Annotated in this window: 208 protein-coding genes, 1 pseudogene and 1 riboswitch (2 of these 210 running past the window's edge); of the genes and pseudogenes, 90 read left to right on the plus strand and 119 right to left on the minus strand. The window is 67.1% G+C overall.

Annotation, left to right across the window (positions count from 1 at the left end):
- Together HWX14_RS12120 and HWX14_RS12125 are read right to left on the minus strand one after the other, a co-directional pair.
- Window positions 1-91: the start of a hypothetical protein gene (locus HWX14_RS12120; protein ID WP_244130206.1), read on the minus strand. The gene continues 302 nt to the left of window position 1, outside the view; the window shows 91 of its 393 coding nt (coding positions 1-91); the start codon lies at window positions 89-91; the stop codon falls past the left edge of the window.
- Window positions 88-1773, minus strand: a complete 1686-nt coding sequence (locus HWX14_RS12125; protein ID WP_175882933.1) for a metallophosphoesterase family protein — start codon at window positions 1771-1773, stop codon at window positions 88-90. Before HWX14_RS12125 ends, HWX14_RS12120 begins: the two co-directional genes overlap by 4 nt.
- A 322-nt stretch (window positions 1774-2095) precedes the next feature.
- Between HWX14_RS12125 and HWX14_RS12130 the strand changes: the two genes are divergently transcribed.
- The 7 genes from HWX14_RS12130 (at window position 2096) to HWX14_RS12160 (ending at window position 7399) form a co-directional block, all read left to right on the plus strand.
- Window positions 2096-2395, plus strand: a complete 300-nt coding sequence (locus tag HWX14_RS12130; protein WP_175882934.1) for a YXWGXW repeat-containing protein — start codon at window positions 2096-2098, stop codon at window positions 2393-2395.
- 236 nt (window positions 2396-2631) lie between these two features.
- Window positions 2632-3426, plus strand: a complete 795-nt coding sequence (locus tag HWX14_RS12135) for an RNA polymerase sigma factor (RefSeq protein ID WP_175882935.1) — start codon at window positions 2632-2634, stop codon at window positions 3424-3426.
- Window positions 3423-3842 carry a hypothetical protein gene (locus HWX14_RS12140; protein ID WP_175882936.1) on the plus strand — a complete coding sequence of 140 codons (420 nt, stop codon included), beginning with the start codon at window positions 3423-3425 and terminating at the stop codon, window positions 3840-3842. Before HWX14_RS12135 ends, HWX14_RS12140 begins: the two co-directional genes overlap by 4 nt.
- A complete protein-coding gene (locus tag HWX14_RS12145) occupies window positions 3839-4351 on the plus strand; it encodes a periplasmic heavy metal sensor (RefSeq protein WP_175882937.1) in 513 nt (170 codons plus the stop codon). The genes HWX14_RS12140 and HWX14_RS12145 overlap by 4 nt, the downstream gene beginning before the upstream one ends.
- A gap of 218 nt (window positions 4352-4569) precedes the next feature.
- On the plus strand, window positions 4570-5964 hold the full coding sequence (locus HWX14_RS12150; protein ID WP_175882938.1) for a DUF1800 domain-containing protein: 1395 nt from the start codon (window positions 4570-4572) through the stop codon (window positions 5962-5964).
- Window positions 5961-7124, plus strand: coding sequence for a DUF1501 domain-containing protein (locus tag HWX14_RS12155; protein ID WP_175882939.1), 1164 nt, complete (start codon window positions 5961-5963; stop codon window positions 7122-7124). The genes HWX14_RS12150 and HWX14_RS12155 overlap by 4 nt, the downstream gene beginning before the upstream one ends.
- Before the next feature lie 56 nt (window positions 7125-7180).
- A complete protein-coding gene (locus HWX14_RS12160) occupies window positions 7181-7399 on the plus strand; it encodes a YXWGXW repeat-containing protein (RefSeq protein WP_124700257.1) in 219 nt (72 codons plus the stop codon).
- A 120-nt stretch (window positions 7400-7519) separates the two neighbouring features.
- Here the strand turns inward: HWX14_RS12160 and HWX14_RS12165 are convergent, their stop codons facing one another.
- The gene (locus HWX14_RS12165) at window positions 7520-8716 is read right to left on the minus strand and encodes a tyrosine-type recombinase/integrase (RefSeq protein WP_175882940.1); all 1197 of its coding nucleotides are present in this window, start codon (window positions 8714-8716) and stop codon (window positions 7520-7522) included.
- 80 nt (window positions 8717-8796) lie between these two features.
- On the opposite strand from HWX14_RS12165, the gene HWX14_RS12170 reads away from it, so the two are divergent.
- Window positions 8797-8985, plus strand: a complete 189-nt coding sequence (locus tag HWX14_RS12170; protein WP_175882941.1) for a hypothetical protein — start codon at window positions 8797-8799, stop codon at window positions 8983-8985.
- 145 nt (window positions 8986-9130) lie between these two features.
- Here HWX14_RS12170 and HWX14_RS12175 read toward each other — a convergent pair whose 3' ends face one another.
- Window positions 9131-9991 carry a hypothetical protein gene (locus HWX14_RS12175; RefSeq protein WP_175882942.1) on the minus strand — a complete coding sequence of 287 codons (861 nt, stop codon included), beginning with the start codon at window positions 9989-9991 and terminating at the stop codon, window positions 9131-9133.
- A gap of 129 nt (window positions 9992-10120) precedes the next feature.
- On the opposite strand from HWX14_RS12175, the gene HWX14_RS12180 reads away from it, so the two are divergent.
- On the plus strand, window positions 10121-10501 hold the full coding sequence (locus HWX14_RS12180; protein ID WP_175882943.1) for a DUF4377 domain-containing protein: 381 nt from the start codon (window positions 10121-10123) through the stop codon (window positions 10499-10501).
- Window positions 10502-10510: 9 nt separating this feature from the next.
- On the opposite strand, the gene HWX14_RS12185 is transcribed toward HWX14_RS12180, so the two are convergent.
- A complete protein-coding gene (locus HWX14_RS12185; protein ID WP_175882944.1) occupies window positions 10511-11899 on the minus strand; it encodes a DHA2 family efflux MFS transporter permease subunit in 1389 nt (462 codons plus the stop codon).
- Window positions 11900-12555: 656 nt separating this feature from the next.
- Between HWX14_RS12185 and HWX14_RS12190 the strand changes: the two genes are divergently transcribed.
- Window positions 12556-13185, plus strand: a complete 630-nt coding sequence (locus HWX14_RS12190) for a PAS domain-containing protein (RefSeq protein WP_175882945.1) — start codon at window positions 12556-12558, stop codon at window positions 13183-13185.
- Window positions 13186-13192: 7 nt separating this feature from the next.
- Here the strand turns inward: HWX14_RS12190 and HWX14_RS36740 are convergent, their stop codons facing one another.
- The gene (locus HWX14_RS36740) at window positions 13193-13327 is read right to left on the minus strand and encodes a hypothetical protein (protein ID WP_279611809.1); all 135 of its coding nucleotides are present in this window, start codon (window positions 13325-13327) and stop codon (window positions 13193-13195) included.
- Window positions 13328-13377: 50 nt separating this feature from the next.
- On the opposite strand from HWX14_RS36740, the gene HWX14_RS12195 reads away from it, so the two are divergent.
- Complete coding sequence (locus HWX14_RS12195) at window positions 13378-14523, plus strand: pyridoxal-phosphate dependent enzyme (protein ID WP_175882946.1); 1146 nt, start codon at window positions 13378-13380, stop codon at window positions 14521-14523.
- Between the two features lie 12 nt (window positions 14524-14535).
- Window positions 14536-15465, plus strand: coding sequence for an asparaginase domain-containing protein (locus HWX14_RS12200; protein WP_175882947.1), 930 nt, complete (start codon window positions 14536-14538; stop codon window positions 15463-15465).
- A 95-nt stretch (window positions 15466-15560) separates the two neighbouring features.
- On the opposite strand, the gene HWX14_RS12205 is transcribed toward HWX14_RS12200, so the two are convergent.
- Window positions 15561-16652 (minus strand): branched-chain amino acid ABC transporter substrate-binding protein, encoded by a 1092-nt coding sequence (locus HWX14_RS12205; RefSeq protein WP_244130247.1) that lies wholly within the window; start codon window positions 16650-16652, stop codon window positions 15561-15563.
- Between the two features lie 1238 nt (window positions 16653-17890).
- On the opposite strand from HWX14_RS12205, the gene HWX14_RS12210 reads away from it, so the two are divergent.
- Window positions 17891-18568, plus strand: coding sequence for a hypothetical protein (locus HWX14_RS12210; RefSeq protein WP_175883568.1), 678 nt, complete (start codon window positions 17891-17893; stop codon window positions 18566-18568).
- An 11-nt stretch (window positions 18569-18579) separates the two neighbouring features.
- On the opposite strand, the gene HWX14_RS12215 is transcribed toward HWX14_RS12210, so the two are convergent.
- Window positions 18580-19806, minus strand: coding sequence for an acyltransferase (locus HWX14_RS12215; RefSeq protein ID WP_175882949.1), 1227 nt, complete (start codon window positions 19804-19806; stop codon window positions 18580-18582).
- A gap of 497 nt (window positions 19807-20303) precedes the next feature.
- Here HWX14_RS12215 and HWX14_RS12220 point away from each other — a divergent pair, with 497 nt between their 5' ends.
- The 4 genes from HWX14_RS12220 (at window position 20304) to infA (ending at window position 22308) form a co-directional block, all read left to right on the plus strand.
- The gene (locus HWX14_RS12220; RefSeq protein ID WP_069618041.1) at window positions 20304-20540 is read left to right on the plus strand and encodes a DNA-binding protein; all 237 of its coding nucleotides are present in this window, start codon (window positions 20304-20306) and stop codon (window positions 20538-20540) included.
- Entirely contained in the window at window positions 20527-20943 is a 417-nt protein-coding gene (locus HWX14_RS12225; RefSeq protein WP_175882950.1) for a type II toxin-antitoxin system VapC family toxin, read from the plus strand. The genes HWX14_RS12220 and HWX14_RS12225 overlap by 14 nt, the downstream gene beginning before the upstream one ends.
- A 431-nt stretch (window positions 20944-21374) precedes the next feature.
- The gene (locus tag HWX14_RS12230) at window positions 21375-21578 is read left to right on the plus strand and encodes a cold-shock protein (RefSeq protein ID WP_006483056.1); all 204 of its coding nucleotides are present in this window, start codon (window positions 21375-21377) and stop codon (window positions 21576-21578) included.
- Between the two features lie 466 nt (window positions 21579-22044).
- Window positions 22045-22308, plus strand: a complete 264-nt coding sequence (gene infA, locus HWX14_RS12235) for a translation initiation factor IF-1 (RefSeq protein WP_006483034.1) — start codon at window positions 22045-22047, stop codon at window positions 22306-22308.
- Window positions 22309-22487: 179 nt separating this feature from the next.
- Here the strand turns inward: infA and HWX14_RS12240 are convergent, their stop codons facing one another.
- Complete coding sequence (locus HWX14_RS12240) at window positions 22488-22625, minus strand: alpha/beta hydrolase (RefSeq protein ID WP_175882951.1); 138 nt, start codon at window positions 22623-22625, stop codon at window positions 22488-22490.
- Window positions 22626-22821: 196 nt separating this feature from the next.
- Here HWX14_RS12240 and HWX14_RS12245 point away from each other — a divergent pair, with 196 nt between their 5' ends.
- Complete coding sequence (locus HWX14_RS12245) at window positions 22822-24087, plus strand: alkaline phosphatase family protein (RefSeq protein WP_175882952.1); 1266 nt, start codon at window positions 22822-22824, stop codon at window positions 24085-24087.
- Window positions 24084-24332: a hypothetical protein gene (locus HWX14_RS12250; RefSeq protein ID WP_175882953.1), complete on the plus strand. Its 249-nt coding sequence runs from the start codon at window positions 24084-24086 to the stop codon at window positions 24330-24332. The genes HWX14_RS12245 and HWX14_RS12250 overlap by 4 nt, the downstream gene beginning before the upstream one ends.
- Window positions 24333-24363: 31 nt before the next feature.
- On the opposite strand, the gene HWX14_RS12255 is transcribed toward HWX14_RS12250, so the two are convergent.
- Window positions 24364-24654 (minus strand): hypothetical protein, encoded by a 291-nt coding sequence (locus tag HWX14_RS12255; RefSeq protein WP_175882954.1) that lies wholly within the window; start codon window positions 24652-24654, stop codon window positions 24364-24366.
- A 264-nt stretch (window positions 24655-24918) separates the two neighbouring features.
- Between HWX14_RS12255 and HWX14_RS12260 the strand changes: the two genes are divergently transcribed.
- A complete protein-coding gene (locus HWX14_RS12260) occupies window positions 24919-25167 on the plus strand; it encodes a hypothetical protein (RefSeq protein WP_175883569.1) in 249 nt (82 codons plus the stop codon).
- Window positions 25168-25187: 20 nt separating this feature from the next.
- Here HWX14_RS12260 and HWX14_RS12265 read toward each other — a convergent pair whose 3' ends face one another.
- Window positions 25188-25463: a hypothetical protein gene (locus HWX14_RS12265; protein ID WP_175882368.1), complete on the minus strand. Its 276-nt coding sequence runs from the start codon at window positions 25461-25463 to the stop codon at window positions 25188-25190.
- Here HWX14_RS12265 and HWX14_RS12270 point away from each other — a divergent pair.
- The 5 genes from HWX14_RS12270 (at window position 25396) to HWX14_RS12290 (ending at window position 29292) form a co-directional block, all read left to right on the plus strand.
- The gene (locus tag HWX14_RS12270; protein ID WP_175882955.1) at window positions 25396-25695 is read left to right on the plus strand and encodes a hypothetical protein; all 300 of its coding nucleotides are present in this window, start codon (window positions 25396-25398) and stop codon (window positions 25693-25695) included. The genes HWX14_RS12265 and HWX14_RS12270 overlap by 68 nt on opposite strands.
- Window positions 25696-25861: 166 nt before the next feature.
- A complete protein-coding gene (locus tag HWX14_RS12275) occupies window positions 25862-26506 on the plus strand; it encodes a DUF1326 domain-containing protein (RefSeq protein WP_175882956.1) in 645 nt (214 codons plus the stop codon).
- Entirely contained in the window at window positions 26503-27294 is a 792-nt protein-coding gene (locus HWX14_RS12280) for a DUF2182 domain-containing protein (protein ID WP_175882957.1), read from the plus strand. The genes HWX14_RS12275 and HWX14_RS12280 overlap by 4 nt, the downstream gene beginning before the upstream one ends.
- 62 nt (window positions 27295-27356) lie before the next feature.
- Window positions 27357-27704 (plus strand): copper-binding protein, encoded by a 348-nt coding sequence (locus tag HWX14_RS12285; protein WP_175882958.1) that lies wholly within the window; start codon window positions 27357-27359, stop codon window positions 27702-27704.
- Window positions 27705-27966: 262 nt separating this feature from the next.
- Window positions 27967-29292, plus strand: a complete 1326-nt coding sequence (locus tag HWX14_RS12290) for a collagen-like triple helix repeat-containing protein (RefSeq protein WP_175882959.1) — start codon at window positions 27967-27969, stop codon at window positions 29290-29292.
- Window positions 29293-29393: 101 nt separating this feature from the next.
- Here the strand turns inward: HWX14_RS12290 and HWX14_RS12295 are convergent, their stop codons facing one another.
- Window positions 29394-29855, minus strand: a complete 462-nt coding sequence (locus tag HWX14_RS12295) for an Lrp/AsnC family transcriptional regulator (protein WP_175882960.1) — start codon at window positions 29853-29855, stop codon at window positions 29394-29396.
- A gap of 116 nt (window positions 29856-29971) precedes the next feature.
- Here HWX14_RS12295 and HWX14_RS12300 point away from each other — a divergent pair, with 116 nt between their 5' ends.
- Window positions 29972-30604: a LysE family transporter gene (locus HWX14_RS12300; protein ID WP_175882961.1), complete on the plus strand. Its 633-nt coding sequence runs from the start codon at window positions 29972-29974 to the stop codon at window positions 30602-30604.
- Here the strand turns inward: HWX14_RS12300 and HWX14_RS12305 are convergent.
- From HWX14_RS12305 to HWX14_RS12340, 8 genes are all read right to left on the minus strand, one after another.
- On the minus strand, window positions 30601-31020 hold the full coding sequence (locus HWX14_RS12305; protein ID WP_175882962.1) for a DUF6331 family protein: 420 nt from the start codon (window positions 31018-31020) through the stop codon (window positions 30601-30603). The genes HWX14_RS12300 and HWX14_RS12305 overlap by 4 nt on opposite strands.
- 7 nt (window positions 31021-31027) lie before the next feature.
- Window positions 31028-32023: an alpha/beta hydrolase gene (locus tag HWX14_RS12310; protein WP_175882963.1), complete on the minus strand. Its 996-nt coding sequence runs from the start codon at window positions 32021-32023 to the stop codon at window positions 31028-31030.
- A 22-nt stretch (window positions 32024-32045) separates the two neighbouring features.
- The gene (locus tag HWX14_RS12315; RefSeq protein WP_175882964.1) at window positions 32046-32618 is read right to left on the minus strand and encodes a TetR-like C-terminal domain-containing protein; all 573 of its coding nucleotides are present in this window, start codon (window positions 32616-32618) and stop codon (window positions 32046-32048) included.
- 109 nt (window positions 32619-32727) lie between these two features.
- Window positions 32728-34656 carry a TonB-dependent receptor gene (locus tag HWX14_RS12320; RefSeq protein ID WP_175882965.1) on the minus strand — a complete coding sequence of 643 codons (1929 nt, stop codon included), beginning with the start codon at window positions 34654-34656 and terminating at the stop codon, window positions 32728-32730.
- A 214-nt stretch (window positions 34657-34870) separates the two neighbouring features.
- Window positions 34871-35064, minus strand: a riboswitch (cobalamin riboswitch).
- Between the two features lie 284 nt (window positions 35065-35348).
- Complete coding sequence (locus tag HWX14_RS12325) at window positions 35349-35597, minus strand: hypothetical protein (protein ID WP_175882966.1); 249 nt, start codon at window positions 35595-35597, stop codon at window positions 35349-35351.
- A 117-nt stretch (window positions 35598-35714) separates the two neighbouring features.
- The gene (locus tag HWX14_RS12330; RefSeq protein ID WP_175882967.1) at window positions 35715-36689 is read right to left on the minus strand and encodes a threo-3-hydroxy-L-aspartate ammonia-lyase; all 975 of its coding nucleotides are present in this window, start codon (window positions 36687-36689) and stop codon (window positions 35715-35717) included.
- A gap of 66 nt (window positions 36690-36755) precedes the next feature.
- Window positions 36756-37394: a helix-turn-helix transcriptional regulator gene (locus tag HWX14_RS12335; RefSeq protein WP_175882968.1), complete on the minus strand. Its 639-nt coding sequence runs from the start codon at window positions 37392-37394 to the stop codon at window positions 36756-36758.
- Window positions 37391-37912 (minus strand): YbaK/prolyl-tRNA synthetase associated domain-containing protein, encoded by a 522-nt coding sequence (locus tag HWX14_RS12340; RefSeq protein ID WP_175882969.1) that lies wholly within the window; start codon window positions 37910-37912, stop codon window positions 37391-37393. The genes HWX14_RS12335 and HWX14_RS12340 overlap by 4 nt, the downstream gene beginning before the upstream one ends.
- A 404-nt stretch (window positions 37913-38316) precedes the next feature.
- On the opposite strand from HWX14_RS12340, the gene HWX14_RS12345 reads away from it, so the two are divergent.
- Both HWX14_RS12345 and HWX14_RS12350 read left to right on the plus strand, forming a co-directional pair.
- A complete protein-coding gene (locus tag HWX14_RS12345) occupies window positions 38317-39903 on the plus strand; it encodes an isocitrate lyase (protein WP_175882970.1) in 1587 nt (528 codons plus the stop codon).
- A 762-nt stretch (window positions 39904-40665) separates the two neighbouring features.
- Window positions 40666-42531, plus strand: a complete 1866-nt coding sequence (locus HWX14_RS12350; RefSeq protein WP_175882971.1) for a phosphoenolpyruvate carboxykinase (GTP) — start codon at window positions 40666-40668, stop codon at window positions 42529-42531.
- Between the two features lie 225 nt (window positions 42532-42756).
- On the opposite strand, the gene HWX14_RS12355 is transcribed toward HWX14_RS12350, so the two are convergent.
- Window positions 42757-44421 carry an acid phosphatase gene (locus HWX14_RS12355; RefSeq protein WP_175882972.1) on the minus strand — a complete coding sequence of 555 codons (1665 nt, stop codon included), beginning with the start codon at window positions 44419-44421 and terminating at the stop codon, window positions 42757-42759.
- A 464-nt stretch (window positions 44422-44885) separates the two neighbouring features.
- On the opposite strand from HWX14_RS12355, the gene ftsH reads away from it, so the two are divergent.
- A complete protein-coding gene (gene ftsH, locus HWX14_RS12360; RefSeq protein WP_175882973.1) occupies window positions 44886-46862 on the plus strand; it encodes an ATP-dependent zinc metalloprotease FtsH in 1977 nt (658 codons plus the stop codon).
- Window positions 46863-46891: 29 nt separating this feature from the next.
- Here ftsH and otsA read toward each other — a convergent pair whose 3' ends face one another.
- The gene (otsA, locus tag HWX14_RS12365) at window positions 46892-48298 is read right to left on the minus strand and encodes an alpha,alpha-trehalose-phosphate synthase (UDP-forming) (protein ID WP_175882974.1); all 1407 of its coding nucleotides are present in this window, start codon (window positions 48296-48298) and stop codon (window positions 46892-46894) included.
- A gap of 468 nt (window positions 48299-48766) precedes the next feature.
- The gene (locus HWX14_RS12370) at window positions 48767-50848 is read right to left on the minus strand and encodes a TonB-dependent receptor (RefSeq protein WP_244130207.1); all 2082 of its coding nucleotides are present in this window, start codon (window positions 50846-50848) and stop codon (window positions 48767-48769) included.
- A 414-nt stretch (window positions 50849-51262) separates the two neighbouring features.
- Here HWX14_RS12370 and adhP point away from each other — a divergent pair, with 414 nt between their 5' ends.
- Window positions 51263-52291 (plus strand): alcohol dehydrogenase AdhP, encoded by a 1029-nt coding sequence (gene adhP, locus HWX14_RS12375; protein ID WP_175882975.1) that lies wholly within the window; start codon window positions 51263-51265, stop codon window positions 52289-52291.
- 69 nt (window positions 52292-52360) lie between these two features.
- Here adhP and HWX14_RS12380 read toward each other — a convergent pair whose 3' ends face one another.
- From HWX14_RS12380 to HWX14_RS12390, 3 genes are all read right to left on the minus strand, one after another.
- Window positions 52361-53806, minus strand: coding sequence for a sialidase family protein (locus HWX14_RS12380; protein WP_175882976.1), 1446 nt, complete (start codon window positions 53804-53806; stop codon window positions 52361-52363).
- Between the two features lie 455 nt (window positions 53807-54261).
- Complete coding sequence (locus tag HWX14_RS12385) at window positions 54262-54693, minus strand: MarR family transcriptional regulator (RefSeq protein ID WP_175882977.1); 432 nt, start codon at window positions 54691-54693, stop codon at window positions 54262-54264.
- On the minus strand, window positions 54690-55607 hold the full coding sequence (locus tag HWX14_RS12390) for an alpha/beta hydrolase (protein WP_175882978.1): 918 nt from the start codon (window positions 55605-55607) through the stop codon (window positions 54690-54692). Before HWX14_RS12390 ends, HWX14_RS12385 begins: the two co-directional genes overlap by 4 nt.
- A 265-nt stretch (window positions 55608-55872) precedes the next feature.
- On the opposite strand from HWX14_RS12390, the gene HWX14_RS12395 reads away from it, so the two are divergent.
- Together HWX14_RS12395 and HWX14_RS12400 are read left to right on the plus strand one after the other, a co-directional pair.
- Window positions 55873-56841: an ABC transporter substrate-binding protein gene (locus HWX14_RS12395; protein ID WP_089492369.1), complete on the plus strand. Its 969-nt coding sequence runs from the start codon at window positions 55873-55875 to the stop codon at window positions 56839-56841.
- A 62-nt stretch (window positions 56842-56903) separates the two neighbouring features.
- Window positions 56904-57998: an LLM class flavin-dependent oxidoreductase gene (locus HWX14_RS12400; RefSeq protein ID WP_175882979.1), complete on the plus strand. Its 1095-nt coding sequence runs from the start codon at window positions 56904-56906 to the stop codon at window positions 57996-57998.
- A gap of 76 nt (window positions 57999-58074) precedes the next feature.
- On the opposite strand, the gene HWX14_RS12405 is transcribed toward HWX14_RS12400, so the two are convergent.
- The 8 genes from HWX14_RS12405 to HWX14_RS12440 all read right to left on the minus strand — a co-directional run bounded on the left by HWX14_RS12405 (window position 58075) and on the right by HWX14_RS12440 (window position 67577).
- The gene (locus tag HWX14_RS12405; protein ID WP_175882980.1) at window positions 58075-59007 is read right to left on the minus strand and encodes an ABC transporter substrate-binding protein; all 933 of its coding nucleotides are present in this window, start codon (window positions 59005-59007) and stop codon (window positions 58075-58077) included.
- A gap of 34 nt (window positions 59008-59041) precedes the next feature.
- On the minus strand, window positions 59042-60841 hold the full coding sequence (locus HWX14_RS36745; RefSeq protein WP_175882981.1) for an amino acid ABC transporter permease/ATP-binding protein: 1800 nt from the start codon (window positions 60839-60841) through the stop codon (window positions 59042-59044).
- A 68-nt stretch (window positions 60842-60909) separates the two neighbouring features.
- Window positions 60910-62262 (minus strand): LLM class flavin-dependent oxidoreductase, encoded by a 1353-nt coding sequence (locus HWX14_RS12415; RefSeq protein WP_175882982.1) that lies wholly within the window; start codon window positions 62260-62262, stop codon window positions 60910-60912.
- Between the two features lie 10 nt (window positions 62263-62272).
- Window positions 62273-63322, minus strand: coding sequence for an LLM class flavin-dependent oxidoreductase (locus tag HWX14_RS12420; protein ID WP_175882983.1), 1050 nt, complete (start codon window positions 63320-63322; stop codon window positions 62273-62275).
- Between the two features lie 53 nt (window positions 63323-63375).
- Entirely contained in the window at window positions 63376-64329 is a 954-nt protein-coding gene (locus tag HWX14_RS12425; protein ID WP_175882984.1) for an ABC transporter substrate-binding protein, read from the minus strand.
- A gap of 77 nt (window positions 64330-64406) precedes the next feature.
- Window positions 64407-64967: a GNAT family N-acetyltransferase gene (locus HWX14_RS12430; RefSeq protein WP_175882985.1), complete on the minus strand. Its 561-nt coding sequence runs from the start codon at window positions 64965-64967 to the stop codon at window positions 64407-64409.
- A gap of 434 nt (window positions 64968-65401) precedes the next feature.
- Window positions 65402-66325: a recombination-associated protein RdgC gene (locus tag HWX14_RS12435; protein WP_175882986.1), complete on the minus strand. Its 924-nt coding sequence runs from the start codon at window positions 66323-66325 to the stop codon at window positions 65402-65404.
- A 214-nt stretch (window positions 66326-66539) separates the two neighbouring features.
- A complete protein-coding gene (locus tag HWX14_RS12440) occupies window positions 66540-67577 on the minus strand; it encodes a helix-turn-helix domain-containing protein (protein WP_175883571.1) in 1038 nt (345 codons plus the stop codon).
- A 106-nt stretch (window positions 67578-67683) separates the two neighbouring features.
- Here HWX14_RS12440 and HWX14_RS12445 point away from each other — a divergent pair, with 106 nt between their 5' ends.
- Together HWX14_RS12445 and HWX14_RS12450 are read left to right on the plus strand one after the other, a co-directional pair.
- A complete protein-coding gene (locus tag HWX14_RS12445; RefSeq protein ID WP_175882987.1) occupies window positions 67684-68220 on the plus strand; it encodes a Tautomerase enzyme in 537 nt (178 codons plus the stop codon).
- A gap of 201 nt (window positions 68221-68421) precedes the next feature.
- A complete protein-coding gene (locus tag HWX14_RS12450; RefSeq protein WP_175882988.1) occupies window positions 68422-69492 on the plus strand; it encodes a hypothetical protein in 1071 nt (356 codons plus the stop codon).
- A gap of 58 nt (window positions 69493-69550) precedes the next feature.
- Here the strand turns inward: HWX14_RS12450 and HWX14_RS12455 are convergent, their stop codons facing one another.
- From HWX14_RS12455 to HWX14_RS12465, 3 genes are all read right to left on the minus strand, one after another.
- Complete coding sequence (locus tag HWX14_RS12455) at window positions 69551-70585, minus strand: succinylglutamate desuccinylase/aspartoacylase family protein (protein ID WP_175882989.1); 1035 nt, start codon at window positions 70583-70585, stop codon at window positions 69551-69553.
- Between the two features lie 250 nt (window positions 70586-70835).
- Complete coding sequence (locus HWX14_RS12460; RefSeq protein WP_175882990.1) at window positions 70836-71111, minus strand: hypothetical protein; 276 nt, start codon at window positions 71109-71111, stop codon at window positions 70836-70838.
- 256 nt (window positions 71112-71367) lie between these two features.
- Complete coding sequence (locus HWX14_RS12465; RefSeq protein ID WP_175882991.1) at window positions 71368-72918, minus strand: sensor domain-containing diguanylate cyclase; 1551 nt, start codon at window positions 72916-72918, stop codon at window positions 71368-71370.
- A gap of 27 nt (window positions 72919-72945) precedes the next feature.
- Between HWX14_RS12465 and HWX14_RS12470 the strand changes: the two genes are divergently transcribed.
- The 4 genes from HWX14_RS12470 (at window position 72946) to HWX14_RS12485 (ending at window position 78239) form a co-directional block, all read left to right on the plus strand.
- The gene (locus tag HWX14_RS12470) at window positions 72946-73302 is read left to right on the plus strand and encodes a hypothetical protein (protein ID WP_244130208.1); all 357 of its coding nucleotides are present in this window, start codon (window positions 72946-72948) and stop codon (window positions 73300-73302) included.
- Between the two features lie 91 nt (window positions 73303-73393).
- Entirely contained in the window at window positions 73394-76273 is a 2880-nt protein-coding gene (locus HWX14_RS12475) for a molybdopterin cofactor-binding domain-containing protein (RefSeq protein WP_175882992.1), read from the plus strand.
- A complete protein-coding gene (locus HWX14_RS12480; protein WP_175882993.1) occupies window positions 76270-76983 on the plus strand; it encodes a (2Fe-2S)-binding protein in 714 nt (237 codons plus the stop codon). Before HWX14_RS12475 ends, HWX14_RS12480 begins: the two co-directional genes overlap by 4 nt.
- The gene (locus tag HWX14_RS12485) at window positions 76980-78239 is read left to right on the plus strand and encodes a cytochrome c (RefSeq protein WP_175882994.1); all 1260 of its coding nucleotides are present in this window, start codon (window positions 76980-76982) and stop codon (window positions 78237-78239) included. The genes HWX14_RS12480 and HWX14_RS12485 overlap by 4 nt, the downstream gene beginning before the upstream one ends.
- A 91-nt stretch (window positions 78240-78330) precedes the next feature.
- Here the strand turns inward: HWX14_RS12485 and HWX14_RS12490 are convergent, their stop codons facing one another.
- The 4 genes from HWX14_RS12490 to HWX14_RS12505 all read right to left on the minus strand — a co-directional run bounded on the left by HWX14_RS12490 (window position 78331) and on the right by HWX14_RS12505 (window position 81374).
- Window positions 78331-78489 carry a hypothetical protein gene (locus HWX14_RS12490; protein WP_175882995.1) on the minus strand — a complete coding sequence of 53 codons (159 nt, stop codon included), beginning with the start codon at window positions 78487-78489 and terminating at the stop codon, window positions 78331-78333.
- Between the two features lie 130 nt (window positions 78490-78619).
- Window positions 78620-79111: a peptidoglycan-associated lipoprotein Pal gene (pal, locus tag HWX14_RS12495; RefSeq protein WP_175882996.1), complete on the minus strand. Its 492-nt coding sequence runs from the start codon at window positions 79109-79111 to the stop codon at window positions 78620-78622.
- A 419-nt stretch (window positions 79112-79530) separates the two neighbouring features.
- The gene (locus HWX14_RS12500; RefSeq protein WP_175882997.1) at window positions 79531-80742 is read right to left on the minus strand and encodes a porin; all 1212 of its coding nucleotides are present in this window, start codon (window positions 80740-80742) and stop codon (window positions 79531-79533) included.
- A gap of 197 nt (window positions 80743-80939) precedes the next feature.
- Window positions 80940-81374 carry a VOC family protein gene (locus HWX14_RS12505; RefSeq protein WP_175882998.1) on the minus strand — a complete coding sequence of 145 codons (435 nt, stop codon included), beginning with the start codon at window positions 81372-81374 and terminating at the stop codon, window positions 80940-80942.
- A gap of 364 nt (window positions 81375-81738) precedes the next feature.
- On the opposite strand from HWX14_RS12505, the gene HWX14_RS36450 reads away from it, so the two are divergent.
- Together HWX14_RS36450 and HWX14_RS12515 are read left to right on the plus strand one after the other, a co-directional pair.
- Entirely contained in the window at window positions 81739-82383 is a 645-nt protein-coding gene (locus HWX14_RS36450; protein ID WP_244130209.1) for a hypothetical protein, read from the plus strand.
- 133 nt (window positions 82384-82516) lie between these two features.
- Window positions 82517-83113: a plasmid pRiA4b ORF-3 family protein gene (locus HWX14_RS12515; protein ID WP_175882999.1), complete on the plus strand. Its 597-nt coding sequence runs from the start codon at window positions 82517-82519 to the stop codon at window positions 83111-83113.
- Between the two features lie 388 nt (window positions 83114-83501).
- Here HWX14_RS12515 and HWX14_RS12520 read toward each other — a convergent pair whose 3' ends face one another.
- From HWX14_RS12520 to HWX14_RS12550, 7 genes are all read right to left on the minus strand, one after another.
- The gene (locus tag HWX14_RS12520; protein ID WP_043887440.1) at window positions 83502-84947 is read right to left on the minus strand and encodes an NAD-dependent succinate-semialdehyde dehydrogenase; all 1446 of its coding nucleotides are present in this window, start codon (window positions 84945-84947) and stop codon (window positions 83502-83504) included.
- 158 nt (window positions 84948-85105) lie between these two features.
- Complete coding sequence (locus tag HWX14_RS12525) at window positions 85106-86410, minus strand: cytochrome c (protein ID WP_175883000.1); 1305 nt, start codon at window positions 86408-86410, stop codon at window positions 85106-85108.
- Window positions 86411-86425: 15 nt separating this feature from the next.
- Window positions 86426-88648, minus strand: a complete 2223-nt coding sequence (locus HWX14_RS12530; protein ID WP_175883001.1) for a xanthine dehydrogenase family protein molybdopterin-binding subunit — start codon at window positions 88646-88648, stop codon at window positions 86426-86428.
- Window positions 88649-88732: 84 nt separating this feature from the next.
- Entirely contained in the window at window positions 88733-89188 is a 456-nt protein-coding gene (locus HWX14_RS12535) for a (2Fe-2S)-binding protein (RefSeq protein WP_175883002.1), read from the minus strand.
- Between the two features lie 148 nt (window positions 89189-89336).
- Complete coding sequence (locus tag HWX14_RS12540; protein WP_175883003.1) at window positions 89337-89636, minus strand: putative quinol monooxygenase; 300 nt, start codon at window positions 89634-89636, stop codon at window positions 89337-89339.
- 87 nt (window positions 89637-89723) lie between these two features.
- Complete coding sequence (locus tag HWX14_RS12545) at window positions 89724-90782, minus strand: NADP-dependent oxidoreductase (RefSeq protein ID WP_175883004.1); 1059 nt, start codon at window positions 90780-90782, stop codon at window positions 89724-89726.
- Between the two features lie 233 nt (window positions 90783-91015).
- The gene (locus HWX14_RS12550) at window positions 91016-91636 is read right to left on the minus strand and encodes a TetR/AcrR family transcriptional regulator (protein WP_175883005.1); all 621 of its coding nucleotides are present in this window, start codon (window positions 91634-91636) and stop codon (window positions 91016-91018) included.
- Window positions 91637-91944: 308 nt separating this feature from the next.
- Between HWX14_RS12550 and HWX14_RS12555 the strand changes: the two genes are divergently transcribed.
- Window positions 91945-93516 carry a hypothetical protein gene (locus tag HWX14_RS12555; protein WP_175883006.1) on the plus strand — a complete coding sequence of 524 codons (1572 nt, stop codon included), beginning with the start codon at window positions 91945-91947 and terminating at the stop codon, window positions 93514-93516.
- A gap of 103 nt (window positions 93517-93619) precedes the next feature.
- Here HWX14_RS12555 and HWX14_RS12560 read toward each other — a convergent pair whose 3' ends face one another.
- From HWX14_RS12560 to HWX14_RS12575, 4 genes are all read right to left on the minus strand, one after another.
- The gene (locus HWX14_RS12560) at window positions 93620-94639 is read right to left on the minus strand and encodes a DNA-binding protein (protein ID WP_175883007.1); all 1020 of its coding nucleotides are present in this window, start codon (window positions 94637-94639) and stop codon (window positions 93620-93622) included.
- A 359-nt stretch (window positions 94640-94998) separates the two neighbouring features.
- On the minus strand, window positions 94999-95919 hold the full coding sequence (locus tag HWX14_RS12565; protein WP_175883008.1) for an alpha/beta hydrolase: 921 nt from the start codon (window positions 95917-95919) through the stop codon (window positions 94999-95001).
- A gap of 6 nt (window positions 95920-95925) precedes the next feature.
- Window positions 95926-96522, minus strand: coding sequence for a hypothetical protein (locus HWX14_RS12570; RefSeq protein ID WP_175883009.1), 597 nt, complete (start codon window positions 96520-96522; stop codon window positions 95926-95928).
- Between the two features lie 176 nt (window positions 96523-96698).
- Entirely contained in the window at window positions 96699-96863 is a 165-nt protein-coding gene (locus HWX14_RS12575; protein ID WP_175883010.1) for a hypothetical protein, read from the minus strand.
- 62 nt (window positions 96864-96925) lie between these two features.
- On the opposite strand from HWX14_RS12575, the gene HWX14_RS12580 reads away from it, so the two are divergent.
- The 3 genes from HWX14_RS12580 (at window position 96926) to HWX14_RS12590 (ending at window position 99817) form a co-directional block, all read left to right on the plus strand.
- On the plus strand, window positions 96926-97591 hold the full coding sequence (locus tag HWX14_RS12580) for a cation diffusion facilitator family transporter (RefSeq protein ID WP_175883011.1): 666 nt from the start codon (window positions 96926-96928) through the stop codon (window positions 97589-97591).
- A gap of 475 nt (window positions 97592-98066) precedes the next feature.
- Window positions 98067-98474 (plus strand): helix-turn-helix transcriptional regulator, encoded by a 408-nt coding sequence (locus HWX14_RS12585; RefSeq protein ID WP_175883012.1) that lies wholly within the window; start codon window positions 98067-98069, stop codon window positions 98472-98474.
- A 2-nt stretch (window positions 98475-98476) separates the two neighbouring features.
- Window positions 98477-99817, plus strand: a complete 1341-nt coding sequence (locus HWX14_RS12590; protein WP_175883013.1) for a type II toxin-antitoxin system HipA family toxin — start codon at window positions 98477-98479, stop codon at window positions 99815-99817.
- 159 nt (window positions 99818-99976) lie between these two features.
- On the opposite strand, the gene HWX14_RS12595 is transcribed toward HWX14_RS12590, so the two are convergent.
- Window positions 99977-101104 carry a VOC family protein gene (locus tag HWX14_RS12595; protein WP_175883014.1) on the minus strand — a complete coding sequence of 376 codons (1128 nt, stop codon included), beginning with the start codon at window positions 101102-101104 and terminating at the stop codon, window positions 99977-99979.
- Between the two features lie 357 nt (window positions 101105-101461).
- Between HWX14_RS12595 and shiA the strand changes: the two genes are divergently transcribed.
- From shiA to HWX14_RS12615, 4 genes are all read left to right on the plus strand, one after another.
- Window positions 101462-102769, plus strand: coding sequence for a shikimate transporter (shiA, locus tag HWX14_RS12600; protein ID WP_175883015.1), 1308 nt, complete (start codon window positions 101462-101464; stop codon window positions 102767-102769).
- 204 nt (window positions 102770-102973) lie between these two features.
- On the plus strand, window positions 102974-104275 hold the full coding sequence (locus HWX14_RS12605; protein WP_060310952.1) for a UDP-N-acetylglucosamine 1-carboxyvinyltransferase: 1302 nt from the start codon (window positions 102974-102976) through the stop codon (window positions 104273-104275).
- Window positions 104276-104279: 4 nt separating this feature from the next.
- Window positions 104280-104516, plus strand: a complete 237-nt coding sequence (locus HWX14_RS12610; RefSeq protein ID WP_175883016.1) for a hypothetical protein — start codon at window positions 104280-104282, stop codon at window positions 104514-104516.
- Between the two features lie 82 nt (window positions 104517-104598).
- Window positions 104599-104970: a DUF4440 domain-containing protein gene (locus HWX14_RS12615; RefSeq protein WP_175883017.1), complete on the plus strand. Its 372-nt coding sequence runs from the start codon at window positions 104599-104601 to the stop codon at window positions 104968-104970.
- A 45-nt stretch (window positions 104971-105015) separates the two neighbouring features.
- Here HWX14_RS12615 and HWX14_RS12620 read toward each other — a convergent pair whose 3' ends face one another.
- On the minus strand, window positions 105016-105249 hold the full coding sequence (locus HWX14_RS12620; protein ID WP_175883018.1) for an AbrB/MazE/SpoVT family DNA-binding domain-containing protein: 234 nt from the start codon (window positions 105247-105249) through the stop codon (window positions 105016-105018).
- A gap of 148 nt (window positions 105250-105397) precedes the next feature.
- Here HWX14_RS12620 and HWX14_RS12625 point away from each other — a divergent pair, with 148 nt between their 5' ends.
- Window positions 105398-106171, plus strand: a complete 774-nt coding sequence (locus HWX14_RS12625; RefSeq protein WP_175883019.1) for an IclR family transcriptional regulator C-terminal domain-containing protein — start codon at window positions 105398-105400, stop codon at window positions 106169-106171.
- Between the two features lie 15 nt (window positions 106172-106186).
- On the opposite strand, the gene HWX14_RS12630 is transcribed toward HWX14_RS12625, so the two are convergent.
- From HWX14_RS12630 to HWX14_RS12650, 5 genes are all read right to left on the minus strand, one after another.
- Window positions 106187-108487: an ATP-dependent DNA helicase gene (locus tag HWX14_RS12630; protein ID WP_175883020.1), complete on the minus strand. Its 2301-nt coding sequence runs from the start codon at window positions 108485-108487 to the stop codon at window positions 106187-106189.
- The gene (locus tag HWX14_RS12635) at window positions 108484-110178 is read right to left on the minus strand and encodes a VRR-NUC domain-containing protein (RefSeq protein WP_175883021.1); all 1695 of its coding nucleotides are present in this window, start codon (window positions 110176-110178) and stop codon (window positions 108484-108486) included. The genes HWX14_RS12630 and HWX14_RS12635 overlap by 4 nt, the downstream gene beginning before the upstream one ends.
- Before the next feature lie 96 nt (window positions 110179-110274).
- Window positions 110275-111156, minus strand: coding sequence for a MipA/OmpV family protein (locus HWX14_RS12640; protein ID WP_175883022.1), 882 nt, complete (start codon window positions 111154-111156; stop codon window positions 110275-110277).
- A gap of 203 nt (window positions 111157-111359) precedes the next feature.
- The gene (locus HWX14_RS12645) at window positions 111360-111671 is read right to left on the minus strand and encodes a hypothetical protein (RefSeq protein ID WP_175883572.1); all 312 of its coding nucleotides are present in this window, start codon (window positions 111669-111671) and stop codon (window positions 111360-111362) included.
- Between the two features lie 308 nt (window positions 111672-111979).
- Window positions 111980-112279 (minus strand): hypothetical protein, encoded by a 300-nt coding sequence (locus HWX14_RS12650; RefSeq protein WP_175883023.1) that lies wholly within the window; start codon window positions 112277-112279, stop codon window positions 111980-111982.
- A 137-nt stretch (window positions 112280-112416) separates the two neighbouring features.
- On the opposite strand from HWX14_RS12650, the gene HWX14_RS12655 reads away from it, so the two are divergent.
- The 3 genes from HWX14_RS12655 (at window position 112417) to HWX14_RS12665 (ending at window position 114073) form a co-directional block, all read left to right on the plus strand.
- Entirely contained in the window at window positions 112417-112665 is a 249-nt protein-coding gene (locus HWX14_RS12655) for a hypothetical protein (RefSeq protein ID WP_175883024.1), read from the plus strand.
- A 365-nt stretch (window positions 112666-113030) separates the two neighbouring features.
- Entirely contained in the window at window positions 113031-113462 is a 432-nt protein-coding gene (locus HWX14_RS12660; RefSeq protein ID WP_006491217.1) for a CBS domain-containing protein, read from the plus strand.
- 107 nt (window positions 113463-113569) lie between these two features.
- Entirely contained in the window at window positions 113570-114073 is a 504-nt protein-coding gene (locus HWX14_RS12665; protein ID WP_175883025.1) for a PRC-barrel domain-containing protein, read from the plus strand.
- Between the two features lie 22 nt (window positions 114074-114095).
- On the opposite strand, the gene HWX14_RS12670 is transcribed toward HWX14_RS12665, so the two are convergent.
- The 4 genes from HWX14_RS12670 to HWX14_RS12685 form a co-directional block, all read right to left on the minus strand.
- On the minus strand, window positions 114096-114734 hold the full coding sequence (locus HWX14_RS12670; RefSeq protein WP_175883026.1) for a DUF4142 domain-containing protein: 639 nt from the start codon (window positions 114732-114734) through the stop codon (window positions 114096-114098).
- Window positions 114735-114783: 49 nt separating this feature from the next.
- Window positions 114784-115329: a hypothetical protein gene (locus HWX14_RS12675; RefSeq protein WP_175883027.1), complete on the minus strand. Its 546-nt coding sequence runs from the start codon at window positions 115327-115329 to the stop codon at window positions 114784-114786.
- Window positions 115330-115409: 80 nt separating this feature from the next.
- Window positions 115410-115820, minus strand: a complete 411-nt coding sequence (locus HWX14_RS12680) for a BON domain-containing protein (RefSeq protein ID WP_175883028.1) — start codon at window positions 115818-115820, stop codon at window positions 115410-115412.
- Window positions 115821-115878: 58 nt separating this feature from the next.
- Window positions 115879-117870, minus strand: coding sequence for an ATP-binding protein (locus HWX14_RS12685; protein WP_175883029.1), 1992 nt, complete (start codon window positions 117868-117870; stop codon window positions 115879-115881).
- Window positions 117871-118011: 141 nt separating this feature from the next.
- On the opposite strand from HWX14_RS12685, the gene HWX14_RS12690 reads away from it, so the two are divergent.
- Both HWX14_RS12690 and HWX14_RS12695 read left to right on the plus strand, forming a co-directional pair.
- Window positions 118012-118293 carry a hypothetical protein gene (locus HWX14_RS12690; protein ID WP_175883030.1) on the plus strand — a complete coding sequence of 94 codons (282 nt, stop codon included), beginning with the start codon at window positions 118012-118014 and terminating at the stop codon, window positions 118291-118293.
- Between the two features lie 32 nt (window positions 118294-118325).
- The gene (locus tag HWX14_RS12695) at window positions 118326-119303 is read left to right on the plus strand and encodes a sigma-54 dependent transcriptional regulator (protein WP_244130210.1); all 978 of its coding nucleotides are present in this window, start codon (window positions 118326-118328) and stop codon (window positions 119301-119303) included.
- Between the two features lie 43 nt (window positions 119304-119346).
- Here HWX14_RS12695 and HWX14_RS12700 read toward each other — a convergent pair whose 3' ends face one another.
- Window positions 119347-121146 (minus strand): methyl-accepting chemotaxis protein, encoded by a 1800-nt coding sequence (locus tag HWX14_RS12700; RefSeq protein ID WP_175883031.1) that lies wholly within the window; start codon window positions 121144-121146, stop codon window positions 119347-119349.
- Window positions 121147-121347: 201 nt separating this feature from the next.
- On the minus strand, window positions 121348-121602 hold the full coding sequence (locus HWX14_RS12705) for a DUF3562 domain-containing protein (RefSeq protein ID WP_175883032.1): 255 nt from the start codon (window positions 121600-121602) through the stop codon (window positions 121348-121350).
- 537 nt (window positions 121603-122139) lie between these two features.
- Here HWX14_RS12705 and HWX14_RS12710 point away from each other — a divergent pair.
- On the plus strand, window positions 122140-122574 hold the full coding sequence (locus tag HWX14_RS12710) for a hypothetical protein (protein WP_175883033.1): 435 nt from the start codon (window positions 122140-122142) through the stop codon (window positions 122572-122574).
- 507 nt (window positions 122575-123081) lie between these two features.
- Here the strand turns inward: HWX14_RS12710 and HWX14_RS12715 are convergent.
- From HWX14_RS12715 to HWX14_RS12765, 12 genes and pseudogenes are all read right to left on the minus strand, one after another.
- Complete coding sequence (locus HWX14_RS12715) at window positions 123082-124017, minus strand: universal stress protein (RefSeq protein ID WP_175883034.1); 936 nt, start codon at window positions 124015-124017, stop codon at window positions 123082-123084.
- A gap of 225 nt (window positions 124018-124242) precedes the next feature.
- Window positions 124243-125625 (minus strand): amino acid permease, encoded by a 1383-nt coding sequence (locus tag HWX14_RS12720; protein ID WP_175883035.1) that lies wholly within the window; start codon window positions 125623-125625, stop codon window positions 124243-124245.
- Between the two features lie 457 nt (window positions 125626-126082).
- Window positions 126083-126199 (minus strand): annotated as a pseudogene (locus HWX14_RS36455) (PAAR domain-containing protein); the annotation flags it as partial.
- Window positions 126200-126355: 156 nt separating this feature from the next.
- Window positions 126356-128023, minus strand: coding sequence for a ShlB/FhaC/HecB family hemolysin secretion/activation protein (locus HWX14_RS12725; RefSeq protein WP_244130249.1), 1668 nt, complete (start codon window positions 128021-128023; stop codon window positions 126356-126358).
- An 83-nt stretch (window positions 128024-128106) separates the two neighbouring features.
- A complete protein-coding gene (locus tag HWX14_RS12730) occupies window positions 128107-128445 on the minus strand; it encodes a small multidrug resistance protein (protein ID WP_175883037.1) in 339 nt (112 codons plus the stop codon).
- A complete protein-coding gene (locus tag HWX14_RS12735; RefSeq protein ID WP_347879822.1) occupies window positions 128442-129650 on the minus strand; it encodes a hypothetical protein in 1209 nt (402 codons plus the stop codon). Before HWX14_RS12735 ends, HWX14_RS12730 begins: the two co-directional genes overlap by 4 nt.
- Entirely contained in the window at window positions 129647-131086 is a 1440-nt protein-coding gene (locus HWX14_RS12740) for a UbiA family prenyltransferase (protein WP_175883039.1), read from the minus strand. The genes HWX14_RS12735 and HWX14_RS12740 overlap by 4 nt, the downstream gene beginning before the upstream one ends.
- Before the next feature lie 191 nt (window positions 131087-131277).
- Window positions 131278-131517 (minus strand): hypothetical protein, encoded by a 240-nt coding sequence (locus HWX14_RS12745; RefSeq protein ID WP_244130212.1) that lies wholly within the window; start codon window positions 131515-131517, stop codon window positions 131278-131280.
- A gap of 10 nt (window positions 131518-131527) precedes the next feature.
- Window positions 131528-140749: a hemagglutinin repeat-containing protein gene (locus HWX14_RS12750; RefSeq protein ID WP_244130213.1), complete on the minus strand. Its 9222-nt coding sequence runs from the start codon at window positions 140747-140749 to the stop codon at window positions 131528-131530.
- A 541-nt stretch (window positions 140750-141290) separates the two neighbouring features.
- The gene (locus HWX14_RS12755; protein WP_175883040.1) at window positions 141291-142316 is read right to left on the minus strand and encodes a DedA family protein/thiosulfate sulfurtransferase GlpE; all 1026 of its coding nucleotides are present in this window, start codon (window positions 142314-142316) and stop codon (window positions 141291-141293) included.
- Window positions 142317-142501: 185 nt separating this feature from the next.
- Complete coding sequence (locus HWX14_RS12760; RefSeq protein WP_175883041.1) at window positions 142502-143008, minus strand: cupin domain-containing protein; 507 nt, start codon at window positions 143006-143008, stop codon at window positions 142502-142504.
- 346 nt (window positions 143009-143354) lie between these two features.
- Window positions 143355-143825 (minus strand): universal stress protein, encoded by a 471-nt coding sequence (locus tag HWX14_RS12765; RefSeq protein ID WP_175883042.1) that lies wholly within the window; start codon window positions 143823-143825, stop codon window positions 143355-143357.
- A gap of 320 nt (window positions 143826-144145) precedes the next feature.
- On the opposite strand from HWX14_RS12765, the gene HWX14_RS12770 reads away from it, so the two are divergent.
- The gene (locus tag HWX14_RS12770; RefSeq protein WP_175883043.1) at window positions 144146-146248 is read left to right on the plus strand and encodes a PAS domain S-box protein; all 2103 of its coding nucleotides are present in this window, start codon (window positions 144146-144148) and stop codon (window positions 146246-146248) included.
- Entirely contained in the window at window positions 146245-146892 is a 648-nt protein-coding gene (locus HWX14_RS12775) for a response regulator transcription factor (RefSeq protein ID WP_006479054.1), read from the plus strand. The genes HWX14_RS12770 and HWX14_RS12775 overlap by 4 nt, the downstream gene beginning before the upstream one ends.
- 72 nt (window positions 146893-146964) lie before the next feature.
- Here the strand turns inward: HWX14_RS12775 and HWX14_RS12780 are convergent, their stop codons facing one another.
- From HWX14_RS12780 to HWX14_RS12805, 6 genes are all read right to left on the minus strand, one after another.
- Window positions 146965-147369 (minus strand): lysozyme inhibitor LprI family protein, encoded by a 405-nt coding sequence (locus HWX14_RS12780; RefSeq protein ID WP_175883044.1) that lies wholly within the window; start codon window positions 147367-147369, stop codon window positions 146965-146967.
- 301 nt (window positions 147370-147670) lie between these two features.
- Window positions 147671-148000: a DUF4148 domain-containing protein gene (locus HWX14_RS12785; protein ID WP_105132824.1), complete on the minus strand. Its 330-nt coding sequence runs from the start codon at window positions 147998-148000 to the stop codon at window positions 147671-147673.
- A gap of 248 nt (window positions 148001-148248) precedes the next feature.
- Window positions 148249-150834 carry a transglycosylase domain-containing protein gene (locus tag HWX14_RS12790; RefSeq protein ID WP_175883045.1) on the minus strand — a complete coding sequence of 862 codons (2586 nt, stop codon included), beginning with the start codon at window positions 150832-150834 and terminating at the stop codon, window positions 148249-148251.
- Window positions 150835-151030: 196 nt separating this feature from the next.
- Window positions 151031-152038 (minus strand): trans-3-hydroxy-L-proline dehydratase, encoded by a 1008-nt coding sequence (gene lhpH / locus HWX14_RS12795; protein WP_174430016.1) that lies wholly within the window; start codon window positions 152036-152038, stop codon window positions 151031-151033.
- A gap of 67 nt (window positions 152039-152105) precedes the next feature.
- Window positions 152106-153227 carry a branched-chain amino acid ABC transporter substrate-binding protein gene (locus HWX14_RS12800; RefSeq protein ID WP_175883046.1) on the minus strand — a complete coding sequence of 374 codons (1122 nt, stop codon included), beginning with the start codon at window positions 153225-153227 and terminating at the stop codon, window positions 152106-152108.
- A 127-nt stretch (window positions 153228-153354) separates the two neighbouring features.
- Complete coding sequence (locus tag HWX14_RS12805) at window positions 153355-154092, minus strand: GntR family transcriptional regulator (RefSeq protein WP_175883047.1); 738 nt, start codon at window positions 154090-154092, stop codon at window positions 153355-153357.
- A 264-nt stretch (window positions 154093-154356) separates the two neighbouring features.
- Here HWX14_RS12805 and lhpI point away from each other — a divergent pair, with 264 nt between their 5' ends.
- The 3 genes from lhpI to HWX14_RS12820 all read left to right on the plus strand — a co-directional run bounded on the left by lhpI (window position 154357) and on the right by HWX14_RS12820 (window position 156671).
- On the plus strand, window positions 154357-155292 hold the full coding sequence (gene lhpI / locus HWX14_RS12810) for a bifunctional Delta(1)-pyrroline-2-carboxylate/Delta(1)-piperideine-2-carboxylate reductase (RefSeq protein WP_175883048.1): 936 nt from the start codon (window positions 154357-154359) through the stop codon (window positions 155290-155292).
- A 181-nt stretch (window positions 155293-155473) separates the two neighbouring features.
- Complete coding sequence (locus HWX14_RS12815) at window positions 155474-155878, plus strand: response regulator transcription factor (RefSeq protein ID WP_175883049.1); 405 nt, start codon at window positions 155474-155476, stop codon at window positions 155876-155878.
- 16 nt (window positions 155879-155894) lie between these two features.
- Complete coding sequence (locus tag HWX14_RS12820) at window positions 155895-156671, plus strand: helix-turn-helix domain-containing protein (protein WP_175883050.1); 777 nt, start codon at window positions 155895-155897, stop codon at window positions 156669-156671.
- A 28-nt stretch (window positions 156672-156699) separates the two neighbouring features.
- Here HWX14_RS12820 and HWX14_RS12825 read toward each other — a convergent pair whose 3' ends face one another.
- The 6 genes from HWX14_RS12825 to HWX14_RS12850 all read right to left on the minus strand — a co-directional run bounded on the left by HWX14_RS12825 (window position 156700) and on the right by HWX14_RS12850 (window position 161074).
- On the minus strand, window positions 156700-157053 hold the full coding sequence (locus HWX14_RS12825; RefSeq protein WP_175883051.1) for a metal ABC transporter ATPase: 354 nt from the start codon (window positions 157051-157053) through the stop codon (window positions 156700-156702).
- Window positions 157054-157205: 152 nt separating this feature from the next.
- The gene (locus tag HWX14_RS12830; RefSeq protein ID WP_175883052.1) at window positions 157206-157445 is read right to left on the minus strand and encodes a UDP-glucose 4-epimerase; all 240 of its coding nucleotides are present in this window, start codon (window positions 157443-157445) and stop codon (window positions 157206-157208) included.
- A 16-nt stretch (window positions 157446-157461) separates the two neighbouring features.
- A complete protein-coding gene (locus HWX14_RS12835) occupies window positions 157462-157752 on the minus strand; it encodes a DUF1488 domain-containing protein (RefSeq protein WP_175883053.1) in 291 nt (96 codons plus the stop codon).
- Between the two features lie 121 nt (window positions 157753-157873).
- Complete coding sequence (locus HWX14_RS12840; protein ID WP_175883054.1) at window positions 157874-158272, minus strand: DUF488 family protein; 399 nt, start codon at window positions 158270-158272, stop codon at window positions 157874-157876.
- 167 nt (window positions 158273-158439) lie between these two features.
- Window positions 158440-159642: an amino acid aminotransferase gene (locus tag HWX14_RS12845; RefSeq protein ID WP_175883055.1), complete on the minus strand. Its 1203-nt coding sequence runs from the start codon at window positions 159640-159642 to the stop codon at window positions 158440-158442.
- Window positions 159643-159688: 46 nt separating this feature from the next.
- Window positions 159689-161074 carry an amino acid permease gene (locus HWX14_RS12850; protein ID WP_175883056.1) on the minus strand — a complete coding sequence of 462 codons (1386 nt, stop codon included), beginning with the start codon at window positions 161072-161074 and terminating at the stop codon, window positions 159689-159691.
- A 324-nt stretch (window positions 161075-161398) separates the two neighbouring features.
- Between HWX14_RS12850 and HWX14_RS12855 the strand changes: the two genes are divergently transcribed.
- Window positions 161399-161872 (plus strand): Lrp/AsnC family transcriptional regulator, encoded by a 474-nt coding sequence (locus HWX14_RS12855; protein WP_175883057.1) that lies wholly within the window; start codon window positions 161399-161401, stop codon window positions 161870-161872.
- Window positions 161873-161899: 27 nt separating this feature from the next.
- On the opposite strand, the gene HWX14_RS12860 is transcribed toward HWX14_RS12855, so the two are convergent.
- Window positions 161900-162808: an EamA family transporter gene (locus HWX14_RS12860; protein ID WP_175883058.1), complete on the minus strand. Its 909-nt coding sequence runs from the start codon at window positions 162806-162808 to the stop codon at window positions 161900-161902.
- 347 nt (window positions 162809-163155) lie between these two features.
- Between HWX14_RS12860 and HWX14_RS12865 the strand changes: the two genes are divergently transcribed.
- Together HWX14_RS12865 and HWX14_RS12870 are read left to right on the plus strand one after the other, a co-directional pair.
- A complete protein-coding gene (locus tag HWX14_RS12865) occupies window positions 163156-164829 on the plus strand; it encodes an alkaline phosphatase family protein (protein ID WP_175883059.1) in 1674 nt (557 codons plus the stop codon).
- A gap of 94 nt (window positions 164830-164923) precedes the next feature.
- Window positions 164924-166345 carry a cytochrome c peroxidase gene (locus tag HWX14_RS12870; protein WP_175883060.1) on the plus strand — a complete coding sequence of 474 codons (1422 nt, stop codon included), beginning with the start codon at window positions 164924-164926 and terminating at the stop codon, window positions 166343-166345.
- 31 nt (window positions 166346-166376) lie between these two features.
- Here HWX14_RS12870 and HWX14_RS12875 read toward each other — a convergent pair whose 3' ends face one another.
- The 5 genes from HWX14_RS12875 to HWX14_RS12895 all read right to left on the minus strand — a co-directional run bounded on the left by HWX14_RS12875 (window position 166377) and on the right by HWX14_RS12895 (window position 170761).
- On the minus strand, window positions 166377-167117 hold the full coding sequence (locus HWX14_RS12875; RefSeq protein ID WP_175883061.1) for a class I SAM-dependent methyltransferase: 741 nt from the start codon (window positions 167115-167117) through the stop codon (window positions 166377-166379).
- 78 nt (window positions 167118-167195) lie between these two features.
- Entirely contained in the window at window positions 167196-168491 is a 1296-nt protein-coding gene (locus HWX14_RS12880; RefSeq protein WP_175883062.1) for an FAD-binding oxidoreductase, read from the minus strand.
- A complete protein-coding gene (locus tag HWX14_RS12885) occupies window positions 168488-169243 on the minus strand; it encodes an amino acid ABC transporter ATP-binding protein (RefSeq protein WP_175883063.1) in 756 nt (251 codons plus the stop codon). The genes HWX14_RS12880 and HWX14_RS12885 overlap by 4 nt, the downstream gene beginning before the upstream one ends.
- On the minus strand, window positions 169240-169896 hold the full coding sequence (locus HWX14_RS12890) for an amino acid ABC transporter permease (protein WP_175883064.1): 657 nt from the start codon (window positions 169894-169896) through the stop codon (window positions 169240-169242). The genes HWX14_RS12885 and HWX14_RS12890 overlap by 4 nt, the downstream gene beginning before the upstream one ends.
- Before the next feature lie 88 nt (window positions 169897-169984).
- Window positions 169985-170761, minus strand: coding sequence for an ABC transporter substrate-binding protein (locus tag HWX14_RS12895; protein WP_175883065.1), 777 nt, complete (start codon window positions 170759-170761; stop codon window positions 169985-169987).
- Window positions 170762-170921: 160 nt separating this feature from the next.
- Between HWX14_RS12895 and HWX14_RS12900 the strand changes: the two genes are divergently transcribed.
- On the plus strand, window positions 170922-171713 hold the full coding sequence (locus HWX14_RS12900; protein WP_175883066.1) for an IclR family transcriptional regulator: 792 nt from the start codon (window positions 170922-170924) through the stop codon (window positions 171711-171713).
- A gap of 54 nt (window positions 171714-171767) precedes the next feature.
- Here the strand turns inward: HWX14_RS12900 and HWX14_RS12905 are convergent, their stop codons facing one another.
- A complete protein-coding gene (locus HWX14_RS12905; protein ID WP_175883067.1) occupies window positions 171768-172220 on the minus strand; it encodes a type VI secretion system amidase immunity protein Tai4 in 453 nt (150 codons plus the stop codon).
- Window positions 172217-172396 carry a hypothetical protein gene (locus HWX14_RS36460; RefSeq protein ID WP_244130214.1) on the minus strand — a complete coding sequence of 60 codons (180 nt, stop codon included), beginning with the start codon at window positions 172394-172396 and terminating at the stop codon, window positions 172217-172219. The genes HWX14_RS12905 and HWX14_RS36460 overlap by 4 nt, the downstream gene beginning before the upstream one ends.
- A gap of 115 nt (window positions 172397-172511) precedes the next feature.
- Between HWX14_RS36460 and HWX14_RS12915 the strand changes: the two genes are divergently transcribed.
- The 4 genes from HWX14_RS12915 (at window position 172512) to HWX14_RS12930 (ending at window position 176621) form a co-directional block, all read left to right on the plus strand.
- Complete coding sequence (locus HWX14_RS12915) at window positions 172512-173207, plus strand: GntR family transcriptional regulator (RefSeq protein ID WP_175883068.1); 696 nt, start codon at window positions 172512-172514, stop codon at window positions 173205-173207.
- 87 nt (window positions 173208-173294) lie between these two features.
- On the plus strand, window positions 173295-174101 hold the full coding sequence (locus HWX14_RS12920) for an SDR family oxidoreductase (RefSeq protein ID WP_175883069.1): 807 nt from the start codon (window positions 173295-173297) through the stop codon (window positions 174099-174101).
- Window positions 174102-174136: 35 nt separating this feature from the next.
- Window positions 174137-175069 (plus strand): 3-keto-5-aminohexanoate cleavage protein, encoded by a 933-nt coding sequence (locus HWX14_RS12925; RefSeq protein WP_006482842.1) that lies wholly within the window; start codon window positions 174137-174139, stop codon window positions 175067-175069.
- Window positions 175070-175292: 223 nt separating this feature from the next.
- A complete protein-coding gene (locus HWX14_RS12930; protein WP_175883070.1) occupies window positions 175293-176621 on the plus strand; it encodes an MFS transporter in 1329 nt (442 codons plus the stop codon).
- Between the two features lie 160 nt (window positions 176622-176781).
- On the opposite strand, the gene HWX14_RS12935 is transcribed toward HWX14_RS12930, so the two are convergent.
- Window positions 176782-178113, minus strand: coding sequence for a chloride channel protein (locus HWX14_RS12935; RefSeq protein ID WP_175883071.1), 1332 nt, complete (start codon window positions 178111-178113; stop codon window positions 176782-176784).
- 165 nt (window positions 178114-178278) lie between these two features.
- Window positions 178279-179520 carry a cytosine deaminase gene (gene codA, locus HWX14_RS12940; RefSeq protein WP_175883072.1) on the minus strand — a complete coding sequence of 414 codons (1242 nt, stop codon included), beginning with the start codon at window positions 179518-179520 and terminating at the stop codon, window positions 178279-178281.
- A gap of 335 nt (window positions 179521-179855) precedes the next feature.
- On the opposite strand from codA, the gene HWX14_RS12945 reads away from it, so the two are divergent.
- Together HWX14_RS12945 and HWX14_RS12950 are read left to right on the plus strand one after the other, a co-directional pair.
- The gene (locus tag HWX14_RS12945; RefSeq protein WP_175883073.1) at window positions 179856-180998 is read left to right on the plus strand and encodes a porin; all 1143 of its coding nucleotides are present in this window, start codon (window positions 179856-179858) and stop codon (window positions 180996-180998) included.
- 244 nt (window positions 180999-181242) lie between these two features.
- Window positions 181243-181545 (plus strand): DUF4148 domain-containing protein, encoded by a 303-nt coding sequence (locus HWX14_RS12950; protein WP_175883074.1) that lies wholly within the window; start codon window positions 181243-181245, stop codon window positions 181543-181545.
- A 95-nt stretch (window positions 181546-181640) separates the two neighbouring features.
- On the opposite strand, the gene HWX14_RS12955 is transcribed toward HWX14_RS12950, so the two are convergent.
- Window positions 181641-182588 carry a LysR family transcriptional regulator gene (locus HWX14_RS12955; protein ID WP_175883075.1) on the minus strand — a complete coding sequence of 316 codons (948 nt, stop codon included), beginning with the start codon at window positions 182586-182588 and terminating at the stop codon, window positions 181641-181643.
- Between the two features lie 198 nt (window positions 182589-182786).
- Between HWX14_RS12955 and HWX14_RS12960 the strand changes: the two genes are divergently transcribed.
- Window positions 182787-184970 carry an FUSC family protein gene (locus HWX14_RS12960; RefSeq protein WP_175883076.1) on the plus strand — a complete coding sequence of 728 codons (2184 nt, stop codon included), beginning with the start codon at window positions 182787-182789 and terminating at the stop codon, window positions 184968-184970.
- Between the two features lie 137 nt (window positions 184971-185107).
- Entirely contained in the window at window positions 185108-185320 is a 213-nt protein-coding gene (locus HWX14_RS12965) for a hypothetical protein (RefSeq protein ID WP_011547764.1), read from the plus strand.
- Between the two features lie 138 nt (window positions 185321-185458).
- Here the strand turns inward: HWX14_RS12965 and HWX14_RS12970 are convergent, their stop codons facing one another.
- Complete coding sequence (locus HWX14_RS12970) at window positions 185459-186568, minus strand: P1 family peptidase (protein WP_175883077.1); 1110 nt, start codon at window positions 186566-186568, stop codon at window positions 185459-185461.
- Window positions 186569-186632: 64 nt separating this feature from the next.
- Window positions 186633-188039 (minus strand): APC family permease, encoded by a 1407-nt coding sequence (locus tag HWX14_RS12975; protein WP_175883078.1) that lies wholly within the window; start codon window positions 188037-188039, stop codon window positions 186633-186635.
- Window positions 188040-188171: 132 nt separating this feature from the next.
- Between HWX14_RS12975 and HWX14_RS12980 the strand changes: the two genes are divergently transcribed.
- Window positions 188172-188975: a helix-turn-helix transcriptional regulator gene (locus tag HWX14_RS12980; RefSeq protein WP_175883079.1), complete on the plus strand. Its 804-nt coding sequence runs from the start codon at window positions 188172-188174 to the stop codon at window positions 188973-188975.
- A gap of 26 nt (window positions 188976-189001) precedes the next feature.
- Here the strand turns inward: HWX14_RS12980 and HWX14_RS12985 are convergent, their stop codons facing one another.
- Both HWX14_RS12985 and HWX14_RS12990 read right to left on the minus strand, forming a co-directional pair.
- Entirely contained in the window at window positions 189002-189850 is an 849-nt protein-coding gene (locus tag HWX14_RS12985) for a dienelactone hydrolase family protein (RefSeq protein WP_244130215.1), read from the minus strand.
- A 130-nt stretch (window positions 189851-189980) separates the two neighbouring features.
- Window positions 189981-190358: a nuclear transport factor 2 family protein gene (locus HWX14_RS12990; RefSeq protein ID WP_175883081.1), complete on the minus strand. Its 378-nt coding sequence runs from the start codon at window positions 190356-190358 to the stop codon at window positions 189981-189983.
- 493 nt (window positions 190359-190851) lie between these two features.
- On the opposite strand from HWX14_RS12990, the gene HWX14_RS12995 reads away from it, so the two are divergent.
- A complete protein-coding gene (locus HWX14_RS12995) occupies window positions 190852-191226 on the plus strand; it encodes a hypothetical protein (protein WP_175883082.1) in 375 nt (124 codons plus the stop codon).
- A gap of 128 nt (window positions 191227-191354) precedes the next feature.
- Here HWX14_RS12995 and HWX14_RS13000 read toward each other — a convergent pair whose 3' ends face one another.
- Window positions 191355-192872 (minus strand): CoA-acylating methylmalonate-semialdehyde dehydrogenase, encoded by a 1518-nt coding sequence (locus HWX14_RS13000; protein WP_175883083.1) that lies wholly within the window; start codon window positions 192870-192872, stop codon window positions 191355-191357.
- A 50-nt stretch (window positions 192873-192922) separates the two neighbouring features.
- Window positions 192923-194278: an aspartate aminotransferase family protein gene (locus HWX14_RS13005; protein WP_175883084.1), complete on the minus strand. Its 1356-nt coding sequence runs from the start codon at window positions 194276-194278 to the stop codon at window positions 192923-192925.
- A 105-nt stretch (window positions 194279-194383) separates the two neighbouring features.
- Between HWX14_RS13005 and HWX14_RS13010 the strand changes: the two genes are divergently transcribed.
- On the plus strand, window positions 194384-195334 hold the full coding sequence (locus tag HWX14_RS13010) for a LysR family transcriptional regulator (protein ID WP_175883085.1): 951 nt from the start codon (window positions 194384-194386) through the stop codon (window positions 195332-195334).
- A 24-nt stretch (window positions 195335-195358) separates the two neighbouring features.
- Here HWX14_RS13010 and HWX14_RS13015 read toward each other — a convergent pair whose 3' ends face one another.
- Genes HWX14_RS13015 through HWX14_RS13025 form a run of 3 tightly spaced genes read right to left on the minus strand, consistent with a single transcriptional unit; the run spans window position 195359 to window position 197440 of the window.
- Window positions 195359-196600: an MFS transporter gene (locus HWX14_RS13015; protein WP_175883086.1), complete on the minus strand. Its 1242-nt coding sequence runs from the start codon at window positions 196598-196600 to the stop codon at window positions 195359-195361.
- Window positions 196597-196932 (minus strand): hypothetical protein, encoded by a 336-nt coding sequence (locus tag HWX14_RS13020; RefSeq protein WP_175883087.1) that lies wholly within the window; start codon window positions 196930-196932, stop codon window positions 196597-196599. Before HWX14_RS13020 ends, HWX14_RS13015 begins: the two co-directional genes overlap by 4 nt.
- Window positions 196933-196969: 37 nt before the next feature.
- On the minus strand, window positions 196970-197440 hold the full coding sequence (locus HWX14_RS13025; RefSeq protein ID WP_175883088.1) for a MarR family transcriptional regulator: 471 nt from the start codon (window positions 197438-197440) through the stop codon (window positions 196970-196972).
- A 168-nt stretch (window positions 197441-197608) separates the two neighbouring features.
- Here HWX14_RS13025 and HWX14_RS13030 point away from each other — a divergent pair, with 168 nt between their 5' ends.
- Entirely contained in the window at window positions 197609-198100 is a 492-nt protein-coding gene (locus HWX14_RS13030; protein WP_175883089.1) for a 2,4'-dihydroxyacetophenone dioxygenase family protein, read from the plus strand.
- A gap of 107 nt (window positions 198101-198207) precedes the next feature.
- Here HWX14_RS13030 and HWX14_RS13035 read toward each other — a convergent pair whose 3' ends face one another.
- Together HWX14_RS13035 and HWX14_RS13040 are read right to left on the minus strand one after the other, a co-directional pair.
- On the minus strand, window positions 198208-199356 hold the full coding sequence (locus HWX14_RS13035) for an epoxide hydrolase (RefSeq protein ID WP_175883090.1): 1149 nt from the start codon (window positions 199354-199356) through the stop codon (window positions 198208-198210).
- A 100-nt stretch (window positions 199357-199456) separates the two neighbouring features.
- The gene (locus HWX14_RS13040; protein WP_175883091.1) at window positions 199457-200416 is read right to left on the minus strand and encodes a GlxA family transcriptional regulator; all 960 of its coding nucleotides are present in this window, start codon (window positions 200414-200416) and stop codon (window positions 199457-199459) included.
- A 146-nt stretch (window positions 200417-200562) separates the two neighbouring features.
- On the opposite strand from HWX14_RS13040, the gene HWX14_RS13045 reads away from it, so the two are divergent.
- Window positions 200563-201363 carry an SDR family oxidoreductase gene (locus tag HWX14_RS13045; RefSeq protein ID WP_175883092.1) on the plus strand — a complete coding sequence of 267 codons (801 nt, stop codon included), beginning with the start codon at window positions 200563-200565 and terminating at the stop codon, window positions 201361-201363.
- Here HWX14_RS13045 and HWX14_RS13050 read toward each other — a convergent pair.
- Window positions 201360-202730: an MFS transporter gene (locus HWX14_RS13050; protein ID WP_175883093.1), complete on the minus strand. Its 1371-nt coding sequence runs from the start codon at window positions 202728-202730 to the stop codon at window positions 201360-201362. The two genes, HWX14_RS13045 and HWX14_RS13050, sit on opposite strands and share 4 nt — an antisense overlap.
- Window positions 202731-202916: 186 nt before the next feature.
- Entirely contained in the window at window positions 202917-203876 is a 960-nt protein-coding gene (locus HWX14_RS13055) for an MBL fold metallo-hydrolase (RefSeq protein ID WP_175883094.1), read from the minus strand.
- Window positions 203877-204053: 177 nt separating this feature from the next.
- On the opposite strand from HWX14_RS13055, the gene HWX14_RS13060 reads away from it, so the two are divergent.
- Entirely contained in the window at window positions 204054-205697 is a 1644-nt protein-coding gene (locus tag HWX14_RS13060; RefSeq protein WP_175883095.1) for an IclR family transcriptional regulator C-terminal domain-containing protein, read from the plus strand.
- A 796-nt stretch (window positions 205698-206493) separates the two neighbouring features.
- Here the strand turns inward: HWX14_RS13060 and HWX14_RS13065 are convergent.
- Window positions 206494-206976: an Lrp/AsnC family transcriptional regulator gene (locus HWX14_RS13065; protein ID WP_006479115.1), complete on the minus strand. Its 483-nt coding sequence runs from the start codon at window positions 206974-206976 to the stop codon at window positions 206494-206496.
- 284 nt (window positions 206977-207260) lie between these two features.
- Between HWX14_RS13065 and HWX14_RS13070 the strand changes: the two genes are divergently transcribed.
- The 3 genes from HWX14_RS13070 to HWX14_RS13080 all read left to right on the plus strand — a co-directional run bounded on the left by HWX14_RS13070 (window position 207261) and on the right by HWX14_RS13080 (window position 210562).
- Entirely contained in the window at window positions 207261-207935 is a 675-nt protein-coding gene (locus HWX14_RS13070) for a LysE family translocator (RefSeq protein ID WP_175883096.1), read from the plus strand.
- Between the two features lie 74 nt (window positions 207936-208009).
- Window positions 208010-208441 (plus strand): YqaA family protein, encoded by a 432-nt coding sequence (locus tag HWX14_RS13075; RefSeq protein ID WP_175883097.1) that lies wholly within the window; start codon window positions 208010-208012, stop codon window positions 208439-208441.
- Between the two features lie 138 nt (window positions 208442-208579).
- Window positions 208580-210562: a methyl-accepting chemotaxis protein gene (locus HWX14_RS13080; protein WP_175883098.1), complete on the plus strand. Its 1983-nt coding sequence runs from the start codon at window positions 208580-208582 to the stop codon at window positions 210560-210562.
- A gap of 37 nt (window positions 210563-210599) precedes the next feature.
- On the opposite strand, the gene HWX14_RS13085 is transcribed toward HWX14_RS13080, so the two are convergent.
- Entirely contained in the window at window positions 210600-212252 is a 1653-nt protein-coding gene (locus HWX14_RS13085) for an acyl-CoA synthetase (RefSeq protein WP_175883099.1), read from the minus strand.
- Window positions 212253-212420: 168 nt separating this feature from the next.
- Here HWX14_RS13085 and HWX14_RS13090 point away from each other — a divergent pair, with 168 nt between their 5' ends.
- From HWX14_RS13090 to HWX14_RS13115, 6 genes are all read left to right on the plus strand, one after another.
- A complete protein-coding gene (locus tag HWX14_RS13090) occupies window positions 212421-213164 on the plus strand; it encodes a Crp/Fnr family transcriptional regulator (RefSeq protein ID WP_175883100.1) in 744 nt (247 codons plus the stop codon).
- A 185-nt stretch (window positions 213165-213349) separates the two neighbouring features.
- Window positions 213350-216517 (plus strand): efflux RND transporter permease subunit, encoded by a 3168-nt coding sequence (locus HWX14_RS13095; protein ID WP_175883101.1) that lies wholly within the window; start codon window positions 213350-213352, stop codon window positions 216515-216517.
- Window positions 216518-216553: 36 nt separating this feature from the next.
- Complete coding sequence (locus HWX14_RS13100) at window positions 216554-217783, plus strand: efflux RND transporter periplasmic adaptor subunit (protein WP_175883102.1); 1230 nt, start codon at window positions 216554-216556, stop codon at window positions 217781-217783.
- A gap of 5 nt (window positions 217784-217788) precedes the next feature.
- Window positions 217789-219300, plus strand: a complete 1512-nt coding sequence (locus HWX14_RS13105) for an efflux transporter outer membrane subunit (RefSeq protein ID WP_175883574.1) — start codon at window positions 217789-217791, stop codon at window positions 219298-219300.
- 21 nt (window positions 219301-219321) lie between these two features.
- Window positions 219322-220017: a heavy metal response regulator transcription factor gene (locus tag HWX14_RS13110; RefSeq protein ID WP_175883103.1), complete on the plus strand. Its 696-nt coding sequence runs from the start codon at window positions 219322-219324 to the stop codon at window positions 220015-220017.
- Entirely contained in the window at window positions 220014-221498 is a 1485-nt protein-coding gene (locus HWX14_RS13115; RefSeq protein ID WP_175883104.1) for a heavy metal sensor histidine kinase, read from the plus strand. The genes HWX14_RS13110 and HWX14_RS13115 overlap by 4 nt, the downstream gene beginning before the upstream one ends.
- A gap of 81 nt (window positions 221499-221579) precedes the next feature.
- On the opposite strand, the gene HWX14_RS13120 is transcribed toward HWX14_RS13115, so the two are convergent.
- The 4 genes from HWX14_RS13120 to HWX14_RS13135 all read right to left on the minus strand — a co-directional run bounded on the left by HWX14_RS13120 (window position 221580) and on the right by HWX14_RS13135 (window position 226391).
- On the minus strand, window positions 221580-222620 hold the full coding sequence (locus HWX14_RS13120; protein WP_175883105.1) for a helix-turn-helix domain-containing protein: 1041 nt from the start codon (window positions 222618-222620) through the stop codon (window positions 221580-221582).
- A 144-nt stretch (window positions 222621-222764) separates the two neighbouring features.
- Window positions 222765-224291, minus strand: a complete 1527-nt coding sequence (locus HWX14_RS13125) for an amidase (RefSeq protein ID WP_175883106.1) — start codon at window positions 224289-224291, stop codon at window positions 222765-222767.
- 55 nt (window positions 224292-224346) lie between these two features.
- Entirely contained in the window at window positions 224347-225399 is a 1053-nt protein-coding gene (locus tag HWX14_RS13130) for a phenylacetaldoxime dehydratase family protein (protein ID WP_175883107.1), read from the minus strand.
- 95 nt (window positions 225400-225494) lie between these two features.
- A complete protein-coding gene (locus tag HWX14_RS13135; protein ID WP_175883108.1) occupies window positions 225495-226391 on the minus strand; it encodes a transporter in 897 nt (298 codons plus the stop codon).
- 512 nt (window positions 226392-226903) lie between these two features.
- Here HWX14_RS13135 and nthA point away from each other — a divergent pair.
- The 3 genes in view from nthA to HWX14_RS13150 are tightly spaced (at most 44 nt apart) and all read left to right on the plus strand, a layout consistent with a single transcriptional unit that may run on beyond the window.
- Entirely contained in the window at window positions 226904-227503 is a 600-nt protein-coding gene (nthA, locus tag HWX14_RS13140) for a nitrile hydratase subunit alpha (RefSeq protein ID WP_175883109.1), read from the plus strand.
- A 44-nt stretch (window positions 227504-227547) separates the two neighbouring features.
- A complete protein-coding gene (nthB, locus tag HWX14_RS13145) occupies window positions 227548-228201 on the plus strand; it encodes a nitrile hydratase subunit beta (RefSeq protein ID WP_175883110.1) in 654 nt (217 codons plus the stop codon).
- A protein-coding gene (locus HWX14_RS13150; RefSeq protein ID WP_175883111.1) for a GTP-binding protein crosses the window boundary here: on the plus strand, window positions 228198-229362 show its 5' portion. Its footprint extends 98 nt past the window's final position; the window shows 1165 of its 1263 coding nt (coding positions 1-1165); it begins with the start codon at window positions 228198-228200; the stop codon falls past the right edge of the window. The genes nthB and HWX14_RS13150 overlap by 4 nt, the downstream gene beginning before the upstream one ends.

Here is a 229362-nt window from a genome sequence, read left to right on the forward strand (position 1 = left end):
GGCGGGCAGTCTCACCCGCGCCGTGCGTTCCGTCCGTCCACGGTAACGCATCGGGCGCCCCCCCGCAGCGGGCGCCCGATGCGTCGATCACCGCTCGCGCCGCTTCTTGCTCAACTCGATCGTCTCGAACAGCTCGTACTGCGCGGTCGGGTGCTGATCGGCGCCCGGCGCGTGGTAGTAGCGCATCGTGATCGTCGTGTGGCCGCCCGGCTTGCCCGGGTCGTGGTCGAACACCGCGATCCCGTAGCCGGTGCCCGTGTCGCGGCGCGCGGACCAGACCGCATCCTCGAGCGCATCGGCCGGCTGGCGCACGAACGTGTTCGGCGCGGTGCCCGGCACCGGCCGGTTCGGCTTCGTGAACACCTTCGCCTGCGCAAAGCCGGTCGACGGGTTCTCGCCGTACACGTCGAGCGGCGCGCTGGTGCCGCCGCCGCCGAGGATCAGGTGGATCGTGCCGTGGCTCGTGTCGAACTTCGTGCGGTCCGGATCGTTCGAGCCGACCGGGCGCGGCTGCAGCGTCTCGACCACTTCGCCGGTTTTCGCATCGACCCCCGCGCGGTGATTGCAGCCGCGCACCGGGTAGCTGCGCTCGTAGTCGTGATCGTGGCCGCACAGCACGAGGTCGACGCCGTAACGGTCGAACAGCGGCAGCCACGCTTCGCGAATGCCCTTGTCTGACCCGTTGCCCGTCTTCGATGAACTGAGCGCGTCCTGGTGCATCTGCACGACGATCCAGTCGATGTCGTCGTCATGCGCGGCATGACGCAGCGTGCGTTCGAGCCAGCGCGTCTGCTCGCCGTTGCTGTAGCCGCGGACGTAGAACGACGTGCCGGGCTCGATCGGCGGGCGGCCGGTGCTCGCGGCCGGCACGAGCGGCGCAGGGCCGCCGACGAACGCGGCGGCATCCTGGTACACGACGTCGTCCGCGTCGAGCGACACGAACAGCACGGAGCTCACGCGGAAGCTGTACCAGCGGCCCGGGAAGTGCGTGCCGTTCTCCGGCAGCGTATAGCGTGCGAGGTACGAGTCGAGCCCCTGCGGACCGTTGTTGAACTCGATCTCGTGATTGCCGGGGCACGGCATCCACGGGCGATTCGCGGCCGACGTCTGGTTGTTGTTGCCGAAATCGCGCCACACCTCGGGCTGGTGCGCGGGGTTCAGGTTCGCATAGCAGAGATCGCCGTTCAGCAGGTGGAACAGCGGCTGGAACTGCTCGACGGCCTGCACCGCGAAGCGGCTCTGCGGCGACGACAGCACCCACGCGCCGTTCGGCGTCGCGAGATCGCCGTAGCTCGTGAAACGGAACGGCGCACGGCCGCGCGGCGCGGTCGAAAAATTCGCGGAGAACGGCTGCGCGGCGTTGCTGTCGTTGTCGGCCGTGATCTCGTAGCGGTAGCGCGTATCCGGCTTCAGCCCGTGCACGCGCGCGTGGTACGCGAACACGGTCTCGCCGTTCAGGCCGTCGGTGTATACGCGCTGGACGCCGTGCACGGTGCGCGCCGGCTCGCCGTCGGCGACGATGCGCGCACGCGGATTGACGGCCGCGGCGAGCGACGCCCACGAGATCACGACTTCGGACGTCGGGTCGTTGCCCCACGTCAGGTGAACCTGCTCGGGCGTGCCGTCCGGATTCGACGCGGCGGCGCGGGCGGCCGCGAGCCCGCCGGCGGCGGTGGCGAGGCCGGAAACGCCGGCGAGTTTCAGGAAGCCGCGACGCGACACGGAAGCGGCCGGCTCGTTCGGCTGATCGGGGGAAGTGTCCTGGTTCGACATGGTCGGTGTTTTCGTTGATGGGACGCGAGGTGGGGAACCGCACGGCCATGCGCGAGCACGGCCGGGGCGTGGGCCGGAAACGAGCGGGATCCCGGTCGCCTGCATTGTCGAAGGGCAGTTTTGCCGCGTTGTGACAGTTCCGCAACCCTGCGTGCGCGCTGGCCGATACGTACGGTCGCGCGTCGCACGCCATCAATCGGCATCGACGCTCGTGGCGGCCCCCGAAATTTATTCGCCGATGTCGCGACGGATTTCTCCGGCCTGCTCCGTTTAAACGCATGAACGACTGCTTCCGGTCGATGCCGTTATTTCGGAGTCTTTCATGAAACTTTCTGTTCCATTGCGATTGGCTGCCGGCTGCATGGCTGCGCTCGCGGCGTCCGCCGTATTCGCGCAGGCCGTGATCGTCGCGCCTTACGCGCCGCCGCCGCCGCGTGTCGAAGTGCTGCCGGCGCCCCGCGCGGGCTACGTCTGGGATCAGGGTCACTGGCACTGGCGGCAGGGCCGTTACGTATGGATTCCGGGCCACTGGCAGATCGTGCGGGTCGGTTACCACTGGGTGCCCGGACACTGGTCCGCGCGCGGGCCGGCCTGGCGCTGGGTGCCGGGCCACTGGGCCTGACGGCCCTGACGTGCACGCCGCCGCGCGTCGAAGCGATGCCCGCGCGGCGGATTTTTCACGCAACATCATGAGTCGAAGCGATGCCTTTTCGAACCATCGTGATACTGGCGGCCGCGGCCATCGTGCTGGCCGGCTGCGTCGTGGTGCCGGCCCGGCCGGTGTATTACCGGCCCGCGCCGGTCGTCGTATATTGAGCGCGCCGGCCGACGGTCGCGCGGCCGGCCAACAGGATCGACATGCGGCGCGAACCGGATGTCGATGAAACCGGCACGGCCGATATCGTGTGCGACGCCGGGCGCGACGCACGCGGCGATGCCGAACCGTCGGAACCATCGGCATGGCGCCGTCCGGCGATGGCCCGACGCATGCAAGGAGAGCACGACGATGAGCTTCATCCGGGCGGCGGGAATACCTGCCGTGACAGGGCGACGCCCGCGCGCCGCGCGACGGAGCAGGCGGCGTTGAACGATCGCGGCGACCGCGATCCGGACGCGGAACTCGTCGCGCGCGTCGGCGCGCGCGATGCATCGGCGGTGCGCGTGCTCGTCGCGCGCAAGCTGCCGCGGCTGCTCGCATTGGCGACGCGCATGCTCGGCGACCGGAACGAAGCCGAGGACGTCGCGCAGGAGACGTTCTTGCGAATCTGGAACCACGCGCCGCGCTGGCGCGAAGGCGAAGCCCGCTTCGACACGTGGCTGCATCGCGTCGTGCTGAACCTGTGCTACGACCGGTTGCGCGGCCGGCGCGAGGAGCCCGTCGACACGCTGCCCGACGTGCCCGACACGCAACCGGAGCCGGCCGTGCATGCGGAACTGCGTTCGCGCGACGCGCGCGTGCGGCAGGCGCTGGCTGCGTTGCCGCCGCGGCAGCGCGAAGCGCTGGTGCTCCAGTACTATCAGGAAATGTCGAATGTGGAAGCGGCCAACCTGATGGGCATCACCGTCGATGCGCTGGAAAGCCTGCTCGCCCGTGCGCGGCGCAACCTGCGCGCGCAACTGGCCGGCGACCCACCTAGCGAGGACAAGCGATGACACCCGAACGATTTCGTACCATCGTCGCCGCGTACGGCTCGGATGCGCGGCGCTGGCCGCAAGCCGAACGCGCGGCGGCCGAAGCGTGGGCGCACACGCATCCGCGCGACGCATTGGAAGCGCTCGACGAGGCGGCCGAGCTCGATGCGTGGCTGATGCAGGACACGGTCGCGCCGCCCGCGCCGGCGCTGGTCGAACGTATCGTCGCGACGGCGCCGACGCCGCAACGCGCGCGAAGCCGCGGCAGAGTGTGGTGGTCGGGCGCCGCGTTCGCGGGCGTCGGGCTGGCCGGCGCGCTTGCCGGTGCGGTCGCCGTGTCGATGCTGATGCTCGGCAGCGCGCCGATCGCGCAACACGAACCGGGCTACCTGACGACGACGTTCGGCGGCCCGAGCATCGACGGAGCCGACGAATGACCGAACGCAGCCGGAAATTCATTCTCGTCGGTTCGGTCGTGCTGAATGTGTTCATGCTCGGCGCGATCGGCGGCGGCGCGTATCAGTGGTTCGCCACGCATCGCGACCTGCATGCGGCGGGCGCGCCTGCATCGCGCACCGCGTTGCGTTTCGCGGCCGATGAATTGCCCGATGCGCGGCAGCGCGAGTTCGCCGCCGCGCTGAAGGCAGCGCGCAAGAGCGGCCGCGATTTCGCGCGGGAAGGGCGCGATGGCCGAATCACCGTGCTCGACCTGCTCGCCGCGCCGCAACTCGATCGCGCGGCGATCGATGCGGCGCTCGACCGTACGCGCGCGGCCGATACCGCGATGCGCGCGCAGGTCGAGCGCAGCGTCGTCGACTTCGCGGCGACGCTGACGCCCGACGAGCGCGCGAAGTTCGTCGACGGGTTGCAGCGCAGCGGCAACTGGCGTCTGCCGCCGAAACTGCAGAAGAAGCCGGACGCATCGGCGAGCGAGTCAACCGAATAAACCGCGCGCGGGCGGCATGCGGTCCGCGTGTTGCTCGCGCGTCATGCGTGTGCCGGTTCCGGTGAGTCGCGCGGCCGTTGTCCGTTGACGATGCATGCCGCCGCGCTGCGGGACCTCCGCCCGGCGTTTCTCCGATAACAAAAAAATTTCCCCTTCCCGCGACGGATTTCCCGGTGTGCTTGCGTTGAACGTGAGTACGCACCGCAAGAGAGCCCGTCATGAACCACCCGAACGACTCCACGCCGGCCGCGATCGCGCTGAACCGCTTCGGTCTCGGCGCACGCGCCGACGAAGCGCCGCCTGCCGACCCGAAAGCGGCACTCGTCGCGCAATTCGACCGCTACGACGCACGACCCGCCGCATGGGCCGGCGAACCGGACGCAATCACACTCGCCACGCGCTTTGCCGATGCACGCAACGCGATGAAGAGCGACGACCCGGCTGCGAAGCGCGCGACCGAGCAATCGATCCGCCGCGACGGCTACGACGCGTATCGCAGCGCCGTCGCCGCGCGCATGAACAGCGCACTGAATACGCCTGCGCCGTTCGTCGAGCGTCTCGTGCATTTCTGGGCGAACCATTTCGCGGTATCGGTCGACAAGGGGCAGGTGGCCGCGTACGCGGGTGCGTTCGAGCGCGACGCGATTCGCCCGCACGTGCTCGGCCGTTTCGAGGACATGCTCGTCGCCGTCGAACAGCATCCCGCGATGCAGGTGTTCCTCGATCAGGCGCGCTCGGTCGGCCCCGACAGCCCGGCCGCGCTGCGTGCGCAGGCACGCAATCCGTCGGCGAAGCGCGGGCTCAACGAGAACCTCGCCCGCGAGATCATGGAGCTGCATACGCTCGGCGTGCGCACCGGCTACACGCAAGCCGACGTGACGGAATTCGCGCGCGCATTGACCGGCTGGAGCATCGCCGGCGGGCGCGGGCCGCAACCGGGCGATGCGGCGCCCGGCGCATTCGTGTTCCGCGCGAATCTGCACGAACCGGGCACACGCACGGTGATGGGCCGCACCTACGATCAACCGGGCGAAGCGCAGGCGCGCGCGATCCTGCACGACCTCGCGCGATCGGAGCCGACGGGCCGGCACATCGCGTTCCAGCTCGCGCGTCATTTCGTCGCCGACAATCCGCCGCCCGCGCTGACCGACCGGCTCGCGCGTGCGTTCGATGCGAGCGGCGGCGATTTGCCGACCGTCTATCGCGCGCTGGTCGATGCGCCCGACGCGTGGGCGCCGGTCAACCGCAAGTTCAAGACGCCGTGGGAGTGGGCCGTATCGTCGTTGCGCGGGCTCGGCTGGCGCGACACCGGTGATCTCAAGGCCGCGCCGCTGCTCGCACAGCTCGGCCAGCCGGTGTGGCGGCCGGGCTCGCCGGCCGGCTACGACGACGTTGCCGCGAGCTGGGCCGCGCCCGACGCGCTCGTGCGCCGTGTCGAGATCGCGCAGCGTCTGGCCGCGCGCACGGGCGACCGGCTCGATCCGCGCACGCTCGGCAACACGCTGCTCGCCGGTTCGATGAGCGCGACGACCGCGACCGCGCTCGCGCGCGCCGAAAGCGCGACGACGTCGCTCGCGCTGCTGCTCGTGTCGCCCGATTTCCAACGGAGATGACCATGGCACTGTCCCGCCGACAATTCCTCAGCGTCGCCGCCGCCGGCGCGGGCGCGATCCTCGTCGCCCCGCGGATCGTATTCGCGAACGTCGAGACCGACCGTCGCTTCGTGTTCGTGATCCAGCGCGGCGCGGCCGACGGCCTGAACATCGTCGTCCCGTATGCGGAGCCCGCGTATGCGTCGCTGCGCGGCCCGCTCGCGATCGACACCGCGGCCGCGACGCGGCTCGACGGCACGTTCGCGCTGCATCCGTCGCTCGCGCAGACCGCGCAGTTGTACCGCGACGGGCAGGCGCTGTTCGTCCATGCGATTGCGTCGCCGTATCGCGACCGCTCGCATTTCGACGGCCAGAACGTGCTCGAAACGGGCGGCCGTGCGCCGTACCAGGTGAAGGACGGCTGGCTGAACCGGCTCGCCGCGCTGCTGCCGGCGACGCGCGACAGCGCGATCGCATTCGCGCCGACCGTGCCGCTTGCGCTGCGCGGCCCCGTGCAGGCCGCGTCGTATGCGCCGTCCGGCTTGCCGGCCGCGCCGGACGATCTGCTCACGCGCGTGTCGGCGCTTTACGAAGCCGACGCGCAGCTCGGCCCGTTGTGGCAATCGGCGATGGAAGCACGCGGTCTTGCCGGCGACGCGCATGCACGGCAGGACCCGGCTGGCGTCGGCAAGCTCGCCGCGACGTTTCTCGCGCGCGACGACGGCCCGCGGATCGCGATGATCGAGACGGGCGGCTGGGATACCCATAGCGCGCAGAACGCGCGGCTCGCGAATCAGTTGAAGGCGCTCGACACGATGCTCGCCGCATTGCGCGACGGCCTTGGATCTGCGTGGCAGCAGACCACGGTGCTGGTCGCGACCGAGTTCGGCCGCACGGCCGCGGTGAACGGCACGGGCGGCACCGATCACGGGCAGGCATCGGTCGCGATGCTCGCGGGCGGCGCGGTCGCGGGCGGGCGCGTGATCGCCGACTGGCCGGGGCTGCGGCCGGGCGACCTGTACGAAGGGCGCGACCTGAAGCCGACCGCGTCGCTCGACGCGCTGATCGCGGGCGCGGCCGCCGACAGCCTGCGGCTCGATCCGCGCCGCACCGCGGCCGCGTTGTTCGCGGAAAGCGGCACGACGCGGCCGATGAGCGGCTTGATTCATGGGGTCGCGTGATGCGGCGCATGCCGCGCGCGGCCCGATCAACCTATTACACAACAGGAGAATCGACATTGAAGATCCGATCCGTTTCGCTGGCCGTGCTGGTGAGTGCGAGTGCCGTGCTGATGTCCGCCTGCGTGGTCGAGCCCGTGCGGCCGCCGCAGCCGGCACCCGTCGTCGAAGTGATGCCGCCGCCGCCCGCGCCCGGCTATCGCTGGGCGAAGGGGCATTACCGGTGGGCCGGCAATCACTGGGCATGGGTGCCGGGGCACTGGGTGGGCGTGTACTGACACGGCAAGCGTATCGACGTGCTGCTGTGCGGCTAGATCAACCTGCCGGTGGCAAGCGACCGTGCTAAATGCCGCAGCAGCGGCGGCCTCGACCTCGCACGCCGAGCGGCGCAACGCAGCCTAGTCCCACCCGATCCGGTGTTTCTCCTCCGTCTCGCGATGCCGCCAGTCGTCGTCCGCATGAAGATACTGGCTCGTCGTCGTGAGCGACACATGGCCGAGGTTGTCGCGCACGAGCCGCAGGTCGACGCGGCCGTCGGCCATGTGCGAGCCCGCGCTGTGGCGCAGCCAGTGCGCGGACGCCTGTTCGAGCACGTGCGCCGCCTGCTCGCCGGCCTCGCCGTTCGCGCGCAGCCGGTCGGCCGCGTGCCGGAACACCTGCTTCACGATCCGGTGCAGCGCCGCGCGCGTGAGCGGCTTGCGCGTCTGGCCGACCGGCAGCACGAGCGGCGTCGGCTCGCCGTCGAACGGCAGCGCGGGCAGGCCGTGCGCACGTCGATAGCGCGACAGCTCGGCCATCATCTCGTCGGTGGCCGGCACGAGCCGCTGCCGGCCGCCTTTGCCCGTCACGTCGAGCCACCAGCGTTCGTGCCCGTTCGCGTCGCGCCGGCAGAAGAATTGCCCCATCGTCGTATCGGCCGCTTCGGTGATGCGCAGCCCGCCGAGATACAGCAGCGTGAAGAGCCACCGCGCGCGGTCCGCATGAAAGCACGCGCGCGCATCGTCGCGCGGCATCGCGGCGATCGCGTCCTTCACCGATTGCCACAGCGGCTGCCCGAGATGGCGCGTGACGCGCGGCGCGGGCCGGCGCTGCCGCTGCCGCGACAACGCGAGCGGGTTGCCGGCCAGATAGCCGGCCTGGACGAGCCACGAGAACATCACGTTCAGGATCACCAGCGCCTGCCGCTGGCTGGCCGCCGACAGCGGCCCGTAAAACGGCCGCCAGCGCGGATCGTCGCGCGGATGCTTGCGGCCGCCGTTCGCGCACCACAGCTCGGCCGGCGCGGGCGCGCGCAGGAATTGCCGGTAGACGACCAGATCCTCGTGCGTGAGCGACGACAGCGGCTTGCCGCCCGCGATCACGGCCCACAGCAGCAGGCGCTCGGCTTCCTTGCGGTAGTTCTGGAACGTGGTCGGCGTATCGACGAAGCGCGCGAGCCATGCGCGCACCGCGTCGAGGTCGTTGGTCGCGGCGATCTGCGGATGCGCGCTGCCCGAGCGGTTGGTGCCCGTGCGTCCGTCGAGCGCGGCCGGCACGACGAGCGTATCGATCGGCAGCGGGCGGAGTGCAGTGTCGGACGGAGCGGGTGAGATCATGCGAAGGAACGCACTGCGCGAACCGCGCGGGCGTGGCCGGCGAACGAAGGCAGTGCGTCGAAGCGTATCGGGAAGCGCCGATGGTACACGATCGCCATACGGTGAAGCCGCCGTCGACGGCGACCGCCTGGCCGGTGATGAAGCGCGCGGCGGCCGAGCTCTTCCGCGGCCGACACGACGGTGTTCGGCAGCACGACCTGTGCGCTGGCTTCGGCGAAGCACGGTGCTGCCTGGCGTCCGACGCCGGTCACGACGCCACTTTTCTGTGAAGCGTTCCATTCCTGTCTCCTGAGGCGTTGGATGGAGGGACAGGTTAGACGGCATGCGCCGGCGCTCCGAATGAAACGGACTAGGCGGATGTGACGGTGGGGAGTCGCCACCGATGCGGCACGGCGGCGACCGCAGGCTGTTGCGTCAGCCGTCGACCTGCTTGTCCAGCAACCGGAACTTGCCGTTCTCGAACAGATAGCGATATCGGCCGCGCGGTTGCCCGTCGGGCCTGCCGTTCACGACGAGCAGCCGGCTGTCGGAGCGGAAATCGGTCGGCGTACTGTCGTCCGTGATCTTTACTTCGCGCACGATGGTCGGAAGCCAATACACGTTGCCCGTTTTAGCGTCGAGCGCGAACACGCGCATGCAATTGTCGTTGTGTCCGCAATCAAAGGTCCACAGGATGTAGTGGCTCGCGAATGTCACTTCGTTGACGGCGGCGCCGTCCCGGATATTCCTGGCGAACTCGCGGTCCTGTGCAGTGCGCAGTTTCGGTTCGGCGATCGGCCCGTCATACACCGGTCCGTTCAGGTATTTGAGGAAATCGTCGCGCTCGTCCGCCAGCGCGTGCCAGCTTACGGTCAATGCCGCGGCACAGACGAGCAGGTTCGCCATCGTGGTGGAAAAGCGGTGCTTGCGTTTTACGATCCCGGAATGTCGATCGGCCATTGTCGAGTGTTCTGTTGTTATGGGAATCGAGATCGTAATGCAACTCGGTGAGGGTCGAAGCGATGACCGTGGCGTCAAGCTTTTCACGACGAATGCCGCAAGCCCGCCGTGCCCCGCATACCAGCGACAGGGACGTCCTCGAACGGGGCCTTCGTCGGTCGTCGTGAGCCATGCGCCGAACGGCGCGCCCGTCAGTTTCGGCTGGCAAAATGCGGCGTCAAGGCCGGAGGCGCCGTGGTCATTCGAGTTGTCTCCCGTTGCGGCCGCCGGGTCGCGGTCGGCACGGCGTGCACGTGCGGACCGCCGATCACGAAGCGCGCGGCCGAACCGGAACACGGAGATGCATTGTCTCGCACGCGACACCCGATAAACGGCGGTGGTCGAACGCGTCCTGTAAGGTGTTTGTGAACCTTCTCGCCGGGTGGCTCGTCTAATTGGCCCCCAACGCTCGCGGAGGCATACCCGATGATTCACAAGACCCGAACGCTGCTTGGCGCGGCCGTCATTGCCGGCGGCATGCTCGTCGCCGGATGCCAGACCGACGCCGCTGCCACCGCGCCGAATGCCACCCGTGCGGCCGACGGCAAGCCGGTGACCAAGACCGTCTACGTCGCACCGCAGTCCGCGCGCTGCACGGGCGTCGCACCGATGGAGTGCCTGCAGGTGCGCAGCAGCCCGAGCGAGCCGTGGAGCCTGTGGTACGCGGGAATCGAAGGGTTCCCGTACCAGCCCGGCTACCTGTACACGCTCGAAGTCGACGAATACCGCGTCGCGCAGCCGCCGGCCGACGGTTCGTCGATCCGCTGGGTGCTCAAGCGTGTCGTCGAGCGCCGCCAGGTGAACTGACGGCGGCGATCACGCGGAAGGGCGCGCCGCCGCACCGGCCGGCGGCGCGGCCGTGTCGATCCGCCGGAACACGACGGACGACAGCAGCGTCACCGCGCCCATGCACGCGAACGACAGCATGAACCCGTGCGCCATCGACCCTTGATAGGCGGCGAACAGGTTGACGAGCCCGCCGCCGATCGACACGCCGAGCCCCATCGCGAGCATCTGCATCATCGTGAACAGGCTGTTGCCGCTGCCGGCGTCGGCGTGCGACAGCCCCTTGAGCGTCACGCCGTTCATCGCCGCGAACTGCATCGAATTCGCCGCGCCGAACACGATCAGCAGCACGCCTTCCAGCACCGGCGCGGGCCGCGCCGACACCAGCGCGAACCCCGCGATCGCGCAGCCGACGATCCCCGTATTCACGACCAGAAACGCCGCATAGCCGAAGCGCTTCACGAGCGGTGCGATCCACCGTTTCGCGATGACGCCCGCGATTGCGGCCGGCAGCATCATCAGCCCCGATTGCAGCGGCGTATAGCCGAGCTGCACCTGCATCAGCAGCGGCAGCATGAACGGCACCGAGCTCGTGCCGATCCGGCACAGCAGGTTGCCGAGCAGCCCCGACCCGAAGTTCGGCTCGCGGAACAACCCGAGCCGGAACAGCGGCTGCGTGCGCCGCCGCGCGTGCGGCAGGTACGCGAGCGCGCTCGCCACGCCGAGCACGGCGAGCCCGGCCGCCCACGCGGCGCGGTGCGCGGACATCGGCGGGTCGATTGCGAGCGACAGCGCGATCATCGCGGCCGACAGCAGCGCACAGCCGACGAAGTCGAACGGCGGCGGCTGCGTCGCCTGGTCGTGCGGCAGGTAGCGCTGCACCGCGATGAAGCCGACCACGCCGACCGGCACGTTGACGATGAACACCCAGTGCCACGAAATCGCCTGCGTGAGCCAGCCGCCGAGCGTCGGCCCGACGATCGGGCCGAGCTGGCCGGCGATCGACACGAACGCGATCGCCCCGACGTACTGCTCGCCCGGCACGCGGCGCAGCACGGCGAGCCGCCCGATCGGCAGCAGCATCGAGCCGCCGATGCCCTGCACGGCGCGCGCGACGACGAGCTGGCCGAGCGTGTGCGACGCCGCGCAGCCGATCGACGCGAGCACGAACACGAGGATCGCGACCGAGAACACGCGGCGCGTGCCGAACCGGTCGGCGAGCCAGCCGGAGGCCGGCGTGAGCATCGCCATCGTCAGCGTGTAGACGACCACGACGGGCTGCATCGCGAGCGGCGACGCATGCAGGCTTTGGGCGATCGAGGGCAGCGCGGTGTTGACGATCGTCGTATCGAGCGACTGCATGAAGAAGGCAGCGGCGACGATCCAGAGCAGCACGGAATGTGTGGGTTCCCGGGACATGGCGAAATCGGTGGTGCGACGGTCCGGTGTGGACGGCGCCGGTGCGCGGTCGCGCGGCACCGGCCGGACTTCGAGCGCTCGATGGTACCGATTCCGCCGGTCATCGGGAAGCCGCCTCGAGACATTCACTGTCATCGGAAATGACAATCCGGAATGCTCAATCCCGTCTGGCTCAAGACGTTCCGCGATCGTCACGAATTGCCGCAGTTTCACCGAAGCGGGGCGGCAGCCGACTTAGCGTGCGCATCTGCGACCCAAGCCCTAATAAAGTGCGGGAAAGTGGCCGGGTTTTGATAAAACCATAGACCTATTATTTGGTCATTTTGGTGGTCGCTAAAAGTGGGGGCTGCAAGACCTACACAGCGAAACTGACGAACACGCGGCCCAGATAGGGCGAGGTAAGACGATGGAAAGCATTCTCTTGCACGCACATCGAGGGCGGTTCGGCGAAATCCGCTGCGCGTCAGCATCGACACGTACAGGAAACGTGTTGAAGAAAAACAATACCGAAAGCGCTGGCCTCGAGTCGTCGTGGTGCCTCTGCCAATTACCCGGGGTGCTCGGGACCTCATTCTAGACGAATTGTGATTAATTTGACAAAGTGTCTAGATGTGACCAAACTGCCCGGCATGCGGAAGAAAACCACTGGACCCGACATGCCGAAGAAGACTCCCGAACAGCAGCTGCTGCTGGGGCAGATCAAACAGGTCGCCGAAGGGCTGGCCCGGACCTTCGCTCCATTTACCGAGGTCGTGGTCCATGACCTCTTGGACCCCGAGCACGCGGTGCTCGCGATCCACAACAATCTGTCAGGTCGGGAAGTCGGACAGCCGGCGACCGAACTGGGGCTTGCTCGGATCATGGATGCTGCCTACGAGCAGATCATCGCCAACTATCCGAATCAGTTCTCGGATGGCCGCCAGGTGAAGAGCACGTCCATCGGTATCAAGGATTCCAACGGCGACTACATCGCCGCGTTGTGCCTGAACGTCGACCTCACGTTGTTCCGCGGATTTCAGAACATGCTGAGCAGCTTCATGGCGGTCGAGGGCGCCACGCCCGCCAGGGAATCGCTGGACCCCGCCAGCGCCGATCTCATCCGCACCCGCATCGACGCGTTCGCCGCACGCATGGCGTCGACGCCGCGCTCGCTCAAGCCGGAGGACCGCCGCTCGCTCCTGAAGGAACTCAAGGCGGCCGGCCTGCTCGAGGTCCGTCGGGCGATGGACACCATTGCCGTCTACCTGGGCGTCTCTCGCGCAACGGTGTACAGCGATGTCAAATGACGCCACGCTAATTTTCGTCGACGAGCATGTCGTCGATCCATTGCTCATGACAGACGACGTGACCGCCGCGCCGCGCGAGGCTTTCGAACTGCACGGACCGCGCGCGGGCCGCGCGTTTCACCCCCAACGCCACAGCCATCATCGTCTTGCTCTTGCAGCGATCCGGTCTGTGCCAAAGAGGAGTCGGAAAACTTGAAACCGCACTATGTCGAGCCGCTCAGCGGCACCACCTATCCGCTCGACACGCCTCGGTGGTGTTCGGACGACCGCAAACCGCTCCTGATCTCGCCGCAGGCTGGAATTTCCCGCGACGACATCGACCGGCGCCTTCGCTCCCAATGGCGCTATCGCGCATCGCTTCCCGTCGAGATCGTCTCTCCCATTTCCATGGGGGAAGGCTGCACCCCGTTGATCCAGAAGATGTGGGGCGACCATCGGCCGCATTTCAAGCTGGAGTGGTTCAGCCCCACGAGCAGCTTCAAGGATCGCGGCACCACGGTGATGCTCTCGATGTTACGGCAGCAAGGCATCGCGTCCGTTCTGGAGGACAGCTCAGGCAACGGCGGCGCGTCGGTGGCGGCTTATGCCGCTGCAGGCGCGATGCGCGTGAAGATTCTGGCGCCCGCCTACGCGTCGCCCGCGAAGATCGCGCAGATGCGAGCCTATGGGGCGGAGGTACAACTGGTCGACGGGCCTCGACAGGCATGCGAGGACGAGGCCGTCCTGCAGTCCGCGAGCATCTTCTACGCCAGCCACAATTGGCAGCCGTTTTTCCTCGAAGGGACCAAGTCGATCGGCTACGAGATCTGGGAGGACCTCAACTTCCAGGCGCCGGACAACATCGTCATGCCGGCAGGCGCGGGCAGCAATGTACTCGGCTGTTATGTGGCGTTCTCGGAGCTGATGCGCGCGGGTCAGATTCACAAAATGCCCAGGCTCTTCGTTTGCCAGCCATTGAACTGCTCGCCTATCGATGCCAGTTTCCACGCGGGCGTCACGACGCCCGTTCCGCGCGAGATTCGAAAGACGGTCTCCGAGGGGACGGCCATCGCTCATCCCCTGCGGCTGGCGCAAGTGGTCAACGCTGTCAGAGAGACGGGCGGCACGACTGTGGCCGTGGAAGAAGACGCGATCGTCGAAGCGCTCAGGCGCATTGCGCGACTGGGCCTTCTGCCGGAGTTGACTTCGGCGACTGCGGTTGCAGGATTTGATCGGCTCACGCAACTTGGGGCGATTCAGGCGCGAGAGGAAACGGTTGTCCTGCTGACGGGCACGGGTATCAAGAACGCGGAAGCCATCGCGGCGATGTACTCGGAAATTCCCGATACGCTTGTCTAAAGGCCATCCCTCATGAAAATCGGACTCCTGAATTGCGGCGGTACCATCACGGAAAACTATCAGGGTGATGGGACGATCAAGCGTCTATCGGCACGCGATCTGATCGTCTTGAGCGGTCAGGCAGGCTGGATCGGACATGACATCGATCCCGTCGATAGCTGCGATCTGACTTTCGCGTCACTTTGCCGGGCGCGCGATGTGATGCGGCAGGATCGCGACAGCGAAGCTTTCGTGATGTGCTGCGGCACCGACGCAATGGAAGATGTCGCCTATGCAGCCGCGCTGCTTTTTGATCGCGACCGGCCGGTCGTTTTGACCGGCGCGGCGATCCCCGGCGGCAATGCCAATGCCGATGGTCCGCGCAATCTGGCCGATGCTGCCAGTCTCGCACGGGCCATGCCGAAGGGCGCGAGCATCCTCGTGGCCTTCGCGGGACGGATTTTCGATCCGGTCTCGATCGTCAAGGTATGGCCGCAGGCCATTCAGCCCTTCGGACCGGAAACGGCGATCCGCGGCTCCATCGAGGCCGACATCGTCGCGCTCACAGGTTCGTGCGTCGTTGACGAGCGCTACGCGGAACTCGATGTAGCCGATCTCGGCGCCCGCGTGGCGATCGTCATGGAGACTTTCGGGTCACTCGTCGGCTTCCCGGATAGCTCCGAACTCGACGGTATCGTCGTGGCAGGCAAGGGGGCAGGGGGGTTCTCGGCGCAGTCGGAGAGATTGCTGGGCGAAGCCGCTGCGCATATCCCGGTCGTGCTATCGACACGCTGTGCCCATGGTTTCCGGGTCAATCCAGCCGTCTCCAAGTATGCCTATGACCGCGCCCACAGCCTCGGCCTGACCACGGCAGGTTATGACGGCCTGAACGCATCGAAGGCACGGATTCGGCTCATAGCCGAGCTGGGTCGTGCAAATCGCAGCGGAAAGGCCGGGCGCTGATCGGCGGACGGCGGTTATTCAACGAACTCAGCAAAGATCGACCTAGTGCGGGACTGACGCGAGGCCTGGCGGCTCCCGCGTCAGTCCCGCTTCGTTCACATCTTCTCGACTTCCAGCAGGGTTCGCTTGCCTTTGACGTACTTGTAGAGCGAGATGGAACTGTCCTTCAGGTCGCCGTGCTCGTCGAACCGGATATTGCCGATCAGCGTGTTCAGATTGGTCGCGGGCATGGCGGACAGGATGCCGGCGCGCGTGACCGAGTTCGCGCGTTTCATCGCATCGACGATCACGTAGACGGCGCTGTACGCAACCGGCGAGTAGACCACCGGATCGTGGCCGTACACGGCCTTCAGTTCCTTGGCGAACGCGGCGCTGCCGGCCATCGCGGACAGATCGCCGCCCGCGACCGAGCAGACCAGATTGTCGGCGGCGTCGCCGGCCAGCCGGGCCAGGTCGGTCGTGCAGACACCGTCGCCCGCCAGGATCCGGGCGCGGAGTGCCAGTTGCATGGCCTGCTTGGCGAAGGGGCCGCCGGTGGCGTCCTCGCCGCCATACATGATGGCGTCGGGGCGTTCGGCTTTGATCTTGGTCAGGATGGCCTTGAAGTCGGTCGCCTTGTCGTTGGTCGCATCGCGCGATAGCACCTGGATCCCTTCGGCCTTGGCGGTCTTCTCGAACTGGTCCGCAAGCCCCTGGCCGTAGGCCGTGGCGTCGTCGACGATGGCGACCGTCTTGACCTTCTGGTTTTTGGCGTACTTCGCGAGGGCGGGGCCCTGCTGGGCGTCGGTGCCGATCACGCGGAAGGCGGTCTTGTAGCCTTGCAGCGTGTACTGAGGATTGGTGGAGCCCGGCGTGATCTGGGTGACGCCGTTGTCGCGGTAGATCTTGGACGCGGGGATGGACACGCCGGAGTTCAGGTGGCCGATCACGGCCACGACGCCGTCGTCGACCAGCTTCTGCGCGACATTGGTACCGATCCTGGGATCGGCCTGGTCGTCCAGCGAATCGATCTCCAGGACGACCTTCTGGCCACCGATGACCAGGTTGCCGGCCTTGTTGATCTGCTGGACGGCGAGCTTGGCGCCATCGGCCGCATCCTGGCCCATGTGTGCAATGTTGCCGGTCAGCGGTTCGGCGCTGCCGATCTTCACGATCACGTCGGCGAGCGCAGCTTGACCGTAGACCATGGCAACGCAGGCGAGCGTCAGCGCGGCGTGGATGGGTTTGAGTTGAAGTTTCATATGCTTGAGCCTCTTGTTGAACCGGGTTGCTGTTGAAAATGCATGCGGCGTCTCCTATCGAAGTCACGACATTGGCGACGTTTTCGAATGTGAGTATTCGTCAGAGCAGCCCATCGCCAGAGGGCAAACCGATTTGCACTCCGTAGCGTTTTGATCGGAAACCCGATCGCTCATTGGCGGCCCGTTCGCCCCATGGGACATCCCTTTCTAGAAAGATTATCTAGAATTAAATAAAATGTATTGTAGGGGTAAACCCTTGGTTTGTGCCCGGCGCCGACCAGTGGCCTGAGCGACGAATCGATACATGAACGCATGAACGACAACGGATTTCCGCGGGCGCGGTACTCGTGTTCGGCGGCAGTGGCGGGACCGGCAAGGGGCGCACGGGCATTCGCGCGCGCCGGGTGGCGGGTCGTTCGTGACGCTCGGTTCGGCCGGCCGTCTGCGCTGGCCCGATCGCGACGGGTTGTCGATCGCATCGGAGGCTGCGAACGAGGCCGGGATGTTTCCGGTACTGCTCGAACTGGGCAGCTCGATCCGGCGATCACGCGTACCCGTGAGACGAACAAGATGCTTGCGCACGCATCGGTATTCACCCTGCCTCGTCACACCGAATTGCGCATCGGCGTCGCTGGCGGCCGGCGCGAGGTCGCAGTTTTGCAACCCTTTTCCAATGTATTCCTTCGCCTGAGATCGATCGCAACGGCGACCTCCCTGCGCCGATGACCGTCCAGCCTCGTTGTGCCTGCGTTGCGTGCTCGGCGCGAGATGCCGTCTATCGCGCGTTTCGGCGTCGCTCGCCGAATACGGATACGTTCCTGAAACATTTCCTCCCGATTGCGACTCGCGCCGCTACGTGTACCGACGGATGGCGCTTTTTCCGCTTCGGTCAGCGCCGCATGGCATGCCCTTTGCGGTTCCCCCGATGCCGCCGGCGCAGACGAATGTCGCCAGAACGATCCGCGCATCGGCGGCATGCAACGACATCGAAACAAACGGGGAATCGGATCGGGTCGCGCGCGCCGTGTGCCACGGCGCATGCGCAGCGCATGTCGTATCGGTCATGCGCACCGCGCAACGCGTCCCGGTCCGTCGAACAGCAAGCGTGCTTGCAAGGTGTCGTGCCGGGGTTCGCATCGCGCATCGCGACGAAGGCCGCGTGTGCGTCGCGTCGCGCCCGGCACATGTCGGGGGAGGCGCCGGTGAAAACGACAGTGAACCAATGGGCTGCGGTCGCGGCGATGTTCGTCGCGAGTGCGCACGCGCAGGAAATCTATCTGCAGGGCGGCACGCAGGGCGTCGGCATCGGGGCGGCCGTGAGCTTCAACTCGATGCTGGGCGCGCACGCGGATTTCAACGCGATCAATCTGACGCATGACTTCACCGTGGCCGGCAACCGCTATCAGGACGACCTGAAGCTGCGCCAGGGCGGCTTGTATGCCGACATCTTTCCGTGGCGGGGCAGCGGCTTCCGCGCGACGCTCGGGTTGCGCTTCAACGACGACGAGCTTCGCGGCGTGTCGGTGCCGACCAACGGCACCTACGTATTCGGCGGCAAGCGTTATCCGGCGCTGCCGGGCATGTACGCGGTCGCGGAAGCGCGTTATCCGACCGTGATGCCGTATGCCGGAATCGGCTACGGGCATCGGCCGGCGTCGAAAGGGCTCGGGTTCGTCGCCGATCTCGGCGTCGCGTACGGGATACCGAAATGTTCGTACACGCTGTCACCGGAACTGGCCGCGGCGGCCGGACCGGCGAAGAGCCAGGTGCTGGTCGCGAGCGGCCTCGACGCGCTGCGGCAGAGGATGTCGCGCTATCGGTGGTATCCGGTCCTGCAGATCGGCATCTCGTACCGCTTCTGAACACGCACGGGTCACTGCATGACCGTTTGACGCTCGCGAGCGGGCTCGGCCGCATGGCGTACCGGGCGTGCGTCGTGGCGCTTCCCGATGAACGGATGTTCGACGTAGCGGTACGTCAGCAGCGCGCAGAGGACGGCAACCAGCGCGCATGCCAAGGCGAGCGCCCAGATGCCTGAATCGCCGGCGGAATTGATCGGGATCACGAACTTGTTGAACGCATGGACGATCATGTACACGATCACCATGTGGATCATGTAGATGCTGAAACTGGCGGTGCCGAGCAGCGCGAGCGGCCGGGTCTTGAGCACACCGTAGAACGAGTTTCCGCTGGCGATGCAGAGGAACACCGGAAGCAGCGGCAGCGCGCCTTCGATCGAATAGCGTTCGGCCGGCGACGGAGACAGCGCGAGGATCAGCAGCGCGACGGCCGCCGCCGGTTTCGTGGCGAGCCGCGCGCGGATCGCGGGGTGCCGCGACACCTCGTAGGCCACCGCGCCGCACGCGAACAGCAGCGCCATGCCGCCCGGCGGCCCGAACAGCGCCGCGCAGGCCGTGACGATCGCGAGCGCGAGCAGCTTGCGCCATGCACGCGTGGCGACGAACCACGCGAGAAACGGAACGGCGACGTAGAACCGCCATTCGTATGCGAGGGTCCACCAGACGCCGCTCAGATACGGCGTTCGCTCCGCGCCGTTGATCGGGAACGCGCCGAACCAGCCGAGCGAAACGGTCTTGAGCAGATCTGCCAGCAACTGCGTCGGTGCGCCGACGGCGTTGTGGGGAAACCAGTAAAGCGTGCAGATGACGATGACGGCCGCGTAGAACAGATAGAGCGGCGCGAGGCGGCGCACGCGTCCGACGAAGAAGGTCCGCACGTCGAGCGTGCCGCGGCATGCGCGTTCCCAGAACAGCAGCCCGGTGACCATGAAGAACATCGCGACGGGAATTGTCCCGAGATTGCGCAGGAACTCGGAGTCGGCACCCCAGGTTCCGGTCGACAGCAACGCCTGGTTGCACGCGAAGTGATGGAAAACCACGGAGATGGCCAGCAGGCCGCGGAAACCGTCGAGATTGCGGTAACGCATCGACAGCGACTTGTCGACGGCCAACCGGTAGAACGGCACGTGTCGGGCGACGAGCCACGCGATGATCGCCACGGCCGCCACGCATGCCGGGAAGTAGAGTTTGTCGGGTGTCGGGGAGAACAGGGTTTCCAGAGAGGGCGTAACAAAGTCCACTGAAGAGCGTCTCGTGTCTTGGATCGGGATTTCAGGCACGGATGGTCGGATGGTCCGCGTCGATGCAAGGTCTTCTGCGCGCTTCGCACGGCGTTCGATCGCCGGTCTTGTGATCCGATGGTATCAAACGATCGCGATGGCCGCGGCCGGTTGTGCAACACGATGTTTCAGCATGAACCGATGCGACGCCTGTATTCGTCGCGCATGCCGTCCACGGCGGTCGTCTCGCAAATCCCGTTCCTCGCTGGCCGGACATGTGTCGTTATCGATGGCAGTCGATTGGCCATCCGGCCGGCTTCCCCATCTTCCCGCGCCGGCGTACCTTGAGCGACAGCAGTTCGATGCGTCGGGCCAGCGGCGGAAGATGGACGGACTCCTGCGTCCGCTGCCGCTGGTCCATGCCGACCCGTGGTCCATCCGGTTGTGAAGGTGATAGCAATGCTTGCAATTTATCTTCATGGCGCTATCATTGATAGCAAATCTGGATGGAGGTACTCATGGCAAATCTTCTGGTGCGTAACGTGGATGACACTATCGTTCAAAGCCTGCGCGAGCAGGCGGCGGCCAACGGCAGGAGCGCCGAGGCCGAACATCGAGCCATTCTGGCCGAAGCGCTCGGCCGGCCGAAGCGGCGGACATTTGCGCAAGTGCTGATGAGCATGCCGGAGGTGGGCGAAGACGCGGATTTCCAACGTGTTCAGGATTCAGGCGAGGTCAGGCGTGTTTTTGATTGATACGAACGTCATCAGCGAAATCAGGAAGGGCAAGCGAACCAACCGCGGCGTGCGGGCGTTCTTCAGGCAGGCCGAAGCCGACGCGAGCCCGCTTTATCTGTCCATCGTGACGGTGGCCGAGCTGCGGCGCGGTGTCGACCTGATCCGTCATCGCGGCGATCACCAGCAGGCGTCGGCGCTCGAGGCCTGGATGACGATGATCCTGTCCGGCTATGCGTCGAACATCCTGCCGGTCGATATCGAGGCCGGCCAGATGTGGGGGCATTTGCGCGTGCCCGATCCGACGCACGAACTCGACAAGCTGATCGCGGCCACCGCGCTGATCAACGATCTGACGGTCGTCACGCGCAACGTCGACGATTTCGCTCGCACCGGCGTCCGGTTGCTGAATCCGTTCGACTAGCGTCGCGGCGGCGGCCCGCGGTCGCGCGAGATCGGGAGGCGGGAGGCTGGCTAGCGCGCGACGCTTGGTTCCCGTGGCCGGCTCGACACGGCCGCTACAATCCGTGCTCGGTGCCGAAGGCCCCTTCCGGCGCGCGGTCCGCGCCGAAATCGCAGCGATTTACCGCCGGTCCTCCCGTCCCGACAGACGATGTAACCCCGTGACCGGTCGGCATCGTTGAGGGCCGCCCGAGAGTCCGCGCTTGTGCGCCGCGTCAAAATAACTTGACGAAGTGCGCGTTACCGCGTAGTGTCCGAGACCGAAGTCGTCAAGAAGTTCGATTGCTCATCATTGGCCGCACACCGTGCGGCAGTCGTTGGTCTCTCCCTCTTTGATTCTTTCTGTGCCCGTCACGGGCGCATGTTCATTTCATTTGTATTAAGGAAGTATTTGTGGATACCGGTACCGTCAAGTGGTTCAACGAAACCAAGGGCTTTGGTTTCATTTCCCCGGACAACGGCGGCGACGATCTGTTCGCCCATTTCTCGGAAATTCGCGGCACGGGCTTCAAGACCCTGGCCGAAGGCCAGAAGGTCAGCTTCGAAGTGAAGCGCGGCCCGAAGGGTCTGCAAGCGTCGAACATCACGCCGCAGTAAGCCGCATCGGCATCGGTCGCCGATCGGCGGCCGCTGCCGGATGGAGTATCGCGCGGGGCGCTGCTTGACGGCGGCCTGCGCGTTCCGATGCGCACGACCGATGCATCGCGACATTCACGATGCATCGGTCGTGACGCCTCCCTCATCGCATGCCTGAACCGCATGCGACGCAACGCCCTTGCGAAGTGCACGCCGTTTCGCGAGCGCATCACCGCTTGAACGCATCAACCCGAGCAGACCGCCGCCATGCCGTAGCTGGCGCGGTCCCGACTTGCGCGGCGCTGCTGGCGCCGCAGCCACCGACCGCCCGAACGTCGCAACGCGCCGGGCTCCGATCGCAAGACTGGCCCGTGGCCCGTCTGAACGAACCGATCCCGGCCGCCGGCCGGCCGCCGTCCCGTTTGCGGGAGCCGGCGCCGGGCAGTTGCCGCGGCCGCGGTCAATCACCTTGTCTGGAGGAATTGGTTTGGCAAAAGAAGAACTGCTGGAACTGGACGGAATCGTCGACGAAGTGCTGCCGGACAGCAAATACCGTGTCACGCTGGAAAACGGCGTCGTGGTCGGTGCGTACGCGTCGGGCCGCATGCGCAAGAACCACATCCGCATTCTCGCGGGCGATCGTGTGACGCTGGAACTGTCGGTGTACGACCTCACCAAGGGCCGCATCAACTTCCGGCACAAGGACGCGAATTCCCCGCGTCCGCCGCGAAGCGGGCAGCCGCGCCGCTAAGCGGCCACGACCGGTGCGCCGCGGCAGCGCGCACCGATCGACACCTGTCCGGCCTGATGGCCGGACGAACCGGATGGACGGCGCACAGCGTGCCGTTCGTCGGTCGCCGGCGGCGCCGTCGCGCCGCGGTGGCTTCTTCTGCTTGTCCCGCCTTTGCCGGTGCCGTGCGTGTTCCACGCTCAGGCAGCCGCGTCCCGCACGAAATCCTCGATCACCATCGCGAAATACGCCGGATATTCCTGCATCGGGTAATGCCCGCAATTCGGTATCGTCACGAGCCGCGCGTTCGGATGCCATGCGAGAAACGTCGCCTGCATCGCTGAAAACCGCCCTGGCCGACGACTGAACGCACGCGCTGCGACGCCGTTCGCCTGTGGCTTTACGCGTGGGCCGGCGCGGTCGTACACTCGTCGGCACTGTGCGGCCTGCGCGCGGCTTTCAATCCCTTCGGGGCGATCAGCGGGCCAACGGCCGTGCCGGCCGGACATTCGTCGCGCGACGCCAGGAGGCGCCATGAGTGCAGACGCAGGCCCCGCATCTTCTTCCGCTCCCGCCGCACCGTCGGTTCAGGATCGCATCCGGCACGTGTTCGTGCTGATGTTCGAGAACCGTTCCTTCGATCACCTGTTCGCGCTGTCGGGCATCGGCGGCATCACGGCCGCGTCGCCGGCCGACAGCAATGCATACGGCGGCACCGTCTATCCGTTCGGCGGCGGCGCGCCCGACCGGATGCCGACCGATCCGTGCCACGAATTCACCGACGTGCTCGAACAGCTCTGCGGCGCGGGCGTGCCGTTCGTGAAAGGGCAGCCGTATCCGCCGGTCGGCAATTCGGGGTTCGTGTCGAACTATGCGACGTCGCATTCCGAGGGCACGCCGCCGCAACCGGCCGATGCGGGCAAGATCATGCAGGGCGTCGATGCCGCGACGCAGGCGCCGTCGCTGTACGCGCTCGCGAACGCATTCGTGCTGTGCGACGCGTGGCATGCATCGGTGCCGGGGCCGACCTGGCCGAACCGGTTCTTCCTGCATGGCGCATCGTCGGCCGGGCTCGACCATTCGCCGACCAAGGAAGAAATGGCCGGATGGAATACGTTCGACGGCTTCCACTATCCGAAGGGTTCGATCTTCGGTGCGCTCGGCGACGACAACTGGCGCATCTACCAGGACCAGACGGGCGACCCGCTCGGCCACGTGCCGCAGGTTGCGTCGCTGAAGGGCATCAGCTTCTTCGACGTCGACGATCTCGCGCATTTCGAAGCCGATCTCGCGGACGGCTACACCGCGCGCTACACGTTCATCGAGCCGAGCTATGGCGACATCGTGCACGGCACCTACCGGAACGGCAGCTCGCAGCACCCGATGGACGGGCTGGCCGGCGGCGACCAGCTCGCCGCACGTGTGTACAACGCGATCCGCAACTCGCCGGTATGGAACAGCAGCCTGTTCGTGATCGTCTACGACGAGCACGGCGGCTTCTACGATTCGGTCAGGCCGGGCGCCGCGCCGCCGCCGAACGATGGCGCGCCCGCGACGCTGAACGCGAGCGGCTTCGGCTTCGACGTGTACGGCGTGCGCGTGCCGGCGATCGTGATTTCGCCGTGGGTCGCGGCCGGGCACGTCGATCACACGCCGTATGACCACGCGTCGGTGGCCGCGACGCTCGAGCGGCTGTTCGGCCTCGCGCCGCTGACCGACCGCGATCGTCTCGCCCACGACCTGCTCGGGCTCGTCACGACGACGTGCCGGATCGATTGTCCGCAAAGGATTGGAACATGAGTACCGCCCCGACGCCGGACCCGCGCGATGCGCTGCCCGTGCGCGACGGCACGAGCCTGATCGCCTATCTGCACATCCTGAGGAAAGCGCATGCGGCGCTGGTCGGCCAGGCCGAGGCTCACCAGCGCTTCAGCGAGATCGTCACGCGCGGGCAGGCGCGGCAGTACATCGAGGAACTGATGCCGGCGCTGCAGCAGAAGCGCGCCGAGCATCGGGCGCGCAAGCATGGCGGGAAGCATCGGTGACGGGCGGGTGGCGCTTTGAGCCTCCCGCGATTCATCCGGCGTCGCGCTTGATCGCGCGAAATCCTTCCGCCGTCGACACGAAGTCCGAAAACCCAAAGGCGGACAACGCATGCCGAAGGCGCCTGGAAAGCGGCGTGCCGTAAACGACCAGAATCGCATGGCCGTCGCGATGCATCGTGTCGCCATGATGGTCGTCCACCGCATCCAGTATTCCGGCGCACCAGCTTTCGCGGTCGTCGCCATGACGCACGAACAGGGTCACGCCGCCTTCGGCGGCGCGATCCGACTCCGCCCGACGCGTATTCCAGATCTGCCTGATCACGGGATCGTTCGCGTCGCTCGTCACGGCCCACGTATGCCGTGCGTGCGCGGCGATGTCGCGAATTCGCTCGCCGCTGTCGGGATCGACGATCAGTGCAATCGTGTTCCGTGTCGTCATGGTGGTCCGCGTTGCCGGTGCGAGCGCGATGGGCTTTTATGCGTACTGGTCAATCGGGTCGATACCGGGTCCATGCCGGGTCGATTGCGTCGCGCATCGCCATTGGCTTAAGATCGGTCGGGAGATCATCCCATGCCTTCAGCGCCAATGAAAAAGAGCATAAGCCTGCGGGTCGCCGTCATCACGTCGGCCGTTGCCGTGTACAGCATCTACATGCACGTCCAGCAGTTGGTCAGCGGCTGCATGTGGGTCAGGGGCCATCGGCGCTGCAGTTTCGAAAACAGTACGAATTTCCAGGGCCTGATGGATCTGGACCTGATGATCACCTGTTGCTGGGTCGCCGCGGCGGTGGTCGGGTGGATTTCCGTTGCGCAGGGCGCGAAGAAACCAGGTTAGCGGCGCAACGCACGTCCTCGTTAAATGCGTACGAAATACCACTCGGTCGGGCCGAATCCGTCAATCCGTGACAACGCGTATTCGCCGATCATTCGCTGATCGGCGGCGACGGCACACGCGGATCGTTCGAGCCGCAAATGAACGCGTGAGTCTGCGCCGGCGGACGCGATCATCGCGATCCCCGGCGAGATGAGCGGCAGCGCCCCTGCCGCGCGAGTGGAGGTTCCCGTGCAATTTCCGACAGGATCGGTGGTCGCGCTCAGCTCGGCCGCGGCGACGATGTTCTCGATGGGCATGCTGTTTCTCGGCTACTGGGGATGGCACGAAGCGCTGCCCTGGCGGTTCGGCGACTACGTCGTGATCGTGCCCGCGCTGGCCGGTTTCGCGTGCCTCGCCAGCGTGCCGTTTCTCGCGACGTCGCCGATGAAAACCCCCGACGACGAATCGCGGATGTTCGTCGCGCGGCGCGTGTTCCTGTGGGGTGTCGGCGCGGTGTGGTGTGCGATCGTCGCGTCGCTGTTCGTGTGAGAACGGGGTGACGGGACGGTTTCCGGAACAGCCCGGCGAACGCATCCCGAAACGTCTTACGTGAGGCCGGAAACCACGGTTTTCGCGCTGCCACGACTGCTTTGCTTTCCCTGATCGCGTGCACTAGATTCGAAGCGTTCGTCCTTTCAGCGCGCGAGGTGGAGCCATGACGCCGTGGGAGATTCAGGGAACCGAAATGATCAGTTGCAATTGCTCATACGGTTGCCCTTGTCAGTTCAATGCACTGCCGACCAACGGCAACTGCGAAGCGATGGGGGCGATTTCGATCGACAGCGGGCACTACGGTGACGTGGTGCTCGACGGCGTCCGGATCGCGGTGGTGTTCCAGTGGCCGGGCGCCGTTCACGAAGGCAAGGGCAAGTGCCAGCCGATCGTCGACGAGCGCGCGAGCCCGGCGCAGCGCGACGCCGTGCTGAAGATCATGACCGGTCAGGATACCGATCCGTTCGCGACGATGTTCTCGGTGTACGCGTCGACGCTCGAGCACGCGTTCGATCCGATCTTCACGACGATCGATTTCGACGTCGATGTCGATGCGCGGCGTGGACGGATTCACGTGGACGGTGTGTTCGACGCCGAGGGCGAACCCATCCATAACCCGGTGACGGGGGCCGAGCACCGTGTACGGATCGACCTGCCGCACGGCTTCGAATACGAGCTGGCCGAGATCGGTTCGGGCTCGGGGCGCTCGCAGGGCAACATCGCGCTGAATCTCGACGGAACCTATGCGCAATTCGCGCGGCTGCACCTGAACAACCACGGGCTGATCCGGCATCGCGCCGCGGCATGACTCCGTTCGACGCCTGGCTCGCGCGCGAGCGCGCCGTCATGCTGATCGGCATGGCCGCGCTCGTCGGCCTGTGCTGGTTCTACCTGTGGACGGGCGCGGGGACCGGCATGTCGGCGCGGGAGATGACGACCGTCGCGCTGTTTCCGCATCGGCTCGCGGACGGCATGGGCAGCATGGATCCGTCTCTGCCGACCGTGATCGCGATGTGGTGGGTGATGATGATCGCGATGATGACGCCCGGCGCGGCGCCGCTCGTGATGCTGTACCGGCGCGTGCTGCGGCGGCACGGCAGCGGGGCGGCGGGATCGGCGTTCACGTCGGCGGCGCTGCTGGCCGGCTATCTGACGACATGGCTCGCGTTCTCGATCGGCGCGGCGTTGCTTCAGGCGCTGCTGCAGCCGGCCGGGCTGATCTCCGCGATGATGCTGTGGTCGAAGAGCGCGCTCCTTTCCGCCGTCGTGCTGGCGCTGGCGGGGCTCTATCAATTCTCGCCGCTGAAACGCGCGTGTCTGCGGCAATGCCGCGCGCCGGCGGCGTTCCTGGTCGCGCACTGGCGTCCCGGTGTCGCCGGCAGTTTCCTGCTGGGCGCGCGGCACGGCGTGGTTTGCGTGGGCTGCTGCTGGTTGCTGATGGCGCTGCTGTTCGTCGGCGGCGTGATGAATGTCGTGTGGATCGTCGCGTTGTCGCTGTTCGTGTTCGTGGAGAAGGTCCTGCCCGGCGGCGAGCGTGTCGGCCGCGTGCTCGGTGTCGTGCTGATTGTCTGGGCCGGTGTGACGTTGATCGTGTGAGGCGTGTGATGCGCGGCACCGGCTGGCAGCAGAAACGCGCCGGACGCGACGGGAGACGCTCGATGAAGATCCGTTTTCACGTTGTCGCCGTGTCGTGCGCGATGGCGGTCGTTGCAATGCCGGCGCTCGCGGGCGGCGACATGTCGGGCATGAACTCGAGCGACGCGACCCTGTCGGCGCCGGATGCGAAGCTGACGGATGCCGAAGTCAAGGAAATCGACCCCGGGCGCAGGCTCGTGACGCTGAAGCACGGCGCGCTCGACAACGTCGGGATGCCGCCGATGACGATGGCATTCAAGGCCGGCGACGCGGCGATGATCCCGTCGCTGCACGTGGGCGACAAGGTCCGGGTTCGGGTGGAAAACGTCAACGGCACACTGACGATCGTGAAGCTGGTGAAGCGGCCGTGACGACGCGGCGGTGCGCGCGGATGGGCGCCGTCGGTTTTTCCCGGTTCGTGCTACGTAACGCAGGCCCGGTGTTACGTCAGCGTTATCGGAATGCCTGCACGGGTCGAGGCGGGCGGCACGATCCGTATTCGATGCGCGCTGCCGCGCAGTGCGGCCTGGATGGCCATCGCAAGGCGATTGTGAAACTGTGAAGGAGGCCGATGTAAATGGCACGGTAGATGCTTGTTGGAGTGATCGCGCTGAATAGCAAACGGGGGCTTCCATGCAAGATCACTTCATCAAGGCGAATGTCGCACTCGCCGCCATTGCCGCTGCGTGCGCGCTCGCGGCGTGCGGCGGCGGGGACGTTACGGCGCCGACGCCGGCGGGTAATACCATCGGGACGAGCACGAGTGGGACTAGCGGTACGAGCGGGACTAGTGGCACAAGTGGGAGCAGCGGAACGAGCGGCACTAGCGGAACCAGCGGAACCAGCGGAACCAGCGGAACCAGTGGCACAAGCGGAACCAGTGGCACAAGCGGGACAAGCGGGACAAGCGGGACAAGCGGGACAAGCGGGACAAGCGGGACAAGCGGGACAAGCGGGACTAGCGGCACGAGCGGCACGAGCGGCACGAGCGGCACGAGCGGCACAAGCGGCACAAGCGGCACAAGCGGCACAAGCGGCACAAGCGGCACAAGCGGAACCACCGGCACAGGCGGCACGAGCGGAACCAGCGGCACACCCGGCACCAACGGCATCATCAGTTCCGTCGGCACGGTCGTGCTGGCCGCGGGTTCGACGCTCGGCGACGTCACGCTGCCCGGCGTCGGCAAGACCCTGACGGCCGGCCCGGCCGACACGGTCACCGGTGCCGGCACGATCATCCGCGATACGACGAACGCGGTGAGCAACGGTATCGGCCAGATCGGCTTCACGCCGAACCCCGTCGGCAGGACGGTCACCGGCCTCGGCACCCTCGTCGGCTCGACCAGCAACCCGGTCACCGGCCTCAGCGAAACGGTGAAGGCGCTCGGCGCCGGCCCGCTGTCGCCGCTCGCGCCGATCACGACGCCCGTCGGCGGCCTGCTCGACACGGTGGCCGGCGGCCTGAAGTCGGGCGGCGCCATGCTCGGCTCGGCGCTGTCGTCGGGCCCGGTCCAGCAGGCGACGCAGGCGATCAGCACCGCGATCACGCCGCTCGTGACGACGGCGGGCCAACTCACGCAGCAGGTCGGCACCGCAACCGGCCTCGGGCAGCCGGTCGCGGGCCTGCTCGGGCAGGTCGGCGGGGCGATCACGTCGGCCGGATGGAAGGTGACGTCCACGTCGCCGCAGCCGATCGTCGGCGCTGTCGGCACTCTCGTTCGGGCGGTCGGCAATACGGTGACCAATGCGGGCGGCCTCGTGAACCCGAGCGGCCCGAACGGCGCGGTGCCGGTTGCCGGTCTGGTGACGAGCGTGGTCGGCGGCATCCCGGCGACCGTGCACTATGGCTCCGCCACCGGTACGAGCGGCGGCGGTTCGCCGCTGGGCGGCCTTGCCAATCCGCTCGCGCCGGTGACGTCGCTGGTGGGCGGCCTGCTCGGCGGCGCGCTCGGCAAATAGCCGGCCCGCACCGATCGTCATGCGGGAACCGGGCCGTGTGACCGGCGACGGCGGCCAACGGCCGTCGCCGGTCACGCCGGACGATCCTGCAACCGCGGCCGCTACCCGCGCGTGTCGCCGGGCTTCGATGCGGGCCGCGCGAGCCCGCGCGCCGGCAGCGGCGTCGACATCACGATCGACGTGCGCGTTTCGCCGTACAGGTTGATGCGTTCGATCAACTGTTCGAGATGGGCCATGCTGACGGCGACGAGCCGCATCACATACGAATCCGCGCCCGTCACGTGATGGCATTCGACGACTTCGGGAATCGTCTCCAGCAGCTTGAGGAACTTCGCTTTCGCCGGTTGCTGCACCGTGATGCCGATCAGCGCGCTCACCGGATAGCCGGCCGCGGACGGATTGATCCGGGCGGTGTAGCCATCGATCACGCCGGCTGCTTCGAGACGCTTCACGCGCTCCGTCACCGCCGGCACCGACAGGTGAACCTGGCGCGCGAGTTCCGTATAGCTGATGCGTCCGTTGTCCTGCAACAGCGCCAGCACCTTCCAGTCGAGATCGTCCATCGCGGTGGGAGTTTTTAAGGTGGAGCCGCTATTTTTCCTTAAAAACCGCATTCAGCGGGGAGCGGACTTTCCCTACGATGCCTGTTCGATCCATTGGATGTTGCAAGGAGCAGGCGATGTTGTTCATCAAATCCGTCGTGATGGGGCTGTCGATCGCGGTGCCGGTCGGCCCGATCGGCATGCTGTGCATTCAGCGCAGCCTGAGCCGCGGCTTCCGGGCGGGATTCGCGACGGGCATCGGCGCCGCGTGCGCCGATGCGATTTACGGCCTGCTCGGCGCACTGGGCGTCGCGGGCATCGTCACCGCGTTCCCGATGTTGACCGTCGGCCTGAAGATCGGCGGCGGCGCGTTTCTCGTGTGGCTCGCGTGGACCATCGCACGCCAGGCGCTGGCCGCACCGGCCGGGCAACGCGAGTTGCCGCGTACGACCGTCCTGCGCGATTTCCTGACGACGTTCGGGCTCACGCTGTCGAACCCGATGACGATCGTGTCGTTCGTCGGCATCTTCGCGGCGCTCGGCCCGCTGCCGGGGGCGCGGGAAGGCGCGATGTGGGCAACCGTCGCGTGGATGGTCGCCGGCGTGTTCGTCGGCTCGGCCACGTGGTGGCTGTGCCTGAGCAGCGCGACCGCCGCGCTGCGCGCGAAGCTGTCGTTCGCGTTCATGCACGGGCTGTCGCGCGTGTCGGCGGCCGTCGTCGCGGTGTTCGGCGCGATTCAGCTGGTCGCGGGCGTACGTGCGTTGATCTAGGCGCGCGGCGCGGCGCGGGTCGAGCGGATCGCGTCGACCGTCGTCCGGATATGGGCGAGCAGCTCGAGCATCACCGTTTTCCGGAAGTACTGGTTGATTCGCATACTGACGACGTCGTCGGCCGGCAACGCATCGATTGCATGCCGGACCGACAGCAGATCGTCGACGAGCCGTGTCAACGCATCGGGGGCCCACGTGTCGAGCGCAACGGCGATTTCATCCGGCCAGAGGCCGAATGCATCGATGCCGCAGCATCCTGCGACACAGTGGATTTCCAGCACGTCGATCAACGGCATGACGGCCGCCAGATGCGGGTCGATGTCGATCGCATGCGCGTGGCCGTCCGCCAGATCGCCGCATTCGATCCAGCGATCCGGCCCGATGCCGATGTCGTTCTTGTGTGCTTTTCCGCTCATCGCCGGCTCAATTCGACGCATGCAAATGCGCGTGCACGAAGCGCGTGATTTCCTGGCTCAGCTCGATATCCTCCGGCGCCCCCATGAACCCGCCGTGCGGCATCCCTTCGAATACGTGCAGTTCGGTCGGCACCTGCGCGCGTCGCAACGCGCGATGCAGGCGCACGGCGTTCGACAGGAACAGGTCGCGCGTGCCGCTCTGGATGAAGGTCGGCGGAAATCCGGCGGTGAAATCGCCGAACAGCGGCGACAGGTACGGATGCGCGAGATCGGCGCCGTTCGCGTAGAGCAGGTTGTTCGCCATCAGCGGCGCCGGCAACACGACATCGACGAGCCGGTTGGTCTCGAAACTGTCGCCGGATTCGGTCAGGTCGGCTTCCGGCGACAGCAGCACGAGCGCGGCCGGCAGCGGCAGGCCTTCGTCGCGGGCGCGCAGCACCATCGCGGCCGCGAGGTTGCCGCCGGCCGAGCGGCCGCCGATGACGACATTTTCCGGTGCGTAACGCTCGAGCACATAGGCATAGGTTGCGACGCAGTCGTCGAGCGCGGCCGGATACGGATGCTCGGGCGGCATCCGGTAGTCGACGCCGTAGCAGCGAATGCCGAGCCGGTCGGCCTGCATCTGCGCGCCGGCACGGCACGCGGCGCCGCCGCCGACGATCAGCGCACCGCCGTGCAGGTCGATGATCGCGCATGAGTCGGAAGCCGCCGCTTCGGGTGTCGCGACGTGCACGTCCGCAGCGCCGACGCGGATCGTCTCGACGCGCGAACGCAAATGGCCGGCGAGCTGCTCGACCGCGGCCGCGTAATACGCATCGGCGCTGGCCTTCACGCGCATCCACGCGTCGATATCGTCAAGGGCCGGCATCACGTGCAACGCGTTCAGCGGCACGCCGTCGTCGCCGGTCAGGCGTTGCAGCGCGGCGCGCGCTTCGTCGCTGATCGAGGTCGGGAAGGGAACGACACGGCTCGGCAGCACGACGCCGTCGGGTTTGTCTGTCATCGCTTGAATTCCGTTCGGTGCGTCATGCGGCCGAAGGCCAGTGGCGCAGCATCACGTCGAGCGCATCGAGGCTGCGCGACCACGACGCGTCGGCATCCGGCGCGCTGTGCGAGAAGCCGCCGGCGCTTTCGAGCGTCACGTAGCCCATGAAGAAGCCGCCGAGCAGGCGGATCGCATGCGTGTGCTCGGTATCCGGCAGGTCGTAGCTGCGCAGCACCGCCGACGTCATCCTGACGAGCTGCCCGCCCGCGCTCGCGGCGGCGCGCTCGGCGCTCACCGGATGGCGCGCGGCCGCGAAGCGGCCCGGATGCGCACGTGCGTAGTCGCGATAGACGTTCGCGAGCGCGGCCAGCGCGTCCCTGCCGGTGCGGCCGGCCAGCGCGTCGGCGGCGCGCGCGGCGAGCTCCTGCAGCGCGAACAGCGCGATGCGGCTCTTGAGATCGTCGAAGCTCGGGATATGGGAATACAGGCTCGCCAGCTTCACGTCGAAATGCCGCGCGAGCGCTGCGCCGGTGAGTTGCTCGAAGCCGGTTTCATCGGCGAGCTGCGCGCCGGCTTCGACGAGCTTGTCCAGGGTAAGGCCGGCACGCGCCATGACGAATGCTATGCGGGTTAGTCAAAAAACTAATTCTATTAGCTTTTGCCGTGATGTCAATTTCCCGCGCGTGCCGGTGGGCAGAGGCTGATGCTGATGCGTCGAGCCGTCAGAACGTATAGCTGACCTTGCCGAATGCGGTGCGCCCGAGCGTGTTGTAGCCGTACGCGGTCATGTACTGCCGGTCAAACAGGTTCGACAGCGACGCCGACACCGTCAGGTGCGAATTGATCCGGTACGACGCGCGCAGGCTCACCGTCAGGTACGACGCCAGATACTGCCGGTTGGCCGGATCGTCGAACGTCGAGCCGCCGTACAGCAGCGACGCGCCCGTGCTCAGCGCGTGCAGCTTCAGTTCGTCCCACGTGTGGTCGACGTTCAGGCTGACCGTCTGGCGCGGCCGGCGGCTCAGCCAGGTCTGGTTGGTCTCGTCCTGCGGATTCAGGATGCCGACCGCGACGCTCACCGGCGTCGAGCGGCCGATCGTCCCCTTGTACGACAGGTCGATGCCGCGAATGTGCGAGCGGCCGATGTTCATCGGCGAGAACGTCGCCGGGTTGTACGCGATCAGGTTGCTGACGCGGGTGTCGTAGATCGCCGCGGTGAACGTGCCGTACGCGGTGTTCGCGTCGAGCGCGCCCTCGACCGACGTGCTGCGTTCGGGGCTGAGGTTTGGGTTGCCGTAGCCGGGGTAGTACAGGTCGTTGAACGTCGGCAGGCGGAACGCATTGCCGTACGACATGCGCGCCGTGTAGACCGGCGTGAGCGCCCACGACAGCGCGGCGTTGCCGGTGTTCACCGCTTGCCCGGCGATGATCTCGTGACGGCCCGCGACGAACATCGTCACGCTGCCGAGCGTCGCCGACTGGTGCAGCGAGAACGCGGAATCGTTGCGCGTCGGCACGCCGCCGGGGATGTCGACCGGCAGGAACGCCTGCTCGCGCGTGAAGTCGTACGCGAGCTTCGATTCGCCCGACAGCGGCAGGCCGAACAGGTGAAACCCGTGCTCCTGATGGGTCAGCGACGTCGACGTGCTGATCCGCTGCGAATTGATCTGGTCGGTCGCGAGGGCCGGATTGTCCGCATAGATGAACTGGCGGTCGTTCGCATAGCCGAACGACTGGTCGAACTGCGTATCGGGCGTGATGTCGAGATGGAACGCAACGCCGGTCGTCAACTGGTGATCGAGTTCGCGATTGGCGTAGCCGCTGTTGTCGTAGGACAGATCGGAGCGGTGGTACAGCGCGAACGTCGAGATCGACCAGTTGTCGCGCGCATAGCCGAGCCGCGCGTCGAGATCCTGCGCGTGATACGGATTGCGGCCGTCTTCGTGGCCGTAGAAGAACGGCCGCGTCGCATCGATGCCGGCCGTGTTGTAGTCGTGCAGCCCGAGCGAGTAGGTGAGCCCGCCGAGCGCGGCCAGCGGCCCGGTCGACGGCACCGTGCCCGACGTGCGGAACTGCGTGTCGAAGGTCTTGTTCGAGCCGCCGCCGAACGACACGGTGGTCTGGTTCGGCTGGTTGGCGGCGCGGCGCGTGAAGAGTTGCACGACGCCGCCCATCGCGTTGTTGCCGAACGACGCGGCGGCCGGGCCGGAGATCACTTCGACGCGCTCGAACGCTTCGGTCGGCAGGTCGGCCCACGGCGCGATGCCGGTGGTCGGCGAGCCGATCCGGATTCCGTCGATGAACACGGCGACCTGGCTCGCCGACGAGCCGCGGATGCTGACCGACGCGGACGAGCCGGGCCCGCCGTTCTGCGCGACGGTCACGCCCGGCAGCGTCGCGAGCGCCTGCGTGATGCTCGGGTCGGCGGGCGACAGCCGGTCGAGATCCTCGCGCGTGAGCACCTGCGTCGACGCATAGCGCCGGTCGAACGATTCGGGCAGGTGCCGCGTGTCGGTCACGCTGATCGTCGGCAGGTCCGCGCCCGGCGCGGGCGCGGCGGGCTGCGCGAGCGCCGTGTCGCCGGCCGCATGGGCGAGCGGGGAAAGCAGCGCGGTGGCGGCGGACGTGGCGAGCAGGTGACGAATGTTCATGAGGCGGCGGGACAAAGCGTGGGGCGCGTACGCCGATCGTGAGTGCAGGGCGGACAGGGGGCGCATGCCGACGGCGTGTCGGTGCGATGCTTCCGAGCGGGAAGCGGATTCGGGAACGATGGACATCTGACGGATCCTGAGGTCGGGTCGTCCATGCAACAGGCGGCCGCCAACGGCGGTGCTTGCACATCGGGACACCCCGCCCGGTGCGGCTGCTGGACCTCGGGTCGATGGCAGGTCTCCTGGCTCGCGGGTCGTCGTCCGTGCGGGCCTTCCCGGTTTCCCAGTGGCATGCGGTGGCACGGATTCGCCGCTCACAGTTGCGGGGGCAGCCGCAGATTCGGGGCGTTGCCCCTGCTGCGTTCCCTTTTGATCCCATCCCTGGGAACCATCAGCGCGCAAGGGTAATGGCGTGCGCTCGCGCACGTCAATCGTCTGGTCGCGCGCGGATGCGAAAAAACGTCATTGCCCGGCGGCGGATTTCCGGATTCTCTCGCTTTCTGCGGCGTTACCGCGTTTATGTCTGATGAAACCGGCGGGTTCGAGCGTGTGTCTTCGCGCCGAGGGCGCTACCGGCCGATGCCGCAACCGGAGACGATCGACGCCGCGTTGCGGCGGCGCATTGACGATATCCTCGCCGCCCGCGCTCCGTCGCCGCCGTCGTTCCGACTGCCGCCGGCCGGCGCGTGTCGTTACATATGCGAGCCGCCGTGCGTGCGGCCGCCCGGGTCGCCGCCGCGGTCGGGCGGCGTATTGTTCTGATCGATCTTCGCGAGCACGAAGCCGGTGGGCGGCAGCGCGGCGGTCGAACGGTGCATCGCTTGCCCGGCTGCAGGGTGCGGCGAGGCGGCGGGAAAACCGGATGACGTCACGCCCGGTTGAGCGAACGCCGACAGGGAAGCGGCCGCCAGGGCGGCGGCGACGATCGCGTGCGTATTCATGGCGACTCCTTCACGACTGACTTCAGGACGACGTAATCAGTCTAGGGCGCCAAACTTAACGCGACGTGAAGGTCGGGCGGTGCGCGCATGACCGGATCGTCATGCGCGCCGCGACGGTCAGGCCGGTGCCGACACCAGCGCGCAGAAGTTCTCGAGATCGACGTTGCCGCCGCTGATCACCACGCCGACGCGCTTGCCCTGCAGCGCGTCCTTCATCCGCCGCACGGCGGCGAACGACAGGCAGCCGGTCGGCTCGACGACGATCTTCATGCGCGTGGCGAAGAAGCGCATGCAGTCGACGAGTTCCGCGTCCGTCGCGGTCAGGATGTCGTCGACGTCGCGGCGCAGGATCGGGAACGTGAGGTTGCCGAGGTGCTGCGTCTGCGCGCCGTCGGCGATCGTGCGCGGCGTGTCGATGTGCACGATCGTGCCGGACCGGAACGATTGCTGCGCGTCGTTGCCGGCCTCGGGCTCGACGCCGTACAGCTTCGCATGCGGCGACAGCGCGCGCGTGGCGAGCGCGGTGCCCGACAGCAGGCCGCCGCCGCCGAGCGGCGTGAACACCGCGTCGAGCGGGCCGACTTCGTCGAACAGTTCCTTGGCTGCGGTGCCCTGGCCGGCGATCACGTCCGGGTGATCGTAGGGCGGCACCAGCGTGAGCCCGTGCTTTTCCGCGAGCTCGCGCCCGATCTGCTCGCGATCCTCGGTGTAGCGGTCGTAGGTCACGACGTTGCCGCCGTAGCCGCGCGTCGCGGCCATCTTCGCGGCCGGCGCGTCCTGCGGCATCACGATCGTCGCGGGAATGCCGAGGATGCGCGCCGACAGCGCGATCGCCTGCGCATGGTTGCCCGACGAGAACGCGACGACGCCGTGGCGCCGCTGTTCCGCGTTGAAGCGCGACAGCGCGTTGAACGCGCCGCGGAACTTGAAGGCGCCCATGCGCTGCAGGTTCTCGCACTTGAAGAACACCTGCGCGCCGAGCGCGTCGTCGATCGTGCGCGACGTCATCACCGGCGTGCGGTGCGCGTGGCCTTCGAGCCGGGCGGCGGCGGCGACGACGTCGTCGTACGTGGGGAGAGTCGGAGAATTCATGGGTGCTCGAGAGTCGAAAAGATCAGTCAACGGGAAACTCAAAACGGCAAATCCGGATGCGTCGCGTCACTTCGCATCGTTGTAGACGGTCGCGCGCGACACGCCGAGATGCTGCGACACGATTTCCATCGCGCGGCGCACCTCGAGGAAGCCGTCGGCCTTCAGCGTCTGCATCAGCTCGCGGCGCTGGTCGGTCTTCAGCTCGCGCGGCGTCGTCGCGAGGCGCGTCGCGAAGGCGTCGATGCGCTGCCGGATCGCGTCCGCGCCGGCCGGGTCGAGCGTTTCGACGACGGTCTCGCCATCCGTGCGGCAGAACTGGTTGAGCATGCCCTGGAAGCCGCGGAACAGCGTGACGTCGGCATTCAGGCACAGCGCGGCCACGTAGTGCCCGGTCGAATCCTTGATGCCGATCGACGTGCTTTTCGCGGTGCGGCCATCGGCGAAGCGGTTCGGGTAGTTCGCGAGTATCTGCGGGAAATCGTCGTCGGCGATGCGGGCGAGGCCGAGTTCGGTCGCGGGATCGCCGACCGTGCGTCCGGACAGGTTGTTGTGGATCGCGAGGATCGCGTGCTCCGGCGTGCGCAGGTCGTGCACGACGACCTCGGTGAACGGCGCGAACATCTCGCCGAGCCCTTCGGCGATGCGCTGCACCTGCTCGATCAGCGATGCCTGCTCAGACAGCAGCGGTTTGCGATTTGTACTCATGCGTGGTCCTGGGGGGCGTGTGTGTCCGTCGTTTCCGGCCGCGTGATATCGGCCAGCAGCGGGCGCGCGATCCGGACGTAGTCGGCCGCGTCGAGCACGACCGAGCGGTCGAGGCGGCCCGCGCTGAATGCGATCTCGGCGTTGCGCTCGACCAGTGCGGGATCGACGACGAGCGTCACGTTCGAATCGAACGCGAACGGCGGCACGGCGCCCATCACGCAGCGCGTGACGGCGGCCGCGACGTCGGGCGACGCGAGCGTCGCCTTGCGCCGGCCGACCGCATCGGCGACCTTGCGGAAATCGATCTTCAGGTGGCCGGGAATCACCGCGAGCGCGGTGGTGTCGCCGCCGTCCTTGAACGTGCAGAGCATCGCCTTCGCGCCCTGTTCGGGGCGGGTGCCGCGCAGCGCGGCGATCGCGTCGGATTTGCCTTCCGCCGGATGCTCGAGCACGCGGAAACGCGCACCGGATGTATTCAGCAGTTCGCAAAGCGTGTCGAAAACGGGAAAGTCGTTCATGTCGCTCCGGGAGGGCAGGCCAACGCGTCGATATACGCAGATCAAAGAATCGTCCAAGTATAGATGTTCTGTCATGGTCGTGACAAAGGGCCGGCCAGCGTCAGTGCCCGCGCGGCTCGACGCGGGACCGTTCTTCAACAGCCGAAAGGGTATTTCATATTGCGGAATCCGCGCCGGATTCCCGCCGCCGCGTTTTACCGCCGCTTGAAACCGTGTTTTGCATCGCAAAAACGGTCGGCTATCTCATTGAAAAATAACGAAAATTTATATCTTATGTCTTATATAAGACTTGGCCGAAACCGCATGGGACAGGATTACTATTGAGTCCATGCAGTTCGCTTCGTCACACGCGGCGGGCACGCTGAACTCTTTACTCAAATGCGCTTCGTTCCCAGGAGATAGACATGTCCCAATATCAAGACGACATCAAGGCAGTGGCTGGCTTGAAGGAAAACCACGGCAGCGCGTGGAACGCCATCAGCCCCGAGTATGCGGCCCGCATGCGTGCCCAGAACAAGTTCAAGACCGGCCTGGACATCGCGAAGTACACCGCGAAGATCATGCGCGCCGACATGGCCGCGTACGATGCCGATCCGTCCAAGTACACGCAGTCGCTGGGTTGCTGGCACGGCTTCATCGGCCAGCAGAAGATGATCTCCATCAAGAAGCACTTCAACAGCACCGAACGCCGCTACCTGTACCTGTCGGGCTGGATGGTCGCCGCGCTGCGCTCGGAGTTCGGTCCGCTGCCGGACCAGTCGATGCACGAAAAGACCTCGGTCAGCGCGCTGATCCGCGAGCTGTACACGTTCCTGCGCCAGGCCGATGCCCGTGAGCTGGGCGGCCTGTTCCGCGAGCTGGATGCCGCGAAGGACGCCACCGCGAAGGCCGCGATCCAGCAAAAGATCGACAACCACGTCACGCACGTCGTGCCGATCATCGCCGACATCGACGCCGGCTTCGGCAACGCGGAGGCGACCTACCTGCTGGCGAAGCAGTTCATCGAAGCGGGCGCGTGCTGCATCCAGATCGAAAACCAGGTGTCGGACGAGAAGCAGTGCGGCCACCAGGACGGCAAGGTCACGGTGCCGCACGAGGACTTCCTCGCGAAGATCCGCGCGATCCGCTACGCGTTCCTGGAACTGGGCGTGGACGACGGCATCATCGTCGCGCGTACCGATTCGCTGGGCGCCGGCCTGACCAAGCAGATCGCCGTGACGAACCAGCCGGGCGACCTGGGCGATCAATACAACGCGTTCCTCGATTGCGAAGAATTGTCGGCCGACCAGTTGGGCAACGGTGACGTCGTCATCAAGCGCGACGGGAAGCTGCTGCGTCCGAAGCGCCTGCCGAGCAACCTGTTCCAGTTCCGCGCCGGCACGGGCGAAGCGCGCTGCGTGCTCGACTGCATCACGTCGCTGCAGAACGGCGCTGACCTGCTGTGGATCGAAACCGAAAAACCGCATATCGCGCAGATCGGCGGCATGGTCAGCGAGATCCGCAAGGTGATCCCGAACGCGAAGCTGGTGTACAACAACAGCCCGTCGTTCAACTGGACGCTGAACTTCCGCCAGCAGGTCTACGACGCGCTGAAGGCCGAAGGCAAGGACGTGTCGGCTTACGACCGCGCGCAGCTGATGAGCGTCGAATACGACGATACCGAACTGGCCAAGCTCGCCGACGAGAAGATCCGCACGTTCCAGGCCGATGCATCGCGTGAAGCAGGCATCTTCCACCACCTGATCACGCTGCCGACGTACCACACGGCTGCGCTGTCGACCGACAACCTGGCCAAGGAATACTTCGGCGACCAGGGCATGCTCGGCTACGTGGCCGGCGTGCAGCGCAAGGAAATCCGTCAGGGCATCGCGTGCGTGAAGCACCAGAACATGTCGGGTTCGGACATCGGCGACGATCACAAGGAATACTTCAGCGGCGAAGCGGCGCTGAAGGCGGCGGGCAAGGACAATACGATGAACCAGTTCTCGTAATCGTCATATCCGCAGCAGAAAGCCAGCCCTTTACGGGCTGGCTTTTTTTTATGCGACGTGCGCTCGGCCTTCACGATGGACTGGCCCTCGTCGGCACCACGTCGATCTTGTCGAAATCGATGAAGCGCTCGCAGCGGTTCATCGTCTCGGCCACGTTGCGCCGGAATTTCTCCTCATTGCGGACGCTGCCGAACAGGGTGTGCGCGTATTACCCCGGATTGCCGCGCGCACCGTTTTAAGTAGGGGCGTGCATCCGGTATTCAAATCGGATGTTTGTGTACGCAACCTAATTCAGGGTTTGCCTGAGTAGCGAAAACGCCAACTCGCACGGCGCGTGTTCGCGCGGTTCGTGCCGACGAGTGACGGTTGAAATTGCCGCTCCAGCGAAACCCTTGCGGGGCGGTCGTCGCGCTCGTTTCGTCCCCAAAGCGCACGCGCCGACGCCGTAAAAAGCGCGTGCCCGCAACGTGCATGCCGGCGCCCCGTCACAGTTGTTTCTTGTTGCAACGCAACGCCCGGCCAATAACGGCGATGGTATGCTGGCCGGCATGGAGTTGTATGGCAGGTTGCTTGCATGGCGAAACTCGTGTTCGCACTTTCTAACGAGACTTCATCCTCTCTCGCCCGCATCGCGGCATCGACGCGCGCTCCGCTCGCGCGTCCCGTCCTGCGCGCCGCATCTTCCTGCGCTCCGCACGCATTCCCCGTCTCGCGGGCTCGCCCCGCATCCCCATCCCCGCCCAATAATCTGGAGACATCCCCATGTTGCAAAACACTTTGGCCGAAGCGACACACGGCCCGCTGATCGCTCCCCCGGCCTTCGTCAAACATCGCAAGCTGATCGACTGGGTGTCGCGGATCGCGGCGCTCACGGAGCCCGAGCGCGTCGTGTGGTGTGACGGGTCGCAGGAAGAATACGACGCGCTGTGCCAGGCGATGGTCGACCAGGGCACGCTCACGCGCCTGAACCCGGCGAAGCGCCCGAACTCGTATCTCGCGCAATCCGATCCGTCGGACGTCGCGCGCGTCGAGGATCGCACGTTCATCTGCGCGGCGTCGCGCGACGACGTCGGCCCGACCAACAACTGGATCGAGCCGGCCGAAATGCGCGAGACGCTCAACGGGCTGTTCCGCGGCTCGATGCGCGGCCGCACGCTGTACGTCGTGCCGTTCTCGATGGGCCCGCTCGGCTCGCCGATCGCGCACGTCGGCGTCGAGTTGTCCGACAGCCCGTACGTCGCGGTGAACATGCGGATCATGACGCGCATGGGGCGCGACGTGTACGACGTGCTCGGCGAGGACGGCGATTTCGTGCCGTGCGTGCACAGCGTCGGCCATCCGCTCGAAGCCGGCCAGCAGGACGTGCCGTGGCCGTGCAACCCGGTCAAGTACATCGTGCACTTTCCGGAAACGCGCGAGATCTGGAGCTTCGGCTCGGGCTACGGCGGCAACGCGCTGCTCGGCAAGAAGTGCTTCGCACTGCGCATCGCGTCGACGATGGGCCGCGATCAGGGCTGGCTCGCGGAACACATGCTGATCCTCGGCGTGACGTCGCCGGCCGGCAGGAAGTATCACGTCGCGGCCGCGTTCCCGTCCGCGTGCGGCAAGACCAACTTCGCGATGCTGATCCCGCCGGAGGGCTTCGACGGCTGGAAGGTCACGACGATCGGCGACGACATCGCGTGGCTGAAGCCCGGCCGCGACGGCCGCCTGTATGCGATCAATCCGGAAGCCGGTTTCTTCGGCGTGGCGCCGGGCACGGGCGTGAAGACCAACCCGAACGCGATCGCGACGCTGAAGGAAAACGTGATCTTCACGAACGTCGCGCTGACGGAAGACGGCGACGTGTGGTGGGAAGGGCTGACCGACACGCCGCCTGCGAAGCTGACCGACTGGCAGGGCAATCCGTGGACGCCGGAGATCGGCAAGGAAACCGGCCGCAAGGCCGCGCATCCGAACTCGCGCTTCACCGCGCCGGCCGCGCAGTGCCCGTCGATCGACGACGACTGGGAAAACCCGGCCGGCGTGCCGATCGACGCGTTCATCTTCGGCGGCCGCCGCTCGACGACGGTGCCGCTCGTGACCGAAGCGCGCGACTGGGTCGAAGGCGTGTACATGGCCGCGACGATGGGCTCCGAGACGACCGCGGCAGCTGTCGGCCAGCAGGGCATCGTGCGCCGCGATCCGTTCGCGATGCTGCCGTTCTGCGGCTACAACGTCAGCGATTATTTCGCGCACTGGCTTCAAATCGGCAAGCAGCTCGAAGCCGCCGGCGCGACGCTGCCGAAGATCTATTGCGTGAACTGGTTCCGCAAGGATGCGAACGGCAAGTTCGTGTGGCCGGGCTTCGGCGAGAACATGCGCGTGCTGAAGTGGATGCTCGATCGTCTCGAAGGCACCGGCGGTGGCGGCGAGCATGCGTTCGGCGTGTCGCCTGCGTATGAAGACCTGCACTGGGACGGCCTCGATTTCACGCGCGATCAGTTCGATGCGGTGACGTCGATGAATGTCGACGAATGGCGCGAGGAGCTGAAGCTGCATGCGACGCTGTTCGATACGTTGAAGCTGCGCTTGCCGGCTGAAATGACCGACACGATGAAGAAGATCGAGCAGCGTATCGGTGGCTGACGGTACGTAGCGTCGTCGGCGCTGACGTCCCGTCGTCGGCATTGCTTGCTGGCGGCGGGACGTTTTCATTTGGGCGCCGCGCGTGCCGCTGTTCGCTCACTGAGTACTGCAATGCGTGCCGCATTGCGTAGCGCCGCATGGCCTCGTCGGCCCTGAAACGAACGACGCCCCGAGCCATCGATCGCATGGCCCGGGGCGTCGTCGTATTCGGCGGTCGGCTGTTCGTCAGCCGAGATCGAGCGCGTTCGTCAAATCGCCCGGCGGCGTCGCGCCGCGCGCGGCGAACGCGTTGTTGCGCAGGACCACGCCGTCGAGCGGCGCGAGGCCGTGCACGCGGCTGATGAAGCGCAGGATCGAGTTCGTGTCGTACAGCGTGTGATCGACGAAACCCTTTTTCGCGAACGGCGAAATCACGAGCGCCGGGATCCGCGAGCCGGGGCCCCAGCGATCGCCGACCGGCGGCGCGACGTGATCCCACCAGCCGCCGTTCTCGTCGTGCGTCATCACGATCACGGTGTTTTCCCATTGCGGCCCGCGCCGGATATGGTCGATCACGGTCGCGATGTGACGGTCGCCCGATTCGATGTCCGCATAGCCCGCATGCATGTTCAGGTTGCCCTGCGGCTTGTAGAACGTGACGGCCGGCAGGCGGCCCGCGTCGATGTCGGCGATGAAGTGGTTGGTCGACGGCTCGTCGCCGAGCCCCGCATCGCGCAGGTGCCGGCGGCGCGCTTCGGTGCCCGGCGCGTAGTTCACGAAGTAGTTGAACGGCTGGTGGTGGTACTGGAAATCCGGCACCGTGCCCGTGTCGCGATGCTCGAGCGCGTACTGCCATGCGCCGCTGTACCACGCCCAGTCGACGTTCTTTTCCGACAGGCGATCGCCGATCGTCGCGTAGCCCTGCGGCGGCATCACGCGATGGTCGGCCGGATCCGCGTACGCGGCGTTGCCCGGGTCGGGCGGCGGCACGTAGCTCGGCTGGTACGGCGGCGCCATCGTGTTCACGCCGTAGCCGTCCGGTGTCAGCGGGCCGTCGACCGCGAACTTCGGCGGGCCGTCGAGTGCGGACGCGGGCGAATCGTCGGCGAGCTTCAGGCGCGTGCCGGTCGGATCGTCGCCTTCGACCTTCGACAGCAGTTTCGCCGCATGCGGATGCTTGTGCGCGTCCGGATACAGCGGCGGCTGCGCGGAGATCAGGAACATGTGGTTCATCCACGAACCGCCGAAGGCGGCCATGAAGAAGTTGTCGCACAGCGTGTATTGCCGCGCGAGATTCCACAGCCGCAGCGTGTCGGCCGAATTGCGGTAATGGCCCATCACGAGGCCGCCCGAATCGGCCCACGCGGCGAACTGGTTGTTGCGGCCGCCCGCGATCTGCATCTGGTTCTGGTAGAAGCGATGCCACAGGTCGCGCGTGATCACGCTGTTCGGTAGCGGCTTGCCTTGCGCGTCGGTGATCCGGAACGGCGCGTTGGGCAGCTTGTCGATGTCGCGCTCGGCGATCGCGTAGCGCTTGCCGTCCACTTCCTGCGCCTGCGGCACGAGCCCGCCCCAGATCTTCGGCAACACCGGCAGCGGCGTCTTGCCGTCGCGATCGAGCTGCTGCGCGTGTTCGGGACGTACTTCGCTCAGCGGATGACGTACGCCCGGGAAATCGCCGTACAGGTTCGCGAAGCTGCGGTTTTCCGCGTAGATCACGACGATGTGGCGCACGCGTTCGCGCAACGCTTCGTCGAGGCGCAGGTCGGCGGCGGAGCGCGGTGCGTTGCCCGCGGTGGTTTCGCAGCCGCTGAGCGCGACACCGGCGCCGAGTGCGGCGAGGCCGCCGAGTACACGGCGGCGGTCGGGATCGGCGGGAAGGTCGTCGGGGCGATCGGGGGTGTCGTTCACGTCGTGGGCTCCTCGAATGGGCGGGTGGGGCGTGGTCGTTCGATGCGGCCGGCACCGCGCGGGCTGCCGCGGCGCGGGACGGAATGCAACGGCCGGCCTCGCGCGCGGCGGCGCGATGCGGCTGTCACAAAAATGTCATGCACGCGACTATAACGCGGCAAGGGGACGGATGAAAGCCGTTCGTCGGACGATTCGACGCGCGCGGGGCGAGCGGTGCGCGACGCCCGTGCGCGAACTAGACTGGAATCAAGGGCGGCGCGTCGCAGTGAGCCGCCCGGGCGAGGCTCGCCCGGCAACGCCGGCCCATGGTGTTGCCGAGGCGGCATCGATGCGACGAACGACGCGAGACAGCGAGGCGACGATGGCGTGGATGCATGCCGCTTTCGCATGGCGGCCGCGTACCGGTTGCGCGCGCGCGCCGGCGTGAGCGTACGCTGCGCAGCAGATACGGCCAGGCCGATGCCATGGACAGGAAATTCGACTACCCGGGATTGCTGATCGCGGCGGGCTTCTTCGTACTGTTCGCCGCGCAGTTGCTGATGCTGCACCCGACGTCGACACCGATCGCGTACAGCGATTTCCACCGGCTCGTCGCCGCGCGGCTCGTCGACGATCTCGAGATCGGTCCGGCGTCGATCTCGGGCGCGCTGAAGATGCCGCAGGCCGGCACGATGCTGCCGGCGTCCGACGCCGCGGTCGTGCAGCAGACGGGCGCGCCGTGGCGCTTCACGACCAGCCGCGTGACCGACGAACACCTGATCGACACGCTGACCGCCGCCGGCATCCGCTATCACGGCACGCCCGACACCGGCTGGATCGCGTCGCTCGCGTCGTGGCTGCTGCCGCTGATGCTGCTCGTGTTCGTATGGAACATGATGCTGCGCAAGCGCGGCGGGCTGCAGGACTTCACCGGCATGGGCAAGAGCCGCGCGCGCGTGTACGTGCAGCAGGAAACCGGCATCACGTTCGACGACATCGCCGGCATCGACGAAGCGAAGGCCGAACTGCAGCAGCTCGTCGCGTTCCTGCGCAACCCCGATCGCTACCAGCGGCTCGGCGGCAAGATTCCGAAAGGCGTGCTCGTCGTCGGCGCGCCGGGCACGGGCAAGACGCTGCTCGCGCGCGCGGTGGCCGGCGAGGCGGCCGTGCCGTTCTTCTCGATCAGCGGCTCGGCGTTCGTCGAGATGTTCGTCGGCGTCGGCGCCGCGCGCGTGCGCGACCTGTTCGAACAGGCGCAGCAGAAGGCGCCGTGCATCGTGTTCGTCGACGAGCTCGATGCGCTCGGCAAGGTGCGCGGCGTCGGCCCGATGTCGGGCAACGACGAACGCGAACAGACGCTCAACCAGTTGCTGGTCGAGATGGACGGCTTCCAGGCCGGCTCCGGCGTGATCATCATGGCCGCGACGAACCGGCCCGAGATCCTCGATCCCGCGCTGCTGCGGCCGGGCCGTTTCGATCGTCACATCGCGATCGACCGGCCCGACGTGAACGGCCGTCGCCAGATTCTCGGCGTGCACGTGAAGCGCGTGAAGCTCGCGGCCGAAGTCGATCTCGGCGAGCTCGCGTCGCGCACGCCGGGCTTCGTCGGCGCCGACCTCGCGAACGTCGTCAACGAGGCCGCGCTGCATGCGGCCGAACTCGGCAAGCCGGCGATCGGCATGGCCGACTTCGACGAGGCGATCGACCGCGCGCTCACGGGCCTCGAGCGCAAGAGCCGCGTGATGAACGAGCAGGAGAAGCTGACGATCGCGTATCACGAAGCCGGCCATGCGCTCGTTGCGGAAAGCCGCGCGCATTGCGACCCGGTGAAGAAGGTGTCGATCATTCCGCGCGGCGTCGCCGCACTCGGCTACACGCAGCAGGTGCCGACCGAGGATCGCTACGTCCTGCGCCGCAGCGAGCTGCTCGACCGGATCGACGCGCTGCTCGGCGGGCGCGTGGCGGAAGAACTCGTGTTCGGCGATGTGTCGACCGGCGCGCAGAACGACCTCGAGCGCGCGACCGCGATGGCGCGCCACATGGTCATGCAGTACGGGATGAGCGAGAAGATCGGGCTCGCGACGTTCGACGACGGCGACGCGCGCCAGGGGATGCCCGGCGCATGGCATGCGGGCGACGGCCGCTGCAGCGAGCACACCGCGCGGATGATCGACGACGAGGTGCGCACGCTGCTGACCGATGCGCATGCGCGGGTCGCGGCGACGCTCGGCGAACGTCGCGATGCGCTCGAACGCATCGCGCGACGGCTGCTGCAATGCGAGGTGCTCGAACGCGACGCGCTGCAGGTGCTGATCGACGGGCGCAGCGAACCGTCGTCGGCGACGTCGGCGTTACCCGGCGACGAAACGAGTGCGCGCGGCGGCGCGATCGAAACGGAGCAGGCGTCCACGGTCGAGCGCGATTTCATAGCGTACCGACGGCCGCACGAGCCTGATCATTGAAGACGGGGGCGTGAACGCGCGTCGGCGCGTCAGGATTCGGTTGCGGCCGCAACTTCGGCCGCTTCGGTGAGCGCTTCGAGAAAGCGTGTGCGCCACCAGTGCACGTCGGTCTTGCGCATGATCGCCATCAGCGCCGCGTGACGCTGGCGGCGCTCTTCGAGCGGCATCGTGAGCGCGCGCTGGATCGCCTGCGCGGTGCCTTGCGTGTCGTACGGATTGACGAGCAGCGCCGACTTCAGTTGCTCGGCCGCGCCCGCGAAACGCGACAGCACGAGCACGCCCGGGTCGGCCGCGTCCTGCGCGGCGAGGAACTCTTTCGCGACGAGGTTCATCCCGTCGCGCAGCGGCGTGACGAGGGCGACCCGGCTCGCGCGATAGAGGCCCGGCAGGCGCTTGCGCGCGACGGTGCGGTGAATGTAGCGCATCGGCATCCATTCGAGCTCGCCGTAGTCGCCGTTGATCGCGCCGCACAGGCTGTCCATTTCGCGCCGCAGATCGTCGTACGCGCCGAGATCCTCGCGGCTCGGCGCGGCGATCTGGATCAGCGTCGCGCGGTCGCGGTTCTCCGGATACTGTTCGAGCAGCTCGCGGAACGCATGCACGCGCTGCGGCAGCCCTTTCGTGTAATCGAGCCGGTCGACGCCGACCAGCAACTGGCGGCGCGAATATTCGTCGCGCATGCGTTCGAACATGTCGAGGCCGTCGCGATCGCGCGCGAGCGACTCGAACTCGTCGACGTTGATGCCGATCGGGAACGCGCCGGCCGACAGCGTGCGGCCGAATGCACGCAGCCGGCCGTCGGGCAGCCGCGCCGCGCCGGCTTCCGCTTCGACGTAATGCTCGAAGTGGAGCAGATCCGATTCGGTCTGGAAGCCGACGAGGTCGTACGCGAACAGCGAGCGCATCAGCCATTCGTGTTCCGGGATCGCGGCCATGATCGGCGGCGGCGGCATCGGGATGTGCAGGAAGAAGCCGATCGGGTTCGTGCAGCCCATCGCGCGCAGCTCGGCCGCGAGCGGAATCAGCTGATAGTCGTGGACCCAGATGACGTCGTCGGGCCGCAGCAGCGTGCGCAGCTTGCGCGCGAACAACTGGTTCACGCGCCGGTAGCCGTCGGCGAAGCGCCGGTCGAACTGCGCGAGATCGAGCCGGTAGTGAAACACCGGCCACAGCACGTTGTTCGAATAGCCGAGATAGTAAGCGTCGTAATCCTGCGGATCGAGATCGACCGTCGCGAGCTGAATGCCGCCGACGTTCTGGATCTGCACGTCGTCGCCATGCGTGGGGTGATCGTCGCCGCCGCGTAGCCTGCCGCTCCAGCCGAACCAGACGCCGCCGGTTTCCTGCAGGCTGTCCTTCACGGCGACGGCGAGCCCGCCGGCCGCGGCTTTACGGGGATCTGCGATGCGATTGGATACGACGACGAGTCGGCTCACCAGCTCTCCTGACGATTGTTGGGGAAGGGTCGTGCGGCCAGGGCGCGAGAGGCATACGCCGCCATCGGTGCGCGGTGCGCGATACGACGGGGCCGCATGGCGATCGGACGGGAGTCAGGGCACGCGATTCGCCGTCCGGTCGAAAAGTGCTTTTTTTAGGATACTCGTCATTCGTGCGTTTTAAAAGTCCGGGTCGACGAACGGCGCGGGCGAGCATGCCGCGCGATATTCAAGACAGCGGTGCGGTCACGGGCGATGCGGGAGCGGGACCGAAATTTGCTGCGCGCTGCGACGCAGTGTGCGCAAGGCCAGGCCGCGAGTGGGGCGAGTCGCGCGCGATGTGCTGACGACGCGTATGCGTGCATGACGGCATGCGCATCGTCGCTTTCTTCGACTTCGTGCACGTGCACTCCGCCCGCGTTCGCGCCGGGAAAAAGCTCGCGGCGGGCGCCGCGAGCCGGACGACGGTCAGAACGTGGTGCGCAATCCGGCCATCACGCTGCGGCCGCCTTGCGGTGCGAAGCCGCGCACGACCGACGTCGAGTAGCGGATCTCCTGGTTCGTCAGGTTGTCGCCGCGCAGGTACGCGAGCCAGTGCGTCGGGCCGACGCGGAACTTGACCGTCAGCATCACGCCGAGCGACGTGTAGCCGTCGGTCGAGAAGTCGTTGTCGGGCACGCGATGCTGCGACCACGCGTGCGTGACCTGCGCACGCGCGCCGAACGGGCCGTAGCCGTAGTCGGCGGCGAGCGTCGCGCGCAGCGGCGCGATGCGCGGCAGCGGCTGGCCGGTGTCGACGTTGCGCGCGTGCGTGTAGTCGGCCGTCAGTTCGAGATCGACCGTGTGGCCGCGTCGCGCGAACGCGCGCCACTTGCCGTCCAGTTCGATGCCGTAGAACTCGGCGCGCACGCCGCGATAGATCGCTTCGTTCAGCGAGCCGTCGGTGCCGGGCGCGACCGGTTCGCCGTCGTCGTCCACGACGCGGCCGGTGTTGTACTCGGTCAGGTAGTTCGAGAAGCGGTTGTAGAACACGCCGACGCTGCCGCGGTTCGGCCCGCTCGCATAGCGCAGCGACAGGTCGGTCGACACGGCCTTTTCCTTCGACGCGTTCGGGTTGCCGATCAGGAACTGGCCGGTCGCATCGTGCGGGCCGTTCGAATACAGCTCGTAGAAGGTCGGCGCGCGTTCGGTGTACGCGACGTTCGCCGCGACCGACCAGACCGGTGTCAGCGAGAACAGCGCGCCGGCCGACAGGCTGCCCGCGTTGAAGTCGCGCGGCTGCGCGCCCGCGAATTTCTCGACGCCGGCCGGATCGGGATCGACCTTCACGTGCTCGAGGCGGCCGCCGACACTCAGCTTCAGCGCGGGGACGACCTGCCATTCCTCGAGGCCGAACAGTGCGACGCTGTTGGTGCGCGTGGACGGCACGAGCATTTCGTCGCCGAGCGCGGAGAAGGTGTTCTGGCCGAACTGCACGCCGATCGCGCCTTCGAACGGGCCGATCTTGCGATGCTGCGCCTCGATGCGCGCCTCGTAGCCGCGGTTGCGGAAGGTGGTCGCGGTCTCGCCGTTGTCGACCTCCTTGTGGCGGTAGTCGGTGTACGCGAAGTCGAATTTCAGCTTCGTGAACGGCCCGCTCAGGTTGCGTACCTCGGACGCGAGCGCGAGGCGTTCCTGGCGCATCCGCAACCGCACGTCGCTCTCCGCGACGGAGCCGTAGTTCGATTCGTAGCCGCTGTACGAGAGACCGGCGAAGCCGTCCGCCCACGTGTACGACGCGCCGACCGCACCGCCGTGCACGCGGCCGTCGCTGTTCGGCACGTTGCCTTCCGGCTGCGGCGTGTCGGGGCCGTCGATCGCGCGTTGCTGGCTGCTGCGCGCGTAGCCGGGAATCCGCAGCTTGCTCGTTTCGCGATCGAATGCATCGACGTGGAACGCGAAGCGGCCGTTGCCGCCTTCGACCTGCGCGGCGCTCGAGCGTGCGGAATTCGCGCCGCCGTAACGCGCGTCGAGTGCGCCGGTCACGCCTTCGATCGCTTCGCGCGGAATCCGGTTGTCGATCGTGTTGACCACGCCGCCTACCGCGTTGCCGCCGTACAGCAGCGCGGCCGGCCCGCGCACGATCTCGACGCGCTCGATCGACAGCGGATCCTGCGGCACCGCATGGTCGTACGACAGCGACGACGCGTCGTACGCCGCGACGCCGTTCTGCAGCAGCCGGATCCGGTCGCCGTCCATCCCGCGGATGATCGGACGGCCGACCATCGGCCCGTAGGTGGTGGTCGACACGCCGGGCAGCCCGTTGAGCGTTTCGCCGAGCGAATCGGTCTGGCGGCGCGTCAGCGCATCGCCGGAAAGCTGGACGGTCGGTGCGATCAGTTCGGTGTCGCCGAGCGGGTTCGCGGTCACGAAGATCGGGGCGAGCGATGCGGTGGCGGCCGGTGTGCCGGATGCGGCAGGCGCATCGGTCTGCGCGTGCGCAACGGCGGCGAACAGCATCAGCGACAGGGACGAGAGCGGGCGAAGCGGTAAGCGAGGGAGGTCGCGCATGGTCGGTGAATCGGTTGGAATCGGATCGGATAACGAGCGAGGCGGGCTACCGTTTGATACGATATATTGTTGCGTCAATGACGCGCAATGACCCGTTGGAACATGGCTCGGCGAGGCTCGGCCACCTGGGTTGGAACGGCGTCAGGCGGACGAGCACGCGAAATGATATGTTATATCATGTCAAATTCCAAGCCGAATGGCAGGATCCCGTCGGGTTTCTGTCGGATCGGCGCAATGGTCGCGGGAATGGCGGGGCGGCGTGCAGCCGTCGGCTCGAACTGTCGCGTCGCACGACGCGGATCATCGCGAAGCCGCGTTGACCGTTGCATCCGATCCGATGCGTTGACGCGTATCAACGTGCGCCGATGCCGAAACCGGATACTGGGTTGCTCATCGACCAGACAGGAGCAACGCATGACCCAGACCATGAAAGCGGCCGTGGTACACGCGTTCGGCGAGCCGTTGCGCATCGACGAAGTGCCGATCCCCGCACCGGGGCCCGGCCAGATTCTCGTCAACATCAAGGCGTCGGGCGTCTGCCATACCGATCTGCACGCGGCCGACGGCGACTGGCCCGTCAAGCCTTCGCTGCCGTTCATCCCGGGCCACGAAGGCGTGGGAATCGTCGCGGCGGTCGGCGCGGGCGTCACGCACGTGCGCGAGGGCGACCGCGTCGGCGTGCCGTGGCTCTACACGGCCTGCGGCCATTGCGAGTACTGCTGCACGGGCTGGGAAACGCTGTGCCATGGGCAGCAGAACACCGGCTATTCGGTGAACGGCAGCTACGCGGAATACGTGCTGGCCGATCCCGATTACGTCGGCCAGTTGCCCGCGCAGGTCGCGTTCGACGAGATCGCGCCGATCCTGTGCGCGGGCGTCACGGTCTACAAGGGCATCCGCGTCACCGACACGCGGCCGGGCCAGTGGCTCGCGATCTCCGGCATCGGCGGCCTCGGGCACGTGGCCGTGCAATATGCGCGTGCGATGGGCCTGCACGTCGCGGCCATCGACATCTCGCCCGACAAGCTCGCGCTGGCGCGGCAACTGGGCGCACACCTGACGATCGACGCGTCGATCGACGACCCCGCAAAAGTGATCCAGAAGGAGATCGGCGGCGCGCACGGCGTGCTCGTCACGGCCGTGTCGCGCAGCGCGTTCGCGCAGGCGCTCGGGATGGTCCGGCGCGGCGGCACGGTGGCGCTCAACGGTTTGCCGCCGGGCGATTTCCCGTTGCCGATCTTCTCGACCGTGCTGAACGGCATCACCGTGCGCGGGTCGATCGTCGGCACGCGGCGCGATCTGCAGGAGTCGCTCGATTTCGCGGCGGATGGCCTGGTGCGCGCGCACATCCATCGCGACCGGCTCGGCAACATCAACGACATCTTCGCGAAGCTGCGGGAAGGGAAGGTCGACGGCCGCATCGTGCTGACCGACATGCATTGATGCCGTGAACGTGCGCGCGCCGCCGCGCGACGCAGTGCGTCGTGCGGCGGCGTGACGGTCATCCTCGCGTCACGGCGCGAAGAACACGTCGGTGCGGTTCGTCAGGTTGCCCGCGTTGGTCTGGACAAAGAACGGATGGAACGACGACGACGGGCGAACGTCGAGCCCCTGATAGTCGCCGATGAAGAACCCTTCGGCGTTGGGCGCGAGCTTCATGTCGAACGGGCCGCCGACGCGCCGCTCGTCGGCGAACGTGGCGCCGCCGTCGTGCGAGATCTTGCGCCAGAAGCCGGTCGGCAGCGTCGTCGTGTTGCCGGCCTGCAGGTCGCGGAAGTCGTAGTACGTGACCATCACCGCGCCCGTGTTGTCGACGCGCACCGACGGATTGAACGCGGGGCGCCCGGTCGGCGTGTTCACCTGTTGCGGCGCGCTCCAGGTCGCGCCGCCATCCGTCGACGTCGATAGCGCGATTTCGTCGTACGTGCCGCCGTTGAAGCGGCTGTCCTGCCACGCGACGTAGAGCTGCCCCGATGCCGGGTCGATCGCCGGCTCCGGAATGATGTCGCCGGTGCGCACGGGTTCGCCGGTGTTCGGATCCGTGACGCCGACCGTCTGCAGCCCCGCGATGATCTGCGGCTTGGTCCACGTCGCGCCGTCGTCGGTCGACTTGATGAACGCGACCTTGCCGGCCGCCTTGCTGAACGGCGGCTGGATCAGGTCGAAGAAATCGTAGAGCGTGCCGCTCTTCGGATCGACGACGATCTGGTTGCCGATCGTCTGCTGACGCGACGGCACGTCGACGATGACCTTCGCGGCGCTCCAGGTCTTGCCGCCGTCGGTTGTCTTCGAGAACAGCGTCGGCCCGCGGTACGCCTTCGTGTGCAGGTTCGCGTACGGGTTGCCGTTCGGCAGTTCGAGGCGGTCCCATACCGCATACGCGGTGCCGGCCTTCACCGGGTTGGCGGTCACCGATTCCTTGTCGTTGAAGAACTGCGTCGTCGGTTCGTCGTTCGCGATCAGCACGGCCGGGCTGCTCCACGTCTGTCCGCCGTCGGTCGACACCGATGCGCCGACCGCGTTGCTGTTGTTCGACTGGTTGAACGAGATCGATACCGAGTACGCGGTGCCGTCCGGCCCGAACGATACCCACGGATCGGATGCGCGCTCGTACTTGAGCCCGCCCGGCGCGCACGCGCTGAACGGCTGCGGCGTGCGTGCCCAGGTTGCGCCCGCATCGAACGTGTAGCCGGCGACGAGCCCGTGGGCGCCGCCGTTCGACCAGCGGTCCTGCTGCCACACGCCGATCATGTTGTTCGGGTTCGCCGGATTGACCGCGAGCCACGGTTCGACTTCTGCATTCACGTAGTTGGTGCCCGGGCCGCCGATGGTGCACGCGGCGAACGGGCTCGGGCCGGACACGACGACGGGCTCGGCGTGCGCGGCGGCAGCGGCGGCCAGCGCCATCGCGGCGGACAGGCGGGTGACAAGCGGATGGGACACGATCATGCGTCGCATGGACGACTCCTCGGTGAGGTGCGAATGCGATGGCGGGGCACGACGAGGCCACGCGAACCGAAGCGCGGGCAATCGTGCCGCGCAGGTCGTGACGTGCCGTTCAGCATGCCGCTTCAGTCATCGCGATCCGCGTGCGCTGGATGCCGCCAGCGCTTCGGTTAAGACTCCTCTTCGTTTTCAATGCTTGTCGGGTGTGTCTGCGATGTCGACCCGACGGGGAAGCCAGTCAGGGCATGCGACGAATGCGTCGAAGTGGATTGCAATGTAGGCGATTCGAATGCGGCGCGACAGGCGGTTTTTTGTAACAGGACGTAGCCGGAAAGCGTTGCCGGAAGCCGGTGGCCGGCATGCAAGATTTGCCGTTGCGGCGGCATGAAAATCGAATCGAAAACGCGAATCGCAATCGCTTGCGATTGACGTCGGCGCGCGCCGGTCGCGAGCGCGTGATGCGCTGCTCAGCGCTCCGCCGGAAACCGCTCCTGCAACGCGTGCAGCCAGCGCGCGACGACGTCGAGTTCGTCGTCGGAAAACCCGTCGCACAGCTTGCCGTTGAGTTCGCGCAGCAGCACGCGCGCACGCTTGAGCGCCGCGTGGCCGGCGTCGGTCAGGTAGAGCCGCGTCGCGCGGCCGTCGTCGGAATCGGCATGACGCGTAACGAGGCCGGCTTTCGCCATCCGGTCGGCGAGCCCCGTCATCGCGGATGGCGCGAGCTGCAATGCGGCGCCGACTTCGCCGATCAGCGCGCCGTCCTGTTTCGCGAGACAGAACAGCACGCCGGCCTGCGCGGCGCTCGCGCGCGTGTCGGTTTCGGCCTTGCGGTCGATCCAGCGCTGCACGCGCCGCTGGCCGATGTTCAACATGAAAAACAGTCGTCGGTCTTCGCTCAAGCTGGGTTCCCGGCTGCAATGGAAAGGGAGGGGCGGCCCGCGGTGGGCGGCGTATCGAGCGCCTGCGCGAGCCAGTCGGCGACGGCGGGCCACAGCACGGCGCCGGGCCGGCTGCGAAAGAAGCCCATGTGCCCGACCGGGCCGCTGCCTGCCGCGCGCGGATCGATCTGACGGCGTTCGACCTTCGCGCGGGTCAGATAGCTTACCAGCAGGCCGATCGCGGCCGGGTTCGCCCAAGGATCGTCGTCGAAGCCGAGCGCGAGGATCGGCAACTGCTGCTTCGAGAAGCGCTCGGCCGCGCCGAGCGTCGGATCGTCGAAGAAGTAATGCGGCAGCGTCGTCCAGCGGCTCCATTCGCGGAACACGCCGGCCGGCAGATCCTCGCCGAGCCCGAGCCGCTTGCCGGGCACGTAGCCGAGCAGCGCGGACGTCAGCGGGCCGAGCACGCGCAGGATCAGCCGCACCTTCACGCGTTCGGCCGCCTGCGCGATGAGCCGCGTGCTGCCCGCATGCGCGGCGACCAGCACGGCCGCGCGCAGATGCGTCGTCGCGCCGGACAGCCCGATCGCGTGCCCGCCGACGCTATGGCCGACCGCCAGCAGCGGCAGCCCTTCATGCGCGTGCCGGGCCCATGCGGTCGCGGCGCCCACGTCGAGCTCCATCCAGTCGCGCATGCGGGCCCGCAGCGCGCGCAGGCGCGCCGGCCGCGATGCGCCGATGCCGCGATAGTCGTAGGTCAGCGCCGCGAAACCGCGTTCGGTCAGGAAGCGCGCGAAGCCCGCATACAGCCGCTCGGGCACGGCCGTCGCCGGATGGATCAGCACCAGCGCGCGCGGCGTCGCGTCCGGCGACCACAGCGTGCCGTACAGCACATAGCCGTCGGCGGCGGAAAACTCGATGGGTTGGGAGGTCATGGCCGTCCTCGCTCGGGCAGTTATTTTGTATGCGAAATATAGTCCGGAATTTATTTCGTGCGCGAAATATCTGTCGAGGAATCGTTCGAACTTCGCGGGGCGGCGGCCGGTGGCGAGCAGGGGGCTGCGTGCTGGATTAATAAAATATTTGCATCTTTACATAGAAGAATATTGCGTTTGTGTCATGAAGTGGATCGACGTATCTTCACCGGTTCCATCCGTTGCGCCGGCGGTTTCGCACGGCGGACCAACCTTCCGGGAGATCATGTTGCTGAGCCGAATCGTCACGGCGCTCTTGCTGGCGCTCGCCGCGCAGCCGGGCATCGCCAAAGACACCGTCACGCTGCGCGTCGGTGAACAGAACTACTTCAACATCCAGGCGTCGATGGAAGCATCCGGCGCACTGAAGGACCTGCCTTACACGATCGAGTGGAAGCACTTCCAGGCCGCCGCGCCGGTGGCCGAAAGCCTGAACGGCAACGCGATCGACATCGGCTTCCTCGGCGATTCCGCGCTGCTCACGCTGGCCGCGCGCGGCGCGCCGGTCAAGGTCGTCGCCGTGTCGCGGCAGAGCCTCGACGGCGTCGCGATCCTCGTGCCGAAGAACTCGCCGGTGCGCACCGTGGCCGACCTGCAGGGCAAGACCATCGCGGTATGGCGCGGTGCATGGAGCCAGCAGCTCGTGCTGCGCGCGCTCGAACATGCGGGCCTGCGCGCCGATTCGGTCAAGTACGCATACCTGATGCCGATCGACGCGACCAACGCGCTCGCGAACGGCTCGGTCGATGCGGTATCGCTGTGGGAGCCGTTCGTCAGCACGCTCGCGCTGCGGCAAGGCGCGCGGCCCGTGACGACCGCACAGGGGCTGATGCCCGCGCTGAGCTTCGTCGCCGCGAACGAGCAGGCCGCGTCGGGCAAGCGCGCCGAGATCACCGATTTCCTGCGGCGCGTGGTGGTGGCGCGCCAGTGGGTCGACACCCATCCGCGCGAGTACGCGGACCTGTGGGCGAAACGCGCGAATCTCGAACCCGACGTCGCGTATCGCTGGCTCAACAATGCCAAGCAGCGCGTCGGCCCGGTCGACGAGACGGCTGCGAAGGATGCGCAGAATACGGCCGACTTCCTGCACAAGTCCGGCGTGATTCCGGCCGCGTACGACACGTCGAAACTGCTCGACCGCTCGTATGCGGGTGCATTCGCGGCGCCCGCGCAAAAGACGGCCGCCGCGCAGTAAGCGCGCGGCCCGCTTTACGATTTTCGCGTTTTCCCGATCGACACTCCCAAGGACATCCCGACATGCCAGTCGACATCATCGGCATGATCACCGCGACACCCGGCGCGGAGGTCGACGTACCGGGCGGCGCGGCCGTCCAGCCCGACTACGTGCGCCGCTTCGCGCAGGCGCACGAGGCCGCCGGCTTCGACCAGATCCTGATCGGCCATTTCAGCAACGCGGCGGACGGCTTCATCGTCGCGTCGTTCGCGGCCGCCGCGACCGAACGCATCCGCCTGCTGCTCGCGCACCGGCCGGGCGTGATCGTGCCGTCGGCCGCCGCGCGGCAGATAGCGACGCTCGACGTGTTCAGCGGCGGCAGGCTCGCGCTGAACGTGGTGTCTGGCGGCGAAGATGCGGACTTGCAGCGCGACGGCGATTTCGTGCCGCACGATGCGCGTTACCGCCGCACCAGCGAATATCTCGACGTGCTGAAACGGATCTGGCTGGCCGATGCGCCGGTCGATCACGACGGCGCGTTCTACCGGCTGCGCGGCGCATCGCCGGTCGTGAAGGGCGCGCAGCGGCCGCACGTGCCGATCTATTTCGGCGGTTCGTCGCCGGCCGCGCTCGCGGTTGCGGGCGAGCATGCGGATGTCTACATGACGTGGGGCGAGCCGCTCGACGCGGTGCGCGAGCAGATCGCGCGCGTGCGGGCCGCTGCCGCGCCGTTCGGGCGCGCGCCGCGCATCAGCGTGTCGTTCCGGCCGATCGTCGCCGATACCGAGGCGGCCGCGTGGGAGAGGGCCGAGGCGATCCGCGAGCGCGTGCGCGCGGCGCGGCTCGCGAATGGCCAGCCGATCGCCGGTCACGCACCGCAGAATGCGGGCTCGCAGCGGCTGATGGCGGCGGCTGCGCAAGGCGACGTGCTCGACGAGCGGCTGTGGATGGGCGTCGCGAACCTGACCGGCGCGCGCTGGAATTCGACCGCGCTGGTCGGCACGCCCGAGCAGGTCGCGCGGGCGCTGGGCGCGTATTACCGGCTCGGCGTATCGACGTTCCTGATTCGCGGTTTCGATCCGCTCGACGATGCGCTGGCCTACGGGCGCGAGCTGATACCGGCAATTCATGCGCATGTCGCGGAACTCGATCGCCATCAGGCGGCAGTGCCGGCCTAGGGGAACGACCAGTCAGCCGAATCGCCCCGGCATCGCCATCACGGCATGCCGGGGCGATTGTTCTGAACGGAACAAGTCAAAACGACGGCAATCCCGGCGGATTGGTCTCCGCCCGCGCGATCGCCTCGCTCTGCAAGCCCCAGCGCGCCAGCGCCTGCCCGTAGCGGCCGTTGCCGATCAGCGCATTGGTCGCGAGCGTCAGCGCGGGCGCGAGCCCGCTGCCGCGACGCGTCGCGATCGCGACGTCCGCATTCGCCGGCCAGCCCGCATTGACGGTGCCGACACGGCGGATCTTGCCGCTGCGCGCGGCCTCGTACGCGAGCGACGCGTTCGGGTTCAGCTCCGCATCGGCCCGGCCCGACAGCAGCGCGATGCGCGCCGTCGCATCGTCGTCGAAGTAGAGCAGCTCGGCCGGCTTCAGCCCCTGCGCGACGTTGCGCTTGCTCCATTCGAGCAGGATGCGCTCCTGGCTCGTGCCGGCGCCGGTGATGATCCGCAGGCCCGCGACGTCCTTCGGCTCCGCGATCTTCACGATAGGGCTGGCGGTGCGCACGTAGAAGCCGTGCAGCCCGAGCCGATAGGTCGTGAAATCGTATTTCTCCTTGCGCTTCTCGGTCACGCCGACATTCGAGATCACCGCGTCGTACTTGCCGGACGTCAGCCCGAGCGGCCAGTCGGCCCATGCGATCGGCAGCAGCACGAGCGTGCGGCCGAGTGCGTCGGCAACGAGCTGCGCATAGTCGGGATCGGCGCCGACCACGGTGCGCGCGTCGGTCGCATAGGTCGACACGGGCGGCGCGTGCGGCGAGATCGCGACCGTGAACGCGCCGTCGCGCACCCAGTGGTAGCCGCTTGCTGCGCGGATGGCCGCGTCGTCGGGGCCGGCGCGCGGGCGGCCGGCCTGGCGCGGATCGAGGTCGGCGGTGGCGGCGGCCGCGCGCGCCGCATGCCACGGCAGGCCCGAGGCCGCGACCAGCGCGGCCGTGATGAACTGGCGTCGATCGGTCATCGTGCGGCACCTCGCAGGTGGGAAGCGGCGCGCATCACAGCACCCGCGACAGGAACGCGCGGGTGCGCGAATGCGACGGCGCGTCGAGCACGGCCGCCGGCGGCCCGGCCTCGACGATCCGCCCGCGTTCCATGAACAGCACGTTGTCCGCCACTTCGCGTGCGAAGCCGATTTCGTGCGTGACGATCACGAGCGTCGTGCCCGAGCGCGCGAGTTCCTTGATCACGTCGAGCACTTCGTTGACGAGTTCGGGATCGAGCGCCGACGTCGGCTCGTCGAACAGCAGCACCTTCGGACGCAACGCGAGCGCCCGCGCGATCGCGACGCGTTGCTGCTGGCCGCCGGACAACTGGCGCGGATACGCATCGGCCTTGTCGGCCAGGCCGACCCGCGCGAGCAGCGTGCGCGCGGTGTGCTCGGCGGCATCGCGCGTCACGCCGGCGACGGCGATCGGCGCTTCGATCAGGTTCTCGAGCACCGTCAGGTGCGGGAACAGGTTGAAGTTCTGGAACACCATGCCGACGGCCGTGCGCCGCTTCAGCACGTCGCGTTCGCTCAGTTCGTGCAGCACGTCGCCGTCGCGGCGATAGCCGATCAGTTCGCCGTCGATGTCGATGAAGCCGTCGTCGACGCGTTCGAGATGGTTGATCGTGCGCAGCAGCGTCGACTTGCCGGAGCCCGATGGCCCGACGATCACCGTCACGCTGCCGCGCGGCGCGACGAACGACACGTTGTCGAGCACGCGCTGCATGCCGAACTGCTTCGACACGCCATGCACGGCCACTTCGCCGCCGGTGCGCGACACGTTGGCCCCGGGATCGGCCTGCGTGCCGGCATCGCCGCGTGCCTGCGCGATCGACGCCGCACGGCGCGACGCGACACGCCGCCACAGCCCGCCGATGCGGGCAAGCGCGAACGTGAGCACGGACGGCGGCGGATTGCGCAGCGCGCCGCGCGCATAGTGCCGCTCGACCTGCACCTGGATCGCGGACAGCACGGTCAGGATGATCAGGTACCAGACGGTCGCGACCATCAGCAGCGGGATCACTTCGAGGTTGCGGCGATAGATCACCTGTACCGTGTAGAACAGTTCGGGCATCGCGAGCACGTAGACCATCGACGTGCCTTTCGCGAGCGAGATCAGGTCGTTGAACGCGGTCGGCAGGATCGCGCGCATCGCCTGCGGCAGCACGATCCGCGACGTCTGGCGGCCGCGCGGCAGCCCGAGCGCGGCGGCGGCTTCGAGCTGCCCCTGATCGACCGCGAGAATGCCGCCGCGAATCACTTCCGCGGAAAACGCCGCGTGGTTCAGCGTGAGGCCGAGCACGGCCGCGAGGAACGGGCTGATGAGATCGGTGGTCGGCGTGTCGAACCACACGATGTCGGTGAATGGCACGCCGAGCCGCACGTGCTCGTACAGGTAGCCGAGGTTGTTCAGGATCAGCAGCAGCACGATCAGCGGAATCGAGCGGAACAGCCACACGAAGACCCACGCGCTGGCGGACAGCAGGCGCGAACGCGACAGCCGGGCCAGCGCGACGAACGCGCCGAGCACGAAGCCGAACACCGCGCCGAGCAGCGTCAGCACCAGCGTGCGCGCGAGCCCCGACAGCACCGGCGGCGACAGGAACCATTCGGCGAACACCGGCCAGCCCCATTGCGGGTTGCCGAGGAGCGAATACAGCGTGAGCGCGATCAGTACGAGCGCGAGCACGGTGCCGGCCGTGCGCGACCGGTGGCGCGCGGGCACGATCCGCACATGCGTGCCGGGCTCGCGTGTGCCGGGGGAAGAGAGCGGCGGCAGCGCGCCGCCGAGATGGGTCGTGTCGCTCATGTCGTTGGAATCCTCGAATCGATCGATCGGCGGGAGCGCCGCCGTGCATGGGCGGCGGCGCGGCGGCGTCAGGCGTGCGCTTCGGCAGCCGCTTCCCGAGCGGCGTCGGGCGTCGCGTAGCGGCTCGCCTTGCGCGGCAGACCGAGGTGGTCGCGCAGCGTGGCGCCGGGCAGGTCGCGGCTGTAGCGGCCGCGCGCCTCGAGCACCGGAATCACGAGTTCGATGAAATCGTCGACGCCCTGCGCCTGCACCGGAAAACCGAGGATGAAGCCGTCGCCGGCGCCCGCGTCGTGCCAGCGGATCAGCTCGTCCGCGACGTGCTCGGCGGTGCCGATGAAGTTCGGCCGCGGCGTCGCGACCGCGAGCGCGGTCTCGCGCAGCGACAGGCCCTTGCGCTTCGCATCGGCCTTGATGCGGTCGGTGGTCGAGCGGAAGCTGTTGCGGCCGAGCTCGCCGAGTTCCGGGAACGGCGCGTCGAGCGCGTACTGCGTGAAATCGTGGTGATCGAAATAGCGGCCGAGGTACGCGAGCGCCTCGTCGATCGTCAGCAGGTCGCGGATCGCCTGGTATTTGTCCTCCGCTTCGGCGGCCGTGCGGCCGACGATCGGCCCGACGCCGGGGAAGATCTTCACGTCGCCGGCCTGCCGCCCGTGCTCGATCGCGCTCTGTTTCACGCGCTGCGTGAACGCGGCCGTTTCCTCGATCGACGGCGAATGTGTGAACACGGCATCCGCGTATTTGCCTGCGAGGCCGATCCCGGTGTCGGACGAGCCGGCCTGGAAGATCACCGGCTGCCCCTGCGGCGAGCGCTGGATGTTCAGCGGGCCCGCGACCTGGAAGAAGCGGCCGTGGTGATCGAGCGTATGCAGCTTGTCGCGATCGAAGAAGCGGCCGCTCGCGCGGTCGCGTACGAATGCATCGTCGTCCCAGCTGTCCCACAGTCCCTGCACGACCTCGAGGTATTCGTCGGCGATCTCGTAGCGCAGTTCGTGATCGGGGTGCGTCTTGCCGTAATTCTTCGCGGTGCCTTCGAGCGGCGTCGTCACGACGTTCCAGCCCGCACGCCCGCCGCTGATCGCGTCGAGCGACGCGAGCTGGCGCGCGACCGTGAACGGTTCGCTGTACGACGTCGAGATCGTGCCCGCGAGCCCGATCTTCTTCGTGGCGACCGCGAGCGCCGACAGCACGGTCAGCGGCTCGAAGCGGTTCAGGAAGTGCGGGATCGACTTCTCGTTGATGTAGAGGCCGTCCGCGACGAACGCGAACGTGATGCCGGCGGCTTCCGCTTTGCGCGCGATGCCGATCGCGAAGTCGAGGTTGATGCTCGCGTCGGGCGGGTTGCTCGGATGCCGCCACGCGTTCATGTGGCTGCCTGCGCCTTGCAGCATCAGGCCGAAGGGAATCGATCGTCGGGTCGTCATGATGGGAATGTCACGCGTTCTGGTCAGGGGAGAGGGAGCGGTCGGCCGCGAGGGCCGTCTGCAACGGCGTGGTGGACAGCGCGCCGCCGAGCCATTCGGCCGACGCGAGCCGCGCCGCGTAGTCGGATACCGGCGAATCGATCACGAACGCATCGACGTCGAGCCGCCGGCTCAGCGCGTCGAGCGCGCGGTGCACGCCCTCGGGCGTATCGGCCAGCACCGTCGGGCGCAGCTCGTCGATCCGGTAGTCGGACGCGCCGCTTTGCCGCGCGAATTCCGCGGCCGCCTGCGCGCTGCCGAGATTGAAGCTCTGGCCGCCCGCCAACTGCAGCTTGAAGATCTTCAGCGGCCCGATCAGTTGCTCGGCCTCGTCGCGCGTCGGCGCGGCGACCGCGTACAGCGCGACGAGCGGCTTCTCGCCGCCCGCACTGCGGTAAGCGTCGAGCGAGCGTTCGAGATTCGCGTCGTCGCCGTTGAAATGGCCTGCGTAGCAGAAGCGCCAGCCGTTGCGCGCGGCGAGCGCGCCGCTGTCCGGCGAGCCACCGAGCAGGATGCGTTCGGGCAACTGCGGCGGCACCGGCATCGCGACCGCGCCGGCGAGCGGATGATCTTCGGCCACGCCCCAGCCGAGAAACGCGTCGAGCTCCGCGAGCTGCCCCGCGAAATCGGGCTTGCGCGCCTTGTCGTGGAACCACTGCAGCGCGCGCGTGGTCAGCGGCAGCCCGCCGGGCGCCTTGCCGGTGCCGAGATCGACGCGGCCCGGCGCGAGCGCGGCCAGCAGCTTGAACGTCTCGGCCACCTTGAACGGGCTGTAGTGCTGCAGCATCACGCCGCCCGAGCCGATGCGGATGCGCGACGTGTGCGCGAGCAGGTGCGCGACGACGACCTCGGGCGCCGAACTCGCGAAGCCCGGCGTGCCGTGATGCTCGGCGACCCAGAAGCGCGCGTAGCCGAGCTGGTCGGCGCGTTGCGCGAGCGTGGTGGTGAAGCGCAGTGCGTCGGCGGCGTTCGCGCCGTCGGCGATCGGACTCTTGTCCAGCAACGAAAGCGAATAAGACATGGTGAGCGGCGTTCCTGCGTGAGCGTGGATGGGCGGTTGGGCGCGCGCGGCGCTCAGCTCTTCGGCAGCCCGGGCGGATTCGTGCGCGACTGGTCGATCGCTTCGGACGCGAGGTTCCAGCGGTCGAGCACCTGCTGGTAGCGGCCGGTCTTGATCAACGCGTTCAGCGCGACGGTCAGCGGCTCGGCGAGGCCGCTGCCGCGGCGCGTCGCGATCGCGATGTCGGCCGTGCGCGGCCAGCCGCCGCTGATCGCGCCGACGAGCCGCGTCTTGCCTTGCTGCGCGCTTTGATACGCGAGCACCGAGTTCACGCTGAACACCGCGTCCGCCCGGCCCGACTGCACGGCGACGATGCGCATCGCCTGGTCGTCGTAATACTGGATCTGCACCGGTTTCAGCCCGTGCGCGACGTTGTCGCGGTCCCACGCGAGCAGGATCTTTTCCTGGTTGGTGCCGGCGTCGGTCACGATGCGCAGCCCCGCGACGTCCTTCGGCTCGCGAATCGACTGGATCTTGCTGTCGTTGCGCACGTAGAAGCCGACCTGGTCCTTGCGGTAGGTCGAGAAATCGAACTTCTGCTTGCGCTCCTCGGTGACGGTCACGTTCGAGATCACCGCGTCGACTTTCCCCGATTCGAGTGCCAGCGGCCAGTCGGCCCACGCGAGCGCGACGATCTTCAGCTTGCGGCCGAGGCTGTCGGACACGAGCTGGCCGACGTCGGCGTCGAAGCCGATCACCGTGCGCGCGTCGGTCGCATACGAGCTGATCGGCGGCAGGCTCGGTGCGATGCCGATCGTCAGCGTGCCGGGCTCGGCGAACTTGAACGACGCGGGCACCGCGCGCTCGACCGCCGCATCGGCCGCGCCACGCGGGCGGCCGCGCTGCTCGGGGCTCAGGTCGAACGTCGCGGCGACCGCGGCCGTCGCGGCGGCGAAGGCGCTCAGGCCGATCAGCGCGGCGGCCAGCGTGCGCACGGCACGGGATGAAAGCGGTACGGCTCGATGCATGAAACGTCCTGTCGTGGAAGCGTGGAATGGTTGAAAGCGGAATGTGCGGCGTGGAATGCGCGACGCCGAGCGGTCGCTCAGCGCGGCAGCACCGCTTCGGGCAGGGGCGCCCACAGGTCGGCCAGCGTCGACGTGCGCGACGGATCGACGAGATCCTTGCCGAAACGCAGGTGGAAATACGCTTCCGGGTCGATCGACGAATCGAACAGCCGCGTGTAGCCGGTGCGGTCGTACAGCGCCCACGCTTCGGGCTGGCGAAAGCCGGTCGTCAGATAGAGGCGGCGATAGCCCTGTTGCGCGGCACGCAGTTCGAGCGCTTCGACGATGCGCCGCGCGAGGCCCTGGCGGCGCAGGTCGGTGCGCGTCCAGATGCGTTTCAGTTCGGCGGTCTGCGCGTCGTAGCGCTTGAACGCGCCGCCGCCGATCGTCTCGCCGTCGCGCAACAGCAGCACGAACGCGCCTTCGGGCGGCGCGAACAGCTCGGCCGGGTAGCGCGCGAGTTCGTCGCGGGCCGACGCACGGCTGTCGGGGCGGTACGCGTTGTAACGGGTCGAATACTCGTCGATCAGCGCGTCGATCAGCGGCTGCGCGCGGACGTCGAGCGGCGTCGTGTCGATGATGCGGTCGTTCGTGGCCATGGGCATCGCGAAGGGCGCGCGATGCGGACGTTCCTGGCGGGGTGCGGGCACGCGGCCCGTCCGGTCTGTTCCGTTATCGCGACGCAGTTGTCGTGATGGCGGCGGCTGTCGTGCTTCATGCGATGCGTCCGGCGCGCCGCCGCCGTTTTGAACACGTTAGCGGCGTGGCCGGCAAAGACGAACGAAGCAATTTCGATAAGGATTTCGCGGGAAGTGGAAGAAGGCTTGCAGGGGGAGTGGGGTGGGGCGAACGGGCGTGGTGGGCGCTGTGCCCGTCCGGAGTATGGATGACGCATATGAACGCCGCGGATTGGCAGGGGGGCGCGCGCCCGGCCGGGACCCGCCGCCAGGGTGGCGACGGTCCTCATCGAATGGTCGAGCGGGCGCGAAACCTTTGGCTGTCGCGGGGCGACGATCCTCGACGATGGCAGCGTTCAGGCCGCTGCCGCCTGAGGAATCGCGTCGCGCTGTTCGCCACCCAGGATATCGACGAGACTGGTCAGCATCCGCGCCAATTCACCCGTCATCAGCGTGAAATCCGAGTCGAAGCGTTCATCGTCATTCTGCGCGGTCGGATCCGCCGCTTCCTTGATCACGTCGAGCGGGGTGACGCGCTTGATCGTCAGCGACGGCGTCAGCACGAACGAGATCCGGTCATTCCAGGTCATCGCGAGGCGCATGCATTGCTTGCCGGCTTCGATGTGCCGGCGCATGTCGTTCGTTTCCAGCGCGTGGCCGACGTATCGCACCGTGGCGCCGCCTTCGCCGGTCGAACGCAACTCGGCGTCCTGGTCCACGGTGAATCCGCCCGGCGCGTCGCCGGACAGCAGCCAGTCCGTCATCGCGGCGACCGGCGAACGCGCCACCTGAACGCCGGCGAGCGGCAACTGGTCGATCGATTTGACGAGCAGGCTGCGAACGTCGTCGGCCAGCGCCTGGGCGGCCGCATCGATGACGAGCCAGCCGTTCGCCGTGTCGATCCACACGCGGGTATCGCGGCGAATGCTGAACGCGCGCGGCAGCAGTTCGTCGGTCACCTGCTCCTTGAGTTCGCGCAGTTGTTTGCGGCCGACCTTGAAGCCCTGCTGCTCCTCGACTTCGAGCGCACGCGCTTTGGTCACCTGATTGACGACCGATGCCGGGAGCAGCTTCTTTTCGGCACGAAACAGCAGCAGCATCTGCCGGTTGTTCGAATACACGAGCGCGCCGTCGTCACGCGGCGACGCCCATCCGGCGCGCTGCATCTCGACGCTGCTGCCCGGCTGGAACGCGTGAGGCGCCAGCCATTTTTCCATCTGGTCGGGGGTGACGGCCCAAGGTGCCGGAAGACGATGAAGCTGAAGGTTCTTGAACCACATAGGCGTACGGGCAAAGCGCGTCATTCTATATGACGGGGAGCGCTCACGGCCACGAAGCGTCACTCATTGGGACCGTCATCGGGACGTTCGGGCGTCGGCTCCGCACCGCAATCCGCCGCGCGTAGGCTGAAAACGCGCGCCGCTTCCCCGAACGATACCGCTCGATCACGTGGGCGCTTTCGCCAGCAGGGCGTTCGCGTGACGTCGCAAGGTCTCAGCCCTTGCTGCGTGGTTCGTCGTCCCGATTCTTTGCCGCCGCACGCGAAAACCGCACTTGATATTCACTCGGGGATAGTCCGGTTTTGCGCTTGAACAATTGCCGGAACGTGCTGATATCGCCATAACCGACACGCTGGCTCAGCGCCTCCAGCCCGATTGGCCGGGTTTCCAGCAAGCGTTTCGCGACTTCGATACGCAGATTCTGCAGATACGTGAGCGGCGCGAGCCCGACGGCTTCCTTGAAGCGGCGATTGAGCGTGCGTTCGCTCACGGCAAGCGACGCGGCCAGCTCGCTCAGCCGGAATCCCTGCTGCAACGTCGCCTCCATCTGCCGCTGCGCACGGGCGACGAGCGTGTCGGTATGTCCATGTTCGTCGACGAGCGTGGCAAAGGAAGCCTGCGACGTTCGATTCATGTCGATCAACAGCGCCTTCGCGGTCATCGTCGCGAGCGCCTCGCCGGCGAGTGTTTCAACGAGCTGCACCGCGAGATTCAGATACGACGTCACGGAACCGCCCGAGATGATGCCGTCTTGCGCGATCATCAGTTCCTGCGCGCGAACTTCGACGCGCGGATAGCGGCGTGCGAAGTCCGCGGCTTTCGCCCAGTGCGTAGTCGCGGCGCGGCCATCCAGCAGGCCAGCCTCGGCGAGCAGGTAGTTGGCGGTGCAATAGGCTGCCAGCACGGCGCCGGCCTTGCGTTGGCGCCTCAACGCGGAAGTCAGCGCGTTCAACTGCTCGCGCCGCCCGATGAACTCGTCGATGTTCGAGAAGAACGGTGCGGTCAGCAGAACGGCGTCCGCCCGCTTGCGCGGATCGATCTTTCCGTCGACCTGAATGGTCTGGCCCGACGCAGCAGTGACGGGGCGACCGTCGAGCGATTCCACCCGCCATGCGAGCAGCGGGGCCGATGGGGTGCCGGCCGGCGTGGCCTTGCGCATATGGAACTGGTTGGCTGCGCTGAAAACGTCAACCGGGCCCGCGACGCCGGACGCGAGGATGCCGTCATAGACCCAGATGCGGACGATCGCCATGTGCGTGTCTGAAATTCCCTGAATAATGGCGATCCTGCCACTTATGGCCGCGCCGGTAAACCTCGATGATGGGCACCTCCGACGAACCGAAAACAGGAGCAGCACCATGCCGATGATCGACGCACTGTGGCCCGAAAACGCATTGACGCCCGAGGCCGAGGCACGCCTCGTCAAGGAACTGACCGACATTCTCATCGAGGCGGAAGGCTATGACCCCGCCAGTCCGATCGCACAGCGCGTCACCGTGCTGCATCTTCATCGACCTGCCGCGATTTACATCGGCGGTGAACGCACGGACACGATCCGCTACCGGATCATTCCGTCCGTACCCGAAGGGCAATACACGGACGAATCGCGTCGCTGGCTCGTCAGACAGGTCACGGAGGCGGTGGCACGTGCGGAGAACCGGCCGTTCGACGACGTCGCGCCGCGCGTCTGGGTCTTCCCGACCGAGATCCCGGATGGCGCCTGGGGCACGCGCGGCGCGATCTGGACGCTGCCCGTCATTCATGCGCTGCTGGCGGGCGAGTCCGAACGCGGCGCGGGCGTTGAGCGTCTCGCACGGCGCCGCCGCGAAAAAGCGTGCATCACGCTCGAAGCGGCCCGCGATGCCGCTATCGCAGGCATCACGCGCAACCCGTGACAGGCGCACCGGCATGAAAGTCGACGACACGGCCGCCGTGACGGGGATTTTGATTGCGCCATAAACGCGAAACTCATAGCGCTAAACCCACACGTTCCCCCGCAAATGCCGAGGTGACTGTTCGCCATCGAGAACGAGACAATCGACGGTTGCCTCAAGATTGATGACAATGGAACCCATTCCAACAACGGGGCAAAAACAATGATGACTTCCGGCGACGGCCTGACCAGCCCGGCGCGGCTCCTGCGACTCGCGTCATGGGTGATAGCGATCATCTTCGCTGTCTTTCTGAACATGCTCGGCAGTCTCGTGATCCGCGACATGGCGTTCGCCCCGAGGGGCGGTCCGCCCGTCATCGAGCAATTCGCCGACGCTCCCGCAAAAGCACGGCTGGACGCGGCGCGGCGCCAACTGCAGACACAGCGCGACGCGCTTGCCGAGAAGGTCGACACGATGGAAGTGGCGCGCGGCCGTGCCGCGAAGGAGTATGCGGCCGAGAAAGAAAGTTTCCGCAACTGGCTGGCGACTCGCGCGGTGACAGGAGATGGTGCGAGGGACCCGGACATTCTCGCGAGAACGCGCAAGCTGGATGCGCTCCAGGCAGTGGTGGTCAACTGGCAGCATCAGATCGATGCGATCGGCGACCAGCAACGGGCGCTGGCATCGCAGCAAACTCAAGTCGACACACAAATCGCCGAAGCGGACGCAGCCGCCGAACGGCGCTTGGACGAGGCAACCCGGCACTACGAGATGCAGGTGTTCGGGCTGCGGCTTGCGCTGACGTTGCCGATACTGCTGGTTGCGACCTGGCTGTTCATCCGCTATCGCAAGGCGCGCTACTGGCCGTTCGTGTACGGTTTCGGCCTGTTTGCATTGAGCGCGTTTTTCATTGAACTGGTGCCGTACCTGCCGAATTTCGGCGGCTATGTCCGGGTCCTGGTCGGCATCGTGCTGACGGTGTTCGCCGGCCTCTACATGATGAAGGCATTTCAGCGCTATGCCGAACGCAAACGGCTCGAATTGCAGCAGGATCAGGGCGAGCGCGCACGCACGATCGGATACGAAAAAGCCGTTCGGTCGCTCGAGAAAAAGCGCTGCCCGTCATGCGACAAACAATGGAATCTCGGCGGCGACGACTCCACGTTCTGCGTGCATTGCGGATTGAGGCTCTTCAACGTATGCGAGTGCGGCGGCCGGAATTTCTTCTTCTTTCCGCACTGCCATCAATGCGGCGCTGCGCAGGGCAATGAATCGCCGGTGTCGTCCGACTGACGGTCAGCGTGTACGCACTGGCGGCATACGACGGTCATGAACGCGTCAGTCGGGGCCATCACCCGACGACACGCGGCGGCGTCGACAGCTCCGCCAACTGGAACAGGCAATCCCCGCGCCGCACCTGCGCGGGCACACGCTTGCACACCACTTCGCCATCGCCGTTGAACCGGTGCAGCACCGGTTCGCGCAACGGCGTATCGGGGAAATGCACCCACGCGGCCGGCTGTCCGGCCTTCACCTGGTCGCCGAGTTCGACGAGCGGTTCATACAGCCCGCGCTCGTACGCATAAACGAAATGACGATCGCCGTCGACGCGCATGAAGCGCGTGACGGTCGGCGGCGCGTCGGGTACGAGCGCGCCGTGCAGCAGCCCGATATAGCCGAGGTAATGCAGCAGCCCTTGGCGCCCGAGCCGGATCAGCGACGGATCGGCCATGCCGGCGCCGCCGAGTTCGGTGACGATCGAGATCGCGCCTTGCCGGCGCGCGGCCGAGGCCGAATGCACGGGATTCGGCGCGTGCAGCAGCGCGTTCTGCAACCCGAACGCGACCAGCAGCCCGTTGAGTTTCTCGGCTTCGTCGGCATCGAGCGGATCGATCGCGAGCATGTTGCCGCCCTGGTACAGCAGCGAGCTGCCGCCCGAATGCAGATCGACCAGGTACTGCGTGCGCGACAGCAGCGCGTGCTCGATGTAGTGGGCGATCATCTGCGTCGGCGTGCCGGTCGGGTCGCCGGGGAAGCTGCGGTTCAGGTTGCCTTCGTCGAGCGGCGACACGCGCTGGCCTGCATCCGCCGCCGGGAAATTCGCCATCGGCAGCAGGATCAACTGCCCGCTGACCATGTCGGGTTCGATCTCGCGCATCAGTTGCGACACGATGATCTGGCCTTCGTACTCGTCGCCGTGGTTGCCGGCCATCACGAGCGCGACCGGGCCGTCGCCGTTGCGGATCGACGCGATCGGGATCGGCAGCCAGCCGTAGGCGGAACGGTGTACGGAGTGCGGCAGCCGCAGGTAGCCCGCGTGCTTGCCTTGCGCGTCGAGATCGATTTCGCAGTGAATGGGATTTCGGGGAGAAGAAGAGGCGATCATGGCGGTATCGTTCGATGAACGGAATCTGCCATCTTATAGGGGAAACCGGCAGCGCGCGGCGCGCAGGGCGCGATCGATCGGGATACGCGCGACGGCGGACGGGCGCGTTGCCATGCGTTGCCGGGCCGATACGCGCGAGCGTAAGCGATGTTGCAGCGATGAACGCATGCCGGCGCGTCGGCCGGCTGCATTCACGCGTCCGGTTTCGCGCCGATCCCTTGTCGCGACAGGGCCGGCGCGTGCAACCGGCTTACCGGCCGGATGTTTCAGCTTCGAGACGTCCTTCTTCCCACAGTGCCCAGAAACGGCTGCCGGCGCGATACGGATTCGCACGCCGCGCGGCGTGATCGGCGATGCCCTGGCGAAACGCGCCGTACAGCGTCAGCGGCGGATTGTCGATGCATGCGGCTTCGTACGCGGCCGGCATCCGGCGGTCGGACACGAGCCGGCGGATCAGCGATGCGCCGTCGATCACCGCCTGTTCGTCGATGATTTCGGTTCGTGCGAGGACGTCGACGGTATTCATGTTGGGCTCCCCTGAAACGTTCTTTCCCTATCAAGGAGCAATAAGAGTGCCAGCCGCGAAATGCCGCGCTCGGCCTCGATCATGCGGGCTTCTGCAGCCATCGTGCTGCGTGCCGGACGGCGATGTTACGGAACACGTCACGTGACACGCGAACGCGCAACGCCACGTGCGAACCCGCAAAGCGTTTCGGAATTGAATCGTCGGAAGGGGGAGGCCGGCGCGGAAAGGAAGGATGCGCGGTGCGCGCGTGGCCGGCTCAGCTGGCGGCGGCCGGCGCCATGCGGCGGCTGCCGCTCGAGTAGAAGCAGTAGATGCCCTTGCCGGCCGACTTCGCGTCGTACAGCGCGCTGTCGGCCTGGCGGATCAGCTCGTCGGGCGAGCCGTGCCCGTCGTCGAGCGCGATGCCGATACTGATGCCGATGCAGACGGTCTCGCCGATCGACAGCGCGTACGGCGCCGAAATCTGCCGGATGATCCGCGCGGCGAGGATCGAGCACGCGTGCATCGTCGTGTCGTCGATCGCGACGATGAATTCGTCGCCGCCGACGCGTGCGGCGAGCTCGCCCGGCGGCAGCGTCTTGCCGAGCCGCTCGGCGACCTGCGTGAGCACTTCGTCGCCGGCCTGGTGGCCGAAGCGGTCGTTGATCGACTTGAAGCCGTCGAGGTCGAGATACATGACCGCGAACGCGGGGCTCGGCAGCCGCGGCCGGCGCGCGAGCATCCGCTTGAGCTCCGCATGCAATTCGTGGCGGTTCGGCAAACCCGTCAGCGCGTCGTGCCGCGCGAGGTGCCGGATATGCTGTTCGGTCTGGCGGCGCGCGGTGACGTCCTCGACGATGATCACCGCGTTGCCGTCCGGCACGCGGTGGCGCGTCAGTTCGAGCTGGCGGCCGTCGGCGAGCGCGATGTCGAGCGGCCCGGGCTCGGTGCGGCTCAGCCAGCTGTCGCACTGCGCGGCGAGGCCGGCGCCGCCGGGATCGGTCACGGCATGGCCGCCGAGCGCGGCGACGACGGCCGGCAGCGGCGTATCGAGCATGATCTCGCGCGGCGAGCCGAACAGTTGCGCGGTGCGCCGGTTCGCGACGATCACGCGGCTGTCGCCGTCGATCATGCACAGGCCGTGCGGCATGTAGGTGAGGGCGGCGTCGAAGCGGGCGACGAGTTCGGCGTTGCGCTGGCGCGCGGCGATCAGCGCGACGAGCACGCGGTAGTGGCGCTGCACGACCGTGCGCATCGCCGCGAGATAGATCGCGAGCGGCGGCACCAGCAGCCACGCGCCCGGCCGCGGGGCCAGCAGCGCGCCGACGCCGATCGGCAGCACGCCGAGCGCGACCTGCGTCATCGCGAGCCGCGGCAGCGCCGAGTTGCGCGACGCGATCCCGCCGAACACGCCGCCCGCGACCATCACGGACAGCGTGCCGAGCTCGACGTCGACGGCCTGCACGCAGCCCATCACGCCGAGGCCGAGCACGAAGCACGCGACGAGCGACACCGGCGCATAGCGCATCGCCCAGTATTCGGCGCGATCGTCGCCGGCGTTGCGTCGCACCGTGTACGCCCGTGCGATCGCCAGGCGCGCAATGAGCAGGCCGACGTCGGCGACGAGCCACGCGAGGCACCACAGCTGCTGCAGCCGGATCAGCGCAACGGCCGCGACGAAGCCGCTCGCGAGCCCGGACAGCGCCATCGGGCGAACGTCCTCGAAGAGCGTCACGAGCATCGACGGACGCAGCGCGGCCGTGACGCGGTGGTTGCCGGAAGGGGGAGTGGCGAGAACGGAGTGCAGGAGAGATGCCCTGACTGCCATGATTGTCGACCTCGACACGATGTCTCGATGGCTGGCGGCGCCCGCACGGCACGTGGCGGAAGCCCGGCCGAGCCGGATGCGCACGACATTACCATGAAAAACCGGCGGCGCGGGCCGGCCGGCGGCACCGCGCATCGCGTCGTGCGCGGTCGTTGTCCCCGGCTCCAAGCGGCTTGCGGATTCGGCGGCGCGAAGGCCGGGTCGTTGCGAACGGAACGATGTGCGGTGGTCGACCAGTTGTCGATCGGCGGCCGCCGAAGCCGGCGCGGCGGCGTCCGGCCGCACGCAAACGGCAAACGAATCGCCCCCGCGATCACCTGCCGCAGCCCGGCTGAAACCCGTTATAAGAAATCCAATAAGTATTTCATGCGGGAAATACTATAGGCGATATATCAAAAACAATGCCAGAATGCGCGCCGCTCCGAACGCCGCGACATCCGATCGCCGTCCGAGCCGCCTCAGGAGGTTCCCCCCAATGAAAAACCACGGCCTGTCACGGCGGGGTTTTCTGAAAGCCAGCGTGCTGGCGGGCGTCGCGGTGTATGTCGCGCCCATCGGCAGCCGCGCGTTCGCGGCGCTCTTCGAAGAAAAACTCCTCACCCCGGTCAAGTGGGATAGCGTCACCGGCATCCCCCAGTTCCGCATCGACGGCATCGCGAAGGTCACCGGCTCGAAAGTGTTCGCGCGCGACGTGCGCGCGGCCGACATGCCGCACTGGCCGCAGCAGCAGTCGCACGCGCTGATCCTGCGCGTCACGCAGGCCGACCGCACGTACGAGGGCTTCGACCTGTCGCTGCTCGGCGACGAGCTGAAACCGGACCGCGTGGTCACGGCCGACGATCTCGCGCGCGACGGCGTCGCGTTCCCGGCGTTCTACGGCGACGACATGCTCTTGCCGGCCGGCAAGACGCCCGCGTATCTCGGCCACGCGGTCGCGATCCTGATCTATCACGACTTCGCGCGCTTCCGCTTCGCGAAGAACGCGCTGAAGTTCCGCGACGACGTGATCCGCTACGGCGCGGTCACGGGCCCGCTCGAACGCGATCCGTGGGGCACGTTCCGTTACGTGCGCGTGGGTGGCAAGACGGCCTATGACGACGACGTCTATTCGAGCCTGAAGGACGCGCCGATCTTCCCGAGCATGATGCGCAAGCACCTGCCGGTCTGGCCGGACGGCAAGGAACACGGCAAGCTCGACGAACAGGGGATGTTCCTCGCCGGGCAGATCGCCAGCGAGCTCGATCATCCGTCGGCCGACTGGCTCGTGTTCGACCGCGAATACAACACGCAGTCGGTCGATACGGCCGCGCTCGAACCCGACAACGCGAACTGCTGGTACGACGCCGCGACGCAATCGCTGCACCTCGTCGTGCCGACCCAGTCGCCGCTCGAAGTGTCGGAGAACGCGGCCGCGATGGTCGCAAAATGCCGCTTCCCGGTGAAGAAGCTGTTCGTGCATCCGTGCTACACGGTCGGCTACGGTTCCAAGGATCACTTCAACGTGCCGTTCTACGGCCTCGTCTGCGCGCTGTACGCGGACGGCCGCCCGGTGCGTTTCGCGAACGACCGCTACGAGCAGTTCCAGACGTCGCTGAAGCGTCACGCGTTCAAGATGCATTACCGGATCGCGGTCGACCGCAACACGGGCCTGCTGCAGTCGTTCAAGGGCGACTTCGAGGCGAACGGCGGCGGACGCTCGAACTTCTCGCCGTCGGTGGCGATGGTCGGCGCGACGGCCGCGCAATCGATCTACTACTTCCCGAAGAGCGACCTGGCGGCGGTCGCGATCGCGTCGCGCGCGATCGACGCCGGTTCCGCGCGCGGCTACGGCACGCTGCAGAGCATGGCCGCGACCGAGATGGCGGTCGACGAGATCGCCGCGCAACTGAACATCGACCCGATCGACTTCCGCCTGCGCAACGCGCTGCGTTCGGGGATGAAGAACACGCAGGGGGCGATTCCCGCCGGCGCGCTGCGCGTCGACGAAGTGCTGGAGCGCGCGAAGCAGCATCCGCTGTGGACGCGCCGCGCCGCGCGCAAGGCCGAATTCGAGGCCGCGCATCCGGGCAGGCGCTACGGCGTCGGCTTCGCGTGCGTGCAGAAGGATTTCGGCACCGGCGCGGAAGCGTCGTTCGCGAAGGTCGAATTCGACGCGCACGGCAAGGTGTCGCTGCAACACACGGCGGCCGAGATCGGCACCGGGATGTCGACGTCGCAGGCCGTCGCGGTCGCGAAATGGCTCGGCCGCCCGGCGACCGAAGTACGCGTGGCCCTGACCGAATGGCCGGACCTGCCGGTCGAGACGAGCGGCGACCCGTACCTGATGTCGCAGGCCGACCAGGATCGGCTGAGCGCGAACCCGCGCTGGTCGCCCGGCTATGCGTCGCCGTCGAGCGCGACGAACTCCGCGTACTACTTCACGCACAGCACGCGTGAAGCCGCACGTGCGGTGTTCCGCTACGGGCTGTGGCCGGCCGCGATGTCGATCTGGACGCGCGGCCTCGGCGGCGGCCAGGCCGCGCCGTACACGATCCGCATCGAGGACGCGCGCTGGGTCGACGGCAAGCTGACCGCCGACGGCCTCGAGCCGCTGACGTTCGAGCAGCTCGCGAAGCAGGCGCATGCGCTCGGCCTGCCGACCGGCGCCGTCGTGCACGTGTTCAACCGCTGGCAGTGGACCGACGCCGAATTCGAAGTAGGCGGCATGATCGAGCGTCTGCCGATCGACGGGCTGTCGCTGCGCGTCGGCGCGCCGAAGACGGGCGCCGACGACGGCCCGCTGCCCGGCACCGCCGCACCGGCCGGCGCGACCGCGCTGCACGGCACGCTGCCGCCGACCGCGAACGGCTATCGCGTGCTGGACCGCAAGCGTGTGTTCATTCCGCCGACGAGCCGCAACAACGCGGCCGTCACGTACTACACGGCGGTCGGCACGCTCGTCGAGCTGGCCGTGCACGAAGCGACCGGCAAGGTCGAGCTGCTCACGCACCACTCGATCATGGAATGCGGCAACCAGATTTCGCCGCAGCTCGTATCGGGCCAGTTGCAGGGCGGTCTCGCGATGGGCATCGGCCATGCGCTGCACGAGTACCTGCCGCTCTATGAAGACGGCCCCGGCAACGGCACGTGGAACTTCAACCGTTACCCGTTGCCGCGCGCGTCCGACGTCGCCGTATGGACGCAAACAGGCGACGTGCTGCCGCCGCTGTCCGAGACCGATCCGCCGAAGGGCGTCGCCGAAGTGGTGATGATTCCCGTCGTCGGCGCGATCGTGAACGGCATCGCGCACGCGATTGGCCATCGTTTCACCGACCTGCCGGTGACCCCGCAAAAGATTCAGGAGGTGCTCGCATGACGACCGCCCAAACCGCGGCTTCGGCCGCGAGCGCCAGCGCGGCTGCGACCGGCGCTTCCGTGCCGGCTTCGGCTTCGGCCGCTCCGGCGTCCGCATCCGTTGCACCCGCGGCATCCGCTGGGCCCGCTGCGGCTTCGGCACCCGTCGAGCGTCCGCTCGTCCGGTTCCGGCAGAAGCCGCTGTCGGTCAATATCAACGGCAAGTCGGTCGGCCCGATGCAGGTGCCGGAAGGGCTGATGATGATCGAGTTCCTGCACGAGTACCTGGGCCTCACCGGTTCGCGGCTCGGCTGCGGGCAGGGCATCTGCCACGCGTGCGTCGTGATCGTCGACAAGCCGGACGGCACGAGCGAGGAAATGCGCACCTGCATCACCGGCGCGCACTTCTTCCACGGCCGTTCGATCCGCACGATCGAAGGCCACGCGAAGCGCAACGAAGCCGGCGAAGTAGTCGAGCTGTCGACGATCCAGCAGAAGTTCCTCGAGCACTTCAGCTTCCAGTGCGGCTACTGCACGCCGGGCTTCGTCAATGCCGCGACCGTGCTGATCGAACGCCTGAAGCGCGAGCCGATCGCGAAAGCCGACGTGGAGCGCACGATCACCGACGCGCTCGACGCGCATCTCTGCCGCTGCACGGGCTATGTCCGCTACTACGAAGCCGTCAAGGACGTGGTGCTGACGACGCCGGGACTCGTGAAGGAAGCCGCATGAAACACACACTCGCTCATCGTGTCGCGCAGGCCGCGGGCTGGCCCGCGCTCGCAGCGGCGTGCGCGCTGCTGCTCGCCGCCTGCGGCGGCCACGACGCGCCGGCATCGAGCGCGGCGTCCGGCGCGCCCGGCGCCGACGCGGTCGCGCGTGGCCGCTATCTCGTGAAGGCCGCCGACTGCGCGGCGTGCCACACCGCGAAGGACGGCGCGCCGTTCGCCGGCGGCGCGGCGCTCGAATCGCCGTTCGGCACGTTCTACGGCTCGAACATCACGCCCGACAAGGATCACGGGATCGGCGGCTGGAGCGCGGACGACTTCTACGCCGCGCTGCACGACGGCAAGGCGCCGGGCAAGCGGCTGTATCCGTCGATGCCGTACACGTCGTACCGTCAGCTCACGCGCGCCGACGCCGACGCGATGTATGCGTACCTGATGACGGTGAAGCCGGTCGCTCAGGAAAGCCGCGCGCACGACCTGAAGTTCCCGTACAACCTGCGCTTCGGCATGGTCTTCTGGGACATGGTGTTCCTGAAGGACAGCCTGCCGGATGCGTCGGCCGGCCAATCCGCCGACTGGCAGCGCGGCCGTTATCTCGCGGGGGCGCTCGGCCACTGCGCGGAATGCCACACGCCGCGCGCGTTCACGGGCCAGCTCGACGGCGCGAAGCCGTTCGCGGGGGCCGCGCTCGGCCGCGTGGCCGCGCCCGACATCACGCCGGCCGGCCTGGCCGCGCGCGGCTGGACGGGCACCGACCTGCAGACGTTCTTCGGTGTCGGCATCGCGCCGCAAGGCTCGGCGTTCGGCGAGATGTATCCGGTCGTGCACCTGAGCACGCAGTACCTGACGAAGGACGACCTGCGCGGCCTGTCGACGTACCTGCTCGGCGATACGCCGCCCGCGCCCCAACCGGTGAAGCCGGTGTCGGCCGATGCCGCGCAACTGGCCGCCGGCCGCTCGGTGTATCTCGCGGTATGTGCGGGCTGTCACGGCTTCAACGGCGAAGGCAAGCCGCACGTGGCCGTGCCGATGAACGGCAACTCGACGCTGCGCCAGGGCGACCCGCGCAACCTGCTGGTCGCGATGCTCGACGGCATCGACGAGCAGAAGTTCGCCGGCTTCGAAAACCTGCAGCCGATGCCGGGCTTCGCGCACACGCTGAGCGACGACGAACTCGCGCAGCTCGCGAACTACCTGCGCGCGACGTGGGGCGGCCAGCCCGCGAGCGTCACGCCGGCGGACGTGAAGGCGATGCGTTGAGTCGTGCCGTGGGGTAGCGCGTCGCGTGCGAGCAGCCGGCTTCCGGTGCTCGCGCGCGATTTCGCCACCTCATTTTCGTTGCGGCGGCGCTTCAGTAGCCGCCGCCCCCTCCGCCTCCACTGCCTCCCGCGCCGCCGTACCGGCTCATGCCCGGTCCTTGCGACGTACCGCTACCCGACGACGTACAGCCCGCCGACAGCACGAGCACCAGCGCCGCGATCAACGCCGCAGCCAACGTTGCCGATTTCATGGCGATCTCCTTGCCGCGCGCAGGCCACAGGAAAGGCGGTTCGCGTGAACCGCGCGTCTGCGCGATGACAAGACGTTTCGGCGAGCTGCTTATTCCATGCTTTTTGCCTATCGCCGCGGCGGCGCCGGGATCAACGATAGACGAGATCGGCGCGGCGGTTCTGCGCCCACGCTTCCTCGTCGTGGCCGGGCGCGACAGGCTTTTCCTTGCCGAGGCTGACGGCCTCGAGTTGCGTCGCCGGCACGCCGAGCGTTTCGAGCGCGCTCGCCACGGCCTGCGAGCGGCGCTGGCCGAGCGCGAGGTTGTATTCGGACGTGCCGCGCTCGTCGGTGTTGCCCTGGATCAGCACGCGCCGCGCGGGATGGCTGCGCAGGTAGTCGGCGTGCGCTTGCAGCAGCGACTGGAATTCGGGTTTCACCGAGTACTGGTCGAAATCGAAGTAGATGCTGCGCTTGGCCAGCGGGCTGTTCGGATTGTTCAGGTCGTCGGCCGTCACCGTCGCGACGGTTTCGCTCGAGGGCTCAGGCGCCGCGGCGGCATTCTCGGGCGTTTTCGCCGCATTGTGGCAACCGGCCAGCAGGACGAAAGTTGCCAGGACCGCAATTCGGTTCATTTTGCTCATCGTTCTTCTCCAGCGGTTGACTGCGTTGAAAGCGGGGCGCGTGCCATTCGCACGCAGCCGTCCGGCCGCCATGGCGCGAAAGGTCCGGCTCCGTTGCCGCGATGCAGGCTCGTAAGCCGGTGGTGCGCCAAATGAAAGAATGTTGCGACCGGAACGCCGGATCGCGGCGTCGCTGCAAACAGATTAGGAAAAATGTCACAACGTGCCCAGTTTCTCCGGATTTTTTGCGCAAACGCGACAGCCGGGAGGCATTCTTGCTTCCGCCAGCGGTGTGCGGTATGCGCTGCTTGCCACAGCGAAAAAGGCCGCGCAGGAGACGCGGCCTCGTCAATGCCGGTCACCGCGATTGGGTGACGGGGGGAGCGCTCGCCGAATGCAGTCGGTCGGCCGCGTGACGGCGCCGCCGACACGCCGCATCGTCAGAACTTGTGCCGCAGCCCCAGCGCGACGACGGCCTGGTTGCCGTTCGCGGAAGGCGTCATGGTCCAGACGGTCGCGTTGAACGCCGGATTGCCGTTGCCGCCGCTCACGCTCTGGTACGTGCCTTCGAGATACGCATCGGTGCGCTTCGACAGCGCATAGCCGGCCTGCGCAACGATCTGGTTCCATTTCGGGCGCGTCTGGCCCGTGCGCGTGTCGAAGCGGCCCATCGTGTACGTGTACGCGGCGGCGACGCTCAGCGCCCGCGTGACGAAGTAGCGTCCGTCGATCGAGAAGTTGTCGAACACCAGCGATTCGCCCTTCAGCGGCGCGATGTTGCCGCCCTGGAGTATGCCGGTCACGCCGTCGGTGGCCGAATGCGACCACGCGGCGCCGACCGAGTGCGCCCCGAACGCATAACGGCCGGCCATCGCCCAGATCTGCTGGTTGCCGCCCGTGATCGTCGCCGAGCCGTCGACCGTGCTCAGCGCGCCGTCCGGGTTCGGCGCGTTGCGGTCGCGGCTGATCTTCAGGTAGCCGGCGCCGAGCTTCAGCGGCCCGTTCGCATACGACACGCCCGTGCTCCACACCGCATTGTTGGAGAACTGGCCGGCCGTGTTCGAGAACCCGACCATCGCGCCGAACGTCAGCCCGCGAACCGTCGGGCTCGTGTACTTCAGCGCGTTGTTGATGCGCAGGTTGCGGTTCGAGTCGTCGTTGTCGTACGGGTGGACCGCGAGGTTGCCGCCCCAGCCGGGGCCGGACGCGCCGAGCGGCGTCACGAAGTCGAGGATCAGGTCGTACTGGCGACCGAAGGACAGCGTGCCGGCCGTCCTGGATTCCACGCCGAGCCACGCCTGGCGACCAAACAGGTCGACGCCTTTCTGCGACAGCTTGCCGGTGGTGCCCGAGAAGCCGTTTTCGAGCGCGAAGACCGCGGCCAATCCGCCGCCGAGATCCTCGCGGCCGCGCAGCCCCCAGCGCGACGCGTTCAGTGCGCCGCTCGTCATCGCGACGCCGCTGCTGCCGGGCGAGCCGGCGCCGCGGGTGCGCTGGTTGGTCGAGTAGGTGATCGACGTGTCGATCAGGCCGTACAGCGTCACGCTGCTCTGGGCAAGCGCGACCTCCGGCACGAAGCCGCTCAGGCAGACGGCAATGACGGTCCCCGCGACGCGTGCGCCGGCATGCTGGTTCGTTTGGCAGGAATGCATAGGCGTTTGTTGTTGTTGGAGCGGCCTGGCGGCCGATGGATCGAGCGGCCATTATTGGAGATCGTGCGGCGGTCGATTAAGGCGTTGCACAGGAAAGGTCCTCTGCGGAATCGCTCGGAATCGCGGGGGGGCGATTGAGGGGAGGGGGGCCGGAAGAGGGGGCGGGGCGGCGCGCGATGGTACGCCGTCCTGATTGCTTATTGATCGCCGCGCATCAGCGCCGTGTAACGCCGCTGCATCTCGTCGGGGGCGACCGCTTCGATCGCATGCCCGATCAGCCAATCGTACCCGAACGGATCGCGGATCCTGCCCGAACGCTCGCCGTAGAACTGATCCTGGGCCGCACGTGTCACGCGCGCGCCGGCCGCGATCGTCGCGTCGGCGTCGTCGACATGAAGATGGAGCGCCATCGGCGCGTTGCCGTCCGGGTCGACGGCGAAGAGATCGTATTCCGGGAACTCGTCCGAGATCATCAGCGTGCACGGCCCGAGCTGCAATTCCGCGTGACCGATGCGCCCCGACGGCTCGACGAGCCGGAATTTCTCCTGTGCGCCGAATGCCTTCGCATAGAACGCGATGGCGTCTTCCGCGCTCTTCGCGCGCAGATAAGGAAAGACTTCGTGAATCGCCATGGTGCCCTCCGGTGGGTGGTGCGGTTCGATCCTATCAGGCATCCGGCGGCCGTACGGGACGAGATCCCGAGACCGGAATCCACCAGGATCGGACGCGATTCCACCCGGAACGACATGGAGCAGGGCAGAATAGGGCGCGCGTGGCGCATGCTGGCCGCTGTCGGCAGCGCGCCGATTCATGAAAACCTGTCGAGTCTCCATGGCGTTGCCGATGTTCCCTATCTTGCGTCCAATCCGATCCGCCTCTCGAACGACGGCCGGCGTTGCATTCGTCGTCAGCATGCTGTCCGGCTGCGCTGCGCTGTCTTCATCTGCGCCGGTCGACCCTCAGCAGCAGTTCGTTGCGGAGCAGCGAAATGCGAACATGCGGTACCTCGACACCCTCGCGGCGTACAAGCCCGTTTTCCAGAATCCCGGCAACTATAGTCGAGCGCAGGTGCTGGAAAAGTACGATGCGGTTCTCTATCAATACTCGCTCGCCGCGGTGAGCTGGGTTCGCACGATCTATCCTGCCGCCCGGCAGACGCTGCCGCCGTCGCTGCAACCGTTGCCTGCACCGTCCGGGCCGCTCAGCCTGGCGGACGTGAACCGACACTACGAACACGCGCTCGGCATGAACGCCGGCATGTGGGAGATCAGCATGGCCGCGGATTTCGGCAAGCCGTCAAAACTGGCGGTGCCGCGATATGACGGGCCGTTGCTTTTCATGCCGTTCGCACCGCCTTTGCCGCCGCTGCAGGATGTTCGCGATCCGCAGTTCGCGCGGCTGGTGACCATGACGAAGAAGGTGGACGACGCGCAGAAGGCGGACCTCGCTCGACAGAACGCGGCGACCGCGAGGCAGATGGCGGAGAACGCCGCGATGCACGCGGCAAACCATCCTCCGGGGCCGAATCCGCTGGATTCGATCGATCCGCGGACGGGGTTGCCGTATCCGGCACCGCAACAAGACACGCAGCGCTGGTGCACGATGATGGGCAATGGTGTGGGTGGTCGGGTGCCGTGTTGATACGGAGATGGGCCGGGTAGGGATGGTCGGCAGGGCTTAAGCTTGCTTGGTGTTCGCCACGGATAGGGTAACGCCAAGCGCCCTGAATCATCCAGGGGCGATAATAGTGCGGATTCCGTTCTCCGGAGATCCAATGCCAAAATCGTTCCAGCGCTTCACTCTCAACGTGGAGCTTCAGAACATCGATCCACCCATCTGGCGTCAAATCGAAGTCGAAGGAACCGAATCCCTACGCAAGCTGCACCACATTCTGCAAGCAGCTTTCGGATGGGAAGACACCCATCTCCACGACTTTCTGATTGATGGCATGACCTACGCCATGTTCGAAGTCGATGACGTTGTGGACTTCGCTGATCCCGGTACGACAGCGGACGATCGGAAGATTCGTCTGCAGTCGGTCGTGAGCCTGGGTTCCCGCTTCGTTTACCGATACGACTTCGGGGACGGCTGGAATCACACCGTCGTCGTCGAGAAGATGGAAACGATCGAGAGCCAACCGTGGGGAGAAGCCCAAGTCATCGGTGGCGCTCGTGCTTGTCCGCCGGAGGACGTTGGCGGTCCATCGGGCTATCAGACATTCCTGAATACGCTATCCAGCGAGCCCGACAGTGAAAAGGCAGAACGTTACCGAAACTGGATCGGGTCCGGCTTCGACGCGGAATTGTTTGATTTGCGTGCTGCCAATGCAGCGCTGTCGCGCATGGCTTCCAATCGTTGGGGCAATCGGTAACTCAGACTGCGTCAAGACTCTGGGCGGAGTGAAGACGGTGCGGCTGGACTTCATGACTCTAACGAGACTGCCGTATGTCGATAGAACCTTAGCGCAACGCCGATAAGTACCATCTACTGAGCTCAGTGTTGCGCTGAAGCGGCTGGTCTACGGCGCGGGCCGCAACACTTCAAAATGTACCAGCGTAAATTATCGATAATTCACGTTATGTCAAATATGAAATCGACATGATCGCTCTCCATGGCGCGGGCTCATCAATCTCGAATGCGTCGTGGCGCCGATAGCAGCCAGCATCAAAAACCCCCAGCCTCTTTCCCGGCAGGACGCTGAAAAATCCGCCAATCGGGCGCGCCACCCCAACAACAGCGCGCCCACCCTCAACCGACCATCAAACCGCCATCACCGTCACCGACTTCGTGACGAGATACGGCTCCAGCGCTTCCGGCCCGCCTTCCGACCCGTAGCCCGAATCCTTCACGCCGCCGAACGGCATTTCCGGCCACGGCGTCGCCGGCTGGTTGATCCACAGCATCCCGACTTCGAGGCGTTGCGTCAGCAGATGCACGTTCGCGAACGAACGCGTGAACGCGTAGCCGGCCAGCCCGAACGGCAGACGATTCGCCTCGGCGATCGCATCCTCGAGCTTGTCGAACCCGCGAATCGCAGCAACCGGGCCGAACGGCTCGTTGTTGAACACGTCCGCTTCGAGCGGCACGTTCGCGATCACGGTCGGTGCGAAGAAGTTGCCTTCCGCGCCGATCCGCTCGCCGCCGGTTTCGATGCTCGCGCCGACCTTGCGCGCGTTGTCGACGACCGACGCCATCGCGGTCAGGCGTCGCGGGTTCGCGAGCGCGCCGAGCGTCGTGCCTTCCTCGAGGCCGTTGCCGACCTTCAGCCCTTCCGCATGCTTGACCAGCGCGCGCGTGAATTCGTCGCGGATGCTGTTGTGCACGAGAAAGCGGGTCGGCGAAATGCAGACCTGCCCCGCGTTACGGAACTTCGCCCCGCCGGCGGCCTTCACCGCGAGCGCGACGTCCGCGTCCTCGGCGACGATCACCGGCGCGTGGCCGCCCAGTTCCATCGTCGCGCGCTTCATGTGCTGGCCCGCGAGCGCGGCCAGCTGCTTGCCGACCGGCGTCGAACCCGTGAACGTGACCTTGCGGATCACCGGGTGCGGAATCAGGTACGACGAAATTTCAGCCGGATCGCCGAACACGAGGCCGATCACGCCGGCCGGCACGCCGGCGTCGACGAACGCGCGCAGCAGCGCGGCCGGCGATGCCGGGGTTTCTTCCGGCGCCTTCACGAGGAACGAACAACCCGTGGCAAGCGCCGCGCTCAGCTTGCGCACGACCTGGTTGACCGGGAAATTCCACGGCGTGAACGCGGCGACCGGGCCGACCGGCTCCTTCACGACCGTCTGCTGCGCATTGAGGTTGCGCGGCGGCACGATCCGGCCGTACACGCGGCGCCCTTCGTCCGCGAACCATTCGATGATGTCGGCCGCCGACAGCACTTCGACGCGCGCTTCGGTGAGCGGCTTGCCCTGCTCCTGCGTCATCAGCTGCGCGATCGCGTCGGCGCGTTCGCGCACCAGCGCGGCCGCCTTGCGCATCGTCGCCGCGCGTTCGTGCGCGGGCACCTTGCGCCATGCTTCGAAGCCGCGCTGCGCGGCGGCGAGCGCACGGTCGAGATCGGCGATGCCCGCGTGGGCCACCTTGCCGATCGGCTTGCCGGTCGCCGGGTTCACGACGTCGATCGTCTTGCCGCTCGCGGCGTCGACCCACTCGCCGTCGATCAGCAGTTGCGTATCCGTATAAGTCACGTTAGCCATCCAGACACCCCTACATTGCGTCGATAAAACGCGCGCTGCCGCAAACGGCCGCACGCGGGTTGACAGAAACAGAAAAGCCACGCCGCCGGGGCAGGCACGCACCCGGCGGCGTCGACGGCAGGCACGGCGGCCCGCCATCGTTGCGCGGCGTGCCGCGCTCAGTGCGCGGCCGCCGTCGCCTTGCGGAGTTTCGCGACGTCCGCCGCCTGCACGGCCGGCGCGCCGTTGTTCCAGCCGGCGCGCATGAACGTCAGCACGTCGGCGACCTGCTGGTCGTTCAACTGGTTCGAGAACGCCGGCATCGGATACGCGGACGGCACGCCGCCGATCACGAGCGTGTCGCTGCCGTTCAGCGTCACGTTGATCAGCGACGACGCATCGGCCTCGAGCACGTTCGGATTGCCGGCGAGCGGCGCAAGCAGCGGCGCGTAGCCGCGCCCGTCCACCCCGTGGCAATGCAGGCAGTAAGCGTTATACACCTTCGCGCCCGGATCCGTTGCCGGCCGGCCCAGCACGACCTGCGTCGGCTTCGGATCATAGCGGTACGGCGGCGCGCCCGTGCCGCCTGCCGCCGGCAACGATTTCAGGTAGCGCGAGATCGCGGCCAGATCGTCGTCGGTCAGCTCCTGCGTGCTGTGGTTGATCACACTCACCATCGAGCCGAACGCGGTCGCGTGCTGGTTCGCGCCGGTCTTCAGGAACTGCGCGACGTCGGCCTCGTTCCAGCGGCCGAGCCCGGTGTTGTGCTCGCCGGTCAGGTTCGACGCGAACCAGTTGTCGATCGCGGCGCCCGACAGGAACGCCGCCCCGCTTTCGTCGAGCGCCTTCTCCTGGAAGCCGACCCCGCGCGGCGTATGGCACGACCCGCAGTGCCCGAGCCCCTGCACGAGATACGCGCCGCGGTTCCACATCGCATCCTTCGCCGGCTTGTCCGCGTAAGGCGTCGTGTCGAGGAACACCATGTTCCACAACGCGAGCGGCCAGCGCATGTTGAGCGGCCACGGGATGTCGGACGGCCGGTTCGCCTGCTTCACCGGTTCGACGCCGTGCATGAAGTACGCATACAGCGCCTTCACGTCGTCGTCCTTCAGCTTCGCGTACGACGGATACGGCATCGCCGGATACAGGTTGTGGCCGTCCTTCGCGACGCCCTTGCGCAACGCGCCGGCGAACTCGGCTTCGGTATAGCCGCCGATGCCCGTCTCCGGGTCGGGCGTGATGTTGGTCGTGTAGATCGCGCCCATCGGCGTGACCATCTTCAGGCCGCCCGCGAACGGCGTGCCGCGCGGCGCGGTATGGCACGCGACGCAGTCGCCGGCTTTCGCCAGATACGCGCCGCGGGCGACGAGCGCGCTGTCGGCGGGCGTTGTCTGCGCAGCATGCGCAGCCGTGCCGGCCATCAGCGCGGACAGCGCGAGCAGCGACGCGCGGAGCGTGTTCAGGTTAAGGGTGAAATGTCGCATGGTCGTCCCCTCCCCTCAGGCCGTTTTCAGCTGGTTGCCGACCGGCAGCTTGCGCAGCCGCGTGCCGGTCGCCGCGAAGATCGCGTTCGCCAGCGCCGCCGCGGTCGCGGCCGTGCCCGGCTCGCCGATCCCGCCCGGCGCTTCGCCGCTCTTCACCAGATGGACTTCGATCGGCGGCACCTCGTTGATCCGCATCATCCGGTAGTCGGTGAAGTTGGTCTGCACGACGCGGCCGTCCTCGATCGTGATCTCGCCGTACAGCGCGCCCGTGATCCCGAAGATGATGCCGCCCTGCACCTGCGCCTCGATCGTGTTCGGATTCACAACCATCCCGCAATCGACCGCGCACACGACGCGCTTGACCTGCACTTCGCCGCCATCCACCGCGACGTCGATGACGATCGAGAAGAAGCTGCCGAACGCGTGCATCACCGATACGCCGCGCCCTTGCCCCTTCGGCAGCGACGCGCCGCCCCAGCCGGCCGCCTTCGTCGCGACGTCGAGCACGTTGCGGGCGCGCGGCGTCTTGTCGAGCAGCGCGCGGCGGTACTGCACCGGGTCGGTCTTGGTCTGCGCGGCCAGTTCGTCGATGAAGCTCTCGACGACGAACGTGCTGCGCGTCGGCCCGACGCCGCGCCAGAACGCGGTCGGCACGTGGCGCGGCTCCTGGCGCACGTAGTCGACGAGCTGGTTCGGCAGGTCGTACGGCAGCTCGGCCGCGACTTCGACCGCGTCGGGATCGACGCCGTCCTTGACCGCGGGCGGCGCGAAGCGCGCGAGAATCGACGAGCCGACGATCCGGTGCTGCCACGCGACCGGCTTGCCGTTCGCATCGAGCCCGGCCGAGATCGTGTCGTAGTAGCACGGCCGGTACATGTCGTGCTGGACGTCTTCCTCGCGCGTCCAGATCACCTTCACCGGTGCATTGACCTGTTTGCCGACCTTCACGGCCTGGCCGATCATGTCGGTTTCGAGCCGCCGGCCGAACCCGCCGCCGAGCAGGTGGTTGTGCACGACGATCTTGTCCGGCGACAGGCCGGTGAGCTGCTGCACGGTATCGCGCGCCCGCGTCGGCACCTGCGTGCCGACCCAGATCTCGCAGCCGTCGCCACGCACGTGCACCGTGCAGTTCACGGGCTCCATCGTCGCGTGGGCGAGCAACGGCTGTTCGTAGACGGCGTCGACGCGCGTCTTCGCGTTCGCGAACGCCTTGCCGACGTCGCCTTCCTTGCGCGCGACCGCGCCCTTGCCGTTCGCCGCCGCCTGCGCGAGATCCGCGAACAGATCCTTCGTCGATACCTTCGCGCCCGCGCCTTCGTTCCACTTCACGACGAGCGCCGACGCGCCGCGCTTCGCGGCCCACGTGTGATCGCCGACCACCGCGACCGCGTTGTCGGCGCGCACGACCTGGCGCACGCCGGGGATCTTTCTCGCGGCCGTATCGTCGACGCTCGCGACCGTGCCGCCGAACACCGGGCTGTTCACGATCACCGCGTACAGCATGCCGGGCAGGCGCACGTCGAGCCCGAACTGCGCGGTGCCGTCGACCTTCTCCGGCGAATCGAGGCGCTTCGCGGGCGTGCCGATCAGCTTGAAATCCGCCGGCTTCTTCAGCACGACGTCCTTCGGCACCGGCAGCTTCGCCGCGGCGTCGGCCAACTGGCCGTACGATGCGCGCCGGCCGCTCGGCGGATGCTGCACCTCGCCGTTCGCCGCGCGGCAACTGGCCGGATCGACGTTCCATTGCTTCGCGGCCGCCGAAACCAGCAGCGTGCGCGCGGTGGCGCCCGCCCGGCGCAGCGGGTCCCACGCGTAGCGCACCGACGTCGAGCCGCCGGTGAGCTGGCCGCCGAGCAGTGGATCGAGGAACAGCTTCTCGTTCGGCGGCGCATGATCGAGCGTCACGCTCGACAGCGGCACTTCGAGTTCTTCCGCGATCAGCATCGGCAGCGCCGTATAGACGCCCTGCCCCATCTCGACCTTCGGCATCACGAGCGTGACCTTGCCGGCGCGGTCGATCTGCACGAATGCGTTCGGTGCGAACACGCCGGGCTGCGCGGGTTCGGCCGCATCGCCGCCGATCACCGAGCGGCGCGCATCGTCGCCCGCCGCCGGCAGGCTGAAGCCAAGCAGCAAGCCGCCGCCGGCGGCCGCGCCGAGCGACATGCCGAGTTTCAGAAACGAACGGCGCGACACGCCCGCGCCGGCCCGGCCTGCTTCGATCAGTCCTCGCGACATGTCAGCCTCCGCAGAGCCGCCTCAAGGAGGCTGACCGCCCCCTTGGGGGGCAGAGAACAAAGTGAACGTGGGGGCTGTTTCATCTCAGGCCTCCTTCGCGGCTTGTTTGACGGCCGCGCGAATCCGGTGGTAGGTGCCGCAGCGGCAGATGTTGCCGGCCATGGCCGCATCGATGTCGGCGTCGCTCGGGTTCGGGTTCGACGCGATCAGCGCGGTGGCGGCCATCACCTGCCCCGACTGGCAGTAGCCGCACTGGACGACGTCGAGCTCGCGCCACGCCTGCTGGACCTTGTGGCCGGCCGGCGTCGCGCCGACGGCCTCGATCGTCGCGATCTTGCGGCCCGCGACGGCGGCGACCGGCAGCACGCACGAACGCGCGGCCACGCCGTCGAGATGCACGGTGCACGCGCCGCATTGCGCGATCCCGCAGCCGAACTTGGTGCCGGTCAGGCCGACGACGTCGCGCAGCACCCAGAGCAAGGGCATGTCGTCGGGGGCGTCGACCGAGCGGGTTTCGCCGTTGATGTTGAGGGTGATCATTCAGCCTCCGGGGCCGTTGTATTGGGGGAGCGGCGCGAACGATGCGCGCTGCGTCATGGGGTCGTCATCGCCGTTGCGTCGTGCGCAACGGCTGCCGCGCGGCCCGGGTGCGGGCGAGCCGCGGCGGCGGTGTTGCGGGCGTGCGTCGTTACTCGGCCACGTCGATGGCCGACAGTACCTTGATGACCGGCGGTGCGGTGAACCAGTCGGCCGATTTCGTGCGGAATTCACCGAAATACGGACTCGCGAGATGGGCGTCGAATGCCGCCCGGTCGTCGTAGATCTCGTACAGATGCAGGTTCGGCGAACCGTCCTGCTCGCGGAACAGGTCGTAGCGCCGGTTGCCCGGTTCGGTGCGCGTCTTGGCGACCATGCTGCGCAGTTCGGCCTCGGCGGCCTGCGCGTGCTCGGGTTTCAGGAACAGCGAAGCAATCACGTGAAGCGCCATTTTTTCACTCCTGTCAAAACGGAAACGAGCATGCCACAAGCCGGCGTCTCGCGGCGCCAGCGTGCAACATGTTGCCGAGCGGCGGGATCAGGCCAGTTCGTCCGGGCCGACACGCACGACGACCTTGCCGAAATTCTTGCCGGCGAGCAAGCCGATCAGCGCTTGCGGCGCGTCGGCAAGATCGGGAACGACGTCCTCGAGCGTCTTCACCTTGCCCTGCGCGACCCACTCGCTCATGTCCTTCAGGAACGGCGCATAGCCGGTTGCATAGTGATCGAGGATGATGAAACCCTGCACGCGGATGCGCTTGCGCAGGATCGCGCCCATCAGCGCCGGCACGCGGTCGTGGCCGCCCGACACAGCGTTGTCGTCGTAGGCCGCGTCGTTGTAATGCGCAATGATCCCGCAGACGGGCACGCGCGCATGGTCGTTCAGCAGCGGCCACACCGCGTCGAACACGGCGCCGCCGACGTTCTCGAAATAGACGTCGATGCCGTTCGGGCACGCGTCCTTCAGCTTCGCGGCGAACGCCGGATCGCGATGGTCGACGCACGCGTCGAAGCCGAGCGTGCCGGTCACGTATGCGCACTTGTCGGCGCCGCCCGCGATGCCGACCACGCGGCACCCCTTCAGCTTCGCGATCTGGCCGACCACCGCGCCGACCGCGCCGCTCGCGGCCGCGACGACCACGGTTTCGCCGGCCTTCGGTTCGCCGATCTTCAGCAGCCCCGTGTACGCGGTGAAGCCCGGCATGCCGAGCACGCCGAGCGCGTACGACGGGTGCGCGAAGTCGCGGCCGAGCGGGATCAGGTCGCGCCCGTCGGACAGCGCATAGTCTTGCCAGCCGGCGCCTGCGACCACGAGATCGCCTTCGCGAAACGCCGGCAGGTTCGACGACACCACGCGGCTGACCGTGCCGCCGACCATCGGCTGCCCCAGTTCGGCTGGCGGCGCATAGGACGGCGCGTCGCTCATCCGGCCGCGCATGTACGGGTCGAGCGACAACCAGACGGTGCGCAGCAGCACCTGACCGGCGCCGGGCACCGGCACGTCAGCGGTTTCGGCGCGGAAGTTGTCCGGTGTCGGCGCGCCGACCGGGCGCGAATTCAGGACGATCTGGCGGTTTGCGGTTTTGCTTTGCGGCATGTGAGCCTCCGTCAACGGGAATGAACGTGCTTCGTGGGCACGATCGGATCAGGGATGGACCAGCGGGAAGTGCGCGCCTGCGGCGGCATCGGCGGGCGGGCCGGTACGGTCGCAGGCAGGCGGTTGGAACGATCGGGACAGCGTAACGCGGTGTGAAGCGTTCGTCATGAGGGATTTAGTAGACCAGTCGTCTAGAATCAGGGCAAAAACAAGGCGCGTCACGCGCGCCCGGATTACGACTGCGCTCCATCAGGCGCGGCCGGCGGCAGGTTCAGCATGCGCCGCGTTTCGGCCATCGCCCTTTCGAGCGGTTGGCGGTTGCGGTGAATCTTTTCCAGCAACGTCGCGCCCAGCCACAGCTCGTACAGGATCGCGGCCGTGTGCGACGGATCGTCGACGCCGCGCAGCGAACCGTCGGCGAGGCCGGCCTCGATGCCGCCCGCGAGCCGCTCGATGATCTGGCTGGTGCCGCGCCGCAGTACCGCGCGCATCGCTTCAGACAGATCCGACACTTCCGCGCCGAGCTTCACCGCAAGGCACTTGCCTTCCGGATCGTCCGCGCATTGCGTGTAGAGCCAGTTGCCCCAGTACGTCATCAGACGCTCGGCACCCGTGCCCGCCTGCTGCTTGAGCAGCTTGTCGAGATGCGCGAGATAGCCTTCGAAATACGAGTCGAGCAGCGCTTCGCCGAATGCCTCTTTCGAGCCGAAGTAATGGTAGAACGAGCCCTTCGGGATGCCCGCCGCGGCGAGAATCTCGTTCAGACCGACCGCCGAAAACCCCTTGTGGAGCATGATCGGCTTCGCGATGTTCAGGATGTGCTGGCGGACTTCGGCGCCTGAAGATGCATTCATGATGGCGTATGGTAGCAACGATTAGACCGGTCGTCTAGTAACGTCGAGCCGGCATGTTGAGCGGCACTTTACCCGATCCCTGTCTCCTGCCCAATGCCTTGCCGGCGCGCGCGTTGCCGACGTGTGCCGTCTGCGCGCGGCGCGTCACATCGGCGACTCGGTTTCGTCGCAGGCATTTCATCGATCTCCCGCATAAATACGCGCGGCGCATGTGCCGGCGACCCGTGAGGGCGCGGCTGGCATTGCACACGTGTGCAATGCGCCGGACCGTCGTTGCCTCCTCTCGAACCCGTGACCAGGAACGCTCCATGACCGCTTCGAAACCCGCCCGCCCGACTGCGTCGAATCGCCGCCGCTTCATCCAGCGCGGCGCCGCGCTGACCCTGTCGCCGCTCGTCGGCACGCTGGCCGCCTGCGGCGGCGACGGCAGCCCGGCCGCCGCATCGTCGTTCGCCGCCACCGGCGCCGCGAATACGTCCGCACGCAGCTACGGCATTGCCGATCGCTCGATCACGATCAACGTCGTCAATGCGATTCCATCGACGACGCTCGCGTTCGGCAATGCGGCGAGCCAGAGCGGCTCGACACCTCAGGCGTCGCGCGCGCTGGTCGCGACCGGGCAATCGACCGCCGTCAGCGCGTCGAATAGCTGGGGCGACTGCACCGGATCGTTCAGCCTTGCCGGCGGCGATGCATCGTTTGCGATCGCGTACACGCATCCGTTCGGCTCGCAGCCAACCACCGTCAGCGTCACGCCGTCGGCCGGCTACGTGTCGGGCGCCGACGCCGCGACGTTTCCCGGCCACGATTCGGTCGCGAATCTCAACCTGTATCGCGGTGTCGCGACCGCGAACGGCGCATGGGTCGTCCCGCTCGCGCAGCTCGCGACGCCGCCGGCCAACAACTGCCAGGACTTCGCGAACAGCATGTTCGGCAGCAACGTGCGCACGGCCGCGGCGATCCGGTCCGCGTATCAGGGCACCGGCGCGCTCGGCTATGTGCCGCCCGCCGATTTCACCGGCGGCCAACTGGCGGGCTTCGTCGCGCAATGGGTGCAGCGCTGGCGGAACGGCGCGTCGTACACCGTGCTGCCGGGCGCCGATGCGCAACTGATCGATGCGCTGAAGCAGTACGTGTCGAGCGCGTCGAACGCCGGCCCGCTGACGATGTGGGTGCCGCAGATCGCGTGGCAGGCCGGCTCCGATCCGGCGGTTTTCTCGCTGACCGGCTATCGCGCGTTTCCGTTCGTCGATGCGCAGGGCAACTGGGTTGCGGCCACGCTGTCCGCGTTCCTGACGCTGCTGGCAGCCGGTTCGCACCTCGTCGCGATCAGCGCGAGCAGCGACCTGCCGGCGGGCGTGACGATGCAGGCGTTCGACAGTTTCATGGGCGCGAGCGGGCTGTCGACGTCGACGGATATCGGCAATTCGCACTACGCGTCGGTCGTGAACACGACGGGCCGCTATTACCTGAGCGTCGGCAACGATTTCGCGCCGGCGAACTGCGGGCTGATCCTGTCGTTCCTGTACGGGCGTACGGTAAACGACCTGCTCGCGGGCGCCGGCACGTACAACACGTTCATCCAGCTCGAAGGCTGGCAGGCCGGCGGCTCGCGCCACAACGCCGACTACGCGACCTATCAGCAGACGCTGTGGAACATCTCGACGTACGGCGCATCCGCGTACAGCGAGAAGCGCGCGACGTCGATTTTTCTCGCGCCGGCGGGCTGGACGCCGCAGGTCTATCAGACGACGCGGATGATGCCGTACGTCGGCGCGTATGCGCAGTCGAACGGCACGCCGCAAGGCTGGTTGAATACGTCGCTCGTGACGATCCCGGCGAACGCCCCGGCGCTGCCGTCGCGGTATGTGCTGAGTTGAGTCGAACGGACAGGCGCGCGTTCGCGGGCGGCGGGCATCCGGCCTGCGTTGCTTCGTGCGTGCGTGTGTCGCCGACGGTCGGCGCGCGCACGCGGCTTCGCCGTCAGCGCGGCGCCTCGTCGGCGCGCTTTCTCGTGCGCGCCCGCCGCTCGCTCCGTTCGGCGGCCGGAGCGGTCTTGACGCCGCGCAACGGCGGCCGGCGCACCAGCGCCGCGATCTCGCGCCTCAGCGCATCGAGTTCGTTGCTGCGCGCCGCGCCGGTCGCCAGCGCGCCGTCGAGTTGCCCCTGAAGCACGCCGCAGCGGTGCAGTGCGTCGCCGAGTTGGGCCTGTAGCGCGGCCGTGTCTTTCCGCTGTTGCGCATCGCGCTGTTCTGCACGCGATGTCGCTGCGTCGAGTTCCTTTTGCAATCGCGCGGCCGCGAGCCGCTCGCGATCGATTTCCTGAAGCGCCCGCTTCTCCGATGCGCGCAGCCGCTCTTCGGCGCGGTTGGCGTCGTCGCGCAACCGGTCGAGCTGGGTCGTGAAATCCGCACGGGCCTGCGCGAGTGCGCGGTCGCCCTCCGCGTTGTCAGCCTTCAGGCGCTCGATGTCCGCTTGCAGCGCTTGCCGCGACGCATCGTCCGCCGCCCTCGCCTGCTCCAGTTCCTGAATGCGGACCTGCGCGGCCAGCAGCGCGGCCGTGCGTTGCTCCAGCGCGGTTTCGGTGCGGGCCAGTTCGGCCCGCAACGTCGCGACTTCCGACTGCGCCGCCGCCCGCTGGGCTTCGACTTCCGCGCGCAGCGCATCGAGGGCGGCCGCCGCGTCGGTGCTCGACCGGTTCCACAGCGCCGCGACCAGTTCGCCCGCCGCTGCCTGCAGATCGGCGGGCAGGTCCGGATGCTCGATGCGCACGCGGCTCTTTTCCCGCAGCTCGGCCCAGAACTCGCCGAGAACAGCCGTCGGTGTGCTCATGCTGCCCTTGCGAACGAGCTGGTACAGGCGGTTGGCCGTCGGCGTGATGCCGAAGCGGAAGAACAGCAGTGCGCACGCTTCGCGGTACAGCTCGCGGGTTTTCGGGAAGTCGGCCTTGAGACGCTCGATTTCGGCGGTCAGGCGGGGTTCGTCGGCGGCGAGGTCGGACATGGTGGATTTGTAGGGAATTTGATGAATAATATAACGTAAACCGTTAAATATCCAATCATTCGATGTGATGAGTTTGACATTATTTCTATAATGTCCAGAATTTCTCGGCGGCAGACGTGCAAATCTGGCCCCGCTTGTTGCGGCGTGGTTGCGGCGTGGCGCGGTGTGGCAGCAAAACGCTGAAATACCCTATCGGGTCATGGCTCGCAGATTCACCGACTGTCTCGGGTAATCCACCGGATCAGGACAGCCGCCCTTTGCACGGCAGCCGGACACGCGCGATCTCGCGACGCACCGCCCGCCCCGCAACAAAGCACGAGCGAGCGTGCGTGCGATGGCGGCACGAAACGCGGCGGCCTTCAGCGGCCGGGCACCGCTTCCCGGAAGAAGGCGATCAACTGTCGCGTCAGGAAGGCCGGATTCTCGTCGGGCAGCCAATGACCGGTGTTCGGCGCAACGGCTCCGCGAACATCCACCGCCAGTTCCCTCGCCATGTCGAGTTCCCTGGTGCCGTTGCTCTTGTCGCCGGCGAGCGCCAGCACCGGCATCGGGAGCTGGTGCTTCATGAACGCCTTGAACTGCGTCTCGTCCTGCGGGAACGCACGATAGAGTTCGAATCCGGCGCGTAGCGCGCCCGGCGCTGCATAAGCGTCCGCATAGACGGCGATATCGTCGTCGGACAGCGGGACGTGGATTCGCTTCTTGTAGAAATCGAGAATGTACGCGTGCTCCTTGCCCGCGATCAGCATCTCGGCGATATCGCGCTGCTGATGCAATCCGAAATGCCAGATCTGCGGATCGGAACGAGCCTTCGCTTCGTCCCAGATGCGCGTGCCCGGCACCGGAACGTCGAGCATCGCAAGCTTCAGGACCTCGGCGGGCCATTGCGCGGCGTACGCGTAGGCCACCATCACGCCGATGTCGCGGCCGACGAGCTTGATGCGCGTCGCGCCGAGTTGCTGAGCGAGTGCGCGGATGTCGCCCGCCATCGACGCTTTGTCGTAGCCGCCGAGCGGCTTGTCGGATTCGCCCGCGCCGCGGTAATCGACCGCGACGACGCGATACCCCTCTTCCGCCAGCGCCGGCATCACGTGACGCCACGTGTACCAGGTTTGCGGCCAGCCGTGCAGCAGGATCACCAGTTCTCCATCGTCCGGGCCGCCGGTCACGTAATGGAGGCGAACGTCGTTGACGTGCACGTAGCGCCGGCTGAATCGTCGATCGAAACCGGCCGGCAGGCCTGCCGCCGGCATCCCTGAAATCGAGTGTTCGTTCTGCATGGGTCGTCATCCGTTGCTTTGCCGGTCGCTCAGCCGGTCGACCTGCTTCACGCCGCGGAGCAGCCATGGCCGAAGTTGCCTCGTGAGGAGCGGCATGATGATCCAGGTCAGCGACGACGTCAGCAGCGCAGAGCTGAGCGCGAGTTGGACAGGACGCTCCAGCGCTGGCAGGAGCGCATTCAGAAGGTAGGTGATCGCCAGCAGGACCGGGTAGACGGCCAGCCACGTCACGAGAAACGTCTTCCATTTCGGTGTGGCGGGCTTGCCGGCTATCGCGAACCACGCATCCATGCCGACGGCGGCATCGCGATGCTCGTCCGATATCGCGTCGCCCTCCGCAATCAGTCGCCGCCGTTCCCCGGAGGACTCCCACGCATGCAGATGCTCCGGCGAGTCGAAGCGATAAATCAGGTAGTTGATGCCGCTTGTATCGCTCAGACGAACGTTTCCGAGGTGCCCCGGCCAACGTCGCGCCGTCGCGTCGATTTCGCGCGCCCATCGATCGAATTGCCTTTCCCGCCCCGGATGAACGACGCGACTGACCACGATCGTGCTTGATTCGCGCATCGTGTCGGGCGGGGAAAGGTGTTGGCTGTCGTGCATCTGGCTGCTGAAGCGAGTGGGCGATGCATTTCGTTGCGTGGTGGCCCCCGATGGCGGCCGAGGAACCCCTCGATACGCCGCTGAGCGAACCTGCCGGGCTGTCGCGAAAGCAAACCACGGTCCTGCCCGCACGCCGGCAACGTCGCTTGTCGCGCTTCGGCGCTCGCTGATGCGGCCTACGTCGATGGCGCGGCGGCATCATGCGATGCCGTCGAATTCGCTTCCGAATGAACGTGCGCTGTAATTTTTTCAGCGGATCGAAAACGGTGAGCACCGCGGTTATCGGTCAGCGGATCGCCGTGCGCCAAATCCTCGCTCAGCACCTTCGTTTCGTCTGTCATTCGCGTGCCACCGTAGGCCGGTAAGGTCCGAAGTCGTCCCCGATTCCGACAAGCGATCCGCCATGCAGCGCCCGTCGCGCGCCACGCCCCACGTTTACGCAGCCACGTTCCGCGCCCTCGCCGTCAGCCTCGCGATCAACCTGCTGCTGCTCGCCGTCGAGACGGCGGCGGCATGGTCCGCGCATTCGTCGGGGCTGCTCGCGGACGTCGCGCACGCGGCGATCGACCTTGCGGCCGATGCGCTGATCCTCGTCGCGTGCCGGTTCGACGCGCGCCTGCCGCCGGAGCGCCGGCCGACCTACGAGCCGCTCGCGCTCGCGGGTCTCGGCGCGTTGCTGGTCGTAACCGGCGCGCAGATGATCTGGCATGCGCTGACCCGCTTCGATACGCCGCCCGTCGTGCAGCCGGGCGCGACGGCGCTCGCGCTGGCTGCCGTCACGCTCGCCGGCAAGGCCGTGCTGTCGCACTGGATGTTGCGCAAGGCGAGCGAAACCGGCTCCGCGCTGCTCGAGGCGAGCGGCTGGCACGTGCGGACCGATGCGCTGTCGTCGTTGCTCGCGGCGTTCGCGATGAGTGCGGCGCTGGTCGGCTTCGGCCGTCTGGACGATCTGGCCGCGCTCGCGATCGGCGCGCTCGTGATTCGCACGGGTATCGGGTTCATCCGGCGCGGCTGTGCGCAGTGGCCGGCATTGGCCGATTGGACGAATCGCTCGACGCACGGATCGTGAACGCGGGCAGCCGCGCCGCTCGTTGACGCTCCGATACGCCCGATCGACGGCACCGAATGAAGAAGAGGCCCGTACCCCGCGAGTCTCTTTTGCGTGATGTCGCCATCGCCGTGTGGTTCGTGACGCACCGATGTTGCCGCCTGCCCGAACGACGCGACACTCCCGAGCAGAATCCACACGAGCGCCGCCGAGCAATGGCCATGGCATACATGCATGGGACGGTTTCGCGCGATCGAGTATCGGGACGTCTTGCATGGCGTGCCACGACGCACACGTATGCTTCGCGGACGGCGTGATGGGTCGATGCGCGGGCGTTGTGCGCGACAGCCGCAGGCGGGATGATCGATCGGGTTCCACATAACAGGCTATTGTTTGTTTTTTGTTGATACAGCCTATGGTTTGTATTTTGACGATACATGCCATAGACTGTATTTTCCGATTACAAACGATCACCTGTCATCTCGCGGAGCGCCCGATGGCCTTTCCTGTCCAGACCCTGACCCAGTTGCGCCCGATCCTCGTCGGCTTCCGCAAATCCGCGGGGCTCACGCAGGCGCAACTGGCCGCCCGCCTCGGCATCACCCAGCAATCTTATGCTCAGCTCGAAGCCAACCCGTCGGCGGTCAGCATCGAACGGCTTTTCAAGGTGATGAACGTGCTCGGCGTTCGCATGATGCTCAGCCTCGACGAGCGGGATGCACCGGCGGAAGCGGCCGACTCGGCTTCCGCCGCCGAACCGGTGGCGCGCCGCAAGCCGGTCGCGAGCAAGCGCGGCACCACGGCCGCCAAAACCCCGACCGGGGCCGCCGTCGGCGCTGCGCGCAGGCGCCCGACCGCGACGACTCGGGCCACGCCACGCGTCTCGAAGCGGGAGGACTGGTGACGATGGTCGCACGCGCCCGCAGCGACCGGCTCGACCTGTGGATGAACGGCATTCCTGTCGGCTACTGGGAAATCCGGCGCGGGGTCGAGCGTCTCGTCTACCTGCCGGACTGGCTCGACGATCCCCAGGGCCGGCCCCTGTCATTGTCGCTGCCCTTCACGCCCGGCAACCAGCCGCACCAGGGCGCGATCGTGGCCGACTACTTCGACAACCTGCTGCCGGACAGCGAGCCGATCCGCCGCCGCATCGCGCAGCGTTACCGGCTCCGATCGACAGCGCCGTTCGAATTGCTCGCGTCGATCGGCCGCGATTGCGTCGGCGCGATCCAGATGCTGCCGCCCGACGAGACACCGGTCGATCTCAAGGCAATCGAAGGCGCGCCGCTCGACGACGCAGCCGTTGCCGATGTGCTCCGCCACGCGACCGCCACGCCGCTGCCCGGCCGCGGGGAACCGGACGGCGACCTGCGCCTGTCGATTGCCGGCGCGCAGGAAAAGACCGCGCTGCTGCGTCAGCGCAACCGCTGGCTGCGGCCGTCGGGCAGCACGCCGACGACCCACATCTTCAAGCTGCCGCTCGGGCGCGTCGGCAACATGCAGGCCGACATGCGCACGTCCGTCGAAAACGAATGGCTGTGCTCGAAGCTCGTCGCCGCGTACGGCCTGTCGGTCGCGCCGTGCGAGATCGGCCGGTTCGACGACCAGAAGGCACTGATCGTCGAGCGCTTCGACCGGCGCCCGTCGCGCGACGGCTCGTGGATCCTGCGGCTGCCGCAGGAGGACATGTGCCAGGCGACCGGCACGCCGTCGGGGGCGAAATACGAAACGGACGGCGGCCCCGGCATCGAGACGATCATGGGCATCCTCGCGAATTCGGCCGATGCTTCCCGCGACCGGACGAACTTCTTCGTCGCACAGCTCGTGTTCTGGGTGTTGGCGGCGATCGACGGCCACGCGAAGAACTTCAGCATCGCGCATTTGCCCGGTAATGCGTATCGCAGCACGCCGCTGTACGACGTGCTGTCCGCGCATCCGATCATCGGTACGCGCCGCAACCAGATCCCGCCGCGCCGCGCGCGCCTGGCGATGGCCGTCTGCGGGAAGAACCGGCACTACGTGATCGGCGAAATCCAGCCGCGCCACTGGATCGCACAGGGCCGGCGTGTCGGCCTGACCGAAGACGACGTGCGGGCCGCGATGGCGGCCGTCGCAGCACGGACGGAGCCCGCGATTGCCGAAGCCGCCGCGCAGATCCCGGCGGATTTTCCGGCGGACGTGGCAGACGCGATCTTCGCGGGCATGCGTCGGCAAAGCCGCAAACTCGCGGCGGCCGATCCGGCGTGACGAATCGATCGGCCGCGCCGGGTTGTCGGTGTTCGCTGCAATACATCGGCCCTCGGTCGACGGGCAGTCCTGACAGGACCGAAGCAGTTACGCCGCCGCAGATACGGATATCGAACGCCCCCGCGCCGAACCGCTTGCCGGCCGCCGGCGCCAGCTCGTTCAACCGGCGTCGCGCGCGCGGGCGAGTGCCGCGAGGTTGCCCTCCCCGAACCCGTGGTGCCCCTTGCGCTGCACGATCTCGAAGAAGATCTCGCCGGGGCGGCGTTTGACGAAGGTCTGGAAGAACAGCCTCGGCACGCCGTCGCTGCCGATCTCGCCGTCGACCAGCACCGCGCGGCGGCGCAGTGCGTCGAGATCGACGCCATGCGCCGGCAGTCGCGCATCGACGTCGTCGTAATAGCGTGCGGGCGGCTCGATGAACTCGACACCGTTCGCACGCAGCGCATCGACGCACGCGAGGATGTCGTCGGTGGCCAGCGCGACGTGCTGCACGCCCTCGCCCGGATGGTCGGGCAGGTACGCATGCATCAGCTCGGTGCGCCGCGTGCCCTCCTCGTAGACCGGAATCCGCACCGCGCCGCACGGCGACACCATCACGCGCGATTCCTCCGACACATGCCAGTGCGCGTCGATTTGGTGGATCTCGCGAAAATGCAGCAGGTCATGGTAGAAATCCAGCCACTCCTGCATGCGGCCCGCGCCGACGGTTTGCGTGAAGTGGTCGACCTGCTGCAGGCCGACGCCCGCGCAATCGAGATCGGTATGCGCGGTCGCGATGTCGATCGGCCGGAAATCGATGTCGAAGATCGAGATGTCGCCGACGCCGCCGCGCTGGCCGTCCCGCCCGCGCCAGCGGTCGACGAAATACAGATGCGAATCGCCGATGCCCTGGATCGCCGGAATCTTCAGCTCGCCGACGCCGACCTTTTCGCCTTCGAACGCCCACGCACCGAGCTGGATCGCCCGCTCGAACGCGCGCCGCGCGTTCGCCACGCGCAACCCGATCGCGCACACGCCCATCCCGTATTCCTCCGCATAGCGCGCAGCGAACGAATCGGGCTCGGCGTTGATCAGGAAATGCATCTGCCCCTGCCGGTACAGCGTGACGTTCTTGCTGACGTGCCGGGCGATCGCCTTGAACCCGAACTGCTCGAAGCGTTGCGCGAGCGCGTCCGGCACGGGCGCCGCGAATTCGACGAATTCGAGGCCGGCCATCCCGAGCGGATTGGCGGCCGGATCGGCTACGGGCGGCGTATCGCTGGACAAGGGGTGGGAATTGCCGGGCATTCCAGTCTCCGGGGACATGCGGTCGATGGGGAGGGTGCCTGTCGCGTGCGGCATGCGCGGTCGATGTGGCGGCCTCGCATGCGCCCCGAACGGGCGAGTTGTCGATGCTGCAGATTTTAACCAGATCGTTCACGGCGGCACACCCCGGCCGAACGGGATATCGCCGCGCCGCCTAGTGCAAACCCGAAAAGCGTTCGATAATCGCACGGAACTGAACGATAATCGCGCACATTATCCGATTGGCCAATTGCCGCCTTGCGGCGCGGGCCCTATTCTCCGTTCACCCATCGACTTCAATGCAGCATCGGACGCGGCGCCGCCACGATTCCACGATGCGCCGTGCCAGGAGACATCGCCATGACCCCCACCTTCGACACCCTCGACGCCGCCGCCGGTGCCCGTGCGCGCAGCCAGGCCCGTAAAGCCGCGATCGGCAGCTTCGTCGGCGCCGTCGTCGACTGGTACGACTTCCTGCTGTACGGGATCGTCGCCGCGCTGGTGTTCAATTCCGAGTTTTTCCCGAAAGTCAGCCCGACGATGGGCACGCTCGCGGCGTTCGCCACCTTCGGCGTCGGCTTCCTGTTCCGGCCGCTCGGCGGCATCGTGTTCGGCCACTACGGCGACCGGCTCGGCCGCAAGCGGATGCTCGTGCTGACCGTGATGCTGATGGGGCTGTCGACGGTCGCGATCGGCCTGCTGCCGACGTTCGCGACGATCGGCTGGTGGGCGCCCGTGCTGCTGGTGCTGATGCGCGCGATCCAGGGCTTCGCGGTCGGCGGCGAATGGGGCGGCGCGGCGCTGATGGCCGTCGAGAGCGCGCCGAAGCAGAAGAAGGCGTTCTACAGCAGCGGCGTGCAGGTCGGCTACGGCGTCGGGCTCGTGCTGGCCACCGGCATCGTCTCGATCCTGAGCCATACGCTCGGCGAGGCCGCGTTCAAGTCGTGGGGCTGGCGCCTGCCCTTCGTGTTCAGCATCGTGCTGGTGCTGATCGGGCTGTGGGTGCGCAAGAACATGGACGAATCGCAGGAGTTCGTCGAGAAGGTCGAGCACGGCAACCGCAAGCTGCGCCTGCCGGTGCTGGAAGCGCTGACGCGCCACCCGAAGGCGTTCCTGCTGATCGTCGCGCTGCGGCTCGCCGAACTGTTCACGATGTACATCGTCACCGCGTTCGCGCTCAGCTATTCGACGACGAACCTCGGCATGTCGCGCGACCTGTTCCTGAACATCGGCCTGCTGGTCGGCGCGGTGAGCTGCGTGACGATCCCCTGCTTCGCGTGGCTGGCCGACCGCTACGGCCTGCGCCGCATCTACCTGATCGGCGCGCTGATCGGCCTCGCGTCCGCGGTGCCGTTCTTCGTCGCGCTGGAGTCGCGCTCGATCGCGTGGATCGTGATCTTCTCGATCCTGCTGGCGAACGCCGCGCACGACATGGTCGTGAGCGTCCAGCAGCCGTTGTTCACCGAACTGTTCGGCGCCGAATACCGCTACAGCGGCGCGGGCGTCGGCTACCAGTTCGCGAGCGTCGTCGGCGGCGGGTTCACGCCGTTCATCGCGGTCGGCCTCGTCAGCGTGGCCGGCGGTTCGTGGCACCTCGTCGCCGGCTATCTGGCGGTCGGCTGCCTGATCTCGCTGGTGGTCGCCGCGCGGATGCGGGCGGCGCGATGACGTAATGAGCGCGTGGCCGGCCCGATACGCGGCCGGCCATTTCGCCATGCCGGCCGGCATTCGACCTGCTGCATCGCGGGCGCGACGTCAAACACTGTCAGTTATGCGCCCCGATTCCCCTTTTCCCCCTCCGAACATTCCACGCCGCGTGCCGACCAATGGCATCATATGGGCCTACGTCAGTCACCGATACGCCCCCATATCATGTCGAATCTCATCGTCCACGGCGGCACTCCGCTGCGCGGGGACATCAAGCCGTCCGCGAACAAGAACGCCGTCCTGCCGATTCTGTGCGCCACCCTGTTGACCGATCAGCCGCTGCGCCTCGTCGGCGTGCCGGACATCACCGACGTGCGCAAGATCCTCGACATCTTCCGCACGCTCGGCAGCGACGTGTCGGTCGATTTCACGACGGGTCTGCTCGAGCTTCACCATCGCAACACGACGTTCGATCCGGCTGTCCATCGGCTGCCCGAGGCGATGCGTTCGTCGATCATGCTGATTCCGCCGCTGCTCGCGCGCTTCGGCGTCGCGCGCCTCGAGAACGACGTGAAAGGCTGCACGCTCGGCGTGCGCGAGATCGATCCGCACGTCGAGGTGTTCGAACGCTTCGGCGCGCACATCGAACGAACGCCCGATTCGCTGATCGTCCGCACCGACGGCCCGCTGACGGCCAACGATCACTGGCTCGACTACGCGTCGGTGACGACCACCGAGAACTTCGCGCTGTGCGCGACGGCCGCGAACGGCACGTCGACGCTGATGAATGCGGCTTCCGAGCCGCACGTGCAGGAGTTCTGCCAGTTCCTCGCGATGATCGGCGTCGCGATCGAGGGCATCGGCACGTCGCGGCTGTGCGTGACGGGCGGCGGCAAGCTCGGCGGCGGCGAATTCCGCTTCGCCGAGGATTTCCACGAAATCGCGACGTTCCTCGCGCTCGGCGCGATCACCGGCGGCGACATCACGGTGCGCAATTCGTCGCCCGAGCATTTCCCGCTGATCGACCGCACGTTCGCGAAGTTCGGCGTCACCGTCACGCACCGCGACGGCTGGTCGCGTGCGGAACGCGACGGCCCGCTGCGCGTGCGCCGGCCGTTCACGCAGAACATCCTGACCAAGGTCGAGGCCGCGCCGTGGCCGTACCTGCCGGTCGACCTGCTGCCGATCTTCATCGCGCTCGGCGTGCGCGCGGAAGGCAGCGCGATGTTCTGGAACAAGGTCTACGACGGTGCGCTCGGCTGGTCCGGCGAGCTGTCGAAGTTCGGCGCGCACGTGCTGCTGTCCGATCCGCACCGGCTGATCACGTTCGGCGGGCTGCAACTGACGCCGGCGCGCGTCGAGAGCCCGTACATCATCCGCGTCGCGATCGCGCTGCTGATGGTGGCCGCGAGCATCGAAGGCCGCTCGGAAATCATGAACGCGCTGCCGATCCGTCGCGCGCATCCGCATTTCGTCGAGAACCTGCGTTCGGTCGGCGCGAACGTCGAGTGGACGAGCAGCGAGTAAGGTCATGACGGATGCGGCGCGCGGAATGGTCGCGTCGCATCCGGTTCCTCTGCTTTTCATGCCGTATCGGCTGCTTCCCATGCGCGGCCGCGCAGCGTTCCGCCATCGGCTGCCATCTGGTCACGTCAGCACACTGCGTGCTGCTTCACGCCTCTCTCCCGCAGTCAGCACCAGCCTGACGATGCGTTTTTCCCCGCTCGCGGAAAACCAGATTCAGACCTGTCCAATTGCCGAAACGTGAGCCAGGCCATAGGCTGCCTTCCTGACCCGGCGGATAGCGCCAAAACCGCGCACCCACGCTCCAGCAGGACAATGCACAGCCTATGGAACCCCGATTCACCCTGGCGCAGATCCGCGACGTCTGGATCGACGCGTATCGTCACGCCGACGTCGAACAACTCGATTTCGTCGCAAGCCCGCACTTCTTTGTCCAGCACGAAGCCCACATTCGCACGAAGGCGCAATTTCTTGCGCGAATGCGCGTCGTAGCGGCCGAACGCGTATCGGACAGGCAGGGCATCGCATATCGGGACGAAACCATGCAAATCGTTACGTGCGGACAACGGGCGACGATAACGGGTGTCGGGTCGGTACGGATCAACCCGGCCATCGATTCCCGCTTCGATTTCGTCGAGCGGTGGTGCGTGATCGACGCGCGGTGGCGTATTGCCGCGCTCCGCTACGAACACAAGTAGGCTGGACCGCGCCGCGGCTACGTTCCGGCGCTTGAATGGGGCGACTCAATCCGACTCGTTTGCGTCGTTCCGCCGGAACCTGAAATCGCCTGGCAGCTTGCCTCTGAAACGCCTCAACGGCACCAGAAGCGCTTCGGGGCTCGCATTGCGGCTCTCGGCCAAGGTACCGGCACGGTCAACGGCGATTTCGACTTCATCGCCTTCCCGCAGCCCCAACGCATCGACCAGGCCGGCCGGAAGGCGCACGGCCAGGCTATTCCCCCACTTTGCAACGCGCATACGACCTCCTTGAACAGATGTCGCCGACTCTATATCTGCCCCTATCCCGCGGGCAAGGGTGGCGGATCAATCGATCTCCCGTTCCCCCACCACTCGCGCGATAATCGCCCACTCCTGCGCGAACACCGCGCGCCACCGCCCATCCGTGATGACGAAAAAGCCCGAACTCGACCGACGCGACTGGATTGCCGGTCTCGAAAAAGGCCTGATGATCCTGGAGGCATTCGATAGCCAGCACGCGCGCATGACGCCCACCCAGGCCGCCGCACGCACCGGCCTCACGCGTACGGCCGCGCGGCGCTACCTGCTGACGCTGGAGTCTCTCGGCTACGTGTACACCGACGGCAAGCTGTACGGCCTCACGCCGCGCGTGCTGCGGGTCGGCTGGTCGTACTTCGATTCGGCGCGGCTGCCGCGCACGGTCCAGCCTTATCTGCAGCAACTGAGCGCGTCGCTGAACGAATCGGCGTACGTCAGCGTGCTCGACGGCTGGGAGCTCGTGTTCATCGCCCGCAACGGCGTGTCACGCGTGATGACCACGGGCTTCGTGCTCGGTGCACGTGTGCCGGCGCCGCTGACGTCGCCGGGTGTCGTGCTGCTCGCCCATCATCCCGATCGCGAAGCCGTGCGCGCGTGGCTCGACGAGACCGAACTGCCGCCGTTCACGCCGCACACGATCACCAACAAGGCGCGGCTGCTCGAACAGGTCGACCAGGCGCGCGACGCCGGCTACGCGGCGATCGAGCAGCAACTGCAGGTCGGCGTACGCGGGATCGCGGTGCCGCTGAAGAACCGTCACGGCGAAGTCGTCGCCGCGCTGAGCACGAACATGCCGATCGGCGCGGAGACGACCGACGCGGCCGTGCGGCGCGTGCTGCCGCATCTGCAGGAAGCGGCGCTCGCGATGCTCAACGTGCTGTAGCGACCGACGCCGCCGTCACCCGATCCGCCACCACCGCGGCAGCAGATTGCGCACTTCGCGCCGTCGGTAACGATCGTCGATCAGATGCACGACGCCTTCGTCCTGCTCGGTGCGAATCACGCGCCCGGCCGCCTGCACGACCTTCTGCAGCCCCGGATACAGGTACATGTAGTCGTAACCGTTGCCGAAGCGGGCTTCCATCGCGCGCCGCATCTGCTCGTTGATGTCGTTGACCTGGGGCAGCCCCAGCGTCGCGATGAACGCGCCGATCAGCCGCTCGCCGACCAGGTCGACGCCTTCCGAGAACGCCCCACCGAGTACCGCGAAGCCGACCCCGCGTCCGCTCGCGTCGAAGCGCGCGAGAAACGCGTCGCGCTCGCTTTCGGCCATGCCGGGCGCCTGTGCCCACACGGGGACGTCCGGATGGCGCGTCTGCATCAGCGCGACCACGCGCCCGAGGTAGTCGAAGCTGCTCAGGAAGCCGAGATAGTTGCCGGGGCGCGCCGCGTATTGCGCGGCGATCAGGTCGGCGATCGGCTCGAGCGAACGATCGCGGTCGCGCCAGCGTGTCGACACGTGGCTCGCGACGCGCACCGTCAGTTGCTCGGCGCGGAACGGCCCGTCGACGTCGAGCCAGCCCGTATCGCCGGGCAGCCCGAGCGTGTCTCGATAGAAATGGAACGGGCTCAGCGTGCCGGAGAACAGCACGGTCGCGCGTGCGGCTTCGTAGCGCGGCGCGAGGAAACCGGCCGGGATCACGTTGCGCACGCACAGCGTCGACTGGACGCGGCGCCGGCGGCCGGCCGTCGCGACGCCGTCGAGCGCGGGCTGGCGCGGCATCGGTTCGCCTTGCAGCATCGCGTCGAAGATCGACGCGCTGTCGAACGCTTCGGCCAGCACGCCGAACTGGATCGCCTCGAAATGAAAGCGCAGCAGCGCGTCGCCGTTCGCGCGCGGCGCGTCGGTCAGGTGTTCGCCGATCGCCGCGACGAGGTTTTGCACGGCCGACACGATCGGGCCCGGCACCTCGGGATAGGCTGCATAGCGCTCGGCCTGCGCGCGATTGAGCGTGCCCCATGCGCGGGCGAGCCGGTCGAATGCCTTGCGCAGCGCCGCGGGCGCGGCTTCGCGCGCGGCCGCGAACGCGAACGGATCGAGCGACGCGCTGTACATCTTGCGGGCGCGGTCGAGCAGGTTGTGCGCTTCGTCGACGAGCACGCCGACGCGCCACTGGTTCTGCTGCGCGAGCGTATGCAGCATCGCGCTGCCGTCGTAGTAGTAGTTGTAGTCGCCGATCATCATGTCCGACCAGCGCGCGAGTTCCTGCGCCAGATAGTACGGACAGACGTCGTGCGCGAGCGCCGCGGTGCGCACGGTGTCGCGATCGAGCAGCCCGGCCTCGATCGCCGCATCGCGCGCGGCCGGCAGCCGGTCGTAGAAGCCTTTCGCGAGCGGGCACGATTCGCCGTGGCACGCTTTGTCCGGATGCTCGCAGGCCTTGTCGCGCGCGACGAGTTCCAGCACGCGCAGCGGCAGCGCGGGCGTGCCGGCGCCGAGCGTCGTCGCCGCTTCGAGCGCGAGCGCGCGGCCGGGCGTTTTCGCGGTCAGGAAGAACACATGGTCGAGCTCGCCCTCGCCGCATGCCTTCAGCAGCGGGAACACGGTGCCGAGCGTCTTGCCGATGCCGGTCGGCGCCTGCGCCATCAGGCACTGTTCGTCGCGCGCCGCGCGATAGACGGCGACCGCCAGCTCGCGCTGGCCGCTGCGGAACTGCCCGTGCGGAAACGCGAGCGCACGCAGCGCCGCGTCGCGCGCGGCGCGATGGGCCGTTTCGCGTTCGGCCCAGCCGACGAAGCACGCGCACTGCTCGGCAAAGAACGCCGCGAGCGTGCCGGCGTCGAGCGTTTCCGTCAGCACGGTCTCGCGTTCGGACACGATGTCGAAATACACGAGCGCGACGTCGATTTCCTTGAGGTCGCGCGCGTCGCACATCAGGTGCGCATAGACCTTCGCCTGCGCCCAGTGCAGCGCGCGATGGTTGGCCGGCATCGCGTCGAGACTGCCGCGATAGGTCTTGATTTCCTCGAGCCGGTTCGCCACGGGATCGTAGCCGTCGGCGCGGCCGCGCACGGTCAGCATGCCCCACGTGCCCGTCAACGCGATCTCGGTTTCGTAGCGCGCGCCGCGCTTCGACGTGACCGCGCCGTGGCCGGCGATGCCTTCGAGCGCGGTCGGCGCGGGCGTGAAACGCAGGTCGAGATCGCCGCGCCGCGCGGTGAACTCGCACATCGCCCGCACCGCGACGACGTAGCTCATGCGGACAACCCCGCCGCCTCGGCGTGCGCGACACCTTCGCCGGCCCACTCGACATCAACGACGCGCACCGGCATCCGGTGCGCGAGGCAGTACGCGAGCCAGCGCGTCTGGTTGTCCTGCAGCCGGTCGCCGGGGCCCTTCACCTCGATCAGCTCGTAGCGCTGCTCGTCGGGCCAGAAGCGCACGAGATCGGGCAAGCCGGAACGATTGCTGCGGATATCCGCGAGCAGGCGCGTGAACCACAGCCGCAGGTGCTCGGGCGGCAGGCACGCGAGCGCTTCGTCGAGCAGCGCGTCGGTCAGCACGCCCCAGAACACGAACGGCGACTGCAGCCCGGCCTTCGTCGCGAAATGCCGGCGAATCGTGTCGCGATACGCGCCCGAATCGAGCTGCGCGAAGCAGGCGTCGAAGGCGGCCGCGCGGCGCAGCGCGAAATCGGGGGCATGCAGGTCGGCCGGCCCGCGCTGGAACGGGTGGAAGAACGCGCCGGGCACGGCCGCGAACACGGGCTCCCAGCACAGCAGCCCGAACAGCGAATTGATCAGCGTGTTTTCGACATAGTGGACCGGCGAAGCCGGCTGCGCGAGATGGTCGCGCACCGCGAATTCGACGCTGACGGACGCGTCGGGGCGCGCGAGCACGAGCGTCTCGCGCGGCACGTCCGCGGCAGCGGCCGCGCGTTCGACCCGCTGGCCCGCGCGGCGCTGCAGGCGCGGCAGCATGCGCTCGACGCGCTGACGCTCCTCGTCGCTCTCGAAGCCACCGCGTGCGTCGAGCGCCAGCGCGAGCGCGTCGTCGTCGCGCCCGCAGCGTTCGAGCACGCGGATGCGCCGGTGGCGGCTGCCGGGCCACGCGCTGCGCGCGTACGCGTCGAGCGCGGCGCACCAGTCGGCGCGGCGCTCGCCCGCCTGGCCGAGCGCGAACAGCAGCTTCGCGCGGCGCGTCGCGAGCCACGGCTGCGCGCAGTCGACTGCATCCAGCGCGCGGATCAGGTCGTCGAACGGCAGATCGTCGGGCCATGCGTCGAGCGCGTCGCGACACATCTGCAGCGCGAGATACGCGTCGACGTCGCCGCGCTGCTGGAACGCACGCGACGACGTCGCGATCGGCACGCTTTCGTACTGGAACACGCCGAGATCGGCGAGCACGAATTCGCTCCAGTCCTGATGCAGATTGCCGAAGAACATCAGCCGCAGCCGGTCGCACAGCGCGCCGACCGTCACGCGCAGCACCTGGTCGCCGGGCTGCGCGCACCACGCGTCGAGCGGTTGCGCGAGGTCGTGCGCGGGCCGCAGCCGGTCGAGCCAGTCGGCCTTGCGCTCGCCCGCATGGGCGGCGAGCGACGGAAAGATGCGCAGCAGATCGGCCTTGGTCGACAGCGCGAACAGCTCGTCGAGCGTGAGCGCCGGCGCGGGATCGACCCAGCCGAGCGCGACGAGCGGCGCGGCGGCGGCGAGCGTGCAGCCGATCTCGTCGTACACGAGCTTGCTCGCGCGGAAATCGGATCCGTTGCGCATCAGCATCCGCACGAGCAGCGCGCGCGACGCCTGCGGCAGCGCCGCGAACTGCCGGACGAACGCGTGCTCGTGCGCGTCGAACAGGTCGTCGTAACGCTCGCCGAGCCAGGCCAGCGCGCGTTCGAAATTGGTCAGGTAGTAAAACGCCGGAGGCGTCGGCGAGGCAGGCGTCACGGGGATCGATCACTGTACATTTGTACAGGTCGGAATCATATCAAATGTGACGGGCAATGCCGCACGCGGCATCGCCCTTTCGCTGCCCGGCCCCGGTCAGAACTGGTAATTCACCGACATGTCGAACACGCCGTTGGTCGACTGCTGCGTGATCGGGCTGCGCGCCGCGCGGCCGACGAGCTGCTCGAGCGCGCCGTCCACCGTGACGAACCAGTGCTTGTTCACGAACCACACCATCGTCATGCCCACGCCGGCCGACTTGATCCCGGCCCCCGACGAATAGGCCGGCAGCCCCGAACGCGCGGCGGCCCCCGGGGTCACGCCGAACCAGCTGTTCATGTAGCGGGAGTCGGCGAACGTCACGGTCGGCCCGGCGAACCAGAAGAAGTGCTCGTTGCTTCCCGGCATCGGCATGTACGCGGAGAAATCGCCGGTCCAGCCGTTCGATCCGCCGATGCTGCGCCGGACGTCCGCGCGCAGCACGAGCGGGAAATCCTTCGAGACCACATAGTCGGCCGCGAGCTTCATCACGGGCGCCGCGTTGATGTTGTCGAGACCGTTCAGATGGCCGAGATCGTCGGCCGAACGGCGCCCGAGGTCATAGCCGACCGACAAACTCACGCGCCAGTTCGGCCCGCGCAGCACGTTCGCGCCGAGCCCCTCGCCCGTCGACAGGAAGAACAGGTCGCGATAGCGGATGTCGAAATTCGGGCCGCCCATCACGCGATAGCGGTCGGAGCCCGCATAGCGCGGCTGCAGCGTCATCGCGGCGCCGACACTGACCTGCCACGTGGGGATGTTCGGATCGAAGAGTTTCTGCAGCGGTACGCCCGCGGTGTATTGCCATTCGCCGAGCGGCGAAGGCGTCTGGGCCGACGCGTCGCGGGCGCCGGCGGCGGCGAGCGCCGCGAAGGCCGAAAGGCTGAATACGAACCGGCGTGCGCCGGATGACGACAACGGGCGAGCAACAGTGGTCAAGGTGATCTCCGTCGGTTGCGCGAAACGAACCTGAGGAAAAGCGCGTTGCGCTTCGTCGGCTGCGGCAGCAGGCAGCCTGCCGCACGAACGTAGCGTACGCTGAATTAACGGACATCCTACGCGACACGCGCGCAGACGCAAAGCGCCCGTCGTGTGCGGGCACTTTGCCGAAACCCGGCATGAGCGGGTGGATGATTGCGGAATCAGAAACGCTCGACGTGATAGTCGCCGGCGAGCGCGGCGGGGCTGCGCGTCGACATCATTCGCGAGAAGCCGTCGGCGAGCCGGCCGAGCGCGAGCTGCTTCTGGCTCGCGTCCCAGTGCGTGTAGGTGTCGTACGCGACGTCGTCGAACGAAACGGTGACGGCGACCGGGCGGCCGCTGGCGCGAAAGCCGATCTGCAGCACGCCGCCCGGCAATTCCTCGATGTGATAGCGCAGCGAACGCGATTCGAAATAGCGGCCCAGTACCTGAGCGATCGCGCGCTTGTCGGGCGATTGCACGTGAATGTCCATGACGGTCCTCCTTTTCAGTGTTCGCGCGGCCGGTGGTGGCGCACTGCTCCCGCCCGGCATCCGCATCGGCGGCGGGTTCGACGGCGGGTCGCCTTGCGGCAGCCCGTCGGGCACGGGCGGATCGACCGGGTCGTCGTGCCCGGGCGGCGGCGGATCCGGGTCGACGTCGGGTGTCGTCGGTTCGGGGCGGTGCAGCATGGATGGCGTGTTCATGTCACTCCTGCGCGACGGCGCGCGCATGTCGATGGCGAGGCCAGCCCTCGCAAGCGCCGTGCCCGCTGCCGTGCCGTGAGCATTCGCCGATCGGCTCAGTCGTCGTAGGCCGCCATGACGAGCCACATCGCGCGCCCTTCGGCGATCAACTGCACGGCGAGCGCGAATGGATCGGACGGTTCGCATTGCGCGACGAGCGCCTGCTGCGCGCGCTCCGGGCCGTCGTACACGGTGTCGTTCAGTTCGCGTACCTCGTCCTTGCCGTCGAACATGCGCCGCTCCGGCCGATAGACCCGCGACTCGCGCTTCCACGTATCGAAACGCTCGCGCACGTGGCCGAAATCCCCGCCGCATACGTTCGCGTCGTAACGTATCCTTTCCCTGGCTGCATTCATCACGATGCCCTCCGTCCGTACCGGACGCGTGCGCGTCGTCCCGCATGCCCGGCCGGTTCTCGCCGGCTTGCAAGCGTCGTGCCACGGATGCCGCGGGTACGGCGCTTGCGCCTTCTCATCGACAAGGAGGTTCGACCATGACCGTTCACGCCCCCGGCCGCCGCGACGCCGTGTCACTGGCTGCCGGATTGCTCCAGTTCGCCACGTCGCGTCCGCCGTCCGAAGACAAGACGGAGGAGCGCATCGACGAAGGGCTCGAGGAGACGTTTCCGGCCAGCGATCCGCCCGCCGTCGGCGGTGCGACGCGTATCGCCCCCGCCAAGCCGTCCGGCGAGCGCGAACGACGCGCGCCGCACGTCCCTTCCCCGCCCCGCGATCACGGCTGACGGCGGCACCCGGCGCGCGATGCATCGGAGTTCGCGCGCCGGCCAGATCAGGAGGCAATCCGATGAAAGTCCTTGAACGCAGATGGCATGAAATCAGCGGCGCGGCCGGCGTCGCGGCGCTGGCCGCGATCGAAAGCGCGGTGGTCCTGGCGATCGTCACGATGACGGGCATCGGCCACTGACGTCCCGGGTCGACGCCGCGGCTGCCGCCGTGGAAGATGTACAAGCGGGCTGGCAAATTTCTCCGTCGCGCGGCAGCCGAGCGCAACCGTTTATCAGCGTGAACTGGCCCTGGGCCCGACGTGCGCGCATCGTGCGCGGCACACGCGCTACCCCGTATCGTTCCGATCACGAAGGAGGCGTTCATGTATCGCGTCAACGAGATCATGTCGCGCGACGTAGTGTGCGTCGCGCCGACCGACACGATTCGCCATGCGGCCGAATTGATGCAGCGCTTCGATATCGGCGTCCTGCCGGTTTGCGACGGCACCGAACTCGTCGCGATCGTGACCGACCGCGACCTCGCGGTGCGGGCGCTGTCGCACGGTCATTCACCCGATACGCCCGTGCAGGCGGTCGCGTCCCGACCCGTGCAGTGGTGCGTCGAGGACGACGGCGTCGGCGACGTCCAGCAGCGGATGGCCGACGTGCAGTTGCACCGCTTGCCGGTGCTCGACCGCAGTCTGAAGCTCGTCGGCATGGTGTCGCTCGGCGACATCGCGACGCGCGCGGGCGGCCCGGCGCGCGACGAGCTCGCCAATACGCTCGAGGACGTGTCGTTGCCGCGCCGCCGCTGACCGACCGGCGTCCCCCATCATCCCGCGCGGCCTTGTTGCCCCGACGAAATACCCGCGCAATGAATTTGCGCGCGGATCGGGTTGCCGCTTCGACCAGGAGGTTTTCGATGACAACGGACAAACCGTCGCGCGACGCCGCACGCATCGTCGGCGCGAATTCGCGCACGGCCGGAGGCGGGCCGGGGCCCGACGTGATGGCCGCCAGCACGTTCGAAGGCGATCGCGTACTGACGATCGACGGCGACGATATCGGCAAGATCGCCAACATCATGCTCGACGTGCGCGCCGGGCGGATCGCGTATGCGGTCGTGTCGTCCGGCGGCCTGCTCGGGATCGGCGACAAGCTGCTCGCGGTGCCGTGGAATGCGCTCGTGCTCGATGCCGAGCGCCAATGCTTCGTGCTGCCCGTCGACACCGCCCGTGTGCGCGAAGCGCCCGGCTTCGACAAGAGCCGCTGGCCCGCGATGGCCGACCCCGAATGGGCCGAAGCCCTGCATGCGTACTATGGCCGTTCGCCGTACTGGCTGATCGAGGAAGGCGAAACGGCGCTGGACTCGCCGCCGTACGAGGCGTCGCCGGGCGGCCCCGAAAACGGCACGCGGCACCACTGAAGCCTGCCGGCCGGAAGGCCGGTCACTGCGCGGCGGCCACCGTCTTCGCGAGTTGCCGCGCGGCGTTCAGGTGTGCGTTCAACACCGGCAGCGTGCGGGCCGCGAACGCGCGAAGCTGCGGGTCGCGGCCGTCTTTCGCCTCGGTTTCGTAAAGCCGGATCGCCGCTTCGTGCGCGGGCGGCCCGGCCAGCGCCACGTACGCCGTATCGAACGCGCGCCCGTCCTTCGCGCGCAACGCCGTGACCGCCGGATCGACGAGCATCCGCGTCTGGACCGGCACGCCTTTCTGCGCACCGATGTGGCGCAATTCGTCCGCGATACGCGCGTGATCGTCGAGCATCCGGCGCGCGAAGGCCTTCACGTCCGCGTTCGACGAGCGGTCGAGCGCGAGTTGGCTGGCCTGTCGCTCCACCTTGCCGATCATGCCGGCCTTGTCGACGAACTCGGCGTCGATGCCGATCGGCCGCTGCGTCAGGCCGGGCTCGTCGGCGGTCGGGCCGGGACGGATCACGCCCGGCGCGACCTGCGCGGACGAAGCGGGCGGCGCTTGCGCGTGCGAGAGCGCGAACGTCAGGACGCCGGCGGCGGCAGTCAGCATGACGACTGCCGCTGGCCGACGCCCGCCCCGCTTCATCCTCCGGATTGTTCGGTTTGTGCTCATCCGGACCTCCGTGTCGTGCGACGGAGCGGGCCGGCCGCGCGGCTTGCCGTCACGCGGGACGATGGGGCGACGTGAAGAAATCGGGCCACGCGCCGTTGTCCCAAGCGCCCTCGGTGCGCTCCACCGACAGCGCGCCGGCGGCGAGCATCGTCCGCTCCGCGAACGTGATCGTGCGCCGTGTCACATGCGCAGCCAGCACGACACCGTTTTCGCATTGCTTCAGCGCGCCATGCCCCTCCGGCGCATCGCCGCGCATCCGGCTGAGCGCGCCGCACAACGCGCCGACATAGCCGCCGACGAGCGGCACGCCGATCCATGCGAGGGACGAGTGAAGCCCGCCCAGATACAGCAGCGCGGCCCCGACGAGCCCGACGATCGCGCCGATGGCCACGCCCTCCAGCGCGCCGATGCCGCCCGGCCGCGCGGCCGAGTCCGCATAGACGTCGCCGCCGAGCCAGAACAGCGCGTGCTGTCCGGGCGGATTGAGAAAGAAGACTTTCACGTCGTCCCGATGCATGGCGTGGCCGCGCAATTGCGCCGCGCAGCGTTCCGCCTGCTCGAGCCGCGAGAACCGGCCCGCGATGATGGTGTCCATGTCGAACCCTCCTGCCCGGTGACGCGCAGGGCCGCGGGCGCGCGACGCCCGATCGGCCCGGCGCTGGCCCGCGCATCACGTTACTTCCGGCGGATCTGCAGCTTGTCGCGCACACCGCTCACGCCGCTGACGTCGTGCGCGACGCGGATCGCGGTCGCGCGTTGCCGCTCGTCGGGCACGTTGCCCGTCAGTTCGACCACGCGGTCGCGAACCTGCACGTCGATGTCGCCGGAGGCCAGCCCGCGTTCGGCGACGAGCGCGGCCCGGACGCGGGACGCGAGCGTCGCATCGCGGATCTGGCCCCCGACGGCCGACGTCTGGCTCGCCAGCTTCGCACGGGTGCCCTCCTCGGCCGATGCGTAGCGGGGTGTCGCGATCCATGCACACGACAGCACCAGTATGCTCGCGATCGGCACGACCGGCGTCCTGCGTCGGGTGCGTGCCGGCTTGCTGCCCGTGCCGTCGCGCCGCGTGCTTTCCGTTGCGTCCATCGCGTCTCCTTTTCGTATGCGGGCGGGCGGCCAGTTTGCGCGCGCTCTGTGCGCGCCGCTACCGCCCGCGCGGCTTTCCGTCACCCGCGTCACCCGTGTCGTCCGGTACGACGTCGACGATCACGCTCGCGAGCGTCGGCATGTCGACCGGCTTGCACAGGTACGCATCGAACCCGGCGGCCATCACGCGGCGCCGGTCGGCGTTGCCGGCGTGCGCGGTCACCGCGACCACCGGCACGTGCCCGCCGCCGTTCGGCCGGCGCCGGATCCGGTCCAGCAGCCAGTAACCGTCGCCGTCCGGCATCGCGAGATCCGACAGCACGACGCTCGGCTGCTGCCGCTCCATCGCGTCGAGCGCATCGTGCCCCGACCGCGCGGTCGATACCTGCGCGCCCATCGTTTCGAGCGCCGCCGCGAGGCTGGTCCGCGACGTCGCGTCGTCGTCGACCACCAGCACGCGCTGGCCGTCGAGCGCGACCGTATCGGACGCGCCCTTCCCGCGCGACCGCTGCTCGACCGGATCGTCGGCGTCCCAGCCGGCCGGCAGCGTCACCGTGACGGTCATGCCGCGCCCGGCGCCCGCGCTCGTCGCGACGACCTCGCCGCCGTGCAGCTGCGCGATGTGGCGCACGATCGACAGGCCGAGCCCGAGGCCGCGCTTCGGCGACGTGAAGGCCCCTTCGGGCCGGCTGAACGTGTCGAACAGGTGCGGCAGGCGTTCCGGCGCAATGCCTTGGCCGGTGTCGGAGACCGACAGCCGCACGCGCTCGCCGGCGCGCGTCAGCGACACGTTGATGCGTCCGCCCGGCGGCGTGAACTTGATCGCGTTCGACAGCAGGTTCGACAGGACCTGGCGCAGGCGTTCGCCGTCCGCCGGAACCACGCAGGCGGGCATCGCATACTCCGTCGACAGCACGAGCCCGTTCGCCTGCGCCGTCGCATCGAGTTCATGTGCGGCGTCGCGCACGACCCGCACGAGATCGACCGGCACGCGTTCGAGGCGCAGCCGGCCGGTCGCGAGCGACGATGCGTCGAGCAGGTCGGCGACCATGTGCGACAGCGACCGCGCGCTGCGATCGATCGCATCGACCGCCTGCTGCGCGAAGCCCTGCCCGTCGGCGTTGCGCAGCACCTCGACCCAGCCGTAGATCACGTTCAGCGGTGTGCGCAGTTCGTGCGACACCGTCGCCAGCAGCTCGTCCTTCAGCCGGTTCGACGCGTCGGCCTGCACGCGCGCGTCGCGGGCGCCGCGCAGCGAACGGAGGTGGTGGCGTTCGTCGCGGCGGCGTTCGCCCGCTTCGCGCAGCGTCAGCGACAGGCCCGCGCAGTTGCCCTGCGCGTCGACGATCGGCGACGCGGCGAAGGTGGCGCGGAAACGGCCGCCGTCGGGCCGCACGCACAGCACGTCGAGCGGCCCCACCGGCGCGCGCAGGTTCGCGAACGACGCGGGCACCGCATGCCGGCGCAACCAGCGCGGCGCGATCATCGTGACGATGTCGCGTCCGTTCGCCTGTGCCGTATCGATGCCGAAGATGCGTGCCGCGGCCGGATTCCAACTGGTGATCCGGCGCTCGGTGTCGGTCCCGACGATCGCGTCGGGCGACGCATCGACCACGCGGCGCAGCAGCCCGTCGTCGGACACGCGCGCGCCGGACGACGGCTCGCGGTGCGGCGGGTCCGGATCGCGGTCGTCGTCACCGGTCGCGCGCGGACGATCGTTCGCGAACAGCGGCTTCACGGCCGTCACGAGCACGCATTCGACGAAACTGATCGCGACGAACGCGCCGGCTTGCGTCAGCAGCGTGGCCATGGGCGCGTCGCGCCACCACAACGCGCCGATCACGCCGACGCTCGCGACGGTCGCGACGAGGCCGCCGCCGAACGACGTCAGCCACGCGGCTGCCGCCACGCCTGCGTAAAAAGGCAGCGGCGCAAATGGCGCGTGCTCTCCGACAGCCCGGATCGCCAGCGCCTGCAGCGCCGACGCGAGCCCGACGGCCAGTACGACCCATGCACCCTGCCGGAATAGCTCACGGGTCAGAGTCCTCATTGCATCCTTGCATCGCCGGCTCCCGTCGTGCGGGGGGATGCCGCCTTACGGCCATCCGGCATACCGTCGAGCGCGCCGGGCGAGCGTGAATGCGTCAGCAAACACCGTACCCGGCGGCGACCGGGCGCGGCGTTCGCGGCAATGGACGGCCGGACCCTGCGCCCGCGCCGACTGCGGGCGGGGCGGGTGGCTGCCAGTCTCTCCACGGGCACCGCCACAATGGCTCGCCGGCCGCTTTTTTCATCGGGTTCCTGTAAAAAAGCGCTGGTGCTCACCCGAACGTGGCGTCATGCCAACATGAGCGAAAAACCCGATGGCCGGTTTCTTTCACTCACGTCGCGCACATTGGAATTTTCTATTCAGCGGCACCTTCGCGGTCGTTTCGCTGTCGATGATAAATATTGCAATCAACAGGACGTGTGATGCCGTTTTTCAAAAACGGCCCGCGAACGCCTATGGGAGAATCCGCCAACCGGACGAAGCAGCGCGCAGACGGTCGCCGGCTGTCCGGCCGGTCCGCCGCGATGCGCACGCTGCTCGGCCGTATCGAGAAAATCGCGCCGACCCGCGCGAGCGTGATGATTGCCGGCGAAAGCGGGGTCGGCAAGGATATCGTCGCGCGCCGGCTGCACGATCTGAGCGCGCAGCGCGACGGCCCGTTCGTGCCGATGAACTGCGGCGCGATTCCGGCCGACCTTGCCGAGGCGCAACTGTTCGGGCACGAGAAAGGCAGCTTTACCGGCGCGATCGCGCAGCGCGAAGGCTTCTTCGAAGCCGCGCGCGGCGGCACGCTGCTGCTCGACGAGATCGCGGAAATGCCCGCGGCGCTGCAGGTGAAACTGCTGCGGGCGATCGAGTCGAACGCGATCGTGCGCGTGGGCGGCACCGAATCGATTCCGCTCGACGTGCGATTCGTGTCGGCCACCCGCCACAATCCGGCCGACGCCGTGCGCGACGGCCGGCTGCGCGAGGACCTGTTCTACCGGCTCGCCGCGTTCGCGATCTACGTGCCGCCGCTGCGCCAGCGCGACGGCGACGTCGAGACGATCGCGCAGGAATTCGTCGATACGCTGAACGCGCGGCATCGCGCGCACAAGCGGCTGACCGACGCGGCGATCGCCGCGTTGCGTGCGTATTCGTGGCCCGGCAACGTGCGCGAACTGCACAACACGATCGAGCGTGCGTACATCCTGGCGGACGAAGGCATCGACGTCGCGCTGCCGAAGCAGCCGCTGCCGGCGGCCGACATCTCGTCGGAAGGCACGATGTCGCTGCCGGTCGGCGCGACGCTGCACCATGTGCAGCAGCGCTTCATCGCGGCGACGCTGCGTCACTTCGACGGCGACAAGCCGCGCGCGGCCAAGGCGCTCGGCATCAGCCTGAAGACGCTCTACAACCGGCTCGCGCTGATGCGCGACCAGGAAGGTTCGTAAGCGGCGCGGCCTGCATGGCGCGGGCCGCGACCCGCCGGCCGCGTCAGGCGACCTTGAACTGCCCGACCGTCGTCGCCAGCGCATTCGCCTGCGATTGCAGCGCGGTGGCCGCCGCGGTCGACTGTTCGACGAGCGCCGCGTTCTGCTGCACCATTTCGTCGAGCTGGCTGACCGCGCGGTTCACTTCCTGAATCCCGCGCGTCTGCTCGTTCGCCGCGTGCGTGATCTCGGAGATGATGGTCGTCACGTTCGCCACGTTGGACACGATCTCGCGCATCGTGTCGCCGGCCTGGCGCACCTGCCCGGACCCGGCCGACACGCTCGCGACCGTCGATTCGACCAGCACCTTCACCTCGCGCGCGGCCTGCGCGCTGCGTTGTGCGAGGCTGCGCACTTCCTGCGCGACGACCGCGAAGCCGCGGCCCTGCTCGCCCGCACGTGCCGCTTCGACGGCCGCGTTCAGCGCGAGGATGTTGGTCTGGAACGCGATCCCGTCGATCACGCCGATGATGTCGCCGATCCGGCCCGATGCTTCCTCGATCTTCCCCATCGTCGCGACGACGTCCGATACGACCACGCCGCCGTGCGACGCGATCCGCGACGCGGCCGCCGCGCGTTCGTCGGCCTGGCCGGCGGCCGCCGCCGACTGACCGACGGTCGCGGTGATCTCTTCCATCGACGCCGCGGTTTCCTCGAGGCTCGCCGCCGCCGATTCGGTACGCGACGACAGGTCCTGGTTGCCCGCCGCGATCTCGTTCGCGGCCGTGCGCACCGATTCGCTCGCGTCGCGGATCTGACGCATCACGTCGTTCAGCTTGTCGACGAAGCTGTTGAACGAGCGCGCGATGTCGGCGACTTCGTCGCGGCCGTCGGCCGGCAGGCGCTTCGTCAGGTCGCCGGCGCCCGAGCCGATCGCGGCCATCGCCTGGCGCACCTGCGACAGGCGGCGGAACGCGGTCGCGGTGATCGCGCCGATGATCAGCGATGCCACCCCGACGATCACGATCAGCGTGATCAGCGACGCGGTCAGCAGCGAACGCATCCCGGCCGTCGCTTCGGTCTTGTCGAGCAGCACCAGCGCGTACCAGTCGGTGCCCGGCACCGGCTTCGCGCGCACCAGCTTCGCGTCGCCGCCGACGCTGACCTCGACCGGCGCGCTCGCCGTCGCGATCGAGGCCACGCCCGTCGAGCCGAGTTCGGGCGACACGTCGGCGACCGGCTTCAGCGTAAGCTTCGCGTCCGGGTGCGCGACCACGTGGCCGCTGCTGTCGACCAGCATCCCGAAGCTCGCCGGCGTCGGGCGGATCGACTTGACGTTGGCGATCACGCTGTCCATCGACAGGTCCGCGGCAACCACGCCCTTCAGCGCGCCGTCGCGCAGGATCGGCACCGCGAACGTGACGACGAGGTTGCCCGTGCCGGCATCGACGTACGGCGGCGTGACGACCGGCTTGCCGGCCTGCGCGGCCTGCTTGTACCACGGTCGGCCGGTCGGGTCGTAGTCGGGCGGGATGCCGGTCGGATCGGAGAAGTGGAACGCCTTGTCGGCGTAGCCGGCATAGACGTTCGTGAAGCCGCCGGCCGCGGCCATCTGCTTGAACACAGGCAACGGATCGGGCGTCAGCGCGGCATCCTGCAGCGACGCGATCATCCGGCTGCGGGTCGCGACCCAGTCGGCGATCCCGACCACGTGGCCGCTCGCGACGGAGGTCAGGTTGCGGTCGATCGCGTCGTCGTTGTACGAGCGCGCGATGAAATAGTTGATCAGGGTCGTGGCGACGAGCGCGGATACGACGATGGCGACGCACGCGGCGAGAATGCGGGCGCGAATGGACGAGAGCATGGTAACGACTCGGTAAGGGAGCGGGAACGCCCGGTGGACGAATTCACCGGGTAAACGGCAAATCGCACCGCTTACTTGAGGTCGTTGTGACAATTCAATGAAACGTATGACGACTGGTATCCGCGACTGTCAGCGGATCGTCGGGATGGCCGGGTTCGACGCATGGGCTGCGCGCCGGTCTCCGCGCCCGGCCGCCACCCGCTACAGCCGATGGCTCGGACGCGGATCGGCGTCCGCGGGCGCCGCATCGGCCCGCGTGTCGCGGTCGAAATCGTCCTTCTGCCGCATCCGCTCGCGCAGGTTCCGGATCGCGAATACGTGGATGTAGTCGTGCACGCGCGCACCGGACGACAGCGCGCGCACTTCGTCGTCGAGCATCGCGCGCAGCTGATCCGCGCCGATCGCGCGCCGTTCGGCGGCTTCCTTGAGTGAATCGAGCAAATTGTCCTTGGACATCGACAGACTCCTGACGGTCGAGGAACGAAAAGATGACGGTACCGGAAGCTTAAAGACTGGACAGACGTGCGGCGTACGATGCGCCGGCGCGTGTTTGCGCGTGATCAACGGCACGTTGCGTGCCGTCGCGTCGATCCGTTTCCGAACCGGTCGCGCAGTTCGCGGTGCACATGGCCCGCGAACGAGACTGGAAGCCCTGCCACGCCACCCCGGGCGCGACACTGGCGACGGGCGGCGGATGGAGCGCCGCGCGACGCCGATGCAGTGGGGAAACTTAGACCGTCCGAAATCATGCGTCAAGCGCGCCTCCGTCATGCATTCGTCGGACGAACGCGCCGGACCGGCCGGTCGCCCCGCCGCGCGTGTCAGCGGATTCCGATAGGCGTCGCGCAATTTCCTGACAGCGACTTCAGCGCGCGCCGCTTGGCAGCGCGCCGTCGCCACACGATACTGATGACATGAACCAGGCGTTCATACCGGAACATCGCTCAGTCGGCCATCGAGCCGGCACGCGGGGTCCGGCGCAGGAGACCAACCATGGCACATCGCAACTTACCGGGCCGGGACGGCCAGCGGCGCGCGTCCGGCAACGCGCGCGCCCTGCCCGCCCGGGCCGCGTCGGCCAGCAACCGTCCGTCCGACGACCTCGACACCTTGCTGGCGCTCGCCCGCGAGGCCGGCTTGCTCGTCACGCTCGACGGGCAGATCGGCCGCGAAAAGTATCAGAGCGTCGCGGGGTCGGTTCTCGCGTTGCAGCGGTTCGCCGCGGCGCTCAGCGCGCGAAACGCAGCCGACGCGCCGGCCGGCACGGAGCCGCGCCGCAAGGCCCGCCCCGGCTGGCCGCATGCGAATCGTTTGCGCAGCCGCACGTGCAGCGCATGCGCGCCACTGCACATCGTGCGTCCGCATGCGCGGGTACGGCACGGCGCCGGCCGCCGACACGACCTGCGATCGATTCTTCGTACCCTCTGATCTGCGCACGTAATCGACGCGCCGACGCGCGGCACGAGGCCGTACCGCGATTACGGGTGCCACGCCCCTTCCGCCATGCCGGCGCGCTGCCGTGCAGGCGTCCGCGCTCGCCACGGTCCGTATCGAAACGACCGCGCGCGATGACGCGCCGCTCGACGCGGCTGCATTCAAAACCATTCCTGCGAGGAAATCGATTCGGCGGGGCCAGGCGGAAAGCGGACGGGGTGACTTCCACCCCGCCCGTCCTCCAAGGCAACCGTCGGTTGCCTACCCTCGTGCCAGAGAGTTCCCGGTCGGATGACGCGCCGAATAAATGCGTGGCGCGGTTCCTGAAAATGATGTGACGGCGACGCGTGCGGCGAGATCGTCACTCGCATGCATGCGGTGGCTTTGCGCGTGCACGACAGACCACCCGCGTCACCGGATGTGCATCACTGTCTCATGCGATGTGCGTGGCGTTTTGATGCAGGTCAATCCAAACCCGCTTCGATCGCGACGATGCGCGATTCATTCCGCACCCCGCACCAGCAGCACCGGCACCTCCGCGAGATGCGCGACCCGCCGCGCGACGCTGCCGATCAGCCAGGCGGCGATGCCGCGACGGCCGTGCGTGCCGACCACCAGCAGCTCTGCCCGCCAGTGCACGGCGTCGCGCATCAGCGCATGGGCCACGTCGTCGCTGGTCGGACGCGTTTCGACGATGCCGCGCTTGGTCGGATTGCCGGTCGCATGGAACAGCGGGCCGATCTTCGCGAGGGCATCCTCGCCCTCCGCACGGTACGCGTCCTCGAGCGCACGCACTGGCACCATATCGGTCAGACGAACCGCGCGATCGATCACGTACGCCGCATACAGCAACGTCGTCGGCGCTGCGAAGCCGAGCCCGACGCGCACCGCGTGCAGCGACGGCTCGCTGCCGTCGACCGCGAACATCAGCCGCTGCAGCGTGCCGTCCGACGTTCGTGCATAGGCGGACGGCACGATCAGCAGCGCGCAGCGCGCGCGTTTCGTCAGCGTGTCCGACATCGCGCCTTCGACGAGCCGCAACAGCCCGTGATGCGGATTCGCGCCGATCGCCAGCACGTCCGCGTGCCACGTCGACGTATCGTTCACCAGTGCGTCGGCGACCGAGCCGCCCGTGATCGACGTATCGACGACCACCTGTTCGACTTCGATGCCGCTGTCGGCGAACAGCGCCGCGATCCGCGCGCAGGTGGCTTGCGCTTCGCGCATCATGTCCTCGCGTGCGGACGTCAGCAGCGCGTCGATGCGCGGAATGTCGGGCAACACGAGGCGCGGATTGTCGATCGCGCAAATGATGCGCAATCGCATGCCGGGACGCACCAGCGTGCGCACGTAGCGTGCGGCGGTCAGCGATTCGGGCGTCGGATCGACGGCCAGCGCGAGCCGCGCGAGCGTCGGGATGGGCTGGGCAGGCTGCATGGCGAAGGTCTCCGTGCGTGCCCGTCGTCGCCGGGCGACGACGGGGCGCTGCGCGCGGTAGCGGCGCGGCGGCGACCGAACACAGCCGCCGGGCTCGCCGGGATCGGCGGGATGCCACGCGAAGCGCGGACAAGCGATGCGTTCGTTCAGCATAGGCGGTCCGGCGTGCGCGTGCATGATCGCGATCAACGATCGCGAACGGTCGCGGCGCCCCGCCCGCGCGGCTTACGACTTCGTCGGCATCGACGCGGCCGGACGGTTCGCGTAGAACAGCGCGTACGCGATGCCAAGCAGCACGATCCACACCGGCCCGATCACGAGCGCGACACGCGTATCGGGCGTGAACGCCATCAGCACGACGACCAGCACGAGAAAGCCGAGCGCGATGAACGAACCGAGCGGATAGAACGGCACGCGGATCGGCAGGCGCGCGATCTTGTCGGCCGACAGCGTGCGGCGAAAACGCATCTGCGCGATCAGGATCACGCACCACGTCCAGATCGCGCCGAACGTCGACACCGACGTGAGCCACGTGAACACGTGCTGCGGCGCGAGATAGTTGAGCAGCACGCCGATCAGCAGCAGCGCGACCGACACGGCCACGCCGTACACGGGCACGCCGCTGCGGTTCACGCGGCCGAGCGCGGCCGGCGCCTGGCCCTGCTGCGCGAGGTTGTAGAGCATCCGCGCGGTGCTGAACAGACCGCTGTTGCAGGACGACAGCGCCGCGGTCAGCACGACGAAGTTGATGATGCCGGCGGCGGCCGGAATGCCGAGCCGCGAGAACGTCATCACGAACGGGCTACCCTGCGTGCCGATCTGGTCCCACGGATAGAGCGACATGATCACGAACAGCGCGCCGATGTAGAAAATCAGCACGCGCCAGAACACCGAATTCACGGCCTTCGTCAGCGACTTCTCCGGGTTGCGCGCCTCGCCGGCCGTGAGGCCGAGCATCTCGACGCCGAGATACGCGAACATCACGATCGGCAGCGCGGCGATCACGCCGTTGATGCCGTTGGGCATGAAGCCGCCGTGCGACCACAGGTTCGAGATGCCGGTCGCGATGCCGCCGTTGCCGATGCCGAACGCGATCATCAGGCCGCCGCCGATGATCATCAGCACGATCGTGACGATCTTGATCAGCGCGAACCAGAACTCGAATTCGCCATACAGTTTGACCGCGATGAAGTTCACCGAGCCCATCGCCAAGAGCGCCGCGAGCGCCCAGATCCAGTTCGGCACGCCGGGGAACCACATGTGCATGTAGACGCCGACCGCCGTGATTTCCGCCATGCAGGTGACGATCCACACGAACCAGTAGGTCCAGCCGGTCAGGTAACCGGCGAGCGGGCCGAGGTAGTCGCGCGCATAGCGGCTGAATGCGCCGGCGACCGGGTTGGTGATCGCCATCTCGCCGAGCGCGCGCATGATCAGGAAGATCGCGAGGCCGCCCAGCAGGTAGGTCAGCAGGATGGCCGGGCCGGCCGTGCGGATCGCGGTGGCCGAGCCGAGGAACAGTCCGACGCCGATCGTCGCGCCGAGCGCCATCAGGTTGATGTGCCGCTCTTCCAGCCCGCGGTGCAGCTGGTCTTCTGGTTGTTTCAAATCCGTCAAATCCGTCTCCTGGCAGCCGCGCAGGCCGCCGTCATTGTGTCGATGACAATGCGCGACCGTTCATGCCGATTTTTTGGCAACCGAAAACGAAATAATCCCCGTTGTCGATTTCTGAATGAGAAACGACGTGGGTGCCGTGTTAATCCGATTGGAATCGCCACGGATTATCCGTATTTCCCTGAACAAGCCGGAAAATGGATCGGGTCTTTCACGGAATACGCCCGGGCGCTCCACGCGACGCGGCTGTGCGCGTGACGACCGGCAACGGGATCCATCGCTTTCGGCGCGAACGAACGTGCGTCGAATGTGCGCAATCAAGCCCACGCAATATGCAGGCGGGATTATAAGGAGGATGGCTGGCTTTATGCCAGGCGATTTTGGGAAAATCGCAATGGGTGAAAGCGGTGGGCGGATTTGAATGCACGGGATGGCGCGCGCGTTCTGATCTTCAGACCTGGATAGACGAGAGCGACTGCGACGCCACCAGCTTTGGTGGCGTGGGACATGCGCACCGACAGAGGTCGTCGCTGGTTGCCGACTGTCGGCCGTTTGGTCCGGTGGCTGAATGACACGGGCCATCGCATGCGACCGTGTCGAATGACTTGCTTAGCCGCAGAAACCGGTCAGTTCCCTATTTTCCTGCTTCGATTGCTGTCGGGACTTCGCCATTGCCCACTATGCGGAATACAACGCGAGATCGCGGCGAGCGTCACGATCCCGCTCAAAATTGGGCCGTCACCTGAAATCCGACCGTCACGCGTGCGGTCGGAAATCCAGACGGCTTGTAGACCGGCGTACCGGCGAACAGGTCGTAACCGTAGCCACCGAAACGCGTCGCGACGCTGCCCTTGATGCCAATTACGGCACCGGCCAACTGCGTACCGACCAACGCAACCGGCTGCGGCCCCCAAACGCGGCCGTAATCCAATCCTGCATAAATCGCCTGTCCGGTCTGTCCGACCGGCATTTGCAGCTCGTTGCGCCAGTAGAAGCCGCGCGCCGCCGCCAGCATCGTTTCGCCGTCGAACCCGCGAACTGTGTAGCGACTGCCGATCGTCAAGTCATCGATGTAGTACAACGAGTTCCCGGTATATTGGCCGTGGATGCTCGTCACGTATCGGAACGGCTGCTTCGCGATCGCAAACGGCACCGACAGGTTCGCGTCGAGTACAGCCATCTTGAAGCGGTAAGTCGGACCGCCACCGGCGGCAAGAATGTCGTCCTGCGCGCCCAAGCCACCGACGCCCTGCCGGTACGCCAGCGTACCGTCGAACTGCGCCCCGTCGAAGTAGTGACGGTCGGTCAGGCCGAACTCAACGAACGTGTTGTTGCGCCGTTGTTGCGAGATTTCCGTATCTTCGATGAAGCTTTGACCGAAGCGACGGGACAATCGGACATAGCCGCCGAATACGTCGTTCTGGCTACGGGCAAGTACACGGGCGAGCTTGAAATCGACCGTCTTTGAATTGCCGCTTGCAACGAATGTTTGATTCACGCCAGCGATTTGCTGGTAGTACGTGTTCGTGTAGGCCGATAACGTCGCGGTCCAGTAGCTCCAAGGGATCGAGTAGAAACCGTTCCAGCCGTGCGAACCAAGGCGCTTGTCGCCAAGTTCAAGGTCCTGGCTCACGCCGACGTTGAAGATGTCGTTTAGCCCGAGCGGATTGTCGATGCCGATCGACAGGTTGCCTTGCAGCTTGCCGGTCGCGCGCGTGCCCGAGTTGTCGATCGACGCCACCACAGTCCACGGTTTGCCACGCTTCACATCGAGCACGACATCGCTTTCGCCAGGTACGTCGCCCGGAACGATCTGCATCGATACGTCTTGACTCTGTACGCGCTTCATCTGCTCCAAACCTTGCTCAAGGTCGCGCAGGTTCAACAGTTCGCCGTCGCGTGTCGGGAATGCGGTTTTCCATGTGCCGCGCAGTTTTTCGTCAGCGAAACGCACGTGTCGGATCACGCCGGGAATCAGCGAGACTTTCAACGTACCGGACGACAAATCCTGTTCGGGGAGCAGCACGCGCGTCGTGATGTAGCCGCGCGACAAAATGTCTTGCGACAGCGCCTTGATGAGCACATCAAGCCCTTGCTTGCCAACGCACTGCCCCGTGTAGTGTTCAAGCCATTCGCGCGCGAACGCGAAGCGATCCATGGGCAGTACGGACGCGCCCTGCGCTTTCACGCCGTCCGGCAGCGAATCGGGAACGTCGACCGTGAAACGATCAATGCGGAAGCATGGTGTTTCGGCCGGAAGCTGTGGATAGCCTGCACTCGCCGCGACACTCGAACGAACTCCCGGCGCGGAAACGATTCGTTCACGCTCGCGCGCTTCCTCCTGCTGACGTGCCTGTTGTTCGTTACCAAGCGGCTGTACCGATTGTGCCATCGCACAGGTCGATGCGATAAGCAACGACCCGGCGACAAGGCTCCCCCCTCGGATTTTCTTCTTCATGTATTTGATTCTCTCGATTACGCGTACCGCGTGACCATCCAGACCCCAATCAGGATGACGACAGCACCGACGACCTGCATCGGCCGCAACAGGTGTTCGTGTAGCGCAGTAAACGACAGCACCACAAGCATGGAAATCGCCACCATCGCCGGATACGCAACGCCTAGCGTTGTTCTGCGCAGCGCGATTGCGTAAAGGAGGAAGCCGACACCATAGGCACCTATGGCTGCCCCGCGGGCGATCCATGGCAACATGCTCGATTCACCAAGTGCGATTCCCTTGAGAGCCGCAACTCGGAGCAATATGCTCGCGAGACCACCGAAAAAACCACTTGCGACGACGATCAGCCAGTTCACCGCGCGGCCTCCGTCACGACTGCCACATCCGGCCGCGGCCTGGTGTTTGTGCGGATGTCATCGGATGCGCCCGTGTTCCCATCAAAAATCATATTGAACCGATTCGCGCCATGGAGCGCGATCAGCACGATGGCGGGAAAGACGACCGAAAAGTTTCGCGCCTCATCGCGGTAGCCGAAAAAGAAGAACAACACCAGCACCGGCAGGAATGCCGCAAAAAAATAGATCCGGTATCGATGTGGCGTCGCGCGCCACGCCGAGCCGAAGAACACCGCTAGCGGGACAAGCATCAGCGGATTTTCGAGACTTGGCGTAAAGATGCCCTTGCCGATCAGGTTGTAGAACGACAGGTAAGACAAGGGATTAAGCCAGAACCTCAGGTTATCCCAAACGTGAAATTCGACGAAACCACCCGCATTCGCGTCGTAGCCGCTCATGATGAAATGGCGCGTGCCCACGCAGATCACAAGCTGCAGCACCAGCCAACCGACTCGCTTCAATACCGGAACGTCGCGCTCGTGCAGGAAAAATAGCGCGAGTGGAACAAGGAAGAACGTTTCCTTGTTCAGGGAGAAGATGGAAACCATCAACGTGCATGCCAGCATCCGCTTCTTCAACAGGAAATAGCAGGCACCGAGTACGCCGAGCAGTTCGAAAAAGTCATAGTAGTAACCGCCCTGCTGAAAGGTGAGCGGATAGACGAAGCCGAACGCCGCCAGAAAGCCAACGGATTGCCCGAAGTTCAGGCCGTGTAGTCTGGCCAGCCTGTAGACCAGCAACAGCGCGAACAGCGTCGACAACACGATCGCGATGTACGTCAGGTGATAGACGAGCGCCACGATCGGTGTCCAGTATTCGTCCGGCACACTTGCGAAATAGGTGTTGTGCAGCGAATCATGTCGTTTGATCGATTTGAAAAGCTTTTCCTGCTTTTCCTGCCCAAGCCGCTCGGCTACCCATTTTTCGGCTCGCGGGAACGACGAGCGATAGACATACGGCTTCGGTGCCTCGCCGTTCATCATGCCGACGAGGCTGTAGCTGGTTGCAAAATCCCCTTTCTGGTCGTCACGAAAACCCCACTTCAGCAACATGCTGTTCGTGATGTTTCCCGCGCATACAAACAGCAGCACATAGACGATGGCGAAGCGGCAGAACGCCAGCACGCGGTTTCGGTTTTTTTCTGTCATAGCAATTGTGCCGCTCACGGAGCTGGCAAGAAGTGAGCGGCCAGCACGATCGCCACCATGATGCAAAGCATGCTGAAGCTACCGCGATTCTCGAGAATATGGACTATCGGATCGTCGTGCATGACGCCACGCACTGTTGCGATCCATAGACGACCGAACAGGTAGATCAACCCGATCTGCACGAACCAGAGAAGATGCGGAACCGTGTAACGAGCTACCGTTTCCGGGGCATTGATGAACAGACCAAACACGACCACCGCAGCGAGGGAGGCGCCGATGCCAAACGGCCAAAGGACTTCGAGGTCGCTCACTCGATAATCCCGACCGGCCGTCGCGTTTTTGTCGCTCTGGCGTAAGAACACCAACTCTGAGCAACGTTTCACGAGCGCGAGGCTGAGAAACGCAAACACTGAGAATGCAAGGAGCCATCGACTCACCATAATCTCCGCTGCAACTGCCCCTGCGACGATTCGGTACGTGTACAGCAATGACAGAACGACCACATCGAGTAGCACGACTGACTTCAAACGCCAGCTGTACGCGGTCGTCAGGAACAGATAGAGCGCGAACATGCCGGTAAATTCGGCTGACACCGCCAACGCCAATGCAAACGCCAATGTCAGCAGTACCGCTGCGCACGTGATGCCTTGACTGATCGACAACACCCCGCTCGCAAACGGACGATTGCGCTTTCTTGGATGTCTGCGATCACTGTCCAGATCCCAAAGATCGTTGCCGATGTAGGTTGCCGACGCGCCAAGCGACATTGACAAGAACGCCAGTGCGAGCACGCTGACTTTGTCGACATCAAGGAACGCAAAGGCCGTCAGCAGTGGGACGAACAGCAGCAGGTTCTTTAGCCACTGGTGAACACGCAGGGCCTTGCACCATGTGGAGAACGTTGCACGGACATTCGTGAACTCGTGTTCGATGGGAACGTGGCTGCGAACGTCCGCGCCGACATCCGATGAAACGCCGGCAAGTACGGCACCTCTCGCGCCAGTCCAAACGGGCAAATCGGCTTTGCTGTCACCCGCATACACGAAGTCGTCGCCGATCTGCTCGCGAATGCAGGCCAGTTTCGCCTCTCCCTTGAGATTCGTGTCGTCACTGGTAGCGATGACGCGATCGAACAGGCCAAGATGCGTGCTGACACGCTCAGCGATCGAACAATGTGCGGCAGTTGCAAGCACGATTTTCCGACCGTTCTCGCGTTCACGGGTGAGGTAGTCGATGAGCGACTTCCGGTATGGAATTGTTTCCGCTCGAAAATCGGCATGCTCTGCGACCTTGGCCTTGAAGGCGGCGCGACCGCCCGCGAGCCAGAAAGGCAGGCGCAGGAGGTTTGCAGGCTTTCGCTTGACGACACGTATCACGGATTCCATCAAGGTATCCGAAGTTGTCAACGTGCCGTCAAGATCAACCACGAGTGGAAATTTTCTGGTCTCTCGCATTTCTTGTGATTCAACTTAAACGGGGTGCCATACTACATATATTCGTTATATTTCGCCTAAAATTTCCGATCCCCTCAAATTATGTTTGTGCGGCACAGCTAACGGCAAACCCACGATCATGGAGATCGCCACCTCTTCTTGATCCAACGTCGCAGATCTCGGATTAAAAGCTCAGCCAACCTCGTAAAAAACTAGGCGCACTTCCGCAACTCATTCCTCGCAGAATTAATCGCCTCAATAAAATCATCAAGATTGAATTTCATTTTTACGCTTTCTGGCAGAACGTACAAATCAACCAAAAATTCAATCCGCATATCATCATTTCCGTATTCCTTGTCGATAATGCACAGTCTTTGCCCCTCAAAGCTGATCTCCGCCATAAGGTGCTCGTGATCCATGTCACTAACAAAATCAATATCAAATTTCGACACGCTATTCACCTTATTTTTTGGGGTCCAAAATTCCAGAAAAAGAGCCGTCTGCATTAAATCGTATTCCTTGTCCGCTAGGCAAGCGGAATTCGACGCCTCCGCGAGAAAGTTCGGTCCGAGTTCTATTGGGATTGTTCAGAACGCTACTCACGAAATCGCTAGCCGCAGCATTTTTATCAGCAATAGAGCCTGTGAGCGGTTCAAATGTTCCTCCTGGACGGCCGGCATGCTTATCCCACGCTCTAGCTGCCGCAGATAAGCCGGACTCGTTATAGGGTTGATCCGCTGCCTTCTGATAGTCGCTTACTTTGACATCGCGAGCACCACTTCCTGTGACCTGTGCATTGTCGTCACTTCCACTGTTCAAAATTGCGTTCGGCGGTGTCCGACCCGTTGCGGTAAGTGCAGCATCAGCGGCTTGGCCTGCCGACGAATTCACCAGTACCGCTCCCGGACTCGTAGGGGGCTTACCGCCGCCCACGCCGACGACCGCACCCGCTCCCGTTGCAATACTCTGACTGATCAAGGCCGTCGGCGATTCCGACATCTTTGCTTTAGCACCTGCCTGCATCAGCCCAATGAATTGATCGATCAGCTTGCTGACCGAGTAATTGTCCATCGCCGCTAACTGATCCGCTACTGCCTTGCCAACAGTGTTTTCAATCAGCTTGCGCGCCTTGTCATTGTCCTTCGCTTCGCCAGCATCATTTCCCGCATTGTAGAGATTAACGTTCGATGCGGTCGCAGCGCCTGCGCTACCGCCAACCAAAGCGCTGGCCAGCCCTGAAAGAATGTTCGCGCTAATGTTGCCAATCAGAGACGAACCCGTCGCGTTTCCAACGCTGTCGCTGAATGCTTTGGTCTGTTCAGCAAGCTTTGATGACAACCCTGCTCCCGCCGCGCCGCCGATTGCGCCGAATCCACCGCCGCCAAGGCCACCAATGAGAGCGCCGCCTCCCATTTGGAGCGCCGCACGCGAATCTCCACCTTCGCGCCAATTGTTGTAGTCCTTCAGCGCCGACACCATGCCTTCGATATCGCCGCTATCCGATGCCGCCTGTGCGGCCTTCAGGGCGTCCGAGCGCTTCATGTCGGCATACGCCCCGATGCCTTGCGCCACCACCTGGCCGGCCGCTTGCGCTGCATTCATCGTGTCGGCTTGCTTATCCAGCAGATTCTGCATGTCTGGGGTCTTCGATACCGTTCCGTTCAGATTCGACGTGTCGCGGTTCAGGTTCGCCACGTCCTGCGTCTGATTTGCCGGATTCGTGATATTGATTGTGCCGGCACTTACGCCGCTACGCGTAGTCGATTGCTCATCGCCGCTGTCCGACTGCGAAATCATCGGCGTTACGCCACCCGATCCACTGACCGACCCCGGTCCGATCGCCTTGCCAGTGTTGCCCACGCCTACGCCCGCACTAAATCCGTTGCTATCCGCCGCGTAGTGCGAGTGATTTTCGATATCGCTGGTCGTCAACGTACCGGTCGTCAACGTGTTCTTCGACGCATCGGCCGTGCTGCCGATATATGCACCCTTCAGGTCGGTATTGCCCTTGACGTTGATATTGAAACCGCCGTCACCCGCCTGAATCCCGGCCTGTTCGTTCACGCCGGCATAATTGCCATCCGCATGGCCGTTCTGCGCGCTAAAGCTTGCACTCCCGCCGCCCATCGTGCTGACGCTGAACCCGCCGCCCGCGCTGCTTTGATGTGCCGTGCTATACGTCGTGTCTTGTACACTCTGCACGTTCAGGTTTCCGCCCACGTCCGCCGTGACCTTGCCGCCGTTCACATTGGACCCGATCACGTTCGTATTGCCGCCGCTGAGAAGCGTCACGCTGTTCGCACCGGTCACGTGCGAATTGTTCTGCATTGCGGCATCACTGTTGCCGTCGCCGTGTGCGCGCGACATGGCGGCCGACACTCCGATACCGTTCGTGCCAATCGACATGCCGACGCTGGCGCTCGATGACGAATTCGAACTACGCGTCGAATCGGTGTTCGTCGTGTTCTTCAAGTCAATCTGATTCTTCGCGACCAGCAACACGTCGTTGCCCGAGACATTCGAACCGGCCACAGTAATATTGCCGCTGCCCGGCGTGCCGTTACCCGTCGCAATCAGCGATGTGGTACCGCCAGCGCTGACGCTCGATCCGCGCTGCGTCGTCTGATTTTCCGACGTATCGAGTCTGCTATGACTCGATCCGACACTGACTTGAACGCCGATGCTAGGCGTGCCGCCGCCAGCAAGCGCACCGCCCGTCAAACCAGCTACACCCATCGCTGCATTACCTGCCGCTGCAATCGCGTGCAGGGCCGTCGCACGACTGTCACCGGCACCGCTCTTTGCCGCCTGAGCCTGTTGATACGCACCGTTGATCGCGTCGCCGATGCTGCCCGACAAGCCGAGCGTGACGCCACTGCTACTGGTTGTCTCACTATGGGTCCTGTTGCTGGTATCGGTTGCCGAATCGATCACAACATTCGACGCTACGCCGGTCAAATTCTTCCGGGCGATCAAGTCGCTACCTGTCACGTGCAACGTATCGCCAGCCTTGATAGTCAGATCGCCATTGAGCGAACCCACCGTGCTCGCGTTGTTCGTAACCGACGATGCATGATCCGTATCGGTCTTCTTCTGCGTGCCAATACTCACGCTCAAGCCGCTGGTTCCAATACCCGAATGCGTTTCGTGATAGTAGCTGTCCTGCGTGACCGTATCCTTGGACGTGGTGATATTGACGTTGTTAGCCGCCGAGAGATTGACATCGTTCGTCCCTACGACCGTGCTACCTTGAACGGTCAGGTCACGGCCTGACTGAATGTTGACCGTATTACCCGACACGGTACTGCCGACACCGACATTCGCCTGCGTATTCTGCATCGAATCGGTTTTCGTGCTGCTGACGAAGCTGCCGCGTTGGACCTGCACTGACTGGTACTTGTCGTGTTCCTCGCGGGCCACGTTCACCGTGACGTTGCCAGTTGCAACGATGTTCGCCGCACCGGTGCCGTTCTCAACGCCGTTCGTCATGCCCGCGGTGAGCGACGAACCTGTCAGTGTGACGTTGCCTTTCGATACATCGGTGCTCGCCGCCCCGAGCGTCGCATTGCCGCCTGCCGTGAATTGCGTGCCAACAGCGTGCTCGTCATAGTTGTGATCGACTTCCTTACGCGTCTTGCTGTCCGCCGCCACATTGTCGAGCTTCGCGGTATCCGTGACCGTCGTTGCCGTCAAATTCCCGCCTGCAAGCGCAGACAAGTCTTTCCCGGCCGATACAGTCGCGCCCTTCAGCGTCATGTCGTTGCCGCTTTGCATCCCCAAGCTACCGCCTGCAGTGATGCCGCTCGTCACGTTCTTCGTCGTGGATTCTTCCCAATGATGCTGATCATTCAGATACATCGATTGGTTTGTCGTGGACTGAACCACATCGACGCTGATATCCCGGCCTGCCGTCACGAGTGCGTCGCCACCGGCCGACAAATTCGCGCCGTGAATGCTCAGATCGCGTGCGGCCTGAACGGACAGATCACCCGTTGCCGCGATCGTGCCTTGCTGGCCGATCAGACTCGTGCTGACCTTGCTTGCGCCCGATGCACCCGTTGCGCCCACCGCATCGACCAACGTTGTATTGACGATATCGCGACCGGCCGACACTGCGACCCGATTGCCGGTAATCATCCCCGACGCATTCACGACATCGTTGCTCGCCGACACGACCGTCGTGCCGTTCTTGCCGCTACTCGCAATCGTACCGCCACGATTCAAAATGTCCGTCGCCGTCAGCACGGTTTTCGTTCCGCCCTTGATCACGCCGGAATTCGTTGCGCTACCCGTCGCATGAATTTCCACATCGTCCGCCGCGATCAACGCGCCAGTCGGTTGCAGATCGTTCGCATGCGTCTGCGCCATGTAGACGACGGGAGCCAGCACGTGCGTCGTGCTGCCGTTCGGCAACGTTACCGTCTGATCGACCAGCCATACGATATCGCTCGTCAGCGCATCCATTTGCGCGGCCGTCAGCGCCATTCCCGGCACCAGGCCGAACTCTTTTGCGTAGTTCGCCCCGTTCGTCATCAGCGCACGATATTCATCCTCGGCACTCGCGTAGCCCGGCAAGAACGTGCGTCCCGTCAGTTGCGTGATCTGATTGCGCACCATCTGCTGCTCGTACATCCCGTCACCCAGGCGTTTTTCGATGCTCGCCGGGTTGAGGTTCAACTGGCCGAGCATGTAGTCGCTCGAAATGAACTTCGTATAGCTCGTCAGGCGCGGATCGGTCACGATCAGATACGGCTGACCCGGGGCGTCGTGAATCGAATAAAGACCGCTCGTCGGCACCGTGATCGGCAGCGCGCCCGACGCATTCGCGACCGATTGCTGCGCGCCAACCGGTGTCGACGAGCCGCCTGCGGCTCCGACCGGCGTCAACTTGCCACCGGATACGCCCTCATTCGCCGAATTATTTCCAAGCGTGCCGCCAGTTGCTCCCGTCGAAGAATTCTGCGCGGCAACGTTCTGGTTGTTGACGTCCTTCGCGTCGATGATCACCGACTGGTTGGCGATGATCGTGCCGCCCGTGCCGCCGATGGCAACCGGCGTATACACCTTCGAAGGTTGAACGATCGTGCCGCGATCCTGCGTCGTATCCTCGTTCCACGCGTACATCGATACGATGTTGTCGGTCTGATACTGATACAGCGTCCGCCCGACGTTGTTCACGACCGTGCCACCGTAGCTGCCTGAACCTGCACTGCCGGACACATCCGAATCGCCGATCTTGATCGACCTGCCCGCCGCAATCGAGCTGTATTCGTTATTGATCGTGCCAACGTTCTTCATCACGATGTTGTTGCCAGCCACGAGTTGCGCTTGCTGCGCCTGGCTTGCAATCTTGTCCTGCTGAACGGTGGTCGTCGTGTCGCGCCAGATTTCGACACGCTGATAACCGTTGTGGCCGTCGCTGCGCGTCGTGTATTCCGTATCCGGAACGTAGTTGACGTGCGGATCGTACGCATCCCAGTAGTTGACCGTAACCGTACCGTCAGCGTTGGTCGTCAGCGTGTTGTAGTAAATCGTCTGCTGCTTGCCGTTCACGTTCACGACCAACACCTTGTCAGTCGCGTTCGGTCCGGACGTTTCCGATACAACCTGCGAAGGGCTATAGGTCGAGGTGAGCGGCGTCTTATAGCCGTTCACCCACATTGCCTGCGAGCACCCGCCGTTCGGGTCCGCGTTCATCGTCGCGCACACGATGTACTTCTGACGCTTGGTTTCGTGTTTACCCGTCGTGCTCGTGGTTTCAGTGGTCACCACTGGAGCCGGACGCGTGTTCGTGAACGTGCCAGCCGCGAGTTCGATACTGCCTTGCGCTTCGATCGTGGACTGATCGTTCAAGACATTTTGTGTACGGTTCGCGAGAAACCCGTTCGCGTCTCGCTGACCGTTCGCGGCGATATTGATGTCGCCAACGCTGAAGACATTCGCGCCGCCCGTGTTCGACAACTGGTTGGACGCGTACAAATTCACCCGTTCGGCTGCGGCGATCACCGCCGCTGCACCGGTATTGGTAATCGTGCTCGCATTGGCGGTCACTTCGCGGCCGATGATCGTCGCGGTGTTGTTCAGCGTCGCGCTGTTGGTCGCGACCGTATCGCCTTCGATGCGACCTGCGTTATCGATCGTGCCGCCGTTGGCGTTGATTGTCGTCGTGCTGGAATTCAGATCGGCGCCCGCCTGGTTTTCAACGTTCGCGGCATTCACCGTCAGCGCGCCGTTGGCGTCCAGCACGCCTTGGTTCGTCAGCTTTCCCGACGTGGAAAACGTGAGGTCACCGTTTGCGTGCAACTTGCTTGCCGCGGTCTGCGTGTAGTCGCTCCCGAGTGTCACCGCACCGTTTCGGCCTGCTACGATCGATCCGTTACCGCTCAACGCATTCGCGGTCAATGTCAGGTCCTGATCGCTGCCGATAACGCCGTTCTGGTTGGCAAACGTGCCGGTCTGGATCGAAATACTGCCGCCGCTGCCTGCGTCGTTGCCGATTTTGCCGGACGTGTTGTCGATCGATGCCGTGTTCAATGACAGTGCACCGTTTGCACGGATCGATCCGGCCTGATTCGACAGCGCAGCGTTTGCCGCGCTCAGCTTGAGGTTGTTCGCGGCCGACAGTACACCACTCGCATTACTTACGTTATTTGCAACGTTCAACGTCAGATCGTGGCCGGAAACCGTCTGACCGCCTTGAGCATTCGTCAACGTTTGCGCAGTCAGCGTAACATCGCCATTCCCGCCGATCGTGCCCGCCCCCGCTTTGCCGGACGCGTTCGTGTTCGTGATCGACGCGCCGCCGTCGATCGTCGTTGCACCGCTGCCGATATTCGCGATACGCCCGTCGCTGTTGTCGACGTTGCTCCCCGACAGCGCGAGCGTCGAATTCGTGCCGTTCGCTTCGATTTGCCCTGCGTTGTTATTGATCGCGCCCTGTGCTCGCAGCGACAGATTCCCGTTCGCCTGAACAAGACCGGCTGCATTCGCGATCGCACCGTTCGACTGCGCCGAAAGCGCCTGTCCAGCCAGCACCGAGCCACCGGAATTATCGACGCTGCCTGCCGACACCGAGACGTTCCCGTTGCCGCCAATGGTGCCGCCCGCCGTATTCGTCAGTGCATTTGTCGTCGTAACCGACAGCGCGCTCGTGCCTACGTTTGTAAGCGAACCTCCATCATTGGCGAGGCTGTCGGCTGTCACTGAAACGCCGTTGTTCGCTTCGAGCGTGCCCGCACGGTTATCGACAGCGCCTTGAGCCTTCAGCGTAATGCTGTCCGCACCGACGTAGCCGCCCGCATGGTTATCGAGCGACTGCACGTCGAGCGCAGCCTGTCGCTGCGCGGCCAGCGTACCTGCGCTATTCGAGACGGCTGCAGCTTTCAGGCTCAATGCACCGTTGGTCGCGATCGTGCCGCCTTGGTTCGACAAGGCGCCGGTCGAAATCGACAGCGCACCACTTCCGGCGTGAGTAATTTTCCCGTGGTCGTTGATCAGCGTCGCGGGCGTCAGGTTCAGGTCGGTGCTGTTGGTCTGAATAAGGCCGTTGCTCGAATTATCGAGTGTGTTCGAGACGGCGACATTCATTGCGCCGGTCCCGGTTTGTGTAATGGTGCCGCCGTGGTTCGATAAATTCGTCGCCCCGAGCGACAACTGTGCGGCCTGTATCGAACCCGCATCATTACTCAGTGTCGCGGCATTCACGGTCGCGGATTGTCCGGCCGTGATGCTGCCCGAACCGTTCGTCAACTGCGTACCCGCATTGATCACTGCGTTTTGCGCAGCCGACAACGTACCGCTGCCGTTGTCGAGTGATTGCGTACCGACATTCAGATTTGTTTGCGCGCTGACCGTGCCATGGTTCACGACGCTGCCCGATTGAATCGCCACGCCGCCGTTGCCGCCGATGACACCGCCTTGGGCGCCGAGTGCGGTCGTACCGGCCGCATTCGTCAGTTGCCCCGTCGTGGCAATGGACAAACCGTCCGAATTCAGCGACGTCACGCGACCTGCGCTGTTGTCCAACGAGCTTGCCGAAATATTCATTCCGGCTGTGCTCTGGATCGTGCCCTGGTTGTTCGCGATTGCACCGCCGCGCACCTGCATCGCATTGTTGGAAACCAGTGTGCCGCCCTGATTCGCGATTGCGCCGTTCGACTGCAGGTTCAGCGGACCTTGCGCCGAGATCTTGCCGCTTTGATTCGAGATGCTGCCTGCGGTCAACGTTGCGTTGCCTTGGCTCGACAGCGTGCCGTGATCGTTGATCAACGCACCCGCTGCGTTCGCATCGAGAGCGCCCTGCGCACTTGTTGTCGCATTCGAGAGGTTCAAGTCCCCGGCGCTTGCGTTCAGCGACACGTTACCGTTCGCGGCCGTCTGGCTACCCGCGAGGCTCACGGCAGCACCTGAAATCGACGCGCTCCCACCCGCAACGTTCTGCCCGGTCGCCGTCAATTGGCCAGTGCTCGACAGATTCAGATCGCCACTTTTCCCGGCGGAACCATCGTTATTTACCCCCGCGCCGAGCGTCCCGGTCGAATTGATGCTGCCTGCGCTGACCGTCGTATTTTGCTGTGCGGCGAGCGTGCCGCTGTTCGACAACGTACCGGCTGCTGAAACGTTTGCGCTCTGTTGCGCATACGTCGTGCCGCTGTTTTGAACAGTGTTTGCGGTTGCGGTGAGATTTCCGCTCGCAGTCGTCTTGCCCGTGAGTACGAGCTGGCCGTTCGATTGCAGCGTCAGGTCGCCTGCTTGTGCAGCGATCGTCCCGGCGTTCGCGACACCGACGCCGAATTCGTTCGACACCAGCAGGATGCGGTTACTATACATGCCGCCAAGTTGGCTCACGTCGATCGCAACGGCAGGCGCTGGACCATCACCCGCAATCGGCGTTGCCGCTAGCGTGTCGTGGTTGACTTGGTTCGCACCCGCGACGACGTTCAGATTCTTTGCATAAATAGCTGCATTCGCCTGCACAGCGCGGGCAATCAGATCGACCTGATCGACATTCGATGCATTCAAACCCGCGCCGTTGACGGAAATCAGGCCACGCGATACGTTGAACCCGGAAAGTGAGCCATCCGCACCATAGTACGGTGTGCCCGTCGTCAGTGTGGCTCTCGACGTATTGATGAACCCGCCGCCGTCAACCTGAATACCGGCACTGTTCGACAAGATCACTTCGGCGCGATTGCCGGCGACCTCGACGTAACCTCGCAGTTGCGACGGCGCATTGCTGTTGACTTGATTGACGATGATCCGTGCGGACTGGCCTGCACCGAAGTTCGGGTTGCCGTTGATCATCCCCGCCTGCTGCGTGTTCACGATCGTCGGCGAGTTGTTGAGGATCGCGCCTGGTTTTTGTACGTCGAACTGGTTGTACGTGTTCACCGACACGCCCGCGCCTGACGGGGTGGCAATATTCACCTGCGGGATGCCGTTCTGCGTCTGGATCACACGGGTGCTCGTGCCCGGAGTCGGCGCGATTTGAGCGAAGCTGAATAACGGCACGCCAAACAGCAATGCAGCCGCCATCGCGATCGGCTGCCAAACGATACGCAAGCGCGATGGCGCGCTCGCGCCTTTGGAATTCCCGACTGCATGCGGTGAACTACCGTTTTCCTGAACGACCATCATCGCGCCGCGCGCGCGATTGAACACCACCCGATAGCATTTCTCGTTCATTCTTCGTTGACGCGCACTGCGCCCCGCTTGCAGTCTTATTTGAATTCAGCGTCGATAGGACCGAACGTAATTCGCTGTGTGGTCTTGAACGCGCTTGCAACGGATAGTCAGAGCGACAACGCCTCTCATGCATGTCGCGATTGCGAGACGGCGCTCGCAATTGGTCTCCTCTTATCCACTGCGCGATGCTAGCAGAAGCAATCACCGCGCACTGTCAGAAATGATTAATGCGATACGAGGAGCATCGGCCTTCCCTGCTCCGGAGCCGGAGAGGTTAAAAAATTCCGAAGAATTATATTTTTATAATGTTTTCAGATTGTTAATTCTGAGGTGGGATGAGATTTTATTGGGATAAATTCGACGTGGTTTTAGGCACTGCGCCAATCGATCGATCGCGGCCAGGTGCTCATGATATTGTTAGCCGAACGATTGCAAGATAAGCGGCGACAGTGCCGCGAAACTCGCTTGTATCGAAAATATATCAATCAAGATGGGGAAAAATATGCGCTATCGAGCGCCGAAACTTGCAACGCTGGTTGCATCACTTCGACAACGTCGCCCGCACCGTATACTCGCCTTCCAACCCACCATGCTCAGGCCGCACGAAATACCGCGACGAATCCAGATCCGCCGGCAGCGGCTCGACCGGATAACCGTGCTTTTCCCACGCATCGAGCCCGCCCTTCAGCGCGCGGATGTTGTGGATCATCTTCTTGCGCTGCATCTTCGCGATGAGCCGCTTCGCGGTCGCCTCATTCGGGCACACGCAATAGACGACGATCGGCCGTTTCAGCATTTCCGGGTCGAGCAGGTCCGGCGAATCGAGATCGACCGGCACCGCGCCGGCAATCCGGTACGACTCGCGTTCGCGAATCGCTTTCGGCCGCGCGTCGAAGATCAGCGGCGGTTCGTCGGACGTCATCATCTCGACGAGCTGCGGCGGCGAGATGCGCACCTGCGCGAGATAGCGACGGAACTGCACGCGGCGCACCCACCGGTACAGCAGGAACGTGATGAAGATCGCGAGGAACGCGTCGAGGATCGTGCCGCCGCTCGCGCGCACCCACAGCACGAACTGGACGATCTGGTCGTGAATGGCCGCGCCGCCGATCAGCCAGAACGCCGCCCACAGCGACGCGCCGGCCAGATCCCAGAACAGGAACACGCCGGTGCCGATCGCGGTCGTGCCGAGCAGCGGCGCCGACACGAGGCCGAGGCCCGGCAGGAATTTCGACAGCACGAGCAGCGGCGCGCCGTACCTTTCGAATACATTACGCGCGAAGCGCAGCGTCGTGTCGAGCGACAGCGAGAAGCGCACGAGGCCGTTCAGCAGGCGCCGGCCGCGCGTGCGGCCCATGAAGAACCACAGCGAATCGGCCAGCATCGTCGCGCCGATCGCCGCCGCGAACATGCTGACCCAGGACGCCTGCCCCATCGCCGCCATCGTGCCGCCGAGAATCAGCATCGGCACGGCCGGCACCGGCACGCCGAGCTGCGTGATCAACACGCTCGCGAACACGGCCCACGGGCCGAGCGACGATGGAATAGCAATGGGAAAGTGCCACACGGCGGCGCTCCTGGAAGACATGCGGGCCGCGCGACAGGGCCGTCGGTACGGCGGCGCAACGGCCGCCGCGGCATGTCCGCGACCGACCGGTGCATCAGGGGCATTCTAAACGGGTTTGGCCTCGACCGCGCGGAACACGGGCCGTCGGCACGGGCTTTGCGCCCCGCGTGACGCGACCGCGACGGTCACACGTCGGAGCGCTGCGCAAGCTGCGCGACGTGTTCCGCGTAGTCGGGAAACTCGGCCGCCAGCGCGGCCGCATCCGCCAGCTCGAATTCCGCGAACTCGAACCCGGGCGCAACGGTGCAGCCGACGAGCGCGACGTGCTCCGGCGACGCGCAGCGCGCACCGAACCAGCTTCCGGCCGGCACGACCGCCTGGAATACGGTGCCCGGATGCGTGAGCGGGTTGCCGAGCCGGTGGATCGTCAGCCCGTCGCGCGCGTCGAGCACCCATACTTCGATCGGGTCGCCTGCGTAGAAATGCCAGACCTCGTCGGAGCGGATGCGATGCCACGACGAATACGCGCCGTCGCAGAGCAGGTAGTAGATCGCGGTCGACGCGGCACGTGGCGCGCCGTCGGCCGGACGCACGACCGGCTCGGTCGCGCGGTAGGTTTCACGGAAATAGCCGCCTTCGGGATGCGGTTGCAGGTCGAACTGGCGAATCAGGTCGGTCGCGGAAATCGGCATGGCAGATGACGTCGGTAAGGGTGAAAACCGGCATCCGGCGGGCTGCCCGATCGCGATTGATTCATGCGACCGGGTGCCGCCGGATGTCCCTGCGTCGATCGCCGCGGCCATGCGCACGGCGAACAAGCGGACACCGGCCGATGCTGCCAGAACTGCGTGCCGGGATGCAACCGCCGGTGCGCAACCGCATGCAGGCGAGCCGTATCGTCGACGCCCGCCGCGCCGTGTTGGACGACGCGACGCCGTAGCGCGCCCGCTTACGCAGGCATCCGGGATGCCGCGCGGCATCCTGCCGACTGCAGGCGCGGGCGCTCGTGCCGCAGCGGCAGCCGCCGTACGCCGTCGCTTACGCCGCCGACGACGCCCCCGCCTCGTCGTGCCGCACCAGCAGCACGGGCCGGTCGGCCGCGCGCAGCAGCGATTCCGCCACGCTGCCGAGCAACAGCCTGCGCAGGCCGTGCCGCCCGCTCGTGCCCATCACGATCAGGTCGGCGTCGGCTTCGGCCGCCGTGCGCATCAGCACCGTCGCGATGTCCTCGCCGTACGCGTCGAGCGCGCGCACCGTGCCGCGCACGTGCTGCTGCGCGAGCGCCGCTTTCGCGTCGTCGAGCACCGGCGTCGCGGCATCGGTCGCGGCCACATCGCCGTCGCGCTCGGCCGCGAAGCCGGCGTCGACGTCGACGAGCTGCGGCCGATGTTCGACGACGTACGCACAGGTCACTTCGCCGCCGGACGCCGAGGCGATCCGGATCGCCTCGTTCAGCGCGAGACGCGCGCTCGGGCTGTTGTCGAGCCCGACGAAAATCCGCTTGTACATGGTCCGTTCCTCCGACCGGGCGCGCGTCGCGCACTGCGCAACCACGGCCCGTTACCGCAAGCCGGCCCGGTGCCGGCTTGCCTGCCGAACAGTCTGCCCCACGCGCCGACGCGCAGGTTGACGCGCGTCAAGCGCGGCCGGCGCGCCCGTTGCTTCCCGCCGTTTGCCGCAATTTCAACCGACCCCATTACAAAAAATGTGTAAAGCGCGCACAATTTCATTCTCAAAATAGTCGTTGCACGCAGCCGGTGCGAGTTTCCCCCGGTTTTGCCGCGCTGCCCGAGTGCCCCGGGCAGCCCGAACAACAGAATGGCCATCGAATGACCGCCAGTGGAACCCCGACGCGGGACGCCCGAGGGCCCATGCGCCTCCAGATCATGTTACGCCAGCCGTTCGCGGCCGGCGTCGTTACGCTGTGCGCGGGCGCCGTGCTGTCGCTCGGCGTCGCGCTGCTCGTGCGCGAACAGTGGCAAGGCGCCGTTCACACGCGTTTCGAGCGCCGCACGACACACGTGACCGCGATGCTGCGCCACGAGCTGCAGGCCGGTGTCGCCGTGCTCGAAGGCGCGCGCGGCGCGTTCGGCCTCGTGCCGGACATGACGCCCGGCCAATGGCGCCGGTATGCGGAAACGCTCGATCTCGACAGCGGCCGCTCGCCGGTCCGGCAGATCGGCTATGCGCCGCTGACGCCCGCGGCGCGCGGCGCGCTGGCCGGCGCGAAGCCGCTGCCGGCCGATCCGCTCGCGGCAGCGACGCTCAGCGCCCCCGTCTCGAACTCGCCGGTCGTGCGCTTCGGCGCGTCCGACGCGGCGCCGCTCATGCGCGCGCTGCGGACCGGCGATATCGCGCTCGGCGTCCACCTTGCCGACGACGACGCGTCCCGCGACGCCCGCACCCTGACGCTGTTCCTGCCCGTGACGACCTCGCGGCTGGCCGCCGCCACGCCGTCCGGCACGCGCGAAGCCGGCGCCGACGGGATGCTGTTCGCGGCGCTGAGCCCGCGGCGCCTGGTCGAGCGCGCGCTCGACGCGGAACGCGGGATCGACCTGTGGATGACCGCCGGCGGCGATCCGCGCGCGATCGCCAGCGTCGAGACGACGACCGACGAAGCGTCGGCGTCACCCGACCTGATGCGTCGCACCGACGTGCTGAATTTCGGCGGCACCGCGCTGACGCTCGCCTATTCCGCGGACGGCCGACCGAGCGCGACCGGCGCGCAGCGGGCGGCCGGCACCGTGCTCGCGGCCGGGCTGATCGCGTCGTTCGGGTTCGCGGCGCTCGTCCATGCGCTGCTGCGCGGCCGCGCCGATGCCGGCGCGAGCAGCCGCGGCAGCCTCAACGAGGCGCGGATGATGGGCATCGTCCGTTCGTCGATGGAAGCGATCATCACGATCGATGAGAAGCAGACGGTCGTGATCTTCAACCCGATGGCCGAGCAGGTGTTCGGCGTGTCCGCGATGGAGGCGATCGGCGCGCCGCTGTCGCGCTTCATCCCCGAGCGGTTCCGCGCGGCGCACGCGAAACACGTCGACCAGTTCGGCGTGACGGGCGTGTCCGAGCGGCAGATGGGCCGCCAGCGCGTGCTGTTCGGGCTGCGGGCCAACGGCGAGGAATTCCCGATCGAAGCGTCGATCTCGCAGATCCGCGACGCGTCGGGCAAGCTTTATACGGTGATGCTGCGCGACATCACCGAGCGGCTGCGCGCCGAGAACGCGCTGAAGCAATCGCGCGAGGAATTGCGCGAACTGTCCGCGAACCTGCAGAACGTGCGCGAAGAGGAAAAGACCCGCATCGCGCGCGAGCTGCACGACGACCTCGGTCAGCAGCTCACCGCGCTGAAGATGGACCTGTCGGTCGTCGAGCAGCAACTGCGCATGCCGGGCCGCGCGCAGCCCGACGAAGGCGTGCAGACGCATCTGCAAGGCATGCGGCGGCTGATCGACGCGACGGTCGCGTCGGTGCGCCGCATCGCGGCCGACCTGCGGCCGGTGATGCTCGACGATCTCGGTCTCGTGCCCGCGATCGAATGGCTCGCGAACGATTTCACGAACCGCTACGGGATCGAGGTCGAGCGCCACATCGAAACGGGCGGCCTCACGTTCACCAGCACGGGCGCGACCACGCTGTTCCGGATCGTCCAGGAGGCGCTGACGAACGTCGCGCGCCATGCGGACGCGACACGCGTGACGTTGCGGCTCGACATCGAGGAAGGCGCTTGCGTGCTGCGCGTCGCGGACAACGGCCGCGGCGCGGCGCCCGGCGGTCCGGCCCACGAGGACAAGTCGTTCGGCCTGATCGGCATTCGCGAACGCGCACACATGCTGGGCGGCACCGTGACGATCGACACCGCGCTCGCGCGCGGTTTCTCGATCACCGTCGCGTTTCCGCTCGCCACCGTTCAACAGGACACGCTCATCACATGATCAAGGTGCTCATCGCCGACGACCATACGCTCGTACGCGACGGTCTGCGGCACATCCTCCAGAACGCCACCGGATTCGAGGTGGCCGGCGAAGCCTTCGACGGCCCGTCGACGATCGCGCTGGTGCGGGCGACGCCCGCGCAGGTACTCGTGCTCGACCTGTCGATGCCGGGCCGCAACGGCGTCGAACTGATCAAGCAGATCAAGGACGAGAAGCCCGCGCTGCGCGTGCTCGTGCTGACGATGCACGCGGAGCAGCAATACGCGGTGCGGGCGTTCCGCGCGGGCGCGTCCGGCTATCTGACGAAGGAAAGCGCGAGCGCGGAGCTGGTCGGCGCGGTCACGAAAGTGGCGTCGGGCGGTGTCTACGTGAGCCTCGCGATGGCCGAGCAGTTCGCGCAGAGCCTGAACGAGCCGGCCGAAACGCTGCCGCACCAGCGGCTGTCCGACCGCGAATTCGACGTGTTCCGGCGAATCGCCGCCGGCCAGACGCTGACCGAGATCGCCAATGCGCTATGCGTGAGCGCGAAGACGGTCAGCACCTACAAGACCCGGATCCTCGAAAAGATGCAGATGCCGCATGAAGCAGCGCTCGTGCGTTACGCGATGCGGCACAAGCTGCTCGACGAAACGGACGACGTGTAACAGACGACGTGTAACGGACGACGTCTAGCCGGCGTGGTGCGGGCCTCGCTCACCGGGCCCGCGCGCGAACGGTTACTTCGCGGGCACCGGGCACGCGAGGTCGCCCTCCTCGCAGGACAGATAACCCTTCAGCGTTTCGGTGCGCGCTTTCGTCAGATCGTCGAGACAGGTCGAGACGACCATTGGGTACGCACTGCCGCCCTCGGCATTCGCGCTCGAGAAATGGCATTCGGCATCGCGATATGCGATCCATGCGCGCTGCGCATCCACGAGCTTGTCGGCAAGCGGCCGCGCGTCGCGCAGGCGCGCGGTGACGGCCTGATAGGTCCGGTTCAGCTCCCCGTCGGATTTCTTGTACGCGCGGTCGGCACACGCCGTCATCGTCGCCTGATCCGTCGCGTCCGCACAATTCGCCTGCGCATGGGCGACGCCCGCCACCAGCGCCAGCGAGCCCAGCAGACCGGTCAAGACACGCATGGATGCTCCTTGTTGTTCGTTGAAGTGGGGAACCCGGTGCCGTGCTGCGCCCCGTGTGCATGGGCCGCGCTACCGCGGCGACATCGACCGCGATGCTAGCGCACGCGCGGCGGATTGTCAGCGGGGTGCCCGGCTGACGCCCGAGACGGGCGATTTCGCCGGTTGTCGTGTCTGCCCGATGGCGAAAGCATCGCATCGTCACGCATCATTGAAAAAGCCCGCACTCGTCACTGAAACGAGTGCGGGCTTTGCCGGTAAGCCTTCAGCCGCGCCCCCGAGGGGCCGCGAGACAACGGCCTGCTTAGTGACCGAAGTACACCGACGAGCGGTCGCTGACGGCCGGCACGACCGCGCGCTGGCCCGACTGCGACGTCGCGACCGGGTTCGAACCGTAGCCGGTGGCGTCGGCTTGCGCGCCGGTGTTCTGCGCGGCGGCGATCTTGGCCTGGGCGGCCTGGATGTTTTCCGGATAGTTGATCCAGTCGTTCGGGTTGTAGCCGGCCTTTTCGAGCTGGACCAGTTCGGCGCGCACTTGCGCGCGCGTCAGCGGCTGCTGGTTCGATTGGGCGAACGAGACGACCGGTGCGGCCACCAGGGCGGCCAGTGCAACTGCCTTGATCAGCGATTTCATGATGCGTTACCTCCAGGATTGTTTTGTCAGGCGCTTCGGACTCGGGGTCGTTGCGCATGAGTAGAAGTCTAGGAGGCACGGCTATCAGGGTAAATACTTAAATCGCAAATTCACTGTTGACCGAAACCATACAATCGCGCGGGAATAACACGATTCATCAGACGATTGTCGGCGATCGTGCACTGAATGCCGCGATCCGGTGCCCGGCACGCGCGGCGGCAGCATCGCGTGGAATCTGAACGGCTTCGTTACTGCGAAGCGCCCGTTGCGTCGGGCGCGGCCGGCACCGGCACCGGCGGTGGAGCCGGCACGGCCGACGGCGCCGCGCCGGCACCGGCGCTGCTTCCGCCCGTCGTACTGGCGCCTGCCGGCGGCTGCGCAGGCTGCGGCTGCTGCGATGCGCCCGCCGACAGCGCCGCGGCCGACGCGGCCACTTCGGACGCCGGCACCCATTCCTCGACGATGCCGCCGGATGCGGCATCCGGCGCCGACGCGGCCGAAGCCTCCGACGCCGCGCCCTCGTCGGCTTCGGCCGGGCGCTCGATACGCTGCGTCCTGACCGGCGCGGACGCTTTCTTTGGCTCGGGCGGGAACCACGTGTCGAACAGGTCGGTCACGCGCTCGCGCAGCGAGCCGAACCAGCCCGGCGACGGCTCGGTATCGAATTTGGCCTTCGTATCGACGATCCGGGCGCGTTGCGCGCGCTGGAAGAAATCGCCGACGATCGGCAGCGCGCTGTGCGCGCCCTGCCCCCAGTAATCGCTGCGCAGCGTCACGCGGCCGTCGTCGAATCCGACCCACGCGCCGGCGACGAGGCCCGGCTGCATCAGGATGAACCAGCCGTCCGCGTTGTCCTGCGTCGTGCCGGTCTTGCCGGCCACGTCGCCGCGGATGCCGAAGCGCGTGCGGATGCTGCCGCCCGTGCCGCGCGTCACGACGTCGCGCATCACGTCGAGCAGCGTCTTGTCGGTTTCGGCATCGAGCGCGCGTTCGGGCGGCGCCGGCGCGTATTCGGCGAGCACCTCGCCCTGGCGGTTCTCGATGCGCGTGACCATCTGCGGCTCGACGTACAGCCCGCCGTTCGCGATCGTCGCGTACGACGCGACCATTTCCTTCAGCGTGACCGGGCTCGTGCCGAGCGCGAGCGACGGCACGCGTTCGAGCGGGCTTTCGCGCACGCCCATGTCGCGCGCCAGCCGCGCGACGGCGCCCGGCCCGACCTTCTCCATCACCTGCGCGGTAATCCGGTTGCGCGACAGCGCGACGGCGTCGCGCAGCGTCATCGGTTTGCCGGTCGGCGGCACGTCGTCGTTCGGCCGCCAGATCTCGCCGCCCTTCAGCGCGATCTCGACCGGTTGGTCGATGAACGTATCCTCCGGCTTCATCCCGCTCGCGAACGCGGCGCCATAGACGAACGGCTTGAACGTCGAACCCGGCTGGCGCCGCGCCTGCGCGACGTGATCGAACGGCTCGCGGGTGAAGTCGCGGCTGCCGACCCACGCGCGGATCTGCCCGTCACGCGGATCGATCGCGAGGAAGCCGGCCTGCACGTCGGTCTTCGCCTTGCACAGCGCGTGCAGGAAGCCGCGGTCGGCCGCGAGCATCTTCATCGCCGCCGCGTCGTCCTTGCCGGCGTCCTGCGCGGCCTTGTACTCGGGCGATTCGCGCATGAAGGTGCGGAACACCTCGTTGTCGGTGCCGCAGCCGTCGCGGCCGCTCCACGCGTTGTTCGCGATGCCCTGCAACTGATTGCCCTGCAGCGTGAGCGCCTGCGTCGCCATCTGCTGGAGCCGCGAGTCGATCGTCGTGCGCACGATCAGCCCGTCCGAGTAGATGTTGTAGTCGTTGCGGTCGGCCCACGCGATCAGCCATTTGCGCAACTGCTGCGCGAAATGCGGCGCCGGCCCGGGCGGCTCCTTCTGGCGCTCGAAATCGATGCGCAGCGGCCGGCGCTGCAACTGCGCGAACTGCGCCGGCGACAGCTTGCCGTACTTCACCATCTGGCCGAGCACCGTGTTGCGCCGCTGCAGCGCGCGCTCGGGGTTCAGCACCGGGTTGTAGTAGCTGTTGCCCTTCAGCATCCCGACGAGCGTGGCGCTGTCGAGCACGTCGAGTTCGTCGGCCGACTTGTCGAAATAGGTGCGCGCGGCCATCTCGACGCCGTACGCGTTGTACAGGAACGGCACCGTGTTCAGGTAGGTCTCGAGGATCTGGTCCTTGCTGTAGACGGCCTCGATCTTCAGCGCGGTGATCGCCTCCTTCACCTTGCGCGTGAGCGTCGGTGCGCGGCCGATGTCGTCCGGATACAGGTTGCGCGCGAGCTGCTGCGTGATCGTCGAGCCGCCCTGGCGGCTGCCCGAGAACGTATGGAGCGCGGCCGACGCCGTGCGCTTCCAGTCCAGGCCGTGGTGTTCGTAGAAGCGGTGATCCTCGGTCGCGATCAGCGCGTCGACCATGTGCGGCGAGATCTGCTTGAGCGCCACCCATTCGCGGTTCGACGGCTTGAATTCGGCCAGCAGCTTGCCGTCGGCGGACAGCACCTGCGCGGGCTGGTCCACGCGCGCCTTGCGGATGTCGCCGATGCCCGGCGTGAACGGGACGAGCACGACCACGTACGCCGCGAACAGCACCGGCACGGCGGCGGCCGCGAGCAGCACGCCACGGCGCGTCGGGTGGCGGACGTGGTGCCACGCGGTGGCGGCGAGAGGCTTGAGCCGCGCGACGGCGGCAGCCGCGACGGGCTGGGCGCGGGCGACCCATCTGGCACAGAAGGCACGCACTGACGACACGTTTCGGCGATTCACGCGGGTGGAGCTCGGCTGAAAAGGCTGCATCGTACCAAACTCGCGCGGCCGGCCGACCCGCGCCGGCATGGCGCCGGCACACGCGGTGCGGTTTCGCGACGGCGCTCACGCAAAAAAGGCGCGTGCCCGGCAACCGGAACGACGCGCCAAACCTGGTACGACAACCTGAACGCCGCGCGACGAGGGCGCGACGGGAACGCGACAGCGGCGTGACCGGCGCCGCGGCTCAGCGCACGAGAAATCCGTACGTGAGCGGATCGCGCTCGTCGACGATCCAGTTCGCGAACCCGCAGATATGCGCGCTGCCTTCCACTTCCGGGATCACGGCCGGGATGTCGCCGACCGTCGTTTCGCGCAGCACGCGCCCCTTGAAGACCGTACCGACGATCGATTCGTTGACGAGCGTGTCGCCCGCCGCGAGCAGCCCGCGCTGGTAGAGCTGCGCGACCCGCCCGCCGGTGCCGGACCCGGTCGGTGAACGGTCGACCTCGCGATCCGCGAACACGCAGCAGTTCGCCTGCGTCGAACCCGCGTGGCGCGGCGCGTTCGCGATGATCGTGCCGTAGATATGGTTGATTTCCGGGATCTCCGGATGCACGACCGGATACGTCGCGTTCGCGGCCGCCTTCACTTCCGCGCCGAAACGAATCAGCTTTTCGACCGCGGATTCGCGCACCGGCAGGTCGAACGGCGCGCCGTCGACGTAGAAATAGAACGCGCCGCCATACGCGATGTCGCCGGTCACGGTGCCGAACGACGGCGTCTCGACCGACACGTCGCGCCGCCAGATGAACGACGGCACGTTGACGAAGCGCACAGGCCCCGCATGCTCGCCGTCCCACCGGACGAACGCCTCGATGAAGCCGCACGGCGCGTCGATGCCGACCCGCGTTTCCGGCACCGTGCGCTGCACCCAGCCGAGTTCGACGGCCGCCGTCGACAGCGCGATCACGCCGTGTCCGCAATGGTCGCTGTAGCCTTCGTTGTGCACGAAGATCACGCCGAAATCGGCGTTCGGCGACACGGGCTCGGTCAGATAGCCGCCGTACATGTCGGCGTGGCCGCGCGGTTCGAACATCAGCGCGCGGCGGATCTCGTCGGCGTTCTCCTTGAGCCACGCGCGGCGCTGGACGATCGTGTCGCCGGGCAGCCGCGGCAACCCGCTCGTGACGATGCGGAACGCCTCGCCGCCGGTGTGCACTTCGACGGTGGACAGGGATCGGGAAATTTTCATGGTCGATCGGATACGTTGAAACGAAGGACGGCGGCACGGCCGCCGTCCGATGAAGGCCGCGCGGCAATTACTTCGCGTACGGCTCCGGCAGCCCGTTGCGGATCACGTAGACGGTGGTCGGCGCGCCTTTCAGGTCGCCGTTCGCGTCGAACGAATAGGTGCCCGCGACGCCCGCGTAGTTCGACTTCGCGAGCTGCGCGATCAGCTTCGCCTTGTCGGTGGTCGTGCCGGCCTTGACCATCGCGTCGGCGAGCAGCTTCACGCCGTCGTAGTAATTGACGCCGTAGACCTGCGTATCGGTGTGATAGGCGTCGTGGTACTTCTTCAGGAATTCGCGTCCGGCCGGCGTCTTCTCGAGCGCGACGCCGCCCTGCGCGCAGTAGACGATCGACGCGGCCTCGCCCGCGACCTTGCCCATGTCGGCCGAGCAGATGCCGTCGCCGCCGAGCAGCTTCGCGCGCAGGCCGCGCTGCTTCATCTGCTTGGCCATCGGCGCGCCCTGCGCCGCATAGCCGCCGAGGAAGATCACGTCGGGGTTGGCGGCCTTGATCTTGGTGAGAATGCCGAGGAAGTCGCTGGCCGACGAATTCGTGTATTCCTGGTCGACGATCCTGATTCCGTTCGCCTTCGCGACGTTCATGAACTGTTCGGCGACGCCCTGCCCGTACGCGGTGCGATCGTCGATCACGGCGGCGGTTTTCGCGTTCAGCGTCTTCGCGGCGAACGTGGCCATCGTGCCGCCGAGCTGCTCGTCGCTCGCGCCGATCCGGAAGATGTTCTTGAAGCCCTGCTTCGTCAGCGCCGGGTTCGACGCGACGGGCAGGATCGGCACGCCGGCCGTCGAATACACGCGCGATGCGGGAATCGCGACGCCCGAGTTGTATGGCCCGAGCACCGCGACGACGCCTTTGTCGACGAGGTTCTGCGCGACCTGTACGCCGGCCTTCGGGTCGGCCTGGTCGTCTTCGGAAACCAGTTTGAACGTAACCGTCTTCCCGGCGACCTTCAACCCGGCCTTGTTGAGCTCGTCGACCGCGAGCCGCGCGCCGTTTTCGTTGTCCTTGCCGTTCGCGGCCTGCGGGCCCGTCAGCGGCGCCGAATGGCCGATCGTCACGACTTCCTGCGCATGCGCGGAAGTCAGCGCGCCGGCGGCAACGGCCACCGAGAGCGCGGTCAAAAGGTGTCGCATGATGTCTCCTGATTGGTTTTGTGTGAAACCAATGTAGGACACGCGTGGTCACATCGCAAGCAATTTCAAAATAATTATCGGTTTTTTGGTCATATTGAAGACCAGAACGAAGTCGGGCGCACGCACGTTATTTCGGCGCAATGTCGCGCCGCACGCGGCGGATGTGCTGTTCGACATAGAACGCAGCCGCATCGGCATCCCCGGACACGATCGCCTCGTAGATCAGCCGGTGCTCGGACACGTAGAGCCGGATCCGGCCCGCGTCGTAGATGCCGTCGTCCTTCAGCCGCTTCCACAACGGCTGATCCATCGTCTTCGCGACCTCGTCCGCGATCTTCACGATCAGCGCGTCGCCGGTCATCAGCGCGAGTTGCCGGTGAAACAGCCGGTCGCTCTCGTTCCACAGCGCGCGCTGGTGCGGATCGTCGACGTCGGTGATGGTTTCCATCTGCGCGAGATAGCGCTCGGCGCCCGGGTCGGCGCGACCATGGGCGGCCGCGAGGCGCGCGATCGCGGGCTCCAGGATCAGCCGCACGTCGAGCGTCGACGTCGGGCTGAAGTCGGCCTCGGACGCCGCGTGCGCGTCGCCGCGCTGCGCGAGCACGTCGAGCGGCGACGCGACGACGTAGGTGCCCGAATTGCGCTTCGTGAACACGAGCCCTTCGTTCTGCAGCGCGCCGAGCGCTTCGCGCACGGCCGGCCGGCCGACCTGGAACAGCGCCGCGAGCTCGCGCTCGGACGGCAGCCGCGACTCGGCCGCGTAGCGCCCCGCGCGAATCTCGTCGCGGATCTTCTCGGCTACCTGCTCGTAGATCTGCAGCGGCCTGAAACCGCCTTCGAGTGTATCGGGACGCGCGGACATCATCGTATGGCTCCTGCCCGTTCGCGGGCGTGGATCTGGAATGGGTTCGCACTATACCGGAGCGGCGCGGTCAACGCGGCTGCGGCGAGCCTTCTGGCCAGATATTAGAACCAAAATCCACGAAGCGCTTTATTTTCTGGGTTGCAGATGCGCCAGCAAGTGGTATAGATTCGATCCACACTGCCCTGTGTCACGGTATCCGGCAGACCTGCGGCGGGCGCGGCATGCGTCCGCCGTCCACGCTCACCGACGCCCACGACGGACACGATGACCGCCTTTTCCCCGATTCCCGTTTTCGACGCGGCCGACACGGCCGCACTGCTCGACTACCCGGCGCTGCTCGCCACGCTCAGGCAAGCGGTCGTCGACTATGCGGCAGGCGACATCGTCAGCCCTGAACGCCTGGTCGTGCCGCTGCAAGGCGGCGGCGTGATGCTGTCGATGCCGTCGAGCGCCCACGACCTCGCGAGCCACAAGCTCGTGAACGTGTGCCCCGGCAACGGCGCGCGCGGGCTGCCGACGATCCTCGGCCAGGTGACCGCGTACGACGCGACGACCGGCGAAATGCGCTTCGCGCTCGACGGCCCGACCGTCACCGGCCGCCGCACGGCGGCGGTCACCGCGCTCGGCATCCAGGCGCTGCATGGCACAGCGCCGCACGACATCCTGCTGATCGGCACCGGCAAGCAGGCGGCCAATCACGCGGAAGCGCTCGCGGCGATCTTTCCGGACGCGCGCCTTCACGTGCGCGGCACGAACGCGGCCAGCACGGCCGCCTTCTGCGCCGCCCACCACGCGCATGCGCCGCAGCTCGCGCCGCTCGACGGCGACGCGATCCCCGACGCGATCGACGTGGTCGTCACGCTGACGACGAGCCGTACGCCCGTCTACCGCGAAGCCGCGCGCGAAGGCCGGCTCGTGGTCGGCGTCGGCGCGTTCACCGCGGATGCCGCGGAGATCGACGCGAACACGGTGCATGGCAGCCGGCTCGTCGTCGACGATCCGGCCGGCGCGCGCCACGAAGCCGGCGACCTGATCGTCGCGCAGGTCGACTGGCAGCACGTCGCGTCGCTCGCCGACGTGCTGAACGGCACCTTCGCCCGCGGCGGCCCGCTGCTGTTCAAGAGCGTCGGCTGCGCCGCATGGGACCTGGCCGCGTGCCGCACCGCGCGCGACGCGCTGGCCGCGCGCCGCCCCGGCTGACCCGGCCGCGCAACCGTTCGCGCAATCGTTCACGCCGTTCGCGCGGCATCGCATCGTCGGATTCACACCGGCGGTTTCCCGTACGTGATGTAGGAAACGCCCTACACCGCGTCGAAGCGGCCTACACGAAGTTCCAATTCGGCCGATTTCAATTTCGGCGGCGCAACACGATACTGCCGGCATGAATGCCAGCCTGTCACCCGCCGCGCTCAGGGTGTTTCTCGTCGACCATGCGGTGGCCGTCCGCCAGCGGATCGCGCTGCTCGTCGGCGCGATCCGCGGGGTGGCCGTCGTGGGCGAAGCGGAAGACGGCCAGGACGCGTGGACGCATATCCGCAGCAGTCGCGCGGACGTGGTGATCGTCGACGTGCGGCTCGCGGACGGCAGCGGTCTCGACCTGATCGGGATGCTGTCGAAGGCCGCGCCGCGCATCGTCACGATCGTGCTGACGAACCACTCGGCGCCGGCATTCAGAGAGGCATGCGCGACGGCGGGAGCCGACTACTTCTTCGACAAGACCGTCGAATTCGACGCCGCATGCCGTGTCATCGAATCCCTGGCGCACGCTCGCGTGCGCCGCCCCTGACGAGCCGGAGCGACTCATGTCCACCGCCACCGCCTTCGCCGACGCGTCCGTCGTCCCGCGGCCAGTGATTCCGCTGCGCCCCGCCGCGCGCGCCGACGCCGCCAAGCATCCGGCCGCCCGCTGCTCGGCCTGCGCGATGCGCTCGATGTGCCTGCCGCCGGACCTGACGGCCGCCGAATACGGCCGCCTCGACGCGATCATCTGCACGACGCGCCAGGTTCGCCAGGGCGACGCGCTGTTCCGCACCGACGATCCGTTCCAGAGCATCTACGCGGTGCGCGCGGGGTCGTTCAAGACGGTGATGATGCATCGCGACGGCCGCGAGCACGTGACGGGCTTCCAGATCGCCGGCGAAACGCTCGGGATGGACGGCATCGGCGGCGGCCACCACTGCTGCGACGCGATCGCGCTGGAGGACAGCGTGGTGTGCATCATCCCGTTCGGCGCGCTCGAAGCCGCGTGCCGCGAGCTGAAGCCGATGCAGCACTTCCTCTACCAGATGCTGAGCAGCGAGATCGTCCGCGAATCGAGCCAGATGCTGCTGCTCGGCACGATGTCGGCCGAGCAGCGCGTCGCGCATTTCCTGCTGAACCTGTCGTCGCGATTCGAGGCGCGCGGCTATTCGGCGACCGAATTCAACCTGCGGATGACGCGCGAGGAAATCGGCTGCTATCTCGGGATGAAGCTCGAAACCGTCAGCCGGATGTTCTCGCGGTTCCATCGCGAAGCGCTCGTCGAAACGCGCGGCAAGCGCGTGCGCATCATCGACGCGCAAGCGCTCGCACGGGTCTGACACGCGGCGCCGGACTGACGGCGCCGCGTCACCGCATCGCGTTGCCGGTCGCCGCTGCGTCGCGCAGCGCGACCGTTGCGGCGCCTGCGTGCCACGCGATCAGCGCCTGCTCGGCCTGCGCGAACGCGCGGCGTAACGCATCGTCCACGTCGGCGCCGACGCACGGCGGCAGCGGCCGGCGCGTCGCGTCGTGCATCACCAGGTCCAGCCGCACGTCGTACCAGCGCGCGCCATCGGCCGCCATGCGCGATTCGATCGCGAGATGGCAGCCGTCGATCAACGCGCGAAACCGTTCGAGTCGCACCAGTTGCGCGCCGGCTTCGGCCTCGACCGCTGCCGAACCGGTGAATCCGAGGCAGGCGATCTGCATGCCCACGCCCATGTCGTGTCTCCTGACGGGGCCGCCCGCTCGTCGACCGCCTTGCATGTGCCGGCCGCTTCAGGATGCGGCGGCACGTGTTTCCCGTGGCGCGGCGCGCGTTTTCGCGCGCTGCCGGCCGATAGTCTGCCCGCGCCCGGCGGGCGCGGGACCGTTCATACGTTAAAGGTCTGCGACGCCTTCATTTCGATCCACGTCATGCCGGCGCGCAGCCCTTCGATCATCGCCTCGCGCTCCGTCGGATACGCGTGGCTGTGCTCGAACGTATGATGAAACCGCGCGGTGCCTGCACCGTGCTCGACCGACACGCGGCAGCGGAACTCGCCCGATTCGCACGGGCGCGTCTCCACTTCGACCGACCAGTCGCGTTCGTGAATGTTGCCCTGCAGTGTCATGCGCCCTCCTGCGGTATCAGTCTTCGAGCCGGAAGTGCCCGCTGTGCAGCAGCACCGGCCGGCCGCCGATTTCCTCGAGCATTCGCCGTGCCATCGCCTCGATGGCCGGCCGGTGCGCGTCGAATGCGCTCAGCAGATCGCGTTCGAGCAGCGATCGCGCGCCGAAATGGTCTTCCAGTGCCTCGGCCGTGACCGCGCACTGGACGCAACGCCCGTCGACCAGCGCGGAAAACGCGACGACCAGGTCGCGCGCGCAGTATTCCGGCGGCTCGGACGGGAAAACGATGTGCATCTGTCGGCCTGTCATCGTCGTGATGGCTCCATGACGAGAGCATAGTGGCGCGCGCGGCCGCGCGCTTGACCCACGTCAACCGGTTCGCCGCACCGCACGATCGCGGCGCGGCCGCGCGACGCCGCTTTTGCGCGCTTCAGCCCGCGTCGGGCTCGATCGCCGCGCCGCGCTCCGCGAGCAGCTCGCGCAGCACGCTGCGGTGGCAATGGCTTTCGTCGTCGCAGTAGCAGCCGATCGAGAACGCGGTGGTCGCCGACAGCGCGGCCAGCAGATCCAGTACCTTGGCCGGATCGCCCTGGGCCATCTCCGCGCGGAAGTGGCGCCTGAACGCCTTCCATTCCGCGTCGGTTGCGGCGGCCTGCGCCTGCGCGACGAGTTCGGGGCTCGGCGACAGCGTCGGCAACCATACATCATAGTAGTTGCGCGACGCGAATTCCGCCTTCGGTACACCGCGCGGCGGCCGCCGCACCGTGCCGATCCGCAGGCCTTCGCCGGCCGCGCGCGGCGTGCCGAGCTGGATGATCCGGATGCCCATGTCGCTCCTTCATTCGTCTGCGTTGCGTGCGATCCCGTGATCGTACCGCCGCGCCCGCCCCGGCGTCAGCCGGGCAGCCCACATGACGGCCGCCCAACAAAAAACCGGCTGCTCCCGCGACGGGAAACAGCCGGTTCGTCATCGTTGCGCGCCGAAGCGCGCCGCGCTCAGACGCCGCTCTTCAGCACCTTGCCGATCGCGTCCGCGACGATGCCGACGTTCGAGTCGTTCAGACCCGCCACGCACATCCGGCCCGAACGCAGGATGTACACGCCGTGCACTTCGCGCAGCGCGTCGACCTGCGTTTCGGTCAGGCCCGTGTACGTGAACATCCCGCGCTGCTTCACGTAGCGCGTCAGCGCTTCGCCGCTCACGTGGTCGCGCAGGCCGTCGTGGATCGACTGGCGCATCCGCGCGATGCGGCGGCACATCGCCGACAGTTCCTCTTCCCACTGCTTGCGCAGCGCCGGCGTGCCGAGCACGGCCGCGACGACCTTCGCGCCGTAAGTCTGCGGGTTGCTGTAGTTCGAGCGCACGGCGCCGGCCAGCTGGCCGAGCACGCGGTCGGCCGCGGCGGCGTCTTCGCAGACGACGCTCAGGCCGCCCACGCGCTCGCCGTACAGCGAGAAGTTCTTCGAGAACGAGTTCGCGACGAGCGTCGGCACGCCGCGGCGGGCCAGCTCGCGCACCGCGAACGCGTCCGCGTCGAGGCCCGCGCCGAAGCCCTGATACGCCATGTCGACGAACGGCAGCAGCCCGCGCGCCTCGATCACGTCGATCAGCTTCTCCCACTGGCCTTCGTCGAGGTCGACGCCGGTCGGGTTATGGCAGCACGCATGCAGCAGCACGATGCTGCGCGCCGGCAGCGCGTCGATCGCCGCGAGCATCGCGTCGAACTTCAGGCCGCCCGTCGCCTCGTCGTAGTACGGATACGTATTCACCGTGAAGCCGGCGCGCTCGAAGATGAAGCGATGGTTTTCCCAGCTCGGATCGCTGAGCCACACCTGCGCATCCGGGAAATAGCGCTTCAGGAAATCCGCCCCGACCTTCAGCGCGCCCGAGCCGCCGAGCGTCTGCAGCGTCGCGATGCGGCCGGCCGCGCGGGCCGGGTGATCGGCGCCGAACACGAGCGATTGCACGGCGTCGCGATACGCGGCCAGGCCGACCATCGGCAGGTACGGCTTCGGGCCGCTGTCGCGCTGCAGCGCGGTTTCGGCTTCGCGCACGGCGCCCAGCACCGGAATCCGGCCTTCGGCGTCGAAATAGATCCCGATGCTCAGGTTGACCTTCTGGTCGCGCGGATCTTTCTGGAAGTTCTCGTTGAGCGTCAGGATCGGGTCGCCCGGGTACGCGTCGATGTGTTCGAACATGGCTTGAGTCGGTCTCGTTTGGAAGAATGGTCGGTCGTGGCCTGCGTCAGCGTGCGGAGGCGCCGTCGTGCACCGCAAAGCCCGCATTCTTCTGACGGAAGCGATACCCGATCGCGAGCACCGCGAGCCATACCGGGATCAGGTACACCGACAGGCGGAGATCCGGCGTCAGGTACATCACGACGAGAATGCCGGCCATGAATGCCAGGCACAGGTAATTCGTGAAAGGATAGCCCAGACTGCGGAAGGAAGTCTGCTCCCCGGCAGCACGCTTGGCCTGGCGGAACTTCAGGTGGATCACCGTGATCATCGCCCAGTTGATGATCAGCGCCGACACGACGAGGCCCATCAGCACCTCGAACGCCTTGCCCGGCATGAAGTAGTTGACCAGCACGCACACGCCGGTCGCGAGCGCCGACGCGCCGAGCGCGGCGAGCGGGATGCCGCGCTTGTTGACCGAGCACAGCACCTTCGGCGCGTTGCCCTGCTGCGCGAGGCCGAACAGCATCCGGCTGTTGCTGTACACGCCGCTGTTGTAGACCGACAGCGCGGCCGTCAGCACGACGACGTTCAGCACGTTCGCGACCAGGTTGCTGCTCAGCGCGTGGAAGATCAGCACGAACGGGCTGCCGCCGGTGACGACCTTCTGCCACGGATACAGCGACAGCAGCACGGCCAGCGCGCCGATGTAGAAAATCAGGATGCGGTAGATGACCTGGTTGGTCGCACGCGGAATGCTGCGCTTCGGATCGTCGGCCTCGGCCGCGGTGATGCCGATCAGCTCCAGCCCGCCGAACGAGAACATGATCGCGGCCATCGACATCACGAGCCCCGACACGCCGTTCGGGAAGAAACCGCCGTGCTGCCACAGGTTCGCGATGCTCGCTTCCGGCCCCGCATGGCCGCTCGCGAGCAGCCAGCCGCCGAAGCCGATCATCCCGACGATCGCGGCGACCTTGATGATCGAGAACCAGAATTCCGTCTCGCCGTACGACTTCACGCTGGCCAGGTTCAGCAGGTTGATCGCGACGAAGAACACCAGCGCCGACACCCAGGTCGGCACGCCGGGCCACCAGTACTGCACGTAGATCCCGACGGCCGACAGTTCGGCCATGCTGACGAGGATGTACAGCACCCAGTAATTCCAGCCGGACAGGAAGCCGGTGAAGTGGCCGACGTATTTGTTCGCGAAGTAGCTGAACGAGCCGGCGACGGGCTCGTCGACGACCATCTCGCCGAGCTGGCGCATGATGAAGAACGCCACGATGCCGGCCACCGCATAGCCGAGCAGCACGGACGGGCCGGCCATCTTGATCGTCTGCGCGATGCCGAGGAACAGCCCCGTGCCGAGCGCGCCGCCGAGCGCAATCAGCTGGATGTGCCTGTTCTTCAGCCCGCGCTTCAGGCCGTCCTTCTCGTTTCCAGAAACCATGTCTTCTCCATTCTGCCCGCCTCCGCCGGAAGCGGTGCGGCGCGCCTCGGTGTGCCGGGCGCTGTTTTACTGTGCCGGCGGCCGTTCGTGGGGGCGCCGGGTTGGGGACTGCAATCTTCGCGTGGTGGCGGCATCCGATTCGCGTCGGCGTGCCGGCCTGATTGGCCGCCGACTCGTCCGCCCACGCCGCATGGCTGCGAACGCACACGAAAATCCGGCGGTCAGTTTAGCGTCGCGACCGCGAAATCGGGTTGCGTAACCCGCTCATGCAAACCCTACATTATGAGATAAGATTGCATCGAGGAGACAGATGAGGAAACAAAAATGCCTGAACCGGTTCTCGATCGCATCGATCGCCACTTGCTGTCGGTGCTGCAGGAGAACGGCCGCGCATCGAATCTCGACCTGGCGAAGGCCGTCGGCCTGTCGCCCGCGCAGACGTTGCGGCGCCATCGCCGGCTGGAGGAAATCGGTGCGATCCGCCGTTACGAAACCCGGCTGTGCGCCGACACGCTCGGCTTCGGCGTCACCGCGTTCGTGCACGTGACGATGGAGCGCGGGCATATCCGCGATTTGTCGAAATTCCAGAAACTCGTGTCGGATCTCGCGCAGATCCAGGAATGTTTCTCGGTGACGGGCGACATCGACTATGTGCTGAAAGTCGTCGCGCACGACCTGAAGGGATTGTCGCGATTCCTGCTCGAGACGCTGATGCGCATCCCCGGCGTGAGCGGCGTGCATTCGAGCGTGTGTCTCGACGAGATCAAGTGTACGAGTGCGATGCCGGTGGAAAGCTGACGCGCCCGGCGCACCGGGCGGATGCGTTTACCGCACCGCCTCGAACGCACTGATCAACAACGCCCCCGCCGCGATCACCACGCAACCGCCCGCCCGACGCGGCGTCAGCCGCTCACCGAGATACACGCGCGCAATCAGCGCCGCGAACACCACACTCGTCTCCCGCAGCGCCGACACCGGGCCCATCGGCGCGCGGTCCATCGCCCAGATCACGATGCCGTACGCGAGCGCCGCGAACACGCCGCCGCAAGCGGCCTTCGCCGTCTCGCCGGCATTTTGCGTCAGCCGCAGCGGCCCCGCCCGCAGCCGGTAGTACGCGGCCATCATCGCGCCCGTCAACACGAACATCCACGCGGTATAGCCGACCGTGCTGCCGCTCTCCCGCACACCGATCCCGTCGACCACGCTGTACGCCGCGATCGACACGCCGGTCGCGAACGCCGTCGGCAGCACCTGCGTCATCCGGTGTTTCGCGCCGCGTCCGCGTTCCAGCCCGATCGCCAGGATGCCCGCGCAGATCAGCACGAGCCCGCATTGCGCGCCGATGTTCAGGTGCTCGCCCGCGAACGCCGCCGCGCCGAGCGTGACGAGCAGCGGCGCGGTGCCGCGCGCGACCGGGTACGCGACGGTGAGATCACCGTGTTCGTACGCGCGGACGAGCAGCAGCGTATAGACGACGTGGATCACGGCCGATGCGACGACGCAGAGCCAGCTCGCCGGCGTGATCGGCGCGGCGGCCGGCAGGAACAGCAGCGCGAACAGCCCGATCGCGATCTGCAGCACCGTGGCCGAGCGCAGCCGATCGCCGCTGCTGCGCACCAGCGCATTCCATGACGCGTGCAGGAACGCCGCGCACAGAACGGCAAACAGAACGGGGATCGGCACGCTGGCTACTCCTGACGGTCGGAAGCCGCACGGTGCACGGCAGGCGTTCATCCTATGAATGCGTCACCGAATTGTCAAAAAAGCGTCGCGCGACGTTCCGTAAAAGATCGGTCCGGCTGCCCCTATCCGCCCGCCCGGCGCCGCTTGCGCCGCAAACGCCCCGCACGCCGCGATATGTGACGCGTAGGTTGCCGACGATCCGCCCCTTTCCGTTCTCTTTCGCATTGCGCCGCGCCGTAATGAAACCGATACCGCAACGCAACCGTCGCGAAAACACTCCGTCCCCATATCTTCATACGCGGCTGTTCCAATGCGCGTGCTCCCTTGCGAGCTCTGCGCCGAACCGACACGGCGACGGGGCCGCTCTCCACCACCGAAGACCCTTTTGGAGTTTCCCGATGTTCCGTCAAGCCTTGCTCGTCACCGCCTGCGCAGCCGCGGCGCTGGCGCTGTTCGCCTGCGGCGGCAGCGACGATTCCACGCCGACGGCCGCCGTGTCGTCGCAGGATGCGCTGCAGACCGCCACGCCGATCAAGCACGTCGTCGTGATCTACGGCGAAAACATCTCGTTCGACCACTACTTCGGCACCTATCCGAACGCGACGAACCCGTCGGGCGAACCGGCGTTCACCGCGAAATCCGGCACGCCGACGCCGAACGGCCTGACGGGCACGCTGCTCACCGCGAACCCGAACTTCACGAACACGGCCAACGGCACCGACGCGGCGAACCCGTTCCGCCTCGACCGCACGCAGGCCGCGACCGCCGACCAGAACCACGCGTACACGGCCGAGCAACAGGCCGAGGACAACGGCCTCGCCGACCTGTTCCCGAAATACACGGGCAAGGGCTCGTCCGGCGGCGCCGGCGCGTTCGGCACGAAGGGCCAGGTGATGGGCTACTTCGACGGCAACACGGTGACCGCGCTGTGGAACTACGCGCAGCGCTTCGCGATGAGCGACAACACGTTCACGACGGGCTACGGGCCGTCGACGCCGGGCGCGCTGAACGTCGTCGCGGGGCAGACCAACGGGATGCAGATCGTCAAGACGTCGAAGCAGCCGTCGACGCTCGCCGCCAGCTCGTACTACATCAACGACGGCCAGGGCGGCCTCACGATGATCAACGACGTCGACCCGGGCTTCGACGTGTGTTCGAGCACGACCGACCAGGCGATGATGACCGGCAAGAACATCGGTGACCTGCTGAACGCCGCGAAGATCACGTGGGGCGGCTTCATGGGCGGCTTCAACCTGTCGACGACGAACGGCAACGGCACGACGGGCTGCGCGCGCAGCACGGTCGCGACCGCCGTGAACGCCGCGACGGCCGACTACATCCCGCACCACAACTGGTTCCAGTACTACGCGTCGACGGCGAACCCGCAGCACACGCGTCCGAGCGCGGTCGCGGCGATCGGTTCGAGCGTCGAGACGGACGGCAAGACGGCCGAACCGGCGAACCACCAGTACGACACGGACGACTTCTTCGCCGCCGTGAAGGCCGGCAACTTCCCGTCGGTCAGCTACCTGAAGGCGCCGGCCGCGCAGGACGGGCACGCGGGCTACTCGGATCCGCTCGACGAGCAGGCGTTCGTGACGAAGGTGGTCAACTTCCTGCAGCAGCAGCCGGACTGGCAGAACACCGCCGTGATCGTCACCTATGACGACTCGGACGGCTGGTACGACCACGTGTACACGGCGCCGACGCACGCATCGTCGGACCCGGTCGACCAGCTCAACGGCGCCGGCAAGTGCGGCACGGGCGGCACCACCGGCGTGAACGGCGCGACCGTGAACGGCCGCTGCGGCCCGGGCGTGCGCATTCCGCTCGTCGTGATCTCGCCGTACGCGAAGCAGAACTACGTCGATCACACGATGCTCGACCAGTCGTCCGTCGTGCGCTTCATCGAGGACAACTGGCTCGGCGGCCAGCGTATCGGCGGCGGTTCGTTCGACGCGACGGCGGGCGACCTGCGCAACCTGTTCGACTTCACGTCGAAGCCGAACACGACGCCGCTGTATCTCGACCCGACGCTCGGCACCGCATTGAGCGCCGCACCGTCGATCTGACCGTCACGGCCTGACCGCATGGCCGGCGCAGCACGCGCCGGCCGTTTCCATTTAACGCGCCGCTTCGTGCGGCGCCCGATTTTCGACCGACAGCATGACAGCTCGCCCCGCGTTTCCGTCTCCCGATGCCGCCGGCACGCCCGCGCCGCGCGCCCCTTTCCGCCTGCTGCGCCGCGCGGCGTTCGTGCTCGGCGCCGCCGTGCTCGGCTATGGCGCGTTCGCGATCGCGTTTCCCGCGCAGGTGCCGGCGGCGATCGGCACCGTGGTCGCCGACTGGACGGGCGCGAACCCGCATCCGGTCGTGTTGCAGCGGCCCGCCGCGCAGCCGCTGTCGGCGGTCGCGCAGCTCGGGCGTGCGCTGTTCAACGATCCGTCGCTGTCCGCATCCGGCAAGCAGTCGTGCGCGTCGTGTCACAGCCCCGATCACGCGTACGGCCCGCCGAATGCGCTCGACGTGCAGCCGGGCGGCCTCGCGATGACGCAGCAGGGCTATCGCCCGCCGCCGTCGCTGATGTACCTGTACCGCCAGCCGAATTTCAGCATCGGCCCCGATGCCGGCGAAAACGACGCGGCGCCGAGCGTCGCGCAGCAGGCCACGGCGGCGGCCGGCGTCGTCAAGGCGCAGAAGGTGGCCGGGACATCGGCCGCGCCGCAGCTCGTGCCGCAAGGCGGGATGTTCTGGGACGGCCGCGCCGATACGTTGCAGCAGCAGGCGTTCGGGCCGCTGCTGAATCCGGTCGAAATGGCGAACGCGAGCATCGACGACGTTGCGCGCAAGCTCGCGCAGTCGTCGCATCGCGCGCAGTTCGAGCAGCTGTTCGGTGCGCGCGTGTTCTCCACGCCGCAGCTCGCGGTGTCGGAGGCGATGTTCGCGATCGCGCGCTATCAGGTCGAGGATCCGTCGTTCCATCCGTACGACAGCAAGTACGACCGTTGGCTCGAAGGCCGCGCGCGCCTCACGCAGGCCGAGTTGCGCGGGCTGCGCCTGTTCAACGATCCGGACAAGGCGAATTGCGCGGGCTGCCACCTGTCGAAGCCGGGCAAGGACGGGCTGCCGCCGATGTTTACCGATTACCAGTACGAGGCGCTCGGCGCGCCGCGCAACCGGGCGCTCGCGCAGAACCGCAACCCGGCGTTCTACGATCTCGGCGTGTGCGGGCCGTTCCGCGACGACCTGAAGGACCAGACGCAGTATTGCGGGATGTTCCTGACGCCGACGCTGCGCAATTCGGCGACGCGCCACGTGTTCTTCCACAACGGCGTATTCCATACGCTCGACCAGGTGATGGCGTTCTACAACGAGCGCAGCATCTCGCCGCAGAAGTTCTATTCGCGCGGCGCGGACGGCAAGGTCGACGAATACGACGACATCCCGCCGAAATATCGCGCGAACGTCGACGTGACCGACGCGCCGTTCGATCGCAAGCCCGGCGACAAGCCCGCGATGACGGCGCAGGACATCAAGGATATCGAAGCGTTTCTCGGCACGCTGACGGACGCCCCGGCGCAGCACTGAGCACTGAGCGCCGGTCGAGCGCCGCGCCGGGTCAGCAGCGCGCGCGGATGCACAGGAAGGCCGGCGCCAGCGACAGCTCCGCATGGAGCCGTTCGGATACGGATTTCATCTCCGGCAGCGGCATCGGTTCGACGAAGCGGTCGAGCCGCCAGCCGCCGTCGGCGACCGCGTTCAGGATGTCGGCGAGCGGCCGCCGCCACGCCTCGACGTACGGCCTCGGCTCGCCGAACCCCGACCAGTGGAAACCGAAGCGCGACGTGTCGAAGTACGTGCCGTCGCCGCGCGTGCGTTCGTCCATCCAGTCGCGCATCGGATGCGCCATCGAGAACACCAGCGTTCCTCCCGGGCGCGCGACGCGCCGGAATTCGCGCAACGTCGGCGCGAGATCGCGCACGTAGTCGAGCGCGAGCGAGCACAGCACCTTGTCGACCGACGCGTCGGGCAGCCACGCGAGCGGCGCCTCCAGGTCGCCTTCCGTGACGTCGACCGGCAGGCCCGCGCAGCGCGTCCTTGCGAGCGCAACCATCTCCGGCGTCACGTCGAACGCCTGCACGGTCGCGCCGTGACCGGCGAGATGCGCGCTGCAGATGCCGGGCCCGCAGCCGGCGTCGAGCACCGTCAGGCCCGCGACGTCGCCGAGCAGCGCCATCGTAGCCGGCCGCTCGTAGAGCGCGTTGTGCGCCTTCGTCGGCGCGAGGTCCGCATAGCGTTGCGCGAAGCTCGCGTAAGCGCGGCGGCCGGGCGATTCGTTCGGGTCGTTCGGTTCGGTCATCGGGTATCCGTCGGTCGAAACTGGGCAGGCCGATTCTGCCCGATCGGATGACGGATGGCGACTGCGGTTACGCCTGCGTCAGGACAGACTGTCGAGCAACCGATACCACGCGACCCCGGCCGCGATGTAGAAGCGCTGCAGCCCGTGCAACGGAATGGGTCGGATCGGCGAAACCCGGAACGGCAGCGGCAGTTGCGCATCGCCCGACAGATGCGCGGCCAGATGCTTGCCGAGCGTCGTCGCCATCGCGATGCCGCGGCCGTTGTAGCCGAGCGCGATCGTCACGCCCGGCGCGGGCTCGTGCACGTGCGGCAGGAAATCCGCGGTGATCGCGACGCGCCCCGCCCAGCGGTATTCGAACCGGACGCCCTTCAGTTGCGGATACAGCAGCGTCGTCGCACGTTCGAGATGGCGCCAGTCGCTCGCCGCGCGCGGGTCGGCGAACGGGCCGCGGCCGCCCATCAACAGGCGCCCGGCCACGTCGCGGCGGAAGTACAGCAGCAGGCGCCGCGCATCCGATGCGACCTCGCCGCCGGCGAGGATGTCGCGGCCCAGCGCTGGCGCGAGCGGTTCCGTCGCGACGATGAAACTGTTCGCGGCGATCACCGACTGGCGCAAGCCGGGCCACAGCCCGTCCGTGTAGCCGTTGGTCGCGATCACGACGCGCTCGGCCGACAGCGTCGCACCGCCTGACGTCGCGATCCGCCAGCGGCCGTTGGCGCGCGTCAGCCCGACGGCGCGGGTCGACCCGTGCACGACCGCCCCGCTCGCCTGCGCGGCGCGAACGAGGCCGCGCGTATAGCTGAGCGGCTGCACGCTGCCCGCGCGGCGATCGATCCAGCCGCCCGCATACGCTTGCGTGCCGAGCCGCCGCGCGACGTCGTCGCGGCTCAGCACGTCGACCGGCGCGCCGCGCGCGGCCCATTGCTGCGCGCGGCGTGCGACCGTGTCGAGCATCGCGGCGGTCGGCGCCGGCTGGATCCAGCCGGCGCGACGCGCATCGCAGTCGATGCCGTGCCGCGCGATCAGGTCGAACACCGTGTCGGCCGCGCCGCCGACGATGCCGGCAAGCTGCTCGCCAGCCTCGTCGCCGAACCGGCGGACCAGTTCGTCGGGGTCGTATTTCAGCCCGGGAATCACTTGCCCGCCGTTGCGGCCGGATGCGCCCCAGCCCGGCTGCGCGCCGTCGATCACGCGGACGTTCACGCCGCGTTCGGCCAGATGAAGTGCGGTCGACAGGCCGGTGAAGCCCGCGCCGACGATCGCCACGTCGCACGACGCGGACGCGTCGAGCGCGGGCGTATCGGGCGCCGGCGCGGCGGTCGCCGCCCACAGCGAATCCGGCCATCCGGGTGCCGCGTTCGTTGCGCTCATGTTCGATCCGGGTGGTCGGCGCCGTCCGACGCCAGCAGGCGGCGCAGGAATTCCTGCGTGCGAGGGTGCGTCGGCTGCGTGAGCACGTCGCGCGCCGGTCCGCTTTCGCAGATCGTGCCGTCGTGCAGGAAGCACACGCGATCGGCCACCTCGCGCGCAAATGCCATTTCGTGCGTGACGACCACCATGGTCATCCCGTCGCGGGCGAGCCCGCGCATCACGCCGAGCACTTCGCCGACGAGTTCGGGGTCGAGCGCCGACGTCGGCTCGTCGAACAGGATCGCCTGCGGCTCCATGGCAAGCGCGCGTGCGATCGCGACGCGCTGCTGCTGGCCACCCGACAGCTCGGACGGATACGCGTTCATCCGGTGCGACAGCCCGACCTTGTCGAGCAGCGCGCGGGCCTGCTCGCGCGCCTGCGCGGCCGGCATGCGCCGCACGTGCACGGGCCCTTCCATCACGTTCTCGAGCGCCGTGCGGTGCGCGAACAGGTTGAAGCGCTGGAACACCATGCCGACCCGCATCCGCAGTTCGTGGATCCGCTTCGAATGCGCATCGACCTTCACGCCGTCGATCGTGATCGACCCTTCGTCGTAGGTCTCGAAGCCGTTGATACAGCGCAGCACGGTCGACTTGCCGGAACCGGACGGCCCGATCAGGCACACGACTTCACCCTGCTGCACGTCGAGGCTCACGCCCTTCAGCACCGCGTGCTGGTGAAACCGCTTATGGATGGAATCGATCCGGATCATGCGCCCCTCTTCAGTGCGAGCCGCTTGCCGAGCCGGTTCACGGCGAACATCAGCGGCAGGCCGAGCGCGAGATACAGCAACGCGACGAGCGTGTAGACGCTCATGTTCTGGAACGTCGACGACGCGATCAACTGGCCGGCGCGCGTGATCTCGGCGACCGTGATCGTCGATGCGACCGACGAATCCTTCAGCAGCATCACGAGCGTGTTGCCGTACGGCGGCAGCGCGATGCGGAACGCCTGCGGCAGCACCACGCGCCGCATGATCATCGGGCCGCGCATGCCGATCGCGTGCGCGGCTTCGATCTGGCCGTGGTCGATCGCCTCGATGCCCGCGCGGAAGTTCTCGGCCTGATACGCCGAATACGCGATGCCGAGGCCGAGCACGCCGGCCTGGAACGCCGACAATTGCACGCCGAGATCGGGCAGCACGAAGTACATGTAGAACAACTGCACGATGATCGGCAGCCCGCGGATCACGTTGACGATCGTGCTGCCGGCCGTCGAGACGGCACGATTGCGCGACACCTTCATCAACGCGAGGATCAGCCCGAGCACCGAGCTGAGCACGAACGCGCATGCGGTGATCTCGATCGTGACCACCGCGCCCTTCAGCAGGATCGGCAGGAAATCGATCGCATTCTGAAAAAACATGAGGTCTCCTATGCGACGGCCGGACGGCCGGCCGCTGGGGATGCCCGCGACGCGCGGGCGATACCGGCCAGGAATCGGGCGCGAACGCTCAGCTCATGTGCCACTTCTGCAGGATCTGCTGCAGCGTGCCGTCGCTCTTCATCTTGCGGATCGCGCCGTTGAGCTGTTCGAGTGTCGCGTTGTCGCCCTTGCGCACGATGAAGCACACCTGCCCCTTCACGACGCTCTGGTATTCGGGCACGAGCCGCACCTGGCGATTGACGCCGTGCTCGATCTGGTACGCGACGATCGGCTGGTCGGCGAAGCCGGCCTTGATGCGCCCGAGCGCGACGTCGCGCATGATGTCGGCGATCGAATCGTAGGTCCGCACTTCCTTGAAGATGCCCTTCTTGTTGAGCGCATCGACGAATGCGGTGCCGACCTGCGCGCCGACCACCTGGTCCTTGAAATCGTCCATCGACGTATAGCGGCCCGGATCGTCGGCCTTCACGATCAGGCCTTCGCCGAACGAGTAGACGGTGTCGGAGAAATCGACGACCTGCTGGCGCGCCGGCGTCTTCAGCATCGCGGCCGAGATGATGTCGATCTTCTGCGTGGTGAGCGACGGGATCAGCGCCGAGAACACCGTCTGCTGCACGTCGACGCGAAACCCGGCCGACTTCCCGGCCGCCGTGATCGCATCGACCATCATCCCCTGGATCGAATTGCTCTTGACGTCGAGAAACGTGAACGGCACGCCGGTGGCCGTCGCGCCGACCTTCAGCGTCGGCTCGGCCGCGACGGCGCTCGCCGACGCCGTGGAGAGTGCGATACAGGTGGCGAAACCGGCGGCCAGTGCGCCGAACCGCTTGATGAACGGAACCATGGTGACTCCTTCTCGAATAATCCGGGGCGCCGGCCGGTCACTGATCGACACTGCGACGATGACTTGATCTTAAAACGAATCAAAAATATCGCAAATAGATTTTTGCGTATCGATATTCGATACGATATGATGCGATATCGAATCGATTCCGCCCTTCGCCATGGACACGTCGCCCGACCAAGCAAACGACCTGCTGTTCAACCAGTCGCTGGAAAAAGGGCTGAACGTGCTGCGCGCGTTCAGCGCGAAGCGGCGCACGATGACGCTGGCGGAAGTAGCCGACGCGGCGGGGATGACGAAAAGCTCCGCGCAGCGAATGGTCTATACGCTCGAGAAGCTCGGCTACATCCGCAAGCATCCGGTCACGCGGCGTTACCAGCTCACGCCGCACGTGATGCGGATCGGCTTCAACTATCTCGCCGCCGATACGCTGATCGACGTCGCGAATCCGTTCCTGTCCGAGCTCACGAACCTGACCGGCGAAACCACCAACCTCACCGAGCCGGACGAGGATGAAATGGTGTACGTCGCGCGTTTCGTGTCGACCAAGTTCGTGCCGATCCACATGCCGATCGGCAGCCGCATCCCGATGTACTGCACCGGCTCCGGCCGCGCGTTCCTGAGCGCGTTGCCGCCGGACGATGCGCGCGCGCGGCTCGACGGCATGGTGCGCACGCCGCATACGCCGCGCACGGTCACGGCGCTCGGCGATCTCGTCGCGCTGCTCGACAGCGCGCGGCGCGAAGGCTACGCGACCAACCAGGAAGAACTGTTCATCGGCGACATGTCGATCGCGGCGCCCGTGCTCGGCAGCCAGGGGCAGCCGGTGGCGGCCGTGCACGTGGTCGCGCCGACGAGCCGCTGGACGTTCGACGACGCGCGCCGCAAGCTCGCGCCGGCGGTGATCGACTGCGCGCGCGGGATCAGCAATTCGATCCGGACGCTTGAATAGCGTCGGCGAAATGGCATGCGGCGCGCCATTGCATCGCGCAACGGCGTTCGATCGCTACTGCGGCTTCGGGGAATGCTCGGCCCGGTAGGTACGGTTCGGGCGCGATACGAGTTGCTTCGCCGCAGCGTCCAGTGCCTTGCCGTGATACAGATCGAGGCACTTCAGGAAGTCGAACTTCACATCCGCGACTTCCGATTCGACAACCGGATTCCGATAGTCGCGAGCCAGATACTTCGCGACCAGCGCGTGAATGACGTCCGGCGCACGTTCCATGTCGTAGTAGGTCCAGTCGCGCAACGCGCTGATGCTGCTGCCGATGTCCTTGCTCGCGCCGGGCGCCTGCTTGTATGCGGTAGCCAGGCACTCCGCGAGCACCATGTCCTTGAAGTTCTGGCGGTAAGTACGTAAGCCGGCCTCGGGCGAGGTTTGTGCGACGTCCTTCGCCACGACCCTCGTCGGTTGAAACGCGATGCACGCGAACGCGGCAGCGATCCGGACTCCCCTCATGACAGGCTCCAAAAATTTGCGCGATCAGAACGATACCGCGCGCCCGGTTCGTTGAAGTAATCATGGCCACGACCCTGGATGCTCACCTCCATCGCCATCCCCAGCCATACCTCGACGATCGGATCAAACCCCTGACGGGGAAAAGTATTGCCGACTGTCGCCGCCAGCCTCTTCACCGCCCCCCTCGTTTTCCCCGATCCCGTTCGCCTTGACTCCGCCGCCGCGATCGACAAAACTTCGCACATCGTCAGTGTGATCACAGATCGCAGATCAAACCCAGGAGAGCCCGCCTTGCCGCCTCGTATCGTCCCGCCCGCACTGAAAGCCATCGAACAGGAAACGATGGCCGACAAGGTCTACCAGCAACTGCGCGAAGCGCTGATGAGCGGCCGTTTCGCGCCGGGCCAGGCGCTGAGCCTGCGCAGCGTCGCCGAGGCGGTCGGCTCGTCGACGATGCCCGTGCGTGCCGCGCTCACGCGGCTGCGCGCCGAACGCGCATTGGTTGACGGCCCGAATCGCGCACTCGTCGTCCCGCCGATGACGCTCGACATGCTCGACGAACTGCGCGACGTGCGGATCGCGCTCGAAGGCTGCATCGCCGAGCGCGCGTGCGAGCGGATGACCGACGCGCACATCGCGGCCGTGCGCAAGACCTGCGAAACGATGCAGGCACACGTCGAGGGCGGCCGCTCGCGCGCGTACCTGCAAAGCAATTTCGCGTTCCACAGCGCGATCTACGCGCACGGCGCGAGCGAAAACACGCTCGCGATCGTCGAGAACCTGTGGATGCGCGTCGGCCCGTTCCTCAACATGGTCGCGCTCGACATCCCGCACATGCGGCGCTCGATGGATGCGCATCGCGCGATCGTCGATGCGCTCGAACGGCGCGACGGCGCGGGCGTGCGGGCCGGCATCGCGCTCGACATCGGCGGCGCCGCGCACGATCTCGCCGAGACGCTGCGGGCCGAACAGACCCGCGGACCGTGAACGCGAAACCGTAGCGGCCGCTTGCCACGGCCAGCCGAATCGACGGCGGCCGCCATCCCACTACACCAACGATGGAGACAACCCGGCATGACAGCTTCCGACCTGCTGAAACCCTATGACGGCCTGCGCGTCCTCGTGACGGGCGGCGCGTCGGGCATCGGCCTCGAAATCGCCGACGCGTTCGCCGAATGCGGCGGGCGTGTGCACGTGTGCGACGCGTCGCAAGCCGCGATCGCGGCGCTCGCCGACCGGCCGCCGCGTGGCTCAGCCGGCGCGATCAGCGCGACGCTGGCCGACGTATCCGATCCGGCCGCCGTCGAGCGCGTGTTCGCCGACCTGTCGACGCGGCTCGGCGGCCTCGACGTGCTGGTCAACAACGCGGGCATCGCCGGCCCGACCGGCGGCATCGACGAAATCGACCCCGTGCAGTGGGAACAAACCGTCGCGATCAACCTGAACGCGCAATTCCAGTTCGCGCGCCGCGCGGTGCCGTTGCTGCGCGAGTCGAAACACGGCGGTGCGATCATCGCGCTGTCGTCGGTCGCCGGCCGGCTCGGCTACGCGTTCCGCACGCCGTATGCGGCCACCAAATGGGCGGTGGTCGGCCTCGTGAAGAGCCTCGCGATCGAACTCGGGCCGCTCGGCATCCGCGTGAACGCGATCCAGCCCGGCATCGTGCGCGGCCCGCGGATGCGCCGCGTGATCGAGGCGCGCGCGCAGCAACTCGGCATCGGCTACGACGACATGGAGCAGCGCTATCTCGAGAAGATCTCGCTGCGGCGCATGACCGATCCGGCCGAGATCGCCGCGACCGCGCTGTTCCTGTGCTCGCCGGGCGGGCACGGAATCACCGGGCAGGCGATCTCCGTCTGCGGCAACGTCGAAGTGCTCTGACGCGTCCTGCATCGTTCATCGAAAGGAATCCATCCGTGGCAAACGCTCGCAAAGTCATCATCACCTGTGCGCCGACCGGCGCGATCCATACGCCGTCGATGTCGCCGTACCTGCCTGTCACACCGCACGAAATCGAAACGGCCGCGGTGGCAGCCGCGCAGGCCGGCGCGGCGATCCTGCACCTGCACGCACGCAACCCGTCCGACGGCAAACCGACGCAGGATCCGGCCGTGTTCGCCGAATTCCTGCCGCGCATCAAGGCGCAGACCGACGCGGTGATCAACCTCACGTCGGGCGGCAGCCCGCACATGACGGTCGACGAACGGCTGCAGCCCGCGCTGCATTTCCAGCCCGAGGTCGCGTCGCTGAACATGGGCTCGATGAACTTCGGGCTGTATCCGATGCTCGAGCGCTTCCGCGAGCTGAAGCATCCGTGGGAGCGCGAACATCTCGAGAAAAGCCGCGATCTCGTGTTCAAGAACACGTTCGCGGACATCGAGACGATCCTCACGCGCTGCGGCGCGAACGGCACGCGGTTCGAATTCGAGTGCTACGACATCTCGCACCTGTACAACCTCGCGCACTTCGTCGATCGCGGGCTCGCGAAGCCGCCGTTCTTCGTGCAAAGCGTGTTCGGCCTGCTCGGCGGAATCGGCGCGCATCCGGAGGACCTGATGCACATGCGCCGGACGGCCGACCGCCTGTTCGGCAGCGATTACGTGTGGTCGATCCTCGGCGCGGGCCGCAACCAGATTCCGCTCGCGACGATCGGCGCCGCGCAGGGCGCGAACGTGCGCGTCGGGCTCGAGGATTCGCTGTGGATCGCGCCCGGCAAGCTCGCGGAATCGAGCGCCGCGCAAGTCCTGAAAATGCGTCAGGTGCTCGAAGGCCTGTCGCTCGAGATCGCGACGCCGGCCGAGGCGCGCGCGATGCTCGCACTCAAGGGTGGCGACGCGGTGAATTTCTGATCGCCGGGTCGCGCCCTCAACACGAGAACCCGCAAGCGCAGTGACAAGGCGCCGGCCCGAGCCGGCCGGCGCCAGGACGCCCTTGATCGCCCCGCTCCGTTCGAGCGCCGCCGGCGCGGCTCCGTCGTCTGCCCATCCGCTGCGTGCACCGCAGCGGCATTTGCCGAACGCGGCGCGCCGTGCTTGCCGTGCGCGCCGGTTCGCCCTTACCGGAGTCGTCCGCATGTCCACTCATCACGCTCAGGCCTTGTCGTCCGCCGCCGGCGACGCGAACGCGTCGCTGAACCGGCTGCTGTTCCGCAAACTCATGCCGCTGCTGATCGCCGCGTATGTGATCAGTTTTCTCGACCGCACCAACATCGCGTTCGCCAAACATTCGATGGGCGTCGATCTCGGCATTTCATCGGCCGCGTACGGGCTCGGCGCGGGGCTGTTCTTTCTCACCTACGCGCTCTTCGAGATTCCAAGCAACCTGATCATGCATCGCGTCGGCGCGCGCTTCTGGATCACGCGGATCATGATCACGTGGGGCGCGCTGTCGGTCGCGATGGCGTTCGTCCGCGGCGAGACGTCGTTCTACGTGATGCGCCTGCTGCTCGGCGTGGCCGAAGCCGGCCTGTTTCCCGGCGTGATGCTGTATCTGACGTACTGGTTCGGCCGCGAGGAGCGTGCGCGCGCCACCGGCTATTTCCTGCTCGGCGTGTGCATCGCGAACATCGTCGGCGGGCCGCTGGCCGGCGCGCTGATCGAACTCGACGGCACGCTCGGTTTCCACGGCTGGCAATGGCTGTTCGTCGTCGAAGGCATTCCGGCGATCCTGCTCGCGTTCGTCGTGTGGACACGATTGCCGGATCGGCCGAGCGCCGCGCCGTGGCTCGCCCCGGAAACCGGCCGCGCGCTCGAGCGCAAGCTGGCCGCCGAACAAGACGCGGGCGTCGCCGCGCACGGCGGCCACGCGTTCGGCGCCGCGCTGCGCGACCCGCAGATCTGGCTCGCGATCTTCGTGTACTTCTGCCACCAGTTGACCATCTACACGGTGATCTTCTTCCTGCCGGGCATCATCGGCGCGTCGGGACGTCTTTCGCCGGTCGCGGTCGGGTTGCTGACGTCGCTGCCCTGGCTCGCCGCCGCGCTCGGGGCCGGGACGCTGCCGCGCTTCGCACGCGAGTCGCGTCATTCGCGCCGGATGCTGTGTGCGGGGCTCGTCGTGATGGCGGCCGGGATGATCGGCGCCGCGCATGCGTCGCCATTGGCGGGGCTGCTCTGCGTGTGCGTGGCCGCGTCGATGTTCTTCGTCGTGCAGTCGATCGTGTTCACGTTTCCGGCGTCGCGGCTCGCGGGCAGCGCGCTGGCCGGCGGGCTCGGGCTCGTGAACACCTGTGGGTTACTCGGCGGCTTCGTCGGGCCGACCGTCGTCGGCGCGATCGAACAGGCGACCGGCAATGCGAAGAACGGGCTGACGCTGCTGGCGGCCGCGCTGGTCGTCGCGGCGTTCGCGAGCCTCGCGTTGCGTCACGGGCACGAGCGGGCCGACGGGCGGTCGCGCGGTTGAAAGGCGGATGTGATTCGAGCTGCAAGGATGCGGGCCTCACCCGGTCCGCATCTCGCTACATTAGATCAAAACAGACACGTCCTCGCGACGATCGGGCGGGCGCTTGGCGAACCGATATGCGTGTCGCCACGCGGGTCGCGAATCTCGACGGATCGGCGAATCAACGGACCACCGTCGCCGGCGTGCTCGCGGTCGCCACCTTGCTCGACCGCCGCTCCGCCACCCGCTGCGCGAATCGGTACGCAAGGAGCGAACCCGCCACGGCCAGCAACATCGGCACGAGGCTGTCGTGATTCGCGCGCGTGAATTCGAGCAGCAGCACGACGGCCGTGATCGGCATCTGCATCGACGCGGCGAGAAACGCGGTCGCACCGATCAGCGCGCATCCGCCGAGCGATGCGCCCGGCCACACCGCGCTCCACAGCCCGCCGAGCACGACCCCGAGCAGCGCGCCGTTCGCGAGGCCCGGGGTCAGCAGCCCGCCTTCCGCGCCGGCCCGCAGGCTGCCGGCTTCGATCAGCACCTTCAGCACGAGCAGCGTCGCGGCGACGCCGATCGTCAGCGTGCCGTCGAAACCCAGCGACGCCGGCCCCTTGCCGTTGCCGAGCAGTTGCGGAAACCACATCGCGAGCACGCCGATCATCGCGAAGTTCAGCAGCGCGAACGCCGGCAGCCGCCAGTCCTTCGGCGCGTCCGCCCGCGCGCGGGTCGTGAGCCGCACGAAACCGTACGCGGCGAAGCCGAACAGCGGCCCGCAGACGATCGACCATGCGACGAGCGGCGTGCTCAGCACGAACGTCGGCACCGTGTACTGATGCTCGTTGCCGAGGCCGACCCACGCGACGATCGCCGCGATCGCGGACGTCACGACCGCCACGATCAGCGCACGCCGCTCGAACGTGCCGAGCAGCACCTCGAGCACGAAGATCGCGCCGCCGAGCGGCACGTTGTAGACGGCCGCGAGCCCCGCGCCGGCGCCGCACGCGACCATCAGCCGGCAGTCGTCGGGCGTGAGTCGCGCCGCATGCGCGAACCGCCCGGCGAGCAGCGAACCGATCTCGCGCGGCGCGACTTCGCGGCCGAGCGGCGAGCCGAGCGCGACGGTGACGATCTGCAGCAGCGCGTGAACCGTCGTGCTGACGAACGGCATTCGCGGATCGGCCGCGCGCACCGCGCGACGGATGCTGACGAGCGGCCGGCCATACCGGTAAAGCGCCCACCAGCCGCCGCCGGCGATGATCCCGCAGCCGACCAGCACCGCGAGCCGGCGCAGCGGCTCGGCCGCGGTCACGCCAGTGAGGAAGCTCTCGGACCCGATCACGTGCGCGATGCTGTAGCCGTACGCGACGTGCTGGATCGCATGCAGCAGCAACGCAAGCAGCATGCCGCCGAGCCCCGCGCCGATACCGGTCAGGACCGTGACGACCGCCATGCGCGCGAACGGGCTGGCAGGCGGCGAAGAAGCGGGAGCGGACGGAAGATCGAGGCGCATGGGGTCGGCGAACGGGGATCGAAGGGACGGCGCACACCCTGCGCGCCGCCATCAGGACCGCATCGTAGGCCCGCCGCAATCATGAGACAAACGTATTTTTCGAATCGACTAATGTATTTTGTGAATACATGAAGGCCGGCGGGCCGCGATGTTCCGCCTTCCGCGTCAATCGGGATACGTGATGCGCTCCGGTTCGCGCCGCATGATGACCTCTCCGTGGCGCACCGACAGCGTGGCCTTCGCCTGCCGCCGCACGGCTTCGTAGTCGCTGTCCGCGTCGAGCACGACGAGATTGGCCGGACGCCCGACCGCGATGCCGTAGCCGTCGCCGAGATGCATCGCCGTCGCGCTGTGATCGGTCACGAAGTCGAGGCAGCGCTGCAAGTCCTGGTATCCCATCATGTGGCAGATATGGAGGCCGGCGTCGAGCACGCGCAGGATGTTGCCGTTGCCGAGCGGGTACCACGGGTCCCTGATCGAATCCTGCCCGAAGCACACGTTGATCCCGGCCCGGTCGAGTTCCGCGACGCGCGTGACGCCGCGCCGCTTCGGAAACGTGTCGAAGCGCCCTTGCAGATGGATGCTCTCGGTCGGGCACGAGATGAAGTTCAGTCCCGCCCGCGTCAGCAGCCGGAACAGCTTCGAGCAGTACGCGTTGTCGTACGAACCCATCGCGGTCGTATGGCTCGCGGTGACGCGCGCCCCCATGCCGCGCACACGCGCTTCTTCCGCGAGCACTTCGAGAAAGCGCGAATGCGGATCGTCGGTCTCGTCGCAGTGCACGTCGACGAGGCAGCCCGTGCGTTCCGCGAGATCCATCAGGAAGCGGATCGAGCTGACGCCCTGCTCGCGCGTGTTCTCGAAATGCGGAATCCCGCCGACGACGTCCGCGCCGAGGTCGATCGCCTGCTCCATCAGCGCGCGGCCGCCGTCGAACGATTCGATGCCCTCCTGCGGGAACGCGACGATCTGCAAATCGATCAGCCCGCGCGCCTCGTCCTTCACTTCCAGCATCGCCTTCAGCGCGGCGAGCGTCGGATCGGTCACGTCGACGTGCGTGCGCACGTGCTGGATCCCGTGGTCGCGCAGCATGCCGATCGCCGTATGCGCGCGTGCTTTCGTGTCCTCGTGCGTGATCGTCGCCTTGCGCTCGGCCCAGCGCTCGATGCCCTCGAACAGCGTGCCGCTCATGTTCCACGCGGGCTCGCCGGCCGTCAGCACGGCGTCGAGGTGGATATGCGGTTCGACGAGCGGCGCAATCGCGAGCCGGCCGCCGCCATCGATATGGTCGGGATTCGTCGACGCGATCGGTGCGGTTTGCGCATCGATCCGCGCGATCTTGCCCGCATCGATGCCGATCGTGAACAGGCCGTCGCGGCCGCGCAGACGTACGTTGAACAGGTTCATGGAGGCCTCTTGTCGTATGCGTTGACACGGCCGCGCGATCTACGTCGGCGGCCGTGCGGTCCGGGCAACCAGTATGGAGGAAAAGCAGCGATGCGCGCACGTACCGCGCATGTTGCATCGACACGACAGCCGGGCCGCGCCGGACCGAAGCCGCGGGCCGGCCGTCGCGCAGGAACCGCCGGCCGGCGCGGGCGCATCGTGTCGTGTCGGTTTTGTGAACGACTCTTGCGGGATCCGGAACAGTGCGCTCGCGGCCGCCCGGCCCTTGCGCGCGCCGCGCATTTCTATACTTGCGCCGAACTTTGGTTTCCCGTCCCACACGCAGGAGCTTCACGATGAAAAAAACCCTGATCGCCGGCGCGTGCGCCGCCGCGCTGTTCGCGCCGCTCGCCCACGCGCAAAGCTCGGTCACGCTGTACGGCCTGATCGACGCCGGCATCGCCTATACCAACAACGTGAACGGCGCGTCGCAGTGGCGCATGGCGACCGGCACGATCAACGGCAGCCGCTTCGGCCTGCGCGGCACCGAGGATCTCGGCGGCGGCCTGAAGGCGCTGTTCGTGCTCGAGAACGGCTTCAACGCGAACAACGGCGGGCTCGGCCAGGACGGCAAGCTGTTCGGCCGGCACGCGTATGTCGGCCTGAGCCAGGCCGGCTACGGCACGCTGACGCTCGGCCGCCAGTACGACACGATGGTCGACTTCGTCGCGCCGTTGTCGGCGACGTCCGGCGATTTCGGCGATACGGGCTTCGCGCATCCGTTCGACAACGACAACCTGAACCACTCGCTGCGCATCAACAACGCGGTCAAGTACACGAGCGACACGATCGCGGGCTTCAAGGTCGGCGCGCTGTACGCGTTCTCCAACTCGGCGAATTTCAGCGCGAACCGCGCGTACAGCGTGGCCGCGAGCTACACGAACGGCCCGCTGAAGCTGGCCGGCGCGTACCTGCAGATGAACGGCACGAAGGGCTCGACGAGCGCGAGCCCCGGCGCGACCGATTCAGCCGAAGCGAAGAGCCTGAACCAGGGCGGCTGGTCGATCGGCTCGGACCGCATGCGCACGTACGGCGGCGGCGTCAGCTACGTGTTCGGCCCGGCGACGGTCGGCTTCGTCTACACGCGCTCGCAGTACGACGGCACGGGCGCGTTCGGTTCCAGCGGCCAGATCGCGTTCGACAACTACGACGTGAACGTGCGCTATGCGGTCACGCCGGCCGTCAGCGTCGGCGCGGCCTATGTCTATACGGACGCCAGCGTGTCGAATCCCGACAGCAAGCACGGCAACGATCCGAAGTGGCATCAGGCCAACCTGCAGGCCGTGTACAAGCTGTCGCGCCGCACCGACCTGTACGCGGAAGCGATGTTCCAGCACGCGTCGGGCCGCGGCTACCAGGCGTTCATCAACACGTCGGGCGGCGCATCGAGCACGGCGAACCAAGTGGTCGGCACGATCGGCATGCGCACGCGGTTCTGACCGGCAGCGCGCGACGTCACCCGTGTGCACGGCGCCCGTATGCACGGCGCCCGTGTTCGCACACGGACTTGGTGGCCGCGGGCGACGTCGCCAATGTTGTTCCCTCTGGAACGCAGCCCTCCTGGAATCGGGGTGTTTTCGCGTGAAAGCGCTGCGTAGACTGACGTCGAAGGTCGAAGCCGCGCGTCACGTGTCATGTGTCGCGTATCGCTCCGGCCACCCACCCCTTATTCAGGAGAACCTCGTGAAATCGCTCGTCGTTACCGCCGCTGCTGCCGTCCTGCTCGCCGCACCGGCCCTGTCGTTCGCCCAGCAGGCGAAGTCGCCCGTCACGCGCGCGCAGGTGCTGCAGGAGCTGATCGATCTCGAATCGGTCGGCTACAACCCGGCGCGTGGGGAAGTCGGCAACTATCCGGAGGACATCCTGGCGGCGCAGGAACGACTGCAGGCGAAACGTCTCGCCGAACGGAAAGCAGCGCAGGCCGCGTACGGCCCGACCGGCGAGCCGGCAACCGAATCGGGCACGGCGGCCAAGCCCGCGCTGTGACGGCGCGCGTCGTTCGCATCCACCATGCATGGCGAGCGACGCGGTTTCAGTGTCTGCATGAAGCAAACCGCTGCGCGCCGATGCGCCCGCGGGGTTCACGCAGCCTGCGGTTCGCGGTCGATCGCGTTCAGCATCTCGACGTCGCGCGCGATCATCGCCGGCACCTGCGCGCGCAGCATCTCGACCCAGGTCCGCACCTTCGCATCGACGAAGCGGCGCGACGGGTACAGCGCATACACGTTCATCTTCTGCAGGATATGCGCGGGCAGCACGCGGACGAGCGAGCCGTCGCGCAGTGCGTCGATCGCCGAATACAGCGGCAGCATGCCGATCCCGATGCCGTCGCGGATCGCGAGCGCGAGCGATTCGGCGGTATTGGTCTGCATCGGCCCGGCAACGTGGATCTGCTCGACGCCTTCGGGCCCTTCGAGCACCCATTCGTGTGTCGGGAACGCCGGCGTACACAGCGTCAGGCACGCGTGCGCGGCGAGATCCTGCGGGCGGGCCGGCACGCCGTGCCGTTTCACGTAGTCGGGCGATGCGCACAGAATGTTGAACGTCGAACCGAGCAGGTGCGACACGAGCTCCGAATCGGGCAGCGACGACGCGGTGACGACGGCCATGTCGCTCGTGCCGTCGAACAGGTCGGGCATGCGTTGCGACAGCGACAACTCGATCGATACGTCCGGGAACTGCGCGTGATAGCGCGTCAGCGCGGGCAATACGTAGTGGTGACCGACGCTCGCGAAGCTGTGCATGCGCAGCACGCCGGCCGGGCGCTCGTGCGCGCAGCTCGCCTCTTCTTCCGCGCGGTCGACGTCGGCGAGGATCTGGCGGCAGCGCCGCAGATAGCTTTCGCCGGCCGACGTGAGCGCGAGACGGCGCGTCGAGCGATTCATCAGACGGGTGCGCAGGCGCGCCTCGAGCTCCGACACCGCGCGCGACATCGCGCCCGTCGTCGAATTCAGCGATTGCGCGGCGGCGGTGAAGCTGCCCGTCTCGACGACGCGCGAAAACACCCGCATGTTTTGTAGCGTATCCATTCCTGTGAGCGACCTGTAGCGGAGCCGTCATTTTCCTCCACGGGATGCGACAGATTGTTACTCCGGCTGCAACTATCGTTTCCCCGCAACTGCGTTAATGCGCGGGCGCCGGACTCCTACAATCGGCGCCTCACCAGTCGAACGGACCCGTTCGGACGCGCCGCGGCACCCCGCCCGGTCGGCCTTGGGCCCCTTGTCATGAAGCCACAACCTGCGATCGAGCGACCTTCCATCGAACCGGCCCGATGGAGGCGATGGCTCGATCCGCTCGGCAACGCGGCGCGCGACTGGGCCACGACCGACGGGTTGATCTGGCTGCACCTCGCGAAAACCGTGCTCGCGGCGCTGCTGGCGATGGGCATCGCGATGCGGCTGGAAATGTCGCAGCCGCGCACCGCGATGACGACCGTGTTCGTGCTGATGCAGCCGCTGTCGGGCATGGTGTTCGCGAAGAGTTTCTACCGCGTGCTCGGCACGGCGGCCGGCCTCGTCGGCGCGCTCGCGCTCGGCGGGCTGTTCGCGCAGCAGCCCGAGCTGTACATGGCCGGCATCACGCTGTGGATCGGCGGCTGCATCGCACTCGCGGTGCGTAACCGCCACTTCCGCTGGTACGGCTTCGTGCTGGCGGGCTACACGGCCGCGTTGATCGGCCTGCCGGCCGTGATGACGCCGCAGACGCTGTTCCAGTCCGCGCTCACGCGCGCCGCGGAAGTCGCGCTCGGCATCGCGTGCTCGGGCGCGGTCAGCGCGCTGATCCTGCCGTTGAGTTCCGCGAAGGCGCTGATGCGCTCGCTGAGCGCGCGCCACGCGACGTTCGCGGCGTTCACGGCCGGCGCGCTCTCGGGCGACGTCGCGCGCGGCGATTTCGAGCGGCGCTTCGCCGATTTCGTCGACGACATCGTCGGCTTCGAAGCGAACCGCGCGTTCGCGTCGTTCGAGGATCCGCACATTCGCGCGCGCAGCCGCCGGCTCGCGCGGCTGAACAGCGAGTTCATGAACGCATGCACGCGGCTGCATGCGCTGCACCAGCTCGTCAAACGGCTGCGTGCGAATCACGCGGACGCGGTGCTCGACGCGCTGGCGCCGCACGTCGACGCGCTCGCGCTGCGCTTTGCCGCGTTGCGCGACGAACGCCCGCGCGGCATTGCGCCGGCCACCGGCGCGCTGCTTGAACTGCGCCGCTTTCACAGTGCGTTGCCGAAGGCCGCGCGCGCGTCGCGGCGGATCATCGAGGATCATGCGGCCGGCGGCCTGCTCGACTTCGATACCGCGATCGAACTGCTGTACCGGTTCATCGGCGAATATCTCGGCTACGTCGACACCTACGCGTCGCTCGACCAGGACGATCACGCGTTCGAGCGCTCGGTCACGCATTACGCGGTGAAAACCAATGGGTTCTTCGTCGGCTTCGCGTTCCTGCGCACGGTGGTCGCCGTCGGTGCGATGAGTGCGTTCTGGATCGCGTCCGAATGGCCGAGCGGCTCGCTCGCGGTGATCGCCACCGCGATCGCGTGCGCGCTCAGTTCGACGTCGCCGCGGGCGCCGAAGTTCGTCGCGCAGATGGGCGTCGGCGCGGCGTTCGCGACGGCCGTGGGCTACCTGTTCCTGTGCTACGTCTATCCGAACATCGACGGCTTCCCGCTGCTGTGCGCGGCGCTCGCGCCCGTGCTCGGCGTTGGCGCGTTTCTCGCGATGCGGCCGGGCCTGTCCGGCTACGGAATCGGCTTCGCAGTGTTCTTCTGCCTGCTCGCGGGCCCCGACAACGCGATCGCGTATACGCCTGAAGTGCTGATCAACAACGGGCTGGCGATCGTCGTCGCGATGCTCGCGTGCGCGCTCGTGTTCGCCGTCGTGTTCCCGACGCACATGCCCTGGCTCACCGGCCGCATCGCGCACGACTTGCGCCGCCAGGTGACGCTGGCATGCGAAGGCGCGCCGGACGGCCTCGCGCAGCGCTTCCAGTCGAGCACGCACGACCTGATGGCGCAACTGCGTACGCTGCTGGTGCGCCGCACGCGGCAGCATCGCGATGCGCTGCGCTGGATGCTGGCGACGCTCGAGGTCGGCCACGCGGTCATCGACCTGCGCGACGAACTGCACGCGTTCAGCGCCGCGAAACCGCCGCAGACGCTGCGCTGGACCGGTTCGATCGACGCGGTGCTGCGCGAACTGCCGCGCTTCTTCGACGATCCGACGCCCGCCCGCCATGCGCGCACGCTGAAATCCGTGAATCTCGCGATTCGCGCGGCGCAGCACACGCTGCAGGCGTGGTACGCGGTGCCCGACGCGCGCCGCACCATGCAGCGGATCGTCGGCTGCCTGCACTTCATGCGCAGCGCGCTGCTCGACAAGGACGCGCCGTTCAACCGGCACCGCCATTGAAGAATGGGTGTACGCGCAACGGGATCGTTGTTCCGGATGGAAATAAGCTCTTCAGCCGCGGTGATTAATCTTTAAGCAGTGCGAGCCTATAGTTTCCTCACTGCCAGCGAGACTGGCACTCACCCAGGAGAAACAAAATGAAGCCGCTGCACCTCGCCCTCGTTGCCCTGTCGCTCACCGCTGCTGTCGCTCACGCGCAGCCGGCGCCGGCAGACGCCGCACCGCAACAGGCGAACCGCACCGAGGCGATCCAGGCCGCCGGCCGCGTCGATCGTGCGCAATCGAAGCAGGAAGACCCGAACGCCTGCGTCGGTCCCGTCAGCTTCTGCAACATCTACTTCGGCAGCTGAGCATGACGCCGCGTCGTCACGGCCAGGCCCGCAGCGCCCGCACCGCATGCAAGACGTGCGCGGGCGGACGGCGGTCCGGCCGATCGCCGCATCGCCGCCCCACCCCACGCCGCTTCGATTGAAGCGGCGCTCGCCGTTTCAGGCGCCGCGCCCCGGCCGCCAGCCCACTTCGCGCAACGCATCCAGCAAGCGCGCCTGCCCGAGCCCTTCGACCCGCGCCCCGCGCGATTCGACGTCGCCGCCCGCGACCAGCGCATTCACGATCGCCTCCTCCACCGCTTCCGCCGCCGCGACGAACAGCGCGGAAATATGGTCGTTGTTGACCATCTGTACGTCGGTAGTCGGCGTGCCCTTGCTGCCGTAGTTCGCCGCCGGCAGGCCGGCGTTGCCGGTCGCGAACGCGAGAAAGATGTCGCCGCTCGAATCCTCGGTGCCGCCGCCGACGCGGGCGAGCCCGACGCTCGCGCGCTGCGCGAGACGCGTGCATTGATGCGGCAGCAACGGTGCGTCGGTCGCGAGCGTGACGACGATCGAGCCCATGCCGGCCTCGCCTTTCGCTTCGGCTTCGCGGAACGGCGAATGCACGTGCCGCAGCACTTCGCCGACCGGGTAGCCGGCCACGCGCAGCATCTCGCGCACGCCGTAGTTCGCCTGCACGAGCGCGCCGACCGTCCAGCCGCCCGCATTGCTCGCCAGCACGCGCGACGCGGTGCCGATGCCGCCCTTGAACTCGTGGCAGATCATGCCCGTGCCGCCGCCCACGCCGCCTTCGGCGACCGGCCCCGACTGCGCGGCGGCCAGCGCGCGCTGCACGTGCGCGGCGTTCACGTGCTGCCCCCAGATGTCGTTCAGCAGCCCGTCGTAGGTTTCCATCACGACCGGCATGCACCAGTACACGCGGCCGGCCGCCGCTTCGCGTTCGTTCGCGACGAGTGCGTCGCGCACCGCGCCGACGCTGTGCGTGTTGGTATAGGCGATCGGCGTCGTCAGCAGGCCGGCTTCGCGGATCCATTCGAGCCCGGTCGCGTCGCCGTTGCCGTTCAGCACGTGCACGCCCGCGAAGCACGGCGAATCGTGCGCGGCGCCCGCGCGCGGCTCGATGACGGTGACGCCGGTGCGGATCGACGCGTCGCCGTTCTCGACGTTCAGCGTGCAATGCCCGACCCGCACGCCCCGCACGTCCGTGATCGCGTTGAAGCGGCCCGGCGTGCCGAGTCCGATGCGGATGCCGAGATCCCTCGTGCGCATGATGCAATTCCTCCCGTCTTTCAATGGTTCGGTGTGTCGGTGATGCAAGGTCGCGATCCGTCGCTCAAAGCGCGCGGAATGCTGCGCTGTGGCGCGCCCACACCACGTACATCACGAGCGCCGCGACCAGCAGCCCCGCGATGATGATCAGGTCGGTCGGTTTCGTCGCCGTCGCCAGCGTCGTACAGAGCGTGTACGCGGCGCCCGCCACCGCGACGAGCGGCGTCACGGGCCACAGCGGCATCCGGTAATGATGCTCGACGTCGCGGCGCACGAACCGGCTCGCGAGCGCGGCCAGCCCGACGACGAGGTAGATCAGCAGCAACAGGTCGACCGTGAACGCGGTCAGCTCGTCGAGGCTCGACACGAACACGAGCCCGGCCGACGGTATCGCGAGCGCGATCGTCGCCAGCCACGGCGACTCGAGGCGCGGATGGATCGTCGAGAACGCGCGGTTGCAGGTACGCGACCACAGCGCATGCCGGCCGCTGCTGTACAGCAGGCGGCCCATCGCGATCACGATCGCGATGATCGCGTTGAACACCGACAGGAAGATCCCGCCGCTGACCACGCGCGACACGACCGGATTGCTCAGCGAGCGCACGACATAGCCGATCGGATCGGCGCTCTTCGTCAGTTCGGTCAGCGACGGCGCGCCGAGCACGATCGCGGTGAGCGGCACCAGTTCGACGACGAGGATCACGAGCAGCGAATAGATCACCGCCTTCGCGACGTTGCGGTTGCCGCCGCGCAGGTCTTCCGCGAGATACGCGGCCGAGCCGAAGCCGTTGTAGCAGAAGATCGCGGTGCCGATCGCGGGCACGATGGCCGCGAGGGTCGCCGGCACGAGCGCGTTGCCGCTGGCGACGACCGGTGCGATCAGCACTTCGGCGCCGCGATGCGGCGAGCCGAAGCCAAGCCCTGCAATCAGCATCAGCACGCCGATTTCGACGACCAGGAACGCGCCGGTGATCCACGCATTCGTCTTGATGTTCAGCATGCCGAGCAGATAGCTGAGCAGCACGATCGTCAGCGCGACCGACTGGTTGCTGAAATGCGTGCCGAGCGCGTTGTTCAGGTACGGCGCGGCGCCGCTCGCGAGCACGGCCGGAATGAACACGCTGACGGACAGCACCGTGATGAAGGTCAGGTAGCCGGGCAGCGTGCCGAACACACGCTTGGCCATCACGTATTCGCCGCCGGCGCTGCGGTGCGCGGCGCTCAGTTCCGCATAGCAGAGCGCGAACGCCAGCGCGAGCACGCCGCCTAGCACGAACGACAGCACCGCGCCGCTGCCGGCCTGCTGGATCGCGAACGGCGCGATCACGAAGATCGAGCTGGCCGGCGTCACGCCCGATACGGTGATCATCACCGCGTCGCGCACGCTGAGCGTCTGCGACAGCGCGCGCGGTGCGTCTTCCGTTGCAGAGGCCGCTTGCAGCGTGCCCGTGGATTCCGACATCATCGCCATTTCGTTCTCCTGTGCTCCTATGCCACCTGTTTTTGAACACCCATACTCGGGCCCGACTGATTGCGTGGCAGTCTAGGAAGCCAATTTCAGGACCGCTATTCCCCCTTCGTGTTACGCCCTTCCGGTGGTGGTATGGATCGTCTCTTTTCCGAAATCGCGATGCACCAGGCGCTCGGCCGCGCAATCGATCATCTCGGCCAGCCGCGCTTCTGGCGGTTCCTCGTGCTGCTGCTCAATGAAATGACGCCGTTCGACAACGCGCTCGCGACCGCGATCGGCGGCGACGGCGTGCCGGTCGTGCTCGACGAATACGACACGGGCGGCACCGACGCCGCGTCGCCGGTGCCGCTTTACCTGAACGGGTTATATCTGCTCGATCCGTTCCTGCAGGCCGCGCACGACGGGCTCGCCGACGGCTGCTACCGGCTCGAGGAAGTCGCGCCGGACCTGTTCCGGCAGAGTGAATATTTCCTGAGTTATTTCCGCGATGCGGTCGGCGACGACGAGATCCAGATTCTCGTGCGGCCGAATGCCGACACGCTGCTGTCGCTGTCGCTCGGTGCATCGACGCGCTTCGACGTCGAGCCGCTCGGCAAGCTGACGGCCGCGATGCCGTGGGTGCTCGCGACGATCCGGCAGCACTGGCGGCTGGTGGGCGATGCCGCACGCGCCACGCCCGACGCCGATCTCGGCGCACGCGTCGAGCAGGCGCTCGCGCGCTTCGGCGCAGGCGTGCTGACCGATCGCGAGATGTCGATCGCGCGCATGGTGCTGCGCGGCAATTCGTCGAAGGCGATCGCCGAGCGGCTGGCGATATCACCCGAAACGGTGAAGGTGCATCGGCGGCATTTGTACGCGAAGCTCGGGATCTCGTCGCAGCCGGAACTGTTTTCGCGGTTCATTCAGGCGCTGGGGGAAGACGACGCAGCCGGTTGAGCGGCGCGCACACCGCCGGCGACGGCCTAGTTGCCGAGCAGCTTCGCACCGACGAAATCGGCCACGCGCTGCTGTGCGTCCGCGCGTGCGGCCGGCTCCGTGCCCTCGATCGGCACGACGCCGGCGCGCGTCGTGAACGACGCGACGGTATGCACCGGCATGTTCGGCCAGTCGAAATCGTGATACGCGCCCGGATACGCATGGAAGGTCGCGTCCGTGCCGGGCGCGACCGAATCGAACAGCGTCTTGCACGCGGCGTACGGCGTCCACACGTCGCCCTCGCCGATCAGCACGAGCAGCGGCACGGGGCTCTGCCAGGCCGGCCCCTGCGCGTTCGTGTTGCAACTGGCCGGATAGAACGCGACGGCCGCGCGGAAATCGCCTTCCGGCAGCGATGCCGGCCGCGCGGGGCTGGATGCGCGGATCGCGTTCAGCACCGTGCCGCCGCCCTGCGACCAGCCGAGTACGCCGATCCGGTCGGGCTGCACGGTATCGAGCGTCTGCAGATACCGCAGCGCGCCATACGCGTCGAACGGCCGCGCCCGATAGATGTCGCCGACGAAATGCGCGGGCGCGCACATCTCGCCGTGCTGACGCGGCGTGAAGCTGTCGACTTCGAGCACGGTGATGCCGGCCGCGTTGAAGCGTTCGGCCCACTCCCGGTCGCGCGAGTAGATCTTGCCGGACTTGGCGAACATCCCCCCGCAGCCGTGCAGAAATACGAGCGCCGGATGGCGGCCGGCGCCGGGCGCGGGGAACAGATAGCCGTCGAGCAGCGTCGCCGGGCCGTCGGTCGACGGGAAATGGACGACGGTCTGCGCAGCGGCGATCGCGGAGACACAACCCAGCAACATCGACGTCAGCAACTTGCGCATCGGCGGCTCCCGCATGGTCGGATGGCACGACAACGGCAACGGGATCGCCTCGGTTGACACGCCCCGGCGGGCGGGCTTTCTCGGGCGGCTCGCGACAGCGAAACGTCAGCTTCGCGCGACGCGACTGCGTTCACCTGCCCGATTCGATGAACCCGCCATCGGGCGCCGGATGCGGGACGTACCAGCCGAAATACACCTCGGCCTCGACGATCCGGCCATCGCGCACGCGCAACCGTTCCGCGTTGCGAAACCGCCTGCCGGCGGTCGTGACGGCTTCGTACACGACGAATACGTATTCGCCGTGCACGGCGACGTCGACGAACTCGAAACCGGCAAGCATCGCGCTGTTCGGCCAGCAGCGCGCGAGATACGCGTCGCGGTCGAGCCGGTTGTCGAGCGGGCTCGTGAAATGGAAATCCGGCGCGATCAGCGCTTCGATCGCGTCGCGGTTCTTGTCGACATACGCGCGATAGCTGGCGCGCGCAACTTCACCGGGGTCGTCGGGCATCGTCGTTATCTCCGCGAGGGGTCGGGGTACACGCAACGGCACGCGCACGCTCGACGCATCGATGAAACGAATGCGGGCGGCATGAACGAGCGCAACCGATCCCGCGTTCGCAGATATGCGCGCACGTTCGGCGCGCGGCCATTCGCGAAAACCCGCACGCATCGCGCTGCGACCGTCGCGACGGTCGTCCCATGCCGCGGCTGCCCGCTTCCCTGCGCGCGGACATGGTGCCGGCCAGCTTGCCGGCCCGCATTCGTCCGCTGCGGCGGCCATGGATCGCCCGATCCGCCTGGCCCCATATGCCCCCGGTTCTTCTCGCAGCCCCGCCAAAAACCGCCTATGGTGAAAGAAGCGCGCCCGTTTTGCCGCCATCCGACTCCGCGTCGCTCGCACCGGCGGCCACGGCGCAGCGTTCCGGCACCATTCCCGCCATTGCGTGCACGCCCGGCCATGCACGCGACGGCGCCGCCCACCGGATGACAAGGAGGTACCCATGAAAGCCGCGCTGCTCGTCAGCTCCGCCCTGCTCGCCATCGCGTCCGCGTCGGCCTCGGCCCAGGGCTCGATCACGAAGGAAGAAAACGGCGCGCTCGTCGCCGCGAACGGGATGACCGTCTACTCGTTCGACAAGGACAAGCCCAACGCCGGCACCAGCGCCTGTTCAGGCCCATGCGAAACGCTCTGGCCGCCGTACAAGGCCAGCGCGACCGACGTACCGGTCGGCCCCTACACGATCGTCAAGCGCGACGACGGCAGCCCGCAATGGGCGTACAAGGGCAAGCCGCTGTACTTCTACTCGAAGGACATGAAACAGGGCGAACGCAACGGCGACAACTTCAAGAACGTGTGGCACGTGGTCGCGCCCTGAGCCTGCTTTCGCCGCGTTCCGCGCCTTTCGCCGGGACGTAAAAAAGCCCGCCGCCGATCGTCGATCGGGGCGGGCCTCGGCAGTGCCGCACGTCGCACCGGCTGCATGCAGCCGGCTCGCGCGTCGACTCAGCGGTTCGACGGGAAGCTGAACACCGTCCCTTCGCGCACGCCGGCCGACGGCCAGCGCTGCGTGATCGTCTTGCGCTTCGTGTAGAAGCGCACGGCATCCGGGCCGTATGCATGCAGATCGCCGAACAGCGAACGCTTCCAGCCGCCGAACGAGTGGTACGCGACCGGCACCGGCAGCGGCACGTTGATGCCGACCATGCCGATCTGGATGTTGTCGCTGAAGTAGCGCGCGGCCTCGCCGTCGCGCGTGAACAGGCACGTGCCGTTGCCGTACTCGTGCGCGTCGATCAGCGCCATCGCGTCGTCGAGCGACTTCAGGCGGATCACGCCGAGCACCGGCCCGAAGATCTCGTGCTGATAGATCGGCATGCCGGGTTTCACGTCGTCGAACAGGCACGGGCCGAGGTAGTAGCCGCCGTCGTGGCCGGCGACCTTCACGCCGCGGCCGTCGACCACGAGCGTCGCGCCCGCCGCCACGCCCGCGTCGACGAAACCCGTGACCTTCTCGAAATGCTGCTGCGTGACGAGCGGGCCCATGTCGACGCCCGCGCCGTTGCCCGGGCCGACCTTCATCTTCTCGATCTCGGCCTTCAGCCCCGCGACCACCTGGTCGCCCGTTTCGTCGCCGATCGCGACGACCAGCGGAATCGCCATGCAGCGCTCGCCGCACGAGCCATACGCGGCGCCCATCAGCGCGTTCACCGCGTTGGGGATGTCGGCATCCGGCATCACGACCGCGAAGTTCTTCGCGCCGCCGAGCGCCTGCACGCGCTTGCCGTGCGCGCAGCCGGTCGAGTAGATATATTCGGCGATCGGCGTCGAGCCAACGAAGCTCACCGCCTTCACGCGCGGGTCGGTCAGCAGGGTATCGACCGCTTCCTTGTCGCCGTTCACGACGTTCAGCACGCCCGGCGGCAGGCCGGCTTCGAGCGCGAGCTCGGCCATGCGCAGCGTCGACGACGGCGTACGCTCGGACGGCTTCAGCACGAACGTGTTGCCGCACGCGACGGCCATCGGCCACATCCACAGCGGCACCATCACCGGGAAGTTGAACGGCGTGATGCCGGCGGCCACGCCGAGCGCCTGGAATTCGCTCCACGAATCGATCGCGGGGCCGACGTTCTTGCTGTGCTCGCCCTTCAGCAGTTCGGGCACGTAGGTCGCGTATTCGACGTTCTCGATCCCGCGCTGCAGTTCGCCCATCGCGTCGGCGAGCACCTTGCCGTGCTCGGCGGTGATCAGCGCGCACAGTTCTTCCGCATGCTCCTCGAGCAGCGTCTTGAAGCGGCTCATCACGCGGGCGCGCTTCAGCGGCGGCGTGTTGCGCCACGCGGGGAACGCGGCCTGCGCGGACGCGATCGCGGCCTCGACGGTCAGCTTGTCGGCGAGCGCGACGCTCTTGTGCGATTCGCCGGTGGCCGGGTCGAACACCGGCTGGACGCGGCTGCCGCCGTCGACGCGCTTGCCGTCGATCAGGTGGCCGACGGTGGACGTCACATTGCTGTCGTGTTTCATGGTTCTGGCTCTTTCGTGAATTCGGTTGTCGCTGCGGGCAGGCCGTCGGCTCAGTCCACTTCGTTCAGCGCGTCGGACAGCGCGTTCACGAGATTGTCGATCTCGCGCTTCTCGGCGATGAACGGCGGCGCGAGCTGGATCGTGTCGCCGCCGTAGCGCACGTAGAAGCCCTTCGCCCAGCAGCGCATCGCGATCTCGTACGGGCGCCGTGCCGGCTCGCCCGGCAGCGCGGCGATCGTCAGGCCGGCGGCCAGCCCGTAGTTGCGGATGTCCGCGATATGGCGCTGGCCCTTCAGCCCGTGCACGGCCGTTTCGAAATGCGGCGCGAGATCGCGCACGCGGCCCACCGCGTCTTCCTTCACCAGCAGGTCGAGCGCCGCAACGCCGGCCGCGCATGCGACCGGATGCGCCGAATACGTGTAGCCGTGCGGGAACTCGAGCATGTACTCCGGGCCGCCCGCGGCCATGAACGTGTCGTAGATTTCCTTCGTCGCGATCACGCCGCCGAGCGGCTGCACGCCGTTCGTCACCTGCTTCGCGAAATTCATGATGTCCGGCACCACGCCGAACGCGTCGGCGCCCGTCATCGCGCCGGCCCGGCCGAAGCCCGTGATGACCTCGTCGAAGATCAGCAGGATGTCGTGCGCGGTACAGATGTCGCGCAGGCGCTTCAGATAGCCCTTCGGCGGCACGACGACGCCCGCCGAACCGGAGAACGGCTCGACGATCACGGCCGCGATGTTCGACGCGTCGTGCAGCGCGATCAGCTCGAGCAGGCGGTCAGCCAGCTCGGCGCCGTGTTCGGGCATGCCACGCGAGAACTTGTTCTCGGCCAGTTGCGTATGCGGCAGGAAATCGGCGTCGAGGCCCTGGCCAAACAGCTTGCGGTTCGGCCCGATCCCGCCCACCGAGATGCCGCCGAAATTCACGCCGTGGTAACCCTTCTCGCGGCCGATCAGGCGCGTTTTCGTGCCCTTGCCCTTCGCACGCCAGTATGCGCGGGCCAGCTTCAGCGACGTGTCGGCCGCTTCCGAGCCCGAGCCCGTGAAGAACACGTAATCGAGGCCGGCCGGCGTCAGTTCCTTGATCTTGTTGGCGAGCTCGAACGATTTCGGGTGGCCGAACTGGAAGGCCGGCGCGTAGTCGAGCTGCGCGACCTGGCGGCTCACGGCTTCGACGATCTCCGTGCGGCCGTGACCGAGGCCCGTGCACCAGAGGCCCGACAGGCCGTCGAAGATCTTGCGGCCTTCGCCGTCGGTGTAGTACGCGCCCTTGCCGGACACGATCAGGCGCGGATCGGCCTTGAACTGGCGGTTGGCCGTGAACGGCATCCAGTGCGCGTCGAGCCATGCGGCGTCGGTGCGGAGGTTCGTGTCGTCGTGCTGGGCGGTGGTGATGTCGGTCATGTCGGTCGGCGCGGCGCGCCCCTCTTCCTCGGGTTGATATTGCGCATTGTCGGGAGGCCAATTAGTCTTTTGAATATCGCAATATCAATGTTCACTTGCTCATTCATGCAAGCAAAGAAACCGAAGAGCCGCGCACTGCTCGGGCAGCTCAGCGACATGGATCTGCGCCTGCTGCGGGTCTTCAAGGGCGTCGTGCAGTGCGGCGGAATGGCGGCCGCCGAACTGGAACTGAATATCGGCATCTCGACGATCAGCCGGCACGTGAAGGATCTGGAAACGCGGCTCGGCCTCGTGCTGTGCCGGCGCGGCCGCGCGGGCTTCACGCTGACGCCCGAGGGGCAGACGGTGTACGAGGAAACGTTGCGACTGCTTGCGTCGATGGAGGCATTTCGCAGCAGGATCGACGGCATTCACGACAAGATGGGCGGAGAACTGCACATCGCGGTGTTCGACAAGACGGCCACCAACCCGAATGCGCGCCTGGGCGACGCGATCCGCCAGTTCGCGGACGAGGCGCCCGACGTCGCGCTGAACCTGCACGTCGCGTCGATCAACGAGGTCGAGCGCGGGGTCATCGACGGCAGCTACCACGTCGGGATCATCCCCGTGCACCGCAACTCGGGCAGCCTCGTGTATTCGGCGCTGTTCGACGAGCGGATGCTGCTCTACTGCGGCCGCCAGCATCCGCTCTTCGACGCGCCGCACGGCAAGCTCACGTGGACGACGATCCGCAACCACGCGTTCGCGGGGCTCGGCTTCCATTCGCCGAACATGGAGCTGAGCCATCGCGCGAAGCTCACGCGCAGCGCGACCGCGTCGGACCAGGAGTCGATCGCGACGCTGATCCTGTCCGGCCGCTATCTCGGCTTCCTGCCCGATCACTACGCGGAGAGTTTCGAAAACAAGGGGCTGATGCAGCCGATCGCGCCGCACCGGTTCAATTACCGGTGCCGGTTCGTGAGCCTGCTGCGGCGCTCGCCGCGGCCGTCGCGGGCCGCGCTGCTGTTCCAGTCGTGCCTCGACGCCGCGCATGCGGCGGCGCTGCCGCCCGCGTAGCGGCGGCTTCGGCTTCAGGTTCGTTCAGGCCCCGTCGTCGGCCGAGCGCGACTGCGTGCGCTTGTGCGTGACGAAATGGGTCGCGACGAGCGCCGCGGCAAAGCCGGACGCCGCACCGAGGCCAAGCGCCCAGCGCGGGCCGAGATGGTTCGCGACCCAGCCGGCCACCGGCGCGCCGATCGGCGTGCCGCCCAGCGCGACCGCGAGGCGCAGCGCCATCACGCGGCCGCGCATCGCCGGCTCGGTGGAGAGCTGCATCAGGCTGTTGGTCGAGTTCATGAAGGTGATCGCCGCGACGCCGGTCAACACCAGCGCGGCAGCGAACGACCAGTAGCCGGGCGCCAGCGCGGCGAACGTGCAGCCGAGCCCGAACAGCGCCGCACCGATCCACAGATGGCGAAACCTCGGTTGCTCGCGGCGCGCGGCGAGCAGCGCGCCCGAGATCGTGCCGACCGCCATCATCGACGACAGGAAGCCGAACCCGCGCGCATCGACATGAAACACGCTGGCGGCCATCGTCGAAATGAACAACTGGAAGTTCAGCCCGAACGTGCCGATCAGGAACAGCATCACGAGGATCGCCGTGAGGTCCGGCCGGCGCCACACGTAGCGGAACCCGTCGAGCAGGCTGCCGCGCGAGCGGCCTGCCCGCACGTTCGCGCGCAGTTCGTCTTCCCGAAGCTGCGACAGCGACGCCAGCACCGCGAAGAAGCTGAGCCCGTTCGCGAGAAACGCCCAGCCGGTGCCGACCGATGCGATCAGGAAGCCGGCCGCCGCCGGGCCGACCATCCGCGCGGCATTGAACGACGTCGAGTTGAGCGCGACCGCGTTCGCGAGTTCACGGTCGCCGACCAGCTCGGCGACGAAGGTCTGCCGCACCGGCGCGTCGAACGCCGACGCGCAGCCGAACAGGAACGCGAACACGTACACGTGTTCGAGCCGCACGGCGCCCGTGACCGTCAGCATGCCGAGCACGAGCGCCAGCGCACCCATCAGCGCCTGCGTCGCCATCAGCAGCTTGCGCTGGTCGAAGCGGTCGGCCGCGTAGCCGGTCCACGGCAACAGCAGCAATTGCGGGCCGAACTGCAGCGCCATCACCGTGCCGACCGCCGATGCGTCGTGATGCGTGAGCTGCGTAAGGACGAGCCAGTCCTGCGCGGTGCGCTGGATCCACGTGCCGATGTTCGACACCAGCGAGCCGATCGCCCACACGCGATAGTTGAAGCTGCGAAGCGAGCGGAACACGCCCGCAGCCGGCACGCTCACGGCCGTTCCCGGGCGGGCGCGTTGCCGCCGTGCAGTTCGCCGAAATGCCGCGCAAGGAACAGGCCGAGCACGAGGATGCCGAGGCCGAACGCCGCCGCGTCGGCCGTGACCTTCAGGTCGAAATCGCCGGCCCGGCGCATGAGCGCATAAGCGATGACGAGGTTCACGACGCCCCACAGCACGTTCACGGTGGACGACGACAGCCCGCGGCCGGGCGGATTCGCGAACGGCGTCTGGAATGGCTCGCCGCGCAATCCGCTGACGAGATGCGGCACGGCGTTCGCGAGAAACGCGCCGCCGAAGAAGTACGACACGAGATGCAGGAGGTTCATGTGCGGATTGTCCTTTTGGCGAGCGGGGCGGAGCGTTTCACGAACGTGCGGGGTCCTCGAATTCGGCGAGACGCTGCAGCAGCTTCACGGCCGCCGCGAGCTCGGCCTGCTCCGCCGCCGACAGTTGCGCGTGCAGCGCGCGGAACAGCCAGTCGTCCTTGGCCGCGCGGTTCGCTTGCAGCACCTTGCGAAAGCCGGGCGTGAGCGCGATCAGCGTCTGCCGGCCGTCGGTCGGATCGGGCGCGCCGGCGACCGCGCCGAGCGCCTCCAGCGTCGCGACCGTCACGCGCATCGACTGCGGGCGCACGCTTTCGGCACGTGCAAGCGCCGACACGGTCGCCGGGCCGTCGCGATCGAGCCGCAGCAACACCGATTTCTGCGAGGACGTGAGGTCGTTCGGATGGGTCTGCTCGCGCATGCGCCGCATCAGCTTGCCGACCGAGATGCGGAGTTCGCCGGCGAGACCGGCGAGCGGGAGCGTGTCGGGGGGAGACGATCGTGAGTTCATGAACTCACGATAGCACATCGACAGCCAAACTGTACAGTTTTACTGTATATTTCATCGCGTAAGGATCGGGCCGTCGAGCACGCTTTCGTGGCGACGCCGCACCCCGTTCGGCCGCTCGCGGCGCCTCTGCGATAATGCCGGCTTCCCGTTCCCGCTCCGCCTTCCGCCATGACGCAGCCGTCCGCCCCGCTCTCCACCGGCCTGCCGCCGATCTCGTGCCTGCCCGGCGACGCGCTGCCGTGGCTGCCGATGAGCGCCGACCTGCCGGGGCTCGCGATCAAGTACCTGCACATCAATGCGGCCGAGGACACGCTGACCGCGCTGCTGAAGATGCCGGCCGGCGGCACGCTGCCGCGCCACCGTCACGACGGCGAGGTGTTCGTCCATACGCTGCAGGGTGCGTGGCGCTACCGCGAATACAACTGGGTCGCGCACGCCGGTTCGACGGTGCTCGAACCGGCCGGCTCGGTGCATACGCCGGAAACGCTCGGCGCGCCGGGCGAGGACGTGATCACGCTGAACGTGATGCGCGGCGACCTCGTGCTGCTCGACGACGACGGCCGCGAAACGGCGCGCGAGAACTGCCGCGTCGCGCTGCTGCGCCAGCGCAAGCATGCGCGTACGGCGCCGGATGCGGCCACGGCGTTCGTCACGCGGTAAGACGTAAGACAGGTGTCGGCGCGGCGCGATCCGCGTGGTGCGGCCGCGGCCCGGTCGCCCGGATGGCCGCCGGCGGACTTCCCCCGCTTCGCGGGCCGCGCCGCTCGTTATCGAAAACGCCTGAAAAACCGCCGAATATCGTCGGCCAGCAGATCCGGCTCTTCCATCGCAGCGAAATGGCCGCCGCTCGGCATGTCGGTCCACTGCACCACGTCGAATACGCGTTCGAGCCAACTGCGCGGCGGACGGCTGATCTCCTTCGGAAAGCGCGCGAACGCGACGGGCACCGCCAAGCGTTGCCCGGCCGCGAAGCGCATCGGCTGCAGCCGGTTCTCCCAATACATCTGCATCGACGAGCCGATGCAGCCGGTGAACCAGTAGAGCGATATGCCCGTCAGCAGCGTATCGTGCGAAAAACGGCGCGCGACGTCGCCGTCGCAATCGCTCCACGCACGGAATTTCTCGGCGATCCACGCGGCCAGCCCGAGCGGCGAATCGTTGAGCGCGACGGCCAGCGTCTGCGGCTTCGTCATGTGGACGTACGCGTACCCGCCTTCCAGCGCCGCCCAGTCGCCGCGCTGCTTCAGGAACGCCTGCTCGTCGTCGGTCAGCGGCCGCGCGGCGTCGATCGGCGGTTCGTAGCTGCCGGGCAGGTAGTTCAGATGGATGCCGTCGACCACGCGCTCATGCCGCGCGCCGAGCGCGACCGACACGCCCGCGCCCAGATCGCCGCCCTGCGCGCCGAACCGCGGGTATCCGAGGCCGGCCATCAATTCCGCCCAGCAGTCGGCCACCTGGAGCGCCGACGTGCCGGGCGCCGCCGGTGCGGGAGAAAACAGGAAGCCGGGCAGCGACGGCGCGACGATGTCGAATGCGTCGTCCGGATCGCCGCCGAACGCGGCCGGGTCGCACAGGCGGTCGATCAGCGCATGGAATTCGAAGGCGGAACCCGGCCAGCCGTGCGTGACGACGAGCGGATAGGGTTTCGGGCCTGTGCCGCGCCGATGCACGAAATGCACACGCCGGCCGCCGACGTCCGCGACGAATTGCGGCAGCCGGTTCAGCGCGCGTTCGGCCGCACGCCAATCGAAGCCGTCGGCCCAGTACGCGGCCAGTTCGCGCAGCCACGCGCCGTCGACGCCCTGCTGCCACGGCTCGGCGGGCGTCAGGTTCGGCGGGCGGGTGTCGCGAACGCGCCGGCGCAAGTCGTCGAGCGCGTGATCGGGTATCGCAATGTCGAACGGTTCGGCGCGCATCGTGTCTCCTCGCGAAACATATCGACGAGATTCTGCGCGATTTTGTCGACCCGCGCTGGCGGCGGGCCGCCGCGTCGGCCATCCCCTGAGGCCGCGCGCGTCAGCCCATCTCCCGCTCATCCGCCCGTGCATCGCGCCGCAGCGCCTGCGGCGGCACACCGAACCCGCGCACGAACGCATCGCGCATGTGCCGGCGGTCGCGAAAACCGTTCTCCTTCGCGATCACGTCGAGCGGATGGCGGCTCTGCTCAATCATCAGCCGCGCCGATTCGAGCCGCAGCCGCTCGATCGCCTTCGCGGGCGACTGTCCGGTTTCGAGCGTAAACACGCGGCTGAACTGGCGCGGGCTCAGGTGCACGGCCTCGGCCAGATCCTCGACGGTCAGCGCGCGGCCGAGATTCCGCCGCGCGTAGTTCAGCGCGTTCTGGATCCGGTCGGATTTCGGCGCGAGCTCGAGCATTTCCGAATGCTGCGACTGGCCGCCGGCCCGGCGCTGATGCATCACCAGCTTGTGCGCGACCGACCGCGCGGCGTCGGCGCCGAGATCCTTTTCCACCATCGCGAGCGCGAGATCGAGGCCGGCCGTCATCCCGGCCGACGTCCAGATCGGGCCGTCGACGATGAAGATCCGGTCGTCCTCGACGCGAATCTCCGGGTAATGCCGCTGCATGTCCCGGCCAAACGCCCAGTGCGTGGTCGCGCGACGCTGCGCGAGCAGCCCGGCCTCGGCCAGCACGAACGCACCCGTGCAGATGCCGGCGATCCGCCGCGCCTGCCCGTTCGCGCGGCGCAGGTAGGCGACGACGCCGGCCGGCGCCGGCGCGGCGAGCGGATCGTTGACGCCCGCGACGATCCACGTATCGACGCCGATCCGCCCGCGCAGCGCGCGCGTGGCGACCGGCAACCCGAGCGACGAGCGCACGTCGCCGCCGTCGACCGAATAGCTGTCCATCGCGTAGAACGGCGCGTCCATCCCCATGTTCGCGTACTCGAACACCGACTGCGCGGCGAGCGCCATGATCTGGAAGCCGTCGCTGATCAGAAAACCGATGCGGTGCATGTGCGTCCTCCGCTTCCGTGCCGATTGGGCCGATTGGGCCGATGTCCGGAATCATACCCATCTACGTCATTTGTGTCGCGGCGCTTCGAGGCCAGAATGCCTTCACGCCATCCGGCCATCCTCGTCTCATCGAAACGGAGCACATCATGACGCAAGCACATCGCGGTACCGCCCTCATTACCGGCGCATCGTCGGGCATCGGCGCCGTCTACGCGGACCGCCTCGCGCGCCGCGGCTACGACCTGATCCTGGTCGCGCGCAACCGCGACCGGCTGAACGCCCTCGCCGAGCGCATCACGAACGACACGCAGCGCAGCGTCGAGATCGTCGACGCGGACCTCAACGACCGCGCGGCGCTCGCCGCCGTCGAAGCGAAGCTGAAACAGGACGCGAGCATCACGCTGCTCGTGAACAACGCGGGCATCGGCACGCATGCGCCGCTGCTCGACAGCGACGTCGACGCGATGACGCGGATGATCGACCTGAACGTGACCGCGCTCACGCGGTTGACCTATGCGGCCGTGCCGGGCTTCGTCGCACGCGGCCGCGGCGCGGTGATCAACATTTCGTCGATCGTCGCGATCTCGCCGGAAACGCTGAACGGCGTGTACGGCGGCAGCAAGGCGTTCGTGCTCGCGTTCAGCCAGTCGCTGCATCACGAGCTCGCCGACAAGGGCGTGCGGGTGCAGGCCGTGCTGCCCGGCGCGACGGCCACCGATTTCTGGCAGACGGGCGGCCTGCCGCTCGAGCACCTGCCGAAGGAAATCGTGATGACGGCGACGGACATGGTCGATGCGGCGCTGGTCGGGTTCGATCGCGGCGAGCTCGTGACGATTCCGTCGCTGCACGCGGGCGACGAATGGGACGCGTACGAGGCCGCGCGCCGCACGATGGCGCCGCATTTGTCGGCCGATACGCCCGCGCCGCGCTACGCCACGGCGCGCTAGTTGCCGGCGGAGGCCGCGCCGCGCCGCGCGCCTTCGCCCTTCACGCCGACCATCAGCGCCACGCCGCTCGCGACCAGCAGCGCGGCGAGCAGATACACGGCGAGATCCATGCTGCCCGTGCGCGTGCGGATCATCCCGATCACCCACGGGCTGACGATGCCGCTCGTGATCCCGATGCTGCTGATCAACGCGATCCCGGCCGCGGCCGCGTTGCCGGACAGGTAGCGGGTCGGCACGGCCCAGAAGATCGGCAGCGCGGCGAAGATCAGCGTGGCCGCGATCGACAGGCACGCGAGCATCGCCGCGAAGCTGTGCAGGTGCAGCGTCAGCGCCGCGAGCGCGAGGCCGCCGCCGATCGTGCAGCACGCGAAGTGCTTGCGGCGCTCGCCGGTGCGGTCCGAGCGGCGCGCGATCAGCACCAGCCCCACCGCGCCCACCGCATTCGGCACGACCGTGTAGAGGCTCACGGCGACGACGTCGGTCACGCCGAAGTCGCGGATCATCAGCGGCATCCAGAAGTTGAGCGTCAGCGACGCGCAGGTCAGCGAGAAATAGATGAACGCGAACAGGTACACGCGCGGGTTCGCGAGCGCGGCCAGCAGGCTGCGTCCGTCGTGCGCATTGCCGTGTGCACGCCCCTCGGCGCACAGCGCGGCGACGCGCGCCTTTTCGTCGGCCGTGAGCCACGCCGCGTCCTGCGGCCGGTCGACGAGCAACGTGAACGCCGCGAACGCGAGCAGGATCGCCGGCGCGCCTTCGATCGCGAACATCCACTGCCAGCCGTGCAGCCCGAGCACGCCGCTCATGTCGCGCATGATCCAGCCGGACATCAGCCCGCCGAGCACGCCGGCCACCGCGACGCCCGCGAAAAACACCGAGATCGCCGCCGCCCGCCGGTTCGCGGGGAACCAGTAGGTCAGATACAGCACGATGCCTGGGAAGAAGCCGGCCTCGAACACGCCGAGCAGGAAGCGCAGCACGTAGAAATGCGACGGCTGCGACACGAACATCATCCCGGTCGACGCGAGGCCCCACAGCAGCATGATCCGCGTGAACGTGCGGCGCGCGCCGAACCGCGCGAGCAGCATGTTGCTCGGCACTTCGCAAAACACGTAGCCGACGTAGAACACCGCGGCGCCGAGGCCGTACATCGCATCGCTGAAGCCGAGATCGTGCTTCATCTGCAACTGCGCGAAGCCGATGTTGATGCGGTCGAGAAACGACACGACGTAGCAGAGGAACAGGAACGGGACGATCCGCCACGCGATCTTGCGGAACAGCAGCGCGTCGCTGAATGCGGATGCGGAAGTCGGCGCCGAAGCGCTCGCGTGCGCGAGCGCCGCTTCGGCGGGAAGCGATTGGGGCATGTCTCTCTCCAAACGGGCCGCGCGATATCGAGCGCGCAGCAGTCTCCGAGGGCGTGCATGCGCCCTGCTTTCTTGTGAGACCGGATACGGCTGCCGGCACCGCGACGCGATGCCGCCGCGGCTGCCGCAACCTTCAGTGAAACGGCGAGGCGATCATCTGAACGCCGCCCCGCCGCCGTGCGCCATTCACTCCTGCAGCGCGGCCCACATGTCCTTGTCGCGTTGCGCGGTCCAGATGCGCGGATGCGCGATGCCGCTCGCCTCGTCGAACGCGCGCGACACGTCGAACGGCAAGCAGTGCTCGTAGATGAACACGTGGCCGAACTTCGGGTCCATCGCTTCGCGCGTGAGCGCCATCGCCGCCTTCAGGTCGAGATTGCGCTCGACGGCCTTGCGGCCCTGCGCGAGCAGCGTCGTGACGAAATCCTTCGTGTAGTCGAGGCCCTTGTTCACTTCAGCGGGATTCAGCAGCGCGGGGCCGCGGCCCGGCACCAGCTTCTCGGCGCCGAACGCGCGCAGCGCCTCGAGCGTGGCCGGCCACTGTTCGAGCTGCGCGTCGCCGCAATAGCACGCGGCGTCGTATTCGACGAGGTCGCCCGAGAACAGCACCTTCTGCGACGGCAGCCACACGATCGTGTCGCCCTTCGTATGACCCGAGCCGACGTGCATGATCTTCACTTCGAGCTTGCCGAGGAACAGCGTGATCTCGCGCTCGAACACGAGCGTCGGCCAGGTGAGGCCCGGCACCGTCTCGACGCCGGCGAACAGGCGCGGGAAGCGCTCGATCTCCGACTTCATGTCGGCCTCGCCGCGCTCGACGATCATCTCGTACGTGCCGCGGCTCGCGATCACGTGCTGCGCGCCTTCGTCGAAATACGCCGATGCGCCGAGCACGCGCACCGCGTGGTAGTGCGACAGCACCACGTGTTTGATCGGCTTGTCGGTCACGCTGCGGATCTTCGCGATCAGGTCCTGCGCCATCGCGGGCGTCGCGGTCGTGTCGACGATCAGCACGCTGTCGTCGCCGATGATCACGCCCGAGTTCGGGTCGCCTTCGGCGGTGTACGCGTACGCGTTCTCGGACAGCTTCGTCCAGGTGACTTTCTTCTCTTCCAGATCGGCTTGGGAGGCAAATGCTTTGGCCATTGTGCGTTCCGTGGCTGCGAGCCATGTGTTGAGGGGAGTGAGCGGATCATCTGCCTGCGTCGAATATTTGTCAATGGCAAACGTGCTTGCTATTGTCCAATAAGGGTAAACCTGCGGGCTGGCGCTAAAAATGGCGTCGGATACCATGCGGGGTTTCGTCAACGGAAGAATCATCGCGTGCAGAACCACGAAGTCAGCGCGGACGATGCGCCGCCCAAGGCGCAGCGCGGCATCCAGAGTGTCGAGGTCGGCGGCCGGCTGCTCGACGCGCTCGCGCGCCGGCGCAAGCCGCTCGGGCTGTCGGAACTGGCCGCGGCGGCGGAACTCTCCACCGCGCAGGCGCACACCTATCTCGTGAGCCTCACGCGGCTCGCGCTCGTGAAGCGCGACGCGATCACCGGCAACTACGAGCCGGGCCCGCTGTCGCTGCGGCTCGGGCTGATGTCGATCGAGCGCCAACCGGCCTACCGCGCGACGCTGCCGCATGCGGTGCGGCTCGCGGAAACGGTCGGCCTGAGCGTCGCGCTGTCGGTGCCGGGCGTGCTCGGCCCGACGATCGTGCGTATCGAGCACGGCGGCTATCCGCTGCACATGAACCTGCACGTCGGCTCGGTGATGTCGCTCGACACCACGGCGACCGGCCGCGTGTTCCGCGCGTTCGGCGACGCCGCGCAGCTCGCCGCGATGGCGGCCAGCCAGGCCGGCGCGGGCGAGACGCTCGCCGGCGCCGAAGGCGCGTCACGCGCATCGGACGCCGATGCGCAACACGTCGAACTCGACGCGATCCGCGCGCGCGGCATCGAACGCAGCATCGACCGGCCGAGCCCGGGCGTCAGCGGGATGTGCGTGCCCGTCCTCGATGCGCACGAGCGCCTGCAGCTCGCGTTGACGGTGATCGGTTCGACGGGCTCGATCGATGTCGACTGGGACGGCCCGATCGCGGCGGCGTTGCGCGACGCGGCGCGGCAGGCCACCGCGTCGCTCGGCGCGGAACCGGCGGAGCCGGCGCCCGCGTCGGGCGTCGCACGCGTACCGCCCGCGCTGGCCGACGACGCGAAAGCGCAGCGCGGGATCAATGCGCTCGACAGCACCGGCGACCTGCTGCTCGCGCTGGTGTCGGCGGGCCGCGCGCTGCCGCTGCGCGATCTCGCGGCGGCGGCCGGCATGCCGGCCGCGAAGGCGTTTCCGCATCTGGTCAGCCTGCAGAAGATCGGCCTGCTGAGCCGCGACGACGCCGGCTGCTTCGACGGCGGCCCGCTCGCGCAGGCGCTCGGCCTGATCGCGATGCAGCGCGTGTCGCCGACACGCGACGCGGAAGCCGAGATCGTCGCGCTCGCCGGCGCGACCGACATGAGCGTGGCCGCCGCGACGCTCGGCCCGCTCGGGCCGACCGTGATCCGGCTGGAGGAATCGGCGCGGCCGCAGCACGTGAGCCTGCAAGTCGGCACCGTGATGTCGCTCGTCAATACGGCGATCGGCCGGATTTTCGCGTCCGGCATGTCCGACGACGTGCTGGCCGACCTGCTCGCCAACGAGCCCGTGCGGCTCGCCGGCGCGTCCGCCGCGCCGGACGTCGCGGCCTTCCGCGCGCGGCTCGCGGCGATCCGCGCGGACGAACTCGATTTCGCGTTCGACGCGCCGGTGCCGGGCATCGGGACGATTGCCGCGCCCGTGTTCGATCACACCGGCAGCATCCGGCTCGTGATCGCGATCATCGGCTCGTCGCGCGGCTTCCCGCGCGAGCCCGACAGCGAGCTGGCGCAGACGCTGCGGGCCGCGACGCGGCGGCTGTCCTGGCGCTTCGGGTGGATCGGCCGGTAAGCGCGCCCTTTTCCCGAACCTACGCTCGAATCCCTTTCTTCCCGTGAGGCCGTGCCGGCACGGCCTCGTCACGCCTAGCCGACACGCCCGGGCGGCCAATATTCATGTTGCGTAGCAGCAACATAAATTGCCAGTAATTCTCATATAACGAAATCGCATTTCACAAGGCGGAGGTGCTTCGCTATGATTAGGGTTATCCCTAACTCGCCACCTATATGGGGCTTCGTCATGCAAACGTCTAATGTCTCCGATCGTTACACCCAATCCACTGGCTGGCTCGCACGTGTTGGCGAGCTGCTGGCAGAAGCCTGGGCACTGCACCTCGAGAACTGCGAAGTCATCGCTGAAGCACACGCGCGCCTGCCGCGCTGAGCTGAGCGCCGGTCGCCTGATCCGCGTGCGCTGACGCGCGCCGACAGCGGCCGTCGCACCAGGCACCCGATGGTTGAGCCGGTCATGTAGCAAGAGGCCGGCCGCGTCCCGGCCAGCTACGCTCACCGCGTGGCGAGCGTTTCAAGATCGTCTCGAGGCCGTATTTCAGGCCGATATCGGCGCCGATCGTCCATCCCGGCGCAGACGGCTTTGCTGCAAGCCGGTTGCCTGGGCGAGAAGCCATCCCTGCCGCCGGGCGATTGTGGCCGGCCATCGCGGACGGAAGATTCATCCGTTTTTGTGTGTCCGCAGGCCGTCTTCCCGGCGAGCCTTCCCTGCCAGCCGTTCGCCGGTTTCATCCGAGCCGGCGCGTCGCCGCCTACGCCCGTCGTAGCAGCGGCAGCCGCGCCCCATTCCCGCCCCGTTACACCTGAATCGAAGGCACGTCCTTCATGCACCGCAGCGCGAACATCGAACGGCTGTGGCGGATGCTCGAAATCCGGTACAGCTTTTCGCGCAGGAAGCGTTCGTAGCCGGCCGTGCCGTCCACCGCGACCTTGATCCAGTAGTCGTACTCGCCCGACACCAGATACGCCTCCAGCACCTCCGGCAGCGCCGCCAGTTCGGCGCCGAAGCGCGCCAGCGCGTCGTCTTCATGGCGATCGAGCGTGACTTCGAGGATCACGATGTCCGCGTAGCCGAGCTTGCGCTGGTTGACCAGTGCGACATAGCCGTCGATGTAGCCGTCGAGTTCGAGTTGCCGCGTGCGGTTCCAGCAGGCGGTGGTCGACATGCCGATCTGTTCGGCCAGTTCGGCGTTCGACAGACGCGCATTTTTCTGCAATGCCCCCAGGATCTTGCGATCCTGATTGTCGAGCGTTTTCGGCGTGCGTTCGCGAGTAGCCATGGCGTGAAGAATCTTCTACTGAAAATCGGCATTCTATCTGAACAGGATTCCGGTTTCAGGTCCGTTTTGCTGGAAAACAGGAAGCCTTTTAACCGGGCCGCTTGATACATTTTCTCCATGCCTGCTGCCCGGCACGCTCCCCGCGACAACCCCTCGCAGCGGGACGCACGGCCGCAATCACGAGTTGCGGTGCCGAGCGGCAGGCATGCGATTCCCCGCCGCCCGCACGCCTATCCGACCGCGTGCGGGGCCGGTGCCTGCGTCCCCGTTCCTGCCCGTCCGTCATGTCGTTCAAGCTTTATCTGTCGTTCCTCGCTGCTTCCGTCGTCCTCATCTACGCGCCCGGCCCCGTCAACCTGCTCACGATGAACCAGGCGCTGCGCGCCGGCTGGCGCCGCGCGCTGCCGTGCGTCTGGGGCGGCACGCTCGCCGTGCTGCTGCAACTCGCGCTGACCGCGCTGTGCCTGAATTCGCTGGTCCACCTCGATGAACACGCGCTGACCGTGCTGCGCTGGGCCGGCGCCGCGTATCTCGTGTGGCTCGGCGGCAAGCAATGGCTGAGCCGCGCGCCGGCCGGGGCGGCCGCAGCTGCCGCGGCATCGGCCGATACCGGCACCACCGGCACCGGAACGGCAAGCGCCGCGCCGGACACCGACACCGGACGCGCGCTGTTCTGGCGCGGCGTCGCCACTTCCGGGCTGAATCCGAAGACGCTGTTGTTCTTTCCGTCGTTCTTCCCGCAGTTCATCAGCCCGACCGCCGACTGGAGCCTGAACGGTCAATACCTGCTGCTCGCCGCGACGTTCGCGCTGCTGTTCGCGGGCGGCGTCGCGTCGATGGCGCTGTTCTCGCACCGGCTGGGCCGCGCGTTGCAGCGGCCGGCGCGAATGCGCGCGATGAACCGCGTGACCGGCGGGCTGCTCGTCGGGATGGGCGCGATCATGGTCGGCTGGAACTGAGGATCGCCGACGCTTTCCATTCCGCGCGACCGCGCGCCCCGCACTGGCGGCGACGCCGCCAGTACAATCCCGCGATGTCCGAATTGCTCACTTACGGCGGCCTGTTCGCCGTGTCGATGGTCGCCGCGACCCTGTTTCCGCTCCAGTCCGAAGCCGTGCTCGCCGGCCTGCTGCTCGCCGGGCGCGAACCCGTGTGGGCGCTGGTGCTCGTCGCGAGCGTCGGCAACGTCGCCGGCTCGGCGATCAACTGGGCGCTCGGGCGCGGCATCGAGCACTTCCGCGAGCGCCGCTGGTTTCCGGTCAAGCCGTCCGCGCTCGCGCGCGCCGAGCGCTGGTACGCGCGCTACGGCCGCTGGTCGCTGCTGCTGAGCTGGGCGCCGGTGATCGGCGATCCGCTGACGATGATCGCCGGCGTGCTGCGCGAGCCGCTGCCGACCTTTCTCGTCATCGTGACGATCGCGAAGGTCGGCCGCTACCTGGCCGTCGCGTGGCTCGTCATCCACTGACTTCCGCTTTCCCTTCGCCCGCCTGCTGGTCCGTGATCCGCGACGCCCGCTAAAGATTTCGCGAAAGTTGCCGTATTAACGGGACCACGAGCGGTGACGCGTGCGTTCCGCCCCCTCTCACTCCACTCTGGATGTTCCATGAGACTGACCCAATTGGGCCGGGTGAGCGTCGGCGCGCGTCTGGCCGCGCTGGCGTGCGCGCTGGTCGCCCTGCTGTTTACCGTGTTCGCGTGGACGCTCGCCCATTTCGCCGGCCAGCAGCTCGCCGATGAAGCGCATAAGCGGATCGACGACAGGGAGCAGTCGATCCGCGCGATGGTCGACCTGTTCGACAAGGCGCTGACCGCCGAAGCCAATCGCTCGATGTCGCTGTTCGCGAGCTTCCTGCCGGCCGATTTCTCGCTCGACGCGGCACGCACCGTCGATATCGGCGGCGTCGCCGCGCCGACGCTCCTCGCGGGCGGCCAGCCGCTCGACCTCGATTACTCGATTCCCGACCAGTTCCTGAAGAAAAGCGGCGCGATCGCGACGATCTTCGCGCGCGATGGCGACGATTTCGTGCGCATCACGACGTCGCTGAAGAAGCAGGACGGCGCCCGCGCGGTCGGCACGAAGCTCGACCGCGCGGGCCCCGCGTACGCGCCGCTGGTGGCCGGGCGCAGTTACACGGGCCTCGCAAAGCTGTTCGGCCGGTCGTACATCACGCAGTACAAGCCGGTGACCGACGCGACCGGCCGCGTGATCGGCGCGCTGTTCGTCGGCCTCGACATCGGCGCCGAACTGAAGCTCGTCGAAGACGGCATCCGCGCGCTGAAGATCGGCGACAACGGCTACTACTTCGTGCTCGATGTGTCGCAGGGCCCGTCGCGCGGCGCCTTCATCGTGCATCCCGATGCGGCGGGCCAACCGGCCGACGACACGCGCGCGCCCTACGCGCAGATGCTCGCGACGGCCCAAGGCCGGCTCGCGTACACGTCGACCGACCCGGCCGCGCACGACCGCGGGCCGACCGCGAAAGTCGTGTCGTTCACGACGATTCCGCAGTGGCAATGGCTCGTCGGCGGCATCGCGCTCGACGACGAACTGCTCGCCACGATGCGCACCACCCGCAACCGCTTCCTGATGATCGGCGCCGTGCTCGTCGCGGCGTTCGCGACGCTGTTCGTCATCGTCGTGCGCCGCGTCGTGAGCCGGCCGCTGGAAGCCGCCGCCCGCGCGTCCGAACGCTATGCGGCGGGCGATCTCAGCGTACGCATCCGCGACGGCGCGGCCGTGCCCGACAACGCGGGCAACGACGAGATCGGCCGGCTCGTGCAGGCGGTCGACGGGATCGGCGACGGCCTCGCGCGGATCGTCGCGCAGGTGCGCAACAGCGCGGCCGACATCGCGCACGGCACGGTCGGCATCGCGGCCGGCAGCGGCGACATCGCCGCGCGCATCGCGACGCAGGCGAGCAGCGTCGAACAGACGGCCGCGAGCATGGAGCAGATCACCGCCGCCGTGCAGCAGAGCGCCGAGCACGCGGCGCAAGCCAACGCCCTGGTCGCGGACGCATCGGCCGCCGCGACGAACGGCGACGCCGCGGTGCAGCGCGTGGTCGCGACGATGGACGACATCGGCCGCGCGACGCGCCGGATCGCCGAGATCACCGGCGCGATCGAAGGCATCGCGTTCCAGACCAACATCCTCGCGCTGAACGCGGCCGTCGAGGCCGCCCGCGCGGGCGAACACGGCAAGGGCTTCGCGGTGGTCGCGGCCGAGGTGCGCGCGCTCGCGCAGCGCAGCGCGGCCGCGGTCAAGGAGATCGACGCGCTGAGCGCCGAATCGTCGACGACCGTCGAACAGGGTTACCGCATCGCGGACGCCGCGCGCGGCACGATGCGCGACATCGTCGCGCGGGTCGACCAGGTCCGCACGCTGATCGGCGAGATCAGCGCGGCGTCGCGCGAACAATCGACCGGGATCGAGCAAGTGAACCTGGCCGTCACGCAGATCGGCGAAGCGACGCAGCAGAATGCGACGCTGATCTCCGATGCCGAGCGCGCGGCCGTCGCGTTGCGCGACCAGGCCGCGCAGTTGTCGGACGCGGTCAGCGTGTTCCGGCTCGAACGCAACGCGTGACGGACGCCGGACGATGGGCCACGGCCGGGCGCGCCGCCTACTTCTTGTCGCCCGCCAGGTCGATCGCCTTGTCCGAGCCGACGGCATTGCGCAACTGGAACTTCTGGATCTTGCCGGTCGACGTCTTCGGCAGCTCGCCGAAGCGCACGGCCTTCGGCACCTTGAAGCCCGCGAGCAGTTGCCGGCAGTGCGCGACGATCTCCTCCTCGGTCGCGCTCGCGCCTTCGCGCAGCTCGACGAACGCGCACGGCACCTCGCCCCACTTCGGGTCGGGCATCGCGACGACGGCCGCGACGGCTACCGCCGGATGCCGGTACAGCGCATCCTCGACCTCGATGCTCGAGATGTTCTCGCCGCCCGAGATGATGATGTCCTTGCGGCGATCCTTGATGCGGATGTAGCCGTCCGGCGTCAGCACGCCAAGATCGCCGGTATGGAACCAGCCGCCGTGGAACGCCTCGTCGGTCGCCTTCGGGTTCTTCAGGTAGCCCTTCATGCAGATGTTGCCGCGGAACATGATCTCGCCGAGCGTCTCGCCGTCGGCCGGCACCGGCGTCATCGTGTCGGGATCGAGCACCGTCGCGCCCGCTTCGAGGTGGTAGCGCACGCCCTGGCGCGCATTCAATCGCGCGCGCTCCTCGTCGGGCAGCGCGTCCCAGTGCGCCTGCTTCGCGCAGACGGTCGCCGGGCCGTACACCTCGGTCAGCCCGTACACGTGCAGCAGGTCGAAGCCGATCTCCTTCATCTTCGCGATCACGGCCGGTGCGGGCGCCGCGCCCGCGACCATCGCGTGCACCGTATGGTCGATCCCCGCGCGCAACTCGGCCGGCGCGTTCGCGATCGCGCTCTGCACGATCGGCGCGCCGCAGTAATGCGTGACGCGCTCGCGGCGAATCAGGTCGAACACCGTCTTCGCGTCGAACTTGCGCAGGCACACGTTCACGCCCGCACGCGCCGCGACGGCCCACGGGAAACACCAGCCGTTGCAGTGGAACATCGGCAGCGTCCACAGATACACCGCGTGCTTCGGCATGTCCCATTCGAGGATGTTGCTGATCGCCGCGAGATACGCGCCGCGATGGTGGTAGACGACACCCTTCGGATCGCCCGTCGTGCCCGACGTGTAGTTCAGCGCGATCGCGTCCCATTCGTCGGTGGGCGGCGTCCATGCGTAGTCAGGGTCGCCCCCGGCCACGAACGCCTCGTAGTCGGTCGCGCCCGCGAAACGGTCGGGGTCGGCCGGCATCGCGTCGGCCACGCTGACGATCTTCAGGCCCGGCAGCTCGCGCGCCGCGCGATGCGCGAGCTCCGCGTATTCGGTGTCGACGATCAGCACCTTCGCCTCGCCGTGACGCAGCATGAACAGCACCGACGACACGTCGAGCCGCGTGTTGATCGTGTTCAGCACGGCGCCGGCCATCGGTACGCCGAAGTGCGCCTCGACCATCGCCGGGATGTTCGGCAGCAGCGCCGCGACCGTGTCGCCGCGCCCGACCCCGGCCTGCGCGAGCGTGCTCGCCAGCTGCTTCGCGCGGGTGCAGGTCTCGCCCCACGTGCGCCGCACGTCGCCGTGCACGATCGCGAGGCGCTCGCCGTAGACTTCGGCCGCGCGGATCAGGAAATCGATCGGCGTGAGCGGCACATAATTGGCATCGCGGCGGCCGAGCCCGGCCTCGAACATCTGCGTCATGATCCTGTCTCCCGTGTTCTGTCGACCGGGGCGCATGCACCCCGGATCGTTTTGATGTGGTTCAATTGCCGACAGCCTAACGGGCGCTATTGTGAGCCGTCTGTCATCGAAACGACAGAGTGCCGCTCGAGCGCTGCGCGTTATCCCTATCCTCGCAAACCCGCACCCATGCACGACCACCTCGACGCGGCCGCCCGCCCGGCCGACACGCTTCCCGAACCGGGCCCGCTGCCGCCGCTCGCGACGCTGTTCGGCCAGTGCGCATGGTTCCGCACGCTGGCGCCCGAACACCAGGCGCGCGTGCTCGCCCAGTCGCACGTCGAGCAGTGCGAGGCCGGCGACGTGATCGCGCGCCGGCTCGCGCCGTCCGAGTACTGGATCGGCGTCCATCGGGGGTTGCTGAAGCTCGCGATCTTCAACGTGTCGGGACGCGGCTGCACGTTCTCCGGCGTGCCGTCGGGCGGCTGGTTCGGCGAAGGCAGCGTGATCAAGCGCGAGCTGCGCAAGTACGAGGTCGTCGCGATCCAGCGCTCGACCGTGCTGTTCGTGCCGGTCGACACGTTCCATGCGCTGCTCGACACGAGCCTGCCGTTCACGCGCTTCGTGATTCATCAGCTGAACAACCGGATGGGCGAATTCATCGCGTCGATCCAGAACAGCCGGCTGCTCGACGTCGACGCGCGCGTCGCGCAGGCGCTCGCGCAGCTCTTCAATCCCGCGCTGTACCCGGACACCGGCCCGTCGCTGTCGATCTCGCAGGAGGAACTGGGGATGCTCGTCGGCGTGTCGCGCCAGCGGATCAACCAGGCGCTGCAGCAGCTCGAAAAGCTCGGCGCGTTGCGGCTCGCGTACAACCAGATCGAGGTCGTCGATCTCGACGCGCTCGCGCGCTTCGGCATGGAGCAGCTGTGAGTGCCGCCGGATGCGCGAAACCGTCGCCATCGCGGCGGCGCATTCCGTCTGCGGAATCGGCCGACGGCCGCCACGCCCCAACCTGACAATTCCGCCAGTTTCGCGACAGTAACCCGTGCCGGGCCGACGCCTATCATTCGGGTTCCCTTCACCGCCGCCCGATCACCGCCTGCCCCGCTGCCTTCATGTGGATCGTCAATCTCGCGCTCAGGCGCCCCTACACGTTCATCGTCATGGCCATCATGATCGTGCTGGCCACCCCGCTTGCGCTGATGCGCACACCGGTCGACGTGCTGCCCGCGATCAACATCCCGGTGATCAGCGTGATCTGGAATTACAGCGGCTTCTCCGCGACGGAGATGACGAACCGCATCACGTCCGTCCATGAACGGATCCTGACGACGACCGTCAACAACATCCAGCACGTCGAATCGACGTCGCTGCCCGGCATCGCGGTCGTGAAGGTGTTCCTGCAACCGGGCGCGAACGTGCAGACGGCGATCGCGCAGACGGTGTCGTCCGCGCAGGCGATCGTGCGGCAGATGCCGCAGGGCGCGACGCCGCCGCTCGTGATCACCTATTCCGCGTCGAGCATTCCGGTGATCCAGCTCGGGCTGTCGAGCAAGACGCTCAGCGAACAGTCGCTCGCCGACATCGCGCTCAACTTCCTGCGCCCGCAACTGATCACGGTGCCGGGCGTGCAGATTCCATTCCCGTACGGCGGCCGCACGCGCGTGGTCGCGATCGATCTCGACCCGCAGGCGCTGCAGGCGAAGGGGCTCACGCCGGCCGACATCGTCAACGCGGTCAACGCGCAGAACCTCGTGCTGCCCACCGGCACCGCGAAGATGGGCCAGACCGAATACCGGATCGACACGAACGCGTCGGCCGATACGGTCGCCGACATCAGCAGCCTGCCGGTCCAGACGATCAACGGCGCGACGACCTACCTGCGCGAGGTCGCGGCGGTGCGCGACGGCTTCGCGCCGCAGACCAACGTCGTGCGCCAGAACGGCCAGCGCGGCGTGCTGATCTCGATCCTGAAAAGCGGCGACGCGTCGACGCTCAAGGTGGTGTCGGACCTGAAGGCGCTGCTGCCGAAGGTGATCCCGACGCTGCCCGAGGGGCTCACGATCACGCCGCTGTTCGACCAGTCGGTGTTCGTGAACGCGGCGGTCCAGGGCGTGATCCACGAGGCGCTGATCGCCGCCGTGCTGACCGCGATGATGATCCTGCTGTTCCTCGGCAACTGGCGCAGCACGCTGATCATCGCGATCTCGATCCCGCTGTCGATCTTCACGTCGCTGATCGCGCTGTCCGCGCTCGGCGAGACCATCAACATCATGACGCTCGGCGGGCTCGCGCTCGCGGTCGGCATTCTCGTCGACGATGCGACCGTCACGATCGAGAACATCGAGCGGCATCTGCACCTCGGTACCGACCTGCACGAAGCGATCCTCGAAGGCGCCGGCGAGATCGCGGTGCCCGCGCTCGTGTCGACGCTGTGCATCTGCATCGTGTTCGTGCCGATGTTCTTCCTGACCGGCGTCGCGCGCTTCCTGTTCGTGCCGCTCGCGGAAGCCGTCGTGTTCGCGATGCTCGCGTCGTACGTGCTGTCGCGCACGCTGGTGCCGACGCTCGCGATGCTGCTGTTCCGCCCGCAGCAGGCGAGCACCGGCCCCGCCGCTTCGACGTCGCGCTTCGCGCGCATCCATCACGCGTTCAACCACGCGTTCGAACGGCTGCGCGCGTGGTACATCGTGCTGCTCAGCATCCTGCTCGTGCGCCGCCGCTTCTACGCGCTGTGCTTCCTCGCCTTCTGCGTGCTGTCGACGGGCCTCGTGTTCGTGCTCGGCCGCGATTTCTTCCCGAACGCCGATTCCGGCAACCTCCGGCTGCACGTGCGCGCGCCGACCGGCTACCGGATCGAGGAAACCGCGCGGCTCGCCGACCAGGTAGAACGCGTGATCCGCGAAACCGTGCCGCCCGACGAACTCGGCGCGATCGTCGACAACCTCGGCCTGCCGGTGAGCGGCATCAACCTGTCGTACAGCAACGCCGGCACGATCGGCACGCTCGACGGCGAGCTGCTGATCGCGCTCAAGCCCGGCCATCGCGCGACCGGGCACTACGTGCAGACGCTGCGCACGCTGCTGCCGCAGCGCTTCCCGGGCGTCGAGTTCTTCTTCCAGCCGTCGGACATCATCACGCAGATCCTCAACTTCGGGCAGCCGGCCGCGATCGACGTGCAGGTGCTCGGCAACGATCTCGCGAGTAACATGACCATTGCGAGCAGCCTGATGAAAAAGATCAGGCAAATCCCCGGCGCCGTCGACGTGCACGTGCTGCAACGTAACGACGAACCGACCCTGCTGGCCGACATGGACCGTACGCGCATGCAGCAGCTCAATCTCTCCGCGCAGAACGTCGCGCAGAACATGCTGATCTCGCTGTCGGGGAGCTCGCAGACGACGCCGTCGTTCTGGATCAACCCGCGCACCGGCGTCCAATACCCGCTGCAGATCCAGACCCCGCAATACAACCTGTCGTCGGTCGACGACCTGCTCGGCACGCCGATCTCCGCCAGCGGCCGCACGGGCATGCCGCTGCAGCTGCTCGGCAATCTGGTGCAGGTGCGCAGCACCGTGAACCCGGCCGTGATCACGCACTACAACATCCGCCCGGCGATCGACGTGTACGTGAGCGTCGAGGGCCGCGATCTCGGCGCGGTCGCGGGCGAGATCGACCGCATCGTGGCCGACGCGCGCGCGACGCTGCCGCGCGGCACCGACCTCACGATGCGCGGCCAGATCGAGACGATGCGCACGTCGTATGTCGGCCTCGGCGCGGGCGTCGCGATGGCGATCGTGCTCGTCTACCTGCTGATCGTCGTCAATTTCCAGTCGTGGCTCGACCCGTTGATCATCATCAGCGCGATGCCGGCCGCGCTCGCCGGCATCGCGTGGATGCTGTTCATCACCGGCACGCACCTGAGCGTGCCCGCGTTGACGGGCGCGATCATGACGGTCGGCGTCGCGACCGCGAACAGCATTCTGGTCGTGTCGTTCGCGCGGCAACGCCTCGCGGCCGGCGCGCCGCCGCTGACGGCCGCGCTCGAAGCCGGCGCGACCCGGATCCGCCCGGTGCTGATGACGGCGCTCGCGATGATCATCGGGATGGTGCCGATGGCGCTCGGTCTCGGCGAAGGCGCCGAACAGAACGCGCCGCTCGGCCGCGCGGTGATCGGCGGGCTGCTGCTCGCGACCGTGTCGACCTTGCTGTTCGTGCCGCTGGTGTTCGGCGGCGTGCATGCGCGACTGGCCCGGCGACGCGCGCGCCAGGCCGGACACTGACTTTCGCCCCACTACCCGGTTGAATTGGTTGAATTCATGGAAGAGAAACATCACAGCGCCGTCGGCATCCAGGTGGACGAACACGGCATGCACCTGCCGGCGCGCGCATCGGTGTCGCGGCGCGGACGGATCGTCCTGATCGTGATCGGCGTGCTGCTGGTGGCGGGCGCCGCGCGCACCATCGTCGTCAACGTGCTGAACCGGCATCATCTCGACGCGGTCGCCGAGCAGAACACGCGCCAGTACGTGAGCGTCGTGCATCCGGTCGACGCGGCCACCGGCGGCAAGCTGACGCTGCCCGGCACGCTGCGCGGCTTCGTCGAGGCGCCGATCTATGCGCGCGCCAGCGGCTACGTGCTGCGCTGGCAGGCCGACATCGGCGCGCACGTGAAGCAGGGGCAAACGCTCGCCGAACTCGACACGCCGGAGCTGAACCAGGAACTCGCGCAGGCCACCGCGCAGCGTCAGCAGGCGCAAGCCGCGCTCGCGCTCGCGAAGACGTCGTTCGACCGCGCGCAGCAGTTGCGCCAGCGCGATGCGGTGTCGCAGCAGGAACTCGACGACCGGCAAGGCACGTTCAACCAGGGCACCGCGAACCTCGCGGCGGCCGATGCGAACATGCGCCGCCTCACCGAGCTGAAGGGCTTCCAGCGGATCGCCGCGCCGATCGACGGGATCGTCACGCAGCGCAACGTCGACGTCGGCGATCTCGTCAATTCCGGCAACGCGGGCCGCTCGCTGTTCACGGTCGTGCAGGCCGACCGGCTGCGCCTGTACGTGCAGGTGCCGCAGGCGTATGCGCAGCAGGTGAAGGTCGGCCAGCACGTGAGCGTCGCGCAGGCCGAGCTGCCGGGTCGGACCTTCGACGGCACGATCACGCGCACGTCGCAGGCGATCGACGTCGCGACGCGTTCGCTGCAGATCGAGATCACGCTGCCGAACCCGGACGGGCGGCTGCTGCCCGGCGCGTACGTGCAGGCGACGCTGCCGATGACGCCGGTCGGCCGCCTGCAGGTGCCGGCCAATACGCTGCTGTTCCGCGCCGAAGGCCCGACGGTCGCGACCGTCGATGCGAACGGCAAGGTCCGCCTGAAGCAGGTGACGGTCGTGCGCACGATCGGCCAGACGCTCGAAGTCGACGGGCCGATCACACCGAACGACCGCCTCGTCGCGAACCCGAGCGACGCGCTCGCGACCGGCGACGCGGTCGTCGTGCAGGCGCCGGCGGCGCAGCCGGCCTCGGCCGTCGCGGGAGCGAAGTCGTGAGTGCGATGCGCACTTGCGTGCACCCGGCCGCGATCGGCGCCGTCGCAATCGTCGCGGCCGCGGTGCTCGCCGGCTGCACGGTCGGTCCGGATTACCGGCGCCCGCCCGTCGACACGCCGGCCGCGTGGCGGCTCGACCCGGCCGACGCATACTGGCAGCCGGCCGCGCCGGCCCGCGCGCCGCTCGATCCGGCGTGGTGGACCGCGTTCGGCGACGCGCAGCTCGACGCGCTCGAAGCCGACGCGCTGCGCAACAACCAGAACCTGAAGGCGGTGGCCGCGCGCTACGACCAGGCGAAGGCGACGCTCGCGTCGGTGGCATCCGCGCAGTATCCGGCCGTCGGGCTGAGCGCGAGCGGCCAGCGCTTCAAGATCTCCGCCGACCGGCCGCAGACCAACTACGCGACGCAGAGCATGTCGACCGTGCAGAACGACATCCAGGTCGGCGCGGCGGTCAGCTACGAACTCGACCTGTTCGGCCGCGTGCGGCGCAACGTCGAAGCCGCGCAGGCCAGCACCGAGCAGTCGCGCGACGATTTCGCGAACGCGCGCCTCGTGCTGAGCGCCGATCTCGCGTCGAGCTATTTCACGCTGCGCGAGCTCGATACCGAGATCGACGTCGTCAAGCGCTCGATCGACCTGCAGCAAAAGGCGCTCGATTACGTGAGCGCGCGCCACGACCTCGGCGCGGTGTCGGGCCTCGACCTGTTGCAGCAGCGCGCGCAGCTCGACGCGACGCGCACGCAGGCGCAGTTGCTGATCCAGCAGCGCGCGCAGGTCGAAACCGCGATCGCGACGCTGGTCGGCACGCCGGCCCCCGCGTTCTCGCTGCCGCCGCGCGTGGTGCCGATCAACGCGCCCGCGCTGCCGACCGGCATGCCGAGCGACCTACTGCAGCGGCGGCCCGACGTCGCGTCGGCCGAGCGCGCGATGGCCGCCGCGAACGCGCAGATCGGCGTCGCGCGCGCCGCGTATTTCCCGCGCATCACGCTGTCGCCCGACATCGGCTGGGACGCGACGCGCTTCGCGGGCCTGTTCACCGTGCCGGCGCTGCTGTGGTCGGTCGGCGGGTCGCTCAGCCAGCCGCTGTTCGAAGGCGGCAAGCTGAAGGCCGGCGTCGATTTCGCGCAGGCCGGCTACGTCGCCGCGCAGGCCAGCTACCGGCAGACCGTGCTCACCGCGTTCCAGGAGGTGCAAAATGCGGTGACCGGCCTGTCGGTGCTCGCGCAGGCGGCGCAGCAGGCGTCGGCGGCCGTCGACGACGCGCGCAAGCTCGTGTCGCTCGCGCAGGACCGCTACGCGGGCGGCCTGACGCCGTTCATCGATGTGCTGACGGCCCAGCAGCAGTTGCTGACGAGCGAGCGCCAGGCCGTGCAGATCCAGGGCCAGCGCGCGGCGCTCGTCGTGTTTCTCGCGAAGGCGCTCGGCGGCGGCTGGGACGGCGATGCGGCGAACGGCCCCGCGCCGTCCGACGTCGCGTCGGCGGCCCCGCAGCGCGACGCGGGCGTCGGCCCTTAACCCGGTTAGCGGACAACGAACATGAAAGTGCTGATCGTCGAAGACGAACCGAAAGTCGTCGAATACCTGAAGAGCGGCCTGACCGAGGAAGGCTGGGTCGTCGATACCGCGCTCGACGGCGAGGACGGCGCGTGGAAAGCCGTCGAATTCGACTACGACGTGGTCGTGCTCGACGTGATGCTGCCGAAGCTCGACGGCTTCGGCGTGCTGCGTGCGTTGCGCGCGCAGAAGCAGACGCCCGTGATCATGCTGACCGCCCGCGATCGGGTCGACGACCGCGTGCGAGGCTTGCGCGGCGGCGCCGACGACTACCTGACCAAGCCATTTTCGTTCCTCGAACTGATCGAACGGCTGCGTGCGCTGACGCGCCGCGCCCGCGTGCAGGAATCGACGCTGATCTCGATCGGCGACCTGCGCGTCGACCTGATCGGCCGCCGCGCGAGCCGCGACGGCGCGCGGCTCGACCTGACCGCGCAGGAATTCCAGCTGCTCGGCGTGCTCGCGCGGCGCAGCGGCGAGGTCTTGTCGAAAACGACGATCGCCGAGCTCGTGTGGGACGTGAACTTCGACAGCAACGCGAACGTCGTCGAGACGGCGATCAAGCGCCTGCGCGCGAAACTCGACGGCCCGTTCGCGGACAAGCTGCTGCATACGATCCGCGGGATGGGCTACGTGCTCGAGGCGCGCGAAGACGGCGACGCGGAGAGACACGCATGAAACGCTCGATCACCCTGCGCCTGTCGGCGATGTTCGGCATCGTGTCGCTGCTCGTGTTCACGCTGGTCGGCTGCGGGCTGTTCGTGATGATGGAGCGCCAGTTGCTCGCCGAGCTGCGCGCGACGATCGACACGCGCGCGAAGGTCGCGCAGATGATCGTGTCGCACGCGACCACGGCCGCGCGCGGCCGCCTGATGCAGGAAAAGCTCGCCGACCTCGAACCGCCGGACGGGTCGACGCGCTATCAGATCGACAGCCCCGACGCCGATTTCCGCTTCGGTCATTCGGTCGACGGCGTGCCCGTCGGCCAACCGTTCGGTGCGTTCCAGCAGTACGCGCTCAACAACAGCAGCTACGACGTGATGACGAAGACCGTCGCGATCGCGGGCAGCGGCGAGCGCCCGGACGTGAAGCTGATCGTCGCGTCGTCGTGCGAGCGCACGCAGCGGATGCTGCGCCGTTTCGCATGGACGCTGGCCGCTTTGATCGCGACGGCCACCGTCATCACGCTGCTGCTGAGCCGCGCGGTCGCGCGCTTCGGGCTCGCGCCGCTCGACCGGCTGTCGCAGGATGCCGCGAGCGTGAGCGCGACGAACCGCCGCCAGCGGCTGCACACCGACGCGCTGCCGACCGAGCTGCGCGATCTCGCGACGTCGTTCAACGGCGCGCTCGAACGCATCCAGCAAACCTACGCGCGGCTCGAAGCGTTCAACGCGGACGTCGCGCACGAGCTGCGCACGCCGATCAGCATCCTGATCGGGCAGACCCAGGTCGCGCTGACGAGCCGCGACCGCTCGGTCGACCGGATGCGGCAGACGCTGCAGTCGAACCTCGAGGAATTCGAGCGGCTGCGCGTGATCATCAACGACATGCTGTTCCTGTCGCGCAGCGACCGCGGCGAACGCGCGACCGACCTGAAGGACGTGTCGCTCGCCGACGAGGTGCGGCGCATGCTCGACTTCCTCGAAATTCCGCTCGACGAGGCGCAGTTGCGCGCCGAACTGCACGGCGATGCGCGCGCGGCCGTCGATCCGTCGCTGTTCCGCCGCGCGATGACGAACCTGCTGATCAACGCGATCCAGCATTCGACGCCCGGCGCGACGCTGAACGTGACGATCACGCGCCGCGACACGCTCGTCGAGATGGCCGTGTCGAACCCCGGCGAGCCGATCGACGCGGTGCAGCGCTCGCACGTGTTCGAGCGCTTCTACCGGCTCGAGGAAGCGCGCGCGAACAGCAACGAAAACCACGGGCTCGGGCTGTCGATCGTCAAGGCCGTGGCCGAGATGCACGGCGGCGGTGTGTTCGTCACGTGCTCGGGCGGCGTCAACACGTTCGGCTTCTCGGTGTCGACGCAGCCGTGGTCCGGCGGGCCGCAGCGTCCGGCCGACGCCGCCGGCCCGGCCGGTTCCGCCGAGCCGGCCGATCCGGCGGATCCGCGCGGCGCTCGCCCGGCGCACGTGCCGCGCGCGTTGCACTGATGGCGTCGCGCCTGTCGACGTCCAGCCGCTTGCGATCGGCGCTTGCCTGACGCGAACGCGAACGCGGCCCATGACGACGCGTTACGCGCGCGGCTTGCCGCCCTGCTCGCGCCACGCCCGCGGCGACATCGCGAACCGCTCGCGAAACACGCGACTGAAATGCGACATGTCGTTGAATCCCCAGCGCAACGCGATGTCGGATACGCGCAGCACCGCGCATTGCGGATTCGCGAGATCCTGCGCACACCGTTCGAGCCGCAGGTTCAATACGTAGCGCATCAGCGACGTGTTTTCGGCCTCGAACAGCTTGTTGATGTACCGCGACGAAATCCCGATCGACCGCTCGATCATCATCGGGCTCAGCTCCGGGTCGTGCAGGTGCTCGAGCAGATGCCGCTTCACGCGCGTCAGCGTCAACGCCTTCATCCTCGATTGCGCGAGGTCGTTGCGCTGCATGCCGCCGAGCGTCATCGCGATCAGCGAGATCGCGGTATCCGACAACTGCCGCATCTCGTCCTCGGTCACGCTGCGGATCTGCGACGACATCTGCTCGAGAAACGCACGCATGACGCTGCCGACGCCCTCCCCGGTGTGCGTCGGGCAGGCCGTGCGGTGTTCCATCCCGACGACGAGCTGGTTCAGGGTCGCGCGGGGAATGCTGACGACGATCTCGCGCCACGACTGGCCGAACTGCAGGTGGTGAGGCCGGGTCGCGTCGTAGATCGCGAAATCCCCGGGGTGCAGCGTGACGATCTTGCCGTCCTGCTCGACCGACTGGCTGCCCTCGAGCATCAATACGCCGAAGTACTTGTCCTCGTACTCGCTGCGCGCCTGGCGATAGCGCCGGATCACGGCCTGCTCGCTGGCGTGGATTTCCGAGATCCGCATCTTGTCGCATTTGCGCTGCCGCACCTGGCCGAAGAAATCGGCTTTCTGCACGGCCGCGATCTGCACGTCCGCGAACAAACGCAGAATCGTCTCGCGCCAAAACTCGATACGCTGGCTGACCGAGCCGTCGGTCGCCACCTCGATGGCCGAATTCGTCCATTCGTCCGGCGGGCTGTCGGCCGCCGGGCCGGGCGCGTCGCCGCTTGCGGCGCGCGGGAAAGGACGCATCGTCATGGTCGTGCCCCACATGGGTTAGCCAACACGCAGTCGGTAGCGTGCCCGTTCAAAAGCGCATTGTCCAATCGGCCAGCGCGAAAGCCGCGTGGCCGGCCGGACCGACAGGCGGCGCGGCGGCGATGCGCTGCCGCGCCGGGCCTGTCATGCGAAGGTCGTCTGACGCCAGTCGGAAGACTGCTCATACGCATAGGCGCAGCGGTAGAGCGTCGCCTCGTCGAAGCGGCGCCCGACCAGTTGCAGCCCGATCGGCAGATCGTCGGCCACCCCGCACGGCAGCGACATGGCCGGATGCCCGGACACGTCGAACGGCGCGGTATTCGCGAGCATCTCGAACGCCCGCGTCAGCGACTCGGACATCGCACAGCCGGGCTCCGGCAGTGCCGACGCGCGGATCGGGACGGTCGGCATCAGCAATACGTCATACGACTGCAGCGCCGCGTCGTAAGCCGATCGCAAGCGTCGCGCGAGGTTCTGGCACTTCGCGTAATAGCGCCCGCGATACCGGCTCGTGAAATATTCGCCGAGCAGCATCGTCACCTTCACGGTGTCCGGCAGTTCATCGGCGCGCTCGCGCCAGCCCGCGTGATGATCGATCATGCCGGTCACGTACAGGCCGCCCCAGTTGAAACCGTGGCTGTTGCCCTTCATCATCTGCTGCGTCGCCCCCTCGGCCGCAATCGGCAGCCAGATCGCGGTGCCGGCCGCATGCAGCGGCACCGACACTTCGTCGACGCTCGCGCCCAGCTTGCGCAGCCGGAGCGCGGCGACCCGCACGGCCTCGTCGACCACTTTCTCCGAATTCGCGAGCCCGAACGCCTCGCGCAGAATGCCGATCCGCAGGCCCGCGATGCCGTCGCGGATCGCGCCGAGATAATCGGCGCGCGGCGGCAGCATCCGTTGGCGCGGATCGAGCCCGTCGTCGCCCGCGATGACGTCGAGCAGCAGCGCGTTGTCGAGCACGGTGCTCGTCATCGGCCCGAGATGATCGACGGTCGCCTCGATCGGCATCGCGCCGGTGTATGGCACCAGCCCGTGCGTCGGCTTCATCCCGTAGATGCCGCAATAGGCGGACGGGATTCGCACCGAGCCGCCCTGGTCGCCGCCGAGCGCCATGTCGACCTCGCCGCTCGCGACCAGCGCGCCGCTGCCGGACGACGAGCCGCCGGACGAGTGCCCGGCCTTGCGCGGATTGTGCACCGGCCCCGACGCGCTCGTGTGCGAGCCGCCGGAAAAGCAGTAGTACTCGCAGGTCGCCTTGCCGGCGATCGTCGCGCCGGCGTCGAGCACCCGCGTGACGACGGTCGCATCGACATCGGGCACGTAGCCCTCGAACGTGCTCGCGCCATTGCGCATCGGCACACCGGCGACGCAGATGTTGTCTTTCACGGCCACCGTCTTGCCGCGCAGCTTGCCGTCGGCGGCGCCGTGGATCGTGCTCTTCTGCGCCCATGCGCCGTAACGGTTCTCGTCGCCTTCCGGGCGGTAGCCGGGCGTGCGCGGATACGCGACGACGGGCAGATGGTCGGGCAGCGCATCGATCACGTCGTACGCGTCGAAGTTCGCCTGCAGCGCCTCGTCGTATTCGGCGAGCTGACGGGAATCGACATGAAAGCCGAAGCCGGCTGCAATGTCGGACAGTTGTTCGCGGGTCGGGCGTTTGATGGCCATCGACGTTCTCCAGTTCGGTAAGCGGCGCCGCCGGCGTTGGCGGCGCCGGCGGGATTCAGCGGGCGACGGCGTCGCGCATCAGCCCGGTGCGCGGATGACAGTTCACGTATTCGTAGACCTGATGCGTTGCGTCGAAAACGGAAACCTCGTGATACAGCCGCAGTTTCGACAGCCCGGTGACGACGCGGAAGAACGTGACGAAGATCCGCAGGTGCGTCGGATGGGACTCGGCCCATCGCTCGAGGCGGTCGAGCGAGCGCCAGTGGCCGATGTTGTAACTCTCGTCGAGCACGTTGCCGTCGAGATCGATCGAGCGCACGTAGCGATTGCTGTAGCAGCCGACGTCCTTGCCGTTGTCGCGCAGGAAGTCCATTCCGCTGCGCAGCGTCGGCTCGATCTCCTCCAGATACAGTCGGCGCTCGTCAGTCTCCGCCGCGCGCCAGTCCTGACCGGACCGGATCAGCGCGATGTTGTCGTGTGCGAGCACGACCACACGGCCGCCGCGAGCCGGATCGCCGTCGACGATGCGCAACTCGCCGTCCGCGGCCATCCAGTCCGTCTGCGAGATCGGGAACCGGTCACGCATCGATCCCCAGTAGCCGTGCTCCTCGATCTCGCCGCTGACGCCGTCCATGATCGCACCGACGCCGGGGAAATCGCTCGTGAATGCGTAAAGCGTCTCGAACTGCTCGGCGCGCGGCGCGACGATTTCCCGGAAGTAGCCGATCCCGTCCGCGAGGCGTGCGTCGGAGGCCCACCATTCGACGAGTGCCGGCGACGCGATCCAGCGCGCATACGCGGCCGGATCGCGCCAGTAGCCGACGGCAATCAGGTTCTCGTAGCCCTCGTCGTCGGTGTGTTGCGTCAGGTCGAAGTTGTTCGGGCCGTCCTCGGCACCGAAATCGGCGACGATCCGGCGCAACGCGGCCAGCGCCGCGGCGCGCTGGTCGGCGCCGCGATACTGGACGCCGAAATAGCCCATCACGACCTGGCTCAGGTCTTCGGCGGCCCGCGCGACGTACATCGGGAACGGCGGCTGGTAATCGTCGGCGACGCGGCGTGACAGCGTCCGCGGGCAGATCAGGTGTTTGTCGATGGCGGATTCCATGCGTGACCTCTGTGGAAAGTGAATTGGGTGTCGTGCTATCTGCGTTGGGGACACTGAGCGACATGCACCGGCCATATCCCGGCGCATGCGGGCCGTCAGAAGATGTGCGCGTAACGCAGACCGGCGAGCACGCTGTTCTTCGGGCCGTTGCGCACGCTCAGATCGGTGCCGAGCTGGATTTGCACCTGGTCGGCCTTCGTCACGAACTTCGCCGCGGTGATCCGCAGGCGCGTGGTGCGAAGCGCGTCGTTGTTGTCCGCGCCGTCGACGCTCGTTTCACCGCCCCAGAGCTGGGTGATGCCGATGCCGAGCGACGTGCCCGGATCGGGCATGTAACGCACCATCGCCTGGGCGCTGTAGCTCATCCGCTGATGCAGCGTCGCACCGTTCGCGCCGTACGACGTGTTGTTGCCGTACCAGATCGCGTCGCCGACGAGATCGAGTGCCCACTGCGGCGAAAAGTGCTTGACGTAGGCGGCCTGGAAATCGAGCGACCAGCGGTTGGCGCCGAGATTGAGGCCCCGGTTCTGGTCGTAACTCCCGGTCGGCGCGTAGACGTAGACCGTCGCGGCGACGACGTCCTTCGCTTCGTTCAGGCGGAATTTCAACGGCGCGGTCAGGATCACGTCGCCGACACCGTTCGTACTGCCAAGCGCGCCTGCGTTGCCGAAGCTGCTGATGTGACCGAACGGCAGCAGCACCTGCGGATCGATCGTGAGCCTGTCGGTGAGCTGGAACACATGCAGCAGGCGGGCGATGCCGACATTGGACTGCAGGTCGAAATCCGACGTCCGCTGGCCATTCGCGTAGTACGCGTTGGTCGCCGAATAGTTGTAGTACAGCACGCCGATCGTCGCGCCCACCGGATACTGCTCGTAGTCGCCGGGATCGACCTCCACCGCGCCCGCGTAATGCGATGCGACGACCATCAGCGACAGGCCGATCCAGCGCGCGATTCGCTTCAGCTTCATTCTGTTGACGTTGTCCATCATGCTCCTCACCTGGATGCGCAGACACCGCCACGCTCGACGTACGACGAACGGAAACCGTTGCCGGACGGTGGAATCGCGGGGTGCTGGCAGACTGTTATTCCGCCGGGACTCGGGCGAGTGCCGACGATTCGCGACATCGAACGGCCGTCGCTTGAGGATGAGAATAGAAAGGCAAAATCCGCATTTCTGTTTTCCGGCGGAACAAGAAATTGGCTGTGGCGGGCCTCCTCGGCCAGCGCCCCGCAGCGGTCGCGAAACGTGCGCGGGCGGCCGCCGTTTCATGCCGGACACGCCGTCGATGCCGCGCATCGTCGTGCATCCGGTGCGCATCGGCCCCTGCCGCGCAACGGGGCCGTCTCGGCATAGTTTCCGATCCGTGCCGGCAAAGAACCGCGCTTTTTCTCTTCTTACCCTGCTCATCGAGCGTGACCGACACGACGCGCCATCCCCCGCCACGGCAGCCGCAACGCCGTGGCGGCGGTCGACCCGAACCACGACAAGGAGCCCCCACGATGAACCCGATTGCTTCCGAGGAAACAGCGTCGACGCCCGGCGAACGCGCCTGGGCGCTGTTTCGCGTGATGAAAGAGAAGAACCTGATTCCCGACGGCTATATCGAAAACCTGACCGAGCTGATGTCCACGACCTGGGATCCGGCCAACGGCGCGCGCATCGTCGCGCGTGCGTGGGTCGACCCGGCGTTTCGCGAACTTCTGCTGAAGGACGGCACGGCCGCCTGCGCGCAGTTCGGCTACACCGGCCCGCAGGGCGAATACATCGTCGCGCTCGAGGACACGCCGACGCTGAAGAACGTGATCGTCTGCAGCCTGTGCTCATGCACGAACTGGCCGGTGCTCGGGCTGCCGCCCGAGTGGTACAAGGGCTTCGAATATCGTGCGCGGCTCGTGCGCGAAGGGCGCACGGTGCTGCGGGAGCTCGGCACCGACCTGCCCGACCAGGTCGTCGTGAAGGTCTGGGACACGACCGCCGAAAGCCGCTATCTCGTGCTGCCCGTGCGGCCGGCCGGCAGCGAGCACATGACCGAGGAACAACTGCGCACGCTCGTCACGAAGGACGTGCTGATCGGCGTCGCGCTGCCGCGCGCGCACTGACGCGCACCGCGTTTCGCTCTCAACCTTCCTCTCGGAGATCACATATGGACGGCTTTCACGACCTCGGCGGCTTCCAGGGTTTCGGCCCGGTGCCGCATACGATCAACAGTCTCGGCTACAAACCGGTCTTCAAGGAAGACTGGGAGCATCTTGCGTACAGCCTGATGTTCGTCGGGGTGGACCAATTGAAAAAATTCAGCGTCGACGAGGTGCGTCACGCAGTCGAACGCATCGACGTGCGCCAGCACGCCGGCACGCGCTACTACGAGCGCTACGTGATCGCGACCGCGACCTTGCTCGTCGAAACCGGCGTGCTCACGCAGGACGAACTCGACCGCGCGCTCGGTTCGCCGTTCCGGCTCGCGAACCCGCCGCGATCCGGCGGCCGGGCGGCTCCGCCCGACTCGACGCGGTTCGAGGTCGGCGATCGCGTCGTCGTTCGCGACGAACACGTCAGCGGACACATCCGCGCGCCGGGCTACGTTCGCGGCAAGGAAGGCGTCGTGCTGCACCGGACGACCGAATCATGGCCATTCCCGGACGCGATCGGCCACGGCGACACCGGCGCCGCGCATCAGCCGACCTATCATGTCGAGTTCCGCGTGAAGGATCTGTGGGGCGACGCCGCCGACGACGGCTATGTCGTGGTCGACCTGTTCGAAGGCTACCTGGATCGCGCGTCCGGGCAGAGCGCATGACGACGCCGGCCAATCGACACGTGCCGGCCGTCCCGCCGCCGAGGATTCCGGTCACCGTGCTGTCCGGCTTCCTCGGCGCCGGGAAGACGACGTTGCTGAACCATATCCTGCGCAATCGCGCCGGCCTGAAGGTCGCCGTGATCGTCAACGACATGAGCGAAGTGAACGTCGACGCCGACGACGTGCGGCGCAACGTCGAGCTGCATCGAGGCGAGGACGAACTCGTCGAAATGAGCAACGGTTGCATCTGCTGCACGCTGCGCGCCGATCTGCTCGAGCAGATCAGCACGCTTGCGCGGCAGCGTCGCTTCGATTATCTGCTGATCGAGTCGACCGGTATCTCGGAGCCGATGCCGGTTGCGGAGACGTTCGCGTTTCTCGATCGGGACGGTTTCAGCCTCAGCGAACTCGCGCGGCTGGATACGCTCGTCACGGTGGTCAACGGCGAGACCTTCGAGGACATGATCGCGTCGGCTGAACCGGTCACGCGCGACGCCGCGCTCGCGAACGGCAGCGATGCCGATCCGCCGCGCAAACTGTCGGACCTGCTGATCGAACAAGTCGAATACGCGAACGTGATCCTCGTGAGCCGACTCGACCGGATCGGCCACGCGGGTTTCGAGCGGCTGCGCGCAATTCTGGCGTCCCTGAATCCATCGGCGCGAATCCTGCCGATGCAGCACGGCAAGGTCGATCCGTCGGACGTCCTCGATACGCGGCGCTTCGATCTACCGGCGCTCGTCGAATCGCCCGGATGGATGCAACGCATGCAGGCCGACGAACGCCCGTCGGAATCGGATGCGTACGGGATCGCGTCGTGGCTCTATCGCGAACGTGCGCCGTTTCATCCGGCGCGCCTGCTCGCGTGGCTGCGTCGCCCCTGGACCAACGGCCGACTGCTTCGCTGCAAGGGCTATGTGTGGGCTGCGCACCGCTATGCCGAAACCGCCATGCTCGTACAGGCCGGCGACGCGTTCCAGTGGGGCTACGTTGGCCGATGGTGGCGGTTTACGCCACCGTCGGACTGGCCGCACGACGACTATCGTCGCGACGGCGTGCTGAAAAAATGGGAAGAGCCGACAGGCGATTGCCGGCAGGAAATCGTGTTCATCGGGCAGTCGATCGATCACGTCCAGTTGCAACGCGAACTCGATGCGTGTC

This window comes from Burkholderia sp. BCC0044, assembly GCF_902832955.1.
Taxonomy (GTDB): domain Bacteria; phylum Pseudomonadota; class Gammaproteobacteria; order Burkholderiales; family Burkholderiaceae; genus Burkholderia.

Coding starts and splice junctions, on each gene's coding strand:
- HWX14_RS12245 (WP_175882952.1), top strand. CDS start 22,822: ATGAGTGCAGACGCAGGCCCCGCATCTTCTTCCGCTCCCGCCGCACCG.
- HWX14_RS13120 (WP_175883105.1), bottom strand. CDS start 222,620: ATGACGATGCGTCCTTTCCCGCGCGCCGCAAGCGGCGACGCGCCCGGC.
- HWX14_RS12555 (WP_175883006.1), top strand. CDS start 91,945: ATGACCGCTTCGAAACCCGCCCGCCCGACTGCGTCGAATCGCCGCCGC.
- ftsH (WP_175882973.1), top strand. CDS start 44,886: ATGGACAGGAAATTCGACTACCCGGGATTGCTGATCGCGGCGGGCTTC.
- HWX14_RS12285 (WP_175882958.1), top strand. CDS start 27,357: ATGAAGATCCGTTTTCACGTTGTCGCCGTGTCGTGCGCGATGGCGGTC.
- HWX14_RS12240 (WP_175882951.1), bottom strand. CDS start 22,625: ATGCAGGCGACGTTTCTCGCATGGCATCCGAACGCGCGGCTCGTGACG.
- HWX14_RS12350 (WP_175882971.1), top strand. CDS start 40,666: ATGTTGCAAAACACTTTGGCCGAAGCGACACACGGCCCGCTGATCGCT.
- HWX14_RS12790 (WP_175883045.1), bottom strand. CDS start 150,834: ATGCAGCCTTTTCAGCCGAGCTCCACCCGCGTGAATCGCCGAAACGTG.
- HWX14_RS12460 (WP_175882990.1), bottom strand. CDS start 71,111: ATGAATACCGTCGACGTCCTCGCACGAACCGAAATCATCGACGAACAG.
- HWX14_RS12185 (WP_175882944.1), bottom strand. CDS start 11,899: ATGTCCCGGGAACCCACACATTCCGTGCTGCTCTGGATCGTCGCCGCT.
- HWX14_RS12995 (WP_175883082.1), top strand. CDS start 190,852: ATGAAAGCCGCGCTGCTCGTCAGCTCCGCCCTGCTCGCCATCGCGTCC.
- HWX14_RS12200 (WP_175882947.1), top strand. CDS start 14,536: ATGAAAATCGGACTCCTGAATTGCGGCGGTACCATCACGGAAAACTAT.
- HWX14_RS13025 (WP_175883088.1), bottom strand. CDS start 197,440: ATGAACTCACGATCGTCTCCCCCCGACACGCTCCCGCTCGCCGGTCTC.
- HWX14_RS12710 (WP_175883033.1), top strand. CDS start 122,140: ATGGCACATCGCAACTTACCGGGCCGGGACGGCCAGCGGCGCGCGTCC.
- HWX14_RS12515 (WP_175882999.1), top strand. CDS start 82,517: ATGCCAAAATCGTTCCAGCGCTTCACTCTCAACGTGGAGCTTCAGAAC.
- HWX14_RS12485 (WP_175882994.1), top strand. CDS start 76,980: ATGAAACACACACTCGCTCATCGTGTCGCGCAGGCCGCGGGCTGGCCC.
- HWX14_RS12290 (WP_175882959.1), top strand. CDS start 27,967: ATGCAAGATCACTTCATCAAGGCGAATGTCGCACTCGCCGCCATTGCC.
- HWX14_RS13100 (WP_175883102.1), top strand. CDS start 216,554: ATGGAAGAGAAACATCACAGCGCCGTCGGCATCCAGGTGGACGAACAC.
- HWX14_RS12615 (WP_175883017.1), top strand. CDS start 104,599: ATGGAACCCCGATTCACCCTGGCGCAGATCCGCGACGTCTGGATCGAC.
- HWX14_RS12370 (WP_244130207.1), bottom strand. CDS start 50,848: ATGCGCGACCTCCCTCGCTTACCGCTTCGCCCGCTCTCGTCCCTGTCG.
- HWX14_RS12855 (WP_175883057.1), top strand. CDS start 161,399: ATGCCTGAACCGGTTCTCGATCGCATCGATCGCCACTTGCTGTCGGTG.
- HWX14_RS12885 (WP_175883063.1), bottom strand. CDS start 169,243: ATGATCCGGATCGATTCCATCCATAAGCGGTTTCACCAGCACGCGGTG.
- HWX14_RS12150 (WP_175882938.1), top strand. CDS start 4,570: ATGAACCACCCGAACGACTCCACGCCGGCCGCGATCGCGCTGAACCGC.
- HWX14_RS12610 (WP_175883016.1), top strand. CDS start 104,280: ATGACGGATGCGGCGCGCGGAATGGTCGCGTCGCATCCGGTTCCTCTG.
- nthA (WP_175883109.1), top strand. CDS start 226,904: ATGAACCCGATTGCTTCCGAGGAAACAGCGTCGACGCCCGGCGAACGC.
- HWX14_RS12455 (WP_175882989.1), bottom strand. CDS start 70,585: ATGATCGCCTCTTCTTCTCCCCGAAATCCCATTCACTGCGAAATCGAT.
- HWX14_RS12605 (WP_060310952.1), top strand. CDS start 102,974: ATGTCGAATCTCATCGTCCACGGCGGCACTCCGCTGCGCGGGGACATC.
- HWX14_RS13040 (WP_175883091.1), bottom strand. CDS start 200,416: ATGCACCGCATCGGTTTTCTGATCAGCGACGGCTTCCAGATCATGGCG.
- HWX14_RS12695 (WP_244130210.1), top strand. CDS start 118,326: ATGGGAGAATCCGCCAACCGGACGAAGCAGCGCGCAGACGGTCGCCGG.
- HWX14_RS12930 (WP_175883070.1), top strand. CDS start 175,293: ATGTCCACTCATCACGCTCAGGCCTTGTCGTCCGCCGCCGGCGACGCG.
- HWX14_RS12560 (WP_175883007.1), bottom strand. CDS start 94,639: ATGTCCGACCTCGCCGCCGACGAACCCCGCCTGACCGCCGAAATCGAG.
- HWX14_RS12330 (WP_175882967.1), bottom strand. CDS start 36,689: ATGAATTCTCCGACTCTCCCCACGTACGACGACGTCGTCGCCGCCGCC.
- HWX14_RS12190 (WP_175882945.1), top strand. CDS start 12,556: ATGCCGAAGAAGACTCCCGAACAGCAGCTGCTGCTGGGGCAGATCAAA.
- HWX14_RS12660 (WP_006491217.1), top strand. CDS start 113,031: ATGTATCGCGTCAACGAGATCATGTCGCGCGACGTAGTGTGCGTCGCG.
- HWX14_RS12965 (WP_011547764.1), top strand. CDS start 185,108: ATGAAGCCGCTGCACCTCGCCCTCGTTGCCCTGTCGCTCACCGCTGCT.
- HWX14_RS12335 (WP_175882968.1), bottom strand. CDS start 37,394: ATGAGTACAAATCGCAAACCGCTGCTGTCTGAGCAGGCATCGCTGATC.
- HWX14_RS12170 (WP_175882941.1), top strand. CDS start 8,797: ATGGTACACGATCGCCATACGGTGAAGCCGCCGTCGACGGCGACCGCC.
- HWX14_RS12440 (WP_175883571.1), bottom strand. CDS start 67,577: ATGGCGATCGTCCGCATCTGGGTCTATGACGGCATCCTCGCGTCCGGC.
- HWX14_RS12530 (WP_175883001.1), bottom strand. CDS start 88,648: ATGTCGCGAGGACTGATCGAAGCAGGCCGGGCCGGCGCGGGCGTGTCG.
- HWX14_RS13010 (WP_175883085.1), top strand. CDS start 194,384: ATGCAAGCAAAGAAACCGAAGAGCCGCGCACTGCTCGGGCAGCTCAGC.
- HWX14_RS12870 (WP_175883060.1), top strand. CDS start 164,924: ATGACAGCTCGCCCCGCGTTTCCGTCTCCCGATGCCGCCGGCACGCCC.
- HWX14_RS13005 (WP_175883084.1), bottom strand. CDS start 194,278: ATGACCGACATCACCACCGCCCAGCACGACGACACGAACCTCCGCACC.
- HWX14_RS13050 (WP_175883093.1), bottom strand. CDS start 202,730: ATGCCCCAATCGCTTCCCGCCGAAGCGGCGCTCGCGCACGCGAGCGCT.
- HWX14_RS13035 (WP_175883090.1), bottom strand. CDS start 199,356: ATGCGCGCCGAACCGTTCGACATTGCGATACCCGATCACGCGCTCGAC.
- pal (WP_175882996.1), bottom strand. CDS start 79,111: ATGAGCAAAATGAACCGAATTGCGGTCCTGGCAACTTTCGTCCTGCTG.
- HWX14_RS12760 (WP_175883041.1), bottom strand. CDS start 143,008: ATGCCGATTTCCGCGACCGACCTGATTCGCCAGTTCGACCTGCAACCG.
- HWX14_RS12340 (WP_175882969.1), bottom strand. CDS start 37,912: ATGAACGACTTTCCCGTTTTCGACACGCTTTGCGAACTGCTGAATACA.
- HWX14_RS12435 (WP_175882986.1), bottom strand. CDS start 66,325: ATGTGGTTCAAGAACCTTCAGCTTCATCGTCTTCCGGCACCTTGGGCC.
- HWX14_RS12875 (WP_175883061.1), bottom strand. CDS start 167,117: ATGACCGAACCGAACGACCCGAACGAATCGCCCGGCCGCCGCGCTTAC.
- HWX14_RS12645 (WP_175883572.1), bottom strand. CDS start 111,671: ATGGACATTCACGTGCAATCGCCCGACAAGCGCGCGATCGCTCAGGTA.
- adhP (WP_175882975.1), top strand. CDS start 51,263: ATGACCCAGACCATGAAAGCGGCCGTGGTACACGCGTTCGGCGAGCCG.
- HWX14_RS12970 (WP_175883077.1), bottom strand. CDS start 186,568: ATGCGCACGAGGGATCTCGGCATCCGCATCGGACTCGGCACGCCGGGC.
- HWX14_RS12570 (WP_175883009.1), bottom strand. CDS start 96,522: ATGCACGACAGCCAACACCTTTCCCCGCCCGACACGATGCGCGAATCA.
- HWX14_RS12650 (WP_175883023.1), bottom strand. CDS start 112,279: ATGAATGCAGCCAGGGAAAGGATACGTTACGACGCGAACGTATGCGGC.
- HWX14_RS12130 (WP_175882934.1), top strand. CDS start 2,096: ATGAAACTTTCTGTTCCATTGCGATTGGCTGCCGGCTGCATGGCTGCG.
- HWX14_RS12550 (WP_175883005.1), bottom strand. CDS start 91,636: ATGAATGCATCTTCAGGCGCCGAAGTCCGCCAGCACATCCTGAACATC.
- HWX14_RS12165 (WP_175882940.1), bottom strand. CDS start 8,716: ATGATCTCACCCGCTCCGTCCGACACTGCACTCCGCCCGCTGCCGATC.
- HWX14_RS12670 (WP_175883026.1), bottom strand. CDS start 114,734: ATGAGCACAAACCGAACAATCCGGAGGATGAAGCGGGGCGGGCGTCGG.
- HWX14_RS12155 (WP_175882939.1), top strand. CDS start 5,961: ATGACCATGGCACTGTCCCGCCGACAATTCCTCAGCGTCGCCGCCGCC.
- HWX14_RS12545 (WP_175883004.1), bottom strand. CDS start 90,782: ATGCCGCAAAGCAAAACCGCAAACCGCCAGATCGTCCTGAATTCGCGC.
- HWX14_RS12935 (WP_175883071.1), bottom strand. CDS start 178,113: ATGCGCCTCGATCTTCCGTCCGCTCCCGCTTCTTCGCCGCCTGCCAGC.
- HWX14_RS12845 (WP_175883055.1), bottom strand. CDS start 159,642: ATGTTCGAACACATCGACGCGTACCCGGGCGACCCGATCCTGACGCTC.
- HWX14_RS12805 (WP_175883047.1), bottom strand. CDS start 154,092: ATGATGTCCGCGCGTCCCGATACACTCGAAGGCGGTTTCAGGCCGCTG.
- HWX14_RS12345 (WP_175882970.1), top strand. CDS start 38,317: ATGTCCCAATATCAAGACGACATCAAGGCAGTGGCTGGCTTGAAGGAA.
- HWX14_RS12585 (WP_175883012.1), top strand. CDS start 98,067: ATGGCCTTTCCTGTCCAGACCCTGACCCAGTTGCGCCCGATCCTCGTC.
- HWX14_RS12320 (WP_175882965.1), bottom strand. CDS start 34,656: ATGAACATTCGTCACCTGCTCGCCACGTCCGCCGCCACCGCGCTGCTT.
- HWX14_RS36740 (WP_279611809.1), bottom strand. CDS start 13,327: ATGATGGCTGTGGCGTTGGGGGTGAAACGCGCGGCCCGCGCGCGGTCC.
- HWX14_RS12780 (WP_175883044.1), bottom strand. CDS start 147,369: ATGCGTGTCTTGACCGGTCTGCTGGGCTCGCTGGCGCTGGTGGCGGGC.
- HWX14_RS12535 (WP_175883002.1), bottom strand. CDS start 89,188: ATGATCACCCTCAACATCAACGGCGAAACCCGCTCGGTCGACGCCCCC.
- HWX14_RS36745 (WP_175882981.1), bottom strand. CDS start 60,841: ATGAGCGACACGACCCATCTCGGCGGCGCGCTGCCGCCGCTCTCTTCC.
- HWX14_RS36450 (WP_244130209.1), top strand. CDS start 81,739: ATGCGGTACCTCGACACCCTCGCGGCGTACAAGCCCGTTTTCCAGAAT.
- HWX14_RS13055 (WP_175883094.1), bottom strand. CDS start 203,876: ATGGCCAAAGCATTTGCCTCCCAAGCCGATCTGGAAGAGAAGAAAGTC.
- HWX14_RS12985 (WP_244130215.1), bottom strand. CDS start 189,850: ATGCGCAAGTTGCTGACGTCGATGTTGCTGGGTTGTGTCTCCGCGATC.
- HWX14_RS12420 (WP_175882983.1), bottom strand. CDS start 63,322: ATGTCTTATTCGCTTTCGTTGCTGGACAAGAGTCCGATCGCCGACGGC.
- HWX14_RS12415 (WP_175882982.1), bottom strand. CDS start 62,262: ATGACGACCCGACGATCGATTCCCTTCGGCCTGATGCTGCAAGGCGCA.
- lhpH (WP_174430016.1), bottom strand. CDS start 152,038: ATGAAAATTTCCCGATCCCTGTCCACCGTCGAAGTGCACACCGGCGGC.
- HWX14_RS12850 (WP_175883056.1), bottom strand. CDS start 161,074: ATGGTTTCTGGAAACGAGAAGGACGGCCTGAAGCGCGGGCTGAAGAAC.
- HWX14_RS13070 (WP_175883096.1), top strand. CDS start 207,261: ATGTCGTTCAAGCTTTATCTGTCGTTCCTCGCTGCTTCCGTCGTCCTC.
- HWX14_RS12865 (WP_175883059.1), top strand. CDS start 163,156: ATGTTCCGTCAAGCCTTGCTCGTCACCGCCTGCGCAGCCGCGGCGCTG.
- HWX14_RS12295 (WP_175882960.1), bottom strand. CDS start 29,855: ATGGACGATCTCGACTGGAAGGTGCTGGCGCTGTTGCAGGACAACGGA.
- HWX14_RS13090 (WP_175883100.1), top strand. CDS start 212,421: ATGCACGACCACCTCGACGCGGCCGCCCGCCCGGCCGACACGCTTCCC.
- HWX14_RS12525 (WP_175883000.1), bottom strand. CDS start 86,410: ATGCGACATTTCACCCTTAACCTGAACACGCTCCGCGCGTCGCTGCTC.
- HWX14_RS12565 (WP_175883008.1), bottom strand. CDS start 95,919: ATGCAGAACGAACACTCGATTTCAGGGATGCCGGCGGCAGGCCTGCCG.
- HWX14_RS13080 (WP_175883098.1), top strand. CDS start 208,580: ATGAGACTGACCCAATTGGGCCGGGTGAGCGTCGGCGCGCGTCTGGCC.
- HWX14_RS12470 (WP_244130208.1), top strand. CDS start 72,946: ATGGCTGGCGGCGCCCGCACGGCACGTGGCGGAAGCCCGGCCGAGCCG.
- HWX14_RS12820 (WP_175883050.1), top strand. CDS start 155,895: ATGTCCACCGCCACCGCCTTCGCCGACGCGTCCGTCGTCCCGCGGCCA.
- HWX14_RS12590 (WP_175883013.1), top strand. CDS start 98,477: ATGGTCGCACGCGCCCGCAGCGACCGGCTCGACCTGTGGATGAACGGC.
- HWX14_RS12405 (WP_175882980.1), bottom strand. CDS start 59,007: ATGACCGATCGACGCCAGTTCATCACGGCCGCGCTGGTCGCGGCCTCG.
- HWX14_RS12980 (WP_175883079.1), top strand. CDS start 188,172: ATGGATCGTCTCTTTTCCGAAATCGCGATGCACCAGGCGCTCGGCCGC.
- HWX14_RS12905 (WP_175883067.1), bottom strand. CDS start 172,220: ATGAGGGGAGTCCGGATCGCTGCCGCGTTCGCGTGCATCGCGTTTCAA.
- HWX14_RS12680 (WP_175883028.1), bottom strand. CDS start 115,820: ATGGACGCAACGGAAAGCACGCGGCGCGACGGCACGGGCAGCAAGCCG.
- HWX14_RS12740 (WP_175883039.1), bottom strand. CDS start 131,086: ATGCGAGAGACCAGAAAATTTCCACTCGTGGTTGATCTTGACGGCACG.
- HWX14_RS12830 (WP_175883052.1), bottom strand. CDS start 157,445: ATGACACTGCAGGGCAACATTCACGAACGCGACTGGTCGGTCGAAGTG.
- nthB (WP_175883110.1), top strand. CDS start 227,548: ATGGACGGCTTTCACGACCTCGGCGGCTTCCAGGGTTTCGGCCCGGTG.
- HWX14_RS12520 (WP_043887440.1), bottom strand. CDS start 84,947: ATGGCTAACGTGACTTATACGGATACGCAACTGCTGATCGACGGCGAG.
- HWX14_RS12220 (WP_069618041.1), top strand. CDS start 20,304: ATGGCAAATCTTCTGGTGCGTAACGTGGATGACACTATCGTTCAAAGC.
- HWX14_RS12960 (WP_175883076.1), top strand. CDS start 182,787: ATGAAGCCACAACCTGCGATCGAGCGACCTTCCATCGAACCGGCCCGA.
- HWX14_RS12180 (WP_175882943.1), top strand. CDS start 10,121: ATGATTCACAAGACCCGAACGCTGCTTGGCGCGGCCGTCATTGCCGGC.
- HWX14_RS12380 (WP_175882976.1), bottom strand. CDS start 53,806: ATGCGACGCATGATCGTGTCCCATCCGCTTGTCACCCGCCTGTCCGCC.
- HWX14_RS13135 (WP_175883108.1), bottom strand. CDS start 226,391: ATGATGGACAACGTCAACAGAATGAAGCTGAAGCGAATCGCGCGCTGG.
- HWX14_RS12505 (WP_175882998.1), bottom strand. CDS start 81,374: ATGGCGATTCACGAAGTCTTTCCTTATCTGCGCGCGAAGAGCGCGGAA.
- HWX14_RS13125 (WP_175883106.1), bottom strand. CDS start 224,291: ATGGCCATCAAACGCCCGACCCGCGAACAACTGTCCGACATTGCAGCC.
- HWX14_RS12975 (WP_175883078.1), bottom strand. CDS start 188,039: ATGGCGATGATGTCGGAATCCACGGGCACGCTGCAAGCGGCCTCTGCA.
- HWX14_RS12690 (WP_175883030.1), top strand. CDS start 118,012: ATGGACGGCCGGACCCTGCGCCCGCGCCGACTGCGGGCGGGGCGGGTG.
- HWX14_RS12250 (WP_175882953.1), top strand. CDS start 24,084: ATGAGTACCGCCCCGACGCCGGACCCGCGCGATGCGCTGCCCGTGCGC.
- HWX14_RS12770 (WP_175883043.1), top strand. CDS start 144,146: ATGACCGCCAGTGGAACCCCGACGCGGGACGCCCGAGGGCCCATGCGC.
- HWX14_RS12725 (WP_244130249.1), bottom strand. CDS start 128,023: ATGGCACAATCGGTACAGCCGCTTGGTAACGAACAACAGGCACGTCAG.
- HWX14_RS12575 (WP_175883010.1), bottom strand. CDS start 96,863: ATGACAGACGAAACGAAGGTGCTGAGCGAGGATTTGGCGCACGGCGAT.
- HWX14_RS12580 (WP_175883011.1), top strand. CDS start 96,926: ATGCAGCGCCCGTCGCGCGCCACGCCCCACGTTTACGCAGCCACGTTC.
- HWX14_RS12425 (WP_175882984.1), bottom strand. CDS start 64,329: ATGCATCGAGCCGTACCGCTTTCATCCCGTGCCGTGCGCACGCTGGCC.
- HWX14_RS13000 (WP_175883083.1), bottom strand. CDS start 192,872: ATGAAACACGACAGCAATGTGACGTCCACCGTCGGCCACCTGATCGAC.
- HWX14_RS12665 (WP_175883025.1), top strand. CDS start 113,570: ATGACAACGGACAAACCGTCGCGCGACGCCGCACGCATCGTCGGCGCG.
- HWX14_RS13045 (WP_175883092.1), top strand. CDS start 200,563: ATGACGCAAGCACATCGCGGTACCGCCCTCATTACCGGCGCATCGTCG.
- HWX14_RS12140 (WP_175882936.1), top strand. CDS start 3,423: ATGACACCCGAACGATTTCGTACCATCGTCGCCGCGTACGGCTCGGAT.
- HWX14_RS12715 (WP_175883034.1), bottom strand. CDS start 124,017: ATGCAGCCTGCCCAGCCCATCCCGACGCTCGCGCGGCTCGCGCTGGCC.
- HWX14_RS12540 (WP_175883003.1), bottom strand. CDS start 89,636: ATGGCGCTTCACGTGATTGCTTCGCTGTTCCTGAAACCCGAGCACGCG.
- HWX14_RS12305 (WP_175882962.1), bottom strand. CDS start 31,020: ATGAGCGGAAAAGCACACAAGAACGACATCGGCATCGGGCCGGATCGC.
- HWX14_RS12325 (WP_175882966.1), bottom strand. CDS start 35,597: ATGAATACGCACGCGATCGTCGCCGCCGCCCTGGCGGCCGCTTCCCTG.
- HWX14_RS12655 (WP_175883024.1), top strand. CDS start 112,417: ATGACCGTTCACGCCCCCGGCCGCCGCGACGCCGTGTCACTGGCTGCC.
- HWX14_RS13115 (WP_175883104.1), top strand. CDS start 220,014: ATGAAACGCTCGATCACCCTGCGCCTGTCGGCGATGTTCGGCATCGTG.
- HWX14_RS12890 (WP_175883064.1), bottom strand. CDS start 169,896: ATGTTTTTTCAGAATGCGATCGATTTCCTGCCGATCCTGCTGAAGGGC.
- HWX14_RS12475 (WP_175882992.1), top strand. CDS start 73,394: ATGAAAAACCACGGCCTGTCACGGCGGGGTTTTCTGAAAGCCAGCGTG.
- HWX14_RS12775 (WP_006479054.1), top strand. CDS start 146,245: ATGATCAAGGTGCTCATCGCCGACGACCATACGCTCGTACGCGACGGT.
- HWX14_RS12835 (WP_175883053.1), bottom strand. CDS start 157,752: ATGACAGGCCGACAGATGCACATCGTTTTCCCGTCCGAGCCGCCGGAA.
- HWX14_RS12625 (WP_175883019.1), top strand. CDS start 105,398: ATGACGAAAAAGCCCGAACTCGACCGACGCGACTGGATTGCCGGTCTC.
- HWX14_RS13110 (WP_175883103.1), top strand. CDS start 219,322: ATGAAAGTGCTGATCGTCGAAGACGAACCGAAAGTCGTCGAATACCTG.
- codA (WP_175883072.1), bottom strand. CDS start 179,520: ATGAACCTGTTCAACGTACGTCTGCGCGGCCGCGACGGCCTGTTCACG.
- HWX14_RS12595 (WP_175883014.1), bottom strand. CDS start 101,104: ATGCCCGGCAATTCCCACCCCTTGTCCAGCGATACGCCGCCCGTAGCC.
- HWX14_RS12840 (WP_175883054.1), bottom strand. CDS start 158,272: ATGGGCATCCGGATCATCCAGCTCGGCACGCCGCGCGCGGCCGGCGAA.
- HWX14_RS12705 (WP_175883032.1), bottom strand. CDS start 121,602: ATGTCCAAGGACAATTTGCTCGATTCACTCAAGGAAGCCGCCGAACGG.
- HWX14_RS12480 (WP_175882993.1), top strand. CDS start 76,270: ATGACGACCGCCCAAACCGCGGCTTCGGCCGCGAGCGCCAGCGCGGCT.
- HWX14_RS12955 (WP_175883075.1), bottom strand. CDS start 182,588: ATGGATACGCTACAAAACATGCGGGTGTTTTCGCGCGTCGTCGAGACG.
- HWX14_RS12675 (WP_175883027.1), bottom strand. CDS start 115,329: ATGGACACCATCATCGCGGGCCGGTTCTCGCGGCTCGAGCAGGCGGAA.
- HWX14_RS12630 (WP_175883020.1), bottom strand. CDS start 108,487: ATGAGCTACGTCGTCGCGGTGCGGGCGATGTGCGAGTTCACCGCGCGG.
- HWX14_RS12920 (WP_175883069.1), top strand. CDS start 173,295: ATGACAGCTTCCGACCTGCTGAAACCCTATGACGGCCTGCGCGTCCTC.
- HWX14_RS13085 (WP_175883099.1), bottom strand. CDS start 212,252: ATGACGCAGATGTTCGAGGCCGGGCTCGGCCGCCGCGATGCCAATTAT.
- HWX14_RS12390 (WP_175882978.1), bottom strand. CDS start 55,607: ATGACCTCCCAACCCATCGAGTTTTCCGCCGCCGACGGCTATGTGCTG.
- HWX14_RS12145 (WP_175882937.1), top strand. CDS start 3,839: ATGACCGAACGCAGCCGGAAATTCATTCTCGTCGGTTCGGTCGTGCTG.
- HWX14_RS13065 (WP_006479115.1), bottom strand. CDS start 206,976: ATGGCTACTCGCGAACGCACGCCGAAAACGCTCGACAATCAGGATCGC.
- HWX14_RS12275 (WP_175882956.1), top strand. CDS start 25,862: ATGACGCCGTGGGAGATTCAGGGAACCGAAATGATCAGTTGCAATTGC.
- HWX14_RS12260 (WP_175883569.1), top strand. CDS start 24,919: ATGAAAAAGAGCATAAGCCTGCGGGTCGCCGTCATCACGTCGGCCGTT.
- HWX14_RS13105 (WP_175883574.1), top strand. CDS start 217,789: ATGCGCACTTGCGTGCACCCGGCCGCGATCGGCGCCGTCGCAATCGTC.
- HWX14_RS13020 (WP_175883087.1), bottom strand. CDS start 196,932: ATGAACCTCCTGCATCTCGTGTCGTACTTCTTCGGCGGCGCGTTTCTC.
- shiA (WP_175883015.1), top strand. CDS start 101,462: ATGACCCCCACCTTCGACACCCTCGACGCCGCCGCCGGTGCCCGTGCG.
- HWX14_RS12315 (WP_175882964.1), bottom strand. CDS start 32,618: ATGGCGCGTGCCGGCCTTACCCTGGACAAGCTCGTCGAAGCCGGCGCG.
- HWX14_RS12880 (WP_175883062.1), bottom strand. CDS start 168,491: ATGAGCGCAACGAACGCGGCACCCGGATGGCCGGATTCGCTGTGGGCG.
- HWX14_RS12765 (WP_175883042.1), bottom strand. CDS start 143,825: ATGTACAAGCGGATTTTCGTCGGGCTCGACAACAGCCCGAGCGCGCGT.
- HWX14_RS12895 (WP_175883065.1), bottom strand. CDS start 170,761: ATGGTTCCGTTCATCAAGCGGTTCGGCGCACTGGCCGCCGGTTTCGCC.
- HWX14_RS12300 (WP_175882961.1), top strand. CDS start 29,972: ATGTTGTTCATCAAATCCGTCGTGATGGGGCTGTCGATCGCGGTGCCG.
- HWX14_RS12990 (WP_175883081.1), bottom strand. CDS start 190,358: ATGCCCGACGACCCCGGTGAAGTTGCGCGCGCCAGCTATCGCGCGTAT.
- HWX14_RS12430 (WP_175882985.1), bottom strand. CDS start 64,967: ATGGCCACGAACGACCGCATCATCGACACGACGCCGCTCGACGTCCGC.
- HWX14_RS13095 (WP_175883101.1), top strand. CDS start 213,350: ATGTGGATCGTCAATCTCGCGCTCAGGCGCCCCTACACGTTCATCGTC.
- HWX14_RS12900 (WP_175883066.1), top strand. CDS start 170,922: ATGGACACGTCGCCCGACCAAGCAAACGACCTGCTGTTCAACCAGTCG.
- HWX14_RS13030 (WP_175883089.1), top strand. CDS start 197,609: ATGACGCAGCCGTCCGCCCCGCTCTCCACCGGCCTGCCGCCGATCTCG.
- HWX14_RS12400 (WP_175882979.1), top strand. CDS start 56,904: ATGCCAGTCGACATCATCGGCATGATCACCGCGACACCCGGCGCGGAG.
- HWX14_RS12395 (WP_089492369.1), top strand. CDS start 55,873: ATGTTGCTGAGCCGAATCGTCACGGCGCTCTTGCTGGCGCTCGCCGCG.
- HWX14_RS12685 (WP_175883029.1), bottom strand. CDS start 117,870: ATGAGGACTCTGACCCGTGAGCTATTCCGGCAGGGTGCATGGGTCGTA.
- HWX14_RS12750 (WP_244130213.1), bottom strand. CDS start 140,749: ATGAACGAGAAATGCTATCGGGTGGTGTTCAATCGCGCGCGCGGCGCG.
- HWX14_RS13130 (WP_175883107.1), bottom strand. CDS start 225,399: ATGGAATCCGCCATCGACAAACACCTGATCTGCCCGCGGACGCTGTCA.
- HWX14_RS12210 (WP_175883568.1), top strand. CDS start 17,891: ATGTCGGGGGAGGCGCCGGTGAAAACGACAGTGAACCAATGGGCTGCG.
- HWX14_RS12860 (WP_175883058.1), bottom strand. CDS start 162,808: ATGAACGCCTGCCGTGCACCGTGCGGCTTCCGACCGTCAGGAGTAGCC.
- HWX14_RS12135 (WP_175882935.1), top strand. CDS start 2,632: ATGCGGCGCGAACCGGATGTCGATGAAACCGGCACGGCCGATATCGTG.
- HWX14_RS12825 (WP_175883051.1), bottom strand. CDS start 157,053: ATGGGCGTGGGCATGCAGATCGCCTGCCTCGGATTCACCGGTTCGGCA.
- HWX14_RS12700 (WP_175883031.1), bottom strand. CDS start 121,146: ATGCTCTCGTCCATTCGCGCCCGCATTCTCGCCGCGTGCGTCGCCATC.
- HWX14_RS12815 (WP_175883049.1), top strand. CDS start 155,474: ATGAATGCCAGCCTGTCACCCGCCGCGCTCAGGGTGTTTCTCGTCGAC.
- HWX14_RS12310 (WP_175882963.1), bottom strand. CDS start 32,023: ATGACAGACAAACCCGACGGCGTCGTGCTGCCGAGCCGTGTCGTTCCC.
- HWX14_RS12125 (WP_175882933.1), bottom strand. CDS start 1,773: ATGTCGAACCAGGACACTTCCCCCGATCAGCCGAACGAGCCGGCCGCT.
- HWX14_RS13075 (WP_175883097.1), top strand. CDS start 208,010: ATGTCCGAATTGCTCACTTACGGCGGCCTGTTCGCCGTGTCGATGGTC.
- HWX14_RS12465 (WP_175882991.1), bottom strand. CDS start 72,918: ATGGCAGTCAGGGCATCTCTCCTGCACTCCGTTCTCGCCACTCCCCCT.
- HWX14_RS12945 (WP_175883073.1), top strand. CDS start 179,856: ATGAAAAAAACCCTGATCGCCGGCGCGTGCGCCGCCGCGCTGTTCGCG.
- HWX14_RS12280 (WP_175882957.1), top strand. CDS start 26,503: ATGACTCCGTTCGACGCCTGGCTCGCGCGCGAGCGCGCCGTCATGCTG.
- HWX14_RS12785 (WP_105132824.1), bottom strand. CDS start 148,000: ATGAAATCGCTGATCAAGGCAGTTGCACTGGCCGCCCTGGTGGCCGCA.
- HWX14_RS12490 (WP_175882995.1), bottom strand. CDS start 78,489: ATGAAATCGGCAACGTTGGCTGCGGCGTTGATCGCGGCGCTGGTGCTC.
- HWX14_RS12450 (WP_175882988.1), top strand. CDS start 68,422: ATGATGACTTCCGGCGACGGCCTGACCAGCCCGGCGCGGCTCCTGCGA.
- HWX14_RS12800 (WP_175883046.1), bottom strand. CDS start 153,227: ATGCGACACCTTTTGACCGCGCTCTCGGTGGCCGTTGCCGCCGGCGCG.
- HWX14_RS12620 (WP_175883018.1), bottom strand. CDS start 105,249: ATGCGCGTTGCAAAGTGGGGGAATAGCCTGGCCGTGCGCCTTCCGGCC.
- HWX14_RS12500 (WP_175882997.1), bottom strand. CDS start 80,742: ATGCATTCCTGCCAAACGAACCAGCATGCCGGCGCACGCGTCGCGGGG.
- lhpI (WP_175883048.1), top strand. CDS start 154,357: ATGACCGCCTTTTCCCCGATTCCCGTTTTCGACGCGGCCGACACGGCC.
- HWX14_RS12445 (WP_175882987.1), top strand. CDS start 67,684: ATGCCGATGATCGACGCACTGTGGCCCGAAAACGCATTGACGCCCGAG.
- HWX14_RS12205 (WP_244130247.1), bottom strand. CDS start 16,652: ATGGTCTACGGTCAAGCTGCGCTCGCCGACGTGATCGTGAAGATCGGC.
- HWX14_RS12265 (WP_175882368.1), bottom strand. CDS start 25,463: ATGCCCATCGAGAACATCGTCGCCGCGGCCGAGCTGAGCGCGACCACC.